At 72.8% G+C, this 230,686-nt stretch carries 190 protein-coding genes, 10 pseudogenes and 1 riboswitch (2 of these 201 cut by a window edge); of the genes and pseudogenes, 112 read left to right on the forward strand and 88 right to left on the reverse strand.

What is annotated here, in order from left to right; genetic code table 11:
• Positions 1–788: the 5' portion of a glucosyl-3-phosphoglycerate synthase gene (locus tag DER29_RS15210; protein ID WP_370040073.1), read on the reverse strand. It extends 211 nt beyond the left edge of the window; 788 of the gene's 999 nt are visible here — the first part of the coding sequence; it begins with the start codon at positions 786–788; the stop codon falls past the left edge of the window.
• Between the two features lie 209 nt (positions 789–997).
• Here DER29_RS15210 and DER29_RS15215 point away from each other — a divergent pair, with 209 nt between their 5' ends.
• The 6 genes from DER29_RS15215 to DER29_RS15240 all read left to right on the forward strand — a co-directional run bounded on the left by DER29_RS15215 (position 998) and on the right by DER29_RS15240 (position 8,978).
• Complete coding sequence (locus tag DER29_RS15215; RefSeq protein ID WP_121399250.1) at positions 998–2,005, forward strand: Gfo/Idh/MocA family protein; 1,008 nt, start codon at positions 998–1,000, stop codon at positions 2,003–2,005.
• Positions 1,998–3,086 carry a zinc-binding alcohol dehydrogenase gene (locus DER29_RS15220; RefSeq protein WP_121397931.1) on the forward strand — a complete coding sequence of 363 codons (1,089 nt, stop codon included), beginning with the start codon at positions 1,998–2,000 and terminating at the stop codon, positions 3,084–3,086. The genes DER29_RS15215 and DER29_RS15220 overlap by 8 nt, the downstream gene beginning before the upstream one ends.
• A 50-nt stretch (positions 3,087–3,136) precedes the next feature.
• Entirely contained in the window at positions 3,137–4,951 is a 1,815-nt protein-coding gene (locus DER29_RS15225) for an ABC transporter ATP-binding protein (RefSeq protein ID WP_121397932.1), read from the forward strand.
• Positions 4,952–5,048: 97 nt separating this feature from the next.
• A complete protein-coding gene (gene secA2, locus DER29_RS15230; protein WP_121397933.1) occupies positions 5,049–7,340 on the forward strand; it encodes an accessory Sec system translocase SecA2 in 2,292 nt (763 codons plus the stop codon).
• 184 nt (positions 7,341–7,524) lie between these two features.
• Positions 7,525–8,265 (forward strand): GAF and ANTAR domain-containing protein, encoded by a 741-nt coding sequence (locus DER29_RS15235; RefSeq protein ID WP_121397934.1) that lies wholly within the window; start codon positions 7,525–7,527, stop codon positions 8,263–8,265.
• Positions 8,266–8,465: 200 nt separating this feature from the next.
• Positions 8,466–8,978 (forward strand): DUF2231 domain-containing protein, encoded by a 513-nt coding sequence (locus tag DER29_RS15240; RefSeq protein ID WP_121397935.1) that lies wholly within the window; start codon positions 8,466–8,468, stop codon positions 8,976–8,978.
• A gap of 103 nt (positions 8,979–9,081) precedes the next feature.
• On the opposite strand, the gene DER29_RS15245 is transcribed toward DER29_RS15240, so the two are convergent.
• Together DER29_RS15245 and DER29_RS15250 are read right to left on the reverse strand one after the other, a co-directional pair.
• A complete protein-coding gene (locus DER29_RS15245; RefSeq protein ID WP_199729309.1) occupies positions 9,082–10,041 on the reverse strand; it encodes a DUF3500 domain-containing protein in 960 nt (319 codons plus the stop codon).
• Between the two features lie 80 nt (positions 10,042–10,121).
• Positions 10,122–10,475, reverse strand: a complete 354-nt coding sequence (locus DER29_RS15250; RefSeq protein ID WP_370040302.1) for an ankyrin repeat domain-containing protein — start codon at positions 10,473–10,475, stop codon at positions 10,122–10,124.
• Positions 10,476–10,584: 109 nt separating this feature from the next.
• On the opposite strand from DER29_RS15250, the pseudogene DER29_RS15255 reads away from it, so the two are divergent.
• The 9 genes and pseudogenes from DER29_RS15255 to DER29_RS15300 all read left to right on the forward strand — a co-directional run bounded on the left by DER29_RS15255 (position 10,585) and on the right by DER29_RS15300 (position 16,777).
• Positions 10,585–10,954 (forward strand): annotated as a pseudogene (locus tag DER29_RS15255) (signal peptidase I).
• An 89-nt stretch (positions 10,955–11,043) separates the two neighbouring features.
• On the forward strand, positions 11,044–11,499 hold the full coding sequence (locus DER29_RS15260; RefSeq protein ID WP_121397938.1) for a cysteine dioxygenase family protein: 456 nt from the start codon (positions 11,044–11,046) through the stop codon (positions 11,497–11,499).
• 110 nt (positions 11,500–11,609) lie between these two features.
• A complete protein-coding gene (locus DER29_RS15265) occupies positions 11,610–12,104 on the forward strand; it encodes a rhodanese-like domain-containing protein (protein ID WP_121397939.1) in 495 nt (164 codons plus the stop codon).
• Between the two features lie 48 nt (positions 12,105–12,152).
• Entirely contained in the window at positions 12,153–12,707 is a 555-nt protein-coding gene (locus DER29_RS36085; RefSeq protein WP_121397940.1) for a winged helix-turn-helix domain-containing protein, read from the forward strand.
• A 385-nt stretch (positions 12,708–13,092) separates the two neighbouring features.
• On the forward strand, positions 13,093–13,695 hold the full coding sequence (locus tag DER29_RS15275) for a winged helix-turn-helix domain-containing protein (RefSeq protein ID WP_121397941.1): 603 nt from the start codon (positions 13,093–13,095) through the stop codon (positions 13,693–13,695).
• Between the two features lie 233 nt (positions 13,696–13,928).
• Positions 13,929–14,567: a uridine kinase gene (locus tag DER29_RS15280; RefSeq protein WP_121397942.1), complete on the forward strand. Its 639-nt coding sequence runs from the start codon at positions 13,929–13,931 to the stop codon at positions 14,565–14,567.
• Between the two features lie 160 nt (positions 14,568–14,727).
• Positions 14,728–15,126 carry a TraR/DksA C4-type zinc finger protein gene (locus DER29_RS15285; protein ID WP_089000644.1) on the forward strand — a complete coding sequence of 133 codons (399 nt, stop codon included), beginning with the start codon at positions 14,728–14,730 and terminating at the stop codon, positions 15,124–15,126.
• A 48-nt stretch (positions 15,127–15,174) separates the two neighbouring features.
• On the forward strand, positions 15,175–16,047 hold the full coding sequence (locus DER29_RS15290) for a DUF72 domain-containing protein (RefSeq protein WP_121397943.1): 873 nt from the start codon (positions 15,175–15,177) through the stop codon (positions 16,045–16,047).
• A 301-nt stretch (positions 16,048–16,348) separates the two neighbouring features.
• Positions 16,349–16,777, forward strand: a complete 429-nt coding sequence (locus DER29_RS15300) for a DUF2267 domain-containing protein (protein ID WP_121397945.1) — start codon at positions 16,349–16,351, stop codon at positions 16,775–16,777.
• Between the two features lie 57 nt (positions 16,778–16,834).
• Here DER29_RS15300 and DER29_RS15305 read toward each other — a convergent pair whose 3' ends face one another.
• Both DER29_RS15305 and DER29_RS15310 read right to left on the reverse strand, forming a co-directional pair.
• The gene (locus DER29_RS15305) at positions 16,835–17,641 is read right to left on the reverse strand and encodes a DUF72 domain-containing protein (protein WP_121397946.1); all 807 of its coding nucleotides are present in this window, start codon (positions 17,639–17,641) and stop codon (positions 16,835–16,837) included.
• A 9-nt stretch (positions 17,642–17,650) separates the two neighbouring features.
• Positions 17,651–18,430, reverse strand: coding sequence for a PIG-L deacetylase family protein (locus DER29_RS15310; protein ID WP_233599817.1), 780 nt, complete (start codon positions 18,428–18,430; stop codon positions 17,651–17,653).
• Between the two features lie 263 nt (positions 18,431–18,693).
• Here DER29_RS15310 and DER29_RS15315 point away from each other — a divergent pair, with 263 nt between their 5' ends.
• Positions 18,694–18,981: a hypothetical protein gene (locus DER29_RS15315; protein ID WP_088993704.1), complete on the forward strand. Its 288-nt coding sequence runs from the start codon at positions 18,694–18,696 to the stop codon at positions 18,979–18,981.
• Between the two features lie 9 nt (positions 18,982–18,990).
• On the forward strand, positions 18,991–20,259 hold the full coding sequence (locus tag DER29_RS15320) for a cupin domain-containing protein (RefSeq protein ID WP_121397947.1): 1,269 nt from the start codon (positions 18,991–18,993) through the stop codon (positions 20,257–20,259).
• A gap of 33 nt (positions 20,260–20,292) precedes the next feature.
• On the opposite strand, the gene DER29_RS15325 is transcribed toward DER29_RS15320, so the two are convergent.
• The 5 genes and pseudogenes from DER29_RS15325 to DER29_RS15345 form a co-directional block, all read right to left on the reverse strand.
• Positions 20,293–20,958: a hypothetical protein gene (locus DER29_RS15325; protein WP_121397948.1), complete on the reverse strand. Its 666-nt coding sequence runs from the start codon at positions 20,956–20,958 to the stop codon at positions 20,293–20,295.
• Positions 20,955–23,627: an FtsK/SpoIIIE domain-containing protein gene (locus DER29_RS15330; RefSeq protein ID WP_121399252.1), complete on the reverse strand. Its 2,673-nt coding sequence runs from the start codon at positions 23,625–23,627 to the stop codon at positions 20,955–20,957. Before DER29_RS15330 ends, DER29_RS15325 begins: the two co-directional genes overlap by 4 nt.
• 346 nt (positions 23,628–23,973) lie before the next feature.
• Positions 23,974–24,990: pseudogene (locus DER29_RS15335) on the reverse strand (hypothetical protein); the annotation flags it as partial.
• Between the two features lie 9 nt (positions 24,991–24,999).
• Positions 25,000–25,260 (reverse strand): hypothetical protein, encoded by a 261-nt coding sequence (locus DER29_RS15340; RefSeq protein WP_089000636.1) that lies wholly within the window; start codon positions 25,258–25,260, stop codon positions 25,000–25,002.
• A 133-nt stretch (positions 25,261–25,393) separates the two neighbouring features.
• Positions 25,394–25,792 (reverse strand): hypothetical protein, encoded by a 399-nt coding sequence (locus DER29_RS15345; protein ID WP_121397949.1) that lies wholly within the window; start codon positions 25,790–25,792, stop codon positions 25,394–25,396.
• A 254-nt stretch (positions 25,793–26,046) separates the two neighbouring features.
• On the opposite strand from DER29_RS15345, the gene DER29_RS15350 reads away from it, so the two are divergent.
• The 3 genes from DER29_RS15350 to DER29_RS15355 are packed head-to-tail and all read left to right on the forward strand — an operon-like array spanning position 26,047 to position 29,133.
• The gene (locus DER29_RS15350) at positions 26,047–28,602 is read left to right on the forward strand and encodes an ATP-dependent Clp protease ATP-binding subunit (RefSeq protein WP_121397950.1); all 2,556 of its coding nucleotides are present in this window, start codon (positions 26,047–26,049) and stop codon (positions 28,600–28,602) included.
• 13 nt (positions 28,603–28,615) lie between these two features.
• Positions 28,616–28,783: a hypothetical protein gene (locus DER29_RS34610; RefSeq protein ID WP_199729311.1), complete on the forward strand. Its 168-nt coding sequence runs from the start codon at positions 28,616–28,618 to the stop codon at positions 28,781–28,783.
• Positions 28,783–29,133, forward strand: a complete 351-nt coding sequence (locus tag DER29_RS15355; protein ID WP_121397951.1) for a DUF3140 domain-containing protein — start codon at positions 28,783–28,785, stop codon at positions 29,131–29,133. The genes DER29_RS34610 and DER29_RS15355 overlap by 1 nt, the downstream gene beginning before the upstream one ends.
• A 50-nt stretch (positions 29,134–29,183) precedes the next feature.
• Here DER29_RS15355 and DER29_RS15360 read toward each other — a convergent pair whose 3' ends face one another.
• The 3 genes from DER29_RS15360 to DER29_RS15370 all read right to left on the reverse strand — a co-directional run bounded on the left by DER29_RS15360 (position 29,184) and on the right by DER29_RS15370 (position 31,150).
• Positions 29,184–29,426 (reverse strand): hypothetical protein, encoded by a 243-nt coding sequence (locus tag DER29_RS15360; protein WP_121397952.1) that lies wholly within the window; start codon positions 29,424–29,426, stop codon positions 29,184–29,186.
• A gap of 19 nt (positions 29,427–29,445) precedes the next feature.
• Complete coding sequence (locus tag DER29_RS15365; RefSeq protein WP_121397953.1) at positions 29,446–30,441, reverse strand: LysR family transcriptional regulator; 996 nt, start codon at positions 30,439–30,441, stop codon at positions 29,446–29,448.
• Between the two features lie 100 nt (positions 30,442–30,541).
• The gene (locus DER29_RS15370; RefSeq protein ID WP_121397954.1) at positions 30,542–31,150 is read right to left on the reverse strand and encodes a hemerythrin domain-containing protein; all 609 of its coding nucleotides are present in this window, start codon (positions 31,148–31,150) and stop codon (positions 30,542–30,544) included.
• A gap of 172 nt (positions 31,151–31,322) precedes the next feature.
• Between DER29_RS15370 and DER29_RS15375 the strand changes: the two genes are divergently transcribed.
• Together DER29_RS15375 and DER29_RS15380 are read left to right on the forward strand one after the other, a co-directional pair.
• Positions 31,323–32,651, forward strand: coding sequence for a M20/M25/M40 family metallo-hydrolase (locus DER29_RS15375; protein WP_121397955.1), 1,329 nt, complete (start codon positions 31,323–31,325; stop codon positions 32,649–32,651).
• 59 nt (positions 32,652–32,710) lie between these two features.
• Positions 32,711–33,364, forward strand: coding sequence for a hypothetical protein (locus DER29_RS15380; protein WP_121399253.1), 654 nt, complete (start codon positions 32,711–32,713; stop codon positions 33,362–33,364).
• A gap of 75 nt (positions 33,365–33,439) precedes the next feature.
• Here DER29_RS15380 and DER29_RS15385 read toward each other — a convergent pair whose 3' ends face one another.
• Positions 33,440–33,631 carry a DUF5703 family protein gene (locus tag DER29_RS15385; RefSeq protein ID WP_121399254.1) on the reverse strand — a complete coding sequence of 64 codons (192 nt, stop codon included), beginning with the start codon at positions 33,629–33,631 and terminating at the stop codon, positions 33,440–33,442.
• Positions 33,632–33,770: 139 nt separating this feature from the next.
• Here DER29_RS15385 and DER29_RS15390 point away from each other — a divergent pair, with 139 nt between their 5' ends.
• From DER29_RS15390 to DER29_RS34615, 3 genes are read left to right on the forward strand one after another with little or no spacing between them, the layout of a single operon-like run.
• Positions 33,771–34,250 carry a DUF2975 domain-containing protein gene (locus DER29_RS15390; RefSeq protein ID WP_121397956.1) on the forward strand — a complete coding sequence of 160 codons (480 nt, stop codon included), beginning with the start codon at positions 33,771–33,773 and terminating at the stop codon, positions 34,248–34,250.
• Complete coding sequence (locus DER29_RS15395) at positions 34,250–34,456, forward strand: helix-turn-helix transcriptional regulator (protein WP_026874506.1); 207 nt, start codon at positions 34,250–34,252, stop codon at positions 34,454–34,456. Before DER29_RS15390 ends, DER29_RS15395 begins: the two co-directional genes overlap by 1 nt.
• Before the next feature lie 29 nt (positions 34,457–34,485).
• Positions 34,486–34,650, forward strand: a complete 165-nt coding sequence (locus tag DER29_RS34615) for a hypothetical protein (RefSeq protein WP_199729313.1) — start codon at positions 34,486–34,488, stop codon at positions 34,648–34,650.
• 21 nt (positions 34,651–34,671) lie between these two features.
• Here the strand turns inward: DER29_RS34615 and DER29_RS15400 are convergent, their stop codons facing one another.
• Positions 34,672–35,688: an SseB family protein gene (locus tag DER29_RS15400; protein ID WP_121397957.1), complete on the reverse strand. Its 1,017-nt coding sequence runs from the start codon at positions 35,686–35,688 to the stop codon at positions 34,672–34,674.
• On the reverse strand, positions 35,685–36,104 hold the full coding sequence (locus DER29_RS15405; protein ID WP_121397958.1) for a YbaB/EbfC family nucleoid-associated protein: 420 nt from the start codon (positions 36,102–36,104) through the stop codon (positions 35,685–35,687). Before DER29_RS15405 ends, DER29_RS15400 begins: the two co-directional genes overlap by 4 nt.
• A gap of 92 nt (positions 36,105–36,196) precedes the next feature.
• Here DER29_RS15405 and DER29_RS15410 point away from each other — a divergent pair, with 92 nt between their 5' ends.
• The 3 genes from DER29_RS15410 to DER29_RS15420 are packed head-to-tail and all read left to right on the forward strand — an operon-like array spanning position 36,197 to position 38,506.
• The gene (locus tag DER29_RS15410; RefSeq protein WP_121397959.1) at positions 36,197–36,526 is read left to right on the forward strand and encodes a hypothetical protein; all 330 of its coding nucleotides are present in this window, start codon (positions 36,197–36,199) and stop codon (positions 36,524–36,526) included.
• The gene (locus tag DER29_RS15415) at positions 36,523–37,584 is read left to right on the forward strand and encodes a WXG100 family type VII secretion target (RefSeq protein ID WP_121397960.1); all 1,062 of its coding nucleotides are present in this window, start codon (positions 36,523–36,525) and stop codon (positions 37,582–37,584) included. The genes DER29_RS15410 and DER29_RS15415 overlap by 4 nt, the downstream gene beginning before the upstream one ends.
• Before the next feature lie 22 nt (positions 37,585–37,606).
• Entirely contained in the window at positions 37,607–38,506 is a 900-nt protein-coding gene (locus DER29_RS15420; protein WP_121397961.1) for a hypothetical protein, read from the forward strand.
• 30 nt (positions 38,507–38,536) lie between these two features.
• On the opposite strand, the gene DER29_RS15425 is transcribed toward DER29_RS15420, so the two are convergent.
• A complete protein-coding gene (locus DER29_RS15425; RefSeq protein ID WP_121397962.1) occupies positions 38,537–39,508 on the reverse strand; it encodes an aldo/keto reductase in 972 nt (323 codons plus the stop codon).
• Between the two features lie 177 nt (positions 39,509–39,685).
• Here DER29_RS15425 and DER29_RS15430 point away from each other — a divergent pair, with 177 nt between their 5' ends.
• Together DER29_RS15430 and DER29_RS15435 are read left to right on the forward strand one after the other, a co-directional pair.
• Positions 39,686–40,738, forward strand: a complete 1,053-nt coding sequence (locus DER29_RS15430) for an LLM class F420-dependent oxidoreductase (protein ID WP_121397963.1) — start codon at positions 39,686–39,688, stop codon at positions 40,736–40,738.
• Positions 40,735–41,571, forward strand: coding sequence for an undecaprenyl-diphosphate phosphatase (locus tag DER29_RS15435; protein WP_121397964.1), 837 nt, complete (start codon positions 40,735–40,737; stop codon positions 41,569–41,571). The genes DER29_RS15430 and DER29_RS15435 overlap by 4 nt, the downstream gene beginning before the upstream one ends.
• A gap of 133 nt (positions 41,572–41,704) precedes the next feature.
• Here the strand turns inward: DER29_RS15435 and DER29_RS15440 are convergent, their stop codons facing one another.
• Positions 41,705–42,301, reverse strand: a complete 597-nt coding sequence (locus DER29_RS15440) for a hypothetical protein (protein ID WP_121397965.1) — start codon at positions 42,299–42,301, stop codon at positions 41,705–41,707.
• Positions 42,302–43,316: 1,015 nt separating this feature from the next.
• Between DER29_RS15440 and DER29_RS15445 the strand changes: the two genes are divergently transcribed.
• The 4 genes from DER29_RS15445 (at position 43,317) to mshC (ending at position 47,039) form a co-directional block, all read left to right on the forward strand.
• On the forward strand, positions 43,317–44,030 hold the full coding sequence (locus DER29_RS15445) for a histidine phosphatase family protein (RefSeq protein WP_121397966.1): 714 nt from the start codon (positions 43,317–43,319) through the stop codon (positions 44,028–44,030).
• Between the two features lie 265 nt (positions 44,031–44,295).
• Positions 44,296–44,877, forward strand: coding sequence for a DUF3090 domain-containing protein (locus DER29_RS15450; protein WP_121397967.1), 582 nt, complete (start codon positions 44,296–44,298; stop codon positions 44,875–44,877).
• Positions 44,874–45,692 carry an SCO1664 family protein gene (locus DER29_RS15455; RefSeq protein WP_121397968.1) on the forward strand — a complete coding sequence of 273 codons (819 nt, stop codon included), beginning with the start codon at positions 44,874–44,876 and terminating at the stop codon, positions 45,690–45,692. The genes DER29_RS15450 and DER29_RS15455 overlap by 4 nt, the downstream gene beginning before the upstream one ends.
• A 108-nt stretch (positions 45,693–45,800) precedes the next feature.
• Positions 45,801–47,039 carry a cysteine--1-D-myo-inosityl 2-amino-2-deoxy-alpha-D-glucopyranoside ligase gene (gene mshC / locus DER29_RS15460; RefSeq protein WP_121397969.1) on the forward strand — a complete coding sequence of 413 codons (1,239 nt, stop codon included), beginning with the start codon at positions 45,801–45,803 and terminating at the stop codon, positions 47,037–47,039.
• Positions 47,040–47,161: 122 nt separating this feature from the next.
• On the opposite strand, the gene DER29_RS15465 is transcribed toward mshC, so the two are convergent.
• Both DER29_RS15465 and DER29_RS15470 read right to left on the reverse strand, forming a co-directional pair.
• Positions 47,162–47,953, reverse strand: a complete 792-nt coding sequence (locus DER29_RS15465) for a GntR family transcriptional regulator (protein WP_121399255.1) — start codon at positions 47,951–47,953, stop codon at positions 47,162–47,164.
• Positions 47,954–48,079: 126 nt separating this feature from the next.
• The gene (locus DER29_RS15470) at positions 48,080–48,949 is read right to left on the reverse strand and encodes a PAC2 family protein (RefSeq protein WP_089000610.1); all 870 of its coding nucleotides are present in this window, start codon (positions 48,947–48,949) and stop codon (positions 48,080–48,082) included.
• Positions 48,950–49,210: 261 nt separating this feature from the next.
• On the opposite strand from DER29_RS15470, the gene metH reads away from it, so the two are divergent.
• Positions 49,211–52,726, forward strand: a complete 3,516-nt coding sequence (metH, locus tag DER29_RS15475; RefSeq protein ID WP_199729314.1) for a methionine synthase — start codon at positions 49,211–49,213, stop codon at positions 52,724–52,726.
• A gap of 123 nt (positions 52,727–52,849) precedes the next feature.
• On the opposite strand, the gene DER29_RS15480 is transcribed toward metH, so the two are convergent.
• On the reverse strand, positions 52,850–53,581 hold the full coding sequence (locus DER29_RS15480; protein ID WP_121397971.1) for a dienelactone hydrolase family protein: 732 nt from the start codon (positions 53,579–53,581) through the stop codon (positions 52,850–52,852).
• A 480-nt stretch (positions 53,582–54,061) separates the two neighbouring features.
• On the opposite strand from DER29_RS15480, the gene DER29_RS15485 reads away from it, so the two are divergent.
• The 4 genes from DER29_RS15485 (at position 54,062) to DER29_RS15500 (ending at position 60,072) form a co-directional block, all read left to right on the forward strand.
• Complete coding sequence (locus DER29_RS15485) at positions 54,062–54,601, forward strand: hypothetical protein (RefSeq protein ID WP_148710057.1); 540 nt, start codon at positions 54,062–54,064, stop codon at positions 54,599–54,601.
• A 216-nt stretch (positions 54,602–54,817) separates the two neighbouring features.
• On the forward strand, positions 54,818–55,915 hold the full coding sequence (locus DER29_RS15490; RefSeq protein WP_233599820.1) for an N-acetylmuramoyl-L-alanine amidase: 1,098 nt from the start codon (positions 54,818–54,820) through the stop codon (positions 55,913–55,915).
• Positions 55,916–56,273: 358 nt separating this feature from the next.
• A riboswitch (cobalamin riboswitch) is annotated at positions 56,274–56,490 on the forward strand.
• Positions 56,491–56,692: 202 nt separating this feature from the next.
• The gene (locus DER29_RS15495) at positions 56,693–59,041 is read left to right on the forward strand and encodes a ribonucleoside-diphosphate reductase subunit alpha (protein ID WP_121399257.1); all 2,349 of its coding nucleotides are present in this window, start codon (positions 56,693–56,695) and stop codon (positions 59,039–59,041) included.
• Positions 59,042–59,076: 35 nt separating this feature from the next.
• Positions 59,077–60,072, forward strand: a complete 996-nt coding sequence (locus DER29_RS15500) for a ribonucleotide-diphosphate reductase subunit beta (RefSeq protein WP_233599822.1) — start codon at positions 59,077–59,079, stop codon at positions 60,070–60,072.
• A 19-nt stretch (positions 60,073–60,091) separates the two neighbouring features.
• On the opposite strand, the gene DER29_RS15505 is transcribed toward DER29_RS15500, so the two are convergent.
• Genes DER29_RS15505 through DER29_RS36090 form a run of 3 tightly spaced genes read right to left on the reverse strand, consistent with a single transcriptional unit; the run spans position 60,092 to position 63,914 of the window.
• Complete coding sequence (locus tag DER29_RS15505; protein ID WP_121397974.1) at positions 60,092–63,460, reverse strand: hypothetical protein; 3,369 nt, start codon at positions 63,458–63,460, stop codon at positions 60,092–60,094.
• On the reverse strand, positions 63,457–63,648 hold the full coding sequence (locus DER29_RS15510) for a hypothetical protein (RefSeq protein WP_121397975.1): 192 nt from the start codon (positions 63,646–63,648) through the stop codon (positions 63,457–63,459). Before DER29_RS15510 ends, DER29_RS15505 begins: the two co-directional genes overlap by 4 nt.
• A 38-nt stretch (positions 63,649–63,686) precedes the next feature.
• Positions 63,687–63,914 (reverse strand): low temperature requirement protein A, encoded by a 228-nt coding sequence (locus DER29_RS36090; protein ID WP_158619028.1) that lies wholly within the window; start codon positions 63,912–63,914, stop codon positions 63,687–63,689.
• 135 nt (positions 63,915–64,049) lie between these two features.
• On the opposite strand from DER29_RS36090, the gene DER29_RS15520 reads away from it, so the two are divergent.
• Positions 64,050–64,706 (forward strand): M23 family metallopeptidase, encoded by a 657-nt coding sequence (locus tag DER29_RS15520; RefSeq protein WP_370040074.1) that lies wholly within the window; start codon positions 64,050–64,052, stop codon positions 64,704–64,706.
• Positions 64,707–64,730: 24 nt separating this feature from the next.
• Here the strand turns inward: DER29_RS15520 and DER29_RS15525 are convergent, their stop codons facing one another.
• Entirely contained in the window at positions 64,731–65,459 is a 729-nt protein-coding gene (locus DER29_RS15525) for a DUF899 domain-containing protein (protein ID WP_121397978.1), read from the reverse strand.
• A 432-nt stretch (positions 65,460–65,891) separates the two neighbouring features.
• On the opposite strand from DER29_RS15525, the gene DER29_RS15530 reads away from it, so the two are divergent.
• Together DER29_RS15530 and DER29_RS15535 are read left to right on the forward strand one after the other, a co-directional pair.
• Complete coding sequence (locus DER29_RS15530; RefSeq protein ID WP_121399258.1) at positions 65,892–66,515, forward strand: alpha/beta fold hydrolase; 624 nt, start codon at positions 65,892–65,894, stop codon at positions 66,513–66,515.
• 129 nt (positions 66,516–66,644) lie between these two features.
• Positions 66,645–67,421 carry an NAD-dependent deacylase gene (locus tag DER29_RS15535; protein ID WP_121397979.1) on the forward strand — a complete coding sequence of 259 codons (777 nt, stop codon included), beginning with the start codon at positions 66,645–66,647 and terminating at the stop codon, positions 67,419–67,421.
• Between the two features lie 52 nt (positions 67,422–67,473).
• Here DER29_RS15535 and DER29_RS15540 read toward each other — a convergent pair whose 3' ends face one another.
• On the reverse strand, positions 67,474–68,424 hold the full coding sequence (locus DER29_RS15540) for a tetratricopeptide repeat protein (protein ID WP_121397980.1): 951 nt from the start codon (positions 68,422–68,424) through the stop codon (positions 67,474–67,476).
• A gap of 200 nt (positions 68,425–68,624) precedes the next feature.
• On the opposite strand from DER29_RS15540, the gene DER29_RS15545 reads away from it, so the two are divergent.
• The 10 genes from DER29_RS15545 (at position 68,625) to DER29_RS15590 (ending at position 81,948) form a co-directional block, all read left to right on the forward strand.
• Positions 68,625–69,206, forward strand: coding sequence for an STAS domain-containing protein (locus DER29_RS15545; protein WP_121397981.1), 582 nt, complete (start codon positions 68,625–68,627; stop codon positions 69,204–69,206).
• 482 nt (positions 69,207–69,688) lie between these two features.
• Positions 69,689–71,374 carry a ribulokinase gene (gene araB / locus DER29_RS15550; protein WP_121397982.1) on the forward strand — a complete coding sequence of 562 codons (1,686 nt, stop codon included), beginning with the start codon at positions 69,689–69,691 and terminating at the stop codon, positions 71,372–71,374.
• A complete protein-coding gene (locus tag DER29_RS15555; protein WP_121397983.1) occupies positions 71,371–72,054 on the forward strand; it encodes an L-ribulose-5-phosphate 4-epimerase in 684 nt (227 codons plus the stop codon). The genes araB and DER29_RS15555 overlap by 4 nt, the downstream gene beginning before the upstream one ends.
• 105 nt (positions 72,055–72,159) lie before the next feature.
• Entirely contained in the window at positions 72,160–73,158 is a 999-nt protein-coding gene (locus tag DER29_RS15560) for an ABC transporter substrate-binding protein (RefSeq protein WP_121397984.1), read from the forward strand.
• 90 nt (positions 73,159–73,248) lie between these two features.
• The gene (locus DER29_RS15565) at positions 73,249–74,790 is read left to right on the forward strand and encodes a sugar ABC transporter ATP-binding protein (RefSeq protein WP_121397985.1); all 1,542 of its coding nucleotides are present in this window, start codon (positions 73,249–73,251) and stop codon (positions 74,788–74,790) included.
• Entirely contained in the window at positions 74,787–75,857 is a 1,071-nt protein-coding gene (locus DER29_RS15570; RefSeq protein WP_121397986.1) for an ABC transporter permease, read from the forward strand. Before DER29_RS15565 ends, DER29_RS15570 begins: the two co-directional genes overlap by 4 nt.
• On the forward strand, positions 75,854–76,846 hold the full coding sequence (yjfF, locus tag DER29_RS15575) for a galactofuranose ABC transporter, permease protein YjfF (RefSeq protein WP_121397987.1): 993 nt from the start codon (positions 75,854–75,856) through the stop codon (positions 76,844–76,846). The genes DER29_RS15570 and yjfF overlap by 4 nt, the downstream gene beginning before the upstream one ends.
• Before the next feature lie 26 nt (positions 76,847–76,872).
• Positions 76,873–78,375 carry an L-arabinose isomerase gene (gene araA, locus DER29_RS15580; protein ID WP_121397988.1) on the forward strand — a complete coding sequence of 501 codons (1,503 nt, stop codon included), beginning with the start codon at positions 76,873–76,875 and terminating at the stop codon, positions 78,373–78,375.
• Between the two features lie 389 nt (positions 78,376–78,764).
• Positions 78,765–79,754 (forward strand): LacI family DNA-binding transcriptional regulator, encoded by a 990-nt coding sequence (locus DER29_RS15585; protein WP_199729315.1) that lies wholly within the window; start codon positions 78,765–78,767, stop codon positions 79,752–79,754.
• Between the two features lie 673 nt (positions 79,755–80,427).
• Positions 80,428–81,948, forward strand: a complete 1,521-nt coding sequence (locus DER29_RS15590; protein ID WP_233599824.1) for a family 43 glycosylhydrolase — start codon at positions 80,428–80,430, stop codon at positions 81,946–81,948.
• 203 nt (positions 81,949–82,151) lie between these two features.
• On the opposite strand, the pseudogene DER29_RS36280 reads toward DER29_RS15590, so the two are convergent.
• A pseudogene (locus DER29_RS36280) lies at positions 82,152–83,695 on the reverse strand (glycoside hydrolase family 43 protein).
• A 226-nt stretch (positions 83,696–83,921) separates the two neighbouring features.
• Between DER29_RS36280 and DER29_RS15600 the strand changes: the two are divergent.
• The 8 genes from DER29_RS15600 to DER29_RS15635 all read left to right on the forward strand — a co-directional run bounded on the left by DER29_RS15600 (position 83,922) and on the right by DER29_RS15635 (position 95,350).
• A complete protein-coding gene (locus tag DER29_RS15600) occupies positions 83,922–85,520 on the forward strand; it encodes a beta-1,3-glucanase family protein (protein WP_121397990.1) in 1,599 nt (532 codons plus the stop codon).
• 185 nt (positions 85,521–85,705) lie between these two features.
• Positions 85,706–86,842, forward strand: a complete 1,137-nt coding sequence (locus DER29_RS15605; protein WP_121397991.1) for a CaiB/BaiF CoA-transferase family protein — start codon at positions 85,706–85,708, stop codon at positions 86,840–86,842.
• Between the two features lie 350 nt (positions 86,843–87,192).
• Positions 87,193–87,282 (forward strand): K(+)-transporting ATPase subunit F, encoded by a 90-nt coding sequence (kdpF, locus tag DER29_RS15610; protein ID WP_121397992.1) that lies wholly within the window; start codon positions 87,193–87,195, stop codon positions 87,280–87,282.
• Positions 87,282–88,937: a potassium-transporting ATPase subunit KdpA gene (gene kdpA / locus DER29_RS15615; protein ID WP_121397993.1), complete on the forward strand. Its 1,656-nt coding sequence runs from the start codon at positions 87,282–87,284 to the stop codon at positions 88,935–88,937. The genes kdpF and kdpA overlap by 1 nt, the downstream gene beginning before the upstream one ends.
• Positions 88,938–88,957: 20 nt before the next feature.
• On the forward strand, positions 88,958–91,144 hold the full coding sequence (kdpB, locus tag DER29_RS15620) for a potassium-transporting ATPase subunit KdpB (protein ID WP_121397994.1): 2,187 nt from the start codon (positions 88,958–88,960) through the stop codon (positions 91,142–91,144).
• On the forward strand, positions 91,144–92,025 hold the full coding sequence (locus DER29_RS15625) for a potassium-transporting ATPase subunit C (RefSeq protein WP_121397995.1): 882 nt from the start codon (positions 91,144–91,146) through the stop codon (positions 92,023–92,025). The genes kdpB and DER29_RS15625 overlap by 1 nt, the downstream gene beginning before the upstream one ends.
• Before the next feature lie 92 nt (positions 92,026–92,117).
• Positions 92,118–94,670: a DUF4118 domain-containing protein gene (locus DER29_RS15630; RefSeq protein ID WP_121399260.1), complete on the forward strand. Its 2,553-nt coding sequence runs from the start codon at positions 92,118–92,120 to the stop codon at positions 94,668–94,670.
• On the forward strand, positions 94,667–95,350 hold the full coding sequence (locus DER29_RS15635; RefSeq protein ID WP_121397996.1) for a response regulator: 684 nt from the start codon (positions 94,667–94,669) through the stop codon (positions 95,348–95,350). The genes DER29_RS15630 and DER29_RS15635 overlap by 4 nt, the downstream gene beginning before the upstream one ends.
• A gap of 84 nt (positions 95,351–95,434) precedes the next feature.
• Here the strand turns inward: DER29_RS15635 and DER29_RS15640 are convergent, their stop codons facing one another.
• Positions 95,435–96,775 (reverse strand): glycosyl hydrolase family 18 protein, encoded by a 1,341-nt coding sequence (locus DER29_RS15640; RefSeq protein ID WP_121397997.1) that lies wholly within the window; start codon positions 96,773–96,775, stop codon positions 95,435–95,437.
• A gap of 212 nt (positions 96,776–96,987) precedes the next feature.
• On the opposite strand from DER29_RS15640, the gene DER29_RS15645 reads away from it, so the two are divergent.
• Positions 96,988–97,347, forward strand: coding sequence for a hypothetical protein (locus DER29_RS15645; RefSeq protein ID WP_148710059.1), 360 nt, complete (start codon positions 96,988–96,990; stop codon positions 97,345–97,347).
• A 58-nt stretch (positions 97,348–97,405) separates the two neighbouring features.
• Here the strand turns inward: DER29_RS15645 and DER29_RS15650 are convergent, their stop codons facing one another.
• A complete protein-coding gene (locus tag DER29_RS15650; protein ID WP_121397999.1) occupies positions 97,406–99,274 on the reverse strand; it encodes an adenylyl cyclase in 1,869 nt (622 codons plus the stop codon).
• 436 nt (positions 99,275–99,710) lie between these two features.
• Between DER29_RS15650 and DER29_RS15655 the strand changes: the two genes are divergently transcribed.
• Positions 99,711–101,624, forward strand: coding sequence for a DUF6461 domain-containing protein (locus DER29_RS15655; RefSeq protein WP_199729316.1), 1,914 nt, complete (start codon positions 99,711–99,713; stop codon positions 101,622–101,624).
• A gap of 353 nt (positions 101,625–101,977) precedes the next feature.
• Entirely contained in the window at positions 101,978–102,808 is an 831-nt protein-coding gene (locus DER29_RS15660; RefSeq protein ID WP_233599826.1) for a hypothetical protein, read from the forward strand.
• Between the two features lie 57 nt (positions 102,809–102,865).
• Here DER29_RS15660 and DER29_RS15665 read toward each other — a convergent pair whose 3' ends face one another.
• A complete protein-coding gene (locus tag DER29_RS15665) occupies positions 102,866–103,153 on the reverse strand; it encodes a DUF1905 domain-containing protein (RefSeq protein WP_121398001.1) in 288 nt (95 codons plus the stop codon).
• Positions 103,154–103,272: 119 nt separating this feature from the next.
• On the opposite strand from DER29_RS15665, the gene DER29_RS15670 reads away from it, so the two are divergent.
• Complete coding sequence (locus DER29_RS15670) at positions 103,273–104,121, forward strand: ATP-grasp domain-containing protein (RefSeq protein ID WP_199729317.1); 849 nt, start codon at positions 103,273–103,275, stop codon at positions 104,119–104,121.
• Between the two features lie 290 nt (positions 104,122–104,411).
• A complete protein-coding gene (locus tag DER29_RS15675; RefSeq protein ID WP_121398002.1) occupies positions 104,412–105,809 on the forward strand; it encodes an endo-1,4-beta-xylanase in 1,398 nt (465 codons plus the stop codon).
• Positions 105,810–105,919: 110 nt separating this feature from the next.
• Here the strand turns inward: DER29_RS15675 and rox are convergent, their stop codons facing one another.
• The 4 genes from rox to DER29_RS15695 form a co-directional block, all read right to left on the reverse strand.
• Positions 105,920–107,404: a rifampin monooxygenase gene (gene rox, locus DER29_RS15680; protein ID WP_121398003.1), complete on the reverse strand. Its 1,485-nt coding sequence runs from the start codon at positions 107,402–107,404 to the stop codon at positions 105,920–105,922.
• A 336-nt stretch (positions 107,405–107,740) separates the two neighbouring features.
• Positions 107,741–109,027, reverse strand: a complete 1,287-nt coding sequence (locus DER29_RS15685) for an MFS transporter (RefSeq protein WP_121398004.1) — start codon at positions 109,025–109,027, stop codon at positions 107,741–107,743.
• Positions 109,024–109,596: a transcriptional regulator gene (locus tag DER29_RS15690; protein ID WP_121398005.1), complete on the reverse strand. Its 573-nt coding sequence runs from the start codon at positions 109,594–109,596 to the stop codon at positions 109,024–109,026. Before DER29_RS15690 ends, DER29_RS15685 begins: the two co-directional genes overlap by 4 nt.
• Positions 109,597–109,835: 239 nt before the next feature.
• Positions 109,836–112,466: a CHAT domain-containing protein gene (locus DER29_RS15695; protein ID WP_121398006.1), complete on the reverse strand. Its 2,631-nt coding sequence runs from the start codon at positions 112,464–112,466 to the stop codon at positions 109,836–109,838.
• A gap of 187 nt (positions 112,467–112,653) precedes the next feature.
• On the opposite strand from DER29_RS15695, the gene DER29_RS15700 reads away from it, so the two are divergent.
• The 3 genes from DER29_RS15700 to DER29_RS15710 are packed head-to-tail and all read left to right on the forward strand — an operon-like array spanning position 112,654 to position 115,073.
• Entirely contained in the window at positions 112,654–113,964 is a 1,311-nt protein-coding gene (locus DER29_RS15700) for a S8/S53 family peptidase (protein ID WP_233599828.1), read from the forward strand.
• Between the two features lie 31 nt (positions 113,965–113,995).
• Positions 113,996–114,634 carry an RNA polymerase sigma factor gene (locus tag DER29_RS15705; RefSeq protein ID WP_121398007.1) on the forward strand — a complete coding sequence of 213 codons (639 nt, stop codon included), beginning with the start codon at positions 113,996–113,998 and terminating at the stop codon, positions 114,632–114,634.
• Positions 114,609–115,073 (forward strand): hypothetical protein, encoded by a 465-nt coding sequence (locus tag DER29_RS15710; RefSeq protein WP_121399263.1) that lies wholly within the window; start codon positions 114,609–114,611, stop codon positions 115,071–115,073. Before DER29_RS15705 ends, DER29_RS15710 begins: the two co-directional genes overlap by 26 nt.
• A 90-nt stretch (positions 115,074–115,163) precedes the next feature.
• Here the strand turns inward: DER29_RS15710 and DER29_RS15715 are convergent, their stop codons facing one another.
• The 3 genes from DER29_RS15715 to DER29_RS15725 all read right to left on the reverse strand — a co-directional run bounded on the left by DER29_RS15715 (position 115,164) and on the right by DER29_RS15725 (position 116,997).
• Positions 115,164–116,207 (reverse strand): hypothetical protein, encoded by a 1,044-nt coding sequence (locus DER29_RS15715; protein WP_148710060.1) that lies wholly within the window; start codon positions 116,205–116,207, stop codon positions 115,164–115,166.
• A gap of 174 nt (positions 116,208–116,381) precedes the next feature.
• Entirely contained in the window at positions 116,382–116,810 is a 429-nt protein-coding gene (locus DER29_RS15720) for a hypothetical protein (RefSeq protein WP_121398009.1), read from the reverse strand.
• Positions 116,800–116,997, reverse strand: a complete 198-nt coding sequence (locus tag DER29_RS15725; protein ID WP_370040075.1) for a helix-turn-helix transcriptional regulator — start codon at positions 116,995–116,997, stop codon at positions 116,800–116,802. The genes DER29_RS15720 and DER29_RS15725 overlap by 11 nt, the downstream gene beginning before the upstream one ends.
• A 254-nt stretch (positions 116,998–117,251) precedes the next feature.
• Between DER29_RS15725 and DER29_RS15730 the strand changes: the two genes are divergently transcribed.
• From DER29_RS15730 to DER29_RS15740, 3 genes and pseudogenes are all read left to right on the forward strand, one after another.
• Entirely contained in the window at positions 117,252–118,586 is a 1,335-nt protein-coding gene (locus DER29_RS15730; RefSeq protein WP_121398010.1) for a M35 family metallo-endopeptidase, read from the forward strand.
• A 133-nt stretch (positions 118,587–118,719) separates the two neighbouring features.
• Entirely contained in the window at positions 118,720–119,016 is a 297-nt protein-coding gene (locus DER29_RS15735; protein WP_121398011.1) for a hypothetical protein, read from the forward strand.
• Positions 119,017–119,230: 214 nt separating this feature from the next.
• Positions 119,231–120,564: pseudogene (locus DER29_RS15740) on the forward strand (GNAT family N-acetyltransferase).
• A gap of 92 nt (positions 120,565–120,656) precedes the next feature.
• On the opposite strand, the gene DER29_RS15745 reads toward DER29_RS15740, so the two are convergent.
• Both DER29_RS15745 and DER29_RS15750 read right to left on the reverse strand, forming a co-directional pair.
• The gene (locus DER29_RS15745) at positions 120,657–121,379 is read right to left on the reverse strand and encodes a VOC family protein (RefSeq protein ID WP_121398012.1); all 723 of its coding nucleotides are present in this window, start codon (positions 121,377–121,379) and stop codon (positions 120,657–120,659) included.
• Between the two features lie 160 nt (positions 121,380–121,539).
• Complete coding sequence (locus DER29_RS15750) at positions 121,540–121,950, reverse strand: nuclear transport factor 2 family protein (RefSeq protein WP_158619029.1); 411 nt, start codon at positions 121,948–121,950, stop codon at positions 121,540–121,542.
• Between the two features lie 80 nt (positions 121,951–122,030).
• On the opposite strand from DER29_RS15750, the gene DER29_RS15755 reads away from it, so the two are divergent.
• The 8 genes from DER29_RS15755 (at position 122,031) to DER29_RS15790 (ending at position 138,073) form a co-directional block, all read left to right on the forward strand.
• Positions 122,031–122,480, forward strand: a complete 450-nt coding sequence (locus DER29_RS15755) for a MarR family winged helix-turn-helix transcriptional regulator (protein WP_121398014.1) — start codon at positions 122,031–122,033, stop codon at positions 122,478–122,480.
• A 359-nt stretch (positions 122,481–122,839) separates the two neighbouring features.
• Positions 122,840–123,697: a DUF4132 domain-containing protein gene (locus DER29_RS15760; RefSeq protein ID WP_121398015.1), complete on the forward strand. Its 858-nt coding sequence runs from the start codon at positions 122,840–122,842 to the stop codon at positions 123,695–123,697.
• Between the two features lie 5 nt (positions 123,698–123,702).
• Positions 123,703–128,751: a DNA-binding protein gene (locus tag DER29_RS15765; RefSeq protein ID WP_148710061.1), complete on the forward strand. Its 5,049-nt coding sequence runs from the start codon at positions 123,703–123,705 to the stop codon at positions 128,749–128,751.
• 119 nt (positions 128,752–128,870) lie between these two features.
• Positions 128,871–130,061 (forward strand): AAA family ATPase, encoded by a 1,191-nt coding sequence (locus tag DER29_RS15770; RefSeq protein WP_199729318.1) that lies wholly within the window; start codon positions 128,871–128,873, stop codon positions 130,059–130,061.
• Entirely contained in the window at positions 130,058–133,738 is a 3,681-nt protein-coding gene (locus tag DER29_RS35360) for a DUF5682 family protein (protein WP_233599830.1), read from the forward strand. Before DER29_RS15770 ends, DER29_RS35360 begins: the two co-directional genes overlap by 4 nt.
• Positions 133,735–135,651 carry a hypothetical protein gene (locus tag DER29_RS15780; protein WP_199729319.1) on the forward strand — a complete coding sequence of 639 codons (1,917 nt, stop codon included), beginning with the start codon at positions 133,735–133,737 and terminating at the stop codon, positions 135,649–135,651. Before DER29_RS35360 ends, DER29_RS15780 begins: the two co-directional genes overlap by 4 nt.
• A gap of 390 nt (positions 135,652–136,041) precedes the next feature.
• Entirely contained in the window at positions 136,042–136,821 is a 780-nt protein-coding gene (locus tag DER29_RS15785) for an SDR family NAD(P)-dependent oxidoreductase (protein WP_121398018.1), read from the forward strand.
• A gap of 244 nt (positions 136,822–137,065) precedes the next feature.
• Positions 137,066–138,073 carry a hypothetical protein gene (locus tag DER29_RS15790; RefSeq protein ID WP_121398019.1) on the forward strand — a complete coding sequence of 336 codons (1,008 nt, stop codon included), beginning with the start codon at positions 137,066–137,068 and terminating at the stop codon, positions 138,071–138,073.
• Positions 138,074–138,098: 25 nt separating this feature from the next.
• Here DER29_RS15790 and DER29_RS15795 read toward each other — a convergent pair whose 3' ends face one another.
• The 3 genes from DER29_RS15795 to DER29_RS15805 form a co-directional block, all read right to left on the reverse strand.
• The gene (locus DER29_RS15795; RefSeq protein WP_121398020.1) at positions 138,099–140,090 is read right to left on the reverse strand and encodes an acyl-CoA dehydrogenase; all 1,992 of its coding nucleotides are present in this window, start codon (positions 140,088–140,090) and stop codon (positions 138,099–138,101) included.
• A 184-nt stretch (positions 140,091–140,274) separates the two neighbouring features.
• A complete protein-coding gene (gene rph, locus DER29_RS15800) occupies positions 140,275–142,872 on the reverse strand; it encodes a rifamycin-inactivating phosphotransferase (RefSeq protein ID WP_121398021.1) in 2,598 nt (865 codons plus the stop codon).
• A gap of 379 nt (positions 142,873–143,251) precedes the next feature.
• A complete protein-coding gene (locus DER29_RS15805; RefSeq protein WP_121398022.1) occupies positions 143,252–143,965 on the reverse strand; it encodes a hypothetical protein in 714 nt (237 codons plus the stop codon).
• Between the two features lie 169 nt (positions 143,966–144,134).
• Here DER29_RS15805 and DER29_RS15810 point away from each other — a divergent pair, with 169 nt between their 5' ends.
• Positions 144,135–144,620 carry a hypothetical protein gene (locus tag DER29_RS15810; RefSeq protein ID WP_148710062.1) on the forward strand — a complete coding sequence of 162 codons (486 nt, stop codon included), beginning with the start codon at positions 144,135–144,137 and terminating at the stop codon, positions 144,618–144,620.
• 104 nt (positions 144,621–144,724) lie between these two features.
• On the opposite strand, the gene DER29_RS15815 is transcribed toward DER29_RS15810, so the two are convergent.
• The 3 genes from DER29_RS15815 to DER29_RS15825 form a co-directional block, all read right to left on the reverse strand.
• Positions 144,725–145,672, reverse strand: a complete 948-nt coding sequence (locus DER29_RS15815; RefSeq protein WP_121398024.1) for a carbohydrate ABC transporter permease — start codon at positions 145,670–145,672, stop codon at positions 144,725–144,727.
• The gene (locus DER29_RS15820) at positions 145,669–146,640 is read right to left on the reverse strand and encodes a carbohydrate ABC transporter permease (protein WP_121398025.1); all 972 of its coding nucleotides are present in this window, start codon (positions 146,638–146,640) and stop codon (positions 145,669–145,671) included. Before DER29_RS15820 ends, DER29_RS15815 begins: the two co-directional genes overlap by 4 nt.
• Positions 146,641–146,770: 130 nt before the next feature.
• Complete coding sequence (locus DER29_RS15825; protein ID WP_121398026.1) at positions 146,771–148,135, reverse strand: ABC transporter substrate-binding protein; 1,365 nt, start codon at positions 148,133–148,135, stop codon at positions 146,771–146,773.
• Between the two features lie 226 nt (positions 148,136–148,361).
• Here DER29_RS15825 and DER29_RS15830 point away from each other — a divergent pair, with 226 nt between their 5' ends.
• On the forward strand, positions 148,362–150,860 hold the full coding sequence (locus DER29_RS15830; RefSeq protein ID WP_121398027.1) for a hypothetical protein: 2,499 nt from the start codon (positions 148,362–148,364) through the stop codon (positions 150,858–150,860).
• A gap of 72 nt (positions 150,861–150,932) precedes the next feature.
• Here DER29_RS15830 and DER29_RS15835 read toward each other — a convergent pair whose 3' ends face one another.
• The gene (locus DER29_RS15835) at positions 150,933–153,986 is read right to left on the reverse strand and encodes a glycoside hydrolase family 38 C-terminal domain-containing protein (RefSeq protein WP_121398028.1); all 3,054 of its coding nucleotides are present in this window, start codon (positions 153,984–153,986) and stop codon (positions 150,933–150,935) included.
• 224 nt (positions 153,987–154,210) lie between these two features.
• On the opposite strand from DER29_RS15835, the gene DER29_RS15840 reads away from it, so the two are divergent.
• A complete protein-coding gene (locus DER29_RS15840) occupies positions 154,211–156,160 on the forward strand; it encodes a hypothetical protein (protein ID WP_148710063.1) in 1,950 nt (649 codons plus the stop codon).
• Positions 156,161–156,221: 61 nt separating this feature from the next.
• On the opposite strand, the gene DER29_RS15845 is transcribed toward DER29_RS15840, so the two are convergent.
• From DER29_RS15845 to DER29_RS15865, 5 genes are all read right to left on the reverse strand, one after another.
• On the reverse strand, positions 156,222–159,056 hold the full coding sequence (locus tag DER29_RS15845) for an alpha-mannosidase (protein WP_199729320.1): 2,835 nt from the start codon (positions 159,054–159,056) through the stop codon (positions 156,222–156,224).
• Complete coding sequence (locus tag DER29_RS15850) at positions 159,053–159,634, reverse strand: SIS domain-containing protein (protein ID WP_121398030.1); 582 nt, start codon at positions 159,632–159,634, stop codon at positions 159,053–159,055. Before DER29_RS15850 ends, DER29_RS15845 begins: the two co-directional genes overlap by 4 nt.
• On the reverse strand, positions 159,627–160,667 hold the full coding sequence (locus DER29_RS15855; RefSeq protein ID WP_121398031.1) for an ROK family protein: 1,041 nt from the start codon (positions 160,665–160,667) through the stop codon (positions 159,627–159,629). The genes DER29_RS15850 and DER29_RS15855 overlap by 8 nt, the downstream gene beginning before the upstream one ends.
• A gap of 190 nt (positions 160,668–160,857) precedes the next feature.
• The gene (locus DER29_RS15860) at positions 160,858–161,904 is read right to left on the reverse strand and encodes a LacI family DNA-binding transcriptional regulator (protein WP_121398032.1); all 1,047 of its coding nucleotides are present in this window, start codon (positions 161,902–161,904) and stop codon (positions 160,858–160,860) included.
• Between the two features lie 22 nt (positions 161,905–161,926).
• Positions 161,927–163,825 (reverse strand): MBL fold metallo-hydrolase, encoded by a 1,899-nt coding sequence (locus tag DER29_RS15865; protein WP_121398033.1) that lies wholly within the window; start codon positions 163,823–163,825, stop codon positions 161,927–161,929.
• A 103-nt stretch (positions 163,826–163,928) separates the two neighbouring features.
• On the opposite strand from DER29_RS15865, the gene DER29_RS15870 reads away from it, so the two are divergent.
• The gene (locus DER29_RS15870) at positions 163,929–166,031 is read left to right on the forward strand and encodes a protein O-GlcNAcase (protein WP_121398034.1); all 2,103 of its coding nucleotides are present in this window, start codon (positions 163,929–163,931) and stop codon (positions 166,029–166,031) included.
• Here DER29_RS15870 and DER29_RS15875 read toward each other — a convergent pair.
• The 6 genes from DER29_RS15875 to DER29_RS15900 all read right to left on the reverse strand — a co-directional run bounded on the left by DER29_RS15875 (position 165,987) and on the right by DER29_RS15900 (position 174,006).
• The gene (locus DER29_RS15875; RefSeq protein ID WP_121398035.1) at positions 165,987–167,525 is read right to left on the reverse strand and encodes an FAD-dependent oxidoreductase; all 1,539 of its coding nucleotides are present in this window, start codon (positions 167,523–167,525) and stop codon (positions 165,987–165,989) included. The genes DER29_RS15870 and DER29_RS15875 overlap by 45 nt on opposite strands.
• A complete protein-coding gene (locus DER29_RS15880) occupies positions 167,522–169,363 on the reverse strand; it encodes a hypothetical protein (protein WP_121398036.1) in 1,842 nt (613 codons plus the stop codon). The genes DER29_RS15875 and DER29_RS15880 overlap by 4 nt, the downstream gene beginning before the upstream one ends.
• 69 nt (positions 169,364–169,432) lie before the next feature.
• A complete protein-coding gene (locus DER29_RS15885) occupies positions 169,433–170,827 on the reverse strand; it encodes a GH1 family beta-glucosidase (protein WP_121398037.1) in 1,395 nt (464 codons plus the stop codon).
• Positions 170,828–170,855: 28 nt separating this feature from the next.
• Positions 170,856–171,554 carry an aspartate/glutamate racemase family protein gene (locus DER29_RS15890; protein WP_148710064.1) on the reverse strand — a complete coding sequence of 233 codons (699 nt, stop codon included), beginning with the start codon at positions 171,552–171,554 and terminating at the stop codon, positions 170,856–170,858.
• A complete protein-coding gene (locus DER29_RS15895) occupies positions 171,539–172,444 on the reverse strand; it encodes a hypothetical protein (RefSeq protein WP_121398039.1) in 906 nt (301 codons plus the stop codon). The genes DER29_RS15890 and DER29_RS15895 overlap by 16 nt, the downstream gene beginning before the upstream one ends.
• The gene (locus DER29_RS15900; RefSeq protein WP_199729321.1) at positions 172,441–174,006 is read right to left on the reverse strand and encodes an L-fuculokinase; all 1,566 of its coding nucleotides are present in this window, start codon (positions 174,004–174,006) and stop codon (positions 172,441–172,443) included. Before DER29_RS15900 ends, DER29_RS15895 begins: the two co-directional genes overlap by 4 nt.
• Before the next feature lie 88 nt (positions 174,007–174,094).
• On the opposite strand from DER29_RS15900, the gene DER29_RS15905 reads away from it, so the two are divergent.
• Together DER29_RS15905 and otnK are read left to right on the forward strand one after the other, a co-directional pair.
• A complete protein-coding gene (locus DER29_RS15905) occupies positions 174,095–174,922 on the forward strand; it encodes a DeoR/GlpR family DNA-binding transcription regulator (protein ID WP_158619030.1) in 828 nt (275 codons plus the stop codon).
• Positions 174,919–176,223, forward strand: coding sequence for a 3-oxo-tetronate kinase (gene otnK, locus DER29_RS15910; protein ID WP_121398040.1), 1,305 nt, complete (start codon positions 174,919–174,921; stop codon positions 176,221–176,223). Before DER29_RS15905 ends, otnK begins: the two co-directional genes overlap by 4 nt.
• A 49-nt stretch (positions 176,224–176,272) precedes the next feature.
• On the opposite strand, the gene DER29_RS15915 is transcribed toward otnK, so the two are convergent.
• From DER29_RS15915 to DER29_RS15925, 3 genes are all read right to left on the reverse strand, one after another.
• Complete coding sequence (locus DER29_RS15915) at positions 176,273–177,484, reverse strand: low temperature requirement protein A (RefSeq protein ID WP_199729322.1); 1,212 nt, start codon at positions 177,482–177,484, stop codon at positions 176,273–176,275.
• Positions 177,485–177,757: 273 nt separating this feature from the next.
• On the reverse strand, positions 177,758–179,551 hold the full coding sequence (locus tag DER29_RS15920) for a thiamine pyrophosphate-requiring protein (protein ID WP_121398041.1): 1,794 nt from the start codon (positions 179,549–179,551) through the stop codon (positions 177,758–177,760).
• Between the two features lie 133 nt (positions 179,552–179,684).
• Positions 179,685–180,908: an MFS transporter gene (locus DER29_RS15925; RefSeq protein WP_121399271.1), complete on the reverse strand. Its 1,224-nt coding sequence runs from the start codon at positions 180,906–180,908 to the stop codon at positions 179,685–179,687.
• Positions 180,909–181,181: 273 nt separating this feature from the next.
• Here DER29_RS15925 and DER29_RS15930 point away from each other — a divergent pair, with 273 nt between their 5' ends.
• From DER29_RS15930 to DER29_RS15940, 3 genes are read left to right on the forward strand one after another with little or no spacing between them, the layout of a single operon-like run.
• A complete protein-coding gene (locus DER29_RS15930) occupies positions 181,182–181,898 on the forward strand; it encodes a methyltransferase (protein WP_121398042.1) in 717 nt (238 codons plus the stop codon).
• Complete coding sequence (locus DER29_RS15935; RefSeq protein WP_121398043.1) at positions 181,895–182,695, forward strand: Rossmann-like domain-containing protein; 801 nt, start codon at positions 181,895–181,897, stop codon at positions 182,693–182,695. The genes DER29_RS15930 and DER29_RS15935 overlap by 4 nt, the downstream gene beginning before the upstream one ends.
• 18 nt (positions 182,696–182,713) lie before the next feature.
• Complete coding sequence (locus tag DER29_RS15940; protein ID WP_121398044.1) at positions 182,714–183,748, forward strand: pyridoxal-phosphate dependent enzyme; 1,035 nt, start codon at positions 182,714–182,716, stop codon at positions 183,746–183,748.
• A gap of 471 nt (positions 183,749–184,219) precedes the next feature.
• On the opposite strand, the gene DER29_RS15945 is transcribed toward DER29_RS15940, so the two are convergent.
• From DER29_RS15945 to DER29_RS15965, 5 genes are all read right to left on the reverse strand, one after another.
• On the reverse strand, positions 184,220–185,218 hold the full coding sequence (locus tag DER29_RS15945) for an ABC transporter substrate-binding protein (protein ID WP_121398045.1): 999 nt from the start codon (positions 185,216–185,218) through the stop codon (positions 184,220–184,222).
• The gene (locus DER29_RS15950) at positions 185,215–186,009 is read right to left on the reverse strand and encodes an ABC transporter ATP-binding protein (protein ID WP_121398046.1); all 795 of its coding nucleotides are present in this window, start codon (positions 186,007–186,009) and stop codon (positions 185,215–185,217) included. Before DER29_RS15950 ends, DER29_RS15945 begins: the two co-directional genes overlap by 4 nt.
• The gene (locus DER29_RS15955) at positions 186,009–187,109 is read right to left on the reverse strand and encodes an iron ABC transporter permease (RefSeq protein WP_233599834.1); all 1,101 of its coding nucleotides are present in this window, start codon (positions 187,107–187,109) and stop codon (positions 186,009–186,011) included. Before DER29_RS15955 ends, DER29_RS15950 begins: the two co-directional genes overlap by 1 nt.
• A 319-nt stretch (positions 187,110–187,428) precedes the next feature.
• Positions 187,429–187,689 (reverse strand): type B 50S ribosomal protein L31, encoded by a 261-nt coding sequence (locus tag DER29_RS15960; RefSeq protein WP_121398047.1) that lies wholly within the window; start codon positions 187,687–187,689, stop codon positions 187,429–187,431.
• Positions 187,686–188,987, reverse strand: a complete 1,302-nt coding sequence (locus tag DER29_RS15965) for a GTP-binding protein (protein WP_121399273.1) — start codon at positions 188,985–188,987, stop codon at positions 187,686–187,688. The genes DER29_RS15960 and DER29_RS15965 overlap by 4 nt, the downstream gene beginning before the upstream one ends.
• Positions 188,988–189,228: 241 nt before the next feature.
• Between DER29_RS15965 and rpmB the strand changes: the two genes are divergently transcribed.
• The 5 genes and pseudogenes from rpmB to DER29_RS15985 all read left to right on the forward strand — a co-directional run bounded on the left by rpmB (position 189,229) and on the right by DER29_RS15985 (position 192,837).
• On the forward strand, positions 189,229–189,465 hold the full coding sequence (rpmB, locus tag DER29_RS15970) for a 50S ribosomal protein L28 (protein WP_121398048.1): 237 nt from the start codon (positions 189,229–189,231) through the stop codon (positions 189,463–189,465).
• Complete coding sequence (rpmG, locus tag DER29_RS15975) at positions 189,465–189,632, forward strand: 50S ribosomal protein L33 (protein ID WP_013287204.1); 168 nt, start codon at positions 189,465–189,467, stop codon at positions 189,630–189,632. The genes rpmB and rpmG overlap by 1 nt, the downstream gene beginning before the upstream one ends.
• On the forward strand, positions 189,632–189,937 hold the full coding sequence (rpsN, locus tag DER29_RS15980) for a 30S ribosomal protein S14 (protein WP_121398049.1): 306 nt from the start codon (positions 189,632–189,634) through the stop codon (positions 189,935–189,937). Before rpmG ends, rpsN begins: the two co-directional genes overlap by 1 nt.
• Before the next feature lie 60 nt (positions 189,938–189,997).
• Positions 189,998–190,285: pseudogene (locus DER29_RS35365) on the forward strand (hypothetical protein); the annotation flags it as partial.
• Complete coding sequence (locus tag DER29_RS15985; protein WP_158619031.1) at positions 190,168–192,837, forward strand: BTAD domain-containing putative transcriptional regulator; 2,670 nt, start codon at positions 190,168–190,170, stop codon at positions 192,835–192,837. The pseudogene DER29_RS35365 and the gene DER29_RS15985, both read left to right, overlap by 118 nt.
• Here DER29_RS15985 and DER29_RS34175 read toward each other — a convergent pair.
• A complete protein-coding gene (locus DER29_RS34175; protein WP_158619032.1) occupies positions 192,777–193,178 on the reverse strand; it encodes a hypothetical protein in 402 nt (133 codons plus the stop codon). The genes DER29_RS15985 and DER29_RS34175 overlap by 61 nt on opposite strands.
• 61 nt (positions 193,179–193,239) lie before the next feature.
• On the opposite strand from DER29_RS34175, the gene DER29_RS34180 reads away from it, so the two are divergent.
• The 4 genes from DER29_RS34180 to DER29_RS16000 all read left to right on the forward strand — a co-directional run bounded on the left by DER29_RS34180 (position 193,240) and on the right by DER29_RS16000 (position 197,474).
• Complete coding sequence (locus DER29_RS34180; protein WP_158619033.1) at positions 193,240–193,515, forward strand: hypothetical protein; 276 nt, start codon at positions 193,240–193,242, stop codon at positions 193,513–193,515.
• Between the two features lie 31 nt (positions 193,516–193,546).
• A complete protein-coding gene (locus DER29_RS34185) occupies positions 193,547–194,101 on the forward strand; it encodes a DUF3558 family protein (protein WP_158619034.1) in 555 nt (184 codons plus the stop codon).
• Between the two features lie 799 nt (positions 194,102–194,900).
• Complete coding sequence (locus tag DER29_RS15995) at positions 194,901–196,463, forward strand: WD40 repeat domain-containing protein (RefSeq protein ID WP_121398051.1); 1,563 nt, start codon at positions 194,901–194,903, stop codon at positions 196,461–196,463.
• A gap of 72 nt (positions 196,464–196,535) precedes the next feature.
• Positions 196,536–197,474 (forward strand): hypothetical protein, encoded by a 939-nt coding sequence (locus DER29_RS16000; protein WP_121398052.1) that lies wholly within the window; start codon positions 196,536–196,538, stop codon positions 197,472–197,474.
• Between the two features lie 107 nt (positions 197,475–197,581).
• Here the strand turns inward: DER29_RS16000 and DER29_RS35370 are convergent, their stop codons facing one another.
• Complete coding sequence (locus DER29_RS35370; protein WP_233599836.1) at positions 197,582–197,770, reverse strand: zinc-binding dehydrogenase; 189 nt, start codon at positions 197,768–197,770, stop codon at positions 197,582–197,584.
• A 271-nt stretch (positions 197,771–198,041) separates the two neighbouring features.
• Positions 198,042–198,428, reverse strand: a pseudogene (locus DER29_RS35375) (alcohol dehydrogenase catalytic domain-containing protein); the annotation flags it as partial.
• A gap of 194 nt (positions 198,429–198,622) precedes the next feature.
• Between DER29_RS35375 and DER29_RS16015 the strand changes: the two are divergent.
• A complete protein-coding gene (locus DER29_RS16015; RefSeq protein WP_121398053.1) occupies positions 198,623–199,108 on the forward strand; it encodes a hypothetical protein in 486 nt (161 codons plus the stop codon).
• Positions 199,109–199,182: 74 nt separating this feature from the next.
• On the opposite strand, the gene DER29_RS35380 is transcribed toward DER29_RS16015, so the two are convergent.
• The 3 genes from DER29_RS35380 to DER29_RS16025 all read right to left on the reverse strand — a co-directional run bounded on the left by DER29_RS35380 (position 199,183) and on the right by DER29_RS16025 (position 200,575).
• Positions 199,183–199,446, reverse strand: coding sequence for a hypothetical protein (locus DER29_RS35380; protein ID WP_233599837.1), 264 nt, complete (start codon positions 199,444–199,446; stop codon positions 199,183–199,185).
• Positions 199,419–199,793, reverse strand: a complete 375-nt coding sequence (locus DER29_RS35385; RefSeq protein WP_233599839.1) for a hypothetical protein — start codon at positions 199,791–199,793, stop codon at positions 199,419–199,421. The genes DER29_RS35380 and DER29_RS35385 overlap by 28 nt, the downstream gene beginning before the upstream one ends.
• Before the next feature lie 128 nt (positions 199,794–199,921).
• Positions 199,922–200,575: an AAA family ATPase gene (locus tag DER29_RS16025; RefSeq protein WP_121398054.1), complete on the reverse strand. Its 654-nt coding sequence runs from the start codon at positions 200,573–200,575 to the stop codon at positions 199,922–199,924.
• 112 nt (positions 200,576–200,687) lie between these two features.
• Here DER29_RS16025 and DER29_RS16030 point away from each other — a divergent pair, with 112 nt between their 5' ends.
• A complete protein-coding gene (locus DER29_RS16030) occupies positions 200,688–201,074 on the forward strand; it encodes a putative quinol monooxygenase (RefSeq protein WP_121398055.1) in 387 nt (128 codons plus the stop codon).
• A gap of 30 nt (positions 201,075–201,104) precedes the next feature.
• Here the strand turns inward: DER29_RS16030 and DER29_RS16035 are convergent, their stop codons facing one another.
• Positions 201,105–202,541 (reverse strand): MFS transporter, encoded by a 1,437-nt coding sequence (locus tag DER29_RS16035; protein ID WP_121398056.1) that lies wholly within the window; start codon positions 202,539–202,541, stop codon positions 201,105–201,107.
• Between the two features lie 101 nt (positions 202,542–202,642).
• On the opposite strand from DER29_RS16035, the gene DER29_RS16040 reads away from it, so the two are divergent.
• Positions 202,643–203,149: a helix-turn-helix domain-containing protein gene (locus DER29_RS16040; RefSeq protein WP_121398057.1), complete on the forward strand. Its 507-nt coding sequence runs from the start codon at positions 202,643–202,645 to the stop codon at positions 203,147–203,149.
• 429 nt (positions 203,150–203,578) lie between these two features.
• Positions 203,579–203,932 carry a nuclear transport factor 2 family protein gene (locus DER29_RS16045; RefSeq protein WP_121398058.1) on the forward strand — a complete coding sequence of 118 codons (354 nt, stop codon included), beginning with the start codon at positions 203,579–203,581 and terminating at the stop codon, positions 203,930–203,932.
• A 30-nt stretch (positions 203,933–203,962) separates the two neighbouring features.
• On the opposite strand, the pseudogene DER29_RS16050 reads toward DER29_RS16045, so the two are convergent.
• The 6 genes and pseudogenes from DER29_RS16050 to DER29_RS16075 form a co-directional block, all read right to left on the reverse strand.
• A pseudogene (locus tag DER29_RS16050) lies at positions 203,963–204,148 on the reverse strand (transposase family protein); the annotation flags it as partial.
• Positions 204,149–204,211: 63 nt separating this feature from the next.
• On the reverse strand, positions 204,212–204,415 hold the full coding sequence (locus DER29_RS16055; protein ID WP_121398059.1) for a cold-shock protein: 204 nt from the start codon (positions 204,413–204,415) through the stop codon (positions 204,212–204,214).
• Between the two features lie 218 nt (positions 204,416–204,633).
• On the reverse strand, positions 204,634–204,858 hold the full coding sequence (locus DER29_RS16060) for a hypothetical protein (protein WP_121398060.1): 225 nt from the start codon (positions 204,856–204,858) through the stop codon (positions 204,634–204,636).
• Between the two features lie 1,380 nt (positions 204,859–206,238).
• Positions 206,239–206,898, reverse strand: coding sequence for a response regulator transcription factor (locus DER29_RS16065; RefSeq protein ID WP_121399275.1), 660 nt, complete (start codon positions 206,896–206,898; stop codon positions 206,239–206,241).
• On the reverse strand, positions 206,895–208,052 hold the full coding sequence (locus DER29_RS16070; RefSeq protein WP_121398061.1) for a sensor histidine kinase: 1,158 nt from the start codon (positions 208,050–208,052) through the stop codon (positions 206,895–206,897). The genes DER29_RS16065 and DER29_RS16070 overlap by 4 nt, the downstream gene beginning before the upstream one ends.
• The gene (locus DER29_RS16075) at positions 208,049–208,885 is read right to left on the reverse strand and encodes a CPBP family intramembrane glutamic endopeptidase (RefSeq protein ID WP_121398062.1); all 837 of its coding nucleotides are present in this window, start codon (positions 208,883–208,885) and stop codon (positions 208,049–208,051) included. The genes DER29_RS16070 and DER29_RS16075 overlap by 4 nt, the downstream gene beginning before the upstream one ends.
• A gap of 250 nt (positions 208,886–209,135) precedes the next feature.
• On the opposite strand from DER29_RS16075, the gene DER29_RS16080 reads away from it, so the two are divergent.
• Positions 209,136–209,801, forward strand: coding sequence for a Type 1 glutamine amidotransferase-like domain-containing protein (locus tag DER29_RS16080; RefSeq protein ID WP_121398063.1), 666 nt, complete (start codon positions 209,136–209,138; stop codon positions 209,799–209,801).
• Positions 209,802–210,270: 469 nt separating this feature from the next.
• Positions 210,271–210,639 (forward strand): annotated as a pseudogene (locus tag DER29_RS16085) (ADP-ribosylation/crystallin J1); the annotation flags it as partial.
• 579 nt (positions 210,640–211,218) lie between these two features.
• Here DER29_RS16085 and DER29_RS16090 read toward each other — a convergent pair.
• Complete coding sequence (locus tag DER29_RS16090; protein ID WP_121398064.1) at positions 211,219–211,644, reverse strand: hypothetical protein; 426 nt, start codon at positions 211,642–211,644, stop codon at positions 211,219–211,221.
• 150 nt (positions 211,645–211,794) lie between these two features.
• Between DER29_RS16090 and DER29_RS16095 the strand changes: the two genes are divergently transcribed.
• The 3 genes from DER29_RS16095 (at position 211,795) to DER29_RS16105 (ending at position 214,153) form a co-directional block, all read left to right on the forward strand.
• Positions 211,795–212,436, forward strand: coding sequence for a DUF998 domain-containing protein (locus DER29_RS16095; RefSeq protein WP_121398065.1), 642 nt, complete (start codon positions 211,795–211,797; stop codon positions 212,434–212,436).
• Positions 212,437–212,478: 42 nt separating this feature from the next.
• Entirely contained in the window at positions 212,479–212,850 is a 372-nt protein-coding gene (locus tag DER29_RS16100) for a YciI family protein (RefSeq protein ID WP_121398066.1), read from the forward strand.
• A gap of 64 nt (positions 212,851–212,914) precedes the next feature.
• The gene (locus DER29_RS16105) at positions 212,915–214,153 is read left to right on the forward strand and encodes an RNA polymerase sigma factor (protein WP_121398067.1); all 1,239 of its coding nucleotides are present in this window, start codon (positions 212,915–212,917) and stop codon (positions 214,151–214,153) included.
• Between the two features lie 376 nt (positions 214,154–214,529).
• Here DER29_RS16105 and DER29_RS16115 read toward each other — a convergent pair whose 3' ends face one another.
• The 3 genes from DER29_RS16115 to DER29_RS35390 form a co-directional block, all read right to left on the reverse strand.
• Positions 214,530–215,090, reverse strand: a complete 561-nt coding sequence (locus DER29_RS16115) for a TetR family transcriptional regulator (RefSeq protein ID WP_199729324.1) — start codon at positions 215,088–215,090, stop codon at positions 214,530–214,532.
• On the reverse strand, positions 215,090–215,602 hold the full coding sequence (locus DER29_RS16120) for an FBP domain-containing protein (RefSeq protein ID WP_255421057.1): 513 nt from the start codon (positions 215,600–215,602) through the stop codon (positions 215,090–215,092). Before DER29_RS16120 ends, DER29_RS16115 begins: the two co-directional genes overlap by 1 nt.
• Positions 215,603–216,452: 850 nt before the next feature.
• Entirely contained in the window at positions 216,453–216,605 is a 153-nt protein-coding gene (locus DER29_RS35390; protein ID WP_158619035.1) for a hypothetical protein, read from the reverse strand.
• A 493-nt stretch (positions 216,606–217,098) separates the two neighbouring features.
• Here DER29_RS35390 and DER29_RS16130 point away from each other — a divergent pair.
• The 4 genes and pseudogenes from DER29_RS16130 to DER29_RS16145 all read left to right on the forward strand — a co-directional run.
• Positions 217,099–217,868: pseudogene (locus DER29_RS16130) on the forward strand (IS5 family transposase); the annotation flags it as partial.
• Between the two features lie 61 nt (positions 217,869–217,929).
• Positions 217,930–218,241 carry a hypothetical protein gene (locus DER29_RS16135; protein WP_121398071.1) on the forward strand — a complete coding sequence of 104 codons (312 nt, stop codon included), beginning with the start codon at positions 217,930–217,932 and terminating at the stop codon, positions 218,239–218,241.
• 243 nt (positions 218,242–218,484) lie between these two features.
• Positions 218,485–218,823 carry a hypothetical protein gene (locus DER29_RS16140; protein WP_148710067.1) on the forward strand — a complete coding sequence of 113 codons (339 nt, stop codon included), beginning with the start codon at positions 218,485–218,487 and terminating at the stop codon, positions 218,821–218,823.
• Positions 218,824–218,920: 97 nt separating this feature from the next.
• Positions 218,921–219,181: a helix-turn-helix domain-containing protein gene (locus DER29_RS16145; RefSeq protein ID WP_233599841.1), complete on the forward strand. Its 261-nt coding sequence runs from the start codon at positions 218,921–218,923 to the stop codon at positions 219,179–219,181.
• Positions 219,182–219,335: 154 nt separating this feature from the next.
• Here DER29_RS16145 and DER29_RS16150 read toward each other — a convergent pair whose 3' ends face one another.
• Positions 219,336–219,896, reverse strand: coding sequence for a hypothetical protein (locus DER29_RS16150; RefSeq protein WP_148710068.1), 561 nt, complete (start codon positions 219,894–219,896; stop codon positions 219,336–219,338).
• Positions 219,897–220,314: 418 nt separating this feature from the next.
• Positions 220,315–221,547 carry a WD40 repeat domain-containing protein gene (locus DER29_RS16155; protein ID WP_199729326.1) on the reverse strand — a complete coding sequence of 411 codons (1,233 nt, stop codon included), beginning with the start codon at positions 221,545–221,547 and terminating at the stop codon, positions 220,315–220,317.
• A 181-nt stretch (positions 221,548–221,728) separates the two neighbouring features.
• Here DER29_RS16155 and DER29_RS16160 point away from each other — a divergent pair, with 181 nt between their 5' ends.
• The gene (locus DER29_RS16160) at positions 221,729–222,124 is read left to right on the forward strand and encodes a nucleotidyltransferase family protein (protein ID WP_233600066.1); all 396 of its coding nucleotides are present in this window, start codon (positions 221,729–221,731) and stop codon (positions 222,122–222,124) included.
• 435 nt (positions 222,125–222,559) lie between these two features.
• Here the strand turns inward: DER29_RS16160 and DER29_RS33920 are convergent, their stop codons facing one another.
• The 3 genes from DER29_RS33920 to DER29_RS16180 all read right to left on the reverse strand — a co-directional run bounded on the left by DER29_RS33920 (position 222,560) and on the right by DER29_RS16180 (position 226,724).
• Positions 222,560–222,997 carry a hypothetical protein gene (locus tag DER29_RS33920; protein WP_148710069.1) on the reverse strand — a complete coding sequence of 146 codons (438 nt, stop codon included), beginning with the start codon at positions 222,995–222,997 and terminating at the stop codon, positions 222,560–222,562.
• Between the two features lie 407 nt (positions 222,998–223,404).
• Positions 223,405–224,256: a hypothetical protein gene (locus DER29_RS16175; protein ID WP_121398079.1), complete on the reverse strand. Its 852-nt coding sequence runs from the start codon at positions 224,254–224,256 to the stop codon at positions 223,405–223,407.
• A gap of 863 nt (positions 224,257–225,119) precedes the next feature.
• Positions 225,120–226,724, reverse strand: coding sequence for a hypothetical protein (locus DER29_RS16180; protein WP_121398080.1), 1,605 nt, complete (start codon positions 226,722–226,724; stop codon positions 225,120–225,122).
• 1,760 nt (positions 226,725–228,484) lie between these two features.
• Here DER29_RS16180 and DER29_RS16185 point away from each other — a divergent pair.
• A complete protein-coding gene (locus tag DER29_RS16185; protein WP_121398081.1) occupies positions 228,485–229,588 on the forward strand; it encodes an FAD-binding oxidoreductase in 1,104 nt (367 codons plus the stop codon).
• Positions 229,589–230,082: 494 nt separating this feature from the next.
• On the opposite strand, the pseudogene DER29_RS16195 reads toward DER29_RS16185, so the two are convergent.
• A pseudogene (locus tag DER29_RS16195) lies at positions 230,083–230,686 on the reverse strand (IS701 family transposase) (it continues 546 nt past the right edge of the window).

Genomic DNA, 230,686 nt, shown 5'->3' on the forward strand with positions numbered 1-230,686 from the left:
ATGATCTGGGCCGACATCCGGCCCAGCGCGGCGGTGTCCTGGTGGCGGTGCTTGCGCTCGCCCAGGTCCACCTGGGCCAGCGCGTCCAGCCCGACCAGCTCGAGCAGGTCGATGAGCATCGCCGTCTCGACCCCGTATCCGGAGACGAACGGCACCCGCTCCAGCACCTCCCGGCGGCCGGCGTACTCGCCGGCGAGGGGCTGCACGAAGCCCGCCAGCTCGGGCCAGAACAGGTTCAGCATCGGCCGGGCCATCAGCTCCGTCACCCGCCCGCCGCCGTCGGCCTCCACGCTCGACGCCCCGACCAGCGGGCGGTGGTAGAAGCCCTTCACGAAGTCCACCGAGGGATCGGTCAGCAGGGGACCGATCAGCCCCGTCACGAAGTGCGGGCGGAACTCGCGCAGGTCGGCGTCGATGAACGCCACGACGTCACCCTCGGCCGCGGCCAGTCCCGCCCAGAGCGCGTCGCCCTTGCCCGTCAGCCGGGGCAGGCCCCGGGTCATCGCGTCCTGGCTGACCACCTCGGCGCCGGCGGCGCGGGCCACCTTGGCGGTGCGGTCGGTGGACCGCGAGTCCACCACGATCAGCTCGTCGACCAGCGCCACCCGTTCCATCAGGTGCTCGCGGATCGTCGACACGATCGCGCCGACCGTCGCCTCCTCGTTGCGGGCCGGCAGGACCACGCTGACCCTGCTGTCGCCCTTGGCGCGGATCAGGCGCCGCGCCGGCCAGTCCCCCGCCGACGTGGTGCGGTAGGTGGCCCACGCCTCCACCACCGGTGACACCATCGTTTCCATGTTCCGCACAGGCACCCCCAGATCGTGGCGGAAAGAAACCTTCCCTGTTTTTCCCACTACCGCGCTCGCGCTAACCGCAGCATGCCTAACAGCTTGATCACGACAGTGACGTGACCGGGTTCCGCCCTGGTGAACGTTTGGTTGCGTCGACGCGGGGGGAGTGCAGTGCCGAACGCGAAACTGTGGCGAAGGGGCTCTTCATGCGCACGTGCCGGGTGGGACTGGTTGGGGCCGGCGGGGTGGCGCAACGCCACGCCCGGGTGTTGGACGGCTTCGCGGACGTGGAGCTGCTCGGGGTGACCGACGTGGTGCCGGAGGCGGCGGCGGAACTGGCGCAGGCGCACGGGGCCCGCACCTTCGACGACGTCGACGAGCTGCTGGCCGCCGGGCCGGACGCGGTCTACGTCTGCGTGCCGCCGTTCGCCCACGGGCCGGCCGAGGAGGCGGTCGTCGCCGCCGGGGTGCCGATGTTCGTGGAGAAGCCGGTCGCCGTGGACCTGGTGACCGCCGAGCGGATCGCCGACCTGGTGGGCCGGCGGGGGCTGCTCACCGGCGTCGGGCACCACTGGCGGTACCTGCCGGTGGTGCAGCAGGCCCGCGAGCTGGTCGGCGACCGGCCGGTGCGGATGGTCAGCGGCGCGTGGTGGGACAAGGTGCCCCCGGTGGCCTGGTGGTCGCGGCGCGACCGCTCCGGCGGCCCGGTGGTCGAGCAGGCCGCCCACGTGCTGGACCTGGTCCGGTGCCTGGTCGGCGAGGCCACCGAGGTCACCGCGTACGGCAACGGCACCCCACCGCCCGTCGACGGCGCCGACATCGACTCGGTGACCACCGCGACGCTGCGCTTCGCCGGCGGCGCGGTCGGCACGCTCACCGCCGCCTGCGTCCTCGGTTGGAAGCACCGCGCCGGACTGGAGATCCTCGCCGACGGGCTGGCCCTCTCGCTCAGCGAGGACGGGTTGGTCGTGCGCGACGCCGACGGCGAACGCCGCTTCGACGCCGACCCCGAGGCCGCCCGGGTGGCCGTGGACCGGGCCTTCGTCGACGCGGTCCGGGGCGTCGGCGACGACGTCCGCGTCCCGTACGCCGAGGCCCTCGGCACCCAGCGGCTCGCCCTCGCGGTCGCCGACTCCGCCCGCACCGGCCGGCCCGTACGGCTGGACGCGCCCGTCGCCGCGCCGGTCGCCACGGGGGTGACCGTCGATGCGTGACCGCGTGGTGGTGGTCAGCGGCCCGGGGCGGGTGGAGCTGGTCGAGCAGGACGCCGTTGAGCTGACCGACGGCACGTTCCGGGTCGAGACGCTGTTCAGCGGCGTCTCCGCGGGCACCGAACTCAGCTACGTCAAGGGCACCAACCCCTACCTCAACGTCACCTGGAACGCCGACCTCGGGCTCTTCCAGCCGGGCGCGGCCAGTACCCCGTACCCGGTCACCCGGCTGGGCTACATGCAGGTCGGCCGGGTGGTGGAGAGCCGTACGCCGGCCGTCGCCGTGGGCACCGTCGGCGCGATGACGTACGGCCACCGCACCGGCTGGGTCGCCGACCCGGTCGCCGAGCGGTTCGTGCCGCTGCCCGAGGACCTCGACCCGCTGCTCGGCGTCTACGTCGCGCACATGGGGCCGATCTGCGCCAACGGGGTGCTGCACGCCGCCGCCGACCTGCACGGCACCGACGTGCGGTCGCTGGGCGACGGGGTGCGGGGCCGCCGGGTCGCGGTCGTCGGCAGCGGGGTGGTGGCCCTGCTCACCGCCCTGTTCGCCAAGCGGCACGGTGCCGCCTCGGTGGTGGTGCTCGACCCGACCCCGCAGCGGCGGGCCGTCGCCGAGGCACTGGGCCTGGAGACCCTCGACCCGGAGGCCGACGACCCGGCGGTGGTGCTCAAGACCCGCTGGGCGCACGGCCCCGGCGACCGGGGCGCCGACGTGGTGTTCCAGTGCCGGGGGCAGGCGTGGGCGTTGCAGCTCGCGCTGCGCCTGCTGCGCCCCCAGGGCGCGGTGGTCGACCTGGCCTTCTACCAGGCCGGCGCGGACGCGGTCCGGTTCGGTGAGGAGTTCCACCACAACGGACTGTCGCTGCGGTGCGCGCAGATCGGCCGGGTGCCGCGCGGGCTCGCCCCCACCTGGGACCGCGAGCGCCTCTCCGCCGAGACGATCGACCTGCTGCGCGCGTACGGGGACGTCATCCGCAAGCACCTCGTCTCGGCGGTGGTGCCGTTCGAGGAGGCGCCGACCCTGCTGACCGATCTCGCCGAGCGGCGCCGCCAGGAGCTCCAGGTGGTGCTGACCGTCTGAGGTCGGGCGCCGCCCCCGGGCGGGTGGCGCGGCCCGATACCGTTCCAGCCATGACCGCCGCCGCTCCCGTCACGACCGCCGACGACTCCGTGCCGACCGCCGCCGGCGGTCCGGACGGAGGCGTGGACGACCGGCGGGTCGGCCTCGCCGCCCTGCTGCCGTACCTGCGCGCCCACCGCGGCACCCTGGCCGTGGTGGGCGCGCTGTCGCTGGCCGGGGCGGCGGCGTCCCTGGCACAGCCGCTGCTCACCCGCTCGGTGCTGGACGGGCTCTCCGGCAGCCGGGGCGTGACCGGGCTGGTCGCGGCGCTGGTCGCCCTGGTGCTGGTGGCCGCGGCGATCGGCGGGGTGCGGGACTACCTGCTGCAACGCACCGCGGAGGGGGTCGTGCTGGGCACCCGGCGGCGGCTGGCCGGCCATTTGCTGCGGCTGCCGATCGCCGAGTACGACCGCCGCCGCACCGGCGACCTGCTCTCCCGCGTCGGCTCGGACACCACCCTGCTGCGCGCCGTGGTCACCTCCGGCCTGTTCGAGGTGGTCACCGGCGCCGTGATGGTGCTCGGCGCGGCGGGCGCGATGGTCCTGCTCGACCCGGTGCTGTTCGGGGTGACCCTGCTCGGGGTGGCCGCCGGCATCGCCATCGCGGTCGCCTTCGCCCACCGGGTGCGGGGCCTGGCCCGCGCCGCCCAGGAACGCGTCGGCGAGATGACCTCGGCGGTGGAGCGCGCCATCTCCGCCGCCCGGACGATCCGCGCGGCCCGGGCGGAGCGGCGCGAGGCTGACGCGATCGGCGTCAGCGCCGCGCGGGCGTACGCGGCGGGCCTGCGGGTGGCCCGGGTGCAGGCGTTCGTCGGCCCGGCCAGCAGCGTCACCATCCAGGGGGCGTTCCTGCTGGTCCTCGGGGTGGGCGGGGCGCGGGTGGCGGCGGGCGCGATCACGGTCGGCGACCTGGTCGCCTTCATCATGTTCCTGTTCTTCCTGGTCCTTCCGCTCGGGCAGGCCGTGCACGCGTACACCCAGTTGCAGACCGGGCTGGGGGCGCTCCAGCGGATCGAGGAGATGCTCGCCGTGCCGGTGGAGGGGGCGGCCGACCGGCCCGCGACAGCCCCGGCCCGGGCGCTGCCCGGCGGGGCCCCGGCGTCCGTCGAGTTCGACCGGGTGGGCTTCGGCTACCCCGGCGGGCCGCCGGTGCTGCGCGAGGTGAGCTTCACCGTGCCGGCCGGCACCCGCACCGCCCTGGTCGGCCCGTCGGGCGCCGGGAAGTCGACGCTGCTGGCGCTGGTCGAGCGCTTCTACGAGGTCACCGAGGGCGCGCTGCGCATCGACGGGGTCGACGTGCGGGACCTGCCCCGCGACGCGCTGCGCGCCCGCATCGGCTACGTCGAGCAGTCCGCGCCCGTGCTGGCCGGCACGCTGCGGGAGAACCTCCTGATCAGCGCGCCGGAGGCCACCGAGGCCCGGCTGCGCGGGGTGCTCGACGAGGTCAACCTCGGCCACCTGGCCGAGCGTGCCCCCGAGGGGATGGACGTGCAGGTGGGCGAGGGCGGGGTGCTGCTCTCGGGTGGCGAGCGGCAGCGGCTGGCGATCGCCCGCGCCCTGCTGGCCGGACCGCCGGTGCTGCTGCTCGACGAGCCGACCAGCAACCTCGACGCCCGCAACGAGGCCGCGCTGCGCCGGGCCATCGACGCGGTGGCCGCCCGGCGCACCCTGCTGATCGTGGCGCACCGCCTCTCCACCGTCGTCGACGCCGACCAGATCGTGGTGCTCGACGGCGGTCGGGTGGCGGCCACCGGCACCCACGACGAGCTGACCGGGACCAGCCCGCTCTACCGTGAGCTGGCCACCCACCAGCTCCTGGTGAGCTGAGCGGTCCACGCCCGCGACCCGCCCGGCGACGACACCCGCGCGGCGGCGCGCCGGGCGGGCCGCCAACGCGGGCTCCGGTCGCGTACCGTTGCCGCTCATGGGTGTGTCGCAACGCTTGAAGACCAGGTTCCGCCGGTTCCTCCAGCGCCCGGGGACGACGGTCGACCTGGGGCCGTTGGAGAAGCTGCTGCCGGCCGTCGAGGCGCGCGAGGACGAGCTGTCGGCGCTCGACGACGCCGAGCTGACCGAAGCCGCCGGCAAGGCCACGGGCTACGAGGAGATCTGCGCGATCGGCCGCGAGGCCGCCCGCCGCGGCCTCGACCAGCGGCCGTACGACGTGCAGCTGCTGGGCGCGATGGCGCTGCTCTCGGGCAAGGTCGCCGAGATGGCCACCGGTGAGGGCAAGACGCTCACCGCGACCATCGCCGCCTACGGGCACGTCCGGCTGGGCAACGGCCCGGTGCACGTGCTCACCGTCAACGACTACCTGGCCCGGCGCGACGCCCTCTGGATGGAGCCGGTCTACACCCTGCTCGGCCTGACCGTCGGCTGGGTCAACGAGGCGTCCACCCCGCAGGAACGGCGCGACGCGTACGCCTGCGACGTCACGTACGTCTCGGTCAGCGAGGCCGGCTTCGACTACCTGCGCGACCAGCTCGTCACCGACGTGGAGGACCGGGTGCAGCCGCCGCTGCGCACCGCGATCGTCGACGAGGCCGACTCGATCCTCATCGACGAGGCCCGGGTGCCGATGGTCCTCGCCGGCTCGGTCGCCGGCGAGCAGGACCCGGTGCACGCCGCCGCCGCGCAGGTGCGGGGCCTGCGCAAGGGCAAGCACTACACGGTGGCCGACGACGGCCGCAGCGTCGCCTTCACCGCCGCCGGCCTGGCCGCCGTCGAGGCCAAGCTCGGCATCGACCTGTACGACGAGGAGCACGTCGCGCAGCTGTCCGCGGTGAACGTGGCGCTGCACGCGCACGCCCTGCTGCACCGCGACGTCGACTACATCGTCCGCGACGGGACCGTCGAGCTGATCGACGAGATGCGGGGCCGGGTGGCCCAGCGCCGCCGCTGGCCGGACGGGCTCCAGGCCGCCGTGGAGGCCAAGGAGGGGCTGGACGCCACCGCCGAGGGCGAGGTGCTCGGCACCATCGCCGTGCAGGCGTACATCGCGCTCTACCCCAAGGTGTGCGGCATGACGGCGACCGCGGTGCTGGTCGGCGACCAGCTGCGGGAGTTCTTCGGCCTCGAGGTGGCGGTGATCCCGCCGAACACCCCGTGCGTGCGCGAGGACGAGCCGGACCGCATCTACGCCACCCGCGCGGAGAAGGAGGAGGCGCTGGTCGACGAGATCAAGCGCCACCACGAGCGCGGGCGGCCGGTGCTGGTCGGCACCCTGGACGTGAAGGAGTCCGAGGGGCTGGCGGCCGGCCTGAACGCCGCCGGGGTGCCCTGCGTGGTGCTCAACGCGAAGAACGACGACGAGGAGGCGACGATCATCGCCGAGGCCGGCGCGTACGGCGCGGTGACCGTCTCCACCCAGATGGCCGGCCGGGGCGTGGACATCCGGCTCGGCGGCAGCGACCAGGCCGACCGCGACCGGGTCGCCGAGCTGGGCGGCCTCTACGTGATCGGCAGCGGCCGGCACGACAGCCGGCGCGTCGACGACCAGTTGCGCGGCCGGGCCGGGCGGCAGGGCGACCCGGGCGGCTCGGTCTTCTTCGTCAGCCTGGAGGACGACCTGGTCGTCCGGCACGCCGGCGACGCCGTCCCCGCCTCGCCCCGGATGAACGCCGACGGCCTGGTCACCGACGATCAGGTCGAGTACGCCGTCGAGCACGCCCAGCGGGTCGCCGAGGGCGTCAACCACGAGATCCACCGCAACACCTGGCGCTACAGCGTCGTGATCGAGCAGCAGCGCAAAGCCCTCGCGGAGCGTCGGGAACGGCTGCTCACCAGCGACGTGGCGGCGCTGATGCTGCTCGACCGGGTGCCCGACAAGGCCGGCGAGATGGACGAGGACCTGCTCGCCCGGGTCGCCCGCTCGATCGCCCTCTACCACCTCGACCGGCTCTGGACGGAACACCTCGCGGAGCTCTCCGAGGTACGCGAGGGCGTGCACCTGCGCGCCCTGGGCCGGCTCGACCCGCTGGACGAGTTCCACCGGTCGGCGGTGCCGGCGTTCAACAACCTGATCCCGGAGATCGAGCGGCGGACGATCGAGACCTTCGAGGAGACCGAGTTCACCGACGACTGGGAGCCGGACGAGGCGAAGCTGGTGCGGCCGAGCGCGACCTGGACCTACCTGGTGCACGACAACCCGTTCGGCTCGGAGCTGGACCGGTTGATCGCCTCGGTGGGGCGGCGGCTCAGCTCCGCGTCGCGCTGACGCTCCGGGCCCCTTTCGGCGCCTTCGGCTGCCGAAAGGGGCCCCCTTTTGCGCCGTTTCGACCCCGGTTTGCGAGGGTAGTAGGCCGGGTCCGAGGAGTCGGGAGAGACCAGACGATGGAACAGGTGACGGCGCCGGTCGGCCGCGCGGGAGCGCGCGCCGGGACGGTGGGGGCAGTGGAGCGGTGAACCTGGAGATGTGGGACCCGGCGGTGGAGCGGCTCGGCGTCCTGGAGACCGCCGCCCTGCTGCGCGAGCTGACGGCCGCGCTGATCGCGGTCGACGACTTCGACGAGGCGCTGGACGCGCTGGTGCGTACCGCCCGCGAGGCGGTGGTCGGCGTGAGCTGGTGCGGCTTCACCGCGCTGCGCGCCGGCGAACCGGCCGGGGTGGCGGCCTCCGACGCGCGCCTGGCGGGTCTGGACGACCTGCGGCACGGCCCCGACTCGCCGGCGATGGACGCGATCCGGCGGCGGGAGATGACCATCTCCGACCGGCTGGACCGCGAGGAGCGCTGGCCGGCCTGGACGCCGCGCGCACGGGAGCTGGGCGTGCACGGGGTGATCTCCGCGCCGGTCGACGTCGACGACCAGGTGATCGGGGCGATCAACCTCTACGCCGGCGCCGCCGACCTGCTCACCCCGGGACACCAGCTCACCGCGATGCTGCTCGCCGAGCACGCCGGGCTGCTCCTCGCGGCGGTCCGCGACCGGGCACGCAAGGCGGCCGAGGCCGGGGAACTGGACCCCTCGGTGCTGGGCGACGGGGTGATCGGGCAGGCGATCGGCGTGATCATGACCCAGCGCGGCTGCCCGGCGGGGGAGGCGCTCGACGTGCTGCGCAGCGCGGCCTCGTCGCTGGACATCCCGCTGCGGGAGGTGGCCGACCGGCTGGTCGCCACCGTGTCGCGCCCCCGGGACAACTGAGCCTCCTCCCCGACGGTCCGCCGCCCGTCCGGGCTCCGGTGGCGGTGCGAACCCTCCTGTGGCCGGCGCGGACGATGGTGGCTCGCGTGACCTCCGTGGCCCGCGTGACCTGTGGGGCCGACGGGCCGCGTGTCGTTTCGGTGTGCCGGCGCCCGGGTAGCACCCTGGACTGGTGACGCGTGCCTACCTGGGGAGGAACCATGCAGAGCCGGCTGCGGGTGCAGGGGCACCCGATCCAACCGATGCTGGTGACGTTCCCGTTCGGGCTCTTCGTGAGCGCGACCGTGTTCGACCTGGCCGACGTGCTCGGCGGACCGGCCTTTCTCGGTGAGGTGGGCTACTGGACCTCCGTGGCCGCCCTGGTCGCCGCCGCGCTGGCCGGCGTGGCCGGCATGATCGACCTGTGGGACGTGCCGGTCGACCGGACCCGCCGTACGGCGATCACCTTCAACCTGGTGAACGTGGCGATGGCCGCGCTGTTCCTGGTCGCCTGCCTCGTCCGCGCGGACGCGCCGCAGCGGGGCGCCTCCGTGGTGCTGCTGCTCACCGAGCTGGTGGCCCTGGGCGTCGGCGCGGTCGGCGTCTCGCTGGGCGCCCGGCTGGTCCGCCGCTTCGACGCCGGCCGCCGCGCCGAGCCCACCACCTTCGACGCCTTCGCCGACGCCTCCGACGCGACCGTAGACCTGGCCCGCCCCCGCCCCGCCCGCCCCTAGCGGCGTCGATCATGCAGTTGTGGTGGGCGATAGAGGCATGTTCGCGCCTTTCGCGGGGCGCCACAACTGCATGATCGAGGCGGCCAGGGCGGCGGGGGCCGCGTCAGAGGGTGGGGTGGTGGGACTCGGCGTGGTGGGCGGCCAGGACGTCCGCGCCGAAGTCGCTGGCCGGGCGGCGCAGGACGGTGTGCGCATGGTTGCCGTCGTCGGTGGTGTTGTCGTACTCGATGAGCAGGTCGTCGCCCTGCACGCGGTAGTAGTGGCGCCGGCCGGGCACCGTCGGTCCGGCCCAGGCGAAGTGCAGCTGCCCGGAGTCGAGCCGGCGCGCCTCCCGGACCGCCAGCTCGGGTGGGAGCCGGTCCAGGTAGAGCGCCACGAGCTGGTCCAGCAGGGCCCGCCCGGTGGGCCCGAGTCGGTCGGCGGGCACCCCGAGCGGCTCCAACGGGCCGTCCACCCGGGGACGGGTGGCGCTGATGATGTCCCCGGGCGCCTCGTCGGCGACGATCGCCGCCGCCCGGCCCGCCGGGCCCATGGCGTCCAGCAGGGCGCGGGCCAGATCCTCCTCCACGCCCAGCGGCCGGGAGACCGGGCGGCCGGCGTACCGGACGGTGGCCGGGTTGGCGCCGAGGAAGATCGGCGCGGGGGAGACCTGGTCGGCCACCACGGTCATGCTCACCGAGAGGTGGTGGCCCTCCAGGCGCCACGCCCAGGCGTCGTCGCGGGCCGGGTCGCCGAACACGGCCACCCAGTAGTCGCCGCTGTGCCGGCCCCGACGCCATCCCTCCGCCCGGTCCAGCACCTCCTCCAGCGCGACGATGGCCATCGCCTGGGCGTACGCCGGAGGGCTCAGCGCGGTGGCCAGCAGCCGGTGCGCGGCCTTGCGCCCGGCGCGGTCGAGGTCGGCCAGGCAGACCCCGGGCCGGGGTCGCGGCCGGTACTCGAGCCAGCGGCGGGCTTCCTCGTCGTCGAACCGGTGGGTGGCCTGGGCGCGGGCGGGTTCGCCCAGCGCGGCCAGCAGCGCCGTGGCGGCGGTGCGCATCTGTTCGGGCAGCGGATCCTCCACCGACCCTGTATACCGGGCGCGGACCGGCCCCGCCGGGCGTCGGCGTCAGCCGGGCGTCGCCGTCAGTCAGGGCACCGGCGTCAGGCGGTCGGCGCGGTCAGCAGCGCGAGCATCTCGGGCAGGTCGAAGAAGGTGGCGGTCTCCACCGCCGACGGGTTGCCGTGGTGCGGGTCGGCCCCGGCGGCGAGCAGCGCCCGGACGGCCTCGGTGCTGCTGCGGAAGGTGGCCGCGGCCAGCGCCGTCTGGCCCCGGTCGTTGGTCCGGGCGTGGTCGGCGCCGCGGGCGAGCAGCGCGCCGACGGTCTCGGCATGGGCGTGGTACGCCGCCAGGATCAGCAGGGTGTCGCCCTTGTCGTTGGTCAGGTTGACCGGCAGCCCCGCGTCGACGTAGTCGGCCAGTTCGGCGGTGGCCCCGTCGCGGGCCAAGTCGAACATCCGGTGCGCGAACGCCAGCGTCTCCGCGTCGAGTTCCTCACTCACCGGTCCAGGTTAGTCGGACGCCCGCCTGGTACGTTGCTCGGCCGGCGTGCTGGGGGAGGGGTCGATGGACGACAGGGTGTACGTGGGCAACGCGGGTGTGGACGAACGCCGGCTGGCTGCTCGGCCACTTCATGCCCCCGGGCGACGCCCGGCACAGTGCCGACGTCGAGGTGAAGTGGGGCGTCCATCCGGCGGGGGAGGCGCGCTCCCGATGGGCCACGCAGGAGCGGCGGACGGCCCTGCTGGTGCTGGTCAGCGGCCGGTTCCGGGTCGAGTTGCCGGACCGGACGGTGGTGCTCGGCGAGCCCGGCGACTACGTGGTGTGGGGGCGGGGCGTGGACCACTCCTGGTACGCCGAGCGCGAGTCGGTCGTGTTGACGGTGCGCTGGCCGTCGGTCCCCGGCTACCGGGTGGATCCGCCGGTCCGCCGCTGACCGCGTCCCAGCTCCTGGGATTGCCTACTAAACCAATAGGGTTTGCAGCCTATGCTGGGTCGACGTACCGCCGAACCGCGAGGACCGCCATGCCCGACCGACGCCCACCCGACCTGCTCGCCACCGCCCGACGGTGGGCCGCCGACCCCGCCCGCTGGCCGGTGCCGCTGCGCTTCGATCCGGTCTCCCGGTGGTACGCCCGCCTCGCCCACGAACCCGACCACGAGGTGTGGGCGTTGAGCTGGCTGCCCGGCCAGGGCACCGACCTGCACGACCACGGCGGCTGCGGCGGCGCGTTTCTGGTCGTCTCCGGAGTCCTGACCGAGGAGACGGTCGACGGGGGCGTGCTCCACCCGCACCGGCTGCCGGCCGGCTCCGGCCGTCGTTTCGGCCCGCGGCACGTGCACCTGGTGTCCAACCGGGCCGACGAGCCGGCGGTGAGCGTCCACGTCTACCGGCCCGCGCTGCGCCGGATGACCAGCTACCGGCTCGCCGACGGCCGGCTGCGCGTCGCCGAGGTGGCCGAGGCCGGAGTCGCCTGGTGAGCGCGACGCGGGGCCGCCCGGGCCGCCCGCCATCCCCTGCGCGCCGCCCGCCCCGCGCCGGCGGCCCGCCGTCGTACGTGAACCGTCAGCAACCAGTGGAGGGAACGACCATGCCGCACACCGACGACCCGTACGCGTGTCCGGCCCCGGTGGCGCCGCCGGGCTCCCGGGGCATCGACGAGATCCTGGCCGCCGCCCGGGCGCGGCTGGGCCGGCTGGACCCGGAGCGCGCGCACCTGGCGCACCGGGGCGGGGCCCTGCTGGTCGACATCCGCCCGGCAGCCCAGCGGGCCGCCCACGGCACCGTGCCCGGCTCGCTGGTGATCGAACGCAACGTGCTGGAGTGGCGGTTCGACCCCCGCTGCCCGGCCCGGCTGCCCCAGGCGGTCGGCTACGACCTGCGGGTGATGGTCATCTGCCAGGAGGGCTACACCTCGTCGCTGGCCGCCGCCGCACTCCAGGATCTCGGGCTGCGCCACGCCACGGACGTCGTCGGCGGCTTCGTCGCCTGGCGGCTCGCCGGCCTGCCCGTGCTCGGCCCCACCCCGCCGCAGCCCACGTCCACCCCCGCGCCCCCGGTGACCGCCGGCCGGGCGCCGTCCTGACCGCCACGCTCCACCGGGCGTGGCGGCACCGCCGCCGCAGGAGGCTCCATGTCCGTCGTCGCCATCCCCACCCGACACCACTCGACCGCGCGCCCCGAGCGGATCGGAGCGGTCCGACCGCGTTCCGCCCCGTCCGTCACCATCACCCTCGACCTCGTCCCGGGGCCGGTGAGCCCCCGCCTGGCCCGGCTGCTGGAGCTGATCGGCGAACTCGCCGAGTCGGGGGAGGGGCGGCTGGGGCCCGGCGTCGCCGAGGACCGGCCGGCGGCGCCCCGGCCGGTGCCGGCCATCGTGGACCCGCACGCGATCCGGATCGCCACCGACTCGCGGGTGGTCCACCAGAGCTCCCGCGTGATCCCGCTGACCCGCATCGAGTACGACCTGCTGCTGTTCCTGGCGGAGCGGCCCCGCCGGGTGTTCACCCGGCTCCAGCTGCTGAGCCGGGTGTGGGGCTACGAGCACGCGGTGGCGCGCACCGTCGACGTGCACGTCCGCCGGCTGCGGGCGAAGCTGGACACGGACATGCCGGTGGTGACCACCGTCTACGGCGTGGGCCTCCGCCTCGCCGACGAGGCCCGCATCGAGATTGAGCGCAGTCGCTGACGGCGCCACCCGCGCGGCGTGCCCGGCCCGGGCGCGCCGCGCCGCCGCGTCCGGGCCCGGCGTCCCGTCCCCGGTACGCCGCGCGCCACCCCGGTCGCGTGCCCGCGACCCTCCGGCGGGCCGACCCGATCCACGTTCATCCATTCGCGGCGCGCCCGCGCCCACCGCCGTGAACCGGGCGGGCACCCCCCTATCGGGTCAACCCGGGGACTCTGCTGTAATCATCAGGCTTCGTACGCAGAGCGAGCATCCGGCTCCGATGCGTTCGTCAATTGTCACATTCATGCAACGCAGCCGCCCCTTGACCCTCGCCCGGGCGCCGGGAAGCATCGATGGAGCGGCGTCCCGGGCCGTGGGGAGATACCCGGACCAGCCAAGGAGGACCATGTCGGTCAGCCCCGCCTCGTCGCGCGCCGGATGGCATACGTCCCAGCCCGCTGTTCCCGGTCGACCCCCGGGTGGCCAGCGTCGCCCCGCCAACACCGCCGCACCGATGCTCACGGTGACCCTGAACATCCCGTTGGCATCCGAGGAGTCGCTGACCCCGCCCGCCCGACGGCTGCTGGAGGCCGCCCGGGAGATGCTGGAATGCGGCGAGGGCACCGTCATCACCGCCACCGTCGAACGCCGCCCCGACCCGGTGCCCGCCGGCCGCGCGCCGTCGCGTCCGGTCGCCGCCACCATCCCGACCCTGCACATCCTCGCGTCGTCCCGGTCGGTGCTGCGCGACGGCGAGCCGCTGCCCCTGACCCGGCTGGAGTTCGACCTGCTGCTGCACCTCGTCGCCCACCCCCGCCGGGTCTTCACGCGGTTGCAGCTGCTCAACGCGGTCTGGGGCTACGAGCACGCCGGCGTGCGCACCGTCGACGTGCACGTCCGCCGGCTGCGCGGCAAGGTCGGCGTCGACGTCCCGCTGGTCACCACCGTCTACGGGGTCGGCTACCGGCTCGCCGACGACGCCCGCGTCACCATCGACCGCAACGGCTGACGCGGCCCACCGCCCACCGCCCACCGCCCACCGCGCGCCCGGCGCGGCCGCATGCCGGCCCACCACGGCCGCATGCCGGCCCACCACGGCCGCATGCCGGCCCACCACGGCCGCACGGCGGCCCACCGCGTCACCGCCGCCTGCCGCGTCCACCGCCGACGTGGCCGACGCCGCCCGCCGCGCCCTCGTGCGGGCGGGCCCGTGCGAGACGGCCGGCGGGGCACCATGGTCGGATGCGGATTCGACCCATCTCCCCGGAGCTGCTCGTCGCCGAGCTGACCGAACGCCTCGCCGGCACCGACGCCCCCGGCCGGCTGCGGGTGGCCGTCGACGGCGCGCCGGCGGCCGGCCCGGACGAGCTCGCCGCCGCGCTGGTCGACCCGCTGCGCGCGCTCGGCCGGCCCGCCCTGCACGTACGCGCCGCCGACTTCCTCCGCCCCGCGTCGGTGCGCCTGGAGTTCGGCCGGACCAACCCCGACGCGTTCTACGAGGGCTGGGTCGACGAGCCGGGGCTGCGCCGGGAGGTGCTTGACCCGGCCGGGCCCGGCGGCTCGGGGCGGGTGCTGCCCTCGCTGTGGGACGCCACCGCCGACCGGGCCAGCCGCGCCGCGTACGTCGACCTGCCGCCCGGGGGCGTCCTGCTGGTCAGCGGGGCGCTGCTGCTCGGCGGGGGCCTGCCCTTCGACCTCACCGTCCACCTGGTGCTCTCCCCGGCAGCCCTGGCCCGGCGCACCGACCCCGCGCAGCGGTGGACGCTGCCCGCCTTCGCCCGGTACGCCGACGAGGTCGCCCCGGCCTCGTTCGCCGACGTCGTGGTCCGCGCCGACGATCCCCGGCACCCGGCCCTGGTGGAGTCCACGGTGTCGCCCTGACGCCGTGAGGCGGCGAAAAGTCGTCGGTTTGAGCGTCGGCCCGCCGGGGTATTCGCCCGGCTCACAGAGCGCGGGTGATCCGCCCGCGCACAGACCACCACGGGGCTGGGCGCACGTACCGGTGCCCCGGCGGATTTTCAGGCCAGAAAGGCAGGCAGCGATGCTCGTCCACGACACGATCGGTACGGGCCGATCCCAGGCGGAGATCGACCAGATCCGGCGCTCCCTGCAGGCCCGCTACGACGAGCTGTCCGCGGAGTACGAGCAGGCGGTGCTCCAGAGCCAGGTGCTGCGGCTGGTGGAGGTGGGTGACACCGCCGGCGACGACCAGGCCGACAGCGGCACCAAGACGGCGGAGCGGGACACCGCGCAGTCCCTGCTGCGGACCATCCTCGACCGCCGCGCCCAGTACGAGCACGCCCTCACCCGGCTGGAGGAGGGCACCTACGGTTTCTGCGAGGGCTGCACCTCGGCGATCCCCGTCGAGCGGCTGGAGATCTTCCCCTCCGCCACCACCTGCGTGCAGTGCAAGCAGAACCGGGAGCGTCGGGCGGCCTGATCCCCGCCAGCGGTTGCCGGTCGGTCCGGAACGCGGCGAGGTCGACTGATGGGTGAGATCAAGGTCGGCACCGCCTCCTGGACCGACCGGACGTTGCTGGACTCCGGCTGGTATCCGCAGACCGCCGACACCCCGGAGAAGCGGCTGGCGTACTACGCCCGCCAGTTCCCGCTGGTCGAGGTCGACGCCACCTACTACTCGCCGCCCGCCGAGCGGACGGCGAGGCTGTGGGCCGAGCGCACCCCGGCCGGCTTCACCTTCAACGTCAAGGCGTTCAGCCTGCTCACCGGGCACCCGACCCGGGTCGGCGCGCTCTACAAGGACCTCCGGCCGGACACGGGGAAGAAGAACCTGTACCCGGACGACCTGCCGCCGCAGGCGTACGAGGAGGTGTGGACGCGCTTCCTCGCCGCGCTGGACCCCTTGGTGGAGGCGGGCAAGCTCGGCGCGCTGCTGTTCCAGTTCCCGCCCTGGTTCACCATCAAGCGGGACAACAAGCAGTACCTGCTGGAGGTGGCGAAGCGGTGCGCCCCGCTGCGCCCGGTCTACGAGTTCCGGCACGCCTCCTGGTTCGACGGCGACAACGCCGGGGAGACCCTCGCCTTCCTGCGCGAGCACCGGCTGGCGTACGTCTGCGTGGACATGCCGCAGGGGCACCGCTCGTCGGTGCCCCCGGTGCTGGCCGCCACCGCGGACCTCGCGGTGGTCCGCTTCCACGGACACAGCGACAAGTGGACCAGCAAGGACATCCACGAGAAGTTCGGCTACCGCTACGCCGACCGGGAGCTGCGCGACTGGGCGCCGAAGCTGCGCGAGCTGGCCGACTCCGCCCGGGAGACGCACGTCCTGATGAACAACTGCTACCGGGACTACGCGCAGACCAACGCCGCCACCCTCGCCGGGCTGCTCGACGCCGACTGACCCGGGCGTTTCACCCCGTCGGGGTGAGGGCCGCTCACCCCGACGGCGCGCAGCATGGACGGTGTGTGCGGTCGACCGTGGCCGCGGAAGGCGACACCACGGAGGTGGGTGGAGATGACGGTTCGGGTGGTACCGGGTCGACGACGCGGCGCCGTGCTGCACGTCGTCGGGTCGTCCGCCGACGCCCGGTGGGCGCCGCGCCCCGCCCGGGTCGGCCCGACCCGGCAGCCGCGCGGCCCGGTGGGGCCGCCGCGACGTGACGACGACCGACGGTGGGAGACCGACGTACGGGGGTGGACAGATGGCTGAGCAGCTGCATTCCGCGTTCGAGTCCTCGATGGACAAGACCAACCTGATCCTCAAGGACATCGAGCAGGCCTATGGCTGGCCCAAGGAGCAACGCAACCAGTCCTACTGCGCGCTGCGCACGGTGCTGCACCTGCTGCGCGACCGGATGCCGGTGCAGGAGAGCGTGGAGTTCGCCGCGCAGCTGCCGGTGCTCGTGCGCGGGATCTACTTCGACGGCTGGAAGCCGTCGGACGTGCCGATCAAGCTCAACCGGGACGACTTCCTGCTGGAGGTCCGGCAGGGCTTCCCGTACGACGTGGAGGGCGGCCCGGAGCGCGTGGTGCAGGTGGTGCTCGACACCCTGCGCCGGCACGTGACCCAGGGCGAGTGGGAGGACGTGAAGGCCACCATGCCCAAGGACATGGCCAACATCATTCCCTGACGCGCCGCTCGTCCGCGACGGTCCGCTCCGCCACCGGTGGAGCGGACCGCGTGCCGTTCACGCCGGCGCGCTCGACACCACCGCCTCGCCCCGGTCGTCGGGAACCGGCGGCGTCCCGGGCACACGGCTGACCGACCGGCCGGCCCGGCGGGCGAGCGCGGCGAAGGCGGTCGCGTCGACGATGGCGGCGCCGCCGGGGTCGTTGTTGAAGTAGACGTACGCGGGCTCGTCGTCGCCGAACGCGTCGGCGAGCCGGCGTATCCAGGAGGCGAGCGAGGTGCGGCCGTACCGGGGCCAGGGGTTGGCCCGCCCCTCGTGCAGGCGCAGGTAGCCGAAGTCGGCGGTGCGCCAGCGGGGCGCGACGGGCCGGCCGAGCCGGTCCGCCCAGACCAGCGCCGCCCGCCGCCGCTCCAGCACCGCACGGGTGGCGTCGGTCCACCACGACGGGTGCCGCGGCTCGACGGCGACCCGCACGTCGGTGGGGAAGAGCCGCAGCGTGGCGTCCAGCGCCGCCGGGTCGGCGGGCAGGTTCGGCGGCAGCTGCACCAGCACGGGCCCGAGCCGGTCGCCGAGCGCGGTGGCCCGGCCCAGGAAGCGGGCCACCGGCTCGGCGGGGTCGCGCAGGCGCTTGACGTGGGTGAGGTAGCGGCTCATCTTCACCGCCACGCAGAAGTCGTCGGGGGTGCGGGCCCGCCAGGCGGCGAAGGTGTCGCGCTCGGGCAGCCGGTAGAAGGCGTTGTTCACCTCCACCGTGGCGAACCGGGCGGCGAAGTGCTCCAGCCAGAGCCGCTGCGGCAGGCCGGTCGGATAGAAGGGGCCCCGCCAGTCGCGGTACTGCCAACCCGAGGTGCCGAGCAGGATCATCCGTCGTCCCTACTGAAGGTCGAAGGGGAAGACCTCGAAGGCGGCGCCGTGGCGGACGCCCAGCCGGTCGCCGACGGGGCGGCTGAGCCCTTCGAGGAACTCCTCGGGGTCGAAGCCGCCGTCGCCCAGCCCGGTCAGGTACGCCTCGTGCGCCCTCAGCGAGGCAACGCCCCGCGCGAAGGTGTCGGTGACGTCCACCCCGTGCGTGGCGAGGGGCGAGGAGTCGGCCCAGACCTGGCGCACCCCGTTCCACGGCTCGACCCCGTCGACGAGCTGCTCGGGGAACACCCACCGGTTGCCGGCGTCGCGGACGGCGTCCAGCACCGCCCGGCCGGTGGCGATGTGGTCGGCCTGGTTGAGGGCGTACGCGCCGTCCCAGGTGTCCCGGAAGTTGTTGGTGATCACGATCTCGGGCCGGTGCCGGCGGACCGCCCCGGCGAGGGCACGACGCAGCGGCACGCCGTACTCCAGGACGCCGTCGGGAAGGCCGAGGAACTCCACGGTCTCCACCCCGACCAGGGCGGCGGACTCGCGCTGCTCCCGCTCCCGGACCTCCCTCGCCCGCGGCGGGGGCATCGCGTCGATGCCGGCCTCGCCGCTGGTGACGAGGCAGTAGCCGACCTGTTTGCCCTGCGCCGTCCAGCGGGCGACCGCGGCGGCGGCGCCGAACTCCAGGTCGTCGGGGTGCGCCACGATCGCCAGCGCGCGCTGCCACTGCTCGGTCACCGGCTCCAGCGGGCGCGGCCCGGTCGGCTCGGTCATCGCCACCTCCTGGTCGGGCAGGACCATCCTGTCACCGTCGGCGCCGCCACGCGCGGCGGCGCGGCCCCGGTTCCGCCGCCGGGCGGCGCGATCGCGGACACCTTGGCGTTCGCCCCGTACCACGCGCCGCGCCGTGCGTCCGGTCGGCCGGGCCCGGGCACGGCGAAACCGCCGGTGTGAACCGGAACGGGCGTCTACGGTGTGGTTAGAGAAGATCGCGTGTGGGGTACCACCCGCTGCACGACGGACCCCGGCGTAACGGCGGGGCGGCACATCCCTAGGGAGCACCGATGGCACTCAACGACGACGACATGCAGACCACCAGCGGCGGCGGCCTCGAGGGCCCGGCCGACGGCGGCGCGACCCCGGGCCAGCAGGACGGTGGCGCCGACGGTGGTGCCGACCGCGGCGCCGAGCGCGGTGCCGACCAGGGCGCCGACCAGGGCGCGGAGGGTCCGGCCGACGGCGGCGCGACCCCGGGTCAGCACGACGGTGGCGCCGACGGCAGCGCGGAGGGTCCGGCCGACGGCGGTGCCACTCCGGGTCAGCACGACGGTGGCGCCGACGGCAGCGCCTGACGGACCGCCATGACTGACATCGACCCGCCGGGCGGCGACCGCCGCCCGGCGGTTCCGTCCGAGGCCTCCGCCGCGCTCGCCCGCTGTGTGTCGGTCGAGCCGGCGAAGTTCGCCGCCGCCCACTGGGGACGCACGCCGCTGCTCTCCCGCGCCGACGAGCTGCCCAACCGGGACGGCTTCACCGACCTGCTCAGCCCCGCCGACGCCGACGAGCTGCTCAGCCGCCGCGGCCTGCGTACCCCGTTCCTGCGGATCGCCAAGGACGGCCAGCTCGTGCCGGCGGCCCGTTTCACCGGCGGCGGCGGCGCCGGCGCCGAGATCGCCGACCAGGTCCTCGACGAGCGCGTGCTGGAGCTGTACGCCGGCGGCGCCACCCTCGTCCTGCAGGGCCTGCACCGCACCTGGCCGGCCCTGACCGACTTCACCCGCGAGCTCGGCACCGCCGTCGGGCAGCCGTTGCAGGTCAACGCCTACCTGACCCCGGCCGGCAGCCAGGGTTTCGCCACCCACTACGACACCCACGACGTCTTCGTCCTCCAGGTCGACGGCCGCAAGCACTGGCGGATCCACCCGCCGGTGCTGCCGGACCCGCTGGAGAAGCAGCCGTGGGGCGGCCGGGCCGACGAGGTCGCCGCCACCGCCGACGGGCCCGCCGCGCTGGACGTGGTGCTCGCCCCCGGTGACGCGCTCTACCTGCCCCGCGGCTGGCTGCACAGTGCGCAGGCCCAGGAGTCCAGCTCGCTGCACCTGACCGTCGGCGTCCGGGCGCTGACCCGCTACGCCATGGTCGAGGAGCTGCTCGCCCTCGCCGCCGAGGACCAGCGGCTGCGCGCCACGCTGCCGTTCGGCACCGACGTCGCCGACCCGGACGCGATCGAGCCGGAGCTGACCGAGACGGTGGAGGCGCTGCGGGACTGGCTGCTGCGGGCCGACCCGGCGGCCGTCGCCGCGCGGCTGCGGCAGCGCGCCTGGCCGGCCGCCCGGCCCGCACCCATCCGACCCCTGGCCCAGGCCGCCGCGCTGGCGGCGCTGGACGCCGACACCCGGCTCGCACCGCGACCCGGCCTGCGCTGGCGGCTCACCCCACGCGGTGACCAGGTCGCGCTGGTGCTGTTCGACCGCACGATCACCCTGCCCGCGTCGTGCGCGCCGGCCGTGCGGGCCCTGCTCGGCGCCGGGTCCGTCCGGGTCGGCGATCTGCCGGGCCTGGACGACGACGCCGACCGGCTGACCCTGGCCCGCCGCCTCCTGCGCGAGGCGGTGCTGGTCCCCGCCTGAGCGGGGCCACGGTTCAGCGGCGGGGCCGCCGGCTCAGCGGCCGGCGACCAGCAGCGCGACGGTGGTCACCAGCCCGGCGACGAGCACGACGGTCATCGGCCGGGGGCCGAGCACGGCGTGCCGGCGGTCGGCGAGGACCTTCGCCGGCACCAGACCGACCAGCGGGCCCAGCAGCGTCACCACCAGGGCCAGCACCGGCAGCCCGACGGCCAGCTCGCCGCCGTACCGGTCGCCGGCCGCCCGGGCCGCGCCGCCGAGGGCGTACGCGAGCACCGCGCCCGCGACCCCGCACAACGCCAGCAGCGGGTTGACCGAGCCAGGCAGGTCACCCGGCTGGCGGGTGCGGTTGAGCAGGTCCCGCACGCCGGCCAGCAGCGGAGCCGGGTCGCCCGTCGCGCCGGGCACCGGCGCCGGTGGCCCGCCCGCCCGACGGCCCGAGCCGCCGAGCCGGCCGCGCAGCAGCTGCCACAGGTCGGCGACCTCGGCGTCCACCCGTTCCTGTTCCTCGCGGGCGTCCACCAGCTCCCGCTCCGCGCGCCGCAGCTCGGCCTCCGCCTCGGCGACGGCCCGCTCGGCCGCGGCGCACTGCTGGGCGTGCCAGGTGTGCGCCTCGGCCCGCTGGACGCGCACCCGCGCGCTCAGCTCGGCCAGCCGACGGATCTGGGCCGCGTACGACTCACTGGTCACCGGTTCGTTCATCGCGCCGGTCCGTAGGGGATGATCACCTGGCCGGTGCGGTGCACCGCCCGGTCGAAGAACAGCCCCCGCCAGGGGCGGGGATACCAGTCCGGGCCGCCGGTGCCCGGATACAGCGACGAACCCAGCTCGCCGCCGTGGGCGTCCAGCGCCACCCAGGCGCCGATCTGGTCCGTGCGGGCCGCCGGCCCGCCCAGGTCCGCCCGCATCCGGGCGACGCCGCGCCACCAGGCCAGCACGTGGGTGCGCCGCTCCGGCCCGTCGTGCAGGATCCGGCGCAGCTCCTCCAGCCCGGTGCGCCGGCCGATCCGCGCGGCCAATGCCCCGGCCGCCGCGTCGACGGCGAACAGCAGCAGGTAGTGCGGGGTGCCCGGCGCGCCGAGCCCCTCGGCGGTCTCGGCCATCAGCTCGCCGACCGTCTCCTCGTCGTACCAGGCGGCGTCGTCGGCGAGATCCTCGTAGAGGGACCGGGCCGCCGGGTCGGCGTCCGGGTCGAGGCAGGCGATCGAGAAGCGGGCCGTGCCGGGGCGGTGCTGGCGGGCCAGGGAGCGGGCCGCCGCGTCGAGCACCGCGCACGCCTCGTCCACCCGGGTGCCGAGCACCGCCAGGTTGCGGCCGGGAGCGCGGGGCAGCCGCAACGCCGCCGAGCGGGACTGCACGTCGATGATCTCGCCGAGCAGTGCCACCGGCGTACGCGGGTGCCCCGTCTCCGGCGCGGTCAGCGCCCGGAAGTCCGGCGCGTCGGCGAGGCGGGGGATCGCGTCGCCGTCGAAGAGCCGGGCCGGCGCGGCGTCCTGCGGGCGCATCCGCCACAGCCGGTGCTGCAACTCGCTCCACGTCTCCCAGTCGCTGGCCGACGGGATCCGGGCCACCTGGTTGCCCTCCGCCATGCCCGACTCGGCGTTGACCACCGCGTGGTGGCGCGGCAGGGACTGGGCGGCGTCGTTGCGCTCGGCGAGGATCCGCAGCGCCTTCGGCAGCGCGATGCGCAACGTGAACTGCGCGACCAGGGCCGGACGGCCCCACAGCGCCTCGATGCCGCGTACGTCCTGCGAGGCGAGCACCAGGTGGATGCCCTGCGACCGACCGCGCCGGGCCAGGTCCTCCAGCAGGTCGGCGGCCTCCCGGGCGACCACGTCCCGCCCGGCCAGCAGCATCTGGAACTCGTCGACCACCGCGACGATCCGCGGCCAGTGCCCCGTGGGGTCGACCGCGCGCAGCTCGGCGAGCTTGGTGACTTCGTGCTTCTTCGCGGCGTCGGCCCGCCGGCGCAGCTCCTCCGCGAGGAAGCGCAGCAACGCCAGGCCGAACTCCCGGTCGGTGTTGACGTTGATCCCGACGAGCCGCATGTGCGGCAGCCAGCTCGGGTCCCGCCGGCCCTTGGCGAACCGGGCGAAGGACACCCCCTCCTTGAAGTCCAGGAGGTAGAACTCCAGCTCGGCGGGGGAGTAGCGGGCGGCCAGCGCCCCGATCCAGGCGAAGATCAGGTTCGTCTTGCCGGTGCCGGACGGGCCGCCGATCAGTGCGTGCGGCGGGTAGTCGCCCAGGGTGAGCAGCACCGGCCGGCCGTGCGGGCCCTCGCCGATCGGGGCGGTCAGCCCGGTGGCGGAATCCTCCCGCCACATCTGCTCCACCGGCGGCAGCAGGTCGGTGAACGGGGTCGGTGCGGGGCCGGCGTTGACCCGCGCCGCCACCTCCCGGCAGGTCTCGGTGACCAGGACCGGTGGGGGCGGCGGGTCGAGGCGTACGGGCAGGCCGGCCGGCCCGCCGATCCGGGCGCCGTCGGCGTGCGCGCCCACCCGGGTCACGGTGGGATCCTCGGGCAGCGACACGCCCCGCACCACCAGGTGCACGCCGCAGGCCGCCCCGGTGCGGACCACCCGGTCGAGCTGGCCGCGTTCGTGCCGCGACAGCTCGTCCCCGCCCAGCAGCACCGCCACCCGCCACGGCTCGGGCCGGCGGCCGGTGGCGGCGGCCAGCTCGCGCAGCGAGACGTACTCCCCGGCCAGCACCGTCTCGTTGATCCGGCGGATCTGCTCGACCAGGTCGTCGAGCAGCCGGGCCAGCCCGCCCGGGCCGACGAAGGTGAGCAGCCCGGCGGTGCCGAGGGGGGCGAAACCGGCCAGGCCGCCGCCCAGGTGCTCGGGGTCGTAACCGACCAGCCGGACGGCGCCCGGATCGGCGCGCCCGACGCCGCGCAGCAGCAACGCCGACACCACCGCGTCGCAGCCCTCCCGGTCGTCCCCGGTCAGCTCGACGTGGCCGGCGTCGAGCAGCGGCACCAGCGCCGGCACCGGTTCGGCGCCGGGGATGCGTACCGTGCCGATGCGCAGCGCGCCCGGCGGCTCGGCCCGCCGGGTCGGGGTCGGTCGCCACCGCGTCCAGTCCGCCGAGGCCGCTCCGGGGGCCTCCCGCTGCGCCGCGTCCGCCGCGCGCCGGGCCAGCTCCGCGATCCGGGCGGCGTGCCGATCGTCGATCTCCGCCAGCCGCCGGTCACGCTGCGCGCCCACCCGCTCCGGCACCACCGCCGCGGCCCGCCGGACCTTCGCCAGCCGCTCCCGGGCGGTGGTCAGCTCGGCCTGCGCGGTGGACAGCCGGGTCCGGGTGGCGCCGAGGGCCTCGCCAAGCATGCCCCGGACCCGGGTGACCAGCTGGCTGCGCCGGTCAGCCATCGACGCCCCGCCCGCGCGGGTCCGCGGTGCCGCCCGACGCCCGCCGGCCCGAGGGCGGGCTCGACCAGACGCGACCGGCCGATCCGGGCCGTCCCGCGGCGCTTGCGTCGGCGGCCGGTCCACCGCGTCGCGCCGTCGCGCCGCCGGAGCCCGTCGGCCCACCGGGCCCGCCGTGCGTCGGCCGGTCCGGCGTCGGGTCGGGTCGGTCGTGCGTCGCCGCCCGGTCGGCCGTCGGGCCGGGCTGGCCGGGTGTCGCCGCCCGGTCCGGCTTCGCAGCGGCCTGGCCGGCTGTCGACGCCCGCTCCCGGGCCGCCGACGACTGGTCGTGTGCCGCCTCCGCCCGGTCCCGTGCCGCCGCGACCCGCTCGCGGGCGGCGGCGACCCGGCCCTTCGCGGCGGCGGCGCGTCGCTGCCACTCGGCGTCGTCGGCCCGGTCGCGGGCGGTCTCCGCCTGCCGGTCCCGCTCGGCGGCGGCGCGTCGCTCCCGGGCCGTCTCGGCCTGCCGGGCCCGCTCGTCGTCGGTGGGCAGGTCCCGGCCGAGCCGGGCCAGCAACACCCCGGTGAGCACCCCCGCGGTGACGGCCGGGTCGGCGGCGTGCGGCTGCTCCGCCTCGTCGCGCCGGGGCGGGGGCATCCGGCAGATCCGGGTCAGCAGCGTGTCCAGCACCGCGGGGGGCAGGCCGGGCAGCAGGTCCCGCACCCGGCCGTCCAGCTCGCGGTGCAACCGTCTGAGGTCCTCGGCGCGCGGCGGGTGCCCGAGCAGCTCCCCGGCCAGCTCGCGCAGCAGCGGCGGGGCCACCGCCGCCAGGCCGAGGCCGACGTCGGCGTGCGCGCGACGCAGCTCGGTGTGCAGCCGGTCGCGGTCGCCGGCACGGACCCCGCCGACCACCCGACGCAGCAACTCCCGGGCGTCGTCGACCTTCTCGTCGGGCTGCTCGGGCGGGCCCTCCCGGCCGCCCGTCAGCTCGGCCACCCGCACGGCCCACCAGCGGCGGGGCGTCACCTCGGCGGCCGGCTCCGGCGCCGGAGCCCCCGGGGCCGCCTCGCGCGGCGCGTCGTGGGCGGGCCGGCGCCGCTGCTCCTGCGGCGCCGGGGCCGGGGAGCCGTCGCCGGCCAGCCCGATCGCGGCCAGGTACGCCGAAAGCTGCTCCTGCGCGACGCGCAGCGCGTAGCCGGCGGTCTCGGCGTGCTCGGTGGCGGCGGAGAGCTCCGGCACCCCCATCGGATCGGCCGACTCCTGGCGGACCCAGCGCAGCCGCTCGGCGGCCAGCCCGAACTTCTCCAGCGCCAGAGCCAGCTGCGCGAGCGGCAGGTCATCGGCGGCGGCACGGACCTGTGCGCCGACGTCCTCGACGATGGACACAGCCGAACCTCAGAGCGTCGCGACGTAGAGTTGCGCCTGCTCGACGGCGACGAGTGTCGCGGCGAGGCACTCCTCCAGCTCCTGGCTGGCCTGGGTCAGCGAGGACTGGGCCGCCTCGACCGTCTCGTGCCCGCTGCCCTCCAGCGCGCCGGCCAGGGTCTGCTGCGCCTCGGCCAGCTTCTCGCCGGCCGCCTGCACGGCGCTCTGGCCGTCGCCGATCTGTTGGAGCGCGACATCGATGGCTGCCTTGAGCTCGGCGACGCTCGCCACGGCGAAACCTCCTGGGGGCGGGGAGGCCTCCATTAGAGCCTATCCCTCACGGTGAGAGAACATCCGCCCTGTCAGTGTTCCTGCCTCGCTGACCGGTTGTCGACCGCAAGCGCCGGTAGTCCGGTTGACGGGACTATCCGGGTGGGGCCGGCCGGTCCCGCAGCCAGCGCGGTCCGTACACCTCGGCGCCCTGCGCGGTCACGCGTTCCCGCAGCTCACGGTCGGCGGTGACGACCAGCCGCCGGCGCTGGGGCGCGGCGGCGACCAGGTCGACGACGGCGTCGTCCCCGGATCCGGGCGCGGCGACCACCCGGACCCCGGCCGTGCCCGGCACGTCCCGCGCCCGGCCCTCCACCACCAGCACCACCTCCACCGGGGGCGGCAGCTGCGGGGGCAGCCCGGCGGCGGCCACCGGGGCCAGCGAGTCGCGCAGCCGGGCGGTCGCGCCCGCGCGGTCCCGCCACCAACCGTCCGGGCGGGACCCCACCACGTTGGCGGCGTCCACGATCAGCAGCGGCGTCGTCGGGTCCATGCCGCCAGCCTGCCACCCATCCGCCCCGCGGGTGCGCAGGGCACCCTCACCGCCCCGGGCGGCGGCGAGGTGCCCTGTCCGCCCCCGCGGTGGCGGCGAGGTGCCCTGCCCGCCCCCGCGGTGGCGGCGAGGTGCCCTGTCCGCCCCCGCGGTGGCGGCGAGGTGCCCTGCCCGCCCCCCGTGGTGGCGGCGTTTGTCGCGACGGTCGCGGGGTAGCCCCTGGCGACCGTCGCGCCCGACTGCGGAGGACAGACATGATGGGACCCGGTGACTTCGGCTCCGACCCCTGGGACGAGTTCCTGGCCCGGTACTTCGGCCGGGGCGAGGGTGGACGCCGACCCGCGCACCGGGTCGACATCACCCGGCTGATGACCGCCGACGCCAGGGAGATGCTGGCCGACGCGGCCCGCCGGGCCGCCCAGCGGCAGAGCAGCGACCTCGACACGGACCACCTGCTCTGGGCCGCGCTGCAACGCGAACCGCTGCGCGATCTCGTCCGCCGCGCCGGCGCCGACCCGGACACGCTGCTCAACGCGCTCGGCGGGCGCGGCGACGGCGCGCCCAAGGGCGAGGTGCCGCCCAACCTGTCGCTCACCCCCGCGGCCAAGCGGGCGCTGCTCGACGCCCACCAGCTGTCCCGGGCGATGGGCGCCAACTACATCGGGCCCGAGCACATCCTGATGGCGCTGCCGCTGAACCCGGAGTCCCCGGCCGGACGGATGCTCGCCGCCGGCCGGATCCAGCCCGAGTCGTTGCAGGCGGCCAGCGCCGAGCGCGGGCCGATGACCGGGCCCCGGCCCGACCGTGGCACGCCCACCCTCGACCAGTACGGCCAGGACCTCACCGACCTGGCCCGCAACGACCAGATCGACCCGGTGATCGGCCGGGCCGAGGAGATCGAGCAGGCCGTCGAGATCCTGTCCCGGCGGACGAAGAACAACCCGGTGCTGATCGGCGAGGCCGGCGTCGGCAAGACCGCGATCGTGGAGGGCCTGGCGGAGCGGATCTGCGACGGCGACGTGCCGCAGACGCTGCTGGGCAAGCGGGTGATCCAGCTCGACCTGGCCGGCCTGGTGGCGGGAACCCGGTACCGGGGCGACTTCGAGGAGCGGCTGAAGAAGGTCATCGACGAGATCCGGGCGCACCGCGACGAGCTGATCGTCTTCCTGGACGAGATCCACACCCTGGTCGGCGCGGGCGGGGCGGGCAGCGAGGGCGGCATGGACGCCTCGAACATGCTCAAGCCGGCGCTGGCCCGGGGCGAACTGCGGGTGATCGGCGCGACCACGCTGGACGAGTACCGCAAGAGCATCGAGAAGGACGCGGCGCTGGCCCGCCGGTTCCAGCCGGTGTTCGTGCCGGAGCCCACCGTGGACGACACCGTGGCGATCCTGCGCGGGCTGCGCGACCGCTACGAGGCCCACCACCAGGTGCGGTTCACCGACGAGGCGTTGGTCGCCGCGGCCGAGCTGTCCGACCGGTACGTGACCGACCGGTTCCTGCCGGACAAGGCGATCGACCTGATCGACCAGGCCGGCGCCCGGGTCCGGCTGCGCACCCGCACCCCGGCCTCCGACGTGCGGGAGCTGGAGACGCAGCTCGACGAGGTACGCCGGGACAAGGAGCAGGCCGTCGCCGACGAGCAGTACGAGAAGGCGTCCGCGCTGCGCGACCAGCTCGCCGAGCTGGAGGAGCAGATCCGCCGGGCCCGGGGCGACGAGGGCGGCTCGTCGCAGGTGCCGGCCGTCGGGCCGCAGGAGATCGCGGAGGTGGTCTCCCGCGCCACCGGCATCCCGATCAGCCAGCTCACCGAGGAGGAACGCGACCGGCTGCTGCGGCTGGAGGGCCACCTGCACGAGAAGGTGGTCGGCCAGGAGGACGCGGTCACCGCGGTCGCCGAGGCGGTCCGCCGCTCGCGTGCCGGGTTGGCCGACCCGGACCGCCCGATGGGCAGCTTCCTCTTCCTCGGGCCCACCGGCGTCGGCAAGACCGAGCTGGCCCGGGCTCTCGCGGAGGCGCTGTTCGGCGAGGCCGACCGGATGGTCCGGGTGGACATGAGCGAGTTCCAGGAGCGGCACACGGTCAGCCGGCTCGTCGGCGCCCCGCCCGGGTACGTCGGCTACGAGGAGGCCGGCCAGCTCACCGAGGCGGTCCGCCGCCGCCCGTACGCGGTGGTGCTGCTCGACGAGATCGAGAAGGCTCACCCCGACGTGTTCAACATCCTGCTCCAGGTGCTCGACGACGGGCGGCTCACCGACAGCCAGGGCCGTACGGTCAACTTCAAGAACACCGTACTGATCATGACGAGCAACCTCGGCTCGGAACTGATCACCGGCGCCCAGCGCGCCGTCGGGTTCGGCACCGGCGCGGACGGCGGCGAGCAGGAGCGCGACGAGCTGCGCGAGCGGCTGATGCGCCGGCTCCAGGAGAACTTCCGACCGGAGTTCCTCAACCGCATCGACGAGGTGATCATCTTCCGCCGGCTGGAGGCCGAGCAGCTGCGCCAGATCACCGGCCTGCTGCTGGAGGAGACCCGCCGTCGCCTGCACGCGCAGGACATCCAGGTGCACTTCACCACCGCCGCCGTCGACTGGATCGCCGAGCACGGCTACCAGCCGGAGTTCGGCGCCCGGCCGTTGCGCCGGGTCATCCAGCGGGAGGTGGACAACCAGCTCTCCCGGATGCTGCTGGAGTCGGCGGTCTCGCCCGGCCAGAAGATCACCGTGGACGCCCGCGACGGGCGACTCGCCTTCGACGTCACGGCCGGCGAGCGCGGCTACACCCCGGCCACGACGTCCCATCCCCGATGACCGGAGGGCGGACATGAGCGAACCCCAGGAGACCCGGGACGAGAGCGAGCGCACCGATCCGATCGTGGCCCCGCCGACCGCCAACCCCGCCCGGGTGCGGATGCCGCCGGAGGACGTGGGCCAGCAGGGCGACGACCCGGAGCCGGCGGAGTCCGACCGCCGCCGTCGAGAGGAGGGCTGATGGTACGCGAGCAGCGGCTCGAACCCGATGTGGAGGTGCTCTGGGACGACTTCCACGCCCAGGTGAACGTCCCGTCGGAGCAGTTGCGGCAGTGGTTGCTCACCCGCGGCTCCGGGGAGGAGTCGTTCGGGCCCGACCCGGATCTCGACCTGCCCGGGTTGGGCCGGCGGATCCTGCGGGTGCTGACCAAACGCAAGGTCGACCTCACGCCGGAGGACATCCGGGTGATGCGGGACGCGATCGACGAGATCCAGTCCCTGCTGGACGAGAAGCCGCCGCGCGGCAACGCCGACGACGAGTGGCGGCACTCCCTGCTCGACCTGGGCCACGACGTGCTCGTCGAACGCTGAGCCCGCGGAAGAGGCGGCGCCCGGGTCCTCCCGGGCGCCGCCTGCCGTGGTCAACCGTGGTCGCTCTCCAGGCTGCCGATCGTCAGGCCCGCGGCGTCGGCCGCCGCCTCGCGGTCGGCGCGCGCCCGCTCCTCGCGGGTCAGCAGGTTGGCGTACTCGGTGACGTCCGCCGGGTCGGGCACCTCGGGCAGGCGACGCAGGAACGCCTCCAGGTCGCGGGCGGCGGCGGTGTGCGTGGCGGCGGCCTGGCGGAGGATCTCCCGGTCGTCGGCGGCGGGGTTGGCATCGGTCATGTCCGCCTGATACCCGGCGCTACGCGGTTCGCACCCCGTCGGTCCCGGCGGCCGTCAGCCTCCGCGCCCCGTAGCCCGGGTTGCGCAACAGCCAGGCCAGGTACTCCGGGTGGGCCGCGAGCGAGTCGGTGTACGCGGCCAGCGCGGTCTCCAGCACCAGTTCGGCGTCGCGGGCGGCGGGGGAGTCGGGATGCCAGCCCAGCATCAGCCGCCAGCGCAGCGGCGTGCCGGCCAGCATCCGGGTGACCAACCCGGCGACCGGGCGGAAGGTGGCCTGGCAGAGCGCGATCGCCTCGCCGGAGTCCACCATGTCGATGCAGCAGCGCACGTCGGTCTCGTACACCTTGCGGGGGGTGAAGCCGGCGCGGGCGCAGGCGGCGGCGAAGCAGTCGCCGAAGCAGCCGTCGCCGGGCGCGGCGACCCACTGCTCGCGGCTCAGGTCCACCAGGCTCACCTCGGCGTGCCCGGCCAGCGGGTGCTGCTCCGGCAGCAGCACCAGCACCGGGTCGACCGCCACCTCCCGCCAGCTCAACCCGAGCTCGGCGGGCGGGGCCGCGTCGCCGCACACCCCGATCAGCGCAAAGTCCAGCCGGCCTCCGGCGACCAGCTGGGCCAGCTCGTCGGCCGACCAGGAGGCGTGGGTGGTGATCTGTGCGGGTGGGGGCTCGGCGGCGAGCCGGTGCACGAGCCGGCCGAGGATGGGGCTGTTCACCCCGCCGAACCGGTAGCGGCGCGGCGTGTCCCCGGCGCCGGCCAGCCGGGCCGCCTCGTCCTGCAGGCCCTTCATCGCCGGCAGCAGCACCCGCGCCCGGGCGAGCACCAGCTCGCCGAGGGCGGTGGGGCGCGCGCCGCGGCGGTCCCGTTCGAACAGGGGCCCGCCCAGGGTCCGCTCGATGCGCTGGAGCTGGGCGGTGAGTGCCGGCTGGGCCAGGCCGAGCGTCGATGCCGCCTTGGTCACGCTCCCCGTCTCCGCGATCGCGCAGACCACCCTCAGGTGTCGCAGCTCCAGATTCATACCGTGACGGTATGACCCCGTAGCGGCCGACGGAAGGCCCCGAACGGATCAACGCTTTCCGATGTGTGCCCGATCTGCTCCGACCGCGCCCGCCGCCGGCTCAGCCCGGCGGCCGTTCGGTGAGGTCGGCCAGGTACGTGGGGCGGCCGGTGACGGCGTCGCGGACCTTGTCGACGACGCCCACGGCGGGCTCGACGACCCGGTTCCACGGCGGGGTCGCCGGGGTGCCGGGGTGCGGGCGCGTCGGGGCCGCCTCCTCGGCGATCTCCAGCCGGTTGCCCAGGCGGATCAGCTCCTCGGCGCTGGCCACCTCGCGCAGCGCCGCGACGAGCGCGCCCGCCTCCTCGACGTGGCGGTGGACCCGCGCGGCGACGTCGGCGAGTCCCTCGTCGGCGAGCCCCTTCAGGGCGGTCAGCAGGGCCCGGTCGTCCGCGATGGCCCGGTCGATCCGGTCCGCCGCGTCGGGCAACGCGCTCCGGACGGCGGGCAGCAGGTACTGCTCCTCGGCGGAGAGGTGCCGGGACAGCGCCGCCGTGAGCACCTCCAGGCCGCGCTCGGGGGCGGGCTCCGGGCCCGGGTCGGTGAGCCGCCGCAGCAGCTCCCGCAGTTGCCGGTGCTCGGCGTCGAGGATGTCGGCGATGCTGCGCCCGCCCGGTCGGAAGCCCTCGTCCTCTCCGGTCGGCGGCAGCGGTGGCAGGGGAACGGTCATGGTGCCCTCCTCTTTGGCGGGCGGCGCACGTGGTGGGCAGCGGTCGCGAGCGGCGGTACCCGGCCGCGTCGGCGGCGAAACCGGGCCCGGTCGCGGGCCGTGCCCGGCCGTCGGCGCCGACCCGGCGGGGCGGGGCGACCGCAGCGGGCCCGTGGGCTGGTATGAAGAACCGATGACGACCGACGCCGCCTCCGCCCGACCCGACCCCACCGACGAGGTCGTCGACCTCTGCCGTGACCTCCTGCGGATCGACACCACCAACACCGGGGACAACGACACCAGCGCCGGGGAACGCCTCGCCGCCGAGTACGTGGCGGAGAAGCTGGCCGAGGTGGGCGTCGAGTCCGTCATCCACGAGTCGGCGCCCGGCCGGGCCAACCTGGTCGCCCGCATTCCCGGCACCGACCCGGGCCGCGGGGCGCTGCTGGTGCACGGCCACCTCGACGTCGTCCCCGCCGACGCCGACGAGTGGTCGGTGCACCCCTTCTCCGGTGAGTTGCGCGACGGCTACCTGTGGGGCCGGGGCGCCATCGACATGAAGGACTTCGACGCGATGGTGCTGGCCGTGGTGCGGCACTGGCAGCGCACCGGGGTCCGCCCGCCCCGGGACATCGTCCTCGCGTACACGGCCGACGAGGAGGCGGGCAGCGACTACGGCGCGCACTTCCTGGTCGAGCGGCACCGCGGTCTGTTCGACGGCTGCACCGAGGCCATCGGCGAGGTCGGCGGCTTCTCGTACTCGGTCAACGACAGCCAGCGGCTCTACCTCATCGAGACCGCCGAGAAGGGCATCGACTGGCTGCGCCTGCACGCCAAGGGCCGCCCCGGGCACGGCTCGATGATCCACGACGACAACGCGGTCACCGCGCTCGCCGAGGCGGTGGCCCGGATCGGCCGGCACCGCTTCCCCGTGGTGGTCACCGACACCGTACGGGCGTTCCTGGAGGAGGTCTCCGACCTGCTCGGCGTCGAGCTGGACCCGGAGGACCCGGAGACCGCCATCGCCAAGCTCGGGCCGATCGCCAACATCATCGGCGCGACCATCCGCAACACCGCCAACCCGACCCGGCTCGCCGCCGGCTACAAGGACAACGTCATCCCCGGCCGGGCCACCGCCACCATCGACTGCCGCAGCCTGCCGGGGCAGTCGGAGCTGCTGGAGCGGCAGCTGCGCGAGCTGGTCGGTCCGGACATCGTCATCGAGTACGTCCAGCGCCAGCCGGCGCTGGAGACGACGTTCGACGGCGAACTGGTCGACGCGATGTCCGCCGCGCTGCGCGCGGAGGACCCGGGGGCGCGCCCGGTGCCGTACATGCTCTCCGGCGGCACCGACGCGAAGGCGTTCTCGCAGCTCGGCATCCGCTGCTTCGGCTTCGCGCCGCTGCGGCTGCCCGCCGACCTGAACTTCTCCGCGCTGTTCCACGGCATCGACGAGCGGGTTCCGGTGGACGGACTACAGTTCGGCGTGCGGGTTCTCGACCGGTTCCTCCGCACCTGCTAGCCCCCGCCAGGAACCCGGTGTTCCGGCGGGAACCTCTGATCGTGAAGGGACTGACCCACATGACCGACCAGCACGGTGAGCTGGACGCCGCCCTCGAGCGCGTGATCGATGCGGCCCGCCACCACCTGGCCGCCGTCCGCGCCGCGCAGGGCCGCATCGACGACGACGACGTCTGGCAGGCGTACGTCGCGCTCAACAACGCGTCCTTCGCGTACGACGAGCAACTCCTGGACGCCTTCGGCGAGGTCACCCCGTGGGACGTCGAGTCGATCGACCCCGAGGAGGCCGACCAGCGCTTCGGGGGCGCGGAGGGCGTGGAGCCCACCGACCCGCACCCGCGGGTCATCTCGGTGCGCCAGCGGCGCGACTACCGGGTGCCGAGCGTGTCGGCGCTGATCCGGGTCGCCGAGGCCGCCCGGCGGGAGGGCACCCCGGAGGAGGACGAGCCGGAGCCCGTCGAAGGGGTCGGCGAGGCGGTGCTGGAGCTGCTCCAGAGCGGCGACGGCTCGCTCGGCGCGCTGGACGTGCCGGAGCTGGAGCCGCTCGACGGCGTGGTGATGGTCAGCGAGGTCGGCACCCCGGTGGACCTGGAGTCCTTCGACGACGACGACCCGGTGGGCCCGTTCCAGCCGGCCGCCGACGACCGGCTGGTCGGCCGGCTCGACGAGCACCCGTTCATGGAGCTCGACGAGGAGCACGACCACGCCCACTAGGCAGTGACGGCCCGCCGGTCAGGCGGTGCAGGCCCGGGGCCCGACCGGACGGTCGGCCCCGGGCCTTCGTCGTGGTCAGTACGACAGTCCCGGCTGCGGCTGGTTGACCCGGCGGCGGCGCAGCACCACCTGCCGCGTGCCGTCGCGGTACAGCCGTACCCGCGCCAACTCCCACCCGGAGAACTCCGCCTGGATCGCCAACTGCGCCGCGGCGGTCAACCGGTCGACGTCCGGTGGCAGCCGCAGCGGCGCGTACTCGTAGTCCATGACCTCCATGCTGCCCAGCCCGGGAGGCCTTCGCCACCCCCTCGCCGGTGACCCGCGCCGCTGCGCAACGTGGCCGCCCGGTGCCTCGGAGACCGCCAAACCTATTGACTTTCGATAGGTTGAGAGCGATAGTCGATGCATGTTCAACGAGCATCGAGCGGTAGCCCCGCTCAGAGTCTTCCTCGTGGTGCTGTTCGGGATCCTGGTCATGCTCCAGACCTTCTCGCTGCCCGGGCAGTTCGCGCACATGGCCGAGGAGTCCCCGGAGCAGGCCTACCTCAGGTGGCCGATGACCGCTGTCGCGGTGTTCTGGGTGCTGTGTGTCCAGGTGGTGGTCGTGTCCACCTGGAAGCTGCTCACCCTGGTCAAGAACGACCGCATCTTCAGCGACGCCTCGTTGAGGTGGGTGGACGCGATCGTCTGGGCGATCGTCGCCGCCTGGGTGGTGCTGCTGGGCGTCTTCCTCTACGTCGGCTTCAACGCGTCGGACCCCGGGCTGCCGCTCCTGCTGTTCCTGATGCTGGTGGGCGTCGCCGTGCTGGGCCTGCTGATGGTGGTGATGCGCGCGCTGCTGCGGCAGGCCACGACGCTGCGGACCGACATGGAGGCGGTGATCTGATGCCCATCGTCGTCCGCATCGACGTCGAGTTGGCCAAACGCAAGATGAGCGTCGGCGAGTTCGCCGAGCGCGTCGGACTCACGCCGGCGAACGTGGCAGTGCTGAAGAACGGCCGGGCCAAGGCCGTCCGGTTCAGCACCCTGGAGGCCATGTGCCGGGTGCTCGACTGTCAGCCCGGTGACCTGCTCGAGTGGGTCGACGAATGAGATTCCGGTCCGCTTTTCAAGGAGATGCCATGACGTACCTGATCGCCCTCCTCGTCGTCGCGCTCGGCGTCGCCGGCATCGTGCTCGGCGGGGCCGACGACTCGCCGGGCCTCCAGCTCCTGGGCGTCCTGCTCGTCGTCGGCGCGGTCGTCTACGGCGTGCGGCTCGTCCGGCGCGGCCGGCGCGCCCGGTAGCGGTACGGCCGCCACCGGGAGTCAGTCGGTGGGCGGGTTCGCCGCCAGCAGGGCGGCCAGCGACGACGCCCCCAGGGCCAGGGCGCGCGGGGTGCCCGCGTCCACCACCAGCCCCCACGCCGGGTCGGGCCAGTTAGCGAGCAGGTCCGCGCAGGGCACGGCGACGAACGGCACGCCCTCCCCGGCGAACACGGTCAGCGCCTCCGGGGAGGTGAAGACGGGCAGCAGCGGCGCCCCGGTCGGGTCGGTGACGATCGTCCACGGCACGTCGCGGTCCGGCCCCGGCTCCGCCGCCAGCGGTACGCAGACCGCCGCGGCGGCGAGGATGCCGAGGTAGCCGGGCAGGTCCCGCCGCGCGCCGGCCTCGCTGAGCAGGTCGAGCACGGACGGGCCGCCCGCGTCCGCCCCGTCCCGCGCCCCGTCCGCCGCCGGGTACATGGGCAGCCCCGAGGGCGGCTCCGCAGGCAGGTCCGCGGGCGGCTCCTCGGGCAGGTCCGCAGGCGGCGGGGCGGGCACGCGCGCGGTGCCGGCCCCGGCGGCCGGCTCGGCTTCGGCGGCGGGCTGCGCGGCCCCGGCGGCGGGCTGCGCGGCTTCGGCGCCGGGCTGCGCGGCTTCGGCGCCGGGCTGCCCGGCCCCGGCGACGGGTTCGGCGGCCCGGACGCGGGGCACCGGCGGGACGGTCGGCTCCGGCCGCACCCGGGGACCGGTGGGCGGGAGGATCTGGCAGGACAACGCGCCGGGCTCCGTGGTGAGCACCGTGGCGGCGGTCCGCGCCGCGAACCCGCTCCACCAGCGCAGACCCTCGGCGGTGCGCGGCGTCTCGTACCACCAACCGCCGGCCCCGCGCGGCGCCTGCCAGCCGAGTTCGGCCAGGCGTGGCTCGTCGTAGGGCGGGCAGACCCCGCGGACGGTGTCGCGGCGCACCATCAGGTGCAGCCGGCGGGGGCCGGCGGCGAGTTCCAGGTCGGTGTCGCGGTCGCAGCCCGACAGCGTGTCGTGGAGCCGGGCGACTATCTCTGGCCAGCCCGGCGACGTCATGCCGGCGGCCCCGGCAGGCGGCCGTCGAGCCGGCCGAGCCGTCCCATGGCCTCCTCCAGGCGGCCCAGCGAGGCGAAGTCGCCGGGGGTGCCGAAGATCCCGTTCAGGCCCGCGCCGAGCGTCGCGTCGAGACCCCCGGTGCGCTCGTCGAGCTGCGAGGTCGCTGCCGCGCGGGCCTGCCGGTACGCCTGCAGCACCATGGCCGCGAGGTCCTCGGTGCCCACCCGCAGCGCGGTCGGGGCCAGGCTCAGGTCGGTCAGCTCGCCGGTGGCGTCGACGGTCGCGGACACCAGGCCGCTGTCGTCGGTGGCGGTGGCGCTCAGCTCGTCCAGGTCGTCCTTGAGCCCGGCGAAGCGGCGTTCGATGTCGGCGAGCCGTCCGGCGAGGGCGTCGAACGCGGACAGCGGGTCAGACATGAGAACCTCCCGTGCGCGGTGCCGTCCGGGGTGGCGCCCGGCGGCGGCATGATCGTATCGTCGTCCCGCCGGGCGAGTGGGGGAGGAACGGCGTGCCTGACATCGACGTCGACGTGCAGGCGGTGCGTCGGCTGGAGGCGGCGGCGAAGCGGGTGGCCACCTCGCTGACCGCGCTGGAGAGCCGGATCACGTCCGCGGGCGACATACCGGACGGCGCCTTCGGGCACCTGCCGTTCGTCAGCGACATGCTCCGCGAGAAGTACGCCGAGCAGGTCACCGGGGGGATGGAGCTGTTCCGGTCCGGCCACGACGCGTTCGAGCGGGTCGGTGGCGCGCTGGGCGGGACGGCCGAGGCCTACGAGCGCAACGAGCAGGACATCGACGCCTCCTTCCGCGCCATCGGCGCCGGGATGCCCCGGTGAGCGGGCCCGCGGGCACCGCCGTCGAGCTCTGGAACGGCATCGACAACGCCCTGTCCGGCGTGGACAAGGTGGTCGACAGCGTCTGCCGCACCCTCGCGTGGCCGCTGATCCAGCTCGTCGACCTCGTCGACGGCGAGCCGGCCGCGCTGCGCGCCAAGGCCACGGAGTGGGACGCGCTGGCCGTGCAGGTGCGCGAGCTGGCGATGAACCACCGCGGCGTGCGCGAGGCCGAACAGGCCGGCTGGCGCTCCCCGTCCGGCGAGGCGTACGGGCGGCGGATGGCCGAGGTCGAGCAGCAGCTGTTGGGCGTCGCCGAGCAGTTCGCCGCCACGGCCGAGTACCTGCGCGGCGTCGCCGACGCGTTGCAGACCGTGCACGACGTGCTGGTCGACATCTGCGTCGAGTTCGTCAACTTCCTGCTGGTGACGCTGGTCACCGCGCTGCTGATGGCCCCGTTCACCGCCGGGGCGTCCTGGGCGGCCGGGGTGGCGCTGGGGGTCACCCGGGGCATGATCGCGCTGACCCGGATGTTGAAGATCATCCGGCCGCTGGCGACGCACCTGCAGAAGGTCATCCGGCTGCTGCAACGGGTCCTGCTCTACCTGCGCAAGCTGCGCAACCACCTGGACAAGCTGGTCGACAAGCAGAAGGCGCTGCGCGCCGGCCAGAAGTACGCCGACAAGCGCCGCGCCGCCGGCGACGCCGACAAGTGGTTCCACAAGTTCATGGACCCGGCGAAGGGCAGCTGGAAGCTCGGCAAGTCCGGCACGCCGTTCGACATGAGCACGTTCGAGCGCCTCGGGGCGCTGCGGGCGCACGGCATGGCCGACGGGGCGCGGATGATCGGCCGGGACTGGGCCACCAACCTGCCGTGGAACATCCCGAACTCCGTCGTGCACGGCGCCACCTGGGGCACCGTTGCGATGGTCTCCGGCCTGTCGGTGCCCGGCATGGACCAGGTCGGCGACAAGGTCGACGCGGCGGTGCAGGGCGGCGCCGAGTGGATCGACCAGAATGTCTTCGGGCAGCCGCCGGCGGAGCAACCGGCCGGCAGGTGACGGTCGATCGAGGGGGTGGGGCGTGTCCGAGGGGCGCAGCCGGCTGGGTCGGCTGACCGACGCGGTGCTGGGCGGTGCGCGGGTCGCCCGGGACAAGGCCCGTGAGCTGCGCGACGAGTTCCGCACCACCGACGAGCCCGAGCGTGCCCTGGTCGCGCCCCTGCTGCCCGGCGAGGAGATCCGCTACGTCGGCCTCGCGCCGGTCCGGGCCCCGGAGAACCACCGGGCCGGCAGCCAGCTCGCCGACCGGGTGAACGCCGAGCTGGCCGAGGCGCTCGACCCGCGCGCGCTGTTCGGGCTGCTCAACATCGTCAACCCGGTCGCCTGGGTCGACGCCGTGCTGACGCCCGTCCGGATCGCCGCCGGCGTCCTGCTGCTGCCCGGCAAGGCCGCCGTCCTCGCCGCGGGCACGCCCGAGGCGGCCGAGCCGGAGCCGGCGCCGGGCGCCGCGCCCCGGGAGCCGCTGCCGCTCACCGACGAGCAGGAGGCCTTCCGGGCGCTGTTCCGGCTCAGCCGCTACCGACCGCTGGCCGACCAGCTCGCCGAGATCGCCTACCGGCGGCGGTACGTCTTCAGCGGCGACCTGGCCACCCTCGCCGGCAGCCTGCTGCTCTTCCTCGAGCGCTACACCGGCACCCCGCTGGCGGTCACCGACACCCACCTGCACCTGCTGCGGATGGGCCGGCGCCCCGACCCCGACCGCGAGGACCGGCGGCGTCCCCAGGTGCTGTGGAGCGTGCCGCGGCGGCGCATCGCCCGGATCGACTCCGACCACGGCGCGGCCCGCCTCATGCAGTTCCCGTCCACCGTCGTGTTCGACGACGGGTCCTGGATCCGGATCGTCAACCCGGCCACCCGCGACGACCAGTCCCGCTTCCTCGCCGCCGTACGCGACCTGCCCGGCCAGCGCCCCACGGCCTGACCGCGCCCCCCGTCCCCGCGCGGTGCGGCGTCAGCCGTCGCGCTCGGGGTAGCCCACCGGCACGGCCGACACGTCGTCCAGCGCGGTGACGATCTCCTCCGGCAGGGTCATCCGCTCGACCTGGAGCGCGCCGAGCAGCTGCCCGACCGTCCGCGCGCCGAGGATCGGGGCCACCACCCCGGGCCGGTCGCGGATCCAGGCCAGCGCCACCTCCGTCGGGGAGACGCCCAGCCCGCCCGCGGCGATGGCGACCGCCTCCACGATGCTGGAGCAGCGCGGCTCCAGGTAGGTGGCGACGAACCGCTCGAAGTGCGGCGAGGCCGCCCGCGAGTCGGCGGGGCGGCCGTGCCGGTACTTGCCGGTGAGCACCCCGCGGCCCAGCGGCGACCAGGGCAGCACCCCCAGCCCGAGGGCCTCGCAGGCGGGCAGCACCTCCCGCTCCACGCCCCGCTCCAGCAGCGAGTACTCCACCTGCGCCGCCACCACCGGGGCCCGCCCCGGCCAGGCGGCCTGCCAGGCGGCCGCCCGCGCGGTCTGCCAGCCGGCGAAGTTCGACACCCCGACGTAGCGGACCCGGCCGCTGGCCACCGCGTGGTCGAGCGCCGCCAGCGTCTCCTCCAGCGGCGTGTCGGGGTCGTACCCGTACAGCTGGAACAGGTCGACGTGGTCCGTGCCCAGCCGGCGCAGCGAGGCGTCGAGCGTGCGCAACAGGTGCCCCCGGGAGCCGTCCCGACGCCGGCCGCTGCCCGGCCGCAGCCCCGCCTTGGTGGCGATCAGCAGCTCCTCGCGCGGCACCAGGGAGCCCAGCAGCGACCCGATCACCGACTCGGCGTCGCCGTCGCCGTAGACGTCGGCGGTGTCGATCAGGTTGCCGCCCGCGTCGAGGAAACTCTTCAGCTGGGCGGCCGCATCGTCGGCGTCGGTGTCCCGGCCCCACGTCATGGTGCCGAGCGCGAGCCGCGAAACCGCCAGCCCGCTTCGGCCGAGCGGTCGCTGTTGCATGGGTGAACCTTATTTCGAACGAGGGCCCGCCGATATCCTCGCTCCCGTCAAGTGTGCCGGGCGCGTCGCGTTTCCGACCGTCCGGGCGTCGCCCCCGGTTGTGGCGACCGGTGAACGGGCCGCCTCCCGGCATTGCGTAACCTGATGCGACCTGTGGTGCGGATGGGGGAGGACCTAGTGCGACTCGGGCTCAGCCTCGGATACCAGACGGCGTGGAGCACGCCGGCCGATCACCTGGCTTTCGCCCAGGAGGCGGACCGGCTCGGCTACTCGGTGGTGTGGGCGGCGGAGGCCTACGGCTCCGACTCGCCGAGCATGCTCGCCTGGATGGCCGGGCAGACGGAGCGGATCGACCTGGGCAGCGCGGTGATGCAGATCCCCGCCCGTACCCCGGCGATGACCGCGATGACCGCGGCGACCATCGACGCGCTGTCCGGCGGCCGGTTCCGGCTGGGCCTCGGCGTGTCCGGCCCGCAGGTCTCCGAGGGCTGGCACGGCGTGCGGTTCGCCAAGCCGCTGGCGCGGACCCGCGAGTTCGTGGACATCGTGAAGCTGGCCGTCGCCCGCAAGGCTGTCGCGTACGACGGCGAGTTCTACACGCTGCCGCTGCCCGACGGCCCGGGCAAGGCGCTGAAGCTGGGCTTCCACCCGCCGCGCGAGCACATACCGATCTACCTCGCGGCCGTGGGCCCGAAGAACCTGGAACTGGCCGGCGAGATCGCCGACGGCTGGCTGGCCGTCTTCTACGCCCCCGAGTTCGCCGAGGAGCAGCTCGCGTCGGTGCGCGCCGGTCGGGCGAAGGCCGGCAAGGAGCTGGCCGGCTTCGACGTGGTTCCGTCGGTGCCCGTGGTGGTCGGCGACGACATCGCCACCTGCGCCGAGTTGGTCCGCTGGTACGCGGCCCTCTACGTCGGCGGCATGGGCAGCCGCCAGCAGAACTTCTACAACCAGCTGGCCACCCGCATGGGCTACGGCGACGCCGCCCGCGAGGTGCAGGAGCTCTACCTGGCCAAGCGGCAGCGCGACGCGGCCGCCGCGGTGCCGATGGAGTTCATCGACCGCACCTCGCTGCTGGGCCCGAAGGAGCGCATCGCCGAGCGGATGCGGGAGTACGCCGCTGCCGGCGTCACCACCCTGTCCGTGAGCCTGTTCGCCGCAGACCGGGACAGCGGCGTGCACACCCTGCGTACCGTCGCCGAGGCGCTGGACCTCTCGGGAGTCGGGGAGTGACCTGGATCGAGGCCATCGTCCTGGGCGTCGTCCAGGGACTGACGGAGTTCCTTCCGGTCAGCTCGTCCGGTCACCTGCGGATCACCTCGGCGATCTTTTTCGACCAGGACGCCGGAGCGTCGTTCACCGCGGTCACCCAGCTGGGCACCGAGGCGGCGGTGCTGATCTACTTCGCCAAGGACATCTGGCGCATCACCCGTACGTGGCTGGTCGGCATCAGGGACAAGTCGGTGCGCTCCAGCCTCGACTACCGGATGGGCTGGTACGTCATCGTCGGCTCGATCCCGATCGGGTTGTTCGGTTTCCTGTTCAAGGACCAGATCCGCACCGCCGGTCGGAACCTGTGGCTGGTGGCCACCACCCTGATCGTGTTCGCGTTCGTGCTCGCGTTCGCCGAGTACTGGGGCCGGCAGAGCCGGACCCTGGAGAACTTCCGGATGCGGGACGGCGTGGTGATGGGTTTCGCCCAGGCGATGGCGCTGATCCCCGGGGTGTCCCGCTCCGGCGGCACGCTCACCGCCGGGCTGCTGCTCAACCTCACCCGGGAGGCGGCGGCGCGCTACTCGTTCCTGCTCGCCATCCCGGCGGTGGTGATGTCCGGGATCTTCAGCGTCGGTGACGTGTTCGAACCGGCGGCCCCCGGCACGTCGGTGCCGAGCGTGGCCCAGATGATCGTCGCCACCATCATCGCCTTCGGCGTGGGGTACGCGGCCATCGCCTGGCTGCTGCGCTACGTCGCCCACCACACCCTGTACGTCTTCGTGCTGTACCGGGTCGCGCTGGGCACCCTGGTGCTCGCCCTGCTGATGACGGGCACCATCAGCGCCACCTGACCCGCCCGCCCGCGCCCGGGGCTCCCGGGCCCGCGCGACACCGGCGGTGGATGTGCCGCCGGCCGGCACCGAGTCAACGGTGCCGGCCGGCGATCCCCCTTGTGGTGGAAAGTCTGTGTCAGTCGTGTTCGGGTCAGCTGTTCCAGTGCTCGGCGACGAGGTCGGCGGCCTGCTGCTCCCACTGGGCGTAGTGGTCGGGGTACGCCGACACCTGCACCGTCTGGGCGGCCTTGGTCAGGGGCATGTCCTGCCACCCGTCGACCTGCTTGAGGCCCTTGAGGAACGCCGTCGTCGAGTACTCGGGGTCGGTGATCTGCTCGACGGTGCCCCACCCGCTGGAGGGGCGCTGCTGGAACAGGCCCTGCGAGTCGTGGTCGTTGCGGTCACCCAGATGACCCAGGTTCTCCAGCTTCGACTCCTGCAACGCGGTCGCGATCGAGACCACGGCGGCGCGCTCGTTCATGCCGGCCTTCTTCGTCGCGGCGATGATGGCCTTGACGTTGGCGACCTGCTCGTCGGACAGGTCGATACGCGACTGCGCGCCCTGCACACCATGCGGCACCAGCGTGCCCATGTCCGGCTTGTCGGCGCGCACGGCGACGGCGACGGCGGTGGTGTCCACGCTCGGGGCGCTGGTGTGGGTGGTGTCGGTCATCGGGCCGGCGGCCACACCACCGGCGAACGCCAGACCGGCGATACCGAGCATGCTGTTACGAATGATCGTGTTCATCGAAGATGCTCCATTCGGGGGTTGGCACCCGCACCGAGGGGGATCGGCTACGCGGATGCAAGCACCGTCCGGCGCCCATGAACTCAAGGGGATCTCCGGCGTCTCGCCGAAGTGGAAGACCAGATCGGCCGTATCGACCGGGGGATCAGATTGGCCGTGTCGGCCGGGAGGATCGGGCTGTTCGCGGGGCGGGGGATGCCCTCACGTCGGCCGGACCATGTGTAACGACCGCCGGCCCGCCATCATTCCGGGGCCGCACCATCGGTGTAGCGGCGCGTCCTTGCTCGGTCGTACGCAGGGTGTAACGACCCCGCCGCAGCCACGATTCCGCCCCCACGATGCCCCCGGTCACACCCCGAAACCGGACACGCACCCCGAATCGTGAACCCGATGACGCCCGCCCATGCCGCACCGGACACCCAAGACGTGGCCGGACACCATCCGCGCCCGGGGGCCGAGGCGCGACCTTTGTGGGACCTTGGTACGAGACGGCCCGTGGCGGGGCGGTTTCGTACCAGGAGCCACCGGTGCCGCCGACCGGCACGCATGATCGGTTGACGCTCCCCCCGAGCTCCCCGCTGCCCTCCGCCCGGGCCCACGTCAACGGATCATGGGACGCGCTCGTGAACCAACCGGCCGAGATCAGGACGTCATGTACCCACAACGCCCGGGAAACGTCCACACGCCCTGACCACCAGACGCTACGAGGCAGGCGGAGCGCAGCGCCACGGGCGCAGGCGCGCGGGCGGACGCTAGGGATGCAGGGCGGGCACGGCCCGGAATGGAGAGTGAGCCGACGACGGTGAGCGGGCACCGACGGGGTGTGGCCCGCCGTGCCCGGCGCAGGGATCAAGCCTGACCGCCCGGAGCCGGGCACGGCAGGCCACACCCCCCACGACGACACCGCAACCAGTGGCGGCCGATGACCGGGGCGGCGACACGAGGACCGCATCCGTGGCCATCCCACGCACACCAGTGGACGACCGCCGCCGGGCGCAGGTCATAGGGTGGTCCCGTGGCGACCCTTCTGCTTCTGCGACACGGCCGGACGACCGCGAACGCGGACGGCGGGCTGGCCGGCCGCCAGCCCGTGGAGCTGGACGAGACGGGCCGGGCCCAGGCGAGCGCGGTCGGCGAGCGGCTGCGGGCGGTGCCGCTCGCGGCGGTGGTGACCAGCCCGCTGATCCGGTGCCGGCAGACCCTGGAACTGGCGTTGCCCCAGGCCAGCCCGGTGGTGGAGGAGGGGCTGATCGAGTGCGGCTACGGGGCCTGGGAGGGGCAGCCGCTGAAGAAGCTCGCCAAGGAGCCGCTCTGGCCGGTGGTCCAGCAGCACCCGAGCGCCGCGGTCTTCCCCGAGGGGGAGTCGATGGCGGCGATGGCGGCGCGGGCGGTCGCCGCGGTGCGTACGTGGGACGCCCGGATCACCGCGGAGCACGGCCCCGAGGCGGTCTGGCTGGCGTGCAGCCACGGCGACGTGATCAAGGCGATCGTGGCCGACGCGCTCGGCGTACACCTGGATCTGTTCCAGCGGATCGTGGCCGACCCGGCCTCGGTGACGGCGATCCGTTACACGCCGCTGCGGCCGTTCCTGGTGCGGCTCAACGACACCGGCGGCGACCTGGCCGGGCTGGTGCCGCCGCCGCGCAAGCGGCACCGACGGGCGGCGAAGGCGGCCGGCGCGGCCGACTCCGACGCCCCGGTCGGCGGCGGCGCGGGAGCGGGCCGGTGACGGGCCGGCGGCTCCCCGGCCCACGGCCCCACGGCACGGCGCGGCCTCCGGCGGGACGCTACCGGGGCGTGGCGGTCGCCCCGTCCGCGACCATGCCCCGGCGCGGGCCGGGAGCCCGGTTGACGACCACGCGCCGGCGCGCGCCCGGGCTCCCGCCGGCCGCCACGCCCGGGTGTGGCGCGCCGTGCACCGGGCGCGGCGGGCGCACGGCGATTCGGGTCGGTGGGGTGCGCGGCGCTGTGGTGCGCCGGATAGGGTCGTGGGTATGACCCACCAGGTGCACGCCTTCGAGCCGCCGGAGCGGTTCGTCGCCGGGACGGTCGGCCCGCCGGGGGAGCGCACGTTCTTCCTCCAGGCGCGCGGCGGTGGCCGGCTGGTCAGCGTCGCGCTGGAGAAGGTCCAGGTGTCGTTGCTGGCCGAGAAGCTCGAGGAGCTGCTCTCCGAGGCGCAGCGCCGCTTCGGCGTGGAGCTGCCCGAGCCGGTGGCCGTCGTTGGGGACAACGACCCGCTGGACACGCCGGTCGACGAGGAGTTCCGGGTCGGCACGCTCGGGCTGGCGTTCGACGTGGACACCGCGACCGTGGTGATCGAGGCCATCGCCGTGGGCGAGGCGGAGGTCGAGGTCGAGCTCGGCGAGCCCGACGACGAGGACGCCGAGGACGAGGACGAGGAGCCCGACGAGGACCTCGACAGGCTCCGGGTGCGGCTGACCCCCGAGGCGACCCGCCAGTTCATCGAGCGGGCCCGGCGGGTGGTCAACGCCGGTCGTCCGCCCTGCCCGCTCTGCGGCCAGCCGCTGGATCCCGCCGGTCATCTCTGTCCGCGCCACAACGGTTACCACCGGTGACGTCGTCGGATCTCCAGCCCCGACAGGACGGTGAGGCCGCGCTCCGGTTGCTCCGGGACGGCCACCTGGACCTGGAGGGGCGGCTCGTCGACGCCTCCAACACCACCCTGCGGGGCATCCTGACCCTCAACGGGGTCACGGCCCGCTGCGTCTACAAGCCGGTACGCGGCGAGCGCCCGCTGTGGGACTTCCCGGACGGCACGCTGGCCGGCCGGGAGGTCTCGGCGTACGTGGTCTCCCGGGCCACCGGGTGGGACCTGGTGCCGCCGACGGTGCTGCGCGACGGCCCGTTCGGGCCGGGATCGTGCCAGCTCTGGATCGACGAGCCGGAGGAGGCCGAGCCCCTGGTCGGGTTCGTGCCGGCCGACGCGCTGCCGCCCCGCTGGTTCGCGATCGCCGCGGCCCGCGACGACGACGGCACACCGTACGCGTTGGCCCACGCCGACGATCCGAGACTGGCCCGGCTCGCGGTGCTCGACGCGGTCATCAACAACGCGGACCGCAAGGGCGGGCACGTGCTGGTCGGTCCGGACGACCGGATCTACGGCGTCGACCACGGGGTGAGCTTCCACGTCGAGGAGAAGCTGCGCACGGTGCTCTGGGGCTGGGCTGGCCGGCGGCTGCCCGCGGACGCCGTGGAGATGCTCGACGGGCTTGCCGGCCAGCTGCCCGGGGCGCTCGGCGCCGAACTGGCCGACCACCTGACCCTCCGGGAGGTCGCCGAACTGGCGGCCCGGGTCGACCGGCTGCGGCACACCGGCCTGTTCCCGCAGCCGTCGCAGGACTGGCCGGCGGTGCCCTGGCCCCCCATGTGAACGCGCGACGCGCGGCGATCCGGCCCCGCCGACGCGCCCCCGAGGCTGTCATGATGATCACTGTGGGCCGGGCCTGCCGCACTGCGCCGGCTCGTTAGGCTGACGGTCATGGACTCTTGGGCGGGACATGAGGTGCCGCGGCTGCCGGGCAGGGGCCAGCCGCTGTCGTTGTTCGACTCGGCGCGGCAGGGCACCCACACGAGCGATCCGGCCGGCACCGCGACCATGTACGTCTGCGGCATCACCCCGTACGACGCCACGCACCTGGGCCACGCCGCCACCATGATCGCGTTCGACCTGGTGCAGCGGGTGTGGCGGGACGCCGGCCGGGACGTGCGCTACGTGCAGAACGTCACCGACATCGACGATCCGCTGCTGGAGCGGGCCGAGCGGGACGGCGAGGACTGGAAGGTCCTGGCGATGCGGGAGACCGCATTGTTCCGGGAGGACATGGAGGCGCTGCGGATCATTCCGCCGGCGCGCTACGTCGGTGCGGTGGAGTCGATCCCCGACATCGCCGACAAGGTCCTCCTGCTGCTCAAGGACGGGGCCGCGTACCGCCTGGACGACGGGACCGGCGACGTCTACTTCGACCTCGCCGCCTCCCCCCGCTTCGGCTACGAGTCCAACCTGACCCGCGAGCAGATGCTGGAGATCTTCCCCGAGCGCGGGGGCGACCCGGACCGGGCCGGCAAGCGCGACCCGCTCGACCCGCTGCTGTGGCGCGGCGCCCGCGACGGCGAGCCGTCCTGGCCGGGTGGCGAGCTGGGCGCCGGCCGCCCCGGCTGGCACATCGAGTGCACGGTCATCGCGCTCAACCTGCTCGGCGACCGGATCGACGTGCAGGGCGGCGGCAACGACCTGATCTTCCCCCACCACGAGTGCTCGGCCGCGCACGCCGAGCGGCTCACCGGCGCGGCACCGTTCGCCGCGCACTACGTGCACGCCGGCATGATCGGCCTCGACGGCGAGAAGATGTCGAAGTCCCGGGGCAACCTGGTCTTCGTCTCCCGGCTGCGCGCCGACCAGGTCGACTCGATGGCGGTCCGGCTGGCCCTGCTGTCCGGGCACTACCGCGCCGACCGCGCCTGGACCGACGAGCTGCTCGCGACGTCGGTCGAGCGGCTGGCCCGTTGGCGGCAGGCCGCCGCCGCGCCAGCCGGTCCGTCGGGCGACGAGTTCCTGGCCGGCGTACGCGCCCGCCTCGCCGACGACCTGGACTCGCCGGGCGCCCTGGCGCTGGCCGACGGGTGGGCCGAGGCGACCCTCGCCGGCACCGCCGACGACCCGGCCGCCCCCGCCCTCTTCGCCGCCACCCTGGACGCCCTCCTCGGCATCCGCCTCTGACTCCACCCCACCCGCCCCCACCCGCCCTCCCTGGCGGCGTCGATCATGCAGTCGTGGTGCCCCGCGAAGGGTGCGGAACGGCGGTGACCGCCCACCAGAAGTGCATGATCGGCGGGGGGGGGTCAGCCCAGGACCAGGCCGGGGTCCGGAGTGGGGTCGGGGGCCGGGGCGGGGATCTTGTACTCCTCGGTCAGCGTGGTGACCGGGCCGGGCCAGGTGGCCTGGGCGACCTCGATCGGCTTGCGGTGGCCGTCGTAGGCGACGTGCAGCAGGTGCAGCACCGGGGTGTCGGGGCGGATCTGGAGGATCTCGGCCTCCTCCCGGCTGGGCTGGCGGGCGCTGATGGTGTCGGTGGCCGAGACGTACCGCCGGCCGGTGGCCTCCTCGGCTTCCTGGTAGAGCGGCCGGCCGAACGCCTCGGCGCGCTCCAGCGAGGTGCCGGCGGCGTCGGCGGGCAGGAACCACGAGGCGCCCACCTCGACGGGGGAGTCCTCGGTGCGCACGAGGTGGCGCCGGCAGAGCAGGTCGGTGCCGTCGGCCACCCCGAACGCGTCGGCCACCTCCGGCGGGGCGGGGGCCCGGCCGACGGAGACGAGCTGCTGGCGGTACCGCGCAGCCAGGTCGGTGTGGTAGCCGCGGAAGCCGCCGTAGCGGCCCCGGGAGAGCCGGTTGAGCCGCCGCCGGGTGCCTCGGACGTACGTCCCGGAGCCGGGCTTGGTGATCAGGATGCCCTCGACCCGCAGCTGGTCGACGGCGCGCTGCACGGTCTGCTTCGCCACACCGAACATCTCGGCGATGGCCGGGATTGACGGCAGCCGCTCGCCCGGAGCCCAGTCGCCGCGGCGGATCTGGGCCTTGAGCTGCGCGGCGATCTGCCGATGCGGGAACTCGGCCGCCCCCGGATTGATCTGCATGCCCGCCTCCTCGATCACAGCTAGGTTCCTAGGATGCCCTAGAGGTGGTGACCGCGCCACCCCGGACACGCCAAAACACCGGCCCCGAACGACACGTGTCCGGGGCCGGTGGGGCAGGCAGGAGTGTTACCAGGAACCGGCAGTGGGGCCGGCGGAGCCGCCGCGGCGGCGCAGGTACTTCTCGAACTCCTGGGCGATCTCGTCACCCGTCAGCGGCGTGATGCCCGCGTCGCCGACGCGTTCCTCCAGCTCGCGCACGTACTCGCCGAGCTCGGCGTCCTGCTCGGCGGCGCTGCGCACCCGCTGCTCCCACTCGGCGGCCTCCTCGGCCAGGTCGGTCATGGGAACCGGCAGGTCGAGCACCTCCTCGACGCGGTGCAGCAGGGCGAGGGTGGCCTTCGGGCAGGGCGGGTTGTTGGCGTAGTGCGGCACGTGCACCCAGAAGGAGACGGCGTCGACCTCGGCCTTGTTGCAGGCGTCGTGCAGCACGCCGACGATCCCGGTCGGCCCGTCGTAGCGGGTGGGGGTGAGCTGGTAGCGCTGGGCGGCCTCCGCGTCGGAGGCGCTGCCGCTGATGGGCAGCGGCCGGGTGTACGGCACGTCGGCCAGCAGCGCGCCGAGCACGACCACCCGCTCGACCTCCAGGCTGTGGCAGATCTCCAGCACCTGCTCGCAGAAGGTGCGCCAACGCATGCTCGGCTCGATGCCCCGGATCAGCACGACGTCCCGTTCGGTGCCCTCGGGGCTGGCCACCATGAAGCGCGTCGTCGGCCACTCCACCCGGCGGGTCTCGCCCTCGGCCATGGTGATGGTGGGGCGGCTGACCTGGAAGTCGTAGAAGTCCTCCGGGTCCAGCTCGGTGACCTGCCGGGCCTGCCACACCTGCTCCAGGTGCTCGACGGCGGCGGTCGAGGCGTCGGCGGCGTCGTTCCAGCCCTCGAACGCGGCGATCGCCACGGGGGACCGCAGCACCGGCAGTCCGTCGAACTCGGTCACGCCGTCACCTCACCCTGCTCGTCGGGGGCGGCGCCGGGACCGGACCCGGTCGTCCGCCCGCCGGGCGTGGTGCTGTCGCTGTAGTCCTTCACGTCCGTCAGCCTACGTGTCGGGGCGGGATGCGGCCCGTCGGCCGCGCCGGTCGGGCCCGGCGGCGGCCGGTCATACCACGATGAACCGGACAGCGTGATCCCGCTGACACAATGTGGGAAGGCACGTGCGGGGGAATCGATCGGGCGGCGACGGCACTAACCTGATTCCGTGCGGACCTCATTGCTCGACGTACTGGCAGACCGGATTCTCATCGCCGACGGCGCCATGGGCACGATGTTGCAGGCGGCCGACCTCACCCTGGACGACTTCGAGGGCTACGAGGGCTGCAACGAGGTCCTCAACGCCACCCGGCCGGACGTCGTACGCGGGGTGCACGAGGCGTACCTGGCCGCCGGGGCGGACTGCGTCGAGACGAACACCTTCGGGGCCAACCTGGCCAACCTGGGTGAGTACGACATCCAGCACCGCATCCGCGAACTCTCCGAGGCCGGGGCCCGCCTCGCCCGGGAGGCCGCCGACGCGTACGCCACCCCCGAGCGACCCCGCTTCGTGCTGGGCTCGATCGGCCCGGGCACCAAGCTGCCGACCCTCGGGCACGCCGACTACGCGACCCTGCGCGACGCGTACCAGGAGAACGCCGAGGGCCTGATCGAGGGCGGGTCGGACGCGCTGATCGTGGAGACCTGCCAGGACCTGCTGCAGGTCAAGGCCGCCGTGGTCGGCTCGAAGCGGGCCATGGCCCGGCTCGGCCGGACGGTGCCGATCATCTGCCACGTCGCCGTGGAGACCACCGGCACCATGCTGGTGGGCAGCGAGATCGGGGCGGCGCTGGCGGCCATCGAGCCGTTGGGGGTCGACCTGATCGGGCTGAACTGCTCGACCGGGCCGGCCGAGATGGGCGAGCACCTGCGCTACCTCTCCCGGCACTCCCGGATCCCGCTGTCGGTGATGCCGAACGCCGGCCTGCCGGTGCTGACCGCCGACGGGGCGTACTTCCCGCTGACCCCGGTGGAGCTGGCCGACGCGCTGGAGCGCTTCGTCACCGAGTACGGCGTCTCGCTGGTGGGCGGCTGCTGCGGCACCACCCCCGAGCACATCCGGGTCCTCTCCGAGCGCCTGCACGGCGCGCGCCCGGCGCCCCGCGAGCCGCGGCACGAGGCCGGCGTCTCGTCGGTCTACCACCCGGTGCCGTTCGCCCAGGACGCCTCCCTGCTGATGGTGGGGGAGCGGACCAACGCCAACGGTTCCAAGGCGTTCCGCGAGGCCATGCTCGCCGGCGACTGGCGCGCCTGCGTGGAGATCGCCCGTAGCCAGGCCCGCGACGGCTCGCACCTGCTGGACCTCTGCGTCGACTACGTCGGGCGCGACGGCACGCAGGACATGCGTGAGCTCGCGGGCCGCTTCGCCACCGCCTCCACCCTGCCGATCATGCTGGACTCGACCGAGCCGCCGGTGATCGAGGCGGGGCTGGAGATGCTCGGCGGCCGGTGCGTGGTCAACTCGGTCAACTTCGAGGACGGGGACGGACCGGAATCCCGCTACGCCCGGGTGATGCCCATCGTCCGCGAGCACGGCGCCGCCGTGGTGGCGCTGCTCATCGACGAGGAGGGGCAGGCGCGGACCGCCGACTGGAAGGTACGGGTCGCGGGGCGGCTGATCGACGACCTCACCGGGCGGTGGGGGATGGACCGCTCGGACATCCTGATCGACGCGCTGACGTTCCCGATCGCCACCGGCCAGGAGGAGACCCGGCGCGACGGCATCGAGACCATCGAGGCGATCCGGGAGATCGCCCGCCGCTATCCGGGGGTCAACTTCACCCTCGGCATCTCCAACGTCTCGTTCGGGCTCAACCCGGCGGCCCGGCAGGTGCTCAACTCGGTCTTCCTGCACGAGTGCCGCGAGGCCGGCCTGACCAGCGCCATCGTGCACGCCAGCAAGATCCTGCCGTTCAACAAGATCCCCGACGAGCAGCGGGAGGTGGCGCTGGACCTCGTCTACGACCGGCGCCGCGAGGGTTACGACCCGGTGCAGAAGTTCATCGAGATCTTCGAGGGCGTGGACGCCGCGTCGGCGCGGGCCGGGCGGGCGGAGGAGTTGGCCGCGCTGCCGCTGGAGGAGCGGCTGAAGCGGCGGATCATCGACGGCGAGCGCAACGGCCTGGAGGCCGACCTGGACGCGGCGATGGCGCAGGGGCGCAGCCCGCTGTCCATCATCAACGACATCCTGCTCGACGGCATGAAGGTCGTCGGCGAGCTGTTCGGCTCCGGCCAGATGCAGCTGCCGTTCGTGCTCCAGTCCGCCGAGGTGATGAAGACCGCCGTGGCGTACCTGGAGCCGCACATGGAGACCGCCGAGGACGGCGGCAAGGGCCGCATCGTGCTGGCCACGGTGCGCGGGGACGTGCACGACATCGGCAAGAACCTGGTGGACATCATCCTGTCCAACAACGGCTACGAGGTCGTCAACATCGGCATCAAGCAGCCGATCAACGCGATCCTGGAGGCCGCCGAGCAGCACCGGGCCGACGCGATCGGCATGTCCGGGCTGCTGGTCAAGAGCACCGTGATCATGAAGGAGAACCTCGCCGAGATGGCGTCGCGCGGGGTCGCGGAGCGCTGGCCGGTGCTGCTGGGCGGGGCGGCGCTGACGCGGGCGTACGTCGAGGACGACCTGCGGGCGATGTTCCCCGGCCAGGTGCACTACGCCCGGGACGCCTTCGAGGGACTGTCGCTGATGGACCGGGTGATGACGGCGAAGCGCGGTGGGGCGCCCGTGATCGACCCGGAGCGGGAGGCGGCGTTGGCGGCCCGGCGGGCGCGCCGCGAGCGGCAGCGGGCGATCGTCAGTGAGTCGCTGCCGGAGCTGGACGACGCCTCGGTCCGCTCCGACGTGGCCACCGACGTGGAGGTGCCCGCCCCGCCGTTCCTGGGCACCCGGGTGGTCAAGGGCGTGCCGCTGGCCGACTACGCGGCCCTGCTCGACGAGCGGGCCACCTTCCTCGGGCAGTGGGGCCTGCGGGGGGCCCGCAGCGGGCAGGGCCCGTCCTACGAGGAGTTGGTGGAGACCGAGGGCCGGCCCCGGCTGCGCTACTGGCTGGACCGGCTGATCGCCGACCAGGTGCTGGAGGCGGCCGTGGTGTACGGCTACTTCCCGGCGTACGCCGAGGGCAACGACCTGGTGGTGCTGGACGAGAACGGGCACTCCGAGCGGGCGCGGTTCTCCTTCCCCCGGCAGCGGCAGGAGCGGCGGCTCTGCCTGGCCGACTTCTTCCGTCCGCGCGGCGACGAGCTGGACGTGGTGGCGTTGCAGTTGGTCACGGTGGGGCAGCCGATCAGCGAGTACACGGCGAAGATGTTCGCCCGCAACGAGTACCGCGACTACCTGGAGGTGCACGGGCTGTCCGTGCAGCTCACCGAGGCCCTCGCGGAGTACTGGCACCGGCGGATCCGCTCCGAGCTGATCCTGCCGGGCGGTCGTACGGTGGCCGACGACGATCCGGCGGACCTGGCGGGTCTGCTGCGCACCGACTACCGGGGCTGCCGGTACGCGTTCGGCTACCCGGCCTGCCCCGACCTGGAGGACCGGGCGAAGATCGTGGAGTTGCTGGGCGCGGAGCGCATCGGCGTGCAGCTGTCGGAGGAGTTCCAGCTGATGCCGGAGCAGGCGACGGACGCGATCGTGGTGCACCACCCGGAGGCGAGCTACTTCAACGCCAAGTGACGGGCGCAGGTGCTGAACTCGTCGTCGATCTCTCGGACCGGAGTTTTGTCGTCACGCCAAGCAGTGTTCGCTGAACGCGCCGATCGGGAGCTGATCCCGATCGGCGCGTCGCGGGCCGCGGTATCAGCCGAGGTGCCGGGCGAAGAACCGTAGCGTGCTTTCCAGCTCGAATGCCGGGATCTCCCCGTGCTTGCCGGGGTTAGCGTGCAGCGTCTTCTCGGCTGAGGCCAAGGCGTCGAACAGCGCCAAGCCCTGGGCCCGTGGCACCCGCTCATCGTCCCACTGGAGCAGGAACTCCACCGGGACGGTGATCCGCGCGGCGGCCTCGGCTGATGCCAGCGCCCCGCCCAGGCCCAGCACCGCCGCACGGACCCGGGATTCGGCGGCAACGAACGGAACGCCGAGTCCGCAGCCCAACGACACGCCCCAGTAGCCCACGGGTCCAGCGCCGACGTGTTCGAGTCGCTGGACCGCGTCCAGGACCGCCTGCCATTCCGGAACGGTCCGGCGGGCTACGAGCGCCTGGAAACCAGCGATCAGCGGAGCCAACTCCTGCCCGGCGTCCGCGCGCGCCTGGTTCTCGGTCGCGATCCGGTGGTACTCCTCGACCTTCGGCCGGTCGCCATGGCCGGGCACGTCGACCGCCGCCACCGCGAAACCACACTCGGCCACGAAGCGGCGCGCACGGGCCACGACGCCGGGCGCCTTCTTGTGTTGACCGCCGCCGTGTCCCATGAAAATGAGAGGACGAGCGCCGGCGGCACCCTCTGGCGTCCACAGCACGCCGGGAATCTCACCGAGGGTGAACAGCTGTTCGGAGACACCGTCGGACGACGTCTCGGAGATGAAGCGCATAGCGTTCAAGCCTTTCGGAATGCCTTTGCGGACACTCCCTAGGCCGTGCGGGGGAGGGAGTCCCGACCTGTCATAGCGTTGATCGGTCTCACCTCCTCAGCTCGCAGCACAGCGACGCCGAACGTACCACAAGGCTTCATCCATGTCTGGGGCGGCCGCACCGCCCGCCGCGTCGGTTTCGTCGCCCTGGCCACGTGAGCCCCACAGGAGTGTCGAGATGCCGAGTCGGGTTGCGGCTGTCAGGACAATGTTGGTATGAGTCAATCTACGAGACGCCTGACCGGAGTCGTCGGGCGGTTTGGTCGCCCCCGTTGTCACCGCGCTCTTGACGAACGTTTGCGCTGCACCTGGACGCCAGTGGACGGCGGCGAGCCCGGTCGGCGACGGCCGGGGTCGCTCCGGGCGTGATTCCAGCGTGGTGGCTCGTGTCTTCTTCCCCGTCGAGGTCTTATTCCTAGAATGGAAATACCGGGATCCTGCATGGAATCATCAGACATCTTGGCAGTCGTGGCGATAGTGACCGCGGTGCTGTCTGCGATCTACAGCCACCGTTTGTCCCGGCGGGCCCATCACGTCTCCACTTACTACGGCGTCATCGGTCTCTTCAGGGAGTTGGACAAGACGTTCCTGGAATATCCCGAGATCCGGCCCTACTTTTATGACGGAAAGCCTGTCGGTGACGATGAGCCGGATCGGCACAGGATCCGAGCTGCCGCGGAACTGATCCTGGACACCTTCGAGTGGATTTGGTATCGACGGAAGGACTTGAACGCCAAGGGCGAGGAGGGGTGGAGGGCGTACATCGTCGACACGTTCTCTTCCAGTCCGGCACTTCAGCACCATTACGCGAGTTCCGCGTCCTGGTATCCGGGGATCACCCGTCTGATCGCTGAACACGGGATCGCTCTGGCAGATGGAATGGTCAGCTCAGGTGATGTGAGCGTCGGTGGACGTCGTGGCCGGGGTCGCTTCGACGGTGCCCGCGAGGGGGTGTCCATCGAGGGGGCGGCGAATGACTGACGGGTGTCGTACGGCTTCGGCGACCGGTCCCGTCCGGGGCGGTCGGCGTCGGGCCGGCGCGGCTCGTCGACGATGGCCAGCGTGCCCCGCCCGGCCCGGGCGCGCCGGCGGGGCACGGGCCGGCGCGGTGGCCCGGAGGAGGAAACCTTCATATCTCAGATCCAGGGACGTAGACATCTTTCATGTTCTATCGATGTCCCGCTATATTGCCGAGCAGTGTCGATCTCTCCCGATGACGAGGTGCACATGTTCGACAACCCGACGCTTCGGCGGCGTACCCTCTTGGCGGCCGTCGCCGGCGCCGCGGCCGTCCCCATCGTCGCCGGCCCCGCGTGGGCGGCGTTGCCGAAGGTCTACATCGACCCGGGCCACGGCGGCACCGACCCCGGCGCGGTCGGCAACGGGCTGCAGGAGAAGGCCCTGACGCTCGACATCTCCCTGCAACTGCGCAACATCCTGCTGGCCAACTGGGGCGTCGACGTCCGGATGTCCCGGACGACCGACATCACCCGCAGCCTGGCGTACCGCACGGACGACGCCAACGCGTGGGGCGCGAACCTGCTCGTGAGCGTGCACATCAACTCCGGCGGCGGCACCGGCTTCGAGAGCTACCGGTACCCGACGGCGGGGGCGGCCACCGTCAACCTGCACAACGCGCTGCACCCGAGGGTGATCGGCGCCATGCGGACGATCGGCGGGGTCACCGACCGAGGGCTGAAGACCGCGAACTTCCACATGCTGCGCGAGGCGGCCATGCCCGCGGTGCTGACCGAGAACCTCTTCATCGACAGCGTCGCCGACTCGAACCTGCTCAAGCGGGCGGACTTCATCACCGCCGTCGCCCGGGGGCACGCCGAGGGTATCGCCGCCTACCTCGGCCTCGGCACCACCAACCCGCCGCCCACGGGCGGCACCATCGTGGACAACGCCACGGCGGGGCGGTTCACGGCGAGCACCAACTGGGGCACCTCCTCGTACTCGGCCCAGCGCTACGGGGCCGACTACCGCTTCGCCAACCCCACGCCCGCCAGCGACGCCGCCTGGTTCAAGGTGAACATCCCGACGGCCGGCGACTACCGGATCGAGGTGCGGCACCCGGCCGACCCCGGTTACAACAGCTCGGCCCCGCACGTCGTCGTCACCGCCTCGGGCAACCGCACGGTCAACGTGGACCAGCGCTCCAGCGGCGGCGTGTGGCGCTCGCTGGGCACCTTCGGACTGGCCGCCGGTGACCGCAACCTGGTCGCGGTGAGCCGCTGGACCAGCACCCCCGGCTACGTGGTGGCTGACGCCGTCCGGGTCACCAAGGTCTGACCGCACCGCCCTGGGGGCGGACCGGGATCGTGTGACCACAGGATCCCGGTCCGCTCCCACGTCCGTGCCAGTTGTGGAATTCGCGCACCCGGCAGACCAGGACCGCGCCGCCGGCCGATCCTCCTCCGGCCACAGTCGCCGCTGCTGCCCGCCGTGGTGGAGCGCGATCCGGGCCCAGCACACTCAGGCGCCTGTGGTGTCCACGGCCGCGACTGTACCGAGGGGACGACAGCCCTGCGAGCCGCCGCGGGCGGGCATCGACGCGGACGCCGGGCCGGCGATCGACGGGCGTCACCCGGGCCGCCGACGACACGCCCGAGACCGACATGTGGGGTGTGACAACGACGCCAACCCTATATATGGTGTCGGCGCAGCTGGTTCGGCCGCTCATCCGGAGCGGTCGAGGCAAGAGGGAACCCGGTGGGAATCCGGGACTGCCCCGCAGCGGTGAGTGGGAACGACCGCCGTCATCAGCACTGGGCCGCCAGCGGCCTGGGAAGCGACGGCCAGTAGGAGACCGGCGAGTCCGGTCGCGCCCGCGAGTCCGAAGACCTGCCAGTGCGCCGTACGCCCGCATCCGGGTGTGCGGCGGTCCGAGGCCGCGTGGGACGGCCGACGCCATCCCGACGCGTGCCCGGCGCGCGTCGTCGTCGGTGTCCGCTCCCCGCGTGCCCAGGAATTCCGTCTGGGATCAAGGCTCGCGAGGAGTGAGTGGTGACAGTCACCGAGGTTGTTCCGGCCGACGATGCGGCCGTGGCGGGCCAGCGGCGGCCGCAGATGCGGGTCCGCAAGCGCGACGGCGGCACCGAGGCGGTCGACGTCAACAGGATCGTCCGTGCGGTCGAGCGGTGGGCCGACGACCTCGCCGACGTCGACCCGCTGCGGGTGGCGACCCGGACGATCAGCGGCCTGTACGACGGGGCGACGACGGCCGAACTGGACCGGCTGTCCATCCAGACCGCCGCGGAGATGCTCGGTGAGGAGCCGCAGTACTCGCGGCTGGCCGCCCGCCTGCTGGCCGGGTACGTCGACAAGGAGGTCCGCCGGCAGGGCATCGGCTCCTTCAGCGAGGCGATCCGGCGCGGCCACGCCGAGGGCCTGATCGGCGACGACACCGCGGCGTTCGTCGCCGCCCACGCGAGCGCCCTCGACGCGGCCGTCGATCCGCGCGGTGACCTGCGCTTCGAGTACTTCGGGCTGCGGACGGTCTACGACCGGTACCTGCTGCGCCACCCGACGAGCCGGCTGGTGCTGGAGACCCCGCAGTACTGGCTGCTTCGCGTGGCCTGCGGCCTGTCGCAGGCACCGGACGAGGCGATCGAGTTCTACCGGCTGATGTCGAGCCTGGCGTACCTGCCGAGTTCGCCGACGTTGTTCAACTCCGGCACCCGGCACACCCAGATGTCCTCCTGCTACCTGGTCGACTCCCCGCGCGACGAGCTCGACTCGATCTACCAGCGGTACGCGCAGGTGGCGAACCTGTCGAAGTTCGCCGGAGGGATCGGCATCGCGTTCTCGCGGGTCCGCTCGCGGGGCGCGCTGATCAGGGGCACCAACGGGCAGTCCAACGGGATCGTGCCGTGGCTGCGGACGTTGGACGCCTCGGTGGCGGCGGTCAACCAGGGCGGCCGGCGCAAGGGGGCGGCCTGCGTCTACCTGGAACCGTGGCACCCGGACGTCGAGGAGTTCCTCCAACTGCGGGACAACACCGGTGAGGACGCCCGGCGCACCCACAACCTGAACCTGGCCAACTGGATCCCGGACGAGTTCATGCGGCGGGTGGAGTCCGACGGGGTGTGGTCGCTGTTCGACCCGGACGTGGTGCCGGAGCTGCCGGACCTGTGGGGGGAGGAGTTCGACGCGGCGTACCGGGCCGCCGAGGAGCAGGGCCGCTACGTGCGGCAGGTCCCGGCGCGGGAGCTGTACGGACGGATGATGCGCACCCTCGCCCAGACCGGCAACGGGTGGATGACGTTCAAGGACGCCGCGAACCGGCTGTGCAACCAGACCGCCGAGGCGGGCAACGTGGTGCACCTGTCCAACCTGTGCACCGAGATCGTCGAGGTCTCCAGCGACGCCGAGACCGCCGTGTGCAACCTCGGTTCGGTGAACCTCGCCGCCCACCTGGGCGCGGACGGCATCGACTGGGAGCGGCTGCGCGCCACCGTCCGCACCGCCGTGACGTACCTCGACCGGGTCATCGACATCAACTACTACCCGACGCCGCAGGCGGCGGCGAGCAATCCCCGCTGGCGTCCCGTCGGGCTCGGCCTGATGGGCCTGCAGGACGTGTTCTTCGCGCTGCGGCTGCCGTTCGACTCCCCGGCCGCCCGGGAGTTGTCCACCCGGATCAGCGAGGAGCTGTACCTGACCGCCCTGGAGACCTCCGCCGACCTGGCGCGACGCTCGGGCGCCCACCCGGCGTACGGGCAGACCCGGGCGGCGCGCGGGCAGCTGCAACCCGACCTGTGGGGTGTCACGGGGACCCAGACGGCGCGGTGGAGCGCGCTGCGGGAGCGGGTCGCCGCGTACGGGCTGCGCAACTCGCTGCTGGTGGCGATCGCGCCGACCGCCACCATCGCCTCGATCGCCGGTTGTTACGAGTGCATCGAGCCGCAGGTGTCCAACCTGTTCAAGCGCGAGACCCTGTCGGGGGAGTTCCTCCAGGTCAACACCGCCCTCGTGCGGGAGTTGAAGGCGCGTGGCCTGTGGACGGAGCGGATCCGCTCGGCGATCAAGCGCGCCGAGGGCTCCGTGCAGGACGTCGCGGAACTGCCGGCCGAGGTGCGGGAGCTGTTCCGTACCGCATGGGAGCTGCCGCAGCGGGCGCTGATCGACCTGGCCGCGGCCCGCGCCCCGTACATCGACCAGTCGCAGTCGTTGAACCTGTTCCTGGCCGCGCCGACGATCGGCAAGCTCTCCTCGATGTACCTGTACGCCTGGAAGGCCGGGCTGAAGACGACGTACTACCTGCGTTCGCGGCCGGCCACCCGGATCCAGCAGGCCACCGTCGCGCCCGTCGGGCCGGCCCGCGCCGCCGCCGGCGTGGTCGCGGCGGTGGCGACCGTCGACGAGGCGCTGGCCTGCTCCCTGGAGAACCCCGAGTCGTGCGAGGCCTGCCAGTGACCGCCACGACCACCAGCGAACCGAGGACCACACACATGCTGCTCGACCCGGGGATGGATCTCACCCTGCGCCCGATGCGCTACCCGCACTTCTTCGACCGCTTCCGCGACGCCATCCGCAACACCTGGACGGTGGAGGAGGTCGACCTGCACGCTGACCTCGCCGACCTCGACCGGCTCTCCCCGGCCGAGCGGCACCTGGTCAGCCGCCTCGTCGCGTTCTTCGCCACCGGCGACACCATCGTCGCCAACAACCTCGTGCTCAACCTGTACCAGCACGTCAACTCGCCGGAGGGCCGGCTCTACCTGTCGCGGCAACTGTTCGAGGAGGCCGTGCACGTCCAGTTCTACCTCAACCTGCTCGACACCTACGTGCCCGACGAGACCGAACGCTTCGCCGCGTTCGCCGCCATCGAGAACATCCCGTCGATCCGGCGCAAGGCGGAGTTCTGCTTCCGCTGGATCGACTCGCTGGGCGAGCTGCGGCAGCTGCGTACCCGACAGGACCGGCGGGCCTTCCTGCTCAACCTGATCTGCTTCGCCGCCTGCATCGAGGGGTTGTTCTTCTACGGCGCCTTCGCCTACGTCTACTTCCTGCGCTCCCGGGGGCTGCTGCACGGCCTGGCGTCGGGCACCAACTGGGTGTTCCGCGACGAGTCCATGCACATGGCCTTCGCCTTCGACGTGGTGGAGACGGTCCGGGGGGAGGAGCCGGACCTGTTCGACGACGAGCTGGCCGCTCAGGTGCGGCAGATGCTCGCCGAGGCCGTCGAGTGCGAGGTCCAGTTCGCCGAGGACCTGCTCGGCCAGGGGGTACCCGGGCTGTCCCTGGCCGACATGCGCGAGTACCTGCAACACGTCGCCGACCGGCGGCTCGCGCAGCTCGGCATCCCCGCCCACTACGGCTCGACCAACCCGTTCGCGTTCATGGAGTTGCAGGACGTCCAGGAGCTGTCGAACTTCTTCGAGCGGCGCGTGTCGGCGTACCAGGTCGGGGTGAGCGGCACGGTGGCCTTCGACGACGACTTCTAGTACGGCGGGCCGCCGCGGATCACGTCGCCTCCATCGAGACGTCGAAGGCGACGTCGCGGACGTCGGCGACCGGGTGCCCGCGCAGCAGGTGCAGCAGGTCCCGCCAGGGTGCGGACCAGCCGTACGCCCTGCCGGCGCCGGCCAGGGCCACCGCGAACAGGCCCGTGGTGGCCTCGCCCCGGGCGGCGAGGGAGCGGGCCGTGGCGAGCACCGCCTCGGCGTCGAGGACCGTCGGGGAGGCGGTGCGCCCGCCGAGGAGGTGAGCGAGCCGGGCGGCGAGTGCCGGCCGGTCCGCCACCAGTTCCGCGATCGTGAGGATCTCGGCGGTGAGCTGCCCGGGTGTCGCGTCGCCGAGCGGCAGCACGCTGGTCAGCAGGGTGCCCGCCTGGGCCACGTACGCGCGGTGCCGGCCCAACTCGTCCGCCGCCCGCCGGACCGGCGCCGGGTCGCGCTGTGGCCCGAGGGTGCGGGACACCGCGGCCACCACGGCGTCGATCCGGCGCCGGGCCGGGCGGTCCCCGGTGGGGCCACCGGGGTTCGCGTCGGCGTCGTCGATGCGCACGAGGTCGCGCAGGGCGGCGGCGAGCACGTCCCGCTCGGGGCGGTCCGGGTGGCGCAGCACCGCGTCCACCATCGGGCGCACCCGCTGCCAGTCGTACTGCCCGCCCAGGTCGGTGAGCGCCGCCAGGATCAGGTCGGTGAGGTCGGGCGCCCAGGGCAGCCAGTGCACGAGCTGGGGCCAGGCGAGCCGCCCGACCTCACGGTCGGGGCTCGCGCAGGCCTGGGCGACGAGGGCGGCGTAGCGGGGGCGCTGCGGTGCCGCGACCCCGTCGGGCGGGGTCGCCAGCACGGTCAGCGACTCCTCCCGGCTCCCGACGACCGCCTCTTCGAGGATCGGCCAGCTCTCCGGCGCGTGCAGTCGCTGCCGGGCGGCGGCGACGATCGCCGCCCGTACGTCGCGGTGCTGGCCGGGCTGGCGCCACGCCGACACCAGCACCGCCATCGCCTCCGGCGGACCGAAGCGGCCGAGCAGCCGGACGGCCTGCTTGCGGCTGGTCACCTTGCCCCGCCCCAGGGCGACGCCGGCCAGCGGGGCCACCAGGTCGGCCGGGCGGGTGAAGCGGACGGCGCGGGTGGCGGCGTACAGGGCGACCCTGGCCCGCTCGTCGTCGGCGTGGGACAGCAGCAACGGCAGTGCCTGGTCGGGCCGGTCGGTCCACGGCAGGGCCGTCAGGGCCGCCTCGGCCAGGGTGACGTTCGGTGAGTCGACGTGGCGCAGCACCAGCTCGCGCCCGGCGTCGGGCACCGGCGCGGCGGCCCGTACGGCGGCGGCCCGTACGGCGGCGGCCCGATGGTGCAGCGGGGTGCCGGCGTCGGCGGCGAGCCGCGCCTGCAGCCGTACGAACGCCTCCTGCTGGTGGGGCGTCCACCGCTCGGCGTGCACGGGCTGGCCAGGGATCCAGCGGGTGCCGGCGGTGAGGAACGCGCCCTTCGGCGGGTGCCGCAGCACCCGGTCGAGCAGGTCGGTGCGTCGGGCGCTGACGGTCCGCCACACCGTGGGCAGGGTGATGGTCGAGCTGTCGGAGTGCAGCACGTACGCCACCCGCTGCGCCCGGGTCCCCGGGTCGGCCAGCCACAGCTCGACGGCCTCCCGCACGACGGCGGCGACGGTGCCGGGGGCCGTCGCCCGGCGCAGCAGTTCCTGGAGTTCGGGCACGTGCCAGGCCCGCCGCCCCAGGGCCCAGGTCACCGCGAACAACGCGGTGAACTGGCCCCGGGCCATACCGGCCTCGACCCATCCGCGCAGCCGGGCGAAGACGAGCGTCTCCTGGCCGCGGCGCAGCGTCTTGTCGAACCGCCCGAGCGGCGGCAGCCGGTGCCCGCCGAAGAGCCGGTCGAGGGTGTCCAGCGCCCAGCGCAGCAGGGCCGGTTCGTCGACGTGCCGACCCAGCACCCGGGCGGCGAGGGTGCCGAGCGCGGCGAGGGTGCGCGTCGACGCGTCGCGAGTGGTCGTGGCGTCGACGGTGATCCGGGTCAGCACCTCGACGGCGTCCGCGCGCAGCAACGGGGCCAGGTTCGCCAGCTCCGCCAGCGCCACGGCCCGGACCGGGTCCTGCTCGTTGCGCAGCCGGTCCAGCCTGGTCAGGGCCTCGGCCGCCGCGGCGGGGTCGCGGCTGCGCCGGGCGGCGGCCAGGAGCAGTTCGTACGCGACGGCCCGGTCGCGCGCGTCGGCGGCGCGCAGGGCGGGGGTGAGCGCCGCCGACGCCGCCGGCCAGGGCAGCAGGGCGCTCCACGAGCGCACCTGCGCCTCGTCGTGGCGGACGTCGTCGAGGGCGAGCACCCGGCGTGCCTCCCGCTCCCGCCAGGCGTGCGGCAGCACCTCCATCAGCGGCGCGTCGGGGATCCGGGCGGCCGTGTCGACGTCGGCGAACACCGCGTCGTACAGGCCGCCCCGCCGGGACGGGGGTAGCGCCGCCAACAGCCGGTCCAGTGAGTTGTTGCGGCCGCGTACCCGCCGACCCAGTGCGACCAGGTCCGCCTGCGGCAGCCGGACGAGCCGACGCAGCAGCGTCGGGGGCAGCCACTGGTAGCCCACCCAGTCGGCGCGCGACGGCGCGGTCAGCAGGGCCAGCACCCGGCGCGGCGCGGACGCGGCGAGCGGCCCGTAGTCCGCCAGGTCGCCGGGGAGGCGTCCGGTGGGCGCATACCGTTCGAGCAGCGTCAGCGCGCGTTCCGGTCGACGCCGGCCGGCGAGCAGGACCCGCGCGCCGTGCGTGGACCACCAGTGGTCCCGCTCGCCGGGGTGGATGTCGGGCAGCGTCGACTCCGCGTGGTCGAGCACCACGTCGCCGTGGCGACGGGCCAGGCAGACGGAGTTCGACAACGCGTGTTCGACGGCCGGCAGCAGCCGGCGGACGGTGTCCGCCCCGCAGGCGGGCAGCAGGGCGACCGCCTCGACGGCGCCGAAGCGCCCCAGCACGCCGTCGACCAGGCCGTCGGCGACCGCCGGCCGGCGCAGGTGCCGCAGCGACCGGTAGACCAGGTGACGCAGGTCGGCCGGCGCGTCCTGCACGAAGGCGCGCAGGTCGTCGCCGGCGAGCCAGCCGGCGCGCAGGCCCGCCTTCACGGCGACCGCCCGGATCGTGCCGTGCGGGTCGCCGAGCGCCGCCCGCACCGCCGCGTGGTCGCCGACGATCCCGGCGGCGGTGACGGCCAGGAACCGGTGGTACGACGACGCCTCGCCGCGCAGCTCCGCGAGGATCTCCGGCAGCTCGCCCCTGCCGGCCGTCTCGCGGGCCCGGCGGGCGAGCGTCGCCATCCGCTCCCGGTGGGCGAGCGCGTCCAGGTCGCCGAGCAGCCGTCGTGTTGATCTCCGCACGTCGCTCATTGTGTCGGTCGGGGGGCCGTTCCGCCGACCCGTTTCCCCCCGGGGCCTGCCGGCGGCGGCGCGACGGCGCGCAGCGAGGTGGTCGTGGCGACCACGACGCCGACCGTCGCGAGCAGCACCAGCGACGCGAGGCTGGGCAGTGCGGCGGTCGCCGGAGCGGCGAGCACCACCACCAGCAGTCCGAGCATCCGACGCCGGCAGAACCGGCCTGTCGCGCGTCTCCAGATCAGTTGGTCGCCGGCGAGGAAGACGACAGCAGCGCGACCACCAGGAACCCCTCGAACAGCCCGGTGGGGTGGAAGTTCGCCGACATCAGCTCGGTGACGTTGAAGAACGCGTAGACGAAGACCAGGTCGAGGAACAGTTCCAGGCGGGTCACCCCGCCCGGACCGGGCTGGATCCGCCCGGACACCGCGGCGCGGATCCGCCCCGTTCCCGACGCTCTCATCGGCACCCGACCACTCTCCCAACCGGCGGGCAGGCGCCACGCGGGATCGCCGAAGCCGAGCCTGGGGCGTCGGGAGTCGTCGGGCGTACCGCCGACCGCCCGGGGGCGGGCGCCTTGCCGGCGTCTGCCATGCTCGGGCCGGTGACGACCGGCCGCCCCAGCACTCCTCGCACCCACCGCCGCGTCCGCAGCCGCCGCACCCGGATCGTGCTCGTCTCCGGTGCGGTCGCGGTGGTCCTGGCCGTCGCCGTGTTCGTCGTCGCGGTGGTCGTGCCGCTGGTGCGGCCGGCGGGTCCGCGCCCGCTGTTCCAGCTTCCCGTCGCGTGCGGGGAGACGTGGCAGCTGGGCACCTATCCCGGTCACGACGACTACGACGTGGACCTGTTCCCGACCGAGGGCAAGGCGTGGGGGCGGCCGGTGCTCGCGTCCTACGCGGGGGAGGTCACCGTGGCGGGGATCAACGGGTCGCTGGGTGGCCGTACGCCCGAGGACCCGGACGGGCCGCGTGGCCGCGGCGGCGGCTACTGGGTGAAGATCGACCACGGCGGCAAGTGGGAGACGCAGTACCTGCACCTGCTCGAACCGCCGCTGGTCCGGGTCGGTCAGCGGGTCGCCCAGGGTGAGCAGATCGGGCGGGTCGGCAGCACCGGCAACTCCGGGGCGCCGCACCTGCACTACGAGCAGCGCCGGGGCTGGGAGAAGGTCGAGGCGTACTTCGACGGGGTGCCGTCGGGCATCACCCACGACGACACCGAGTACACGGTCAAGCGCAAGAGCAACAACTGCGTGCCCGGATGACCGCCGCCGGTCGCCGGCGGGAGGTCAGTGGCTGGGGCTGCCGGCGGCGTCCGTGGCGTAGGTGTCGTGGTGGGGGAACTCGTTGACGTAGCGCTGCCTGCCCAGCGGCGTCAGGTCCAGGAAGTTGTACGTGTTCAGCAGCGGGTCGAGGCCGCGGCCGTACACGGAGTAGGTGTGCAGGATCCGGTCGCCGTCGCGGACGAAGACGCTCAGGCCGTGGCTCTCGCCCCGCAGGTGGTGGGTGAGGCCCTGCGCCGCCAGGGTCTCGGCGTCCTTGTAGTTGTATTCCACCGGGGCGACGGCCGGGTCCATGGTGACGTGGAAGTCGTAGTTGAAGTCGCTGCCGTGCGAGGAGTACCAGGGAAAGCGCCAGCCCATCCGGCTCTTGAACGCCGCGATGGTCGAGAACGGCGCGCGGGAGACCACGGCGAGCGTCGTGTCACTGGCGTGCAGATGCGTGAGGTGCCCGAAGTTGTCGACCAGCAGGGAGCAACTCGTGCACCCCTCGGCCCATTCCGGGTCGAACATGAAATGGTAGACGATCAACTGTCGTCGTCCCTCGAACATGTCGGCCAGCCGGACGGGGCCGGCGGGTCCGGCGAAGGAGTAGTCCTTCTCGATGGCGACTGCCGGCAGTTGGCGCCGGAGCGCGTTGGCCCGGTCCCGCAGGCGGGTGATTTCCTTCTCGTGGTCGAGCAGCTCCTTGCGGGCGTCGATCCACTCGTCCCGGGACACGACCTTCGGTTCAATCATCGAGGACACGCCTTTCCGCTGGAGCGCCTGGCCCATTCTTGTCGGGCGGCACGTGACCACACCAGCCTCCGCCCGGTGCCTTGGGATTCCCATTCCGTACTCCGTTCCGGCGATTCCGCCGGCCGGTCGGAGACGATGTGCAGGTCGGCTGGTCCGCCCTCGACGCCCGGCCGGCCCGCGTGCCGGGAAACGGCACCGGCGTGAGCCGGTGAAGTGCGCACTCTCGAATAAGGCCCGTGTCGCTCCTGGCGCCCGGGTTCGACGACGGGAGCCGCTCGCACCCGGCCCTCCAGCGGTCGGGGGCGACGCCTCGCCGGCCCCGGCGATACGGTGTGGCGCGTGGGCGAGTCGAACATCGGGGCGTTGCGGGCCGTCACGGTCGACGGAGTGGCCCTGGCCTATCGCGTCGCCGGCGACCCGACCGACCCACCCATGGTGCTGCTGCACGGCCTCGGCGAGGACGAACGCGACTGGCACGGCGTCCTGGCCGCGCTCGCCGCCCGGCACCGGGTGTACGCGCTGGACCTGCGCGGCCACGGCCGCAGCGACCACCCCGGCCGGTACTCGCTCGAGTCGATGCGCGACGACCTCGTCGGGTTCCTCGACGCGGTCGAGGTCGAGCGGTGCGTGGTGATCGGCCACTCCATGGGTGGGGCCGTGGCGATCCTGCTCGCCGAGGCCGCCCCGCACCGACTGACCCATCTGATCCTGGAGGACGTGGCGGCACCCCGACCCGGCGCCCTCGAACGGCCGCCCCTGCCCCCGCCGGACACGCCCACGCCGTTCGACTTCGCCGCCGTCAACGCCATCCGCGCCCAGCTCAACGACCCCGACCCGGCCTGGTGGGACCGTACCGACGCCGTCGACGTGCCGACCCTGGTGGTCGGCGGCGGCCCGGGCAGCCCCATCCCGCAGCACCTGCTCGCCGAGATGGTCGACCGGATGCCCGACGCCACCCTCGTCACGATCCCGGCCGGGCACGACGTGCACGCCGGCCGGCCGGCGGAGTTCCTGGCCGCGGTCGACGGCTTCCTCGTCGCCCGCGCCCGGCACTGAACCGCCCGACCCGGGGCGCCCGACCGCCCGGGCCGCAGCCGGCGAGCCGTCCGGCGCTGCCGCGCCGGACCGTCACGGGAGACCGCACTAGTCTTGCCCGGCGGGTCCGGGTCGAAGGGGGCAGGTCAGATGGGGGAGCGGTCGGTACGGGAGGCCGCGGCGCTGTTGGCGCAGGCTCGGCGCGTCGTGGTCTTCACCGGCGCGGGCGTCTCCGCGGAGAGCGGTGTGCCGACCTTCCGTGACGCCCTCACCGGCCTGTGGCGCAGCTTCGACGCGCAGCGGCTCGCCACGCCGGAGGCCTTCGACGACGATCCCGCGCTGGTCTGGGGCTGGTACGAGTGGCGACGCGCCACCGTGCGGCGGGCCCACCCGAACGCGGGTCACGTGGCCGTGGCCGCGATCGAGGCACGCGTCCCCGGCACGGTCGTCGTCACGCAGAACGTCGACGACCTGCACGAGCGCGCCGGCTCGGTCGCGCCGATCCACCTGCACGGCAGCCTCTTCGCGCCACGCTGCTCGGCCTGCGCCCGTCCGACGCCGGTGCCGGACGAGGCCGCGGAGGAGCCGGGTGAGGGCCGGCGCATGCCCCCGCCCCGGTGCGCGCGCTGCGCGGGCCCCGTCCGACCCGGGGTGGTGTGGTTCGGTGAGGCGTTGCCGACCGCCGCGTTGGAGGCCGCCGTGGAGGCGGCGTCCACGTGCGACCTGTTCGTGACCGTGGGCACCTCGGGCCTGGTGTATCCCGCCGCCGAGATCCCGCAGGTGGCCGCCCGCTTCGGCGCCACCGTGCTTCAGGTCAACCCGCAGGAGACGCCCCTGGACGCCGTGGCGGACGTGAACCTGCGCGGCCCGGCCGCCCAGGTGCTTCCCGCCCTCGTGCACGCCGCCTGGGGCGCCGAGCCGGCGTGACGACGCGCGGGAGCGTCCGGTGCGGCAGACCGACCGGCCGGCGCCCGCCGGGTCAGGAGGGCCGGCGCATCCCGAGCTGGTCCAGCCAGCCGTCCACGTCGAATCCCTGGGCCTCGGCCCGGTCGAGCCACTCGGCGGCGCGGGCCGGATCGGTGGGCACGCCGGAGCCGAGCAGATACATCACCCCGAGGGTGGCCGTGGCCCGCGGGTTCCCGGCGTTCGCCGCCCGCTCGTACCAACTGGCGGCGACGGCCTCGTCCCGGGGGAACCCCCGCCCGCTGGCGTACATGGCCGCGACGTTGTACAGGGCGCGGGGGTGCTCGCGCTCGGCGGCGCGCAGCAGCCACTGCCGGGCCGCCGCCTCGTCGCGCGCCACCATGTCCCCGGTGTCGTGCAGCACGTGCAGCTCGAACATCGCGTCGGCGTTGCCGGCCTCGGCGGCCTGCCGGTGGTACGCGACCGCCGCCTCGCCCTCGCCCAGCAGGTAGTGCACGATGCCGGACCAGTAGCGCGCCTCCCCGGTCGGGTCGTCGGCGCGCAGCGGCTCCAGCAACGTCAGCGCGTACCGCCCGACCCGGTCCACGGCCTCCCGGCCGACGGCGGCGAACAGGTACGCGCCCTGGCGGTTGCCGTGCCCGGCGGCCTCGGCGAAGCAGCGCAGGGCCGCGTCCAGGACATCGTTCCCGCTGGTGGGGAACGGGTGCGGCGACGGCCACGCCGGCGGCTGCGCGACCGGCAGGTCGAGCAGCCGGCGTCCCAGAGACACCCACACGTCGGTCCGACCGGCCCGCGCGGCGGCCAGGTAGCCCCGGAGCAGCACCTCGTACGCCTGGACCGGCAGGATCCCGATCATCACGTCCCCGCGGACGATCCGGCCGTCGATCTCCCGGCACAGCCCTTCGAGGTACGCGGCGTCGAGCGGGTCGGCGGCCGTCACCCGCGCGGCCTCGGCGAGCAACTCGTCACCGGGGGCGGACGGGGCGGTGGCAGGGGTCAAGGTCACGCCGACACCCTACTGTCGGCGTCCACGCGTCCGCCGCACCCGTCCCGGGTGCCGGCCCGGGCGGGATCTGTCACACAACCGTCATCGGCCCGAAGCATGACCGCGCATCCCGGCCGGCAGGTTGTGGCTGAACGCGAGCGCACGCCCGCGCGGGCGGCGGCGACGCCGCACGGACGCGGTGGAAGGAGGGGACCGCCACGATGAGCGTCGTCCGGGGTGACGAGCACACGACACTGGTCTGCGACGTCTGCGGTGAGACGGTCGTCGAGGCGGCGGGCGATCCGACCGGCGTGGTCTGGGAGCTGGTGTCCGACCACGACTGGACCGGCTCGCCCCTCGCCGACGGTCCGCACCGCTGCGCCCACTGCACCCTGCTGGCGGGTCCCGGTGACGCGACCACGGCCGGCCCGGGCGGGATCCTCGGCATCGACCATCGCGGGGACGCGACCGTCATCACCTGCGCGGGGGACATCGACGTCGAGGGCGCGGGCACCCTGCGGGCGGCCCTGCAGCACGCCGCCGACATGGGCGGACACGTCGTCGTCGACCTGACCAACGTCCGCCTGATCGACTCCACCGGGCTGGGGCTGCTCGTCGGCGCCCACCGGGACTGCGCCGCACGGGGCGCCACGCTGAGCCTCGCCGCGCCGTCGCCGTTCCTGCGGACCGTCCTGCGGACCCTGCGCCTGGACGAGGTGCTCCCGGCGTACGACAGCCGCGCCGAAGCGGTCGCCCGGGTGACGGGCGCCGGGACGGACGCGCCGCCCGGACGCCTGCGCTGAATCCGGCTGACGGACGTGGCCCACCTGTTGATGCCCGTCCCGTGGCAGGCATGTTATCGCTGACATCGCCGCCCACGAACTACCTTCCCCGGGCTGTGGCACCGTGTCGCGGCTCGGCGCGTTCGGCTCTCATGGATCCGTGAGGGTCCCAGGTCACCGCGCTACCGATTGGGGTCCGCCTCCTTGCGGGCGGCCGCCCTCGGCTTGTTGCTGCGGCCGAAGGCCCTCATGTTGTCGTTAACAGTATCGGGCCCCGACGTCAGGCGGTGGTGGCCGGGCGGCGGCCCGGCGACGCGTGCGGTCGGCCGCCCGTTGGGCGGTCGGGCCGCGCGGTCGCCGTTCCCGTGGTGACCGGCGCGGTGTCCCCTGCGCGGGACCGGACGCCCTGTTGATCCCTCCGTTACGGAGCTGTTGCCGATGGACACCTTGACGGCGCTATATGTGAGCGTTAACACTAGCCCCGTCGTCGATCGGAGGTGGGCATGAGCAGTGTGGACGGTAGCGGGGAGCGGTACGTGGTCGGAGTGGACTACGGCACCCTCTCCGGGCGGGCCCTGGTGGTCAGGGTCCGTGACGGCGCGGAACTCGGGACCGCGGTGCACGAGTACCGCCACGGCGTCATCGAGTCCGCGCTCCCCGACGGCGGTCCCGCCTTGCCCCCGGACTGGGCCCTGCAGGACCCGCAGGACTACCGCGACGTCCTGCGGCACGCCGTCCCCGCCGCCGTGGCCGACGCCGGGGTGGATCCGTCGCTGGTCATCGGGATCGGCACCGACTTCACCGCCTGCACCGTCCTGCCGACGCTCGCCGACGGCACCCCGCTGTGCGAGATCCCGGAGCTGCGCCACCGGCCGCACGCGTGGGTGAAGCTGTGGAAGCACCACGCCGCCCAGTCGCACGCCGACCGGATCAACGCGCTGGCCCATGAGCGGGGCGAGCCGTGGATCGGCCGCTACGGAGGCAAGATCTCCGCCGAGTGGCAGTTCGCCAAGGGGCTGCAGATCCTGGAGGAGGACCCGGAGATCTACCGGCGCGCCGAGCGTTTCATCGAGGCGGCCGACTGGATCGTCTGGCAGCTCAGCGGCGAGGAGACCCGCAACGTCTGCACCGCGGGCTACAAGGGCATCCGGCAGGACGGTCGCTACCCGTCGGCGGAATACCTCGGCGCGCTCAACCCGGGCCTGGTCGACTTCGTGACCAAGCTGGACGGTCCGCTGCTGCCCCTGGGCGGCCCGGCCGGCACCCTCAGCGCCCGCGCCGCCGCCTGGACCGGGCTGCCGGCGGGCATCGCCGTCGCGGTCGGCAACGTCGACGCGCACGTCACCGCTGCCGCCGCCCAGGCGCTGGAGCCCGGCCGGCTGGTGGCCATCATGGGCACGTCCACCTGCCACGTCCTCAACGGCACTCACCCGGCCGAGGTGCCGGGCATGTGTGGCGTCGTCGACGGCGGCATCAGCGCCGGCGCCTGGGGCTACGAGGCCGGCCAGAGCGGGGTGGGTGACATCTTCGGCTGGTTCGTCAGGCACGCCGCCCCGGCCGGATCCGACTCGCACGAGCGGCTTACCGAGTTGGCCGCCGCCCAGCCGGTCGGCGCCCACGGCCTGGTGGCGCTGGACTGGTGGAACGGCAACCGATCGCTTCTGGTCAACCACGACCTCAGCGGTCTGATCGTGGGGCTGACGCTGGCCACCCGACCGCAGGACGTCTACCGGGCGCTGTTGGAGTCCACGGCGTACGGGACCCGGATGATCGTCGAGGCCTTCGTCTCGGCCGGGGTGCCGGTGACCGACCTCGTCGCCGCCGGTGGTCTCACCTCGAACCGGCTGCTGATGCAGATCTACGCCGACGTCATGAACCGCCCGCTGAGCGTCATCGGCTCCGCCCAGGGCCCGGCACTGGGCTCGGCGATCCACGCGGCCGTCGCCGCCGGGGCGTATCCCACGGTCCGCGAGGCGTCGGCGGCGATGGGCCGGGTCGACGAGGGCGTCTACCGGCCGGACCCGCGGAACGTGCGGGTGTACGACGCCCTCTACGCCGAGTACCGCGCGCTGCACGACCACTTCGGCCGCGGCGCCGACGACGTGATGCTCCGCCTGCGGGCGATCCGGAACGCGGCCGTCGACGCGGCCGCGGCACAGACCGACTCGGTTCTGGAGGTGGTCGGATGAACAGCGAGGTGGCCCGGCAGGTGCGCGCGCTGCGGGAGACCGTTGCCCGCCTGCACGGTGAGCTGACCCGCTACCAGTTGGTGGCGTGGACCTCCGGCAACGTCTCGGCGCGGGTTCCCGGTCAGGACCTTCTGGTGATCAAACCCAGCGGCGTCGACTACGACGACCTGACGGCGGACACCATGGTCGTCTGCGACCTGAACGGGACCGTCGTCGACGGAGGCGGTGCCCCGTCCAGCGACACTGCGGCGCACGCCTACGTCTACCGCGCCATGCCCGAGGTCGGCGGCGTCGTGCACACGCACAGCAGCTACGCCACCGCCTGGGCGGCCCGGGGCGAGGCGATCCCGTGCTGGCTGACCGCCCAGGCCGACGAGTTCGGCGGGGAGATCCCGGTGGGGCCGTTCGCGCTGATCGGCGGCGACGACATCGGCAAGGGGATCGTCAGCACCCTGTCCGGGCACCGCTCACCCGCGGTGCTCATGCGCAACCACGGGGTCTTCACGATCGGCAGGGACGCCCGGGCGGCGGTGAAGGCGGCGGTGATGTGCGAGGACGTCGCCCGCACCGCCCACCTGGCGCGCGCGGTCGGGCACCCGCTGCGGATCGCCCAGCCCGACATCGACTCGCTGCACGACCGGTACCAGAACGCCTACGGCCAACGGCCGGTCACCGGCTGACGAACCTCCTGACCGGCACGACTCCTTCTCGCACCGACACACGCCGTCACCCCCGGGCGCGCGCCCGCAGGCAAGCGCCCGGCTCACCCACCCCGAGGAGAACCGATGAGAACCAGGAGAACGGCACGCACCATCATCGCGGTCGTCGCCACCGTGCTGCTCGCGGGCAGCGCGTCGGCCTGCGGCAACAGCGACACCGGCGCCGGCGGCGACAGCGGGGGCGGTGACAAGCTCGTCCTGGGCTTCTCGCAGGTCGGCGCGGAGAGCGGCTGGCGGACGGCGAACACCACCTCGATCAAGGAGGCCGCCGCGGCGGCGGGAGTCGAGCTGAAGTTCGACGACGCGCAGCAGAAGCAGGAGAACCAGATCAAGGCGATCCGGAACTTCATCCAGCAGAAGGTCGATGTCATCGCCTTCTCGCCGGTGGTGGAATCCGGGTGGGACACCGTGCTCAAGGAGGCCAAGGACGCCGGCATCCCGGTGATCCTGACCGATCGCTCCGTCGACTCGGCCGACAAGTCCCTCTACAAGACGTTCCTTGGCTCGGACTTCGTCAAGGAGGGCCGGCTGGCCGGCGAGTGGCTGGTGGAGCAGACCAAGGGCGCCAGCGGGCCGGTGAACGTCGTCGAGCTCCAGGGCACCACCGGCTCGGCGCCGGCCAACGACCGCAAGGAGGGCTTCGCCCAGGCGATCGCGGCCAACCCGAACCTGAAGATCGTCGCCTCGCAGTCGGGTGACTTCAAGCGGGCCGACGGCAAGCAGGTCATGGAGCAGTTCCTCAAGGCCAACCCGAAGATCGATGTGCTGTTCGCGCACAACGACGACATGGGCCTGGGCGCGCTGGAGGCGATCACCGCCGCCGGCAAGGTGCCCGGCAAGGACATCCTCATCATCACCATCGACGCGGTGAAGGACGGCATGCAGGCCCTCGCCGACGGCAAGTTCAACTTCATCGCGGAGTGCAGCCCGCTGCTCGGCCCGCAGCTGATGGACCTGGCGAAGAAGGTCCACGCCGGTGAGGAGGTGCCGGTCCGGATCGAGACCGAGGAGACCACCTTCACGCAGGAGCAGGCCAAGGCGGCACTGCCCGACCGCAAGTACTGATCGACGCCGGGGTCGCCGTCCGGCGGACGGCGACCCCGATCCGTCGCTCGCTCCTGTCCTACCGACACCATCCAGAAGAGGTCCGATGGGATGACGGATAGCCGTCCGGTCCTGACCATGACCGGGATCAGCAAGAGCTTCCCCGGGGTACGCGCGCTCCACGACGTCGACTTCCGGCTCTTCTCCGGCGAGGTCCACGCCCTAATGGGCGAGAACGGTGCCGGCAAGTCGACCCTGATCAAGGTGTTGACCGGCGTCCACGGCATCGATGACGGCATCGTCACCCTCGACGGCGAGCAGGTCGCGTTCCGCGGCCCGATGCAGGCGGCGGCCTCCGGCGTGAGCACCGTCTACCAGGAGGTCAACCTCTGCGCCAACCTGTCCGTGGCGGAGAACATCTTCATCGGGCGGGAGCCGCGCCGCCTCGGCGCCATCCGGTGGGGCGAGACGCGACGGCGGGCGCGGACCCTCCTGGCGCGGCTGGACCTCGACATCGACGTCACCGCGCAACTGGGGACGTACTCGCTGGCGGTGCAGCAGATGGTCGCGATAGCGCGGGCCATCGACGTACGGGCCCGGGTGCTGATCCTCGACGAGCCGACGTCCAGCCTGGACGCCGGCGAGGTCGCGCAGTTGTTCCGGATCATGCGGCAGTTGCGCGACGAGGGCATGGCGATCCTCTTCGTCACCCACTTCCTCGACCAGGTGTACGGCATCGCCGACCGCATCACCGTGCTGCGCAACGGCACGCTCGTGGGGGAGTACCGGACCGGGGAGCTGCCCCAGTTCAGCCTCGTCGAGAAGATGATCGGCAAGGAGCTCGACGTGCTGGAGCGCCTCGACGAGCAGCAGCGACGGACCGCCGTCGTCCGGTCCGACGAAGCCCCGTTGGTGGAGGCGACGGGCCTCGGCCGCCGGGGCGCGGTCGCTCCGTTCGACCTGCGGATCCATGCCGGCGAGGTGGTCGGGCTCGCCGGCCTGCTCGGCTCCGGCCGTACCGAGGTGGCGCGGTTGCTGTTCGGCGCCGACCGCGCCGACCAGGGCAGGGTCGTCGTCGACGGCGGCGCGACGCCGGTGCGCGGTCCCGTCCAGGCCATCGACCGCGGCGTCGGGTTCTGCTCGGAGAACCGCCGCGCGGAGGGCATCGTGCCCGAGCTCTCGGTGCGGGAGAACATGATCCTCGCGATGCAGGCCGCGCGCGGCTGGCTGCGACCCGTTCCCCGCCGACGCCAGGACGAGCTGGTCGAGAGGTACGTCAAGGCGCTCAGCATCCGGCCGGCCAACCCGGACCTGCCCGTTCGTAACCTCTCCGGAGGCAACCAGCAGAAGGTCCTCCTGGCCCGCTGGCTCATCACCGAGCCTCGTCTGCTGATCCTCGACGAGCCCACGCGCGGCATCGACATCGGCGCGAAGGCTGAGATCCAGAAGCTGGTGGTGCAGCTCTCCGACGGCGGTATGGCGGTGCTGTTCATCTCCGCCGAGTTGGAGGAGGTGCTGCGGCTGAGCCACCGCGTCGCCGTGATGCGTGACCGGACGATGGTGGCCCACCTCGACAACGACGGCACCCTCGACGCCGACCGCGTCATGCAGACCATCGCGAGTGGAACCGGCAGCGCGGAGGTCCACCGATGAACACCGTCGCCGACCGCCTCCGGCCGCTGACCGGCCACCGGCTGTTCTGGCCCGCGCTCGTACTGGCGATCATGATCGCCGCCAACACGATCTACCGACCCGGCTTCCTCGCCATCGAGGTCAAGAACGGGCACCTCTACGGCACCCCGGTCGACATCCTCCGTCTGAGCGCCCCGCTGATCCTGGTCGCGCTGGGCATGACCCTGGTGATCGCCACGGGCGGAATCGACCTGTCCGTCGGCTCGGTCTGCGCGACGAGCGGCGCCATCGCCTGTCTCCACATCAGCCAGGCGCCCGACCAGGACAGCCCGTCCACCGTGTTCACCGCGCTGGCACTGGCCTTCGGCGCCGCGCTCGTGCTCGGCGCCTGGAACGGGGTGCTGGTCGCCGTCATCGGCATCCAGCCCATCATCGCCACGCTGATCCTGATGGTGGCCGGCCGGGGGCTCGCGCAGCTGGTCACCGAGGGGCAGATCATCACGATCAACTCCGGTCCGTACCGCGCGATCGGGCTCGGGCACTTCCTGACCCTCCCGCTGGCCGTCTTCATCGCCCTGGGGGCGGCCCTGCTCATCGCCGCGTTCACCCGTCGCACCGCGCTCGGCCTGATCGTCGAGTCGGTCGGTGGCAACGCCGAGGCGAGCCGGCTGGCCGGCATCCGCTCCAGCCGCGTCATCTTCCTGGTGTACGTGGTCAGCGCCGCCTGCGCCGCGGTCGCCGGGTTCATGATGACCGCCAACGTCTCCAGCGCCGACGGTAACGCCGCCGGCCTCTGGGTGGAGCTCGACGCGATCCTCGCGGTGGTCATCGGCGGCACGTCCCTCGCCGGCGGCCGGTTCTCCCTCGGCGGCACCATCCTCGGCGCGCTGATCATCCAGACTCTCACCACCACGGTCTACGCGATGAACATCTCGCCACAGACGTCGCTGCTGTTCAAGGCGGTCGTGGTCATCGCCGTCTGCCTCATCCAGTCGCCGGCGTTCCGGGCCCGGTTCAGCCGCCGTCGCGGCGGGGTCACGCCCAGGCCCACCGCGCGGCGGCGGGAGAAGGAGCAGGTGCCGTCATGAGCAGCACGTCACTGACCACCGCCCGTGGCTGGCGTCCCCGCGTACCCCGACGGCACGTTCCGGTCCTGGCCACCCTCGCCCTCCTGCTGGTCATGTACGGCGTCGGCGTGTCCCAGTACCGGGCGTTCTCCAACGTGCAGGTCGTCTTCAACGTCTTCATCGACAACGGCTTCCTGCTGGTCGTCGCGGTCGGCATGACCTTCGTGATCCTCACCGGCGGCATCGACCTGTCGGTCGGCTCCGTCGTCGCGATGACCGCGATGGTGTCGGCGTCACTGCTGCAGAACGGGTTGCCCGCGGCCCTGGTGCTGCTCGTCGCGCTGCTGATCGGCCCGACCCTCGGGTTCCTGATGGGCTGCGCGATCCACTTCTTCGAGATCCAGCCGTTCATCGTCACCCTCGCCGGGATGTTCTTCGCCCGGGGCATGTGTACGTTCATCAGCGACGCGTCCATCCCCATCACCGACGGCTTCTGGACGGCGGTCTCCCAGGAGCGCATCGGCGACCCGCGCGGCAACTTCGTGTCGGTCATCGTGCTGATCGCGTTCGCGGTGGTGCTGGTCGCCGCGTACGTGCTGGCGTACACCCGCTTCGGCCGCAACGTGTACGCAATCGGCGGCAACCCCCAGTCGGCGCTGCTGATGGGCCTTCCGGTCGGTCGTACCCGGATCGCCGTCTACACCGTCAGCGGGCTCTGCTCGGCCATCGGCGGCATCCTGCTGTCGTTCTACACGCTCTCCGGCGCACCGCTGATCGCCGTCGGCATGGAGTTGGACGTGATCGCGGCGGTCGTCATCGGCGGCACCGTGCTCACCGGCGGGTCCGGCTACGTGTTCGGCACCGTGCTGGGTGTGCTGGTGCTGGGCGTGATCCAGACCCTGATCACCTTCGACGGGAGCCTGAACTCCTGGTGGACGAGGATCGTGATCGGTGGCCTGCTCTTCGCCTTCATCCTCCTCCAGCGCCTCATCGGCATCCGCTTCAAGTGACCGCCCATCTCGCGGAAGGCAACTGCATGGCAACGCACCCTCAACCCGAGGTCTGGTTCCTCACCGGAAGCCAGGGCCTGTACGGCGAGGACACCCTCCGGCAGGTCGCCGAGCAGTCCCGGCAGATCGCCGCGCAGCTCGACGACTCGCCGGGGATGCCAGTCAGGGTGGTCTGGAAGCCGGTCCTGACCTCCAGTGCCGACATTCTCAGGGCCTGCCGGGACGCGGCAGCGCAGGGAGCCGTCGGGGTGATCGCCTGGATGCACACCTTCTCGCCGGCCAAGATGTGGATCGCCGGCCTGGACGCCCTGCGGACGCCGCTGCTGCACCTGCACACCCAGGCCAACGTCCTCCTGCCGTGGGACGAGATCGACATGGACTTCATGAACCTGAACCAGGCCGCGCACGGCGACCGCGAGTTCGGCTTCATCCAGACCCGGCTCGGCGTGGCCCGTAAGACCGTCGCGGGGCACGTGAGCGACCCGCGGGTGATCGCCCGGGTCGGCGCGTGGGCGCGCGCGGCGCTCGGGTACTCGGCGATGCGGTCGTTGCGGCTGGCCCGCTTCGGCGACAACATGCGCGACGTCGCCGTGACCGAGGGCGACAAGGTCGAGGCGGAGCTGCGGTTCGGCGTCTCGGTCAACACCTACGGCGTCAACGACCTCGTGGCGGTCGTCGACCAGGTGGCCGAGGCGCGGGTCGACGAGCTGGTCACGGAGTACGACGACACGTTCCGCGTCGACCCGCAGCTGCGGCCAAGCGGGGCGCGACACGACGCCCTGCGTTACGCCGCGCGCCTGGAACTGGGCCTGCGTTCCTTCCTCGACGAGGGCGGCTTCCGGGCCTTCACCACGAACTTCGAGGACCTCGGCGGTCTGCGCCAACTGCCCGGCATCGCGGTGCAGCGGCTGATGGCCGACGGTTACGGCTTCGGCGGCGAGGGCGACTGGAAGACCTCCGTCCTGGTCCGCACGCTCAAGGCGATGGCGGTCGGCGTCCCGGGCGGGACCTCGTTCATGGAGGACTACACCTACGACCTCACCCCGGGCGACGAGTTGGTGCTCGGCGCACACATGCTCGAGGTCTGCCCGACGATCGCCGGCGACACGCCGAACGTGGAGATCCACCCGTTGAGCATCGGTGGTCGGGAGGACCCGGTGCGCCTGGTGTTCAGTGCCGCGCCGGGCCCGGCGGTGGTGCTCGGCATGGCGGACCTGGGGGACCGTTTCCGCCTGGTGGCCAACGAGGTGGACGTGGTGGCGCCGCCGTGCCCGCTGCGGAGGCTGCCGGTGGCCCGGGCCGTCTGGCGGCCCCGTCCGCACCTGGCCGGATCGGCGGAGGCGTGGATCACCGCCGGCGGGCCCCACCACACCGTGCTGTCTCAGGCCGTGGGGGTCGAGGAGCTGCACGACCTGGCGCAGATGACCCGTACCGAGCTGGTGGTCATCGATGCCGACACCGAGCCTCGCCGCTTCGCCGACGAGATCCGATGGAACCAGGCGTACTACCGTCTCGCCCGGGGGTTCTGAGCCGAACCGTAGCGATGGAACCGTGCCGCAAGGAACGCGCTTCGGCGCGTTCCCACGGAACGCGACACGGCGGCACCGCTCGCACTGTCGGGCAGTCGTATTCCGGCCGCCCCGACAAACCGCCAAGCAGGAACCTCCTACTTCCATCCGCCAACTGGCTCTGATCGCCGATCCGGCAGCCCGACTGCCGGATCGGCCGCACCAGGGCCGGCGGTACTGCTGGCGTAGACTGTCGGCGTTCCAGCCTCGGTCAACCGGCACGCGCCTCGGCGTGCCGGCGGCGAGGGTGATGTCGTACCACGAAGGCCGCTCCCGTCGACGTCCGACGTGGCGCAGTCGCCGGAGGGGGCGGGCGGGGGGAAGGCGAGGTGGCCGTGCGCGGTCCTGCGATGACGGACGTGGCTCGCCTCGCAGGCGTCTCCCACCAGACGGTGTCCCGGGTCCTCAACGGGCATCCCAACGTGCGCGAGCAGACCCGGCTGCGGGTCCAGGCGGCCATCGCGGAGCTCGGCTACCGGCCCAACCGCGCGGCCCGGACGCTGGTCACCGGCCGGTCCCAGGTGATCGGCGTGGTCGCACAGAACACCACCCTCTACGGTCCGGCCTCGCTGCTGGCCGCCCTGGAGCAGGCGGCCGCCGAGGCGGGGTTCGCGGTCAGCGTCGGCAGCGTGAGCGACCTCGACCACCAGTCCATCTCTGCGGCGGTGGAGCGGCACCTCGCGCACCGGGTCGCCGGCATCGTGGTGATCGCGCCGGTCGAGTCGGCGGGGGAGGCCCTCGAACGGCTCCCCAAGGACGTTCCGTTGGTCACCGTCGACGGCGACCCGCGCCGTCCGGTGCCCCTGGTGACGGTCGACCAGGTCGCCGGGGCCCGAGCTGCCACGCAGCACCTCCTCGACGCCGGGCACCGGACGGTCTGGCACGTCTCCGGGCCGGCGGACTGGTTCGACAGCGCCGGCCGGATCGACGGATGGCGCGAGACGTTGCAGGAGGCGGGCGCCGAGGTGCCGCCGCTGCTGCCGGCGGACTGGTCGGCGGCCGCGGGGTACCGGTGCGGACAGATGTTGGCGCGGATGCCAGAGGTCACCGCGGTCTTCACCGCCAACGACCATCTGGCGCTCGGTGTGCTGCGGGCGTTGCACGAGCACGGCCGGCGGGTGCCGGACGACATCAGCGTGGTGGGCTTCGACGACGTGCCCGAGGCGGCGTACTTCATCCCGCCGCTGACCACCGTGCGCCCCGACTTCGCCGCGGTCGCCCGAGCGAGTCTGGAACTGCTGCTGGCGCAGATGGAATCCGACATCGTCGGCCCGCTGCGGCAGACGGTCGCGCCCACCCTGGTCGCCCGTCGCAGCGTCGCCGCCCCGCCACGGCGCTGACCCGGCCCGTCCCACCAACGGCAGGACGGCACCGGTGGTTCCGCCGCGCCGCCGCTTGGCTGGACCACGGCGGAGCTCCCGCCGTGACCGAGCGGACTGCCCGAGGCGTCGCGGCGGCCCGTCCGTAGGGCGCGAGGCGGGAACCCGCCTCCCCGCCCGACGGTCGGTGCCGCACGAATCCGTAGGTCCGCGATTTGCGCAGTCCGGCCGATCGAGGTGACCCCGGCAGGCCTTGACAAGTATAAATGTTAACGCAAACATTACTGCTGATGTTCCGCGAAGGAGACGCCACCGTCATGTGGCCCGGTTCGCCCGCGCTCTTCCCGGCTGGGCGAGGCCGTACGGCCGGCGAGCGGCGGCGTCGTCACGCTGGTGTCGCGGCCCCTCGCCCGGCGTCGGCGGCCTTCGGGGATCTCGACGGGGCCAACCAGCAGTGGCACCTGAGCCGTTTCGGCGACGACCCGCCCGCCGCGGCGCCACCGCCCACGGCGACCCCGCCGGCGTCCTGCCCTCAGCCCGGCAGGGGTGTCCGGCGACATCGGCGTGCACGATCCGACCGTGGTCAGGCGCCCCGACGGCGGCTACCTCGTCGCCCACACGGGGACCGGATACGACGCGGCCGGTTGGCCCTACCTCTACTGACCGACGGCCGCCCGCGACCTCAGGAGCGAAGATGCAGCCACCCCGTCCACCCCGCCCCTCGGGCCGGGTCACCCGCCGAACCGCCGGTACGCGGCGCGCCGGCCGCCGTACCGCGCCCCGCCTGCGGTCGGCCCTGACCACGATGATGCTGGTCCTCGCCATGGGGGTCGGCCTGCCGATGGCCGGGCCGGCGCATGCCGCGCCGGCGGTGAACTACACCAACCCGCTGGCGGAGCAGCGGGCCGACCCGCACATCTTCAAGCACACCGACGGCTACTACTACATGACCGCGACGGTGCCGCAGTACGACCGGATCGTGCTGCGCCGGGCCAGCACGTTGCAGGGACTGGCGACGGCGACGGAGACGACGATCTGGTACCGGCACACCAGCGGGGAGATGGGCGCCCACATCTGGGCACCGGAGATCCATTTCATCAACAACAGGTGGTACGTCTACTTCGCCGCGGGCCGGACCGACGACGTGTGGCGGATCCGGATGTACGTGCTGGAGAACGCGAACCCGGACCCGCGTACCGGGTCGTGGACCGAACGCGGCCGGATCACGACGCCGTGGGACACCTTCAGCCTGGACGCCTCGACCTTCGTGGCCAACGGGGTGCGCTATCTGACCTGGGCGCAGCAGGAGCCGGGCATCTCCACCAACTCCAACGTCTACATCGCCCGGATGGGCGGCAACCCGTGGCAGATCACCGGCACGGTGACCCGGCTCGTCGTGCCGACGTACGACTGGGAGACCCGCGGTTTCCGGGTGGCCGAGGGACCGGCCGTCATCCAGCGTGACGGACGCCTCTTCCTGACCTACTCGGCCAGCGCGACGGACGCCAACTACTGCCTCGGGATGCTGAGCGCCTCCGCCACCGCGAACCTGCTCGACGCCGCCTCCTGGCGCAAGAGCCCGACCCCGGTGTTCGCCAGCAACCCGGCCACCGGTCAGTACGGCCCCGGCCACAACTCGTTCACCGTCTCGGAGGACGGGCAGAGCGACATCCTGGTCTACCACGACCGCAACTACCGGGACATCGTCGGCGACCCGCTCGACGATCCGAACCGGCGGACCAGGATCCAGAAGGTGTACTGGAACGCCGACGGTACCCCGAACTTCGGCATCCCGGTGCCCGACGGGCCCACGCCCGTTCGGCTGCGCTCGCACGACCTGACCACCAGCTACGTCCGGCACTACGACCACCGGGCCCGCGTCGAGCCGGACGTGGCCAGCCTGGCCGACTCGCAGTTCCGTGTCGTCACCGGCCTCGCCGGCGCCGGATCGGTGTCGCTGGAGTCGACCAACTTCCCGGGCCACTACCTGCGCCACCGCGACTTCGCCCTGTACGTCGAGCGCGACGACGGCTCGGCCCTGTTCCGCGGCGACGCGAGCTTTCACCGTCGGCCCGGCCTGGCCAACGCGGCCGGGCTCTCCCTGGAGTCGCAGAACTTCCCGGGCCGGTACGTGCGCCACCGGGCCGGACTGCTCCAGTTGGAGGCGGTGGGTTCGAGCGCCGAGCGTGCCTCCGCCACCTTCCACCTGGAGTAGGCGGTCCACGGGCCGGCGTGGCGCCGCGGTCGGCGCACGCCCTCTCCCGCCTTCGTCACCACCACCGATCCGGGCCGGGTGCTGGGGCCTTCCCGGCAGTGGGACGCCCGGGCGGAGGTCCCACCCCGTCCGGGCCCGGCGAACGGCCCCTGGTGCCGGCGCCCCGGGCTGCTCTCCGGGGCGCCGGCGGCGGGACCGGACCGCTAGGAGGTGATCCGGAAGGTGGCATCCTGCCGGTCGGTGACGCTGGACGAAGCGCTGAGCGGGTCGATGCGTAGCAGGTAACCGGCGTGGCGCAGGTAGCGATCCGGGAAGTTGTGCGAGCGGAACGACGTCCACGACGAGTCGGCGAGCCCGGCGGTGCGGTGGAAGGTGGCGTCGGCGCGGAACGTCACGGTGTTGTCGTTGAGAGGCGGACGGCGTAGCCGCTGTGCCGCAGGAAGTTGCCGGGCCGGTTCACGGACTCGAAGGAGACCCCGGCGGAGTCGGCGAGGCCGGGCGTCATCCGCCACATCTGGTCCTGGTACGGGTCGAACGGGTACGCGTCGACGCGGCCCACACCGTTGAGGTGCCGCACGAAGTGGTCCGGGAAGTTCGACGACTTCAGCCGGACCCAGTTCGGCGTACCCCACCGGCTGATCACTCCGTTGTACTCCGCCTCGGTGATGCCGACGATCGAGCCGTGTTTGGCGTTCAGCGGTGGGGTGTAGTCGCGCTGGTTCAGCATCGACCAGGAGTTGCTGCCGAGGTTGCCGGTCGACCACAGGTAGAAGTCGTTGTTGACCGGGCTGAACGAGTCACCCCAGAGCCACCAGCCGGCGCTGTCGTTGCGCCTGACGAGGTGCGCTGCCTCGATGGCGTTGCCCTGTCGCAGACCGCTGGTGTAGGTGGTGAAGCTGTGCGGAGCGCCCGTGCTCGACCGGGCGCCGTACAGATACCCGTCGGCCAGGTTCTTGTAGTACAGGTACGTGACGCCGCCGTCGACGTGGATGTCCGCGTCGAGCACCGGGAATCCGGGGCTGAAGTAGGTCTGTGGGGAGCTCACGGTGCGGAAGTCGGTCGTGTAGTTCACCAGGAAGAGGTCCGCGGTCGTGTTGGCGGAGTAGACGATGGCGTACTGGCCGCGGCCGGCATCCCAGAAGACCGATGGTGCCCAGGTGTGGACGTTGGCGTAGGTGTGCATCCGGATGCGCCGGTACCCGGTGAAACCGGTGAGGTTGGTCGAGTCGTACACGTGCAGGTACTGGCTGCTGCGGCTGAAGTCAACGCCGCGCAGGTCGGTGGCGACCACCACGAAGGTGCCGTCCTGCTTGCGGTGGATGAACGGGTCCCGGAGACCGAGTTCGCCGGCGGTCGGGGTGACGACCGGGGCGTTCTGGTTCAGCGGCGTCCAGTTCAGACCGTCCCGGCTGACGGCGAGGTGCAGGCCGTAGTCGGCCCCCGACTGGTTCGGCGACTCGGTGAAGTAGGTTTTGAGGTACGCGGTGTGGGTCGCGGCCGAGGCCGCCCGGGGGGTGATCGTCAGGCCGGCGGCGGTGGCCGCGCCGGTCGCGACCGCGCCCAGGGCGAAGGCTCGTCGGGTCAGGGCCATGGGTGACCTTCCTCGTGGTGGTGGTGCGACGGGGCGGGGCGGGGCGGGACTCTGCCGAGCCGGATGGACGACGGCCGTGGCTCGACGCCCGTCGGATGCGTGTCGCGCCGCCCCGCCGGCCGCCGGGAGACGCCCGGCAGAGGCAGTCACAGCCATGCATACGGCTCTATGTTATCGCTAACATAACCGGCGGGCTGGTGCATGGCAAGGCATGACCGCCGGGGAGCGGCCGGTGTGGCAGTCGATCGACGGGCATGCGGTGCCCGGCCCGATCGAGCCGGGAGGAAGCACATCGGCATGTGTCTATTGACAGGAGAGCCGCCTCGGCCCGACGCTGAGAGAGCGCTCTCTCAGTCGCCACCACCCCTGAGGAGGACCTTTCGTGAAGCTACGAAGAAGGCTGCTCGCCGCCGTGTCCGCGCTGGTCGCCGCCGTCCCGGTGACCCTCGCCGCATCCCCCGCCCACGCCGTCGGCCCCGCGCTGCTGCCCGTCACGGTCACCAACAGCACCGGCCGCGGCGAGGCCGTCCACCTGTACGTGATCGGCGTGCAGCTGTCCAGCGGCCGCCTCGGCTACGTCAACCAGGGCGGCACCTTCGTCCCGTGGTCGGGCGGACAGCTCCCGCCGTCGCCCGCGCCGGACGCGTCGATCCCGGGCCCCGGCAACGGCGGCAGCACGACCATCCGGTTCCCGCGCGGGTTCTCTGGCCGCGTCTACTTCTCCTTCGGCGAGAAGCTGAAGTTCTTCCTCACCCCGGACGGCCTGGTCCAACCCGCGCCGTGGGCGGCCGGCGACGCCAACCGCGACATCCTGTTCGACTGGAGCGAGTTCACCTACAACGACGCCGGACTGTGGCTCAACAGCTCGCAGGTCGACATGTTCGCGGTGCCGCACGCGGTCACGGTGACCGGTGCCACCGGCGTCACCAAGCGCACCGGTGACGTCGTCGCGGGAGGCCGCAACGCGATCATCGAGGGCGTCCGGTCCCAGCCGGGCTGGGCCAACACGGTCCACACCCGCTCCGACGGGACGGTGTTGCGGGTGCTCGCGCCCGGCAAGGCGGCCGGCGCCGGCCTGTTCAGCGCCACCTACCTGGACTCCTACATCGCGTCGGCCTGGAACGCGTACACGACCAAAACGCTGACCGTGGTGCCGTTCGCCGACCAGCCGAACACCCGCTACTTCGGGCGGACCTCGGGCAACGTCATGACCTTCACCAACAGCGCCGGCCAGCGGGTCGCCTCCTTCAACCGGCCCTCCTCGGCGAGCGTCTGGGGCTGCGACGGCGACCTGCCCGCACCCAACGACCCGGTCGTCGGCCCGATCTCCCGGACGCTCTGCGCCGCGCTGAACCGGGGCACGCTCGGCACCATCGACACCCAGCCCAGCACCAACGCCGCCGAGTTCTACCGCAACAACCCGACGAACCACTACGCCCGCGTCATCCACGCCAACATGACCGACGGCAAGGCGTACGCCTTCGCCTTCGACGACGTCGGCGCGTTCGAGTCCCTGGTCCACGACGGCGACCCCCGCGCGGCCGGGATCGTCCTGAGCCCGTTCGGCGCCACCGGTGGCGGACCGGGGAACCCCGGCGGCGCGGTACCCGTGCTGAGCAACTGGAACAACAAGTGCATCGACGTGCCGAACGCGAACTTCGTCGACCGCGCGCAGTTGCAGATGTGGAGCTGCAACGGCACCGACGCGCAGAAGTGGACGTTCACCGGCGACACCGTGCGCAGCCAGAACAACAAGTGCATGGACGTCGACGGCGGCGCGACCGGCAACGGCGCGGTCGTCCAGCTCTACACGTGCAACGGTACGGGCGCGCAGCGGTTCACCCTGACCGCGGCCGGTGACCTGGTCAACGTCCAGGCCGGCAGGTGCGTCGACATCCGGGAGTGGAACAGCGCCGACGGCGCGAAGCTCCAGCTCTGGGACTGCGCGGGCACCGCCAACCAGAAGTGGCGCAAGGGCTGACCCGCTCGGCGGATGGCGGCGACCCCGTCGCCATCCGCCCCGGCCCGGACCGTCGGGGCGACCGGCGTCCGTCGCGTCCGCTGTGCCATCGTGGTGCTGCCATCGGACGTGCCGGACACCGGCATCCGGCAGGTGCCGCGACGCCGCCGCGCCGGCCGTGGCGTCGACGGGAAGGGGAGCGGGCGATGGGGGAGCAACGGTCCGGGCCGCTCAGCGGCATCCTGGTCGCCGACTTCTCGCGGATCCTCGCCGGACCGTACGCGACGATGCTCCTCGCCGACCTCGGCGCCGAGGTGATCAAGGTCGAAGGGCCCGGCGGGGACGACACCCGGACCTGGATGCCGCCCGTGCGCGAGGGCACCTCCACCTACTACCTCGGCGTCAACCGCAACAAGCGGTCCATCGCCCTCGACCTCGCCGACCCCGCCGACCTGGACGTCGCCCGGGAACTCGTGCGCCGCGCCGACGTGATGATCCAGAACTTCCGGCCCGGTGGCCTGCGGCGCTTCGGCCTCGACTACGACAGCGTCGCCGCCGTCAACGAGCGGATCGTCTACGCCTCGATCAGCGGGTTCGGCGCCGGTGCCGGTGCCAGCCTGCCCGGCTACGACCTCGTGGTCCAGGCCGCGTCCGGCCTGATGAGCCTCACCGGCGAGCCGGACGGCCCGCCCTACAAGGCCGGGGTCGCCGTGTTCGACGTGATCGCGGGCCTGCACGCGGCCGTCGGCATCCTCGCCGCCCTGCACCACCGCGACCGCTGCGGCACCGGCCAGCACGTCGAGGTGGACCTGCTCTCCTCCGCGCTGTCCGGCCTGGTCAACCAGACCAGCGGCCACGTCGCCGGTGGCGCGACGCCGTTCCGGATGGGCAACGGGCACCCGAGCCTGTTCCCGTACGAACCGCTGCCCACCGCCGACGGCGACCTCGTCGTCATCGCCGGCAACGACGGCCAGTTCCGTAAGCTGTGCCAGGTCCTCGGCCTGCCGGAACTGCCCGACGACCCCCGGTTCGGGCGCAACCAGGACCGCACGGTCAACCGGGAGGCCCTGCGGCCCCTCCTGGTCGCGCGACTGGTGCGGCGGACCCGCGACGAGTGGTTCCGGGACCTGCGCGCGGCGGGCGTGCCGTGCGCCCCGATCAACACGGTCGCCGGGGGCGTCGACCTGGCCCGGGAACTCGGGCTCGACCCGGTGGTCTCCGCCGGCGGCGTGCCCGGCATCCGCCACCCGATCGGCCTCACCGCCACCCCGGCGCGCTACGACCTGCCGCCGCCCGGGCTCGACGAGCACGGCGACGAGATCCGCAACTGGCTGGCCGGCTGACGCCGTACCCGCTACGCCTGCCGTCTCGCTACGCCTGCCGTCTCGCTCTCGCCACGCCGGCCGCCGCGCCTGCCGGGCGGTGATCCGGTAGGAGGTCGCCGGTGAGCGGCGTCACGCCGGAGCCCGGCCGCGTGAAGAAGGCGTCAAGAAACGCGTCGCCGCCGTCATGATCGCGTGATGACCCCTGTCCCTCGCGGAGCCACGGAGTTTCGATTGCCCGGCACGGCCGGAAGGCGGTCGTGACGAGCGGTTCCGGCAAGAGGAGTCAGCGTGTCCGACGTGGTGTTCGTCCTGGTGACGGTGGGGCTGTTCGCCGCACTCGTCCTCGTGGTGAGGGGTGTGGAGAAGCTGTGAACGCCGTCGATGCCGTCGGCCTGGTGCTGGCGCTGGGCCTGGGTGTGTTCATGGTCGTCGCGTTGCTGTTCCCGGAGCGCTTCTGATGTCCACGACGGCAGCCGGCGCCCTCTTCGTCATGTCCCTGGTGGTGGCCCTGGTCGCCGTCCACCGGCCGTTCGGCGACCACCTGTATCGGGCGGTCGCCGGGACCCGGCACTCGCGCCTCGAGCGCGGTATCTTCCGCCTGGTGGGGGTCGACCCGGCCGCCGGGCAGACCTGGGGCGTGTACGCCCGGGGCGTACTGGCCTTCTCCGCCGTGTCGATCCTGTTCCTGTACGCCTTCCAGCGGTGGCAGGACCACCTGTGGCTGTCGCTCGGCCGCGACCCGGTCGTCGCCCACGGCGCCTGGAACACGGCGGTGTCGTTCGTGACCAACACGAACTGGCAGTGGTACCCGGGCGAGTCGACGATGGGCCACCTGGTGCAGATGGCCGGCCTGGCGGTGCAGAACTTCGTCTCCGCCGCCGTCGGGATCGCCGTGGCGGTGGCCCTGGTCCGTGGCTTCGTCCGTGCCCGCACCGGTGAGCTGGGCAACTTCTGGGTCGACCTGACCCGGATCACGCTGCGGGTCCTGCTGCCCGTCGCGGTCGTCGGGGCGCTGGTGCTGATGGCCGGCGGGGTGGTGCAGAACCTCTCCGGCGGCACCGACGTCGCCACCCTGGCCGGTGGCGCCCAGACCGTCACCGGCGGGCCGGTGGCCAGCCAGGAAGTGATCAAGCAGCTCGGCACCAACGGCGGTGGCTTCTACAACGCCAACAGCGCGCACCCCTTCGAGAACCCGACCCCCTGGACGAACTGGATCGAGATCTTCCTGATCCTGCTGATCCCGTTCAGCCTGCCGCGCGTCTTCGGCCGGATGGTCGGCCAGACCCGGCAGGGCCACGCGATCGTCGCGGTCATGGCCGTCCTCGCGATCGCGAGCGTCACGTTGACCAACGCCTTCGAGCTCGCCGCCGGCGGCACCGTCCCGCAGTCCGTCGGTGCCGCGCTGGAGGGCAAGGAGGTCCGCTTCGACGTGTCGAACTCGGCCACCTTCGCCGCCGCGACGACGCTCACCTCGACCGGGGCGGTGAACTCGTTCCACGACTCGTACACCGCGCTGGGGGGCATGATGACGCTGGGCAACATGATGCTAGGCGAGGTCGCGCCGGGCGGCGTCGGCGCCGGCCTCTACGGAATGCTGGTCCTCGCCCTGATCACGGTGTTCGTGGCCGGGCTCATGGTCGGCCGCAGCCCCGAGTACGTGGGCAAGAGGATCGGCTCGCGCGAGATCCGCCTGGCCTCGCTGTATTTCCTGGTCACCCCGGCCCTCGTGCTGGTCGGCACCGCCGCCGCCTTCGCCACCGGCAACCACGTGACCGCGCTGAACGTCGGCCCGCACGGCCTCACCGAGGTGCTCTACGCGTTCACCTCGGCCAGCAACAACAACGGCTCGGCCTTCGCCGGCATCACGGTGAGCACGCCGTGGTGGAACACCGCACTGGGCCTGTGCATGCTGCTCGGCCGGTTCCTGCCGATCATCTTCGTGCTCGCCCTGGCCGGCTCGCTGGCCCGCCAGCGCCCCGTGCCCGCCTCCGCGGGCACCCTGCCGACCCACCGCCCCCTGTTCGTCGCGATGGTCGCCGGCGTCACGGTGATCCTCGTGGCGCTGACCTTCCTGCCCGCGCTCGCGCTCGGCCCGCTGGCCGAAGGGCTGTGACCCCCATGAGGAAAGAGACCATGACCATCGTCACGCGGGCATCCCAGGCCCGGGCCGAACCGGACATCCCCGCGGTGCGCGGCGGCCGGGGCGGCGGCCTGCTGGACGCGCGGCGGCTGCTGCGGTCGCTGCCCGACGCGCTGCGCAAGCTCGACCCCCGCACCCTGTGGCGCAACCCCGTGATGCTGATCGTCGAGATCGGTGCGGCCTGCACCACCGTCCTCGCGCTGGCCGACCCGTCGGCGTTCGCGCTGGCCGTGACGGCCTGGCTCTGGCTGACCGTGCTCTTCGCCAACCTGGCCGAGGCCGTGGCCGAGGGCCGCGGCAAGGCCCAGGCGGCCAGCCTGCGCCACGCCCGGGAGGACACCGTCGCCACCCGGCTGCGCGGCTGGACGCCGGGCGCCGCGGCCGGCACCTGCCGGGACGAGGCGGTGCCCGCCCCGGACCTCGCGCAGGGCGACATCGTCCTGGTGGCGGCCGGGCAGCTGATCCCGGGCGACGGCGACGTGGTGGAGGGCGTCGCCAGCGTCGACGAGTCGGCCATCACCGGCGAGTCCGCCCCGGTGATCAGGGAATCCGGCGGCGACCGCAGCGCGGTCACCGGCGGCACCCGGGTGCTCTCCGACCGGATCGTCGTGCGGATCACCCAGCGGCCGGGGGAGAGCTTCGTCGACAGGATGATCGCGCTGGTCGAGGGCGCCAACCGGCAGAAGACGCCGAACGAGATCGCGCTGAACGTCCTGCTCGCCGCGCTCACCATCGTCTTCCTGCTGGTGGTGGCCACCCTCCAGCCGATGGCCGTCTTCGCCAAGGGCCACCAGGCGGCGGCCCCCGACAACGGCGCGATCACCGACGCCGGCGTGACCGGCGTGGTTCTGCTGTCGCTGCTGGTCTGCCTCATCCCCACCACCATCGGCGCGCTCCTGTCGGCCATCGGCATCGCCGGCATGGACCGCCTGGTCCAGCGCAACGTCCTGGCCATGAGCGGCCGCGCCGTGGAGGCCGCCGGTGACGTCGACATCCTGCTGCTGGACAAGACCGGCACCATCACCCTCGGCAACCGGCAGGCCGCCGGCTTCCTGCCCGTTGACGGCGTCGACGTCAGCCGGGTCGCCGACGCGGCGCAGCTGGCCAGCCTCGCCGACGAGACCCCCGAGGGTCGCTCGGTCGTCGTACTGGCCAAGGACGGGTTGGGGCTGCGGGAGCGCGAGCCGGGCCTGATCCCGCACGCCACGTTCGTGCCGTTCACCGCGCAGACCCGGATGAGCGGCGTCGACCTCGACGCCGACGACAGCGTGCCCTGGCCGGCCCGGCGGATCCGCAAGGGCGCCGCCTCCGCCGTCACGGCGTGGGTGCGCGAGCACGGCGGGGACCCCACCGCGCAGCTCGGGCGGATCGTCGACGAGATCAGCGGCGTGGGCGGTACGCCGCTCGTGGTCGCCGAGCACGTCGACGGCGAGCCGGCCCGCGCCCTGGGGGTGATCCACCTCAAGGACGTGGTCAAGGCCGGCATGCGGGAGCGGTTCGACGAGATGCGCCGGATGGGCATCCGCACCGTGATGGTCACCGGCGACAACCCGCGTACGGCCGCGGCGATCGCCGCCGAGGCGGGCGTCGACGACTTCCTCGCCGAGGCGACCCCCGAGGACAAGCTCGCCCTGATCAGGCGCGAGCAGCAGGGCGGGCGGCTGGTGGCGATGACCGGGGACGGCACCAACGACGCCCCCGCCCTCGCCCAGGCCGACGTCGGCGTCGCGATGAACACCGGCACGTCGGCCGCGAAGGAGGCCGGCAACATGGTCGATCTCGACTCCGACCCGACCAAGCTGATCGAGATCGTGGCGATCGGCAAGCAGTTGCTGATCACCCGGGGTGCGCTGACGACGTTCTCCATCGCCAACGACGTGGCGAAGTACTTCGCGATCATCCCCGCGATGTTCGCCGGCATCCACCCGGGCCTCGACACGCTGAACGTCATGCGGCTGGCCAGCCCCGAATCGGCCATCCTCGCCGCGGTCGTCTTCAACGCCGTGGTCATCGTCGCCCTGATCCCGCTGGCCCTGCGCGGCGTGCGCTACCGGCCGGCGTCGGCGTCGCGGCTGCTGCGCCGCAACCTGCTGGTCTACGGCCTCGGCGGCATCGTCGTGCCGTTCCTCGGTATCAAGCTCGTCGACATGCTCCTGCAACTCGTCCCGGGGGTCTCCTGATGCGCCTGCCCACCTGGCTCTCCGCACACGTGGCCGCGCTGCGCGCGCTGCTGGTCCTCACGGTGCTGCTCGGCCTGGCCTACCCGCTCGCACTCGTCGGCGCCGGTCGGCTGCCCGGGCTGCGTGACAGGGCGGACGGGTCCCTGCTCAGCTCCGACGGCCGGCCGGTCGGCAGCGCGCTGATCGGTCAGGTGTTCACGGACGCCGACGGCGAGCCCCTGCGCCGCTACTTCCAGTCCCGGCCGTCGGCCGCCGGCGACGGCTACGACCCGACCTCCACCGCGGCGTCCAACCTCGGCCCGGAGAGCGTGGTCGACACGCTCGCGGCGGACCCGCGCGAGTCGAGCCGGAGCCTGCTCAGCCAGGTCTGCGCCCGCAGCCGCGCCGTCGGCGAACTCGAGGGCGTCGACGGCCGGCGTCCCTACTGCACCGCCGACGGCGTGGGAGCGGTGCTGGCGGTGTTCCGCGCGGACGGGCTGACCGGCCCCGTCACCCGGGTCGTCAGCGTCAACCAGAGCGTGCCGGCCATCCCGTTCCTCACCGCGTACCAGGGGGTGGCCGTGGAGCTGGCCCGGCCCGGCGAGGACCTCGTGGTCGCCGGAGGGCTGATCGTGCCGGTCCGCGGCGACGCCCCGCAGGCCCCCGCCGTGCCCGCCGACGCGGTCACCGCCAGCGGCAGCGGCCTCGACCCGCACATCAGTCCGGCGTACGCCGACATCCAGGTGGCCCGGGTGGCCCGCGAGCGTGGCGCGGATCCGATGGTGGTCCGGCGTCTCGTCGCCGAGCACACCCGTGGGCGGGCGCTCGGCTTCATGGGCGCCCCCGCCGTCGACGTGCTCGCCCTCAACCTCGCCCTCGACGAGGCGCTGCCCGTCGCGTGAGCGTCGGCGTGGGGCGGGGCCAGCTCACCCCGCCCCACCCGTGGTCCGTGGTCCGACGGCCGGCCGTGCCGGTGATCAGGGAGGATGTCTGCGTGCCCAGGGGAGAACTGCGCATCTACCTCGGGGCCGCGCCCGGCGTCGGCAAGACGTACGCGATGCTGGAGGAGGCCCGGCGACGCGCCGGGCGCGGCACCGACGTGGTGGTCGGCCTGGTCGAGACCCACGGCCGCGCCCAGACCGCCGCGATGCTCGGCGACCTGGAGGTGTTGCCGCGTCGGGTGGTGACCTACCGAGGCGCCGCGTTCACCGAGATGGACCTCGACGCGGTGCTGGCCCGTCGGCCCGAGGTCGCCGTGGTCGACGAGCTGGCCCACACCAACGTGCCCGGCTCCCGTCACGAGAAGCGCTGGCAGGATGTCCAGGAACTCCTCGACGCCGGCATCAGCGTCCTGTCGACCGTCAACGTCCAGCACCTCGAATCGGTCAACGACGTCGTCGCGCGCATCACCGGCACCACCCAGCGGGAGACGGTGCCCGACGCGGTGGTCCGCGCCGCCGGGCAGGTCGAGCTGGTCGACATGACCCCGGAGGCGCTGCGCCGCCGGATGGTTCACGGCAACATCTACCCACCCGACCGGATCGACGCGGCCCTCGGCAACTACTTCCGGATCGGCAACCTCACGGCCCTGCGCGAGCTGGCCCTGCTGTGGCTGGCCGACAAGGTCGACGAGCAGCTCGGCGCATACCGCGCCCAGCAGGGCATCTCCGAGACCTGGGAGGCCCGCGAGCGGGTGGTGGTGGCGCTCACCGGCGGGCCGGAGGGCGCGACGCTGGTCCGTCGTGCCGCGCGGGTCGCGGCCCGCAGCAAGGGCGCGGACCTGCTCGCCGTGCACGTCGCCCGCAGCGACGGGCTGGCCGGCGCCGACCCGGCGCAGCTCGCCCGGCAGCGTGTCCTGGTGGAGAGCCTCGGGGGCACGTACCACCAGGTGCTCGGCACCGACATCCCGGCGGCGCTGCTCGACTTCGCCCGGGGCGTCAACGCCACGCAGCTGGTGCTCGGCGCGAGCCGGCGCGGGCGGTTCGCGCAGCTCTTCTCCCGCGGCGTCGGGGTGACCACCACGGCGCTGTCCGGGCCGATCGACGTGCATCTGGTCACCCATCCGCAGGTCGGACGGGGGCGGCGCGGCGCGGGCGTGCCGGCCGCGCTGTCGCGGCGGCGCCGGCTGCTCGGCTTCGGCCTCGCCGGGCTCGGCATGCCGCTGCTGACCGTGCTGCTGCGCGCGCTGCCGGACCTCAGCCTCACCAACGACATCCTGCTCTTCCTCACCGGCGTCGTCGGGGTCGCGCTGGTCGGCGGGCTGTGGCCGGCGCTGGTCGCCGCGCTCGGCAGCTCCCTGCTGCTCAACTGGTTCTTCACGCCCCCGTTCCGGACGTTGACCATCGCCGAGGCCGACAACCTGCTCGCCCTGGGCGTTTTCGTCGCCGTCGCCGTCGCCGTCAGCGGGGTCGTCGACGTCGCGGCGCGGCGCACCAGGGAGGCCGCGCGTGCCTCCGCCGACGCGCAGACCCTGGCCACGGTGGCCGGTGGCGTCCTACGCGGCGAGCGGCCGCTGCCCGCGCTGCTGGACCGGCTGCGCGAGACGTTCGGGCTGCGCGCGGTCAGCGTCCTCGAACTGGTGGCCGACGCCGGGGGTCGGCCGGGGCGGGCCAGCGAGGACGAGGCGTGGCGCATCGTGGCCAGCGTCGGCGAGGACCCGGCGGGCAACCCGGGCGCGGGCGAGACGGCCGTGCCGGTGGACGACCGGCTCACCGTGGTGCTCTCGGGCCGGCGGCTGGAGGCGGCGGACCGGCGCGTCGTGGAGGCGTTCGCCGCCCAGGCCGCCGTCGCGCTGCGGCAGGAACGCCTCGCCGAGGAGGCGGCCAGCGCCCGGCCGCTCGCCGAGGCCGACCGGATGCGTACGGCGCTGCTCGCCGCGGTCAGCCACGACCTGCGCACGCCGCTGGCCTCGGCGAAGGCCGCGGTGAGCAGCCTGCGCAGCCCCGACGTCGAGTTCGACGCGGCCGACCGCGAGGAGCTGCTGGCCACCGCCGACGAGTCCCTGGACCGGCTCGGCCGGCTCGTGGCGAACCTGCTGGACATGAGCCGCCTACAGGCCGGTGTCCTCGGCGTGACCCGCGTGCCGCTCGGGTTGGAGGACGTGGTGCCCCGGGCCCTGGACGAACTGGGTCCGGCGGCCGCCGACGTCAGCACCGACATCCCCGCCGACCTGCCCGCCGCCACCGCCGACCCGGGGCTGCTGGAACGGGTGCTGGTCAACATCGTCGCCAACGCGCTGCGGCACAGCCCGCCCGGGCGGCCCCCGGCCATCACCGCCAGCGCCCACGCCGGGCAGGTGGAGTTGCGGGTCGTCGACACCGGCCCCGGCATCCCCGAGGACCAGTGGGAGCACGTCTTCCTGCCGTTCCAGCGCCTCGGCGACCGGGACAACGCCACCGGCGTCGGTCTCGGCCTGGCCCTGTCCCGTGGTCTCGCCGAGGCCATGGGTGGCAGCATCACCCCCGAGACCACGCCCGGGGGCGGTCTCACCATGGTGCTGCGGTTGCCCGCCGCCACCCCGAGCGTCGCGGAGGGGCAGCAGGAATGACCCGCATCCTGGTCGTCGACGACGAGCCGCAGATCGTCCGCGCCCTGCGAATCAACCTGCGGGTCCGGGGCTACGACGTGCAGGCGGTCGCGACCGGCACGGCGGCGCTCAAGGCCGCCGCCAGCGACCCGCCCGACCTGGTGGTGCTCGACCTCGGCCTGCCCGACATCGACGGGGTCGAGGTCATCCGGGGCCTGCGGGGCTGGACGCACGTGCCGATCATCGTGCTCTCCGGCCGGGCCGGCAGCCAGGACAAGGTCGCGGCCCTGGACGCCGGCGCCGACGACTACGTCACCAAGCCCTTCGGCATCGACGAGCTGCTCGCCCGCATCCGTGCCGTGACCCGGCGCCTGCACGTCAGCGCCGACGCGGCCACCGCCACGCTGCGGGTCGGCCGGCACACCGTCGACCTCGCCGCCCGTACGGTCACCCGCGACGACGGCGCCGACGTCAGGCTCACCCCCACCCAGTGGGGGGTGCTCGAACTGCTGCTGCGGCACCCGGGCAAGCTCGTCAGCCAGCGCCAGCTCCTGCACGACGTCTGGGGACCGGAGTACCAGGACGAGACCAACTACCTGCGCCAGTACCTGGCCCAACTGCGCCGCAAGCTGGAGGACGATCCGGCCCGCCCGCGCCACCTGATCACCGAGCCCGGGATGGGCTACCGGTTCCGGCCCTGAGCGCGGTCGGGGCACCCGACCGCCGACCGCGCGGCCGCCCTCCTACCCCGGAGGGGTGCGACCGCGCGGCCGGTGTCCGGCGGCTCAGCGGCCCTGGAGAGCCCTGACGTTGTCGCCGAAGGTCCAGCCCTTCGACCCGTCCCAGTTCAACGACCAGGTCATCAGGCCCTTCAGGCCGCCGCGGTAGGTGTTCCACGCCTGGGCGACCGTCGCCGGGGCCATGTGGCCGCCCCCGGCGCCGGGCTGCGCCGGCAGTCCGGGGACCTGCTTGTCGTACGGGACCCGGATGGTGGTGCCCTGGACGACCAGCCCGGCGTTGAGGCAGTCGGTCTGGGCGGTGAAGCCCTGCACGGTACCGGCCGGGTAGGAGTCGCCGGAGCAGCCGTACATGCTGCCGTTGTAGTACTGCATGTTCAGCCACCAGAGCCGGCCGTTGTCGGCGTACCGCTTGATGATCGGCAGGTACGCGCCCCAGATGGAGCCGTAGGTGACGCTGCCGCCGGTGACGTACGCGGTCTCCGGTGCCATGGTGAGGCCGAAGCCCGCCGGCATCCGCGCGAGCACCCCGTCGATGATGCGGATGAGGTTCGCCTGCGACGGGGAGAGCTGGGAGATGTTCCCGCTGCCGGTGAGCCCGGTCTCGATGTCGATGTCGATGCCGTCGAAGTTGTACCGCTGGAGGATCGGCACCACGGTCGCGACGAACCGGTCGGCGACGGCGGCCGAGCTGAGGTCGATCCCGGCGGTCGCGCCCCCGATCGACAGGAGGATGGTCAGGCCGGCCGCCTTGGCGCGGCACATCTCGGCGGGGGTGGGCACCCTGACGGTGGCGTCCATGCCGTCCTCCCAGAGCACGGTGCCGTCGGCGCGGATGACGGGGAACGCCGCATTGATCACGTTGTACCCGTGCGCGGGGATCCGGGGGTCGGTGATCGGGATCCATCCCAGCGGCGGGTGGACGCCGTTCGCCGCGCCGTCCCAGTTCTCCCAGTAGCCCTGGAGCACCTTGCCGGTCGGCTTCGGCTTGCCGGCGCAGGTGTCCGGGCCGGGCGTGGGCGTCGCGGTGGGTGTCGGCGTCGGGGTGGGGGAGGGCCCCGACGTGGCGGTCGGGGTGGGTGACGGCGTGCCGCCGCCGTCGCAGGCGCCGAGGTCTCTCCAGAGGGAGGGCGTCGCGGCGGGGTTCCAGCCGGCGCCCGGCGGGGGCGTGTGCGTCACCAGCGCCTGGTAGGAGCGTCCCGCGTAGCTGACCCGGCTGCCGGCGGCGTACGTGGTGCCCTCGGCCCAGGCCGGCGCGGCGCAGGCCGCGAGGGCGACGTCGGGGGCGGTCCTCGCGGCGGCGCGACCGTCCACGGCGGGCACGGCCGCCAGGGCGGCGGTGAGCGCCGCGCCGGCCAGCAGCGCGGGCATCGTACGTCGAAGTCGCATGGCATTCCTCCTCGTCGATGGCGGGAGGCTATCAGTTAACTTTATTAAATGAAACGGTGAGCCGAAGGCGGGGCGTGGGGCGAGCCGTCGCGGGCGGCCGGAGGGAATTCGGTAAAACTTTTCGCCGACATCGATAATGGCCGTGGAGCTAATCTCCGCAACGGGATACCCTCCTGGGGACCACCCGACGTCCATCGTGGAGGAGATCGAGCATGCGCAGGTTGATGTCGGCGATCGGAGCCGGAGCGATGCTGACCGTGGGGCTGCTCGCCGGCGCCGGCCCGGCGCAGGCGGCGAGCTGCACGCTCGTGCAGTCCGAGATCTACAACGGGGCCAACATCATCGCCTGGTCGCAGGGCCTGCAGGGCTGCTCCGGCGACGTCTACTGGGAGATCCAGTCGGGCGACGCCGGCGGCTGGCAGGTCGTGCAGAGCGGCACCACGCACTACGCCAACGAGGTGCAGAGTTACTACGGCGACGTCGAGCTGCCGTGTTACCTGCGGGTCTACGCGAAGTTCGGTACCCAGGAGAAGCTGACCCAGCCCGCGCGCAACAACAACTGCGCCGGCTGAAGACCGGGTCGGACGGGGCGGGGGTGCGCGCCCCGTCCGACCCGGTCTCCCGCAACGGCTACGGAGCGGGGTACCGCGTGACGTAGACGGGTTCGCCGACCCGCGTCATGTCGGCCGCCGCGCCCACGCCGTTGACCACGTGGTCGATCGTGCCGGCGCTCAGGTTCACGGTCATGACGTGGTGCAGCCTGACGCCCGGGGCGACGGGGACCTCGAAGCCGTTCTCCGTGTGGATCGACGGGTTGTTCTGGTTGAACACGTACACCCCGCCGCCGTGCAGCGTGTGGTGCCGCACCCGGTCGCCGACCTTGTACCCGGCCCAGCCCTCGACGGCGCCGTTCATCCAGTCGGCCTGCGTCGGCGGGTCGTACGGCAGCTCGTTCTGGTAGAGGACCGTCGTGCCGTGCTCGCCGTTCCAGACCGTGTTGTACCGCTGGAAGTGCTCGACGAACAGGCCGGTGGCCGTCACGTGGTCGCCGTTGATGACGGCGCCGTAGCGGCCGGTGTTGGTACGCCAGCGGTCGGTGTCGCCGTTGACGCCCTCGGTGAAGCCCTCGACCCCGTGGTCCCCGCGCCACACCCAGGTGTGGTCGATCAGGACGTGGTCGGCGTTGACCTCCAGCGCGGTGTGCGTCCTGCCGATGTGCGGCCCGCCGACGCGGAAGTACACGTCGGACAGCGTGATGGGGTTGCGCGGGGTGCTGGCGTTGCGGCCGTGCATGCGCCCCACGCGCAGCAGCACCGGCGACTCGGTGAGGCCGGCGTCGACGGTGACCCCGGCGACGACCACGCCGGGCACGCCGGCGACGTCGAGCGGAACGGCGCCGTCGACGGCGGTCAGCGTGGCGTGGCCGATGCCGAGGACCACGGTGTCGGGCCGCTTGATCTCGATGCTGCGGGCGATGTCGTACACGCCGGGGGTGAGCAGCAGGTGCTTGCCGCGGGCGAGCTGACTGTTGATCACGTGCACCGGATCGGACGGCTTGGCGATGAAGAAGTCCCGGATGCCGATGGTGCGGCCCGGCGTCACGCCGTCGCCCCAGGAGATGCCCCGACTGTCGCGCCGGACGGCGGGGACGCGGACCTGGTACCGGCCCCGGTCGTCGACGAACAGGTACGGCTTCTCCCTGCTCACCGGCGTGGTGTCCAGCGTGGTGTACGGCGGGTCGGGGAAGTCGGCGTCGTCGGGGGCGCCCACGGTGCCCGCGAAGACCTGGTTCCACACCGCGTTCGACCAGCTCTCGACCTCGCTGTTGCGGGTGAGCCACTGCTGCTGGGAGCCGTTGGTGGTGGCGGGCAGCCGGGAGTCGGCGATGAAGCCGCCGCTGGCGAACTGCGGGCCGGCGGTGCAGTAGTCCATCAGCGACAGGCCGCCGCCGCTGATGTCGAGGCGGCGCATGGACACCGCCTGGGACACCGCCCAGAAGTTCGCCGAGAAACGGCAGCCGTCCTGGCCGGAGGCGTTGATGGACAGCGACAGGTTGGACAGGGTGCGCCAGAAGTTGACCAGGGCGATGCAGTTGCCGGTCCCGCCGCCTTCGAGGCAGCGGTTGTAGGTCTCGATCTTGCCGTTGACGGTGACGTCGGTGGGGGAGGCGCCCAGGCCGGAGACCTCGGTGTAGTAGCCGACCTTCACGTGGAGGGGCTGCGCGGCGGTGCCGTAGCTGCCGGGCCTGAAGAGGTACGCGTGCCGCGCGGTGCCCATCTCGGCGTCGACCTGCCGGGCGTGCGCCGCGTCGAGGGTCGCCTGGATCTCGGCGACCGGTGTGTCGGGGTCGAAGATCGTCACGTTGGGCCCGAAGTCCGGGGCGCCGTGGCGGGCCGGTCCGGCGGTGGCGGCCGTGCCCGTGGTGCCGGCGACCGCCGTCAGCACCAGGCCGAGGGCGAGCGTCCGGCGGAGCCGCCGTCGCGCGTCGGGGGACTGCATCCTCATCGTTCGTCCTCTCCGCCGGCCGGGACGGGTGCCGGGCTCGGCGACGTGGTGGGGAGGTGTTCCGGCGCGGGCGCGGGTGGGCGCGCCGATGGCCGGCTCGCGGTCGTCGTCGACCTGCCTCGTGGGGCGGCGGCGGGGACAGCGCACTCGTGAGAGCGCTCTCTCGCCGCCGCGACTTCTATCACGCCGTGAAAGAAGGGTTGGCATGTTTCTACCCTGTCGATCCGTCCGGCGCTACCGCTGCGCCGCCGCGATCAGGGCAGGTTCCCGTGGGGCCTGTTCCCGCCGGGCCACCGCACGTGCGCGGCCGGTGTCCCTGCGTGACGGCGTGGGCACGGTGCCGCTCCACGACCTCTGGGGCTCGACCGAGGTCGTGAGGGCCGTCGATGGTAGGAATGTGCGTCCGGTGCGGGTGGTCAGCGGGGGTGCGATGTCGGAGATTCCTGACGCGGTGGTGGCGGAGTTGGCGGGGCGCGTGGCCGCCGCGTTGCCGCTCATCGCCGCCCGTGTTCCGACGGCACCGGCGGCCGAGCTCGGTCGGCTGCGGGCGGTCGCCGAGGGCGACACCTGGCCGACCCGCGAATCGACCCTCGGACACCGGGCGGTAGCGGGGTTCCGCTCCGGCTCCGGGACCGGGCCGGACGACTCGCCGGTGCGGGACGCTCTCGGCTCGCTGCCACCGTTGCTCACCGAACGCCTGCTCGGCGCGCTGGAACTGACCGTGGCGGAGCTGGACCTGGCGGGCACCACCCCGGACCTGACCGGCCTCCTGGGCGCACCGTTCACCGGCACGTTCGGCATCGCGATCCTCAGCGGGCAGAGCGAGGCGATCACCGGCGCAGCCGTGCTGGAACAGGTCCGGCCCGGCGTGTCGGCGCTGGTCGCCGCGCTGGCCCGCCGGCTGGCCAGCCACCCGCAGACGGCCGCTCTCCTGACGGTTGGACCCGGCATCACCGCCGAGCAGGACATCGCCGCGGCGCATGGTGCGAACCAGCTCGCGCTGGCCGTGGCCACCGCCACCGCCGTCCTGCACCGGGTCGGCATCCACCCCAGGGCCACCGAACCACCGGCCGTGCTCGGCGTGGCGATCGGCACCGCCGTCCTGCTGCTCCGCCGGGCCCCGATGCCCACCGGCTACGCCGCGGCGTTGCTCGCCCGGGCCCGGGCGGAGTACCTGCTGCCCCGCCACTGCAGCGGGTCGGCGATGGTGTCGGGGCACCGGTTCGCGCTGCTGGAGGGCACTGGCGTCCCGGACGTCGACTTCGGCGGCAACGGACTGGTCGCGGTCGTCCCGGGCGGCGTGGTGATCCGCACCGGTGTCGAGAGCGGACACGTGCGGACCATGTTGAGCGTCCTGGACGGGCCGCCACCGGAGGTCGCGACCGGATGGGAGGAGATCGTCGAGGTCAGCTGGCAGGCGGCCGTCGGCGGCGCCTCGGTGCTCGTGCCCCGCGCCGGTGAGTCACGCCTGAGTCAGGCCACCCCGCCCTGGCCGGGCGACTACCGGCTGCGGGTGCACGCCCGGGGGCGGGACGAGACCGACGAACGCGACGCCGAACACTACGAGCTGGTGGTGTGGCAGGCACCCGCCGCACCCGAGGTCGTGCATGCCCGTACGGACCGGCTCGGCCACCGGCTGCGCGGCGAGCCGGAGCCGGCGCGGCCCGAACGGCCCGAAGCCGCCTACCGATGGGTGCGTCAGAGCAGCCTGGGCCAGGCCGCGACGGTCACGGTGGTGACCGGGGCAGGCGTGGCGGACGTGCTGCGCGCCTTCGGGGCGGACCCGGCCCGACGGGAGTCGATGCGGGCCATCGGCGAGGAACTGATGCGGCGGCGGTCGATCGACTCGTGGGTGGCGGTGGCGGACATCGGTGGCGCCGTGCTCGCCGTCGAGTACAGCGGCTGGCAGGGCTCGACCGCGCCCGTGCTGACGCGCGCGTCCGCCCACGGCCGGGCCGCCAGCATGTACTGGAACGTCAACGCGGTCACCCGGCTGTCGTTCGCCGAGCACGGCGAAGTGCTGCTGTCGGTGGAGCCGTTCGGCGACCTCGACGCGCCACCACCGGTCGCCGCGACCCTCGCGGGCCTCGACTTCGCCGATCACCACCGGGGCAAACCGCTGATGGGCCTGGTCGCGGTGCAGCGGTTCACCGGCCACGGCGTCACCGGCGAGGACCTGGCCCGGATCGAGGCCGCCGACGTCGGTTTCCGGATCCTGCCGGACCTACCCACCCTGTACCCGCGCCGGCCGCAGCCCGACGGCGCGCTCGGCCGGGCCCTGCCCACGCCGGTTCCGCTCCCGCCGCAACCCGGCGGCCCGCTCGGCCCGCCCCCGACGCGCTGACCGGGCCGTCCGAACCGGAACTGAGGGACCTGGCCTGCTGGATCGCCGCGGAGGCGGCCCGCGGCGCGGGGCTCGGCGACGACCCGGACGTCGTCGCCAGCGTCGCCGCTCGCGCCCTGACCCCGGACGCGCACCTGCGTGCCCGCCGGTCCCAGCTCGACGACGGCGAACACCGCTGGGTCTGGCCCGCCCTGCACCGGGCGCCCCACGGGGACCCGGCAGCCTCGGTCACGGCCACCCTGCTCGCGACCGACACGCCCATCCCCGGAGCGCCTACGGTTCCGCTTTCGGGGGGACAGCGTTCGGCGGTGGCCCGTGACAGGATGCGGCCCGTGCCTTTTGCTCCGCTTCTCATGACCGCGGCGGCATGCGCCGCAGTGCACGCCGCCGGCGTCCTGGTGGCTCGCCCGGTGTGGCGCTACGCCGAGGTGCTGAGTATCGGTCTGCTGCTTGTCCACGCCGTGCGCAGCGGACGACCTGTCCCACGCTGGGCGGTGCCGGCGGCGCTAGCGGTGCTGCTCGTGGACGCGGTCCGGACGATGCCGGCCGAGCCCGACGGCGAAGGCCACGAGTGGAAGGTGCTGCGGCCGGGCAGCGGCATCGACGTACCGTCCGGCTTCGAGTTTGGTGTGTCCGTGTCATGGGCGTCGTCGGCCGCGGCCGCGCTGCTGCTCGTGGTGTGGCGAGCCGGCGGCTGGCGGCGGCGCCCGGTGGCCGCCGCATCGGCGGCCGCTGCGCTGGTCGTGGGATATGCGGTGGTCCGGGTCGTCGACATCTGGCTCGCCGTACGCTCGGAACGCTGGTGGTACGTGAGCGACGTCGGCGACGTGTCGACGGGGGTGACCCTGTCCGTGCTGCCGCCGCTGGCGCTCGCGCTGACCGCGCTGGCGCTCGCCGCGGTGCTGGCCGGTCACGGGCGGCGGCTCGCCGCGATCGGCGCGGCGCTGCTGGCCGTGGTGGCGCTGCCGCATCTGGACGCCAGCATCGGCGCGCTGTCGCTGCCGCTCTCCGCAGGTGACCGAACGGCCCTGTTCACCTGGCACGTCATCACGCCCACGCTGTCGATGCCGCAACCCGTCGCAGCGCTCACGGCAGCGGTGGAGCTGGTCGCGCTCCTGGTGCTCGTTGCGGGCCTGACCGGATCTCCCCGAGCGGTACGAGCCGTACCGGCAGGAAGGTCCTGAACACGCTCCTCGCGTCGGCCACGCCGTAGCGGGCACCGGGGGAGCGGAGCCGCCCGGTCACCCGTCGACGGCCAGGCGGACCGTGACCGTGTCTCCCACCGCCAGCCCCTCGGCCCGACGCACGGCTGCCTTCACCGGCACGAGGTAGCGCCCGTCCTTGGGGAAGAGCGACGTGCTCCAGCCGGTCTTCCCGATCCGGGCCGCGACCGGGATCATGCCCCAGCCGTAGCTCACCCCCGCGGACCGCGCGGCCAGCTCCTGGCACCCGTCCTCGGGGACGGTGACGAAGTGCCACGGCGCGGGGCCCCTCCAGAACCACAGCTCACCACTGAACTCCAGGTCCATCCGATCAGCATAGGAGCGGGGACCGACTTCTTCGGACGGGCGGGTGCCGCCGGCCCGGGTAAGCGGTGCGCCGGCCGGCGGCACTCGCGTCGCCGGCGCTGATGGGGCAGCATTCCCCCGTGCTCCTGATCGTTCCCTCGGACCCGCTGCGACCGCGCCACCCGGACGCCCACTTCGCTCCTGAGGCACGCGCCGCCCAGGAGGCCGGCGTCGAGGTCGCCGTCGTCGACCACGACGCGTTGGCCCGTGGCGACGACGTGTCGCGGGCGGTGTCGCGGGTGACTGTCGAGGGCGTCGCGGTCTACCGCGGCTGGATGCTGCGCAGCGAGCGGTACGCCGCCTTCGCGGACGCGTTGGCCCGCCGGGGCGTCAGCCTGCGTACGAGCGGCGAGCAGTACCGGCGCGCCCACGAGCTGCCGGGCTGGTACCCGGACCTGGTCGAGCTGACGCCAGCCTCGGCGTGGACGGTCGGCACGGAGCGCGCCGACTTCGACCGGGCGAGGCGCGCGCTCGGCGGCGGGGCGGCGGTGCTGCGCGACTTCACCAAGTCGTTGAAGCACCACTGGCACGAGGCGGCGTTCGTTCCGGATCTCGACGACGGCGATGCCGCGTGGCGGGTCGCGAGCCGCTTCGTCGACCTGCGCGGCGACGACCTCGTCGGGGGTCTGGTCCTGCGGCGGTTCGAGCGGTTCACCACCGCCGAGGTCCGCACGTGGTGGGTCGACGGCGGCTGTGTCCTGGTCGGCGCCCATCCCGACAGTCCGCACGACATGCCGCCGGAGGCGTTCGACGCGGGTCCGGTGAGCGGGCCGGTGGCGGCGCTGGGGCTGCCGTTCGTGACCGTGGACCTGGCGCGGCGCGCCGACGGCGTCTGGCGCATCGTCGAACTCGGTGACGGGCAGGTCAGCGACCGACCGTCCACCATCGACCCGGCCGTCCTGGTCGGTGTCCTGCGTCGTGGGGCCTGACCTCCGAAACTTCCGGTCCCTCGGTCGGTGCCGGGCCGGCTGGCAGGCAGGGTGGGAGCCCGACTGAGGTGACGGCGTCGAACACACCCATCGAAAGAATCCGATAATCGGGCGTTGAGGTTCCGGACATGTTCCGATACGGTCCGATGGAAGGGCTTCGATCAACTCACGGCGTCGAGGATGCTGACGGCGGTGTGGTCTCCGGGCGACCACTCCACCGACCCCACGCCGTGGCGGGCGGTTGCCGAGGCGGCCTTCCTCACCCATTCGGCTCATCGAAAGGCTCTGCCATGGACAACTCGCTCGCCCGTGCCAGCGGGCGCCCGGTGACCCGCCGGCGGCCCCGCGTCGCGCTGGCGTCGGTCGTGGTCGGTCTCTCCGTCGTCGCAACGACGGTGGCGGTGGCGTCCGGCGCCAGCGCCGGGACGACCCTGGGGGCGTCCGCCGCCGAGAAGGGGCGCTACTTCGGCGCCGCGGTGGCGGCCAACAAGCTCTCCGACGCCACGTACGTTGGGATCCTCAACCGGGAGTTCACCTCGGTCACCCCGGAGAACGAGATGAAGTGGGACGCGACCGAGCCGTCCCAGGGCCAGTTCACGTTCGCCAACGCCGACCGGATCGTCAACCACGCCCGCGCCAATGGGATGCAGGTGCGCGGCCACGCCCTGGCCTGGCACTCCCAGCAGCCGGGGTGGGCGCAGAACCTCAACGGCAGCGCGCTGCGCCAGGCGATGGTCAACCACGTCACCCAGGTGGCGACCTACTACCGTGGCAAGATCCACTCCTGGGACGTGGTGAACGAGGCGTTCGCCGACGGCGGCAGCGGGGCCCGCCGCGACTCGAACCTGCAACGCACCGGCAACGACTGGATCGAGGTGGCGTTCCGCGCCGCGCGCGCCGCCGACCCGAACGCGAAGCTGTGCTACAACGACTACAACACCGACGGGCAGAACGCCAAGAGCAACGCGGTGTACGCCATGGTGCAGGACTTCAAGGCCCGGGGCGTGCCGATCGACTGCGTCGGCTTCCAGTCGCACTTCAACAGCGCCTCCCCGGTGCCCGCCGACTACCAGGCCAACCTGCAACGCTTCGCCAACCTCGGCGTGGACGTGCAGATCACCGAGCTGGACATCGAGGGCTCGGGCCAGACGCAGGCCGACAACTACGGCCGGGTGGTGCGCGCCTGCCTCGCCGTGACCCGCTGCACCGGCATCACCGTGTGGGGCATCCGGGACACGGACTCCTGGCGAGCCAGCGGCACCCCGCTGCTCTTCGACGGCAACGGCAACAAGAAGCCGGCGTACACCGCCACCCTCGACGCCCTCAACGGCGGCACCACCCCGCCGCCCACCACCGCACCCCCGACGACCCCGCCGCCCACCACCCCGCCGCCCTCCGGCGACTGCGCCGCGACGGTGTCACTGAACTCGTGGAACGGCGGCTTTGTCGCCACGGTGCGCGTCACCGCGGGCGCCGCGGCGATCAACGGCTGGGCGGTCGCGCTCACCCTGCCGGGCGGCGCGACGGTCACCAACACGTGGAGTGCGCGCGCCACCGGGGCCAGCGGCGCCGTGACGTTCCACAACGTGGACTACAACGGCCGGCTCGCCGCCGGAGCCGTCACCGAGTTCGGCTTCCAGGGCACCGGAACGGGCCCCACCGGCACGCCCACCTGCACCGCGAGCTGACCCGTCGACGGCCCGGCGCGGACGCTCTCCCGCGCCGGGCCGTCGGCGCCGCACACGCCTCACACCGTGCGCACCGGCACCCGCGGCGTCCGCGGTCCCCGACGCGTCCCTCACCCGGCCGTAGGAGCTCCTGCGGCCGCGGCTCGGCTGATCCGGCCGGCGCGGTCGGGCGCGCCGAACCACCTGGCCAGCGCGACCTCGAGCGTCTGCTGGTCCTCACCGACCCACGCGACGTGCCCGTCCGGCCGGAGCAGTACCGCCGGCACGTCCAACTCCTCGCTGCTGTCGGCGACGCGGTCGACCCGGTCGGCCCAGCCGTCCACCGAGAGCCGCCCCGTCTGGTCGAGCAGCAGCCCGCCGCCGGCGCGCATCAGCTCGAACAGGCGCCCGTGCGTCAGCTGGACGTCGCGCAGCCGTCGCCCGAGCAGGGCATGGCCCGCACCGAAGTCGTACCGGATGCTGATCGCCGTGATCTTCTCGATCAGGAACCGGTTGACGTCGTCGAGGTCCATCAGTTGCGCCAACAACCGCCGGACGGCCTGCGGCCCGGGCTCGTTGGTCGTCAGCTGCATCTGTGCACGGGTGTTGGTCAGCACGTCGGCGGCCACCGGGTGCCGCTCGGACTCGTAGCTGTCCAGCAGGTCGTCCGGCGCCCAGCCCTTGACGGCCGCCGCCAGCTTCCAACCCAGGTTGAACGAGTCCTGTATCCCGAGGTTGAGCCCCTGCCCACCCATGGGCGGGTGGACGTGCGCGGCGTCCCCGGCCAGAAACACCCGTCCGACGCGGTAGCGCTCGGCCTGGCGGGTCGCGTCGCCGAAGCGCGACAGCCAGCGGGGCGAGTGAGCGCCGAAGTCGGTGCCGGCGTACCTGCGCAGCTGTCGCGTGAACTCCTCGAGCGTCGGCGGCACCGAACGGTCCTCGGCCACGCCCTCGGCCGGCACGACCGCCCGGAACACCCCCGGCTTGCCCGACGGCCCGATCCCGAAGCGTTTCTCGGTCTTGCGCACCTCGGTCATCACTGCGGTGATGTCGTCCGGGGACGCCGTCACCTCCATCTCGCCCAGCAGCGTGTCGGTTGTCGACGGCTCGCCGGGGAATCCGACCCCGAGCAGTTTCCGGACCGTGCTGCGCCCACCGTCGCAGCCGACGACGAACCGCGCCCGCAGCGGCGTGGCAGTTCCATCTTCGACGTGGACGGTCACGCCGTCGTTGTCCTGCTCCAGCCCGGCCACCGCACAGCCGCGCCGGATTTCGGCTCCGACGCCGGCCGCGTGCTCGGCGAGCAGCCGGTCGGTGAGCGTCTGCGGAATGCCGAGCACGTATCCGTGGGCGGTGTCGAGCCCGGCGGGAGCGGGCTTTTCGATACCCGCGAAGAATCCCCGGATCGGGTACTGCGTGCCGTTCTCGAGGAACCGCTCCAACAGCCCCCGCTGATCCATCACCTCGATACTGCGTACGTGCAGCCCGAGCGACCGCACGAACGGCGGAGGCTCGGCCTCCTTCTCCAGTACGAGCACGTCGACGCCCCGCAGCCGCAATTCGATTGCCAGCATCATGCCGGTCGGCCCGCCGCCGGCAATGATCACGTCGAACAAGGATTCCCCCATGGTGTGTGCCGATTCCTGCGCTCGGCCGACGATTGTGCGCCACGACCGGGGTCTTGCCGCAAGCCCCGGGGTGCGGTATACGTTAATGGTGGCAAGGAGTTCTCCTCCTTGCCTTTGTTGTTCTCAGGCCAGCACACGTGTGCTCAGGCCAGCACGCGCAGCCGAGCCCACAGTTCGCCGGCGGGCGTCGATACCCGGCAGCACCGCCCTGTCGGCGGTCAGGTCCCTGCGGAATGGCCACCGCCCGAACCGCCCCGGTACGCCCGTCGTGCAGCCCCTCTCAGCACCGCGGGCAGATCAGGATCGGGGACCGTCTCCGGGGCGTCAGCGGGGCCGGGCCTCGGCGGTGGTGGCCGTTCCCTCCGACTGCCGCTGCTCGGGTACCGGGGGTCGTCGCATCGTCCGCCAGGGGCCGCCGAGCAGCGGAGTGAGCACGACCAGCAGGTAGCAGGTACCGACGGCGAGCAGGGTGGCGGTGGTGCCGAACCGGTCGGCGGCCAGGCCGGCCCCGAGGGCGCCGAGCGGCATGGCGGCCCAGGCGCTTGCGCCGATCACGCCGTACACGCGCGCCCGCATGTGTGCGGGCACCCGTTCGAGTTTCACCGCGCCGATCAGCGGGTTGATCGCGCCGGCGGCGAGGCCGGCGACCGCGAAGACCGCGGCCACCACGGGCAGCGGCGGGGCGGCGGCGAGGGCCCAGAAGGGCGGGGCGCCGGCGACGGCGAAGGCGGTGACGAAGGTGGCCCGGCGGGGCAGCCGGTGCCCGACGGCGCTGAAGAGCAGCGAGCCGACCAGCGCGCCTCCGCCCATCGCGCCGACCAGCAGGCCGAACGCGGTGGCCCCGCCGAGGTCCCGCGCGGCGACGACCGGCAGCAGCACGTTGCTCTTGGTGGCGTCGAAGAGGTTGGTGACCAGCACCAGCAGCACCATGGCGCGCAGCAGTGGTTCGCGGATCAGGAAGTGCAGCCCGGCCATGAAGTCCCGCCAGTAGCCGCCGGAGGCTGCCGTCGGGCTGTCGGCCGGCCGCAGGCTCGCCGGCACCAGCACCGCGACCGCTGCCGCCGAGACGGCGAACGTGACCGCGTCCACTGCCAGGGCGGTCAACGCGCCGAGCGTGCCGACCAGCAGGCCGGCCAGCGGCGCGCCGAGCAGGCGGGCACCGCGTTCGGTGGCCTCGAACCAGCCGATCGCCCGTTCGATCGGCACCCCGGCGGCGGTCGCCGCCTCGGGCAGCAGCGCGGTTCGGGCCGTCTGACCGGGGGTGTCGAGCAGGCCGCTGACGAACACCAGGGCGAGGAGCGCCGGGAAGGGCAGCCCGACGGTGGCGTGCAGCAGCGGTACGGCGGCGATCGTCACGCCGGAGACCAGGTCGGCCAGCACGCTGGCCCGGCGGTAGCCGATCCGGTCGACGAGCACGCCGCCGAAGGCGCCACCGAGCACGACCGGGGCGGTGGCGAACGCGCCGGCGAGCCCGGTGGCGGCGAGGGAGTCCGTCTCGGCCAGCACGTGGAGCGGCAGCGCGATCAGGGTCAGCATGTTGCCGGTCAGCGAAACCGTGTGGCCGATCAGCAGCCCGAGCAGCGGGGCCCGGCGTGACGTGGCCGGTGTCATCGCGGGTCGCGGAAGGCGTGGTAGATGAGGGCGATCGTGCGGGCGTCGGCTCGGCCGGCGTCGCTGCGGGCGCGCCAGCGTTCGGCCAGGGCCGCCAGGTCCGCGCGCAGCTCCACCAGCTCGTCGCTGGTCAGGTGCAGCGTGGAGTCACTGCTGGTGGTGCCGCGTACCCACTCCGGATCGAGGGTGGCCTCAGCGTCGAGATAGGTCCGGATGCGGTCGACGTACCGGTCGAGGATGGCGCGGCGCAGCAGATCGGAGGCGGCCTTGCGTTCCGGGTCGGCCAGCGCCTCGACCGGCTCCCACGAGGTGCGGGTGTGCGCCGCCCGCCACCAACGTTCGCGCCGGTTGCGGGCCAGCTCGGGGACCTCGCGGACGAAGCCGTGCTCCGCCAGCTTGCTCAGGTGGTAGCTGACCGAGCCGACCGCCTCGCCGGTGACCTCGCTCAGCGCCCCGACCGTCTGCGGGCCGCGGACCCGCAGCTCGCCGAGCAGGCGCAGCCGCGTCGGATGCGCGAGCGCCCGCATGGCGCGGGGATCGGTGAGGTGCAGGGTGGAACCATCCGTCATCGCACAAGACTAGATATACAAGGAATGAAGGACAAGAACTCTTGTATATAGCGGCGTGTGGCGTGTGGCGGGTGCCGAGACGGCGATTCTCGTGGCATCGACGTGCACGGCCACTGCCCGACAACCGGCTTCGCGGCCCTCTGGCACGTTCTCGGTGGGTCCGAGCAGGTCCGTGCCCGCCGGACGCGGGTGCCGCGGTCTTGCCCGCCGGACGCGGGTGCCGCGGTCTTGCCCGCCGGTCAGCCGGCGCCGAAGCAGACGAAGGCGGCGGCGGTGGCATGGGCGGCACCGCCGCCGTCGGTGTCGAACGCGCGCTGGGCCTCGGCGAGCGCCGCCGCCGGCGCAGCACCGGCACGCATTCGCCGGTGCAGGTCCAGCATCAGCGCGGTGGTCAGGTCGGCCGGGACCGGCAACACGGTGGCGATCAGGCTGCGGGTGCCGAGGGCCAGCAGCACGGCGGTGAAGCCCATCACCTCGTCGCCCGGCCGGACGCCGGAGAGGCCGGAGTCGCAGGCGGAGAGCACCACACAGCCCGGTGGGCGGGTCAGCCGCTCCAACTCGTACGCGGTCAACGGCCCGTCGGCCAGTTCCAGTGTGGAGAAAAGAGGGTTGTCGGCGCGGAAGGTGCCGTGCGCGGCGACGTGCGCCAGCCCGGTCCCGTTCAGCGCGTCGGTGACCGCGTCGGCGGTGGCAGCGCAGCCGGTGAGGGAGCGGGAGCCGGGCAGGGCCGCGCCGAGCTGGCGTACCTCGGTCTCGGCGGCCGGTAGCCGGGGCCCGGCCACCAGCACCGGCGGGCCGGCCGGGACGATCCGCCCGACGGCGCGCAACCAGACCGTCGCCGAGGGCGCCACCGTCACCGGCCGGCCGGCACAGGTCGGCAGGCCCGACCAGGGCACGGCGTGCAGCGCGCCGATCGGGACGATCACCAGTGGCCGGTCGCCCAGCAGCCGGCGTACCGGGTCGAAGAGCTGCCGGTCCAGCGCGGTGGTGGCGAACTCGACCCCGGCCCGGGCGCTGGCCGAGTCGCCGGTGGTGACCAGCCGGCGCAGGCCGAACCGGTGCAGGCGGGCCCGGCCCAGCGCCTCGTCGAGCGGGCCGAGGTCGTGCAAGCTGGTCCGGCCGTCGCGGACGAGTACCGCCCGCAGCCGTGGCCCGTGCGCCACCAGCTCCAGCAGCACGGCGTCACCGAGCGCGGCGGCGAGGGCGCCAACCGTGGGCGGTGCCACCAGGCCGCCGCCGTCCGGCTCCCGCGCCCCGCCGTCCGCGCCCCGGGCCAGTTCCCGGATGCGCTGTTCGAGTCGGCCCTGGCTGCGCCGCAGCGCGTGCACGGGATGCCCGGCGAGCAGCGCGTCCTCCAGGGCGGTGCTGACCATCCGCAGCTCGGCCAGGGCGGCGGCCAGCCCGGGGTCCTGCGGCGGTTGCACCGCGCGCATCCGCAGGGCGTTGGCCCGCCAGCGTTCCGCCCAGGCCAGCACCTGGGCGGGCGTGCCGGTGCGGACGGCGATGTCCAGCCCTTCGGTGGCCAGTTCGTGCCCGTACGCCCCGCTGTGCGCGCGAAGCTCGGTGGCGCCCAGGGAGGCCCGGTGCCCGTCGAGCACCGCCAGTCCCCGGCGCAGGGCCCGGGCCGCGCCCCGCAGGTCACCGTCGAGCCGGCGACGCAGGGCGAGCGCGTACCAGCCCTGGGCCCGGTGCGGCGCGGTGCCCCGGCGGTGCGCGCGGGCCGCCACCGCCAGCAGCTCGGCCGCCTGGGCGGGCCGGCCCATCGCCTCGGCCAGCCGGGCGGCCTCGATCCGGGTGGTCAGCGCCGGCGAGGGCCAGCCGGTGGCGTCGAGCTGCCCGGCGGTTCGCACCATGGCGGTCAGCAGGGCCGTCGACCGGGTGCCCCTTGCGAACTCGGCGCGCAGCTCGACGTGCCGGGCGAAGGCGGCCCAGATGCGGCGTCCCTGGCGACGGAAGCGGGCCCGGGACGAGGCGGCGGCGGTCGCGGCGGTGTCCAGGTCGCCGGCGAGCAGCGCCGCCCGGGCCCGGGCCAGCAGCGCCTCGGCGAGATCCGAGGCCATGCCCCGCCGCCGCAGCTCCGTCACGGCGGAGGCGGCGACCTCGACCGCCTCGTCGACCAGCGGCACCGAGAGCAGCAGTTCGAACCGGTCCAGCAGCAGTGCCGGACGGGGCACCGACAACCGGCGGTACTCGTCGCCGACGGCGGCGAAGGTGCGCAGGGCGCCCGCGACGTCGCCGCGCTGGCCGGCGGCGATGCCGATGTTCCAGCGGGCGTCGGCGGCGGCCAGGTCGAGCCCGAGCCGGCTGAAGATGGCCGCGGAGCGGAACAGGTCGTCGTCGGCGTCCCGGCTGGTGCCCCGGTGGGCGTTGAGCAGTCCACGGTTGTTGCGCGCCCGCGCCTCCAGCAGCAGGTCGCCCTCACGCTGGGCGATCTCCACCGCGAGGCCGTAGTCCCGGACCGCCTCGTCGAACCGCCCCCGGTAGTGCAGCACGACGCCCCGCTGCATCCGGGCCCGGCCGGCGTCGGCGCCGGTCAACCGGGGGAGGGCCAGGGTCACCGCGCGTAGCGCCGCGCCGGTGCGTCCGGCGTTGGCCAGGACGTACCCGAGGCTCATCCGGGCCAGTGCCCGCACCCGGGGCGAGTCGGTGACCCGCACCGCCCGGCGCAGGTGCCGTAGGGCGCCCGGCAGGTCGTTGAGCTCCCGCAGGGCCAGCCCGATGGCGCGTTCGGCGGTGGACCGCTCGTCGGCGTCGGGGTGGCCGACGGCGAGGACCTGCCGGGCGATCGCGATCGCCTCGCGGGGGTAGCGCTGGACTGCGTCGAGCGCGGCCTGGGCCGGGACGGCACCGGGAACGGCGCTGTCGGCCATGCCAAGAAGAATCCCGCAGTCGCGCTGCCCGGTCAATCGCGTCCGGGTGTACGGGCATCAGTCGCCTGAGCGACGATCAATTGACACCCGACTATCCTTTGAAATAATCGTCCCGGTGCCTCGGAGAGCGCTTCCGTAGCCGCCCGGCCCGTCGCCGACCACGCATCTTCGACCGCCTGGAGGACCGGTGCCGTCTGACGACTCCTTCGCGTCGCGCCCGCCCGCCGGGTTGTCCCGTCGGCAGGTCGTGGCCTGGTCCACCCTGGCCGCCGCGGCGGTGCCGCTCGGTCTCGTCGGGCGGGGCGGCCCGGCCGCCGCCGGCGAGTCGCCCGACGCGACCTACCAGCGCGTCTTCCTGGAGGCCCTGGCCGCCGACCCCGACCTGCGCCGGTACGCCGTCGAGGGCCGGGAGTTCCTCTACCGGCCCCGGCAGTTGCTGGTGGCTCACCCGGACGTGCAGCGGGTCGTGAGCCGGCTGCGCAGCTACGGCTACCCGGTCACCGAGGGTGTCGGCTTCGGCGGGGTCGCCCGGCTCCGCTTCGCCGCCGAGACCGACATCCCGTCGGTGGTGACCAGGCTCCGCGACCCGCAGCAGTGGCCCGGGCAGCCGGCGCCCCTGGTCCAGCCGCACCACGCCCTGCTCGGCTTCGGCAACATCATGGGTAACCCGGGCGGTCCGCCCCGGGTCGCCGCCGCGTTGCCGGCGCCGGATCCGGCGCGCGCGGGTGAGGGCGCGGGAGTGACGGTGGGGATCTGCGACACCGGCATCTGGCGGCAGGCCGGTTCCCGTCATCCGCAGTGGCTGGCCGGCAGCTATCTTCCCGAGGTCGACGACGAGGACGCGGTCTACGTCGGCGCGGACGTGCTGGCGCTGCAGGGTGGTCACGGCACCTTCGTCGCCGGAGTGGTCCGGCAGGCCGCGCCGGGCGTACGTTTCGATCCCGAGGCCGCGCTGAACGCCACCGGCGTCGGCGACGAGGAGATGCTGGTCGCCGCCCTCGGCCGGCTCGGTCCGCAGGTGTCGGTCGTCAACCTCTCGTTGGGCTACTTCACCCAGGACGACCAGCCCCCGTTGCCGCTGGTCAACGCGTTGGCAGGGCTGCCCGGCAGGGCGGTGGTGGCGTCGGCGGGCAATGCCGGCACCAGCCGGCGGGCGTGGCCGGCCGCCCTGGACCGGGTCCTGGCGGTGGGCGCGGTGAGTGCCGGCTCCACCGGCCCGGTGCCGGCGCCGTACAGCAGCTACGGACCGTGGGTGGACGCCTGCGCCCTGGGGGATCGGACCAGCACCTACGTCAGGGGTCGGCTCCAGTTGCCGGGACAACCGATCCGGTACTTCGACGGCTTCGCCGCCTGGGCCGGCACCTCGTTCGCCACCGGCCACGTCGCCGGCCGGCTGGCCGCCCTGATGACCAGCGCCGGGCTCGGCGCGGAGGCGGCCCGAGCCGCGCTGGTCGCCGGCCCGCGCTGGCACCCCGACTACGGCGTACTCGTCGCGTGAGGCCGGCATCGGCGCCCCGGGCGTCGTACCGGTGAGCGAGCGCGGCACCGTCGGGCTTGTCGCCGCCGCCTCCTGCGGTGACGAGCGGGCGTGGGGTGAGTTGGTGCGCCGCTACACCCCACTGGTGCTCTCGGTGATCCGGTCGTACGGACTCGACCAGGTCGACGCGGCGGACGTCAACCAGACCGTCTGGCTGCGTGCGGTGGAGCACCTGGGACGGCTGCGGGAGTCGAACGCCCTGCCCGCCTGGCTGATCACCACCACCCGACGCGAGTGTTACCGGCTGCTTCGCCTCGGCCGGCGGACCCAGCCGTTCGACCCGTACGACGACTCGGTCGACGGGCACGTCGGTGCCCGTCTGCTGGTGGATCCGGTCACCCCGGACGAGGACCTGTTGCGCGCCGAGCGGCAGCAGGCGCTGCGGGAGGCGTTCGCGCAGTTGCCGCCGCGCTGCCGGGACCTGCTGGCGCTGCTGATGGCCGATCCGCCGGTCAGCTACCGCGAGATCGGCGCCCGGTTGGGCATGCCGGTGGGTAGCGTCGGTCCGAGCCAGGCCCGGTGCCTGCACAAGCTGCGGAACTGTCCGGCACTCGCCCCGTTCCTCAGGGCGCGTCCGGGCGACGAGGGGAGCGGAGGTGACCGGGATGGAGCCGTGGCCGCCAGCCGCTGACGACGCCCTGCTGGCCGAGTTGAGGGCCGCCCTGCGGGACTCCGGCCCGGTGCCGGAGGAGTTCCTGGCCGCGGCCCTCGCCGCGTTCAGCTGGCGGACCGTCGACGCCGAACTGGCCCTCGCCGAGCTGACCTTCGACTCGGCCTGCGACCCGGAACCGGCCGGTCTCACCCGGTCCGCCGGCTCGGCGCGCACGCTGACGTTCCGCACCGGTGCGGTGGTGGTCGAGATCGAGGTGACCCCGACCGGCATCGTCGGGCAGCTCTCCCCGGCCCGGGGCGGGCGGGTCACCGCCCGGACCTCCCTCGGCCCGTACGAGGAGGTGCCGGTGGACGCGGTCGGCTACTTCTCGATGGGGATGCCGCCCGCCGGTCCGGTCCAGCTCTGCGCCCGCACCGCCGGGTACGCGGTGGCGACCACCTGGGTCACCCTGCGCTGACCCGGACACCGAGCGAACCCGGAGGCCGGCCGGGCGGAACGGAGGTCGCGGGCCCCGTCCGCGACCTCCGTCCCTGCCCTCTGCGGGCGCCTACTTGGCCCGCGGGGCCACCGTGATGTCGTACCGCACTCCGCCGAGGTCGGCCCGCTCGGCGCCGGTGGTGTCCGGGCCGACCTGGGTCACGTTGACGGCGATCCTCTCCTGGGTCGGCACGGTCGCCGTGAAGTGCAGCGAGAAGGCGAGCCGCTCACCGGGGTTGAGCTCCAGGTTGTCCAGGCTGGCCTGGCCGATGTCGACGATCTCGACCTGGTTGCGGCCTACCTCGCGGACACCCTTGCCGGCCTTGCCGCCCTTGGCCCAGCGCTCGAACAGGGTCGGGCCGAGGTCCGCGACGAGCCGGCCACCGGCGGCCTGGAACGGTGCCCCGGTCTGGCTGAAGACCACGCTGCTGCGGGCCGGCCGGGTCAGCGTGTTGCCGATGGCGAACGGCCGCGTCTGCGCCTGGCCACCGGCGGTCACCGCCACCGAGTCCACGTTGCGCCAGGCGATGTTGTTGTTGTGACGGGTGTTGACGCCGATGTCCGGTCCCTCGAAGGTCATCGGGTCGTTGGGGGAGATCCAGCGGGCCAGCAGGCAGAAGTGACCCGGGCCCGGCACGTTGTCCCACGGGATGGTGACCGAGGTGACGCCCGGGTAGACCGGCACCGCCATCGCGCCGATCTGCGTCCACGCGCCCGGCCAGGCCGCCCCGCCGCCGGGCGTGGTCCGGTAGACCCAGATCGTGCCCTCCTCCATCACGCTGTCGCCGTACGGGCCGGGGTTGCGCAGCTTGATGAAGATGTAGTTCCGCTGGCCGACGATCGGATTCTGGCTGGTCGCGCACTCGACGGCGGTGTGACAGACCTTGATGTCCGGGCTCTGCCAGAGCGGGTTGAGCGCGTGCGGTTCGAGCCCCACGTCGGCGGCCGTGTCCTTCATGTACACGTCGACCGCGGCGGCGGTGGCGGGGCCGTCCGCCGGGCCGGCCAGTGGCGCGGCACCGGCTGCGGTGACGGACAACAGCGTCGCCAGTGCCGCGCCGGTGAGCAGGGCGAGCGTCGAACGACGCGCTCTTCCCGCGAGTCTGGTAGACACATTTCCTCCCGATGATGGGGGATCGCCGTTCGCCCCGAGGTGGTGGCGTGGGCGGGTGGACATCCTTACGGAGCCCGATCGATGCGAGTAGATACATCTGCCGCCGGCGGGTGATGTCAGATGGTGGGAGTTGCCGTCAAGCCGGCGAAAGCCGCGCAGCGCTCGGACGTGCGCTCAACTGCGTCGGTTGATGACCGCGAAGGCGGCCGCCCCGACCAGGACCTCCGCCAGGATCAGCAGCGCCAGCATCATCTCGACCGCGGCGCCGAGCCCGATCGCGATCCCCGCCACGCCGGTGAGCGGCAGCGCGAGCAGCCCGAGCACGGCCAGGGCACGGGTGAGGACGGCGTCGTCCCGCTCGTCACCCGACTGGGACCACGCCCGCTCGAAGGCCGTGGTGCGTTCCGGTCGCCTGCTGAGCCGCCACGCCATCACCGCGACACCGATCAGCCCGACCGCCGCGCCCTGGAGGAAGCCCACTCCCATGTTCCCGGGCGCGTGCTCACGCAGCAGCAGGCCCACGGCGATCAGCAGCGCCACGGTCGCCAGGCCGACGCCGAGAGCCAGGGCCCTGCGCTTGTCCGTGTGCCGATCAGTCGACATGGAAGATCTCCTCGACGGTGCGGTGGAAGTGGCGCGCGATGGCGATGGCCAACGGCAGGGAGGGGTCGTAGCGGCCGTTCTCGATCGAGTTGATCGTCTGTCGCGAGACGCCCAGCGCCTGGGCCAGCTCGCGCTGGGACAGCCCGGTGGCCAGCCGGAGCGCGCAGAGGTCGTTCTTCACGAACACCCCCTGATGTCAAGTGAACTTGTCGCGACAAGCGTGCTTGACACTCTCCGGGATTGTCAAGCTCGCTTGTCTCCGGCGAGGGCTCGCCGGCCCCACCGACGCCCCGTGGCGACGTTCCGGCCGGGAACGCGGGCGACGGCCCACTCACTGTCCGATGACCGACGCGCTACTGACTGCCACGGCCCTTCGGGTGCTACCTCTTCGCGGGCGTCCGGCCGACCGGGTCGGGCCGGCAGAGCGAAGGAGCCCTCCACATGTTCCCGTTTCCCGACGAAGCGACCAGGAAGGCACTCGATCTCGGCCGGCGCGAGGTGTTCCAGACCTACCGGGTGCTGATGGCCTGCGAACTGCAGCGGCTGCGCCCCGTCGTACGGGCGCTGCCGGCGGGGCTGCGCCGGGACCGGTTGACCGCCCGGCTCGACAAGGTCGCCGCCCTGGCCGTCGGGACCTGGCTGCAGCAGATCTCGGAACGCGGCGCGACGATGCACCAGGCGGCCACCCTGTTCAAGGAGGTGCAGGACTCTCTCGACGGGGTCGTGCCCTCCGTCGTCGGCAATCCCCACCTCACCGCCGCTCTGGACGAACTGAAGACCAGGATCGTCGACGTCATGAACGACGACAGGAGTCCCACGCACGTCGCCGTCAACACCGCGTTCGCGCGTCTGTTCGGGTCCACCTCATCGGTGGCCAAGGCGCGTTTCGCGCAGACGGTCACGGCCCTGCGGGCGCTGCTCACGCGCACCGACGGCCGACGGTCGGGATTCGTGTGCAACCTGTCGCTGCCCGACGGGATGGGCGCGCTGGCCAGCGGTCAGGGCGACACCGCCATCATCAACGTGGGTCGCTCCGCGCTCGACGGGACGATGCACCTGTGGGAGCTCGCCGCCACGCTCGTGCACGAGGGTACGCACATCCTGGCGGACAACCCGACGGTCGACATCGTCTACCGCCACCGCAACGCCGCCTACTACCTGCAGGGCCAGATCGCCCTGCAGAACGCCGCCAACTTCGAGCAGACCGTCTACGAGGCGTTGGGCCAGGGTGGCCCGTTCCCCACCGACGCCGAGGTGGCCGCCATGCGGGGCCGCAGTGCGCCCCGGACGGACTCGCTGCACACCGTGCTCGCGTCCCGCATCACCCGTGCGTGGGTGCGCACCTACGACTTCACCTGCCTCGACTTCACCAGGACCGACCTGCCCAAGCCGGTCGCTCTCGTGCTCACCGACCTGCCGCAGGACCGGGCGTACGCGCCGTTGACCAAGGCGTACATGGAGGCACTGCACGCGGCGATGCTGGCGCTGATGCGGGCGGAGGAGCGGCTGGTGGTGCGGGCCGAGCCGAAGATGCTGAACCACTCGACGGTGATCAACTCGGACGGCACCATCCGGTTCACCATCAACTCCGACCTTGCCGCTCAGACTCCCGTGGCCCAGCTCCTGCACTGGATGCTCGACGAGCTCGTCGCCGAGGCGAAGTGCCAGATCCCCAAGGACACGGCGCAACTGCTGGCCCTGATCCTGGGCATCGAGAAGTTCGACCGGGACAACGTGCACGACGTGCTGAACGACTTCTACGGCTCCTTCCACTGAGCGGCGGCCGCCGAGCGCCGCCGCCCAGGCGATGCCTGGCGGTGCTCGACTCGATGCCGCCCCCCGTGACGCCGGGGACGTACCCATCGACCACAATCGGAGGCCGTCAGCGTCCACAGTCGAAAGGACCCGAGTGAAGCGCCGCCTTCTGCACGCCCTGACGGTCGCGACCGTCGTCTTCTCCGGTACGGCCGTGGTGGCCGCGCCGGCCTCGGCGAGCGACGCGTGGGGCATCGTCTGCAACCTCCGGCAGAACACCTGGCTGCGCGCCGAGCCGCACGGCCACGTGCTGCTCACCCTGACTGCCGGGCGCGGGTTCCGCTGGCACGGTCAGGTCTCGGCCGTCGACGACGACGTCTGGATCTACGGCCACGGCGCCGAGCACCCGTCCGTGGACGGTTGGGTCCCGGCCGGCAACACCACCTGCTGAGCCGGCACGTGAGCAGGGGCGGCCGCCGCGCGCTGCCGTCCCGTCGCAGGGCGACGGCCGGGATCCGCTGACCACGCCCATCCCGGCCGTCCCGCCGAGCCTGGACACCGAACGCCACCGCGGCGCCGACCCGATCGGGGGCGGCGCCGCGGGTGGTTCCGGCGCAGCCCGCTTCGGCACGCCACCGGCGGAGGTTCCGGTGCGAAAGTAAGGCATGACAAGGCAGAGCGACGGTTACGTGATCCGGGCCGGCCGACCCTCCGACGCACCCGAACTCGCCGCCCTGCACGCGTCGGTCCAGCTGCAGTGGGTGACCGGCGGGAAGCCGCACCCCGGCATCGCCGCCTGGGTCGAGAGCCTGCTGACCGACCATCCCTCGGTCGTGCCCGACGACTTCCTGGTGGCCGTGGACCTGGTGACCGGCCGCCCGGCGGCGAGCCTCGTGGGCCTCCGACAGGACTGGAGCGTGGCCGGGGTGCGCCTGCCGGTGGCCCAGGTCGAGCTGGTCAGTACGGCGCCGGAGCACCGCGGTAACCGGCTCACCGAGCGGCTGTTCGCCGCGCTGCACGAGCGGTACGCGTCCCGCGGCGTGCCCGTCGAGGTCATCGAGGGGATCCCCTACTTCTACCGGCGGCTCGGCTATGACTACGCCCTCGCCAGCGGCGGCGCGCCGGCGGTGCCCGCCGCCGCACTGCCGGCCACTGGTCGGGCCGGGCCGGACGACCTCTCCGACGGCCTGACGCTGCGCTCGGCGACCGCCGCGGACGCGAGTGCCCTCGCCGACATCGACCGGCGGCTCGGTGACGGCGACGCCTGGTCTGCCCGAGGGACGCGGGGGTGTGGCGGTACGAGATCGCCGGACGCCGTCAGGCGGACCTCGCCCGGCGCGTCGTCGCCGTCCTGGTGCGGGGCGCCGAAGTCCGTGGATACCTGGTGCACGGTGCCCGGCTCAACGCCGCCGGCGAGCTGGCCGTGTTCGCGGCGGCCTGTACGCGTACCGCCGACTGGACGCAGGCCGCCGTGGCCATGCACGCGTACCTGGCCCGGATCGGTCGAGGGTACGAGGCGGCGGCGGGTCGACCGTTCGTCGCGGTCAGCCCCGCGCTCGACCACGGGCACCCGCTGGCGCGCCTCGGCCCGCCGGGCGTACCGAGGCGGCCCAGAGGCTGGTACGTCCGCACCGGCGATCCGGTCGACCTGCTCGCCCGGTTGGTACCGCTGCTGCGGGCCCGTTGGCGCGCGGCCGACCTGCGGTGGCGTGAGGCGACACTGACCATCGACATGTACGGCCGCGCCGCCCGGCTGATGTTCACCGACGGCGAGCTGACGGCGGTGACGGCAGTGCGCGGCACGGTCGGCCCGGCCACCGACCCGGCGACCCACGCCGCCGTCCCGCCGGGCGCTCTGCTCCAGCTCGCCCTCGGCAACCGCACCCTGCCCGAGGTGCTGGACGCCTGGCCGGACTGCCTGCTGCGGGACCGCCTCACCGAGCACTTCCTGACGGTGGCGTTCCCTCGGGTGCCGGTCCGCGTCTGGCCCCGCAACTGAGCAGGGCGCGGTTGCCGCCGTACCGGAGGTCGCGGCTGTGCTGACACCTGCCGCCGACCTTCCGGACGCCCGGGCCGTCGGGGCCGGGGTGGCTACCGGGGCGGTAACACGCAGAACTCGTTGCCGTCCGGGTCGGCCATGACCACCCAGCCGACCTCGCCCTGGCCGATGTCGATCCGGGTGGCCCCCAGGGAGAGCAGCCGGTCGACCTCCGTCTGCTGATCGCCGTCAGCAGGCGGGGCGAGGTCGAAGTGCAGGCGTTGCTTGCCGGTCTTCGGATTCAGCGGTGGGCCACCCCACGTGATCTTCGGGCCGCCCAGCGGTGAGCGGATCGCGGTCTCCTGGTCCTGGTCCCAGACCAGCGGCCAGCCCAGCGCTTCGCTCCAGAAGTACCCGACCTCCTGCGAGCCGTCGCAGGCCAGCGCCCCGACGAATCCGCAGTCGGCAAGGAAGTTGTTGCCCGGCTCGATGACGCAGAACTCGTTGCCTTCGGGGTCGGCGAGCACCACGTGACCCTCTTCGGGGCGCTGACCGACGTCGATGTGCCGTGCGCCGAGTTCCACCGCCCTGGCCACCGTCTGCTGCTGGTCCTCGAGGGATGCGCTCGTCAGGTCGAAGTGCATCGGGTTCGGGCCGACCTTCGGCCGCTCGGTCGGAAGGAAACGGAGCCGGAACCCGGTGTCGTCACTGGGCAGCAGCGCGACACCGTCGGGTGGTTCGTCGGCCATGTCCCAGCCCAGGACCCCGGACCAGAACCGGGCGAGGCGCGGAGGGTGGTTCGCATCGAAGCTGAGCGCGAACAGTTGACACGTCATATTCTGCGCATCTCCGATCGGCGGTGTGACCGCTGTCGACAGGACGCCTTGCCGGCGCGTAGGTCGGGAGCCTAAGGGCGGGCCGGCGGCGTCCGCAGCCGAGTATTCGACGCCGCCGGGCCCGCCGGTCACCTCGCCGCCGTCGGCGAATGGCGCCGATTCACGAGGATGACGGGACCTGCTGCCAGAGCGGGGAGATCCGGGCCCGCGCGAATCGCCAGCCGGTCGGCGTACGTGCGGCGGTGTAGTGGGCCTGGACGCCGGCGGTCCGGTGCGGCGCCGCGCCCCGGTGGAAGAAGTACACGAGCTGATGGGTGCCGACCTCGGCGTGGTCGCCGTCGAGATCCACCACCACGTCGGTGTTGAAGTGCTGGGTCAACTCCTCCTCCGGGCTGGTCCGCCGCACGACGTCGACGATTTCGTCGATGCCGCGCAGGGCCCCGCGCGGGCTGCTGGTCTCGGCGTCCGGGGCGTAGACGGCCCGCAGGTCCTCGAAGCGCCGCTCGTCCAGCGCCCGCGCGAGTCTGGCGACCAGTTCGGCGATCTCGACGCGGTCGGTCACGTGTGACATCTCGATCCTCCATATCGTTGGCGCGACCAACGGTAAGGCAGATCGTTGGCGCCACCAACGTCCTGTTAGCATGGTCACCCGTGGAACCGACACCGGACCGTCTCGCCACGAAGGCGAGCTGGCTCATCACCCAGACGGCCGTGCACGCGAGGCGGTTCGTCTCCCAGGGGTTCGCCGCCGCCGGCGCGCGGGGCTACCACTACCGGGTGCTCGCCGCGTTGCGGGAGTTCGGCCCCGCGAGCCAGGCGGAGCTGGGGCGGCGCTGCCGCATGGACCGCAGCGACGTCGTCGCGGCCGCGACCGAGCTGGAGGGGGAGGGCTTCGTCGGGCGCAGCGCCGACCCGACGGACCGCCGACGCAACATCGTCACCCTCACCGAGGCGGGCGTCCGGCAGCTCCGGCGGCTGGACCGCGCGCTCGACGACGTGCAGGAGGAGCTGCTCGCCCCGCTGTCGGCCAGCGAGCGGCAGGCCCTGGTCGCGTTGCTCGGCAAGGTGCTCGACCATCACGGCGGCGCACCGACATCGTGATCAGCCGCCCGTAGGGCCGCGACGTCGCCCGTTCGACGTCGTCGGTCCGCCACTGCTGAGCCCGTACCGCCATGCCCACCGCCGGGCCGGGGCCGACTGCGGCCGCCGACGGTCCCGGTGTGACCTAGATCATCAACTGCTCTCCCGCCGGGACCGCGACCGACCGTCCGCAGCGCGCTCGGACCGGCCGGACCTGCGACTTCCGCGGATCGCGTCCTCTCGTCCCGCCGACGCCGGTTCGGCTGACCGGCCGATGGGTCGCTGTCGTGTCGGTCACTACTGTTAGCGTGCCCTCGTTGTCGATCACGGCCGATTCCTCACGAAATCTGGCTGTTCTGCCACTGCGGAGGGTATTCCTGATGGGCTGGCTACCGGTGGGGGACTCGTACGAGGTCTCTCTCGTGGACGGAAAGGTGGCGGCCCGGTCCATCGGCCCGCGGGCCGGCGGCCGTCCGCTGAAGACTCTGCCGAAGGCGCTGCGGGACGACCCGGAGGTCGACCGGCTGCGCCAGCTCGCCCAGTGGCTCGACCGGCACGCCGCGGAGTGCCTGGCCCGGGTCGACGCCTGGGTGGTGTCCTCGCTGCCGGTGCCGACGGGGCTGCTGGCCCGGGTCTGGCCGGACCCGGCCTGGCAGGACGCGTTGCGCGACCTCGTGGTGCTCGGGGACGACCCGGCCGCGCCGGGCTTCCTGCGCGACGTCACCGACACCGGCGACCTGCGCGTGGTCAACCTCGACGGGGAGACCGTCCGGCTCTCGCCGGTCAGCGCCACGCTGCCCCATCCGGTGCGCCTGCCCGAGCTGGCCGACCTGCGCGAGTTCGCCGACGAACTGGACGTCTCCCAGCGGATCGAGCAACTGCACCGGGGCACCTGGGGCAGACCCGACGACCTGAAACAGCGCGACACGACCATCACCGACTTCCGCGGCACCGCCGTGCCGAACCGGCTCGCCGCCCGGGCCGCCACGCGCGGCTTCCGGGTCTCCGGCTCGCAGGTCAAGTGCCGGGTCTGGGAGGCCGGCCGCACGGTCGAGGCCGCCCTGTGGTTCGACGAGGACTACTGGGACTCGGAGGCGACCCTGGGCAACCTCTCCTGGTCGGTGGTGGACGGGCCGACGTTGCGGTTGACCGAGGTCGGGCCGGTGGCCTGGTCGGAAGGAATGCGGATGGCGACGGCCCTGTCCGGCGCCGTGACCGGAACGGGGAAGAAGGCGTGACCGGGATGACGACGACGGCTGACGATGGCGCGGTCGAGAACCTGCTGACCGCCGGCGCGGTGCTGCCGGCCGACACCGCCGGGGCCGGTGACCGGGCGGTGCCCCTCACCGCCCGCACCTACCGGCACCCGGCCCTCGACGACCGGCCGGTGGTCCGCCTGGTCGACGCCGCCCTGGGCGAGGGCGAGGACATCGCCGTCGGGTTCCTCGGCCTGTCTCCCGGCGCCGAGCCGGTCGTCGTCGGGCTGGGTCCCCGCCGACCGCTGGCCTTCCCGGAGTGGGTGCTGGTGCACCACCCGGCGGACGGCCGGCACGCGTTGGCGGTGGTGCCGGAGTTGCAGAAGCTGGCCAAGCAGGTGCGGTCGCGGCCGAAGGCCGCCCTGGACGGACACCAGAGCATCGCCGACCGGCTCGCCCGTACGCTGCCGCACCTCCTGCCGACGTTCTTCGAGCAGGCGGCGCGGGTGTTCCTGGCCGCCGGGCAGGACGCGTACGCGACGCAGCTGTTCAACAAGGCGCGCAAGGCGGAGGCGCAGCACGGCCTGCCGGTCGACCTGGACCGGCTGGACGAGGTCTACGTGGAGTTCGCCTCGGCCAAGGTGGTGTCCGCGACCGCGTTGGCCGGCTACGCCAAGGAGTTGTCCGCCCAGTTGCCGGCCGACGAGGCGCTGGAGCGGTTCTGCCGGCTGGCACTGCGGGCCGCGACCGCCGGCGTGGTTCCGTCCACCCAGTCGGCCGCCGTGGTGAACCGGCTGGTCCGGGCCGCCACCAAGGCCGCCGGCAAGGCCGGGGCCGCCGCCGTCGCCGAGCGTGAGGCGGCCTATCTGACCGAGCTGCTCCGGCTGCCGGTGGCCGCCGAGGCGCCGGCCGGCTGGTGGAAGGCGCACCTGCCGGCGCTGACGGCGCTGGCCGGTCGCGACCCGGCGATCCGCGGCAGCCTGCTCGACCTGATGCCCGCCGGCCGGGACGACCTGGTCACCTGGCTGGCCCTGCTGACCGACACCGGTGCGCTCGCGGGGCTGTCCGACCCGGACGTGCCGGACCCGGCCCGCCCGCAGGACGGCTCCGTCGGCTGGCTGCGCCGCTTCGTGAGCCGGGTCAACTCCGGCCACCAACGCCGTCGGCTGCCGCAGCTGTACCCGCTCGTCGAGCGGATGGCCGACCGGCTGCGCGTCGAGCTGGCCGACAGCGGCGAGACCCTCGGGGCCGACGGGGACCTGGAACTGCTCGACCTGCTGCTCGCCCTCGACCTGCCGGTGGCCGCGCCGAAGGAGCACGAGGCCCTGGACCTGGCGAGCTGGGTCACGCGTGGGGGAGAGCGCGACCTGCTCGCCGTCGCCGGCGACGACCGGTTCACCGGTGCCCTGCGCCGGGGCCTCGACCAGCTCGACGACCAGCAGGCCGCCCTGCGCCGGATGGTCGAGACGCCGGGCATCCGGCCGATGCTGATCGACTGGCTGCGGGCCCGCATCCGCGACCGGTTCGCCGCCGGCCTGCCGTACCTGCCGGCGTCGGTGGACTGGCTGGGCAGGCTCCCGGTCGAGGCGCTGCGCCTGGTGTCCGACGAGCTTGACGGAACCGGTGAGCCCGGTCGGGGCGGCGACGTCGGGCAGGCCCTCGGCGTCGACCTCGCCGAGCGCGTCGCCCGCAGCCTGCGCGGCGGGATCCTCGACGAGTTGGGCTGGCCGGACTGGGAACTGGCCTGGCAGGAGGTGACCGGCGGCGACCGTCGGATCGAGGTGGTCCGGCAGGAAGCCTGGCCGTACGTGATCCTGGGCGGGCCGACCACGGTGCGCGTGATCGGCGCCGAGGGCATCGTGCTCCGCCACGACCTGCGCATCCCGGCCGGCGACATGTGGGGTCAACCCGGCTACCACTACGTCGACGGTCAACTGCTTGTCTACTGGCGTTCCAAGGCGCTCGACTACGACCTGCGGGGCTACTGGCACTCGTCGCCGGGCGAACCGCAGCTCATCCAGGGCCGTCACCACGGCAAGCAGCCGCGCGGGAAGCAGATCACCCTGCCGCTGGCCGGCGGCGGGCGGACCACCGGCGACGGCGTGCTGCACGCCGGTGACACGGCCGTCCCGTCCGAGCTGCCGGTCATCACCGACGGCACCTCGCACTGGGTGTACCGGCACAGCGAGGAGGACGACGCCTACGGCTGGCGCGAGTACGACCCGGTCGCCAACACCCACGGCCGGCGCGGCCTGCCCCGGTTCCTGGCCGACCTCCCGGTCGACGGAAGCCACCTCCGGGAGTCGGCCAGCTGGCTGCGGCCGGCCCTGTCCGACCGGGCCACCCCGGCCGCCGTCCCGGTGGACGGGCTGCTCGGCTGGCGGGTGGTCACGCTGCCGGACGGCTCGGTACGCGGTGAGGACCTGGCCGGTCGTACCGTCACCGTGGCCGCCGGCCAGGAACCGATTGCGGCGCTGGTGCTGCCCGGCGACGACCGGCCGCGTGCCGTGCTCCATGGTCCCGTCCTGGTCGACCCGGACGGGATGGTGTCGGCCGCCGCCGGACCGCCGTCCAGCCGGGACTACAGCCCCGGCGCGGTTCCGCTGCCGGCACGGCAGTTCCTCGGCAACATGCTGCCCCGCGACCCGGCCGGCTCCACCGCCCTGCGCCGGATGGACCGGGAGACCGCCGCCGCGCTGCTGAAGGCCGCCCTCGACGAGCGCCGCGCCGCCCTGGCCGAAGAGGCCGCGCGGGCCGCAGCCCGCGCGGCGCGATCCGGGTTGACCGCGGCCACGCAGGCCGTCACCGGCCTTCCCGTCGCGGTTCCGGCGACCATGGTTGGCGGCGCCGGCTCCGGGCCCGCCACCACCGGCGCGACCGCTGACGAGGACGACACGGACGCGCTGGTCGAGCTGGTCCGCTCGACGCTGCCGGCCGTCAGCCACGACGCCGTGCTGACGGGGGTGGCCGGGGTGCTGCGGCTGGCCGCCCGGGTGCGCACGGACCTGGACGCGGTGACCGAGCGGCTCACCAGGTCGTTGTCCGCCCCGGCGGCGGTGGCGCCGGCGGTCACCGTGACCGGACCCACCGACCGGCAGCTCAACGCGGCGCTGGACGGCCTGCGTGGCGCGGCCCACGGGGCGGGCACCGCGACCCACGCCTTCACCCAGTTCCAGGCGTTCACCACCCAGTGGTCCACCGCCGGCGGGGGCGCCTCCGCCGTACGCCTGCACCTCGACGGGCCGCCGCTGCCGTCCGCGCTGGACTGGTGGTCCCTGCTCGGCGGGCTGGCCGCCGTCGCCTACCGGGCCGTCGCGGCGGTCACCCCGGACGAGCACCGGGAGACGCTGCGCGCCCTGCTCGCGGCGCTGGACCGGCTTGACCTGACCGCGGCGGCCGCGCCGGGGCGCTGGCGCCGGTGCAGGCTGCACCTGCGCGACGACGACCTGAAGAACCCCGACGGCTCGCGCCGCTACCCGAGGCCGGGCATCCTGCCGTTGCCCGACGGGGCGTTCCTCGCCGTCCTCAACTCCAGGGGCACGGCCACCGGCTACTTCTTCGACGCGCTGCACCACGACCCGGCGGGCGTGTTCGCCGTGCCCGAGCCCTACACGGCGCAGTCCTCGGAGCCGGTCGGTGACGAACGGCCGGCCGGCTGGCTGGCCGGTTTCCTCACCGAGGCGGCCGCGCGCGGCCCGCTGCCCTGGCGGCCGGAGGCGGCCGAGCAGTTCGCCGAGCTGACCGGCGTCACCCCCACCGCCGCGAAGCTGCTGCTGGCCGGCCTTCCGTACGTGGACTCGGCGAACACCGTGCCGACCGAGCTGCGCAAGGCGCTCGGGATCAGGCAGGTCGGGGAGGTCAAGCTGGCCTTCGGGGTGCTGAGGGAGGCCAGGCCGGGACTGCGGCGGGCCGTGGTCTCGGCGCTGCTGCCGGAGGACCCGGCCCGGCTGTGGACCGACGGCCCCGACGTGGCCGCCGCCGCGGCGGTGTGGAACGCCGCCCTGGGACGCCGGGTGGTGGTGCCCGAACAGCTGCTCGCCGAGGCGACGCGCACGGTCCGCACCGGCTGGGAGCCGGCCAAGGCGTTGCCGGCGCTGCTCGACCCGGCCCGTTCGACCGAGCTGAGCACCGACCTGGCCTTCGAGATCAGGGGCGACCGGGTCCGGCCGGTCGACGGCCGCGCGGCGGGCTTCACCGGTCACGTGCTGCGCTCCACGGTCGCCCTGGCGGCCTGGGTGGCCCACCACACGCCGGCCGGCGACGCGTGCCGGGCTGCGCTGCCCGCCGCGCTGGCCGCGATCCGGGACCGGCTGGCCAACCCCGGCCTGTTGCTCGACCTCGACCAGTACGTCTCCCTGCCCGCGTTCCGGCAGGTGGCGGGCACCCCGTCGGAGACCGGCCCCGGCTGGGAACGGTACGGCGCCATCGTGCTGTCCACCCACGACAGCCAGCCGTCGCCCGCGCTGCGGCCGGACCTGCTCGACGCCGACGGGTCCGACCCGTACCTGCCGGCGCTGCGCGGTGACGCCGCCAAGCCGTACCCGGTCGAGGTGGCGCTGCGCCTGGTCCGCGACCCACGCTTCGCGGCGCTGCTCGGCGATCCGGGGGAGCCGGGCGGCGGCGCGCGGGCGGCGGACGGCACCTGGTGGCCGCAGGATCCGACCCGGTCGGTGCCGGACCTGGTCGCCGAGGTGGCCGGGGCACACGGCCTGGGCGCCGACGCGGCGGCGGTGTACCTGATGCTGCTGGCCATGCCGGATCCGACCGACCGCAACACGGCGAAGTGGACCGGCTGGAAGCCGGCCCGGCTGAAGGCGGCCCGCGCCGAACTGGCCGGCACCGACCTGGTCGTCGAGGCCAGCCGGTCCCGGGCCGGCCGCTCGCTGTTCCTGCCCGGCCCCTGGCTGGAACGCGGCAGCGGGCAGGCGCCGATCGAGGGCTGGAAGGTGACCCTGTTCGACCTCGCACCCGACGGCACGGCCGCGCTCGGCGTGACCGTACCGTTCGAACCGGCCGCCGAGCTGCACCGGCGGGCCTGGCAACGCCTGCGCGACGGCGACCGGCCCCGCTTCGACAACCTGCCCACCCGCCGCTGACCCACCCCTGACGCGGTGGTGGTGTCCGCGACGACCTGCCCGGCCGTCGCGGCACCACCGGGCCGCCAACCCCTGTCCCGACCCACCCCCATCCGAACCAGAGAGATCGAGGAACGCCCGTGACCGTGACGGAACACGTCCGCCCCACCGTGGCGCCGGAGACCGCCGCCCAGGTCCTCTCCGCCGAGCAGCGGTACGCCGACGAGCTGGCCTTCCTGGCCGCGTACGACGACGGCGCCCGGCCGCCGGGCTGGGCACTGACCCCGCGCGCCGTGGTCACCTTCATCCAGGGCAGCGACGGCGAGGCGTTGAAGCTGCCCGCCGACCGGCGCACCGGCCCGGACGGCGCCGAACTGCCGGCCAGCATGACCATCCCGGCGAAGTTCGTCGGCGAGCGGAGCCTCGTCGAGCGGTGCGTGGTCACCCTGGCCGGCGAGCGGGGCCTGCTGCTGGTCGGTGAGCCCGGTACCGCCAAGTCCATGCTCTCCGAGCTGCTGGCCGCCGCCGTCTGCGGCACCAGCGCGCTGACCGTGCAGGGCACCGCCGGCACCACCGAGGACGCCTTCCGCTACGGCTGGAACTACGCCCTGCTGCTCGCCCAGGGCCCGACCCCGCAGGCGCTGGTCGACTCGCCGGTGCTGACCGCCATGCGCACCGGCCGGGTGGTGCGCATCGAGGAGGTCACCCGCTGCCTGCCCGAGGTGCAGGACGCGCTGGTGTCCATCCTGTCCGACCGGCGGATGAACGTGCCGGAGCTGTCCGGCACCGAGGACGGGCTGATCCGCGCCGTGCCCGGGTTCACCGTGATCGCCACCGCCAACCTGCGGGACCGGGGCGTGTCGGAGATGTCCTCGGCCCTCAAGCGCCGGTTCAACTTCGAGACCATCCACCCGATCTCGGACGCGGACGTCGAGACCGACCTGGTCCGCCAGCAGGCCACCGCCGCCGTGCAGCGCGCCGGCGCGGCGTACACGGTGGACGACGCGGTGCTGGACGCCCTGGTCACCGTGTTCCGCGACCTGCGTTCCGGCCGGTCGGGCGAGGGCTGGGACGTGGAGCGGCCCGGCACGGTCATGTCCACCGCCGAGGCGGTGCAGGTGGCGGTGTCGCTCGGCCTGGCGGCCGCGTACCTGCCCGACGGGGACGCGCTCGACCTGGTGCCCGGGCACCTGCTCGGCGTGGTCCGCAAGGACGACCAGAACGACCACGCCCGCCTGCTCGGCTACTGGGACGGTCCGGTCCGTCGCCGCGCCGAGGACGGCTCGGCGATGTGGCGCCGGCTCTGGGACCTGCGGGAGAACCTGCGGTGACGACCCTCTCCAGCCCACCGACCGGTGCGGCCCCGGCGACCGCCGACCCGGTGGGAGCCGACGCGACGTCGGCCGATCCGCGTGCCGTGGTCGACGCGCTCGCCGGTTCGGTGCGGCCGTACCTGATCGGGGTGCGGCACCACAGCCCGGCGCTGGCGGCGGCGGTCCCGGCGCTGCTGGACGCCGCCGGGGCCGAGGTGGTCTGCATCGAGTTGCCGGCCGACTTCCAGCGCTGGCTGCCGTACCTCTCCGATCCGGCCGCGCGGGCCCCGCTGGCCCTGGTCGGCAGCCACGGCGCGGACGGGCCGATGGGCTTCTACCCGTTCGCCGACTTCTCCCCGGAGCTGGCCGCGATCCGCTGGGCCCGGCAGCGCGGCGTGGAGGTGGTCTGCTGCGACCTGCCGCTGGCCGACCCCGGCTGGACCGCCGGCCCCACCGACCCCGGCCCGACAGCCGGCGCCGACCCGACTGCCGGTGGCGAGCCCGCACCGGACGCGGGGGAGCCGGTGCCCGGCCTGCGCCGGTCCTACGCCGCCGCGCTCAGTGCCAGCGGCACCGGCCGGGACGGCGACGACCTGTGGGACCGGGTGGTCGAGGTGCGCGCCCCGGGCTGCCCGCCCGAGGCGGTCCGCCGGGCCGCGCTCGGCGTCGGCTGGGCGATGCGTACCGACAGCGCCAACCGCGACGGCGTGCCGGCCCGGGACCTGGCCCGCGAGCGGCACATGCGCCGGGTGCTGGCCGAAGCCGGCGTCGACGGCCGGCGGGTCGCCGCCGTCATCGGCGCCTTCCACGCCCCGGCCCTGGTCACCACCCCGTCGACCGCCGAGGTCACCGTCGCGTCCGCCCGGCCCGGCACCGCCGCGGCCGATCCCGTCCGCTCCGTGACGACTGCGCCCCGACCGGCCGCCACCGACGGCGGCGGCACGGCGGTCACCTCGCTGGTGCCGTACGCGTTCGACCTGCTCGACTCCCGGTCCGGCTACCCGGCCGGGATCCGCGACCCCCGCTGGCAGCAGTCCGTCTTCACCGCCGCCGGCGACCCGGAACGGATCCGGGCCGCCGCGGCCCGCGCGGTCACCGACCTGTGCCGGGAACTCCGCGCCGCCGGCCACACCGCCGGCACCGGTGAGGCCACCGAGACGGTACGGCTCGCCGACGACCTGGCCCGGCTGCGGGACCTGCCCGCCCCCGGCCGGGGCGAGGTGCTGGAGGCGGTGACCACCGTGCTCGGCCAGGGCGAACTGCTCGGCCGCGGCCGGGCGCTGGCCAAGGCCCTGGAGAGCGTGCTGGTCGGCGCCGAACGGGGCCGCATCGCCCCCGGCACGCCGCGCTCCGGGCTCGGCCCGGCGGTCGAGGCGGAACTCACCACGCTGCGGCTGCCCCACCCGGACAGCCCGAAGGCTCGCGAGGTGCGCCTCGACCCGCTGCGCACCGAGCTGGACGGGCGGCGGGAGATCCTGCTGCAACGCCTCCAGGTCTGCGGCGTCGGCTACGGCGAGCCGATCGCGGTGTCCGGCACCGGCGACGGCGCCGCCCTGACCACCCGCTGGCAGCTGGTCTGGACCCCGTCCGTGGCGGCCCGGCTGGACCTGGTCGGCGTACGGGGGGTGACCGCGGCGCTGGCCGCGGCCGGCACCCTGCGGGAGCGGTTCCGCCGGGAGGCCGCCGACGGCGGACCCACCGCCGCGCAGCTGCTCACCGGCCTCCGCGACGCCGCCCGGTGCGACCTGCCGGAGCTGGTCACCGACCGGCTCGAGCTGGCCGCCACGGTGCTGCCGGGCACCGGCACGCTGCCCGAGCTGCTGGCCGCACTGGACCTGCTGGAGGCGCTGCGCCGCGAACACCTGCCCGGCACGACCCCCGACGGCCGGGCCCGGGCGGCCGAGCTGGCCGTCGTGCTGCTGGACGCGGCGGTGCGCGGGCTGCCCGGCCTGGCCGGCAGCGACACCCCGGCGGACGCCGCCGCGCTGGTCGACCTCGCGGTCCGCGCCGGCGAGGACCGCATCGGGCTACGCCTGGACGAGGCCCTCGACCACCTGGCCCGCACCGGTTCGCCGCTGATCCAGGGCGCCGCCCTGGCCGCCCGGGTGCTGCTCGACCTGACCGACCTGGAGACCCTGGGCACCCGGGTGGCCGGCTGGGTCGACGCGGCGACCGGACCGGACACCCGACGGCACCTGCACCGGCTGCTCGGCGGCCTGCTCACCGGGGCGCACCCGCTGTTGCAGTCCGCCCCGGCCGCGCTGGACCCGCTGCTGGAGCGGATCGAGCGGCTTCCCGACGCCGACTTCCTGGACCGGCTGCCCGCGCTTCGCGGCGGGTTCGACGTGCTCACCCCGGCGGCCCGGGGCCGGCTGCTGGACACCGTCACCGAGCGGCTGGGCGACCGGCTCGACCTGAGCCTGTCCGCCCCGCCGGAGCTGCTGGCCCGCTGGGCCGCCGCCGACGCGGCCGGCCGGGCCGCCCTGCTCGCCCGCCGCATCCCTGTCCCGGGCACGCCGGCCGGCCCCGCCGACGCCGACGCCGATGCCGGCGCCGCGCCCGGGCCGGGCACGCCGGACGCCCGGCTCACCGCCACCGACCGGTGGCGGCTGCTGCTGGGCCGCCAACCCGACCGGTTGCCGGCCGACGCCCGCCGCTACGCCCGCGCCCTGGACGAGCTGTACGGGGCGGGTCAGGGCGAGGGCGCCACCGACCTCGGGCAGGCGGCCGGCGGCGGTCAGGAAGCCTCCTTCCCGACCGCCCGCGAGTGGGCCGACGAACTCGAGGCGCTGTTCGGCACCGCCGTACGCGAGGAGGTCATCGCCCGGGCGGCCGAGAACGGCCGTACCGACGTGCTCACCGAACTCGACCCGGCCGCGGTACGCCCCTCGATGGAGCTGCTGACCTCGGTGCTGTCGCTGGCCGGCGGCCTGCCCGAGGGGCAGCTCGCCAAGCTGCGGCCCCTGGTGCGGAGACTGGTCGAGGAGCTGACCAGGCAGCTGGCCACCCAGGTGCGCCCGGCGCTGACCGGGCTGACCAACCCGCGTCCGACCAGCCGTCCCGGTGGCCGGATCAACCTCGCCCGTACGCTGCGGGCCAACCTCGCGCACACCCAACGGCTCGGCGACGGCCGGACGGTGGTGGTGCCGCAACGCCCGGTCTTCAACAGCCGCACCCGCAAGGAGGCCGACTGGCGGCTGGTGCTGGTGGTCGACGTGTCCGGCTCGATGGAGGCGTCGGTGGTGTGGTCGGCGTTGACCGCCGCCGTACTGGCCGGGGTGCCCACCCTGTCCACCCACTTCCTCGCCTTCTCCACCGAGGTGGTCGACCTGACCGACCGGGTCGACGACCCGCTGTCGCTGCTGCTGGAGGTGCGCGTCGGCGGCGGTACGCACATCGCCGCCGGGCTGGCCGCCGCCCGCTCGCTGGTGACCGTGCCGAGCCGCACCATCGTCGCGGTGGTCAGCGACTTCGAGGAGGGTTATCCGCTGGCCGGGCTGCTCGGTGAGGTCCGCACGCTGGTCGGTTCGGGCGTGCACCTGCTCGGCTGCGCCGCGCTGAACGACAGGGGAGCGCCCTGCTACTCGGTGCCGGTAGCCGAGCAGCTCGTCGCGGCCGGGATGCCGGTCGCCGCTCTCAGCCCGCTCGAACTCGCCCGCTGGGTGGGCGACCGCATCCGCGGAGGATCACGTTGACGGACCGCACAGCCACTGCCGTGGACACCGACCGGTTGCCGCCGGTGCTGCCGGCGGTCGCCGCCGCGGCGGTGGCGGCCCTGCCACCCCGGCTGCACAAGCGGCTGGACGCCGCCGTCGAACGGCTGGCCGGCATACCGGTCGGCCCGGTCGACGGGGGCGTGTCGGTCGACTGCGGCCCGGAGTCGCTGGTCACCCTGACGCCCGGAGCGACCGGCGTGGTCACCGACCCGCACCAGGCGCGGTGCAACTGCCTGCTGGCGCCCCGCTGCCTGCACCGCGCCGCAGTCCTTCTCGCCTGCCCGGTCGCCGACCCGGCCACCCACCCCGATCCGGCGTCCGCCGCCGCCGCGGCGTCGTCGACGTCGGGCCGCGCCGACGCGGCGTCCGGCCGCACCGGGCGTACCAGGAAATCGGCTGGCGCGGCCGGCGGCGCGGCACCGACGAAGGCGCAACGGGCCGCCGCCGGCGCGCTGTGGCGGGCGGCCGCCGCGGTGCTCGCGGCCGGCGTGCCGGCCGCCGGGGCGGTGCCCCAGGCCGAACTGCTGCGGGCCGCCCACGGCGCCCGGCTGGCCGGCCTGCCGCGGGCCGAGAGCGCCGCGCTGCGCACGGTGCGTGGACTGCGCGCGCAGCGGGGACGGCAGAACGGCCACCGGTTGGCCGAGCTGGTCGAGGTGCTGCACGACCTGCTGTACGTCGCCGGCCGGCTGGCCGCCGGCGATGCCGACCCGGCGCTGGTCGGCGTCCTGCGGCGGGCCTACCAGCCGGACGGCACCCTGGAGGTGCACGGCGTCTGCCGGGAGCCTGTGATCAGCGCGACCGGGTACGCCGGGGTGGTCACGCACCTGGTCGCCGCCGACGGGCGCCAACTGTCCTTCGGCGACGTGAAACCGGGCGGTCCGGACCGGGCGCGGGACTGCGCCCGGGCGGTCACCGAGATGGGCGCGGTCGCGGTCAACCACGCGGTGCTGGCCCGTGGCGGCCTGCGGATCACCGGCACCACCGTCTCCCCGGACGGCCGGCTCGGTGCCGGTAAGGGGGTACGGGCCACCCCGCTCGCCGGGACCGACTGGTCCACCGGGCCGCTGGCGCACCTGTTCGCCCGCCCGCTCGCCGAGGTGGTGACCGCGCAACTCGCCACCGACGACCCGGAGGACCCGGCCCGGGCGGGGACCGCGTTGTTCGGCGGCGACCTGATGGTGGTGGGTGCCGTCGGTGACCAGGTGCTGGCCCGCGAGCTGGTCCCCGCCACCGACGCGGGACGCGAGCGTGCGCCGGTGCCGGACGGGCCGGTGATCCGGCTGGTGCCGGTCGACTCCCATCCGATGCTGGCCCACGTGGCCAACCTGCGGCGGCTCGCCTCCCGGCCCGGCCTGCGGGTCCGGGTGGTCGGTCGGCTGGACCCGGACCGGGCCAGCACGCTGCGACCGCTCGCGGTCGGCCCGGTGCCCGGTGCCGCCGCCACGTTGCGGCTGCCGGCGGACTGGCACGGCCGGGCGGACCTCGGCTACGACGAGATCCAGGGCGGCCACCTGCCGCCGCGCGACCCGGCCGAGGTGACCGAACCGGTTCTCGCCGTCGGCGCCGACGCGGTTGCGGAGTCCCCGCTGTGGCGGGTCCGCCGCCTGGTGGAGTTGGCCGTCTCCGGTGGTCGCCGCGCCGTCGCCGAGGCGGCCCGCGGCGACGGCACCGGCCTGGCCGGCCCGCTGCGCCGCGCCGGCTTCACCACCGCCGCCGCGCTCACCACCGGGTTGGCCGACGAGTCCGACCGGCGCGGCCGGGACGTGTTTGGCCGGCGTACCGATCCCGACCCGGACCGGTACGCGTGGGCCTGGCTCGCCGCCACCGCCCACCTCGCCGCCGCCGAGCGGGAGCTGATCCGGTCCTCCTGGACGACGCCACCCGTCGGCTGACCTGCCGGAAACCGCGATCGACCTCGAGGCCGGTGGCTGGCGGGCCGGACGGCTAGGGTCCTCAGCCGGTGGCGCGGCAGGCGGCGTCGACGCGGTCGCAGACCACGCCCGGCCGTTCAGCGCCCGGCACCCGTCCGAACCCGGGCGGGTGCCGGCCCCTCGACTGCGCCCGAGCCGACGCTGAAATCTCCCGCGGCATTCGCCGCTACTCCCGATCCGAAAGCGGGAAATGAGTGCCCTCACGCGACTGCGGGACGGACGATTCCGGCTATCCCGGACAACCTCAGCAGTTAGCCTGAGCCGGCGGCTTTGGCGTCGTCGTCCGATCAGTCCGGCGCTCTGTCGATCCGATGAACCAGGGCAGTTTCCCTCACCGACGGGAGATGTGGCGTGCGTGGACTAACGGACAAGGTCGTGCTCGTGACGGGGGGCGGATACAGCCCCGAGCAGGTCGGCTCCGGACTCGGTCAGTCCATGTGCGTGGAGCTTGCCAAAGAAGGGGCGAAGGTCGTCGTTTCCGACCTCTCCCTGGAGCGAGCCGACGCGACGGTCAGGCGGATCCGTGACACCGGAGGAGACGCGACCGGGGTGGCGGCGGACGTCACCGACGAGGATTCGGTCGACGCCATGGTGAGCGCCGCCCTCGACGCGTACGGCCACGTCGACGTGCTGGTGAACAACGCCGGCGTGTTCGGCGCCTACCTCCCGCTGCTCGAAATCGAGACCAGCCAGTGGGAGCGCGTCATGGAGGTCGACCTGAAGGGCGTCTTCCTCGCCACGAAGGCCACGCTTCCGCACATGCTCGAGCGCGGGAGCGGCGTCGTGATCAACGTTTCCTCGGCATCTGGTCTGGTCGCCAGCGAAGTCGGGGCTGAGTACACCACCGCCAAGCACGGCGTCATCGGGCTGACGAAGCAGATCGCCTACGACTACGGCCACCGAGGCATCCGTGCAGTGGGCATCGGACCCGGCGTCATCAAGACCGCGGCCTTCGAGGGCGCGGAGATCACCAGTGACTTCCCGTTCTACGACCTCACGATGCAAGCCCCGGCGGGCCGGTACGGTGAACCCCACGAGGTGGCCCGGGCGGTCTGTTTCCTCGCGAGCGACGACGCCTCCTTCATTCACGGCCACACCATCCCGGTCGACGGTGGATCTCCCGTCAGGTGATGGAGCCGTCGGCGTGATCCCAGGCCTGGGCAGCAGCGGCCGAACTGCCGGACCGCCTTGCTAATTCGTATTAGCATCTTGACGCCGCCGAGACGCCACGCGCAGACTCATCGACCAACGGCACCGCCCGCGACGAGCGTCTGCACCGATCGGCCGCTCTGCGAGGCGGAGTGACACCTGCCCCGTCACGGCCGGCCCGCTTCCCCTGCCCCCGTCGGCCCGCCCCACGAACGGAGGGAACGCGATGACGCGTACCCCGGAAGGCTCCTTCTCCCGACGCACGCTGCTGCGTGGTGCGGCAGCCGCCGGTGTCGCGACCGCGACCACCGGCGCCGGCCTCGCCGCGACGCCCACGCCGGCGCTCGCCGGACCGGCCGGCTTCCCCAACTACCGGTACGTGCGCGACGCGTTCGACAGGCCGTTGCGTTACAACCCGACCGGCGAGTTCATCTTCCCGTGCGTCCGCGGCGTCTACGACAAGATCGGCGGCTACCTCGGCCGCTACTACCTCTACTACGCGCCGCACGACGCGCCCGGCGGGATCTGCCTCGCCTACGCCGACCGGCTCGAGGGCCCCTACACCGAGTACGCCGACAATCCCGTCATCGACCGGGTGCTGCCGTCCACGACGGTGAGCCACGTGTCGTCGCCGCACGTCGTGTGGGACGCGCCGACCCGGCAGTTCTACCTGTACTTCCACGGCGAGAACCACACGACCCGGGTCGCCCGCTCGACCGACGGCGTCCGCTTCACCGACGAGACGCCGATCCTGTCGACGAACCTGGTGCCCAACACGACCGAGACCTCGTACGCGCGGGTCTTCGAGCACCCGGTGGCCGGCAAGGGAAACCGCTACGTGATGGTGTTCATGGGCGCCCACACCATCCGGCCGGGCACCCGGAAGATCTTCTGGGGCTGGTCGCCGAACGGCTGGAGCGGCTGGCAGTTCTCCCCGAACCCGCTGGTGTCGCCGTCGGGTGACGGGCTCACCGACATCTCCGCGCCGCACCTGCTGAAGCGCAACGGCACCGCGTACATCGCGTACCACGGCGGCAGCGGCAACATGTATCTGACCGAGGTCGGCAACAACTTCGACCGCGAGGTCCACCTCGGAGTGTTCCACCGGCCGATCGCGTCGGACAACGGCCGGGTGGCGTCGCCGACGTTCGGCACCGACGGCGGCGTGGAATACATGCTCTACGAGGCCGGGCCACGCCTGGACGCCAGGATCTGCGTGGCCCGCGCGGTCTAGCCCCGGCGCACACGAACCCTCCTGGCTACGCGGTAACTGCCTGCGGATCACCGGCGGCGTCATGGGCGGCCATGCTCTCCTGCCGGCGGGGTTCCTCGCGCAGGATGGCGGCGTGCAGCCACGTGTCGGGGATGGCGAAGCCGTCCACGAGTGTCCGCATGTGCGGGCGCAGCTCCTTGAGTAGACCGTTCACCACACCGGTGATCGCCTTGGACCGGGCCGGCGTGAGACGGCCGTGCTCCAGGAACCATCCCTTGTCGGCCTCGATGACGCTGAGCGCGTACAGGTCGCAGACCCGGGAGAGCAGCGCCCGGACCGCCGGGTCCGCGGTGTCCTCGATGCCGGCGACGAACGCCTCCAGGGCGACCCGGTCGACGTGCGCGGCGGCGACGGCGAGGACGTGGTCCTGGACGTCGTTGAAGATGTCGAAGGGACGGTCCTTCTTCGTGGCCGCGCCGTTGCGCAGGCGGCGGACCGCGCCGTCGAGGAGGTGCCGCTCGCGGTCCTCGAAAGCCTTGAGCTGCCAGCCGCGGTCGGTGACGGCGACCTCCTCGTCGCGGCCGGGCACGGCGCTGACCAGCCGCTCGATGAGCGACCGCGCGGCGGTGCGCTCGAGCACCATCTCGCGGACCTGCTCGGCGACGAAGGAGGCGCGTCCCCAGCCGTCCAGCGAGCCGAACTCGTCCCGGTGGCCGGTGAGCAGTCCCTTGGCGACCAGCTGCAGCAGCACCGTGTTGTCGCCCTCGAACGTGGTGAAGACGTCGGTGTCGGCCTTGAGGCTGGGCAGCCGGTTCTCGGACAGGTAGCCGGCGCCGCCGCACGCCTCGCGGCACATCTGGATGGTGCGGGTCGCGTGCCAGGTCTGCGCGGCCTTGAGGCCGGCGGCCCGGGACTCCAGCTCCCGTTGCCGGTGCTCGTCGACCGGCCCGTCGCCGCCCTGCACCTCGTCCAGCGCGGCGACCAGCTCGGCCTGGGCGAAGTGCAGCGCGTACGTGGTGGCCAGCGCGGGCAGCAGCTTGCGCTGGTGGGCCAGGTAGTCGTTGAGCAGCACCTCCCGCTCCGCGTCGGGCGTGCCGAACTGGCGGCGGATGTCGCCGTAGCGCACGGCGATCGTCAGCGCCGACCTGGTGGCCGCCGACGCGGCGCCGCCCACGCTCACTCGACCGCGGACCAGGGTGCCGAGCATGGTGAAGAAGCGCCGGGAGTCGTTCTCGATCGGGCTGGAGTACGTCCCGTCCTCCGCGACCTGACCGTAGCGGTCCAGCAGCATGTCCCGCGGCACCTGCACGTGGTCGAAGCTGAGCCGCCCGTTGTCGACGCCGAGCAGGCCCGCCTTGGCCCCGGCGTCCCCGATGGTCACGCCGGGCAGCGGCTTGCCCTGCGCGTCGCGGATCGGGACCAGCCACGCGTGTACGCCGTGCCGCCGCCCGTTGGCGATCAGCTGCGCGAAGACCACCGCCATCCGCCCGTCCCGGGCCGCGTTGCCGATGTAGTCCTTGCGGGCCGCCTCGTGCGGGGTGTGCAGGTCGAAGGTCTGCGTCTCCGGGTCGTACGTGCAGGTGGTGCGCAGCTGCTGGACGTCGGAGCCGTGGCCGGTCTCGGTCATCGCGAAGCAGCCGAAGATCCTGCCCGAGATGATGTCCCGCAGGTAGGCGTCGTGGTGCCGACGGGTGCCCAGGGCCGCGACGGCGCCGCCGAACAGGCCCCACTGCACGCCCGCCTTGACCATCAGCGACAGGTCGACCTGGGCCAGCATCTCGGTGGCGACGATCGAGCCGCCGACGTCGGACCTGCCGCCGTACTCGGTGGGGAAGGCCGAGGCGATACCCAGCTCGACGGGGAGTTCGCAGAGCAGCCGGGTGATCCGCTCACGCGCCTGGTCACCGGTCTCGCCGTACACCGGGAGGAAGCGCGCGTCGAGGTGCTTCCGGTGGGCGTTGCGGACCTCGGCCCACGGTCCGTCGAGCACTTCCTGAAGGCGGGCGAGGTCGATGCGGCCGGACGCGTGATCGGGCATGGTCACCCCTCGGAATGGCGGACATATGGGTACAGTCTGTACCCGATCAAGAGTACCGGCCCGCTACGGTGACCCGCCGAGCAAGACCGCGGTGAGACGGGACACCATCGTTGCCGGCCGCCGGCAGCGCACTCCGACCGCGTAAGACGTCCGCCCGCAGGCTCACCCACCGGCTCACCGTTGGTCAGGGCAGGATCTCGACGTACCCGTCGGTCGCGTGCACGCGAATCCGCTGCCCGTCCCGGATCAGCGTGGTCGCCTGCTCCACGCCGACGAGGGCGGGCAGGCCGTACTCCCGGGCGACCACCGCCCCGTGGGTCATGAGGCCGCCCACCTCCGTCACCAGTCCCTCGATCGCGACGAACAGGGGTGACCAGCTCGGATCGGTGTAGGCGGTGACCAGGATGTCGCCCGGTTCGAGATCGGCCTTGGCCAGGTCCAGGATGACGCGGGCCCGCCCCTCGACGACCCCGCCGGAAACCGGGAGGCCGACCAGCGCGCCGGTCGGCACATCCTCGCGTCGGTACGCGCCGGCGATGCCCTCACCCTCCGACGTGAGCACTCGGGGCGGGATGAGCCTCTGGTACGCCCTGAACGCTTCCTTCCGCCGCTGGATGAGCTGATCGTCCACCTTGCTCGTGCGCACGACGTCGGAGAGTTCCTGGAACGTGAGGTAGAAGATGTCCTCCCTCTCCGGAAGCACGTCGGCCCGCACGAGACGTTCGGCCTCCTCGAGCAGGGCCTGCTTGTAGATGAAGTAGCGGCTGACGATGGCGTACTTCGGATACTCCCGGTACCCGACGAAGGTTCGGACCCGGTCGATCACCCGCTTCGTCTCTTCCGCCTTCCGCTCCCCGTCCGGCAGGGCCCGCAAGCGCGCCAGAACCTCCTGTTCCTTCTGTTCCGCCTGCTGGCGCCCCTGCGCGAAGCGCCGCTTGCGAGCGCCCGGCGCGAGGTTCCTGATGTTGTCGAGGATGACGGGCACGAGCGTGCTGGGGCGTTCGCTCCAGCGCGGCCTCGTGATGTCGATCTCGCCGGCGCAGCGCATGCCGTACGCGTCGAGAAAGGTCCGGATGGCGTCTCGCGCTTCCTGTCCGCCCGGGAGCCCGGCCAGCTCATCCACGAAGCCCTCGTCCTCGACCTGCCGCAGGAAGGCCACGACCTCCGGGTACGGGCGGATGACGTCCGCGACGTCCAGCAGCGCCAGTCCCATCTCCGACGTGACGTTGTGGGGCGCGGACAACGTGAGCGCGTCGGCCGCGTTCTTCTCGCCCAGCCACTCGTGCAGCTTGTCGTTGAGCCACCACGTGGCCTCCATCCCCGCCATGATCGCCTGCATGTTGAGCGGATCACTGAGGGCGCGCTTGTGCTCCTCGAAGGCCTCCCGCAGGAAGTCGAACAGCGCCGGTCCGGATTTCGTCCGGATGTCGCGCTGCAGGGTGGCGACAGACGCCCGGCTGCGTTCGATCAGTTCGCTGACGATGGCCGGATCGGTCTCGATCGGGGCGGGCGCACCGCCGGCGGGCGGCCCTGCGGGACCCTGGTCGGGGAGCGACGGAACGAAGTCGCCGCGGTCGAGGACGGTCTCCAGCGCGTCCCTGACCAGTGGATCGGACCTGCCCACCATCTCCAGCAGACCGGCGCGGCTCGCGGGTGCGGCCAGGCGCCGGGTGACGTCGACGAACAGCCTCCCGCCGGCCTCGTGCATCGGCGCCATGGCCGTCAGCTGCCACATGGACACCCCGAGGGGCCTCATGGCGTCGGTCATCATCTGCTGGTGACCGACGGAGACGTAGACGTGGTTCTCTCCATCGCCCGTCTCGGGGATCGGGAACAGGGTGGTGATCGGCCGGCTCTGGACGATGTGGAAGTCGTCGTCGACCAGGCACCACTCGATGTCCTGGGGATGGCCGAAATGGGCTTCGATCCGCCGGCCCAACCGCACCAGCCGCAAGACCTGCGCATCAGTCAGCGCCGGCTGCTCCTGCCGCTGTGGGTCGATCGCCTGTTCCGCCGTCCCGCCCGCCGGCAGGGCGTGGATGGCAAGTCGTTTGGCCGCGATCGCCTTTTCGATGATCTCATCGCCGCGCACCCGATAGGTGTCCGTGTTCACCAACCCGGAGACCAGAGCCTCGCCGAGGCCGAAGCTGGCCTCCACGGAGGCGACCCTCCGGTTGGACGTGACGGGGTCGGCGGTGAACAGGACGCCGGCCGCCTGTGGAAAGACCATCCTCTGCACGACGACGGCCATGTGGACCGTGCGGTGGTCGATGCCGTTGCGTCGACGGTAGGTCACGGCCCGCTCGGTGAAGAGCGAGGCCCAGCACCGGCTGACGTGCTGGAGGATGGCCGCCGGCCCCATGACGTTCAGGTACGTGTCCTGCTGGCCCGCGAAGGAGGCCGTCGGCAGGTCCTCCGCCGTCGCGCTGGACCGGACGGCACAGGCGGCTCGCTCGCCGAGCTGGGAGACAGCCCGGATGATCGCCGCCGCCACCTCGTCGGGGAGGAGTGTCGCTTCGATGCTCCGGCGGATCTGCGCACTGACTGTGCGGATCGACTCCCGGTCGTCCGGGTCCAGGCGCGACAGCTGGTCGAGCCGCTCGTCGATCGACGGCGTCTCGGCCATGATCCGCCGGAAGGCGTCCGTCGTCACGCAGAAGCCCGCCGGCACCCGGATGCCGCCGATCCGCGACAACGCCCCCAGGTGCGCGCCCTTGCCGCCGACGATCGCGACCTGCACGTCGTCCACGTCCTGGAGACCCAACACGTACTGCCCGGTCATCGCGGGACCGCCAAGGCAACCGTCCTGCGCCGCGACAAGAACATCCGCACCTCGTGCCCCGTTTCTTCGTCAGTTCTGGGTCCGGCCGACGATTTTGCGGCAAGACCCGGGTCTTGCCGCAAGCAGCGGGGTGCGATATACGTTTAAGTGGGAACGGTTTCCTTATCGTTTTCCGCTGCGGACCGGAATCTCTTTCACTGAAATCCTCACGGCGGTGCGCCGCGCCGACGACGCCGGGGGAGCAGCGGACCTGGCCCGGCTGGTGCACGGCATCGCCGGAGCCACCCGTCGCCGGTGGCTGCGGGCGAACGGCCACCCGCCGCCGTGTCGCGGCGCCGGGTGGCACGATCACCGGTAGGTGATCGACACGATCGGTGTCTCAGGCCAGCAGTTGCTCGCGCATCCTCGCGCCCGGGTTGAACCCACCGACGACCCGGGGGCCGGCCGGGTCGTGCACGTCGAGGGTGTTGTTGCGGCGCATGAGCTCACGGACCGCGGGCGGCAGCCGGGGCGGGTCGTCCATGGCGGCGAGGACCTGTCCGGCGCTGGAGATCAGCCGATCGGCCAGGGCGGCGGCGTCGGTGTCCACCCGCACCCGGCCGTACTCCCAGCCGGCGGTGGTGAGGTCGAGCACCTCGAAGAGGTGGGTCACCAGGGGGTTCGGGTCGGTCACCCGGTCGAGCCGGGCGGCCTGGCTGCCGAGCACCGCGACCGCGGCGGCCACCTGCGTGTACGGGTGGAAGCCGCTCGGCAACGTGAACAGCGGCCAGCGCAGGGCCGGGCCGGCCTCCTTCCACAGCGGCCGGTAGTTGCGGCGGTGCACCAGGAGCCGTCGGCCCGTTCGCCGGTGTACCTCGTGGGCCTGGGCCTGGAGGTCCGCGTGGGCCTCGTCGGCGACCTGGCTCACGATCCGGGCCGCCACCACCAGGCCGTCGTCGCCGTCCAACATTCCGGTGACCGCCTCGACCTGCTCGGGAAACCGGAGCTGCGCGTGGGCGCCGTACCGGTGCTGGACGTCCCGTAGCAGAGCCTGCTGCCGTCCCGGATCGAGCTGGACCCGCCCGCCGCCCAGCAGTCGCTGGAGCCAACCCATTTCGCCTCGTTTCAGCAGAGCCGTCCCGGACTGCGGCAATGCTAGTGCGTCGAACCTACCCGGGTGCGTAAGGGGTGGCTGAGCGTTGCTCCCCGGCCGGTAGGCACCCTCCTGTCAGGTGTCCGGCTTATCCGACCCCCTGTGGACAGGTGCCCTCTAGCCTGCCGTCATGCAGCCAACCGCAGAGTCGCGTGGGTCTTTTCTCATCCGTCTTTCCGGGCCGATCGCATGGACGATCTGGGCAGTCTCCGCCGTGATCGTGGTCGTGATCGCCGTTGAACGCGCCCCGCTGCACACGTTCGGGGACTGGGGGTGGTTGGCCCTGGTGATCGCCATGGCGACGGTGATCCCGCTGTTGCTGGTGCTGTCCATGCACCAGCTGGCACTCACCGGGGTCGGACGGTTCCTGGCCTACCTGGTGTTGACCACGATCGTTCTGATCCTGCTGTGGTTCTTCGGCTGGCAGGTGCTGGACTGGTACGAGGCGGCGGACTCGGGCTTTCACGGCTTCAGCGGGCGTGTCGTCGGGTACCTGATCTTCGTCTCTGCCCCTGGGCTCGGGCTGGGCATCCTGGCTGGACACCTGGAGCTCGCGCGGGCGGTGGCCCGGAAGGCGCTGAGGTCGCAACAGGGTGGGGACGTGGTGGACCGCTGAGACCCCATCGGTGACTCTGCTGTGGCCGGTTCTCCTCCGTGCGGCTCATGCAGACGCGGCGTCGGGCCCGGCGGGCAGCCGGGCACGACGCCGCGTCCGGGAGATCAGCCCTTGCGGCCCTGGGTGGCGACGCCCTCGATGAAGTACCGCTGGCCGAAGCTGAACAGCAGCAGCATGGGCAGCGTGACGAGCAGCGAGGCGACCATCACGTACTGGTAGTCGCCCTCCCCGCCCGCCGTGGGGCTGTACTTCGTCATGGCGTACGCGATGCCGAGGGGAGCGGTGAAGTCCTCCATCGACTCACCGTTGAGATAGATCAGCGCGCCCTGGAAGTTGTTCCACGCCGCCTGGAACTCGAACAGGAAGACGATGACGAACGACGGGATGGACAACGGCATGGCGATCTTCCAGAACAGCTGCCAGTAGTTGGTCCCGTCGATCCGGGCCGCCTCGAACAGTTCCCGAGGCAGGCTCAGGTAGAACTGCCGTTGCAGAAAGATGTAGAACGCCGAGCCGAACAGGTTGGCGCCGAACAGCGGCACCCAGGTGCCGAGGAAGCCCGCCTCCTTCCAGATCAGGTACATCGGGATCATCGTGACCGCGCCGGGCAGCATCATCGTGCCCAGGACCAGCCCGAACAGGATGTTGCGGCCGGGGAAGCGGAAGTAGGCGAACCCGAAGGCCACCATCGAGCTGGAGATGGCGACCGTCGTCGCGGCGAGCAGTGAGATCGACACGCTGTTGAACACCCAGTGCAGCAGCGGCAGCTCGCTCCAGACCTGGACGTAGTTGTCCCACCGCCAGGTCTCGGGGATCAACGAGTTGTCGAAGACCTGGCTGGCCGGCTTGAGGCTGGCCGCGACCAGCCAGACCAGGGGATACAGGAACAACGCGGCGAACCCGACGAGCAGGAGGGTGAGCAGTACCCGCCCGATCGTCCACCTCGTGGGTGGGCGCCCGGGATCCCGTTGCCCTCCGGGGGGCGCGGCGTCCACGGCCTGGGCCAGGACGGGGGCCGCGGTGGGTGCGGTGCTGGGGCCGATTGTCGTCACGACCGCTCTCCCTCGTAGTACACGAAGCGGTTGCCGACCTTGACCTGGATGAAGGTCAGGATCATCAGGATGACGAAGAGCAGCCAGGCCATCGCCGCGGCGAAGCCGAAGTTGAACTGCCGGAACGCCTCCTGGAACAGGTAGACCGCGTAGAACAGCGACGCCTCCGGCGCCACGTTGTTCTGGTCCCGCCAGAACAGCAGGTACGCCTGGTCGAAGACCTGGAACGCCGCGATGGTCAGGATGATGACGTTGAAGAACATCGCCCCGGAGATCATCGGCAGGGTGATGGAGAAGAACTGGCGGACGGGTCCCGCCCCGTCGAGCGAGGCTACCTCGTACAGGTCACGCGGCACGTTCTTCAGCGCGGCCAGGAAGATGACCATCGTGCCGCTGACCGTCCAGAGGGTCATGAGCACGATCGACGGCTTGACCCACGTCGGGTCGACCAGCCACTGCGGGCCCTCGATGCCGATGAAGCGCAGGCCCTGGTTGATGGCGCCGGTGTTGCCGTTCAGCAGCAGGAAGAAGATCGATGCCGTGGCCACCGCCGGGGTCATCTTCGGCAGGTAGTAGACCGTGCGGAAGAAGCCGGCGCCGCGGCCCACCCGGTTGAGCAGCACCGCCAGCAGCAGCGCGAAGCAGATCTCCAGGGGTACGGCCAGCACGGCGTAGAACAGGGTGTTCGCCAGCGACTTGGCGACCTTCGGGTTCTCCAGCAACGCCTCGTAGTTGCTGGTCCCGGTGGGCCGGATGACGTTCGTCGCCAGGTTGTACTTGCTGAACGAGATGACCAGGCTGTAGATCATCGATCCGGCGGTGAAGACGAGGAAGCCGATGATCCACGGCGAGATGAAGAGGTAGCCGGCCAGCGCCTCCCGGCGGTTGTACTTCCTTCCCCGGCCCGGCCGTTTCCTGCTGCTGTCGCGAGTGCCGTCGCCGGAGGGTGCGACGGTGGTACTTGTCATCCAACGCCTCCATGGTGTGCCGGGTGCCGGAGATTCCCGGGGGGTGGATCGCAAGATCTCCACAATGCGGCGTGGCGGGCTCCCGCGCCATGCGAGGGCCCGCCACGCCCACGAGGAACGTTGCTGGCGGTCAGCCGCCGGTAACGGTCTTGTACGCGTTCATCGATGCCGTCTGGGCGTCGGCGAGCGCCTGCTGGGCGGGCTTGCTGCCGAGCAGCGCCGCGGTGACGGCGTTCAGCAGCTCCTGCTTGATCTGCTGGCCGGCCGGCGAGGCTCCCACGCTCTTGCCGGCGTCCGCGACCTCGTAGTAAGTGCTGATCACCTGGTCGAAGCCGGCGTCACCGCTGGGCTTGACGTACTTCTCCCGGATGGCCTTGTCGGACACGGGCGACCCGGTGAACAGGCCGGTGTTGATGGACTTCTTCTCCTGCACCGTCTTGGCCCGAGCCTCGGCGGCGGCGTTCCAGGAGCCCTCCTCGGTCAGCGCGAGCGCCCACTTGCAGGCGGCCGAGGGGTTCTTGGCCTGGGCGGGGATCACGAACGAGGTGCCGCCGGCCTGGGTGACCGGGTTGCCGTCCTTGCCCTTGAACGGCACGGCGCCCAGCTTGATCTTGTCCTTGTACGGCGAGAGGACGTTGGGGTACCACTGGGCGTCCACCTCCGCCCCGACCTGGTTCTGGACGAACTGGTTCTTCTCACCGAACATGTCGAACGAGTCGGTGAAGCTCTTGTACTTGGCGAACCCGCCCTGCGCGTCCACGATCTTCTTGAGCAGTTCGAGCGCGGCGACGTTGTTCGGGTCGTCCAGGGTGGGCTTGCCGTCCGCGTCGGCGAGCTTGCCGCCCATGCCGACGAGCCAGAGGTTGATCTGGCCGGTCGCCTGCGGGTTGAACCCGAGCGTCGTCGGCACGCCACCGTTGGCCTTGTACATCTTCGCGACGGCGGCGAGCAGCTTGTCGGGGTTCGACGTGTCGATGTCGGCGTCCTGCACGCCCGCCGCGTCCATGGCCTTCTTGTTCAGGATGATCGCCGCCGGCTGGTAGAACTGCGGCACCGCCCACATCTGGCCCTTGTACGTGACGTCGTTGGCCACCGCCGGGTACCAGCGGTCCTTGGTGACCTTGTTGACCTCCAGGCACTTGTCGAGCGGCTGGATGAGGCCCTGGGCGGCGTAGGTGAGGACCAGCTCACGGTCCATCTGCACCACGTCGGGGACGTTGCCGCTGGCCTGGCGGGTGGTGAACTTCTGCGCGTCGAAGCCCGTCTGGTCCATCTCGATCTTGACGCCGTCGAGCTGCTTGGCCGCGTACTCGATCCGGGCCTTGCCGACGTCGTCGGCGTTGTTGAAGCCCCAGGCGCTCAAGGTCCCGGTGGGCTTGGCGTCGAAGTTCGCGGCCTCGCCGCCGCTGTCGCCTTCGGACGATCCGCAGGCGGCAGTCGCGACAAGTGCGGCGGCGACGCCTGCGGCTATGAAGGCAGCTCGCCTTTTCCTCATCTGGGTCCCTTCGACGGCGTGCGGGGCCGGCGGGGCCGGCCCTCAAGAGGCTGAAGTCAGCATGGAATCCGTACCAGGCGGGACCGTATCCGAACGTGACACCTGACACAAGTGGAGAATGTTTCCATTTGGTATCGGCCCAGGTCAGAGGCAAAACTGGGGTTGCCAGAAGGGCCAAAGTGGAGTTGGATCCGGTGTGACAACGATGCCACAATTGGGGGCCTGAGTGCCGGCCATCAGCCAGATCCTGCTCATCGGACATACCCACCACGACGTGGGCTACACCAACAGCCCGCGGCTGCTGGACGACCAGCACCGGCGCGTCGTCGCCGAGGTGCTGCGGCTCTGCGAGGCGGACCCGGAACCGGGCCCGGCCCAGTTCCGCTGGACGTTCGAGGTGGCCCGGCCGGTGCTGCGCCACCTCGCCGAGACCGGCGAGGCCGGGGCGGCTCGGCTGCGGCAGCTCGTGCACGAGGGCCGGATCGCCGTGACGGGTGGCTACCTCAACATGACCCAGTTGCCGTCCGATGCGGAGTTCGGGGCGGCGTACGACGCGGTCCAGGTGCTCCGGGCCGCCGGGCTGCCGGTGCGCACCGAGCAGCACGGCGACGTCAACGGCATCGCCTGGGGCACCGTCGAGGCGATGCGCCGGGCGGGGATGTCCCGGCTCGTGATGGCGCTCAACCCCGACCACGGCCGGGCACCGTACGAGCAGCCGACCGGGTTCTGGTGGGAGGGGCCCAGCGGCCAGCGGGTGTTCGTGTGGCTGTCCACGCACTACGGCATCGGCGAGGAGTGGGGGATCGTCGACGGCGACGTGGTCGCCGCGCAACGCCACATCGCGGCCTTCGTCGAGCGGCTGGCGGCGCGCCCGGACTACCCGTACGACGTCGCGGTGGTCCACGCGGCGAACGACAACCGTTGGCCGACGCCGTTGTTCCTCGACGTGGTGCGGCACTGGAACGCCGTGCCGGGCAACCCGCCGATGCGCACCGCGACCATCGACGAGGCCCTCGACCTGCTGGAGCCGCAGGCCAGCCGGGCGGACGTGCCGGTCGTCCGCGGCGAGTGGTCGGACTGGTGGTCGCACGGCCACGGCTCCACGGCCAGGGAGGTGGCCGTCTACCGGGAGGCCCGGTCGTTCGCCCGGGCGGCCCAGACGAGTCTGGGGCTGACCCTGCTCCGGGGGGACGGCGAACCGGCGCTCGCCCACGTGCTCGGCTACCGGCGCGGGCCGACCCGGCTGCGCGAGGAACACGAGGTGGTCGCCGACCTGGCCAGGGTGGACGAGGACCTGCTGCTGTTCGGCGAGCACACCTGGGGTTCCTGGGAGACGTACTCCAAGCCGCATTCCACCTTCAGCCACTCGCACTGGAACGCCAAGGCCGGATTCGCGTACCAGGCGTACGACCTCGCGCGTGACCTGGCCGTCGAGGGGATGTTCCGGCTCGCGGCGAGCGGCACGGACCCGGCCGGCGCGGCGCCCGCGCCGGCCGCGGGCGACGGGATCCTCGTGGTCAACCCGACCGAGCGGGACCGGACCGAGCCCGTCGAGGTCGAGCTGGACACCACCCGCCGGGCTCGGCTGGTCGCCCGGGCGCCGGCCTTCGGTGTGGCACTGCTGCCGACGCCCGGAGCGTCGACGGCGCGGACCGGCCGGGAGATCGCCAAGGGGCCGTACCGGGTGGTGGTCGATCCGGCGCGCGGTGGCGTGGTGTCCCTGGTCGACCGGCGCGACGGCCGGGAGCTGGTGGACCCCGCCGTGCCGCACGGGCTGGGCGCCGTGGTGATCGAGAGGATCCCCGTCGGCTGCGACCATCCGATGGTGGTGCGCTCGCCCAAGGACTTCCATCCGGACTTCCCGGGGCCGGACTTCGAGCGGTTGGTCGCCCGGGGCGAGGACGAACCGGCGATCGCCGAGTCGGCCGAGCTGGCCACCATCACGTGGCGGGTCACCCCGGCGGATCTCCCGGCGGCCACCGTGGCGCTCACGCTCTACCGCGACGCCGACGTCGTGGACCTCGACGTGCACCTGGTCAAGCCCGCGCGGCTGGAACCGGAGAGCATCTTCGTGGCGTTCCCGTTCGCGGTGCCCGACCCGGAGTTCCTGCTGGAGACCGCCGGCGCGGTGTACGCGGCCGGGACGGAACAGCTCCCGGACACCAGCAGGGACTGGCACTCGGTCCAGCACGCGGTCGGTGTGACCAACCGTGACCACGGCATCCTGTGGGGCAGCTTCGACGCGCCGCTCGTGCAGGTGGGCGGCTTCCACACCGGGCGGTGGGCGCGGACCCTCGCGGTGGCCGGTGGGCAGGTGAACAGCTGGCTGATGAACAACCTGCACTTCACCAACTTCCAGGCGAGCCAGGACGGCACCCGGCGGTACCGGTACCGGTTCGCCGCGCGCTCCGGCCCGGTGACCCGTGAGCAGGTCCGGGTGTACGGCCGGAACCTGCTGGAACCGTTGCAGGCGCGGCGGTACGCGGGGCCGGTCGGCGCGGCGGGCGGCAGCGGGCTCCGGGTGGAACCGGCGGACCGCCTGCTCGCCGAGGTCCGGCCGGCCGGCGATCAGGCGGTGCGGGTACGGCTGCGCAACATCGGCGCCGAACCGGTGGCGGCCACCGTCGAGTGGGCCGGCCCGGGGGTGACCGGCGGCGGTCCGGTGACCGTCGCCGGCCACGGGATCGCCGACGTGACGCTGCGCCGCGCCGACCCGCCGTCCTGACCCCCAACGACCCGGGCGTGGTCTTCGCTGACGGAGTCAGCGAAGACCACGCCCGGGTGTCACCACGCTCTCTCAGTCCCGCGCCGGCGTCAGCCGGAGCGTCACCACCTGGAACGGCGTCAGGGCGAAATCGACGGCGTCGCCCTCGACCGTGACCGGGGCCAGCGCGGCGACCGATTCGTCCGCCCGCTCCAGCAGGTCGACCACCCGGGCCCCGGCGAGGGCGAACGAGGCGCGCAGGCGGGCACGGGCGCGTCCGCCGAGCGACTCGTACAGCCGGACGATCACGTCGCCGGAGCGGTCGTCGGCCAGCTTCACCGCCTCCACCACGACGGCCGGGTCGCTGACCTCGATCAGCGGGTCCACCGGGTGCCCACCGGTGCGGCGGCGGACCGGCAGGTTGGCCCGGTAGCCCTCGCGTACCGCGTCCTCGATCTCCGCCCCGCAGACCAGCGCGTAGCCGAAGCGGTGCGCGCCCCGGTCGGTGTCCGGGTCGGGGTAGCGGGGGCCGCGGAGCAGGGACAGCCGTACGGTGGTCGGCTGCGCGCCCTGCGCGTCACCGGGCGGCCGGCGCGTCACGTCGTGGCCGTACGTGCCGTCGTTGACCAGCGCCACGCCGTATCCCGGTTCGCCGACGTGCAGCCACCGGTGCGCGCAGATCTCGAAGCGCGCCGCGTCCCACGAGGTGTTGGTGTGGGTGGGCCGCTGGAGGTGGCCGAACTGGATCTCCGAGCTGGAGTGCGTGGCCTGGACGTCGACGGGGAAGGCCACCTTGAGGAAGGTCTCCCGCTCGTGCCAGTCCACCTCGGTCTCGAACCGCAGCACGCGCTCCCCGGCGGCGAGGGACACCGTCTGCACGTACGCGGAGTTGCGGTCGGTGCGGCTGATCCGGACGCGGACGCACCGGGGATCGTCGGCCTGGACCGTCAGCTCGGTGACCTCGGTGAGGTCGTGGCGCCGGTTGCGGTAGAACTCGTCGACGTCCCAGGCGTCGAACTTGTTCGGCAGGTCCGGGTGCAGTTGCAGGACGTTGGCCGAGGTGCCGGCCGGCAGCACCTCCCGGTCGGCCACCAGGTCGCGGATGGCCGCGACGGTCCCGTCGGTGGCGATGCGCACCCGGAGCAGGCCGTTGTCCAGCACGGTGCCGTCCGGGCCCGTCCGCACCGACACCGCCGGGGCGTCGGCGTCGGACCCGGTGCCGTCCGCGGGGGTCGTCGCGATCCCGAGCGCCGGCACGCCGGGCCGCGTGTGCGGCGCGGCGTTGGCGACCAGCGGCACCGACCCCGGGCCGGTGAGCGCCGCGAGCGCCGCGTCGATCAGCGTCTCCAGCCGGTCGGCCAGTCTCGCGTACGTCTGCCGGGCCTCGCGGTGCACCCAGGCGATCGAGCTGCCCGGCAGGATGTCGTGGAACTGGAGCAGCAGGGTCTCCTGCCAGATGGCGTCCAGCTCGTCGTACGGGTACTCGTGGCCGGTCCGCGACGCCGCGGTGGCGCACCACAGCTCGGCCTCGCGCAGCAGGTGCTCGGTGTGCCGGTTGCCGCGCTTCATCGCCGACTGGCTGGTGTACGTGCCCCGGTGGTATTCGAGGTACATCTCGCCGTTCCACACGGGCGCGTCCGGATACTCGTGTTCCGCCTCGGCGAAGAACTCGGCCGGGGTGCGGATGGCCAGCCGGGGCGAGCCTTCGAGGTCGGCGACCCGCCGGGCGATCTCCAGCATCTCCCGGGTCGGCCCGCCGCCGCCGTTGCCGTAGCCGAACGGCAGCAGCGACACGGTGGAGCGCCCGTGCTCGGTGAAGTTGGCGACCCCGAACGCCAGCTCGCGACCGCTCAGCTCCGAGCTGTACGTCTCGGCCGGCGGGAAGTGGGTGAAGACCCGGCTCCCGTCGATGCCCTCCCACCAGAAGGTGTGGTGCGGGAAGCGGTTGGTCTGGTTCCAGGACATCTTCTGGCTGAGGAACCAGCGGAAGCCGGCGAGGCGGGCGAGCTGCGGCAGGGACCCTGAGTAGCCGAACGAGTCCGGCAGCCAGACCTCGCGTGGTTCGATGCCGAACTCGGCGGCGAAGAACCGCTTGCCCTGGGTGAACTGGCGCACCAGGGCCTCGCCGCCCGGCATGTTGGTGTCGGACTCCACCCACATGCCGCCGACCGGCAGGAACTGCCCGCTGGCCACCTTCTCCGCCACGCGGCGGTACACCTGCGGGTGGTGCTCGCGCAGCCAGGCGTACTGCTGGGCGGAGGAGCAGGCGAAGACGAGTTCGGGGTACTCGTCGGCGAGCGCCACGACGTTCGAGAAGGTGCGCGAGCACTTGCGGATGGTCTCGCGTACCGGCCAGAGCCAGGCCGAGTCGATGTGTGCGTGGCCGACGGCGGTGACCCGGTGGGCGCTCGGCGCCGCCGGGGAGGCGAGGACGCCGGCCAGCCGCTTGCGGGCGGCGGGCGCGCTGCCGGTGAGGTCGCCGAGGTCCAGTTCGTCGAGCATCAGCTCCAGGGCGCGACGGATCTCGTGGTGCCGCGGGTCGGTCACGGCCAGCTCCAGGGCGAGCTGGTGCAGCACCTGCACGTCCAGGACGAGCGCGTACACCTCCTCGTCCCGCATCGCCAGCTCCGCCCGGTCGAGCCGGTAGAGCGGCGTGTCGGGGGCGGTCTCCCGGTCACCGAGCTGCGTGACGGTGCCGTCGAAGCGGGGGTTCGCCGCGGCCTCGACGTACACCTCGACGCGCTCGCCGCCGGCCGCCTCCCGCGCCACCGGCACGTACGCAGTGCGTGGCTCGATGCCCTTGATCGGCGTGCCGTCCGCCGTGTACGCGAGGCCCTCCGAGCGGAAGCCGGGCCCGGCCCGTTCGAAGCCGAGGTCGACGATCAGTTCGACCCGCCCGCCGCGCATCCGCTCGGGCACCTCGCCGGTGAACCGGAACCAGGTGGTGCTCCAGGCGGGGCCCCAGAACTGGCCCACGGTGAACGGCGCGTAGGGCAGCGCCAGCCCGACGTCGGCGGGCACCGGCTCGCCGGGCAGGTGGGCCGCCTCGACGGTCACGGGTTCGACGTCGCGGTGGATCGCGGGGATCAACCGTTCGAGCAGCACCCGGTCGATCCGTTGGGTCAGGTTGGACAGAGAGCGATGCATCGGGAAGCTCCCGGGGGAGTGAGCGGCCGGACCGCTTGTGGGAACGAATCCACAGACGCAACCACACGCTTTTTGCTTGTGTCAATGCGTTCTGTCCGTCCGATCCCTGGCCCCGTAGGGGTACTTACGCTATCTTGGCGGCTCAATAGTGGTATCGATCCCAGAGCGCGAAGGATGTGCACGTCACGGTGACCGGCCCCCTGCCCGCTGCGGTCGCAGCCCTCATGCCACTGCGAAACACGGCCGGTCAGACGGTCGGCTCGGCGCCCGGGACGGTCGACGTCGTCTGGGCCGACGGCCGGACCGAACCGGCCGCCGACGGGCCGTTCACGGCCACCCTCGACTGGGCGCCGCCGTCGGCCACCGGGCGGCGCAACGTCCGGCTGACCGTCGAGTACCGGGGCGACGCGGTGGTGGACGCGGGAATCCGGTACCGGGTCGACCTCGCCGCCGACCCAGACCCGCCGTGGTGGCTGCTGCCCGGCGCGTTCTACGGCGAGAACCGGCCGGCGGACTGCCTGCGGGTGTATCCCCGGTTCGCCGTCGACGGCACCGACCACGCCGGCATGGTGAGCGACCACTGGGAGTTCCGGGCCGACCGGGCGGCCACCCCGGCGGTGTTCGGCTGGACCGGCGAGGGCGGCGTCGCCCTGGTCGCCGACGAGACCACCGCCCTCGGCATGACCGGGCTGGGGTTCGGGCACGACGCCGGTCGCGGCCGCGGCCACCTGCACCTGACGTTTCCGTTCCGGGAGGCGCCGGTCAGCTACGACGGATCCGCGGCACCGGGGCCCACCGAGGTCAGCACGTACACCTGGCGCCCGGGCGAGCGGGTGGAACTGGACCTCGCCGTCTACGCGCTGGACCGGGACCGGCACGGCTACGCGGCCGTGCTGCGCGAGGAGCACGCCCGCCAAGCCGCCGACGCCCCGCTGCGGCCCTGGGTCGACGTCACGCAGGCCGCCGAGCTGGCCGCCGAGGGGTTGCGCCGGTGGCACTACGCCGAGCCCGGCGTCCTGCTGGAGACCGTCGCGTTCGACCGGGGCATCAGCGGCCAGGACGGGCTGCCCGTGGACCGGCAGGCCATGCACGTGGGCTGGGTCAGCGGCATCCCGTGGGCGTACGCCCTGCTGGCCCACGGCCGGCGGGTCGGCGCGACGGCCGACGTCGCGGCCGCGGAGCGGGTCATCGACTTCTGCTGCGCCGAGCTGTCCCCGTCCGGCACCTTCTGGGGCGTCTGGTACCGCCACCGGGGCTGGTCGCAGAGCTGGTCACCGGTGCCGCACACGCTGCACTCGCGCACCCTCGCCGAGGCGACGCAGTTCCTCGTCCGGGCCCTGGAGCTCGACGGTGACCCGGGCGGCTCGCGGCCGGCGTGGATCCACGCGGTCCGGTCCAACCTCGACGCGGTCGTCGCCCGGCAGCGCCCGGACGGCAACCTCGGCTCGACCCACCACGCGCTGACCGGCGAGGTGCTCTCCTGGGCCGGCTGCGCGGGACTGGCCTGGGTGGGCGCGCTGGCCGAGGCCGCCCGCTGGGACGGGCCGGACGGCGCCGGGGGCGAGTACCTGGCCGCCGCCGTCCGGGCCGGGGAGTACTACGCGCCGTTCGTGGAGAGCGAGTTCCTGCACGGCGCGCCGGAGGACGTGGACCTGGCCCCCACCTCGGAGGACGGCTACGTCGCCGTGATGGCGTACCTGGCGCTGCACCGCCGCACCGGCGAGCGGCGCTGGCTGGACCTCGCCCGCCGCGCCGCCGACTGGACGCTGACCTTCCGGTACACGTACAACACCACGTTCCCGGCCGGCACCCTGCTGCACACCTACCGCTTCGCCACCCGGGGGGCCGACAACGCCTCGCCCTCCAACCAGCACCTGCACGCGTACGGGCTGATCTGCACGGCCGAGTTCGCGCAACTCTCCGCCGCCTGCGGCGACCCGCACTACGTCGAGCGTGCGCGCGAGGCGCTGGCCTGCTTCCGCCAGTTCGTCGCGCGCTTCGACGGCGACTTCAACGCGTACCGGGGGATGGTGAGCGAGCGGTACTACCAGACCGCCTGCTTCCAGCCCAAGGGCATGCTGCTGACGCTGTCGCACGCGTGGAGCGTGGGGGTGCTGCTGCTCGGCTGCGAGCAGGCGCTGGCCGACCCCACCCTCCTGGTCCCGCCCCGCTGACCCGCCCCGGACGCGCAGCGCGGAAGCGGGCCAGCGGGGGAGCGGTCCCGCGCGCCGGGACTCAGCCGCCCTCGCGACGGCGTTGGTTCGGGGCCAGCCGCTCGGCCGGCATCGTCGCGTCGGAGGACTCGCGGTCGGGCTCGGTGCTGCGCCGCCCGCCCGGCGCCGCCGGAATCGCCGACTCCGTGACCGACCCGGGCGACGCCTCGGCGAGGTCCCACTCGATGAGGTCGACCTCCCGGACGGCGCCCCCGTCGACCGGCACCCGGAAGGTGCGCAGCTGGCTGGGACCGAAGTCGGCCTCGATGACCCGCCCGAGCACCGGCAGGTCGATGCGGACCCGGGCGGGCCGGCCGGTGGTCTCCACCGCCCGGACGATCAGGTCCGGGGCTCCGCCGCCGTCCTCGTGGCCCTTCACGGCGGTCACCATCACCTGGTCACCGCCGTCGGACAGGTAGCTCTGCTGGGCGGGCAACGGACCCCGGTGGAAGCTCTCCAACATGGCCCGGACCGGCGCGCCCAGCTCGGCCGCCCGCCGGAACAGGCCGGCCTGCCGCCAGTCGCCCCCGTGCGGCACGAGCAGGTAGCGGAAGGACTGGATCCCCTGGTCCTGGTACGAGTAGAAGCCGTCCGGATCGAGCTGGCGCGGATCGTGCCAGGAGTAGACGGGGCTGCGCACGGCCGTGATGCCGATGCTCGGGGTGTCCCCGTCGGGATCGCCGGGCGAGACGTCGTACCCGTGCTTGGCGTTGTTGACCACCGCGAGCCCGGCGGACCGGCCGTCCAGCGTGCCGCTGACGTCCACCCACGACTGTGCGGGGTTCTCCCCGCCGTCGACCGGCTGCCCGATGGACCCGAACGGGATCTCGTAGGTGGCGACCGGGTCGCTCACGGCCGTCGGGAAGCAGAGCTTGAGCAGGTGGGCCTGCTCCCGCCAGTCGAGGGTCACCCGGACCTCGACGTGGTCGTCGCGGTGCCCGAGGATGAACTCCTCCACCATCGTGGAACGGTTCCACGCCCGCTCCACCCGCAGCCGGGCGCGCAGCGGCCCCGCCTCGCGCAGGGTGACGCGGCTGGTCCGCATGGGAGCACCGGGCCACCGGTACGAGACGACCCGGTGGCCCCAGGTGTCCGTCGGGTCCTGGCAGATCTGGGTGTGCTCGCCCCGGGCGCCGGCCACCAGGTCCACCCCGGTCCGCTTGTCGAGCAGCCCGCGCAGCCATCCGGTCTCCGGGTCGATCTCCACCCGGAGCAGGTCGTTCTCCAGGACCGTGTCGGTGGCCCGCAGGTTGCCCGCGGGCCGCTCACCGGCCCGCGTGTACGCCGGCGCGGCGCCGGACCGCAGCCGGTAGAGCCGGTAGCCCAGCGGCGGCAGCACCGCCTCGAACACTGTCGCCCCGCGTCCCTTGTCGTCGGTGGTGGCCACCGACTGGGTCCGCTGGGCGAGCGTCACGCGGTCGTCGGCGTCGACCACGTGCACCCCGGTGGGCTGCGTGCCGTACTGGAGTTCCACCTGCGCCGTCACCGGCCACGGATGGGGGTTGAAGACCAGGACGGGCTGGGTGCCCTCGACCAGCGGGATGTCGACGTGCCGGGCGATCACGTTGTGCGTACGCGTGATGATCCGCTTGGCGACCGCCACCGCCTCGCCGAGCTGGTCGCGGGCGTCGTCGTACGCGCTCTCGATCGCGGAGCCGGGCAGGACGTCGTGGAACTGGTTGAACAGGATCTGCCGCCACGCCCGGCCGAGGTCGTCGGTGGGGTAGTCCAGCCCGAACAGCGTCGAGCCGAGCACCGCCCACCGCTCCGCGGACAGGATCGCGGCCTGCGCGCGGCGCTGCCAGAGCTTGATCCCGGAATGCGCCGAGTAGCAGCCCGGGGCGTGCATCTGCAGGTCGTCCCGCCAGACCGGCAGCTTCGCCAGCCCTTCCTCGCCCTGGTTCTTGGCGAACTCGTCGAAGTAGCGGGCCGGCGAGGAGATGACCATCCGGCCGAACGAGCCCATCCGGTCGTAGCGGTGGATGGACTCGATGTTGGCCCGGGTGGGCCCGCCGCCGTGGTTCCCGACGCCGAAGTAGATCATCATGTCGCCCAGGCCGTGGTCGAGCACGCCGAGCGACTTGTCGGTCTGCCCCGCCACGTCACCCGGCGGGCTGCAGTACTCGAACGGGATCCGGTAGGCGAGCACGCGGGAACCGTCGGGCGACTCCCACCAGAAGGCGGTGCCGGTGAGGTTGGACTCGTGCGGGCCGGGCCGCAGGAAGCAGTACGCGTGCATGCCCTGGCCGCGCAGGATCTGCGGCAGCATGCCGTTGTGCCCGAACGGGTCGACGTTCATGCCGACCGTGGCGGTGACCCCGAACTTCTCCTTGAGATAGCGCTGGCCGTACAGCCCCTGCCGGACGAACGACTCGCCCGAGGGCATGTTGCAGTCCGGTTCCACCCACCAGCCGCCGACCATCTGCCAGCGGCCCTCGGCGACCCGTTCCCGGATCCGGGCGAACAGTTCGGGGTCGGACTCCTCCACCCAGCTCAGCAGCACCACCTGGTTGCAGGTGAACACGAAGTCCGGATACTCCTCCATCCGGTGGATCGCCGACCAGAAGGTGGCCCGGGTCTCCTGGTAGCCCTCCTGCCACGGCCACAGCCAGACCGGATCGAGGTGGGCGTTGCCGATCATGTGCAGGGTGCGTTGCGGCGTCGCCGCCGGGCGGCGCGCGGGGTGCAGGCCGGGCGGCTGGTCGCCGGAGGGGGCGTTGGCGACCGGCGCCGTCGGGCGTCCGGTGGTGGCGTCCGCCGCCGGCCGCTGCCGGGGCGGCTGCGCCGTCGGGCCCGACGGCGGTGCCGATGGCGTGGTGCCGGTGCGGGTGCCGTCGCGGTGGTCGGGCTCGGTCACGCCGTGGGCTCCTCGCCGGCGGCCCACGCGTCGACCATCTCGCTGATCACGTGCAACATCAGGGTGTGCATCTCCTGGATCCGCTGGGTGCTCTTGCTGGGCACGAGCAGGGCGTGGTCGGCGTGGATCCGGGCCGGACCGCCGTCGCCGCCGGCGAACAGCACCGTCGTGGCGCCGCCGGCCTGCCCGGCGGCGAGGGCCGCCACGACGTTGGGGGACCGCCCCGAGGTGGTGAAGGCGATGACCACGTCGTCCGGGCGGGCGAGCGCGCGCACCTGGCGGGAGAAGACGTCCTCGTACGAGTAGTCGTTGGCGATGCAGGTCATCACGCTGGCGTCGGTGCTCAGGGTCACCGCGGGCAGTGGCCTGCGGTCGCGTTTGTAGTGGCCGATGAGCTCGCCGGCGAGGTGCTGCGCGTCCGCGGCGCTGCCTCCGTTGCCGAGGGTGTAGACGACGCCGCCGCGGGCGAGCCGGTCGCAGACGAGCTCGCCCACCGTCCGGATGTCGTCGGCCAGCGTGGTGGTCGCCTCGGCGACGGCCACGTGGTCGTCCAGTTGGGTCTTCAACCAGTCAGACATGGGCTCGCTCCACTCGCAGGTTCCGGGTCAGCCCGCCGGCCAGATCGGCCTCGGCGAGCAGGTCGTGGCCGATGGCTCCGGCGCCCACCACGCAGACCAGGTCGCCGAGTTCGGCCGGGACGACGCGGGCGGCGCGGGCCGCCGGCGCCATGGCCTCCCGCGCCACGAGGGCGCGGACCGGGTCGATCAGCATGGCTCCGGCCCGGGTGACGCCGCCGCCCAGCACCACCATGTCGGGTTCGAACACGTTCACGAGGTCGGTGACCGCCGCGCCGAGCAGGTCGACGGTCTCGGCCCACACCCGCACGGCCAGCGGGTCGCCGGCGGCGGCCGCCGCCGAGACGTCCGCGGCGGTCACCGTGGGCAGCGCCGACATCGACGAGGCCGCGCCACCGGCCAGGGCCTCGCGGGCGCGCTGGGCGATCGACGTGCCGGAGGCGTACGCCTCGACGCAGCCCCGTCGTCCGCAGCCGCATCGCCGGCCGCCACGGTGCACGGTCAGGTGCCCGAACTCCCCGCCGTTGCCCGCGGCGCCGCGGTGCGGGCTGCCGTTGATGACGGCGCCGCCGCCGACTCCGGTCGAGACGGTCAGGTAGAGCATGGTGGTGGTGCCCCGGCCGGCGCCGAACCGGTACTCGGCGATGGCGCCGACGGTCGCGTCGTTCTGCAGCGCGAACGGCACCCCGAACGCGTCCGCCGCGAGCGGCCCGATGGGCACGTCCGTCCAGCCGGGCAGGTGCGGTGGGGACAGCAGCCTGCCGGACGGCGCGTCCAACGGTCCGCCGCAGGCGATGCCCACCGCCCGGACGGGGCCGACGCCGGCGAGTTCGACGGCGCGGCGGCCCATCTCGAAGAGCCGCCGTGTCACGACGCGCCAGCCGTCCTCCCGGCGGGTGGGCTCCACCACCAGGCCGTGGCTGGAGCCGTCGGCCGTCACCACGCCCACGGCCAGCTTCGTGCCGCCGATGTCGAGGGCCAGAACCGGGCCCGGGCTGCCGGCGGGCGGCAGGGCGAACGGGTCAGGGTCGGTCATGGGAGTCCTCTCGGTCGGCCCCGGAGAGTGGTGCAGCGGGATGCCCGCAGGTCCCCGGGGCGGGCCGTCCGAAGGGCGGGCGGTCTATGGGATCGATCCCAGACAGAGCCTATGAGTGTGCCCGGACGCCGTCAAGACAGGGCGCCCGGGCACGTGCCGGGTGATCGGGTTGGCCCCGTCGGGCCGCGGGTCAGCGTGCGGGGGGCGGGGCCGTCGAGCCGCGGGAGGTGACCGTGGCCGAGAGCAGCACGGTGCGCACCGGCGCGTGCGGCGACTGGATGCGCTCGAAGAGCTGGGAGATGGCCGCCTCGCCGAGGGCCACCGGATCCTGCGCCACGGCGGTCACCCCGGGCTGGACCAGGCTCATCCACGAGACGTCGTCGAACGACACCAGGCTGAGCTGATCGGGGATGGTGAGGTTGAGTTCGGTCGCGGCCCGCCACACGGCCTCGGCCAGGACGTTGTTGGCGGCGAACACTGCGGTCGGTGGCTCCGGCCGGCTGAGCAGCTTGTGTGCCTCGATCCGGGCGGCGTCGACGTCCCAGCCGGCGCTGACCACCAGCGAGTCGTCGAACGGCACGCCGGCCGCCGCGAACGCCGCCCGGTAGCCGGCGAGCCGGTCCCGGCCGGTGGTCCAGTGCATCTCGTCGATCACCATCGCGATGCGCCGGTGGCCGAGGTCCAGCAGGTGCGAGGTGACCTGCCGGGCGGCACTGCTGTTGTCGACCATGACGGCGTCGCAGGCGCCCAGCGAGAACTGGCGGTCCACCTCCACCACCGGGATCCGCTGCCGCGCCAGGTAGGTGCTGATCTCCGCCGACACGGGGGTGACGATGACACCGGCCACCCGCAGGGCCACGAACGCCTCGGCCGCCTCCGCCTCGACCTCCGGGGAACCGCCGTCGTCGGCCAGCATCATCGTGTACTGCCGCTTGCGGGCCTGCTGGCTGATGCCGGCCGCGAGCCCGGCGTAGAACGGGTTGTTCAGGTCCGACACCAGCACGCCGATCGACTGGCTGGCCTGCTGCCGCAGGTGCCGGGCGGTCGCGTCGGGCACGTAGCCGAGGCTGCGGGCGACCTCCCGGACCCGGTCGCGCACCGCCGGTGCGACGTACCCGCGACCGGTCAACGCCCGGGAGGCGGTCGACCGGGACACCCCTGCCGTCTCGGCGACCTCCCTGATGGTAGGCCGACGTGCCGGAGGAAACCCGTCGGGCACTGTCAGCCCACTCTTCATTCGGCCACCCGTCCCGCTTCCGTCACGTCGACCCAGCTTCTGTCACGTCCACCAGTGCCTCCGCGTGCTGACCCAGGCGGAGATCGCCGATGCTCACATCGGCGGCCATCCGGGCCCGTCGTCGCGCCGGCCCTGTCATCGTCACCTCGACCTCTATCTCCCCCTGCCCGAGCGGGGGCAACGAGATCGCCGCGACGTCCGGCACAGCGACCCAGCCTACCGGCAGCACAAGACATACCACGGCTTTCTCGACGGAGGGTCGTGGGTTGCTCACGCTGACGACGAAGCGGGCGACCGTGCCAGTCTGCGCCCGCGAGTAGTACGGCGCAATTCGGGCGAGTACGCCGTCCGCGACGACCTCGCCCTCGTCCAGCGGCAGCAGGTCCTGGTGGATGCGGACGAGGTCGTCGCCCGCCTCGGTCAACAGCTCAAGGTAGTCGTCGGTGACCCAGCGCGGCGCCCAGTGCCCGGAGACCATCAGCCCCGGGCCGACCCGGCGGTACAGCTCGGCGCTCGCCCGGTAGTCGCCGATGCGGAAGCGGTTGCGGTACTGGTAGTTCAGGACCTCGCGGGGGCCGCCCCGCACTCCCGAGCCGACCTGTTGGTCGCTGGTGACCAGCACGGTCACTCCGTCCACCACGAACTCGTACGCCGCCGCGTAGAGGGTGTGGCCGGGCAGTTCGTGGACCATGATCTCGTACTCGTGCCAGGTGAAGCTCTCGCCCAGCGGGAGCCGCCGGTCCACCGGGATCGGGTCGTACCAGGTGCACGGCAGGTCCTGGACCATGGGTTCCTCGAGGATCCCGGCCACGTTCTCCGGCGCCCAGATCTCGGTGCCCGCCACGTCCCGCAGCAGGTTCATCCCGGCCACGTGGTCGTCGTGGTAGTGGGTCGGCAGGGCCACCTCGATCGACGTGACGCCGTGGTTGCGCCGCAGTGCCGGCAGGGAGGCCAGCCAGGGGCGGCGCGACGCCCGGTCGGTGCCCGAGGGCAGGCCGGTGGTCAGGTCGTAGCCGTAGTCGATCACGAGCGCCGCGCCCGTCTGCGACAGCAGGACGTAGCTGCACGAGTTGCTGGTCCGGTTCAGCAACAGGTGCTCGGTGAGCGCGGTGAACGGGTTGTCCAGCCGGTCGCGCAGGTCCCAGGGGTACGGGCGGCGTGAGTCGACGTACTGGCCCATCCGGGTGGCGAGCAGGCCCAGGGCCGCCCGCGGCTCGTCCATCGGCTCGCCGTGCGAGGGCAGCAACAGGTCGAGGTCGCGCTCCATGAGCTGGTAGCAGCTCAGCACCGTCATCGCCGGGCCCTCGTTGTCGGTGTACGACCACTGCGTGGCGGCCAGCGACCAGACCTTTCCGGGGGCGTAGACCAGGTCGCCGGTGAACGCGAGGCGACGGCCGTCGCGCTCGACGAGGTAGGTCACCGACCCGGTGGTGTGGCCGGGCGTGGGCACCACCTCGACGGTGGTTCCGGCGTACGTGCGGCGCCGGTACTCGGGCACCACGTCGTGCACCGGTACCGACTCCAGTAGCGAGAACCTGTCCTGCCGCAGGTTGTAGTCGTTGTGGAGGGTGCGCGCCTGCCACATCCCCTCCACGTCGGCGAACAGGTCCCGCTCGACCGGCGGCACGTGGATCCGGATTCCCGCGGCCACCGCCAGCGGCAGGCCCTGCCCCTGGTCGCGGTGATGGTGGGTCATCAGGACGTCGGTGATCCGGTCGATCCCCATCTCGGCCAGGTGATCGAGCGCGAGACCGGAGCCGAAGTCGATGGCGAAGGCGGTGCGCGGGGCCGGGGCGCCGCCCTGGCCGGTCACGCCGTCCGGTCCCTCGGACCCTTCCGGCGAACGCACCACGTAGACGTTGCAGGTGTCCCTTACCCGGAAGATGCCGGGCGCAATCTCCGATACGCGCGACGCGGTCATGTGCGGGATGGTATCGATCCCATAGCCCTTGGGGAAGATTGAGTTTTCGCACCAAGATAAGCGTTGGTCCATAAGGGAAGGACCTGCTGATAACGTTCCCAGAATGTCGGCTCTCATCCCCTCCCCGGCTGGTCAACCACCCCCCGTCCTGTCCACCCGCGGCACCGTCGAGGGCTTCTACGGCCCGCCCTGGTCGCACGCCGAGCGCCTGGCGCACCTGGAGTTCTCCGCCCGCGTCGGCCTGAACGCGTACGTCTACGCCCCGAAGAACGACCCCTACCACCGGGCCCGCTGGCGGCACCGGTACCCGGCACCCGACCTCGCCCGGCTCGCCGAGCTGGCGGAGACCGCCCGTGCGCTGGGCATCCGCTTCACGTACGCGATCAGCCCCGGCCTGTCGATGCGGTTCGCCGAGGAGGTGGACTACCAGGCGCTCACCGCGAAGGCCGCCCAGTTGCACGACGCCGGGGTGGACTCGTTCGCCCTGTTCTTCGACGACGTACCGGCCGAACTGACCCGGCCCGAGGAGGTGGACCGGTGGCCCGGCGCCGGGGCAGCCGGCGCGGCGCACGGCGAGACGTGCACCCGGTTCGTGGCGGAGTTCCTCGCGCCCCGTGGCATCCGGGAGCCGCTGCTGGTCTGCCCCACGGACTACGCCGGGGTCGAGGAGACCGCCTACCGCCGGCGGTTCGCCGCGACCGCCCCGCCGGACGTCGTGGTGGCCTGGACCGGGCACGACATCGTGGTGGGCGAGGTGAGCCGGTCGGACATCGACAAGGCCTCGGCCAGCTACCGGCGCCGCCTGATGCTGTGGGACAACTTCCCGGTCAACGACTTCGAGCCGAGCCGGCTCTTCCTCGGCCCGCTCACCGGGCGCACCACCGAGCTGGCCGGCTCGCCGCTGGTCGGGGTGCTCGCCAACCCGATGATCCAGGCCGTGCCGTCGCGGATCCCGTTGATGTCGGTGGCCGACTGGGCCCGCGACCCGGATCGTTACGACCCGGCGGCGTCGGCCCGGCGGGCGCTGGACGCGGCGGCCGGGGCCGGAGCGGAGCACCTGGCGCCGCTGGTCGGGGTGTGCGGCTCCTGGCCGCCGAGCGCCGAACCGGACGCCGAACTGGTCCGCGCGGTGGCCGACACCCTCGCCGGGCGGCCGGGCGCCGCCGGGGTGCTGACCGGACGCCTCACCGGACTGGCCCGGGCGTGCCGCGCGGCGGCCGAGCCGGAGCCGCTGGTGGCGGCCCTGCGTCCGTGGCTCGTCGCGGGCGCCGACATGGCGGCGGCCGGACTGGCGGCCGTGCGCCTGCTGGACACCGCGACCGCCGACGCGGTCGAGGAGACCCGGCGGGCCCTCGCGCGGGCCGAAAGCCACTACGCCGACGTCCTGCGCGCGGTCGTCCCGCCGTTCGTGCGGGAGGTTTTGGACCGCACCGGCCAGCCGGATCCGGGACCGGCCGGACAGGCGGAGCGGCACGCGGCCGGCCGCCCCGCTCGCGCCAAGGGCCGGCCGGTGGCACTGCTGGTCACCGGCGAGCGCCGTACCGCCGGGGACGAGGCCGTCGCCGCGCTGCTCGGCGAGCGGGGGTACGCGGTGTGCCGGCGGCACGCGCCGGGCCCCGACGAGGTCGCGGCGGCGTCGCTCGTCGTCGTCACCCGGGGCGCCGACGGACCGGCGATCGAGGCGGTCGCCCACGCCGGCGCACCGCTGCTGGCCTGGCACGGCCTCGTCCCGCTCGGGCTCGCCCGGCACAGCGAGGTGCTGCTCGCCCGCGACCGGGTGCGGATCGTGGACCCGGCCGACCCCGCCGCCGCCGGGCTCGCCGACGTGGTGTCGGTCTACCGGGGACCGGCCAAGCTGACGGTCGCCGAGGTCGGGCCGGACGCGCAGATCGTGGCGCTGGTCGTGGACGAGAACCGCCCGGCGCTGTTCCGCTACCCGCGGGGCGCCCGACTGCCGGACGGGACCGTCGCACCCGCGCCGCGGGTCGGCGTGTTCCTGGGCGCGGACGGCCTGGCGCCGTGGCTGATGACCGCCGACGGGAGGGCGCTGGTCGTGGCCGCGCTGGACGCCTGCGCGGCCCGGGGCCGGCCCGCGCCCGACGCGGGGGAGCGGCCCGACGCGGTCGCGACGGGCCCCGCCGCCAATCGGCAGCGGGGGGCGTCACAGCCCGAGGACCTGCCCCGCGTCCCGGAGGTGTCGCTGTAGCAGGCGGGTGTCCACCGACTGCACGGGTCGGCCGTCGCGCAGCGCCAGCGTGGCGGCCAACCCGGCGACGTGCCCCAGCATCTGGTACTGCACCTCCATCCGGATCGACGAGAACGCCACGTGCGAGGCGGAGACGCAGACCGGGACGACGAGGTTCAGGCAGTCGGCGTAGCGGGGCACCAGCGCGCGGTACGGGATCGGGTACGGCGGCGTGGGCACCGACAGGTAGCCCTCGGTGAACACCATGGCCACCGGCCGGGGGTGCTCCGGCACCCACCGCCAGGTCCGCTGCACCTCCCGGACGTCCAGGTGGTACGAGCCGAGGGCGACGACGTCGTGCTGCGGCCGGGCGCCGAGCAGGTCGTGCTCGGTGAGGACGTACTCGCCGAGCATCCGGCGCGCCTCCCGGACGTAGAGCTGGTGCGGCAGGTGCCCGGTGTCGGGGAACTCGTCGGCCGGCAGGCCCCAGCGCCGCAGCTCCCGCCGTACGCTCGCCGGGACGGCCGGGTCGTTGGCCAGGAACCAGAGCAGGTCCTGGGTGTGGTGCAGATGGTGCAGCCGCAGCTCCTCCCGGCGCGCGGGGTCGGCGTCGGGATACTCCCAGGCCGAGCCGTCGAGGACGTTGAGCGAGAACGGGCCGAGCGAGTTGCCGTCGCACTTGCCGTTCGGCAGGTTGGCCTCCAGCCCGAGCAGTGCCCCGGCCGCCGGCTCGAAGCCCTGTCGGCGCCAGTGGTGGAACAGGCGGCGGCCGAGTTCCCAGTGGGCCTCGTCGTAGCCGTCCCGGCGGGAGAACGGGACCCGGTCGGCGTCGGTGGTGAGGCAGACCCGGTAGCCGTACGCCATGACGCCGCCGTCGCCCGTGCCGACCGGGGCCAGCGGGCCGGTACGCAGCTGCGGCAGCACAGGGCCCTCGCGGTGGCCCGCCGGATCGTCCCGGAACGGGGAGATGAACGGCGGCATGGTGTGCCGGCCGGGCAGCAGTTCCTGGCGTCCCGCCCAGCGCTCTCCGTACGACGCGCGGTCCTCCCGGCCCACGGCGTACGGGACCCCGGCGAGCGCGAGGAGGTCTCCCTCGTAGCTCGCGTCGACGAAGACGCCGCCGGCGAACGTCCGGCCGTCGCCGGTGGCCACCTCGACGATCCGGCCGTCCCGCAGCCGCGCCGAGCGCACCGCGCTGTCGGTGACCAGCCGGATCCTCGGGTTGTCGAGCCAGCGCTGGAAGATCGCCTCGGCGACCCGGGGCTCGGGGCCCGCGTAGTGGCCCACCGGCACGCCGTAGTGCTCCGCGACCTCCCGCCGGAACCGGGCGGCCGGGCCGCCCAGCACCCGCACGTCACCGACGTCGGTGTAGCCGAGTCCGCCGGAGGTCATCCCGCCGACGTGCCGGCCCGGTTCGAGGAGCAGGACGTCGGCGCCCGCGTCCGCGGCCGCGACGGCCGCGCACACGCCGGCCGAGGTGGCGGCGTACACGACCACCTCGGCCGGCGTGCTCATCCGACCTCCAGCGGTCGGCGCGCGGTCGTCGTCGGAGCGTCGCCGGCCGTCTCCCGCCCGGCCCGGTAGTCCCGCCAGGTGCGGGCCACCAGGGCGAGGTCGTCCCCGGTCAGCTCCTCGGCGGAGCGGTCGATGCGTTCGGCGTAGTAGAGCGCCGGCACGCCGAGTCGGCGCTGCGCCTCGACGTACGCGCGCCACTCCGCCCGGTCCGCGATCGGCCACTGGTCGGTGTCGACGGGGTGGTCGGGCATCGCCGCCGCGACCACGGCGTGCCGGAAGGCGAGCTGGTCGACGGCCGGGACGACCCCGCCGGCCGGGTCGCGTTCGAGGATGTCGTTGAGCCGGATCATGTCGCAGACGTCGCCGAAGCCGGGATGCGGCGTGTGGGTGACGACGAGAGCGTCCGGCTTGACCGCCTTCGCCGCCCGGTACAGCGTCTCCAGCATCCGGTGCAGCGCGGCGATCCCCCACGGGGCGTCGGCCGGGACGCCCGGTCGCCGCAGCCCCCGCCCGGTCGGCGCGCGCTGGGTGAAGTCGATCTTGAAGCCGTCCGCGTCCAGGCCGTCCGGGCCGAGCAGCCCGGTCACGATCCGGGCCAGCCGGTCGAGGTACGCGGGGCTGCCGGGGTCGACGGCGACCGGCCGCCCGCCCGGGTCGGTCACGCATTCCGCCGCCGGCAGGCCGGTCGGGTCCCACGCCTTCCACCAGAGCAGCACCCGCTGGCCGGCGGCGTGCCGCTGGTCGATCCAGGACCGCAGGTCGGGCCAGCGGGCCGGGTCCGGCTCGGCGGTGCCGTACGCCAGCTGCCAGCGGTCGTCGATCACCACCGTGCCCGGGACGACGTCGTGTTCCGCGAGCCGGCCGAGCCAGCCGTCGTAGCGGTCCTGGCGGGCCAGGTCGAAGGCGATCGGCAGGCCGTCGGGCACCAGCGCCGGCCCGAGCTCCGACAGGTGGTACGGGTACGACATCGGCTGGCCCGGGATGGGCGCGGCGGCGCACTGCGCGCCCCAGCCGCAGAAGATCGGCTCGGTCCACCAGCCGGCCCGGGGCATGGCCGCGGCGGCGGGCGCGAAGCCGCGCTCCACCAGGTCCGCCCGGTACGTCGCCAGGCCCTGCCACGGGTCGGCCGCCGGCCGGAGCACGACGGTGGGGCTCTCGAACGACCCGTCGACGCGCGTGTGCCCGTCGTAGTCGAGCTCCAGGAGGAAACCGCCGTCCAGCGGGACGTACCTCAACTCGGTGAAGCGCAGGTCGGCGACGTGGCCCAGCACTCCCGCGGTGAGCCAGCCACCGTCGGGGACGTCGGTGGCGTGCCGGGCGGGTTCCCGCCCGAACGCCAGCAGCAGCGGCGGTGGGGAGAAGACGGCGTGCAGTCGTCCGGCCGAGGCGTCGCCGACGATCCCGAGGGCGGCGCCGGCGGAGGCCGGCCGCACCACCTGGACCGGCTCGGTGGGGGTGGGGTTGAACACCGAGGCGAAGTCGGTCGAGGAACGGAAGGTGCCGCACGCCCCGCTGGGCAGGACCGCCCGGCCGCCCAGCAGCCGGACGTCGCCGAGCGTGCCGGAGCCGGTGACGCTGACCGACGTCTCGATCCGGTCGGCGAAGCAGCGCAGCCGGACCGACTTGGCCGTCCACGCGGTGCTCCGGCAGGCCAGTTCCACCTCGACGACGTCCTCGCCGTCGCACTGCCCGGCGGACACCACGGGCTCGTCGAAGTCGTACGACTCGTCCGCCAGGTCGACCCGGTCCACCGAGGCCAGCAGGCTCAGCCGGGACCAGATCCGGCCGTCCGCGTCGGCCAGGACGGCGAGCCGCTGCGGACCGCGTACCTGCAACACGTAGCCGGCAGCCGTGACGGTGTGGGTGCCGGGCCCAGAGGTGAGCTTGATGGGAGTTCTCCTTCGATGTCAGCCGAACGGCGGCACGGTGGGGCGGGTGTCGGGAAGCTGGCCGGTGGCGGCGATGCGGGCGTACACCCTGCCGGAGTCCTTCACGGTCAGCCGGCCGGAGGGATAGTCCACGTGCACCAGGCCGAAGCGGGGGCGGTAGCCGAGCGCCCACTCGAAGTTGTCCAGCAGCGACCAGTGCAGGTATCCCACCACCTCCGCGCCCGCGTCGATGGCCGCACGCACCGCCCGCAGGTGGCCGAGCAGGAAGTCGACGCGCCGCTGGTCGTGCACCAGCCCGTCGTGGGTGGGGGTGTCGCCGTACACCGCCCCGTTCTCCGTGATCATCAGAGGGACCCCGGGGTGCTCGCGGTGCAACCGGATCAGCAGGTCGCGCAGGCTGTCCGGGGCCACCTCCCAGCCCTCGTCGGTGCGGGTCACGTCACCGGAGGGGCCCACCACCCGCCACGGGAAGGGGCGCCCGGGGCCCGGCTGCGCCGCGGCCATGACCCGGCGGGTGTAGTAGTTGACGCCCAGGAAGTCACTGCGCCCGCCGATCAGCTCGGCGTCGCCGGGCCGGATGATGTCGTCGAGGCCGCCACCGAGGGCCCGTTCGTAGTGCGCCCACATGTCCGCCGGGTAGCCGTCGCCGAGCAGCGGGTCGAGGTACCACCGGTTCACGTAGCCGTCCGAGCCCCGGGCGGCGGCCAGGTCGGCCGGGTCGTCGCTGGCGGGGTCGCACGGGAACAGACTCAGCGCGCAGCCGACCCGTGCCTGCGGCGTGCGGGCGTGGATCACGTCGGCGCCCGCGCCGTGCCCGAGCAGGACGTGGTGACCGGCCGCGACCGACGCGCGCAGGTCCCGGACGCCGGGGGCGTGCAGGCCGAGCTGGTAGCCCAGCAGCGCGATGATCCACGGCTCGTTCTGGGTGATCCACCAGTGCACCCGGTCGCCGAGCCGGTCGGCCACGGCCGCCGCGAACTCGGCGAACGCGTCAACGCTGGACCGGCCCACCCAGCCGCCGTCGGCCATCAGCGCCTCCGGCATGTCCCAGTGGTTGAGCGTGAGGACCGGCGTCACGTCGCGGGCGAGCAGCGCGTCGACGAACCGCTCGTAGTGGTCCAGGCCGCGCGGCTCGACCCGGCCGCGACCCTGCGGCAGGATCCGGGACCAGGAGACCGAGAACCGGTACGCGCCCAGGCCGAGCCCGGCGACCAGCTCCACGTCGCGGTCCCACCGCCGGTACGAGTCGCAGGCCCGCGAGCCGTCGCCGCCGCCCTCGACGGTGCCCGGACGCGCGGCGAAGGTGTCCCACACCGAGGGCCCCCGCCCGTCGGCGTCGAGGCTGCCCTCGATCTGGTACGCGGAGGTCGCCGCGCCCCAGAGGAAGCCGGGCGGGAAGCGGTGTGTCGTCATCGGTCACTTCCTGGAAGGTGCTGCCGGATCAGTCCGGCCGGTCGGACAGGACACGCAACAGCGCGGCCACGCCGCCGTGCGGCGAGCTGAGAACCGGTACCGCGACGTCGGCCAGCGCCGCGGCGCGGGCCATGGAGGCCTGGGCCAGCACGACCACGTCCGCGCCGGCCGCGGCGTGGGCGACGGCCGCCGCGACGAGGCTGTCCACGCGTTCCCGGTCGCCGCGGTCCTGCGCCTCGGCGGCGTCCGCCACCAGTTCCGCGGTCACCTCCACGGGCCGGCCGGCGCTGCGGGCCGCCCGCTCGACGAGCCGTCCGGTCGGCCCGAGCGTGGACGGGAGGGTGGCGAGCACGCGGATGCGTCCCCGCGCCCCGGGGCCGGCGGCGACGGCGACCGCCTCGTCGGCCATCGCCGCGTCCACCCGTACGACCGGAACGCGCACCCGCCCGGCCGCCGCCTCCGCCGCCTCGCCGATGGAGGAACAGGTGACCAGGACGGCGTCGACCCCGACCGACTCCAGGTTGCGCAGGTGCGCGAGCACGGTGTCCCGGACGGCCGGCGTGACGCCCTCGCGGCGTGCGGTGTCCAGCAGCCAGGCGTCGGCGACGTGGATCCGGCGGGGCGTCGCGGTCGAGGCGCGCAGGAGGTCGTCGAACGTCGCGGCCAGCGCGGGAACGGTGTGCAGCAGGCCGACCGTGCCCGGGTCGGCGCTCACGCCTTCCGCCACGGCGTCGCCTCCCGGTCGACCACCTCGACGAGCCGTTCGAGGCGGGGCACGGAGATCTCGGCCAGTGCCCGGTCCACGTCGGGGCGGCCCACCACGTCGCTCCACAGCGCCCGGCCGGCGAGGAAGCCGCTGGCACCGCCCTGGCAGGCGGCCCGGACCGCGCCGAGGAAGTCGTCGCGGTGGACGCCCTGGGACAGCACCACCCAGGGGCCGGTGACGGCGGAGCCGAGGTCCTCGCACGCCCGCCGGAGTTCGTCGGTCGTGCCCCGGCCCTGCCGCGGCACCTGCGCCTTGTAAAGGCTGGGACGCAGCGGGGAGAGTTCCCGGGCCGCCTCGAGGATCGCCGCGTCCTGGTCCCACCGGCCGGCGGACAGTTCCTCGGGGGTGGCCCGGACCACCGGCTCCAGCACCGAGAGCACGTCGCGCTCCGCGGCCAGGCCGATGAACCGCCGGGCCAGTTCGACGCGTTGCTCGCGGTGCGCGTCGCGGCGCCAGAGCAGCAACAGCTTGATCGCCCGTACGCCGGTGAGGTCGAACTCCGGCGCGGCGACCACCTCGTCGAGCCGGGTGTCCTCGACCGGTTGGCCGGGCTCCTGGTCGAGGGCGTCGGCGGCGAGGATCAGCCCGCACCCGGCGGGCAGCAGCCCGTCGCGGCGGACCTGATCGAGGCCGGTCGTCCGGTCGATGAGGAACCCGGAGGCCAGCGGGCCGAGCGCGCGGGCCACCGCGGTCTTGAAGGCGACCATCCCGTCGTGGTCCGGCCGGCCGGCGCCCGCCTCGGCGAACATCGTGCGCAGGCTCTCCCGCTGGTCCATCGCCACCATCGCGAACCCGCCCGCCGGCCGCGCGATGGCGTCCAGGGTGGGCGCCGCTCTTCCCGATCCCGTCATCTGACCTCTTCTCCTCGCGAATCGTCGTCGGCCGCCTCGGCACCGGTCGCGGCCGTCACGAACCTGGCGAACGGCTCGTCGTAGTCCCGGCCGGCGTCCGCGACCGCCGGTCCTGGCCGCCAGGCCAGTGCGGGGGCCGCCGGCCCGGCCCGGTGCGCCCGGACGGCGGCGACGATCGCCGCGCCCGCGGCCACCGGCTGCGCCGCCGGCACCACCCGCAGCTCGGCGGGGAGGACGTGGGCCCTGACCCGGAGCCAGGCGGGGTTGGCCGCGCCGGCCCCACCCAACAGGGTCACCGCCGCATCGGCGGGCCCGCCGGCGAGCCGGGCCTGCTCGTGCAGCATCCACCGGGTCTGCAGGCACAGCCCTTCGAACATCGCGCGGGCCAGCTCGGCGGGTGTGTGCGTGGGGCGCCGCCCGAGGACCCGCAGCCGGGCCCGCGGGTCGGGCGCCGGGGCCTGCCGCCCGGACAGGTACGGCAGGACGATCACGTCGGTGGGCCGGTCACCGCGGCCGAGCACCTGGGCGGACAACTCGGCAGCCGGGACGCCGCCCGACTCGTGGGCCAGCCACCAGGCGACGGTGGCTCCGGCGCTCGACGAGCCGGCGAGGATCGCCCGGTGCCGGCCGGCCACCGGGACGACCGTGCTCATGCCGGCCCGGGCCACCGCCACCGGGTCGGGGCAGCCGGCGACGACGGAGAGCACCGCCTCGGCCGTACCGAGCGAGTTCGCGACGTCGCCCGGCTCCCGCACCCCACAGGCGTACGCGCCGACGGCGTGGTCGTGGCCCGCCACCACCACCGGTGTCCCGGACCGCAGCCCGGCGTCCATGAAGGCCGGGTCCCGGACGGTGGCGGCGAACGTGTCCGGCGGCACGACGGTCGGCAGCTGCTCCGGCCGCAGGCCCACCTCGGCCAGCAGGTCGGTGTCGAAGGCCTCCGGCACCGGCTGACCGGGCCGGGGCAGCCGGTACGCCATGGTGCGCCCGGCCAGCGTGTGGTCGGTCGTCAGGTGGCCGGTGAGCAGCAGGCAGACGAGGTCCGCCGCGCCCGCCCAGGACGCCATGGCCCGCCACTCGTCCGGCCGGTTGGCCCGCAGCCACGCCCAGGTGGCCAGCGGGACCTTGGCGCTGGGTCGTACCCCCGTCGCCGCGACGAGGTGCGCCCAGCCGAGCCGGCGGGACAGCTCGTCGGCCTCGGTCCCGGCCCGGTGGCCGTCCCAGCGCAGCCAGGCACCGAGTGGCGTTCCGGTCGCGTCGAGCGGCACGCCGGTCTCGGCCATCGAGGCGACGCCCACGGCGTCCGGCGCCGGCGACCCGTCCAGCACCTGGCGGAGCAGGCCGACCAGCACGCGCCGCACGGAATCGGGCGGGGGAGTGGGGGCGGTGGCGACGGCGCGTACCCGGGCGGCGGAGCCGTCGATCGCCACGAGGGCCACCTTGGTGTTGGTGGTCCCCACGTCGATGCCCACGCTCAGGCAGGCCCCGCCCGAGGGGCCGCCACGCGGAGTCTCCGGCGGGTCGGCCTCGGCCGCGTCGGCGGGACGCGTGGCGCCATTCACGGGGCCATTCTGTTCGGTTTCGAACGAACGGGTCAAGGTCGATGTTCGGCGATTGACAAAGTGGGTGGGGTCGCACTTGGATGGACCGGTGCGCTACACGCAGGCCCCCGAGCGGCGTCGCGAACTCCTGCGCCGGGCGGCCGAGGCCGGCTACGTCTCCTCGACCGACGCCGCGGCCGAGCTGGGCGTGTCGGAGATGACCATCCGCCGTGACCTGCGGCAGTTGGCCGCCCAGGGACTGGTGAACCGGGTCGCCGGTGGCGCGAGCGCCCCCGTGCCCGCGTACGGCGTCCCGTTCGAGCAGCGCAGGGATGCCGCGACGGCGGAGAAGGAAGCGGTCGGCCGGGCCGCCGTGCCGCTCGTACCGGCGGGCGCCGTGGTGGCCCTCGACGCCGGCACCACGGTCGCGGCCCTCGCGGCCCGGCTGCCCGGTGGCCTCACCGTCGTCACCCACTCGGTACCGGTGATCCTGGCGTGCACCGGACGGGAGGACCTCGAACTGATCTCCCTCGGCGGCGCCTACCACCGCGCGACCCGCTCCTTCACCGGGCCGATCACCCGTGGCAGCCTGGAGGACCTGGCGGTGGACGTGGCCGTGCTTTCCGCGACGGCGGCCGGGCCGACGGGGGTCTACTCCGCCAACGCCGCGGACGCCGAGATCAAGCGGGCGATGGCCCGCATCGCCCGCCGGGTGGTCCTGCTGCTCGACCACGGCAAGCTGGCGGCGCACGCTCCGATGCGGTTCCTGGACCTGGCGGCGGTCGACACGGTCGTCGTCGACGCGGGAACGGACACCGACCAGCTCGCGCTGCTGCGGGCGACCTGCCGGGAGGTGGTGGTCGCGCCGCTGGACGCCGGGACGGCCGTCCCGGCGTCCAGGCCGGCGGCGCCCGCGACCCGGGAGGTCGGGACGTGACCGGGCCCTGGCTCGGTGCCGTGGCCGACGACCTCACGGGGGCCTGCGACCTCGCGGACGCGGTGAGCGAGGCGGGTGGGTCGGCGGTCGTGGCGGTGGGCCGCCCCACGGCGCCGCCGCCCGCCAGCCACTGCGTGGTCGTGGCGCTGAAGTCCCGGACCGCACCGCGCGACCAGGCCGTCGCGGAGTCACTCGCCGCGGCGCGGTGGCTGCTCGACGCCGGCTGCACCACCCTCTACCAGAAGTACTGCTCGACGTTCGACTCCACCGACGCGGGCAACATCGGCCCGGTGGCGGACGCCCTGGTCGACCTCATCGGGGACGCCGTCGCCGTGGGCACGCCGGCCACGCCACGGGTCGGCCGCACGGTCTACCAGGGACACCTCTTCGTCGGCCGGCAACTGCTCTCCGAGTCGCCGCTGCGGGACCACCCGCTCACCCCGATGCGCGACCCCGACCTCGTGCGGGTGCTCTCCCGCCAGGCCGAGGGTGGGGTCACGCTCGTCGACCTGGCCACGGTCACCGCCGGCCCCGCCGCCGTCGCCGCCGCGATCGGGGCCGCCCGCCGGGACGGCGCCCGGCACGTGATCGTCGACGCCCTCGCCGACGGCGACCTGGACACGCTGGCCACGGCGCTGCTGGCGACGCCGGACGGGCTGCTGGTGGGCGGTGCCGCCGGGCTGGCCGCCGCGCTGGCGCGGGTCTCCGGCGCGGGGGCGCGGTCCTCGACGGCCGGCGCCGGCCCGGGTGGCGCGGTCACCGCGCGGGCCGTACCGACGGTGCCGGAGGGCCGGCGGTTGATCCTCTCCGGCAGCTGCTCCGCACGCACCCGCGAACAGGTCGACGCGTTCCCCGGGCCCCGGGTCACCCTGTCCCCGGTCGACCTCGACACCGGTCTTCCGGAGACGGTCGACGCCGTCGCCGACGCCGTGGCCCGGGCGTACCGGGACACGACCGGACCCGTCCTGGTCACCTCCTCGGCCGACCCGGAACAGGTCGCGCGGTACGAGTCCCGGCTCGGCCCCGGGCGAGCCGCCGCGCTGCTGGAGGCGGCGACCGCGGAGATCGCCCGCCGCGCGGTGGACACCCTCGGGGTCCGCCGCCTGCTGGTGGCCGGCGGTGAGACGTCGGGGGCGGTGGTCCGGGCACTAGATGTCGGCACGCTGCGGGTCGGACCGGCGGCCGGCCCCGGCCTGCCGTGGATGGTTCCCGAGGGCGGCCCCGCGCTGGCCCTGTTGCTCAAGTCGGGGAACTTCGGCGACCCGGACCTGTTCACCACCGCCTGGCGGCACTGCCCCTGAGGGCCGCCGTGGTCGCCGTGCGAGTCGAGCCCGAGCGGATCCGGGTCCTTCAGTGCGCCGGGGAGGGCTGCTCGGGTGGGCGGCGGGCGGCGTGGCCGGCGTCGGCCAGGGCGACACCGAGCAGCACGAGCGCGGCCACGACGGCGGCGACCAGCGGCGGGGCGAGATACAGCGGTACGGCAGCCGCCGCGAGGGTGGCGATGGCGACGACCCGGCGGATCGACAGCCGGTCGAACACGACCCGTTCCAGGCGGATGCGGCCGTAGAGGAACAGCGCCGGCCCGCCGAGAATCACCGCGAGCCACACCGGCTCCGGCCGGCCGCCGGGGTGTTCGAGCACGATCTCGTAGCCGACGGCGGTGGTGACGATCCCGACCACCATGACGATGTGGGCGATACCGGTGGCGCGGCCGGCGGCCAGCCGGTCCCTGGCAGCGACGACCGCGTCGGTGAGGACCTGCCCGGAGCGGTAGAAGTAGATCCGCCAGAGCAGCACCGTCGACAGGTACGCCACCACCAGCGCCGCCGACGTGGCCGCGGTGGCCGGCTGGTCGGTGAAGGTGATGCCCGCGGCCAGGACGGTCTCCCCGAGGGCGATCATCAGCAACTGCTGGTAGCGCTCGGGCAGGTGGCGGCCGCTGTCCATCGCCCACGCGCTGATCGGTGGCCGGGCCCGGCCGGGTATTGGCCAGCGCAGTTGAGCGGCGACGATGTCCACCGTCACCGCGACTCCCCAGAGGGCGGCCCGGGCGACGCCGCTGACCAGCCCGCCGGCGATCCAGATCGCCGCCGCGGCCGTGCACCACAACACCGATCGGACGTAGAGGTCGCGCAGGGCGTGGCCGTGCAGGCTGGGCAGGAGGATCAGTGGGCGGGCGCAGTGCAGCACCAGGTACGGCAGCACGAACGCCCAGCCCCGGGTGTCGAACGCGTACGGCAGGGACGAGGCCATGACCAGCAGGCCGAACGCGCTGGCCAGCACGATCAACTGGATCTTGCGGCGGCGGGGGTCGAACCAGCTGGTGATGTGCGCGGTGGTGATCCACAACCAGATCAGCGGCATGGCCAGGACCAGCAGGTACGCCAGCGACCGCCACCGCACCAGCGGATCGCCCGCGGTGACGTCCTGCATCACCCGTTCGACCACCCCCGCGAGGGCGAACACCAGCACCAGGTCGACGAAGAGTTCCAGGAAGTTCGCCTGCCGCACGTCCTCGCGGCGTTCCAACAGGTCCCGTCCGTCACCTCCCCGCAGCCCCATGCCGCCCATGCTCGCCCCCGCGAGATCGGCCAGGAGGCCGGTTCGATGCGGTCCACCCGCAGGAAGTCGGTCCCGGCAGTTGGAGTGCAGCACCGAAGCCGGCTGTACCCACCGGTCCACGTCCGCCTCGGTCAGGTCACCGTCGAGGAACCGGTCACCCGCACCGGCCACTCCTGCCCCGGCCCGTACGGGGTCCGCTCACCCCACGGGTCGGCGATCCGGTCCACCACGACGCACTCCCTCCGATTCCCGGTCGGCACACCTGTCCCGTCGTCACCGCGGGTCGTCGAAGCCCTCGGTGGCCCGTTCGCGGCGCAGGTGCGCCAGCGCCCGCCGGCCCAGGTCGGTGTCCTCCCGGCCGAGCGCCTCGTACATGGTCGCGACCTTCTCGTACGGCTGGGCGGGCGGCAGCAGCGGGATCGCCGGATCCACCATCGCCTCGATGAGCGTCGGCCGGTCCGCCGACAGGGCCCGGTCCCAGGCGGCGTCGACCTCGGCCGGCGTGCTGACCCGGACGCCGTGCAGGCCCAGCAGCTCGGCCCAGCGGGCGTACGGGGCGTCCGGCAGGCGCTGGGAGTCGACGAAGCGGGGATCGCCCTCCATCTCCCGCTGCTCCCAGCTCACCTCGGCGAGATCGCGGTTGTGCAGCACCAGCACCACGAACCGGGGGTCCGCCCAGTCCCGCCACCGGTGGGCGACGGTGAGCAGCTCGGCGAGCCCGTTCATCTGCATGGCCCCGTCCCCGGCGAGGGCCACCACCGGCCGGTGCGGCTCGGCGAGCTTCGCGGCCAGCCCGTACGGCAGCGCCGAACCCATCGAGGCCAGCGTGCTCGACAGGTGCGCGTCGACACCGACGGGCAGCCGCAGGTGCCGCGCGTACCAGTAGGTCACGGAGCCGACGTCCACCGACACCTGCGCGTCCCCGGGCAGCCGGTCGGTGAGGGCGTGCACGACGTACTGCGGATTGAGCGGCTCGGCCTCGGCGGTGGCCCGCCGGCGGGCGATGTCGCGCCACCGGGCCACCTCGCCCTCGACGCGCTGCCGCCAGCTCCGGTCGGACCGGGGCGTGAGCAGTGGCAGCAGGGCCCGGATGGTCTCGGCGGCGTCGCCGAGCAGCGGCACCTCCACCGGGTAGCGCATGCCGAGGCGCCGGCCGTCGATGTCGATCTGCACCGCCCGGGCCTGCCCGGGCGCCGGGTAGAACTCCGACCAGGGATCGTTGCTGCCGACGATGAGCAGCGTGTCGCACTCGCTCATCAGGGCGCTGCTGGCGGTGCTGCCGAGGTGTCCCATCACGCCGGTGTGGAACGGCAGCGACTCGTCCAGCACCGGCTTGCCCAGCAGCGACGCCGTCACTCCCGCGCCGAGCGCCTCGGCCAGCTCGACCACCTCGCCGGCGGCGGCGCGGGCGCCCTGCCCCACCAGGATCGCCACCCGCTCGCCGGCGTCGAGCAGGTCGGCGGCGGCCCGCAGGTCCTCCGCGCGGGGGCGCAGCTCGGGCACCGGCAGACCGGGGTTGGTCACCATGATCCCGTGCTCGTGGGCCCGCAGGTCGGGGGCGGGGGCGGTCTGCACGTCGTGCGGCAGGATGACGCAGGTCGGGCTGCGGGTGGCCAGTGCGGTGCGGATCGCGCGGTCGAGGAGCATCGGCAGTTGCTCGGGCGTGTACGCGGTCTGCACGAACTGGGCGCACACGTCGCCGTACAGGCGGACCAGGTCGATCTCCTGCTGGTAGCCGCTGCCCAGCACCGACGTCACCTGCTGTCCGACGATCGCGAGCACCGGCTGGGAGTCCAGCCGGGCGTCGTAGAGGCCGTTGAGCAGGTGCACCGCGCCCGGCCCCTGGGTGGACAGGCACACCCCCAGCCCGCCGGTGTACTTCGCGTGGCCGCAGGCCATGAGCGCTGCGGTCTCCTCGTGCCGGGCCTGCACGAACTCCGGCCGCCCGGCGCGGCGCAGCGCGCCCATGAGCCCGTCGATGCCGTCACCGGAGTAGCCGAAGACCCGGCCCACGCCCCAGTCCGCCAACCGGGCCACCACCAGGTCCGACACCGTCGCGTCCGTCATCGCCGCCTCCTCGCCCCGACTCGGCCCTCCCAGCATGTGGCGATACCCCGGACCGCCACGCCGAACCGGACCGACAGCACCGGTTCGGGTGTCCGTACCGGCCGCCTCGACCGACGATCCCCGCAGTCGGCGATCATGGCCGCACGCTGAACCGGCGCGAGGAAGGCACCAGCGCCGCGGCGGCGGGCGCGGCGAAGCACACCACGGCACACCCGGCCAGGACGCCGACCGCGCCGAAACGGTCGATCGCGGGAGCGATGAGCGCCAGACCGACAGGCGCGAGTCCGTAGGACAGGAGGAAGTCCAGCGAGGACACCCGGGCGAGCTTCGTCGGCTCGACCTCGCGCTGCGTGGCGGTGAACCAGGGGACGTTGAACAGCTCGATGCCGAGCCCGGCGAGCACGTACGCGGAGACGACCAGCGCAGGATGCACCGGCAGGAGCAGGCTGAGCGGTACGAGCCCGTACAGGGCGAGCCCGGCCAGGGCGGTCCAGCCCGGTGCCGGCGGGCGCCACCGCCCGATCACCACGGCGCCGGCGAGCGCGCCGAGGGTGTACGCGGTCATGGCGGCGGCGAGCACGGCCTCGGTGCCGTAGCGGTCACGGCTGACCAGTGGAAGGACCACGCCGGTGGCCGAGTATCCGGTGGCGATGACCGCGGTCAGCGCGGCCAGGCCCGCGAGGAACCAGGGGTGACGGCGTGCCTCGCGCACGCCGTCGGCGAACTCGGCCAGGATTCCGGGCCTGGTGACGGGCAGGTCGGGTCGGCCGGTCCCGGCGGGTGGGACCAGGGCGGCCGCCAGCCACAGGCCGCCGACGCCGAGCAGGAGCATCGGAACGGAGACGACCAGGGCCAGCAGCGCGGTCAGGCTGGGGGCGACGAGGGTCGTGACCCGCACGGCGAGGGTGATCGCGGCGTTGGCCTGCTGCCGTTGCGGCTCGGCGACCACCTCGGCGGTCAGCGCCTGGAAGGCGGGCCGGCACGCGCCCTGTCCCGCACCCATCACGGCCGCCGCCACGGCCGTCAGGGCGAGCGACCGGCCCATGCCGAACACCATCACCGGGGCGGCGAGGGCGCCCATCAGGCCCGACCACAGCACCACCCGCCGACGCGAGTGCCGGTCGGCGAGCACGCCGCCGATCGGGACGGCGACGAGAAAACCCACGGTCCGTACGGCCAGCAGCACACCCAGTTCGATGGCGGTCAGTGATCGGTCGAGCACCGCCAACCCGAGGATGAACGGCAGGGCCCACGTGGCCATGCCCGAGGCCGTCGTACCTGCCCACAGCCGGACGAAGGACGTGCTCCGCAGCGCCGATCCCGGCTCCGGGCGGGTCTGGACGGTGTCGTCAAGCATGCGCATCGATTCCTTGGCCCCTTGACCTGACAATGATTGTCATTATAGTAACGGGCGCGGTTCGTCTCGTCCCGGAGGTGTCCATGTCACGTCCCACCCGGCCCGGCTGGGCGTTCGACGCCGCGGCCCTGGCCACTGGCCGCGCCGTCCCGGACGACGGTGCGACACCGACGGCCCCGGCTCGCGGCGCGGCGGTCGACAGCTGCGGCCGACGACCGACGTTCTCCAGTACGCCGCACCGACCGCAGCCCGCCCGCTGACCCGAGGAGGACCATGAACATCAGCCTGGCCGACCTGCCACCGGTACTGCCCGCCGACCACGTCATCGCCATCAACCAGCCCAGAGCCGACCTGCACACCCACCGCGACTACGCCTGGAACGGCATGACGTTCGACCTGCCGCCCGGCGTGTTCCACCCCGGCGAGACCAGCCGGATGCTGCACCAGCGGCTCCTCGACGGCGACATCGCGACCCGCGACCGCGTCTACGCCGCGATGGGCGTCGGCGTCGGCGTCGAGGCCGTCGCGGCCGGGCTGCGGGGCGCGCACACCGCCTACGCGCTCGACGTGCACCCCGCCAGCGTGCAGGCCGCCGCACGGCACTACCGCACCCACGTCGGCGAACGACCCGACACCCGCTTCGTCCCGCTGGTGTCCGACCTGTTCGACGCGCTGCCCGACGGCACCCGGCTCGACGTCGTGACCTTCAACCCGCCCGCCGTCAGCCAGCCGGTCAGCGACAACCCCGACATCGTGCGCAACGTCTGCGTCGGCGCGCCCCTGGTCACCAGATTCCTCGACCAGCTCGTCGACCGCGATCTGCTGGCCGAACACGGCGAGGTGTTCCTGATCCTGTCCAACACCGCCGACCTGCACACCATCATCGGCCATGCCATCCGGCGCGGCTTCGCCACGACGATCCACCACCGCCACGACTGGCACGACGGTGTCGTCACGTTCCTGTTCCGACTCACCCGCAACCAGCGATGACGGCCCTGACCGACCTGGTGACGGCGGTCCTCGGCAGCCAGCACGGCCCCGACCCCGCATCCCTCGTCGCCACCAGCGTCTTCTGGGTGCACCACGGCACCCGCCTCGCCGGCGGGAACACCACCTACCGCAACCAGTACGTGCTCGCCCGCGTCGGCACCGCCATCGGCGCGTGCGCCTTCGCCGCCGGCGACGTGGACCCGGCCGTGTGTCTGGAGTACTCCGGCGCGCCCGTCGCCCACCTGCTCACCGACGCACCGCCTGCGGTGCGGGTGGCGACCCTCGACGCGTACCTGGCCCACGTCCGTCCCCACCGGGACCCCGACGCCGAGCCCGTCGTGCTGCCCGCCGGCACCCCGGAGACGCGGGCGCAGGCGCGCGACGCCGCGGTCGCCGGACTCCTCGACGTCACACCCGGCGCGAAGGTCGCGCTGATCGGCGTGGTCAACCCGCTCGTGGCCGCCATCCGTCAACGCGGCGCCGAGTGCCTGCCCTGCGACCTCACCCTGCGCACCACCCAGTGGGGTGACCCCGTCACCCCCGACATGCGCGACGTCCTCCACGTCGCCGACGCCGTCGTCGCCACCGGTATGACCATCGGCAACGGCACCTTCGACGAGATCCTGCACACCTGTCACAGCCGGGGCGTCCCGCTGATCGTCTACGCGCAGACCGCCAGCGCGGTGGCCCGACACTTCCTCGGCGCAGGCGTCACCGCCCTGTCGGCGGAGCCGTTCCCGTTCTCACAGTTCAGCGCCGAGCGGACCGTGCTGTACCGGTACCGCGCCCAGTCCTGACCACCCCGAGGGGAAGACGTGGACGAGCACATCAGTGAGACACTCAGCAGGCCAGCCCTGATCCGCCTGGACGACCGCACCACCTGCGTGCGCTTCGAGACCATGAAGGTCGCCTCCGCGCTCGCCGCGGTACGCCATCTGCTGCACCGGGGAGTGATCGCACCCGGCGACACCCTTGTCGACAGCTCCAGCGGCATCTACGCCCACGCGCTGGCGCTGGCCTGCCACCGCCACGGCCTGCGATGCCACATCGTCGCATCCACCACTGTCGACATCACGCTGCGCACCCAGCTGGAGATCCTCGGCGCCACCGTGGAACCCATGCCACCGACCGCCAACCTGAAGCTGGACCAGGACCGCCGGGTCGCGCGGGTCCAGGAGATCCTGCGTGCGAAGCCGCGCCACCACTGGATGCGCCAGTACCACGACGACATCCACTACCTGGGCTACCGCCCGATCGCCACACTGATCCGCCGGGAACTCGACGGGCAGCCCCTGACGATCGTCGGTGGCGTCGGCACCGGTGCCTCGACCGGTGCCCTGGCCACCTACCTGCGCGACGCCACCCTCGACGTGTCCCTCGTCGGCGTCCAGCCGTTCGACAGCGTCACCTTTGGCAGCGACCACGTCCGCGACCCCGAGATCATCATCGCGGGCATCGGCAGTGCCATCCCCTTCGCCAACGTCCGCCACACCCTCTACGACACCCTGCACTGGATCGGCTTCGACGCCGCACTGGCCGGCAGTATCGCCCTGCTACGCGACCACGCCGTCTTCGCCGGCCTGTCGACGGGCGCCGCCTACCTGGCCGCACGCTTCGAGCGACGTGCGGACTCCCGGCGGCACGTCGTACTACTGGCCCCCGACACCGGCCACCGCTACGTCGACGCCGCCTACACCCGACACGCCCAGGCCCTCACCGCACACGACCTCCAGCCCCACCAGATCACCGAACTGGCCGAGATGAAGCTGCCGTGGTCGCGCATGGACTGGAACGCCGCCCCGGCCCCCACGGCCGCAGCAAGCGACCCGGCCCTTCAATCCGCATCCTGAGGGGCGCACGGCACTGCACGGTGCGGCACTGGGTCCGGATGGCTCGCGGGCGCCGGCCCGCCCGGCCGGCGAGCAACGCTCGATCGGCCGGACGGCCGAGAAACTCACGTGCGCGCCGGCCGGGGCGGGGCAGACAGGTACGGCCCGACCTCATCCTGCCGGCGCGCCCGAGCACAAGAGCCTGACCTGCGGAAGACAGGCCAAGCTCTCGCTCCGGTCACCCATCGTGGATTCGGCTGCTCGTCCGACGAGCAGCCCCCACGTTCCACCCTGTCCGGGCGTTCGACCGTCCCCGGTCGAAGAAGGTGCGTCGCACGCCCGCGTCCTCCGGAGCCCAGCGGGGCCTTGTGGGGAGAATCCTCACCGCAGGCGGCGCAGGGCGTCGAGCGGCCGGTCGGCGAGGGTCACCACCGCCTTCCGCCGGATCCCGAGCCGGTCCGCGTCACGTGCGCTGATCTGCGGGATCCACGGTCAGGACTGCAGGTCCCGCAGGTACGCGGCGAACTTCTCCAGCCCGTCGACGTTGCGAGGGCTGCTGATGCCCTCGTTGTAGTCGAGGATGAAGAAGCGGTCGTTGACCACTGCCGGCAGGTTCTTGGTCTTGGGCGAGGTCTTGAGGAACCTGATCTTCTGCTCGGCCGGCTGATCCTGGTAGTCGAGAATGATGATCACCTCTGGTCGGGCCTGGACGACCGCTTCCCAGCCGACCTGCGTCCAACGGCCGTCGAGGTCGGCGAAGATGTTCCGGCCACCCGCGAAGGAGATGATGTCGTTCGGCGGCACCTGCCTGCCGGCCGTGAACGGCTGGTCGGTGCCCGAGTCGTAGAGGAACACCGGGGTCCGGGTGCTCGGTGCCTGAGCCCTGACCGCGTCGACCCGTCGCTTCATGTCGGCCACCACGGTCGCGGCCCGCTGCTGCACACCGAAGATCTGGCCGAGTCGCTCCAGGTCGGTGTAGAGGCCGTCGAACGGGGCGTGCCGCTCGGGGTGGTTCGGATAGTTGAAGCAGGACTCGGCGTGCATGAAGCTCTGGATGCCCAGCCCGTCGAGGATCTCCGGGGAGGTGCCGCGCTTGTCGCTGAGCCCGGAGTTCCAGCCGGCGACCACGAAGTCGGCCTTGGCCTCCACCAGGAGTTCCCGGTTGAGCAGGTCGTCGCTGAGGAACTTCACCTTGGCGTACTCGGCGGCCCAGGGGGACTCGGTCACCGGCGGATTGGCCGGTGGCATCACGTATCCGTGGACGTGCTCGGTGAGGCCGAGGGCGAACATCTTGTCGGCGCTACCGCCCTCGTAGACGACGGCGCGTCGCGGAGTGGTGTATTCCACCGGTTCGCCGCACCGGTTGACGGTGACCTTCTGCACCTCGCTCCCGCTCGGTTCGACCTCGGCACCACAACCGGCGAGCAGCGCCGTGGTGGTCAACGACGCCAACGCGGTACGGACTGCGGTTCGCCGCCGGGAGACGTTCATCTGGGGATTCCTTCCGAAGATCTTGCTGGGCCCAGGGAATAGAGCAGTTGTGGATCACCGGTCAGCGGGTGCGTCACGACGCTGACCACGACGCCGAACACCTCGCGGATCAGATCGGTGGTCAGGACCTCGGCTGGAGTTCCGGTGGCGACGAGCCGGCCTCCGGACAGCACGCCGAGCCGGTCGCAGGCCGCCGCGGCGAGGTTCAGGTCGTGCAGCACGACGAGGACGGTGAGCCCTGAGCCGCGCAACAGGGACAGCAGCTCGATCTGGTGCCGGACGTCCAGGTGGTTGGTCGGCTCGTCGAGCACCAGGATCTGCGGTTCCTGCACGAGGGCGCGGGCGACGAAGACGCGTTGCCGCTCACCGCCCGACAGTGCGAGCATCCCGCGGTCGGCCAGGTGCAGCACGTCGAGCTGTGCCATGGCCCATCGACACAGGCCCCGCTCCCGCTCGCTGAGCGGCTGGTTGCCGCGCAGGTGCGGGGCACGACCGAGAGCCACCGTCTCGGCAACGGTGAAGTCGAGGTCCGTGCCGCCGTCCTGGGTGAGCGCGGCGACCGACCGCGCGCTGTGGCGCAGCTTCAGGGTGGACAGGTCGTCGGAGCCGAGCCACACCACGCCGCGGCTCGGCCGCAGCGCCCGGTAGACGCAGCGCAACGCAGTCGACTTGCCGGATCCGTTCGGTCCGATCAGTCCGACGATCCGCCCGTCCGGCACGTCGAGCGACAGGTCCTGGACGATGACGTTCCCGTCGATCTCCACCGCGACGCCGTCGAGTTGAAGATCCATCACCGGCCGCCGAACAGGTAGCCACGGCGGCGCATCAGCGCGAGGAACACCGGTACGCCGACCAGAGCGGTGATCACGCCCAGCGGCAGCTCCCGGGGAGCCACCAGGGTGCGGGAGGCCAGGTCGACCCAGACCATGAACACGGCACCGGCCAGCGGCGCGACGACCAGCACCCGGTGGTGCGAGGCGCCGACCACGATCCGGACCAGGTGCGGCAACACCAGGCCGACGAACGCGACCGCTCCGCTGACCGCCACCATCGCACCGGTGACCAGTGAGGTGATGACGAACAGTCGCCGACGTACCCGGGTCGTGTCGACGCCCAGGCTGAGGGACGCCTCGTCGCCGAAGGTCAGCACGTCGAGGGTGCGGCTGTGCCGGTGCAGGACGACCACTCCGACGAGGACGGTGGCGGCGGCCACCGGCAGGCCGCCCCAGGTCGCTGCGCCGAAGCTGCCCATGGACCAGAACAGCATGGTGGCGGTCGCCTCGCTGTCCGGTGTGAAGTAGATGATCACTGCCATCAGTGCCTGGAAGCCGAACGACATGACCACGCCGGTCAGCACGAGGCGCAGGGGTGTGATGCCGGTGCGGCTGTACGCGGCCAGGTAGACCAGCGCCGCGGCGGCCATCGCGCCGAGGAAGGCGCCGGCGGAGACCGCGTAGATGCCGAGCGCGCCGAGTCCGCCGGCGACCGTGACCGAGACGGCGCCGACCGAGGCGCCGGAGGAGACCCCGAGCACATACGGGTCGGCCAGGGCGTTGCGCACCAGGGACTGGATCGCCACACCGACCGCGGACAGGCCCGCCCCGACGATCGCCGCGAGCAACACCCGTGGCGTGCGGATCTGCCAGATGATCTGGTACGTGGTCACCTCGTCGGCGTGGATGCGGCCGCCGGTGAGCGCGGCCCAGAGGTACCGGGCCGTCTCGCCGGGCGGGATGGCGACCGGTCCGAGGCCGATCACCACCACGAGCGAGACGGCCAGCAGGACCAGCAGGGCGGCCACGGTGCCACCCGTTCGCAGTGACGGGCGAGGGGCGCCGGCGGCGGGGGCGTACGGGTCGACCACGAGGTCGACGGCCGTGGAGGGCGTCACGCCGAATCACTCTCCCGGTAACGAAATCCATTGTCAAATGCATATCGTGGCACGTGACCTGAGCGATGAACCCGTACCGCCCAGGGTCATGCCTCGACGGCTCGGCGAGCCGAAGCGGTCGTTGCGATCGGTCCGTGAAGACTGCTTGCTCCGGTCCGCGTACTGCCCCCGCATGACTCGGAGCGTGGCGGACGGGTCCCACCCAGGCAGTTCCGCGACGTGGGGCACCGCGGCGGTGCCGATGCGGCTCGCCGATGGAGCGCTGGGCGGGCCCTGGGCGGTGTCTTCAGTCCGCTCCAGTCGACGCTCGCCCTGGTGCTCAGCTGCCCTGAGTCGCGCGGCGGGCGTACTTGTTGCGGAACTTCTCGACCCGCCCGGCGGTGTCGAGCAGGCGCTGCCTCCCGGTCCAGAAGGGATGGCTGGCTGACGAGATCTGCACGTCGATGACGGGGTAGGTGCTCCCGTCGGTCCACTCGATCGTCTGGTCGCTGGTCGCGGTGGAGCGGGTGAGGAAGGCGAAGTCGGCGTCCTTGTCGCGGTAGACGACGGGGCGGTACCGGGGGTGGATTCCGGGCTTCATGCGAGTCGTGCTCCTTCGGTGTCGGGGTTGGTGTCGGTCAGCTCTGCCACGTCGAGAGGGAAGCAGCCAGCGAACGGGTCGTGGTAGGTCCGCCAGACCTCCTCGCCGTCGGCGAGTTCGGCGTCGGTCAGCAGGCAGTCGGCGAGGGCGCGGTGCAACTCGACGGGATCGACGTCGAGGCCGATGAAGACCAGGTGCTGGTGCCGGTCGCCGTAGTAGGGGTCCCACTCGAGGGCGGCGGCGAGCCGGCGCTGGTCGCACACGTGCTCCCAGCCGCTTTCGGGCAGGCTCACCAGCCAATGCCCGAGGGATCCCATCGCCAGGCCGCCGCCGGCGAACTCCCAGGCCACGACCGTGTCGGGTTGGCTGGCCAGCCAGAGGTGGCCCCGGGAGCGGATCACGTCGGCGTTGACGTCCTCCAGAACGTCGTGCAGCCGCCGCGGGTGGAACGGGCGGCGGGCGCGGAAGACGGCGGAGACGACCCCGCAGTCGGCCTCCGGCTCGTGCGTGCCCAGCGCGAAGCCCTGTAGGCCCCGGGCGAGGACGCCGGGGGTCTCCGGCCGGTGCCGGTGGGTGTGGCGCAGTTTGCGGGTGAGCGCATCGGCGTCGACGAGATCGCCGTCGAGCCGGAAGTGCGCCGCCCACGGCGCCATCCGCTGGAGCAGGATCGCGATCCTGCCGGTGTCGAACTCCCCCTCCCGGGACCGTCCCCAGAGCACCAGGGTGTCGGCGTACTCGATCTGCCGGACCACGACGTCGGCGAGACCGCGGTGGTCGTCCTCGGCGGCCTGGATGCCGAGCGAGGCGAGGTCGTCGGTGCTGGCCAGGCCGTCGAGCAGGTGCTCGGCGTCGAGGACGGTGACGTAGGAGTCGACGCGGATGAGGTCGGTGACCGGTGTGCCGTCGACGAGGTGGTGGGCGCAGGCGGCGGCGACCGCCTCGGGTTCCACCACCTCGGGCAGCATCAGCACCAGGTCGCGGCCGGGGTTGTCCCGGGTGAGCCGGACGAGGGTGGGCAGCACGTCCTCCCGCAGCGTGCAGGAGGCGCAGCCGTGCGCCAGGGCGATCCGCTCGTCCTCGACGATGCCGGTGCCGGTGCGGACCACCCGGCGGACGACGCCGTCGCGGATGCCGGCGAGGTCGTGTCGCACCAGCAGCAGCGACGGGTCGGCGGCGAGCAGCGTACGGGCGACGGCGAAGGTCGCCGCCGGCCAGAACCCGGACAGCACGGTCAGCGACGGGCGGGTACCGGCGTCGGCTGTCTCGACGCGGATCGGGGCCTGCGGGGACGACGTCATCATGTTCCTCTCGGCTTACTGAAAACGATTGTCATTCTAGGCAGATGGCGGCTGCCGGCGCGAGTCGCGCCCCCCGGGCCGGGCCCGATCGCGTGGGCTGCCGGGTGTCGGCGGCCCCTGCGCGGTGCCGGCCGCCGTCGGGGCGCGCCCCCGTGGCCCGGCGCGGATCCGCCCGGACGGATGATGTAGAAATGAAAACCGTTGTCGTTACCGTGTACCACCTGAGCGAGGAGCAATCACTGTGTCCAGACGTTGTGACGTCACCGGCGCGCGGCCGAGTTTCGGCAACGCCGTGTCCCACTCCCACCGGCGCACCCGCCGCCGCTGGAACCCGAACCTGCAGAACCACCGCTACTGGCTGCCGTCCGAGCGACGGTGGGTCGCCCTGACCCTGACGGCGAAGGCCCTCAAGACCGTCGACCGCAAGGGCATCGAGCGCGTGGTCGCCGAACTGCGCGGCAGGGGAGTGCGGCTCTGATGGCCCGGCAGACCGACGTACGCCCGATCGTCCGGCTGCGCAGCACCGCCGGCACCGGCTACACGTACGTGACCCGCAAGAACCGCCGCAACGACCCGGACCGGCTGGTGTTGCGCAAGTACGACCCGGTCGTACGCCGGCACGTCGAGTTCCGCGAGGCACGCTGATGGCCCGCAAGAGCCTCGGCCGTCGGCAGGCGCGCCGCGAGACCCTCGTCGCCCGGCACGCCGAGGCGCGGGGCGAGCTGAAGCGGGCGGTCAGCCACCCGGACACCGACCCGGACGTACGAGCCGAGGCGGCGCGCCGACTCAGCCGCCTGCCCCGGGACTCCAGCCCCGTACGGCTGCGCTCCCGCGACCAGATCGACGGCCGCCCGCGCGGCGTGCTGTCCCGGTTCGGACTGTCCCGGGTGCGGTTCCGCGAGCTGGCCCTGCGCGGTGAGCTGCCCGGGGTGCGCAAGGCGTCGTGGTGACGTCGCCGCGCCCCGCCGCGAGGCGGGAGGCCGCCGCGCGGATCACCGCCACCTGCACCACCGCGCGCTGGGCGCATCGTCCTGGTCGCCACCGCCGTCTTCCTCACGGCCTGGCTGATCGCCCCACGACACGGCCTGCTGACCAGGCGCCGGTCTTCACTCCTGGCCGATCCTGCGGGAAGCTTGACCGGCGCCGCCAGGATTGCGCCAGACACGAGGCGGAGGTGCGCGTGCGGTTCGAGGTACTGGGCCCGGTGCGGGTGTGCACGCCCGACGGCGAGGCGGCCCTGGCGCCGAAACCACGGGCACTGCTCGCCGTGCTGCTCGCCGCGCGTGGCCGGCCGGTGACGAGCGAGCGACTGCTGGCCGAGCTGTGGCCGGCGGGCGTCCCGTCGACGGCCATGGCGACGTTGCAGATGCACACCTCGGCGCTCCGCAAGGTGGTGGGCGACCGGTTGCGCACCACCTCCGGCGGTTACCGGCTCGACCTGACCGACGCCACCCTCGACGCCGCCGAGTTCGAGCAGACGAGGGCGCTCGGGCTGTGGCGTGGCGACGCGTACGACGGGGTGCGGGCCGGGCCCTCCGTGGCGGCGGCGGCCGCCCGGCTCGCCGAGCTGCGGCTCTCGGCCCGGCTCGACTGGGCGCGGCGGGCACTGGCGGAAGGCCGGCACGTCGCGGCGGCCACCGAGCTGGCCGGTTGGGTCGCCGAACAGCCCACCGCCGAGGGGCTCGTCCGGCAGCTGATGCTCGCGCTGTACCGGTCCGGCCGGGCCGGCGACGCGCTGACCGCGTACGACGACGTCACCGCCGCCCTCGGCGAGCTGGGCGCCCGCCCCGGCCCGGAACTCGACGCGCTGGCCGCCGCCGTACGCCGGCGGGACCCCACCCTCGACCGCTCGGCGCCCGGGGTGCCCGCACGGCGCAACCGGTTCGTCGGCCGCCGCTTCGAGCTGGACAGGGCGATCGACCTGCTCGGCGCCGCCCGGCTGCTCACCGTCGTCGGACCGGGCGGCGCCGGCAAGACCCGGCTCAGCCTGGAGCTGGCCCGCGAGGTGACCGAGGACCACGACGCGGTGCACGTCGTCGAGTTGGCCGAGCACCGCGACGGCCCGCTCGACGCCCGGCTCGCCGCGGCGGCCGGCATCCGCGAGGAGCCCGGCGTGGCGGTGCGCGACACGGTCGTCCGACAGCTGACCGGCCGGATCCTGGTGGTGCTGGACAACTGCGAGCACGTCCGGGCGGACGCGGCGGCACTCGCCCACGCGCTGCTCGCCGCCTGCCCCGGCCTGCGAATCGTGGCGACCAGCCGGGAGCAGCTCGGCCTCAGCGGGGAGGTGATCCTCACGCTGGGCGGGCTCGCCACGCCGCCCCCCGGCGCGACCGATCCACAGGCGGACGCGATGCGGCTGTTCGCCGACCGGGTGGCCGCGGCGCGCGGTGGCGCCGGACTGGCGCCGGCCGAGCAGGCCGTGGCCGCCGAGCTGTGCCGCCGGCTCGACGGACTGCCGCTCGCCATCGAGCTGGCCGCCGCCCGGCTGCGTGCGGTGCCGCTCTCGGAGATCATGTCGCGCCTCGACCGGCGCCTGGACCTGTTGACCGGCACGTCGCCGGTGCCGCGGCACCGGACCATGCGAGCGGCCATCGACTGGGGCTACGACCTGCTCGACGAGCCACAGCAGAAGCTGCTGCGGCGGCTCGGCGTGTTCGCCGGCGGCTTCGACCTGGCGAGCGCGGCCGAGGTGGCCGGGGCGGATCCGCTCGACCCGCTGACCCAGCTGGTCGACCGGTCCATGGTGGAGTTCGGGCAGGGCCGCTACCGCCTGATCGAGACAATCCGCGAGTACGCCCGCGAGCGCCTCGACCCGGCCGAGCGCGCCGAGGCGTACGGCAGGTTGGTCGCCGTCTGGGAGCGCCGGCTCGCGTCGCCGCCGCCGCTGGACGGCCCGGCGCACACCGAGTGGCTGGCCGGCATCGGCGCCGACCACGACACGATCGTGGCCGCGCTCGACTGGACGCTGCGCGACGGCGACCCCGCGAAGGGACTGGGGATCGCCGCGGCGATGTGGTGGTACTGGTGGGTCGCCGGACGGATGGCCGAGGGCCGGGCCTGGCTCGACCGCACGCTGGCCGCCGCCCCGCCGGTACCGTCCGCCCTGCGCGCCCGGGCGTTGCGGGCCGCCGCGGCGTTGGCCCGCAACTCCGGTGACCTGCCGGCGGCCCGCCGGCTGGGCGAGCAGGGCCTGAGCACGTTCCGCGAGCTCGGCGACCGGACCGGCATGGTCGCGGCGCTGAACAATCTGCTGATCACCGCTCAGGCGCAGGAGGACTACCCGGCCTCGCTCGCGTTCGGCTACGAGGCGCTGCGGATCGCCGAGGACGATTCCGACGCCCGGATGGTCGCGGCGGCGTCCAACAACACCGCGGGCACGTTGCGCTGCGTCGGCCGCCTCGACGAGGCGGAGGAGCTGTTCCACCGCGCGCTGGCGGGGTTCCGCGCCCTCAACGACCGGCGCGGCGAGGCGGCCGCGCTGACGAACCTGTCCACCATCGACCGGCGCCGCGGCCGGCCCACTCCCGCACGAGCGGCGATGCGGGAGGCCCTGGCGGTCTACACCGAGCTGGGCATCGCCGAGGGGCAGCTGGACGCCGTCGAGGGGCTGGCGCAGCTCGACGTCCTCGACGGTGACGCGGCGGGCGGGTTGTGGCTGCTCGCGCTCGCCGAGCGGGAACGCTCCGCGCTGGGCGCCCCGAGCTTCACCCCGGACGAGATCGCCGACCGCGACCGGGCGGAGGCCGAGGCCCGGGCCCGGCTCGGGCCGGCGGAGGTGGCGCGCGCCTACCGGGAGGCGAGCGCGACGACGCTGGCGGAGGCGGTGGCGGCGCTGCTCGCCGGCTGAACCGGCACGGCCTTTGGGCTTTCTTTGGCGCCGCCGGCCATCCTTCCCGACGTGATCCGATCTACCAGGCCAGCGGCCATCTCCCTGCTCATTGCCGCGACGATGTCGGGGTGCGCGGCAACCGGGCCGACCACTCGGGACAGCGACGCCGACGCGGCGGCCTCCGAGGGCCCATCCGCCGCGACGCCCGCCACGGCGCAGTCGCCCGCCACGGCAAATTCGCCAGGACCGACGCCGCCGGCCAGCGCGGGACCGGCGACGACGGGCCCGGCCACCACGAAGCCCGCCGACGAGAAGCCGACCAAGGCGAAGCCGTCGCACCCGTCCACCAGGGAGGTCACCGGCCCGCGAATCGTTTACCTGCGCGTCGCCCGGCAGCCCAAGTGCGCCGAGGGCACCGCCGTGTTCCGCGCCGACCCCGTGCCGCTGGTCATCGAGTGGAAGATCACCGGCGCCACCGGCGGGGCCCTGTCCGTGGACGATCCGACGAACACGCCCGGCACGTACGGCCCGGTGGATCTCGAAGGCTCGCAGGAGTTCCTCTTCTCCTGCACCGGCGACGTCGGCAGCACCGAGACGCACACCTACGCGCTCTACACGGTCGGCGGCGGGCCCGTGCGGTCCGCGACCGTCACCGCCTCGGCCAAGGTGCTCGACAAGGGCCTCGGCACCAACTGACCCACATCCCGTACCTCTGCGAGGAGACCTCGTGAAGCACCGCTACGCCACCCTGGCCGCCCTCGTCGCCGTCTGCCTCACCGCGGGCTGCGACCTCACCGGACCCACCACCGCCGGCGACCCACCGACCGCGGACGCCACGCTCGCGCCGCCCGCCGAGGCCGCCTCCCCGACGCCGGGCGGGACGGCGGACGGCGGCCCGGGTGCGGTGCGGGGCGCCGGCGGCATCCCCGACCCCTGCACCCTGCTCACCGAGTCCGAGGTGGTCGACCTGACCGGCCGCGAGGTCACCCGGAACGACGAGGACGGCGGCGATGCCGGCGACGTCACCCGCTTCTGCCAATGGCAGCAGGACCACGGCCAGCTCACGATCTTCCTGAGCCGCACCACCGCCGCGGACTTCGACGTCACCGTCGCCGCCGCCAGACCGGTGGACGGGGTCGGCGAAAAGGCGTACTGGCACTCCGGGCACCTCTACGTCCTGCACGGCGCCCTGCAGATCGACGTCTACTCCCGCGGCGGCTCCGACGCGCAGAACCTGGCCGACGCCGAGCAGGTCGCCAAGGTCGTCATCCCGCGCGTCTGACGACGGATCGCGGCCAGCCCGTCAGCCGCGTCCACGAACGCCACCTCAGCCTCCGGCCGACCTGATCGCCGGGCCCGGCGACGCCGTGGGCCGTCCGGGAACGGCGGAAGCGCGGCGGGCCGCCCCGCCGCCATTCGCCCTCCCGACGGAGGCCGCGGGGCGGGCGGGGTCGATGCGGTGAGCCCCACCCTGGACCTGCCGGTCTTCAGCGGTCAGCACGCGCTGCAGGCGGGCGACGCAGCCGGCGCGCCGCCCTGGAGCCTGCGGCATGCGTGCCTGACTGTCGCTGCACGACTCCAACGAGGAGTACGCGGGCAGCCGCGAGCACCGCCATCCCGATTCCGGCTCGTGCTGGATCAGCGCGGAAGCTCGACGGTGTGGGCTCCTGTACGCACCCCCCTGTCGGATGACGTCGAGCCGGAGTACGACGGGGAGTGGTTGGCGCTCGACGCCGCCGACGGTCGGGTCCTCGGACGGGCCTCGACCGACACCGGGGCCGGGGGGCGTCTACGTCGGCTGTCGGTGAGCCCTTTCATCCTGCGTGGTGGCAGGTCTCGACCCCCGTGCGGGACGGGGATGGCCTGCACGATCGCGGTCGCCCGGCGTCCGGGCAGACTCGTCCCGCAGCAGTGGTGGTCCGACCAGACGAGCGGTGGGCGCGTGCCGGCCGCGTCGCTGGCGGGCCCGGGGCCGGACCATGGCCGGCAGGTGGCGACCCGCTGTCACAATCGGACACGCGTTTCGCTCGACCATCGTCGATGCCCGGCTCGGTCGGGCACCTGGGCTGTGAGGTCATCGCATGGGGAGACTCGTACTGCCGGTCGTCGTGACACTGCTGGCGCTGTCTGCGGTGCGATGGGCCGATCCGGACGCCCTGCGGGTTGACGGGTTCTGGCCGCTGGCGGCGGTCGCGCTGGTCACCTCCGGCGGAGCGGCGGCGACCCTGCGGCTGCTCCGCCTCGTCCTGACGCGCGTGCCGCCGTGGATCAGTGGCCTCCTCGCCACTGTGGTCGCCTTCGCCCTGCTGACGTCGTTGACCGATGGCCCCGGCCTGGCGGCGGTCATCGGCGGGATCGTCATGGCGCTGGTGCTGCTCGTCTCCCTGCTGCGCCGCGGTGGACGCGCCCTGCGGGCGGAGCCGTTCCCGCCGGACGTCCTCGGCGTGGCGCGGCTCGCGGCCCGGTTCGCGGTGCCGCTGCTCTGGTACCTCGCCGCCGTCGAGCTGGTGCCGGGCGTGCAGTCGGCGCAGCGGTGGCCGGGCGCGCTGCTGGGCGGCCTGGTCGCGGGCGGCACGCTGGTCATGGGCACGGCTCTGGCGTGGACCAGGCCGTGGCACGCCAGCGTGACGCCGGTGCCCGTGGACGGCCACCTCCAGGTCGCGTACGGCGGGATCGGCCACCTCGTCGGGGTCGGCGACCCGCGCGCCGGCAGGGAGCTGCGGGTGATGGGCTCCGCCGGCGTGCTGGTCGAGCTGGCGGGTCTGTTGCCGAGCCCGATCCCGGACCGCATCCTGCCGTACCTTGACCGCCTCACGCCCGGCCTGGTGCGGGCGGTCTGCGTGGTCGAGACCCCGCAGCGTGTGCTGCTCGCCTCCGCCGGCTACGGCGAGGCCGTGCACCTGTGGGACCCCGCGACCGGTGAGGCGGTGCACGCCCTCGCCGGCCACCGGGGGCCGGTGAACGCCCTGTGCGCCGTGCCGACCGGAGACACCGTTCTGCTCGCTTCCGGCGGGGACGACCGGGGGATACGGCTCTGGGAGCCCGCGACCGGCCGTCGGCTCCGGGCCGTCGGCCGTGAGGTGCGCCCGTCCGTCCGGGCGCTGTGCACCCTGTCGGTGGACGGTCAGCTCCTGCTCGCGGCCGGTCACGCGGACGGCGTCGTCCGGCTGTGGGACCCGGTGCGGCTGCGGCTCGTCGGTCAACTGAGCGTCCAGCGGGGCGGCGTCAACGCCCTCTGCGCGGTCACCGTCGACGGCGCGGTCCGGCTCGCCTCGGCCGCCGGCGACGGCACCGTGGTCCTGTGGGACCCGGCCACGGGTGAGGGCCTCGGCTCCTTCGACGACGGGGCCCCCCGGTACGCGCTCTGCGCCGTGGAGATGGATGGTGAGGTGCTCCTGGCCGCCGCTGGGGACGGCGTCGGCGTCACGCTGTGGGACCCGGCGAGGATGGCGCGCCGGGGCTCCCTGGGCACCGGCTCGGTGATCAGCATGTTGCTCGACTCGACGGGTTGGATCCGGTCGATGTGCCAGCTCGGCACCGGGGACGACGCGTTCCTGATGCTCGCGGGGTACGACCGGGCGGTCCAGCAAATCCGGCTCCGGCCGGCGCTGCGGTCCCTCGCCGAGACCGAGAAGAACTCCTGATGGTGTTCGCTGGGCAGCGGCTCCGGTCGGGGGCCCCTGCTGCTTCGGGCGCGACGATCAGGGGAGTCGGGCATGGGTGACGCAGGCCGCACCGCCGACGCCGGAGACGCCGGGTCCGGTTCCCGCGGCGGTCACCCGGGTGGCCGGCCCGTCCGGCCGGTCGCCGCTGTGCTGACCGCGGTCCTCCTCGGCCTGGCCTCGACGGCCACCTGGTACATCGAGCGGCGGTCCGATTCGTTGGAGCAGCAGCAGCGTGAGGAGGAGCGGGCCCTGTTCGAACGGGCGTGCAACGACCCGATCTCCGCCGCGGCCATGGTGATCAACATGCCGTCCTTCGCCAGCCGTTGCCCGGTGGGGCTGCGGCACCTGCTGTCGATACCGGCCGACGAGGTCCGCCCGGGTCCGGCGTTGGTCGACGCCTACCTGGACCGGCTGTTCGTCCTGCTTGGCGCCCAGGTCCCCGGCGGTGACGTCGGGCCGTACCTCAGCGCGCTGCACCGCGACGACGACCACGCCGCCGCTCTCCGCGCGGCGAACCGGGCCGTCCGGTCCTGCCGGGCAGTGCTGCCGACCGACCCGCCCACGCCCACCCCGCGCGCTTCCGGGCCACCGGCGGGCTTCTGGGACGACCCGCAGCGCATCGAGGCGCGCCCGCAGCGCTCGACGGTGCGGGTGAGCGCCGCGCCGGGCGGCGTCACGGTGATCGACGTCCGGGTGGTCGAGACGACCCCGTCATGTCTGACCCGGCCACCGGAGGAGGTGCCGGTGCCGCGGTACATCGGCACCACCGTCCTGAGCCTGACCTTCAGCACCGGCACCGGCCCGAGCGGGCAGCGGGTGTGGCTGCTCGACCGTATCGACGCCTGCCCGGTGCACCCGGACCCGCTGGCCTCGGCCCCGATCATCGACGCCGACTCGACGGCCCGGCACAGATCGATCCGGGCGAGCGCGACCGACTCCCTCTTCGCCTACGCCGGGAGCAGCTGCCCGTCGCCGCCAAGCCCGGGGTGAGCCGCCGACGCGACCGCGTCCGGGCCGGGAGTGGGCACGGGACTCATCTCGAAGGCGTCGTAGTAGTCACTCATGCATCCACCCTCCGGCCTCACGCACAGTGAGGTTCAAGCCGGATCTGTTGCGATCGCCTGCATCGTCGCCTCCTGCGTGCCCACCGCCTCGATCACCGAGTGCGCGCCGAGCCCGTCCGTGAGCTCCTTAATCTTTGCCACGCCCTCCTCGCCACGCTCCTCGACGATGTCGGTCGCGCCGTAGAACCGAGCGAGCTTCTGCCGCTCGGGGTGCCGCGACATCGCGATGATCCGCTGCGCGCTGCCTGGCGGCGAGAACCCCCAACAGCCCGACGGCTCCGTCACCGACCACCGCCACGGTCTTGCCCGGGCCGACCCCGGCGGCCACGGCGACGAACCAGCCGGTGCCCAGCACGTCGGACGCGGCCAGCAGCGACGGGATCAGCTCCGGGTCCGGCTGGCCGGGCGTGGCCAGGAGGGTGCCATCGGCCAAGGGGATGCGGGCCTTCTCGGCCTGAGTGCCGATCGTGTGCGCCACGAAGGAGCCGTGGACGCACTTGGACTGGTAGCCGGCCCGGCAGATCTCGCACGTGTTGTCGGAGATCACGAACGATCCGACGACGAAGTCGCCAACCTTGACGGTCTTCACGTCGGAGCCGATCTCCTCGATGACGCCCACGTACTCGTGCCCCATCACCTGGTGGTCGGCAGGCTCGACGCCCCGGTAGGGCCACAGGTCCGACCCGCAGATGCACGTCGCGGTCAGCCGGACGATCGCGTCCGTAGGCTCAATGATCCTGGGACCGTCACGCTCCTCCACCCGGACGACACCGGCGGTGTGCATGATCACTCCACGCATCAGGTGTCTCCTCGCTCGTGCATCGACTCGCGGCACCGGATGCCGCCCGAACAGCACAGCAACCGCGCCGTCGCGATCCATCGAACCCCGGGAACCGTCCCGCCTGGGAGGGGCCAACAACACTTCCCAGCCTGATGCCGCCACGACCGGTCGCGGCGGCGGTCGGGTGAGCAGCTGGCCGTACGCCTCGAGGGAGGGCGGCGGCCGGGTGCCGGCGAGCCGATGGCCTGCGGTTGGCGGGCACGGCTGGCGCCGAGAGGCCGTAGACTCCCGCGATGGCCAACGGGCGATGGATACTGCTGGTCTCGATGGTGCTGATCGGTCCGCTGCTGTGGTGGACCGGCGTGGCCAGCGCCGCCTACGCCGCCAACGGCGCTTTACCGCCCGGCGACGCGACCCTGCCGTACGCCGTCTCCAACTACCGCAGCGGCGGGCTGAGCATGACCGGCCTCTTCGCCTTCCTCAATCTGCTGCTGATCTCGGTGCTGCTGCCGACGGACCGGCAGGTGCGCGAAGGCCGGACCGGCACGCTCGTCCGCGCGATCGTCGGAGCGGTTCTCGTCACGGGCATGGCCTGGTTCGAATACCGGTTCAGTCCGGTGACCTACAACTGGAGCGGCGACCTGGACGCCCGGGACCTGGTCGAGGACCATCTCAGGCCCTGGCACCCGGCGGTCGGGACCCTCTGGATCGTCCTCAACGCGGCGGCCGCCGCCTCGATCGGCGTGCGGCTCGTGGTGATCCGTCGGCTGCGACGCTGACAGATGAAGATCCCGTTCCGCGCCCGGCTCCTCGCTTTGTCGGCCGGGCTCACCGGTCAACGATGCGCAGCCTGCTAGCCGCCCCTGCCGGCACTCGGGCTGGTCTCGGGCACCGCAGTCGTCGCTTCGTCGGCGGGGCCGGTGGGTCTCCGCCGCCCTGCGAGAACGATCAGTCCGGCCAGCAGAAGCACAAGCCACAGCGGCACCAGCAGGGGAGCGAGTGCCCGCCAGATGGGCCACACCGGCTCGGCGAGCCCGTCCGTGAACAGGTCCGCCCAGGTGAGGGCGGCGCCCGGGAGCATGGCGACCGTCACCAGCGTGCGGACCAGCCGTCGCATGGGTCGCCCGGCAACCGACGAAGGTTCTGCCACCCCCGCGTTGCGGCGCTGCGCCGTAGCTGGTCCGAGAGCGCGCAGTCGGCGCGGACGCCGTAGTGGAAGTCAGCCTGAGCGGAACCGAAATCGTCAGTGGCCAGGACAACGCCGTACCGGAAGGCGCGTACGAACGAGTGGCCGCCGGTCGGCTCGGCTCCGGGCAGCAGCTCTGCCGCCACGTCCTGGGCCCGGTCGACGCTGAGCGGTGCGGTGCCGCGACCGCCGTACCAGGAGCCGAGGCTCAGGCCGGCCGTGCCTACGAGCATCGCGCCGAGCAGCAGCATGGCGACGCCCCGCAGCCGATGTCGCACCCGACCCTCGCCTGGTTCTGGTGCGGCACAGCGTAGCCTCGACGGTCGTGCCCCCGTCGCCCGTTCGGGCGGGCGTCGAGGGCGACGTCGGGCACCTCCTGGACGCGGCGGCCGACAAGCGGCGCTGATCACCCCGGATCGCTGCTCGACGACCTCCGCCCGTGTGCACACTTCCTGCCTGTGGCGGGCACGTCGGGCGATGACCGAAGCAGGGCGACGACTGCTGCCTCGACGGGCTCGACGACTGGACCGCCATGATCTGAGGTGTCCACCTCGATGACGGCGTCGACTCCATCTGGCGGCTCGAAGATCGACCGCTTCAGCGCGCCTCGTTGGAACTGAGATTCGAGCTGCCTGTCGACAGCCGCGCCTTCGGCCGCTCTGGCCCGGAGTCGTCTCCGGATGACTGCGTCGTCGGCGACGACGTGAACAGCGAGCACTCGGGCGCCGCACGCGAGGAGCGCATCCAGCAACTCGGGGGACAGCAGCGAGGACTCCACGACGAAGCTCACGCCTGAGGTCGCGAGCAGCCGGGCTGCGTCGGCCATCACGGCCTCAGCGCGCATACTCACGGGACCGCCGGCGATGTGGAAATCGGAATCGAGCTGAACGACGTCGTCCTCGGTGACGGAAGCGGACGACAGCCCGAGACCGGTCTTGATCTCGTCCCGGGACAGGAGCGGCAGTCCGAGGCGGCGCGCCGCCGCAGCGGCAACCGTGGTCTTCCCGGCTCCAGGAGACCCACATACGGCGACCGCCAGCGGCCTTTCCCTCCCGAACATCCGCCGATGATGTCAAAGGGCCCCCCTTCAGGGTGTCGAGAATGTGGCGCTGGCTCCGTCCCAGGGACACCAGCGCCCGGGACGGGCCGCGCGACGAAGAAGGAGCACCACCATGACCGAGGGGACGGACCGCAGGAGCCCGGGGGCCGCGGCAGTGAGAGAGCTTCAGGGGGTCGCTCGGTTCACGTTTCACGAGGGAAAGCTCGAGGAGTTCAAGCGCCTGTCCGCTCAATGCATGGAGATCGTGCGGACCAAGGACACCGGAACGCTGCAATACGACATCCACTTCAACGACGACCAGTCCGAGTGCATCGTCCTCGAGCGGTACCGGGACTCCGAGGCGCTCATCGAGCACACGGCGCATGTCGCTGACCTGATGCAGGCGATCCTTGCGACGGGCTCCGTCTCCGGCGAACTCCTCGGTGAGCCGAGCGCAGAGCTCAGAGCGAAGCTGGACGGCAGCGAGGTCCGTCTCTTCACGCCCTTCCAGTCGATGTAGCTCGCCGGCTCGGGCCGTCGAGGATCTCCCTCAGGCCGCGGTCGGGACGGACGCGGGGGAGGGGGCCGCGGTCGCGGCGGAGCCACGACGCACGCCGAGGGCGGTGACGAGCACGGCGACGACCGCGAACACCACCGGGACGACGAGCCCGTGACGGATCGCCGTCAGATCGAGCCCGTCCCCCGGTGCGCCGTCGGCCGCCGCGGCGCTGACCGCGGTCACCGCCGAGATGCCGAGCGCCGTGCCGAACTGCATCGACGTGTACAGCAGGCCGCCGGCCAGCCCGTGCTCGCGCTCGTCGATGCCGTCGGTGGCTGCCATGGTCAGGGGCCCGTAGGCGAGCGAGAACGCCAGGCCGATCAGGAGCATGCCGGGCAGCATGGCCGCGTACGTCCAGTCGGCCGAGAGCGGCAGGAACAGCGCGTACGCGAGGACGGCCGACAGCACGCCGCCGAGCAGGACCCGCACGTTGCCGAACCGGTTGACCAGCCGGGGCGTCAGCGTGGGAGACAGGATCATGTCCATCGCGACGACGAGCATCGCCAGACCGGTCTGCAGTGGACTCCATCCCCGCAGCTCCTGCAGGTAGATCGTGATCATGAACTGGAAGCCGGCGAAGGCACCCAGGAACAGCAGTGCGCCGACGTTGGTGCGCACGAGTGGCCCGGAGCGGAGGATGCCCAACCGCACCAGCGGGTTGGCCGACCGCCGCTCGATCACGACGAAGGCCGCCACGAGGACCAGACCGGCGGCGAACACCCCGGCCGTGGCGCCCGGACCCTCGCCGGCGTGCTCCAGGCGCACCACGCCGTAGGCGAGCAGCAGCATCGCGCCCGTGATGCTCAGCGCGCCGGCGATGTCGAACCCGCCAGCCGGACCGGCATCCTCCGCCGTGCCCCTGAGCAGGACGATCGCGGCCAGGAGGATGACCGTGGCGAGGAGGACCGGGGCGAAGAACACCCAGCGCCAACCGATGGAGGCCAGCAGGCCGCCGGCGACCAGGCCCAGCGAGAAGCCGCCCGCGCCGATGCCTGCGTACACGCCCAGGGCCCTGGTGCGTTGCGGCCCCTCGGGAAAGGCCCCGGTAGCCAGGGCCAGCCCGGCGGGCGTCATGAACGCGGCGGCGACGCCGGTGACGAAGCGCGCCACCAGCAGCATCCAGCCCTCGGTGGCGAGACCGCCGAGGCCGGAGAAGGCGAGGAAGACAACGAGCCCCAGCAGGAACATCCGGCGGCGGCCGAGCAGGTCCGCCGCCCGCCCGCCCAGCAGCATGAAGCCGCCGTAGCCGAGGACGTACGCGCTCACCACGCCGCTGAGCGTCCCGGTCGACAGCCCGAGGTCCGCCCGGATCGCCGGCAGCGCCACGTTCAGCATCGCGACGTCGATTCCCTCCAGGAAGATCGCCCCGCAGAGCACGAGCAACACACTCCACGCCCGGGTGTCCGTGCGGCCGCTTGACGTAGCCATGATCCATCGACCCTTCTCGCTCACCGGGCTGCTCACGGTTCTTCTCGTGCACGCCGGTTCCTTCTTGTAACCAGGTGCATCGTCGGGCACCATCGGTGGCCATGGAAGACGGAACTTTGCGGTCCCCTGGTAACTGCGGGGATACCGACGCCAACTACGACGTGTTCCAGTGGGACACCAGGGAGGACTGTGAGGTCCGCCAGATCCTGGACCGCGTGGCGGACAAGTGGTCCCTGCTGGTGATCGCGCTCCTCGACCAGCAGAGCCTCCGCTTCACCGAGCTGCGCCGGCAGATCGACGGGATCAGCCAGCGGATGCTCGCGCGTACGCTGCGGCACCTCGAACGTGACGGCCTGGTGAGCCGCACGGTGTTTCCGACGGTGCCGCCCCGGGTCGACTACGCACTCACCCCCCTCGGGGCGACCCTGCACGAGACGATCCGGACCCTGGTGACCTGGACGGAGACGCACCAGAACGAGATCGCCGCCGCCCGCGCCGCCTACGACGTACGGGCGGCCGCGGAGCGGGACGAGGCGCACCGGGAGGCGGGGGAACGGGAGAGGATCGCCCGGCAGGCGACGGCGGGATCACGAGGACGGACGGCCTGACCGGCGGCGTGCGGCGACCCAGCGGCCACCGCACCGGCTCGTCGACGAAGAGCTGAGGAACAAGAACCGGGATCTCGCCGGTAGGGCGTGCGTCGGCGCGTAGATCGCCGCCCGGGCCACCAGGGCGGGCTTCGCGGGCATCGCAGTGGGGCTGGCTCAAGTACGCGATGTGCTCGGCGAGATCCGAGCTCGAACGCGCCATCACCGCCGGCCTGCCGGCGAGGTGGGTCATCGTGGACGAGGCATACGGGCAGGACTCGAAGTTCCAGGGTTGCAGCAGCACAGGATGGGCTACGTCTTCGCCGTGTCCCGCAACGCGGAGTGCCGGCAACCGAGTGCCGGTCGCGGCTGAACCCGCCGGGGACCGTCGCCGTTCTGCCGCGAGCGAACCCGCTTGTCTTGTTGCGGCGCGCTGCGGAGGATCGGTGAATGGATCTCCTCACCGCGGAGCGGCAACTCCAAGCCGCCCAGCGCGCCGCCGACGTCGAGTCCCTCGACGCGCTACTGCACCCGCAGGTCGTGGGCGCCGGACCGGACGGCACGGTCTTTACGAAGGAAGACGACTTGGAGAGCTACCGCTCCGGTGCACTGCGAATCACCAGCCTGGTGGAGGAGTCGCTCGACGTCCAGGAAGACGGTCAGACTGGGGTGACTCGCATGGTCGCTGCGGTGGATGCCGTTCAGGGCGGTGCCGCTATGTCCGCGCGGTTGCGCTACACCCGACTCTGGGTGCGTGAGGACGGCAACTGGCGGGTGTTGGCCGCCACCTTCGTCCCGGTCTAGTGAGCCTTTTCGACTGCCGTGTACCGGGTTCTCGAGGTGATGAAGGACGAGGATGGAGTGCACGATCGCGGTGGCGCGGCGTGGGCAGCAGCGCAGCTTCGTCAGGACTTTCCAGGTTTTGAGGGTGGCGTCGGCGCGTTCACCGATGGCGCGGATGCGGGCGTGAGCGCGGTTGACCTTCTTCTGCCAGTGGGACAGTTTCGGTCGGTAGGGGTGATGATGGATAAACGCCGAACGGCGGCCCGCTGAACCAGTCAGGCCGCCGTGGCAAAGCGTGGATCAGAGGGAGCGGATATCCGACGCCTGCGGGCCCTTCGGGCCCTGGGTGATGTCGAACTCCACCCGCTGGTTCTCCTCGAGGCTGCGGAAGCCGCTCGCCGAGATCGCCGAGAAATGGGCGAAAACGTCGGCACCGCCGCCGTCCTGGCTGATGAAGCCAAAGCCCTTGTCGCCGTTGAACCACTTCACGGTACCAGTAGCCATGTCTGCTCCTTCGCAGGCTGTTGGAGACCGCACTGTGCGGACTCGCGCGCCACCGCGTTGATCGCCCGCGCCGGGAACGACACGAAAACGAAAAAGCGCCTGAATGGGTTTTAGATAACCCATCAGGCGCCGAAACGTCTACGGAAATCAAAACTGCAACTGGGCTAGGTTAGCACAGAATCCGTCGCCCGCCGCCAGCCCCATGCCTGCGGCCTCCGTCACAGCACCGCACCGCGGGGCGCAACTTCGATCGCTGCGACGCCTCGGCCGTAGAGTACGACGAGCCGATCACCGTGTTTGGTGCGCAGCACTCCCGAATCCTGCGCCAGTGTCGAGATCACGTGGTCCACAAGCTCGTCCTCGTCGGAGACGTCCGGTTTGTCGTACGTGATGTCCATGCGGTCGCCGCCGATGAGTCGGACGCGTAACACCGTAGTTGCCATCTCGTAGAGGCTAGTCGAGTGGGATGCCAGGTGCAGTGGCGCTCGCGGGCTCCTCAGTCGACTCGCGCAGCCACAGGTGCCACCATGCAACCGCTGCTGTAGGTCGCAATCGCCGACACAGGCGGAGCTCGGACGATGGACCACACCCGGGCGAGCGTGACAATGGACCCGAGACGAGGTGGTGTCGATCATCGCCGAGAGGGAGCCACATTCATCGCAGTAGTCAGTTCCCTGGGCTGGCAGCGGCACCGCTGCGTGTCGTGCGCGTAGAGTGGGTGGTGGATCAGTTCGTCAACATCGTTGGCGGGCCAGCGCCTACCGGGCGCCCTGCCCAGGTCTTCGGCAGTGTCCAGAGGACAACCTCCAGCTGTGAGGGCCGAGCGTTGGCAGACCATCCGATCGACCTCGACATCCCAGTGTGCTGACGGACAACGCTGCGTCCGTTACAGCGACGACCAGCGACGCCGTGAGGCAAAACGTCATGACCGTCGGCTTGGCTGGCGTCCAGTGGCTGCTCATCCCCAGCAGGCGGCCCGTCAGGAAACGTCTGCTCCAGGCACAACGACTCACATCCCGACAGAGATCTTGCCCGGTTCATGCCGCTTCGCTGGCAGTAACCCGTTAATCGCCCCCAGCGCGGTGGTACGACGGGGCCGTTGCGGCACGGCTGCGGCAGGTAGGCGTCAATCAGACTGGCCCGAGCGAGCAACACCACCGACACCACAGGAGAAGGACATTGACTTTCTTGTTAGCCCCGCCCGCGGTCTCTCCGTCACCGCTGCGCGAGCCCGCCAAGACCCTCCGCGAAAGAGGGGCAAACAGTTTCCACGCCGCGCTCGCCGCAGTCTTGGCCACCGGGTTGGAGGATGCGCTTGAAGCGGGTGACCATCCGAGAGCGATCAGCTTCATCAACCGCGGCTTCGCGGAAGGAAGCCCACAGCTGGGCTGCGACCTCCTCTGCCGGGCAATTGCGGCCGTCGGGACAGCCCGCACTTGGACCGTACAGCTCGCGCCCCTGCGATCACCGTAACTCCTTGGATCCTCGCAGCCGGCCGCGCTGGGAATCGCTGCCGCACGAGTACCACCCGGCATCCCGTGACGCCTCCACCGACCGTCAGACTTCCTCACCAGCGTCGAAACCGGGCTCGTAGCACCTCCCGCGGTGCGTGGTGGCGGGCATCATGGTCGGCACGTCGGTGGGTGGAGTCGCCCGGTCGACCGGCCCGCCGAACCCGGTAATCCACACCGACTCGTGATGCCGGGGAAGTACGGCAGCAGCCGCAGCAGTCGCCCGCTCGAGAACCCCGTTCGTACTCGCCGAGCCCGATCGCGTCGAAGTCACGGCTCCGGTGGTCAGCCCGGCGGACGGCTCGGGCCGCCTCAGGTCACCAGGCCCCGGCGGTACGCGTACACCACGGCCTGCACCCGGTCGCGCAGGTCGAGCTTGGTGAGGATGCGGGACACGTACGTCTTGACCGTCTCCTGGCTGATCACCAGGGCCGCGGCGATCTCGCTGTTGGACAGGCCCTCCGCGATGAGTCGGAGCACCTCCAGCTCGCGCGGGGTCAGCGCGCCGCCGTTCGGGTCGCCCTCGGCCGGGCGGATGCGGGCCGCGTACCTGCCCACCAGCTGCCGGGTCACCTCCGGGGCCAGCAGCGCGGCGCCCGTCGCCACCGTGCGGATGCCGTGGAGCAGCTGCGCCGGTGGGGCGTCCTTGAGCAGGAAGCCGCTGGCGCCCGCGCGCAGTGCCTCGTAGACGTAATCGTCGAGGTTGAACGTCGTCACCACGAGGACCTTCACCGGCTCGGGGACCCCGGCACCGGCCAGCAGGCGGGTCGCCTCGATGCCGTCGAGCACCGGCATCCGGACGTCCATCACCACCACGTCCGGCCGGAGCCGAACGGCCAGGTCGACCGCCGCGCGTCCGTCGCCGCACTCGCCGACGATCTCCATGTCGGGCTGGGCGTCGATGATCGTCGCGAATCCGGCGCGGATCAGCTCCTGGTCGTCGCAGACCAGCACCCGGACCGGCGCGGTCACCACGGGTTTCCAACCGGGATCCGGGCCCGCACGAGGAAGCCGCCGCCGGTCTGCGCGCCCGCGCTGAAGTCGCCACCGAGGGCGGTGACCCGCTCGCGGAGCCCGGCGAGGCCGCGCCCGCTGCCGCCCGGGGACGCGCTGCCGGATCCGGAGCCGTCGGTGCTGATCTCCACGGTCGTCTCTCCTTCCCCGTGGTGAACGCGAACCCTGGTCCGGCTGCCGTGCGCATACTTCAGCGCGTTCGTCAGCGCCTCCTGCACCACCCGGTACGCCGCCTCCTCGGCGCTGCCGGTGGCCGCCACCGACGTGCCCTCCCGGACGAACTCGACCGGCTGCCCGGCCTGCCGGGAATGGGCGACGAGGGCGTCCAGGTCGCCGACGGACGGCGTACGCGGATCGCTTGTGCTGTGATCCGGGTTGAGCAGGTCGAGCAGCTGCCGCAGGTCGCCGATGGCCCGGCGGCCGGTGCCGGTGATCGCGGTCAATGCCTGGTCCAGCTTGTCCGGGGCGCCCGTCAGGTAGCGCGCCGCCTCGGCCTGCACGACCATCGCCGTCACGTGGTGGGTGACGACGTCGTGCAGCTCCCGGGCGATGCGCGTGCGCTCCGCAGTACGGGTGGCCTCCTCGACATGGCGGCGGCGTTCCGCCTCGGCGGCCCGGTTCTGGCGCAGCCACGCCCCGATGCCCCACGCGAGCGCCAGAAACAGGTAGAAGGTGGTGAACCCCGCGACGCCCTCATCCGATCCGAGCCGGTCGAGGGAGATCGCCAGGGGCACGTACGCCGCCGAGGCGAGACCCGCGACGACCCAGCGGCGCCGCTCCAGGTGGGCGCCGGCGCTGATGAGCGCGATGGCCAGTCCCGTACCCGCGATGGTGTGGTAGCCGCGGAGCTGGTCGATCGCGAAGCCGAGCGACACCAGCGCGAGGCAGACGGCCGGCCACCGACGGCGTACGGCCAGCGGCAGGCATTCCAGGGCGACGACACCGACGGTCAGCGCGTCGTACGGGCGGTCCGGGAGGTCGCCGAGCTGCGTACCCTGCCGCTCCAGAGCCGGGACCACCGCCGCGAGGGCGAGGGCCAGGGCGAACGGGAGATCCCGGACCGTGATCGGCCACTGCCGCCACAGATCCGGGAGCCTCCGGAGCTTGATCACTGGGTGACTGTAGCGGTTGCCGGGGCCTGCGCCGTGCGGTGGCGGCGCGGGACGATGTGCCCGCGGCGCTTGGCCAGCCACAGGAACACCACGGTCAGCACCACGCCGGCCAGCACCGCGTACAGGCTGCCCTCCGGCCCGAAAGCGCCGCCGCTGAGCGCGACCGGCCCCGACGTCGAGGCCTCGAGCAGCCCCTTCGACTCGCCGTTGCCCGAGACCACGACGCTGAAGATGCCGCCGGCGGCGAAATTCCAGCCGAAGTGCAGGCCGATCGGGACCCACAGGTTCCGGGTGGCGGCGTAGCAGGCGGCCAGCATGAACCCGGCCTCGATGGCGATGGCGGTCGCCCCCCACAGGGTGGCGTCCGGGTTCACCAGGTGGATCGCGCCGAACACCACGCCGGTCAGGGCGAGAGCGATCCAGGTGCCCGTACGCTCCTCGATGATGCGGAACAGTACCCCCCGGAACAGCAGCTCCTCGGTGACCGCGACGGCCACCATGAATCCGAGCAGACCCAGCGCTCGCGTCGGCGAACCCCAGCCCTCGATGTGGTAACCGCCGAGGAACGCGATGTTGGCGATGACGGCCGCGAACATGGCGAAGCCGATGAGCGTCCCGCGGCCCAGCTTCCCGCCCCAACCGTCCTGGCCGAGCTCGGTCGGCTCACGGCGCTCGGTGCGCCGCACGACCCACCGGTAGACGACCACGCCCAGCACCGCCGTCACAGCGCCGATCACCAAGGTGAGGAAGAAGTTGCCCTCGACGGCGGCCATGCTCTGCCCGCCGACGAGGACGACGGCGGCGACGGCGAGAAGTTGTTTGACGAAGCGCATGCTGACTCCTTCGCAGACCGCGACCGGAGCGTCGCGGACACAAAGAAACCTATGGAGTTCCGTCGCCACAATCGTCCCCGTGCGGTGGACACTTGCGGGTAGCTCGCACGGGGGACATGACCCTCTCCGGAGTCCGGAAACCCGGTCAGACATGGCGAGATCCGCCGCCCGCCGCGCCCCGTCCGGCCGTGGGACCTGGACGAACCGGCATCGACAGTGCGTCCCATCCGCTCACGATCTTGGAGGTACCTTGAAGCTCCTGCTTACGTCCGGCGGTGTGACGAACCCAAGCATCCATTCGGCGCTCGTGCAGCTTCTCGGTAAGCCGGTCTCCGAGTGCCGGGCCCTCTGCGTCCCGACAGCACAGTGGGGTCACCCGATGTGCGGACCGGCATCGGTGCAGGGCTTCGTGGCGGCCGACCCCGCTTCCGGTTGGCGGTACCTGTCTGGCCTGGGCTGGGCTTCGCTCGGTGTCCTCGAGCTCACGGCGCTGCCCAGCATCGGCGCAGAGCGATGGATTCCCTGGGTCCGGGAGACCGATGTGCTGCTGGTCGACGGTGGCGACGCGACGTACCTGTGTCACTGGATGCGAGAGTCCGGGCTGGCCGATCTGCTGCCCTCGCTGCTCGACACCGTCTGGGTGGGGGTGAGCGCGGGAAGCATGGTGATGACACCCCGGATCGGGTCCTACTTCGTCGAGTGGCCGTCGGCGCCGGACGACCGAGCTTTGGGAGTCGTCGACTTCTCGATCTTCCCGCACCTGAACCTCTTCCCCGCGAACACCCTGGCCGACGCCGAGCGGTGGGCGGCCGACATCGGCGTCCCGGCCTACGCCATCGACGAACAGACGGCCATCAAGGTCGTCGACGGCTCCGTCGAGGTGATTTCTGAAGGGCAATGGACGAAATTCGGGTAATTGTCAGCTCGGCGGCCATCCGGGTCTGCCGCGATCCGCGTAGCCGAGTGGCGACATCGCTCCTGTGCAGTGCAGACGCGCAGGCCGCAGCCTCTACTGGTGGTCGTGCCCGAGGGTGAGGCCTGGACCGCCCCTCGGCAGGCAACGGCCGCGCTGGCCGAGGCGAGGTGGCACTGGTGCCGTCGCCGGGTGTGCACGCTGGGCCCATGCCTGCGCCGGTGAAGTCAGGTCGACCGGTCACGGCAGTGGTTGACCGGACTGGTCGGCGCTGACGGACACGCGCTTTCCGGCAGGACCGAGCCAGCCCTCTGGCCGAGCATCGATAACGCCATGGAACGCACGGTCGGCGGCATGAGCGTGCACCTGGGTTCCATGTGTCATCGACCTGACCGAAACTGGCTGCGGTAGCCTCCGGGGCCGGCAGCATCAGAAAGTTGCAGGCGCGGCACGCCGCGAGCACGCGATAACCATGGTTGCAGGGAGCAGACCCATCGACGCCTCCGACACGATCACCCTGTGGCGGCCCACCGGACAGGCTGAACTCGACCTTGTTGCGGCGTCCGGATGGCGGGCTTGGCCACCACGTCTGCCGGACCAGCCGATCTTCTATCCGGTACTCAACCGCTGGTACGCCACAAAGATCGCCCGCGAGTGGAATGTCCCTGCCGGGGGCGTCGGCTACGTAACCCGGTTCGAGGTCCAGCGTGCGTACCTGAACCGTCACGAGGTTCATCAGGTCGGTGGCCGCGACGTGCTGGAGTACTGGATCCCCGCAGAGGAGCTTGCCGACCTCAACGCTCACATCGTCGGCGCGATCATCGAGGAAGCCGACTACCGCGGTCCCGTGGACGACCAGGAGTTCACCGACGTCCATCACGCGCTGGGCAGAGAGCTACCGACCGCGTGGCGGGCCTACCTGCAAGGTGCGTCGTGGTTCCGGCGAGGGTGGATGACAGGCGGAGCCTATGTTCGGCTCAACACGCCGCGCGAGATGCTCGAGCTGCACCAGGCATGGGATGAGAGCACCGACGCGCACCCCGGCATCGCGATCATCGGCGGTGACGGATCCCGCGAACAGCTCGTGCTCGACCTGCGCAGCGACCCCGCACCGGTGCTGCTGGTCGACATCACCAGCAGCGGATGGGACAACGCCATCCGGCAAGCCGATGATGTCGGCGAACTCATCGACCGCATCGAGGCGGGCACCTTCGCGTTCGACTTCGAGGATTAGCGGACATCGGCAAGCGGCCCAACGCGCACCTCGCGGCAGATGCGGATGCCGCTACAGGGGGCTCTGAGCCGCTCGCCTACACGTTGTCGCGCCCGGCTATCTCGTCGCTGGACATCCGGCTGATCGTCCTGCCGACTCCGGTCTCCATCAGCGTCCGCAATGGTGGGACGAGACGGCTTTCCGATCTCAGATCCGGGTCATGGTGGAGGCGTAGCCGCCTCCGCCGGGGTAGGTCCATTCGCCGGTGACCGTGGTGTCGTCGGCGCTGAACGTGCCCTCGTAGTAGGCCGGGCTGCCTTTCGCGCCGGCCCAGATAATCAGCTTGTCGCCGACGAGTTCGTAGACGTAGTCGAAGGTGTTGCCGGCCGCGTCGTAGAACCGCGACACCACGTCCGCGCCGACCGGCTCGCCGAACGGGTGCAGGTTGCCGATGACCTCCAGACCGGTGACGGGTTGGCCGAACTGGCTCAGTTCGATGTGCTGGAGCAGGAAGAACCGGCCGGCCATCCACTCGTACCGCACAGTTCCCTCGGCGCCGCCGGTTACCGACCAGGTGCCGACCAGGCGGTCCAGTGCGGTCAGTTCGGCGCTCGGCTGGGTGTTCTCAGACATCGTGTCCTCCTCGGTGGGTGTTTGCCGGTACCTCGGAGGCGGCGCCCGGGCTTTGACATCGACACGATGTGACTCAGGTCGCACTTCTCGTGCGTCAAAGTTCGCGGTGCGGGCGCGAGGTAGCGGCAAACACCCACCGAGGAGGAAGTCATGACCACCATCGCCGCCACCGTTCCTGCCGTCCGCCGCTCGTCCGACCGCCTGCTCCTTGCCGGCGGCCTCGCCGGACCGGTCTTTTTAACCTCGGCCGTGACGCAGATGCTCATGCGGGAGGGCTACGACATCACACGGCACCCGATCAGCCAGCTGGCCACCGGAAGTCTCGGCTGGATCCAGATCACCACGTTCGTGCTCGCCGGCCTCGGCGGGATCGCCCTCGCCATCGGTGTCCGGCGCACGGTCACCGAGGGCACCGGCCGGCGTGTGCTGCCGATCTTCGTCGGGATCTTCGGTGCCGGGCTCGTCGCGGCCGGGGTGTTCACCATGGATCCGGAGTACGGCTTCCCGGTAGGGACTCCTGACGGGCCGGTCGACGAGATGTCCTGGCACAGCATCGCGCACTCGGCGGCGGCCGCCATTGCCTTCACCGCGCTGGCCGTCGCCGCCATCGTGCTGACCATCCGTCACGTCCGCCGTCGGGCCGCCCTGGCGGCGATACTGAACGGCCTCGCCGCGCTCATCCTGCTGATGCCGATGTCGCCGAGCCACATGAGCATCCAGATCGCCGTGAACGGCCTGGTCGCCTTCACCTGGACGACGGTCGTCGCCCTCTCCCTGCGCCGTTCGAGCTGATCGGCGTAGCGTGATCCGAGCCCCGCGAACACGAGGATGACCATGAAGTATCTGCTGCTCAGCTACACACCGGCCGCCGCCTGGGACGCCGCGACCGCCGACACCCCGTCCGAGGAGGCGCTGGCCGCGTTCGCCGCATACCAGCGGTTCGAGCAGGAGCTGATCGAGACCGGCGAGTTCGTCAGCAGCGAGGGACTCGGTCACCCGGCGGTCAGCACCACGGTCCGCAAGACCCCGACCGGCGTGGTCGCCACCGACGGCCCGTTCGTCGAGCTCAAGGAGGTCCTGGCCAGCTTCGCGGTGATCGACGTGGGCAGCCAGGAGCGCGCCGTCGAGATCGTCTCGCGGATGGTCGAGGTTCTGGGCGAGCCGATGGAGATCCGGCCGATCATGGGCGCGGACTTCGCGGCATGACCCGCCGCATCCAGCATCGCCGGACTGCGGCAGGCCGGGAGGGCACCCGAACGGCGGTACCGGCGTGACGCCGGACGTCGAGCACCTGCTGCGCACCGAGGCGCCGCAGGTCCTCGGTGCGCTGGTGCGGCGCTTCGGCCACTTCGACATCGCCGAGGACGCGGTACAGGAGGCCCTGCTCGTCGCAAGCCGAGCGTGGCCGACGGACGGCGTTCCGGAGAACCCGCGCAGCTGGCTGATCCGGATCGGGTACCGGCGGATGGTCGACCTGCTCCGCACCGACCAGGCCCGACGCCGTCGCGAGCGGCACGCCGGCATGAGCGAGCTGGCGATGCGGGACCCGATCCGCCAGGCAGGCCGTGCGCAGGAAGCCGACGACAGTCTCACGCTCCTGCTGCTGTGCTGCCACCCCGCGCTGAGCCCCACCTCCCAGGTGGCGCTCACCCTCCGCGCGGTCGGCGGCCTGACGACCGCGGAGATCGCACACGCGTACGGGACGAGTGAGAACACCATGGGCGCCCGGATCAGCCGCGCCAAGCAGCGACTGGCCCGCGCCGGCGCCCGGTTCACCCCGCCGACCGACGCCGACCGCGACAGCCGGATGAACGCCGTCATGCAGGTGCTCTACCTGATCTTCAACGAGGGCTACACCGCCTCCACCGGAGACGAGCTCTCTCGCGTGGACCTCACCCGCGAGGCGATCCGGCTGACCCGCATGCTCCGCGACTCCCTGCCGGACGACCCCGAGGTGACCGGGCTGCTCGCTCTGATGCTGCTCACCGAGTCGCGGCGCGCTGCCCGTACCGACGGCGACGAACTGGTGCCGCTGGACGAGCAGGACCGGACACGGTGGGATCCCGAGCTGATCCGCGAGGGCACCGAGCTGATCGACAGCGTCTGGCGGCGGTGCGAGGTCGGCACGTACCAGTTGCAGGCCGCGGTTGCGGCCGTGCACGCCGCGGCCGCGTCGCCGGACCGCACGGACTGGCCCCAGATCGCGGCGCTGTACCTGGGACTGGAACGGCTCAGTCCGACCGCGCCGGTACGGCTGAGCCGGGTGGTCGCAGTCGCGCACGCGTACGGGCCGACCCGGGGGCTGGCACTGCTCGACGACCTCAACCGGGGCTACCACTTGGACGAGGATCCGCTGACCCGGCAACGCGAACGCGCGATCCGCGCACATCTGCTTGAGATGACCGGTGACACGGCCAGCGCGGCGGCGCGGTACCGCGAAGCAGCCGCTCTGACCCATAACCAGTTCGAAGAGCGGTACCTCCAACGCCGAGCCCACCGCCTCGGCTGACCGATCGTCGGCCGGCGTCCGCTCATCGGCAGAGCCCTGAGCGGCTGATCATGTTCCGGAGGCGATGTAGGCAGCGAGGATGTAGTTGGGGTGCCGGTCGAGGTTCTTACGGGCGCGGTCGTAGCGCGTGGTGGTTCGCGGGTCGGCATCGTGTGGTCGCTCATCAGCAGCAGGCGCAGCATGGCGGACGCGTTTGCCACGCCCTGGTGGGCCAGCGCAGCAGCACGGCGGACATCAAGCCGTGGCGATAACCGGCTGGGCGAGAAGCCCAGCGGAAGTCGAGTACTGTGATCGGGATTGACATCCCGGCCACCCCACGCACCGACTCCGACCCGGGCGGATGAGGCTCTCGTCAGCGTCAGCGTCAGCGTCAGCGTCAGCCCGTCTCCGCTCGGATCGCCGACAGCATGACGTCACGGGCCGGTACGGGTGAGTCCTCGGTGATGCGGGTGAGCCCGGCGAGCCCGACCCCGAGCATGAGGATCCGCCAGGCGGCCGTTCGCGCATGCGCGGCGTCGGAGTCCGCGGCCAAGACGGAGGCGAGGACGTCGGTCAGCCGGGTGAGCGTCTCGACGTAGCTCCTCGCGACGAGGGGCCGCTGCTGCGCGTGTGCGTTTGCCTCGGCCCACCGCGCAAGCGCGTGCCCGTCCCCGTCGGTGCTGACGAGGTCGGCGAAGAAGAGCACGAGGGCGTCGTACGCAGAGAGGCCCTGGATCTCGTGCTCGTACTCATCGATCTGCTGCGCGGCGTAGAGCCGCCAGGCCTCCCCGGCGAGCTCGTCGGTCGACGCGAAGTGGTGGTGGATCTGGCCCTGCGACCCGCCAAGCTCGTCCGCCACGATTCTGGCCGTCACCGCACTCAAACCGTCGCGCCCGACCACGGCGGCCGCCGCCTCCACGATCGAGCGGCGCCGCTCGGCACGCGCCAGATACGCCATCATCCCCTCCCTCGTACGCTTCGCGGAGTGCTCGACACCGAGCGTAGGAACGACACGGTACGCATGCGCAGCCCCTCCCTGCGCGCCTGAATGATCTCGTCGAGCGGTGGGTCGAGCGGCCCGAGGACGGGGACGCTGTGCACCTTCGTGACGCAGTCGAGGTCGGTGCACACGAGGATGCCGAGCGTGCTCAGCCGCTGGCGCTTGTCCGCGGAGGGGCGTGGCGCGGCGAAGAGGGCGACCTCGTTGAAACGGCGCATGAAGTGGCACAGCGAGCACATGACCGCTCGCCCGCCGAGCTCAGCCCGGTTCGGATTCTGGCGGAGCAATGCGCCCGACGCCGTGCCGTCGATGTCGGTGACCAGGTAGGCGCGCAGTGGTGCTCGGGGATCTCGCCACCCGAGGTAGTCGAGCTTGTCCCACGCGACCTCGTCGAACCTGGCCGGCAGACGCACCTTGCTCCCGACCGCGTCCAGGTTCATGATCGCACCCCGAACCTCGTCCCGGCTCATGGCCCGCACGACGTCACCTCCTGAAAAATTCTGTACACAGTTACAAATTGTAAGTGGGTACAAGTTCACCGTCTAACGATTTCCGGCGCGAGCCGCCGCCCGAACTTCCTGCCCCGCTCGGTAGGAGCCAGCCTCGTCGCCCCCTGCGCCCGCCCGCACACCCGATCCGGCTGCAGGGCCGGAGACCGCCGGTCGACGCACGCGGGGACTCACCGAACGGGTCGATACCGCCTCGCCCGGACCCCGCCTCATCAATCGTTGGCGGACACCACCGCCCGCCTCGCGGTCACATCGTTCGGCGTCGCGGTCATCGGCCGGCGAACCGAACCACGATCCGCTCCACCGCTACTCGACGGGAGATCACGCTGTGCCCCCGTCCGTCCGCGGCTTCCCGGTTCACCGCCGTGGTGCGCTGGGCATCGCGAGCCCAGCCGGCCAGCCGCGAAGCCCGGCCTGCGAAAGGGGCAGCGCCGCCGCAGCGCGTAGAGCGCCGCACTGGCCAGCGCTACCGAACGGCCCTCAGTGCCGACGCCGACCCAGCGGTGGTCACCGGGTGTATCCGACTACGGATCAGAAGGTTAGGGGTTCGAGTCCCTTCGGGCGCACTTCACGATCAAGGCCGTGACCAGCGGAAACGCTGATCACGGCCTTGATCGTTTCCGCGCCTTGGGACAGATTTTCCCAAGGCTTAGAATCTGGTGCTCCGATGGTGCTCCGTAGTCGCTGTGTCGACAGCGCGCCCGTCGGGCATAGCAAGAGAACCGGCTGCGCGTCTGTCGAGGTAGAAGAGGCTGTCCCGGCCCGGGTGGTACTCGTATCAGGGCTGGCGGTGTGGTGGGGAGGCCGATGCTTACGAGGGCATCTCCCAGCGGCGGGGGCACAGCAGCACCCGCAACGCGACGGATGCCTGTTGGGGGACGACGCCGTTGCCGAGGACCCGCAGCGCGCCGGTGCGCGGTAACGCGAGCGCCGGGTCGGTGACGTGGCCGGTGTCCAGGCCCATGAGCCATTCCACGAACGGCGGTGCGAGGACCGGTTTGCCGTGTCGCCCGGTTGGGTCGGCTCCGGCACTGGACGGCCGAGCAGTAGCTCCCAGCGTGCCACCGCCGCGGTGTAGACGCCCCACCGGTCGACGTCGGGGTGGCCCAGCCCAACCACGGTGGTGCGTAGGTCCGCGCCGCCGTCGCCGTGGCGGCCGGGTCCGCGGGAGTCGGAGGCGCGGGGGGTGGGCAAGGTCCGGGCCGGTACCCGCACGGCCGCCGACGGCAGGGTGAGGTCCCCGTGCGACCCGCGTTGCCCGGGGCAGCCCTTGGTGCCGTCGCTGGCCTTCGGGGTGGGCAATAGCACCTGCGACAGCGGCGGTCGCCACCCGGATCCGGCTCGCCGGCCCGGGGTGCCGGTGTCACTGGCCCTGGGCGTCGGCAGCAGCCGGGCCGCGTCGGTCAGGGTGCGGCCCGCGTGTCCGGTGGGTGTGATCCGCGCGGCGGTGACATTCGATCAACGGGATCAGGTGGCGGGTGCGGACGGGGTGTCCGTGGCGTGATCTGCCGCCGGAGTACGGACCGTGGCAGACGGTGTATGGGCTGTTCAGGCGGTGGCAGCGCTCGGGGGTGTGGTCGCGGATCCTCACCGCGTTGCAGGCCAGGGCGGACGCGGCCGGCTTGGTCTGCTGGGAGGTCAACGTCGACTCGACGATCTGCCGGGCTCATCAGCACGCCGCCGGCGCCCGACGCGACGGCGACGCGCAGCGGGAGCCAGCCGGTGGGGTGGTGTCTGAGCCTGCCGATCACGGACTCGGCCGGTCCCGCGGTGGCCTGACCACGAAGATCCACCTGGTGTGTGAGCAGGGCCAGAAGCCACTGTCGATCCTGGTCACCGCCGGGCAGCGCGGGGCTCGCCGCAGTTCGTGCCGGTGCTGCGGGGTATCCGGGTGCCCCGGCTGGGACCAGGCCGACCACGGCAGCGGCCGGTTCGGGTGCGCGGCGACAAGGCGTACTCGTCGCGGGCCAACCGTGAATATCTGCGCCGCCACGGGATCAAGGCCACCATCGCCGAGCCCGCCGACCAGGCCCGCAACCGTAAGAAGCGCGGCGCAGCCGGTGGCAGGCCACCAATGTTCGACGTCGAGGACTACAAGGCCCGTCACGCCGTGGAGTGCGGCATCAACCGGCTCAAACGCCACCGGGCCGTGGCCACCCGCTACGACAAACTCGCCGTCCGCTTCGAAGCTGCCGTGCACATCGCCGCGATCAACGAGTGGCTCTGACCACCGAGCAACACCTCATGCGAAGCTGAGCCCGCTGACCAGCAGAGCAGGGAGACACCGGATGGCCGCCGACTACTACTACGCCGACACCGAGAACGGCGACCACATCGACGACCCCTCCGAAGACGCCCTGTTCATGCTCATCGACGAACTGAACCACGCTGACAACACCTTCGTCACGATCAACCCTGCCGACGACGACCCAGCCTGGTACGCCTCAATCTCACTGCTCGACGACGACACCTACGAAGTCGAACGCCGTGACACCCACCAGCACATCCACGACCTCACCACCGAGACCGACCCCGGCCACATCGCCAGGGACCTCACCATCTGGCTAGCCGGCCGCCACTACCCCAACCGACCAGCCTGAACCTCAGTCCGTACTTCTGAAACAGGCCCTAGTCCTGGCCCCGCCCACCACCGGCCAGCATGACCAGCTGCTCGTCTCGCCACCCCGGCTTCTCACGTCGTAAGGAGGACCTGGGCACGACAAGCCAGACAGCGAACCTGTGCCATCCGCCATCGATCCGATCGAACGTGAGCCATCCCCGTGCTCTACTCCTTGAGAGACAGAAGCCTCTCGGCTCGTCCACCTCTCGTGAGGAGGAGCTACGTGCGGAACGCTGGCGATCGTGACACCGCCCACCGAGTCCCCGTTTCCGCGTACGTGGTCATGCTGGGTTGGCATGGCCTGGTGATCGTCGCCTACTTCTTCCTCCTCGACCGGCAATCTCACACGAGGGTGAATTATGACTACTCACCGTGGGAAGAAATGTGGATCTTCGGGGTCACCGTCGGCGCACCAGTACTCCTCGGCACCCTGCTGACTGGCGTGATCCTGCTCCGGAGGCTTCTGGCGAGAAGCCGGATCAACGGCATCGTGCTCGGTACCGCCGCCGCCTCGCCGATGCTTCTGTTTGTGGCGGTGGCCGCCGGTCCTTTCCTGCGCTGAGGATCCGAGCTGCTCGGCGGCCCGGCGTGGCCGACGCTGGCGATGCTGGCCGAGGTCGACGGCATCGGCCTGAGCGACATCGGCGAGCACGACAATCGTGGCCAACACCAACGAGGGCCTGGCCGCCGCTCGCGCACGGGGGCAGCGCCGCGGCCGGCCACAGGCGATGACGCCGGAGAAGGTGGCGTACGCGCTGCAACTGCTCGCCGAGCCGAACCGCACGATGACCTCGATCGCCAAGCTGCTTGGCGTATCCCGTAGCACTCTGTACGGCGCGCTGCCTGGCCTCATTCCGGCCCAACACGAACAGGTCGCCCTGGGAGACCGGCGAGCCAGCCGAATCATTCAGGATCTGTAGTGAGGTACGCCTCTACGATGTGGGTGAGGAGTCTTCGTGGCTGGTGTGAGTTCTCTCTGGGCGCACAGCCCTGTTCCTGGCCGTACCCAGCGGCATTCTCTTGCCGAGCATCTTCGAAGCCCCGCGGAGTTGGCGCGACGGTTCACCGTTTCGTTCAGTGGGGGCGACGTGGCGTACTGGCTTGGTGCGCTGCATGACGTGGCTTCTCCGCCGTGAGGGCTGTCTCGCCAGCAGAGGCAGGACGGCTATACGAACGAGAAGACACGTTCCCCGGGTCCACGACCGCAGCCAGAACCGCTCCAGGAGCGAGGGCCGGGTCATCAGCGCGGATTGTCTCGGCCTCGAAGGTGGCGAACCCAGTGCCACTGATCCGCAGGCGGAGCTTCAACCCGGGGTCCTCCTCACCAAGGTAATTGGACACGGTCAGGATCTCCGCCGTTGCGGCGACACCGGTAGCGGCGAGCTGGCGCGCGTCGCGGCGCGAGCGAGTGACCAGCCGCAAGCCCCAAACTCCGAAGCCGCCACCGACGATCGTCGCCAGTAGGCCCCCGACGAGCAGGCCCCAGTAGTCTGCGGCAGCCAGGATCCGGCCCTGCGACACGACGACGAACAGCAGGGCCGGTCCGGGCAGACAGATCGCCAAGAACATCACTCGGCAAAGCAGTGCGCCGATCGGACCAATGCGCGTCTCCGCCTCTCGGGGTGCAGTCGTCACCCCCACAATCTAACGACCTGGTGCACGGTTGCGATCCCTTGAGCGTCGATGACGGTTGTTTGTGCCATGACCGATGCTGCGATCTGATGCCTCCGCGACCTGGACGCGGAAGCGGAGGCGATGTCTACGCGTTTCTGGGAGTCCTTCGCCCGTTACGTTCGTCCGGTCCTGGACAGATTCACGACGCGGCACCCCAGGTCACGGGCGTACGGTCGGATGCGGTCGCAGATAAACGGTGAGCTGATCGTGTGGAAGCGAGCCGGACGAACTCCGCGCTGCTTCAGCGGCGAGTAGCCGCCGGACGCGGTCTACTACGCTTGGTCACCGGCCACCCGGCCCGCTACGTGCTGTTCGATCTGGTGGCAGCCGCCGAAGGTCGGCCCGGCCTGTACGCCTCCGTCGGTCTGAGCACCAGCGGTTACAGGTCGTCGCCGTCGAACCAGTCGTCCTCGTCGTCGAGGCGGCGGGATGTGCTGCGGTGGCGACGGTCCTTAGGGGTGACGATGTCACCGAAGTCGTATTCCGCGTGTGCATCGGCAATACCGAACGTGACGCGCGGGTCTAACGGGTGCTCGCAAACGATCGGTTCGGTGCCGTCGTAGTCGACGAGTTCCCAGGTGCTGCCGTAGGCGTCGACGAGCTCGCAGGTCAGATCGTAGACATCGCCGGTGGTGGGATCGGTCCAGCTCGTGGGGAGTTCGGAGGCGTACCTGTCCGGTGTGACTGAGCCCAGGTCCCGGTGAACGTTCAGGTCCCAGACCCGGACGCGCTCGCTGGCACTCGCCGCGAGCACGATCGTGCCGCCATGCCGGGTGCCGCAGGCGATCGAGGAGATGATGCCGATGTCGCGGCCGTCGAACAGCGGTGGTCCGAGCTGTAGGCGTCGTCGGACGTCCCACACCCGCACGTCCTTGCCGCCGCTGATCGCGACGATCTGCCCGGATACCTTGGCGAGTGCGACGGCATGCACCCTGCTGTCGTGACCGACCAATGTCGCCGCCGGTCGGTCGGGATCGTCGAGATTCCATAGCCGGACGGTGCCATCCCTGCCGCCGGAAACGGCGATCGGCCGGCTGCCGAGGACCCCGTATGCGACCGCCTCGACCTCGGAGTCGTGGCCGCGGAGCGGCTGGCCAATCTGCTGGCACCGGTCGAGGTCCCAGATTCGAACGGTGTGGTCCTCGCTGGCGGTAACGGCGATCGGGCGGCCGTGCATCGCCCCACAGGCCACGGATCTGATGACGGAGGTGTGGCCGCGCATCGGGCCGCTGAGCCGCCTTCCGGTTGCCGCATGCCAGACCTGTACGGTCTGATCGTAACCACCGGTTACCGCGATTAGCTCGCCGTTGAGCTGTGTGCAGGCGACATCACAAAGACCCAGGTTGACGCTGGTGTGGCTGAGCTGCCGTCGCTCCACCAGGTCCCACACTCGTAGACCACCGCCGACAACGACCGCCACCGGGCGCTCCCTCATTACCCCGTATGCGATGCCTCCCCACACCGAACCAACGTCCGGGACGGTGAACGGGTCGCCCATCTGCTGATGGTCGTCCATGCTCCAGACCTGAAAGGAGTGGTCGCCGAGGGTGAGCGCGACGCGGCGGCCGTCGACGAGTCCACACACGACACGACGGATGCCGGCTCCGCTCAAGGGCGGGACGATCTGCGGGCCGAACCGTCGCGGTATCCGTGGATTCACCCCTGGCATTCATCCTCCGCAACGCCGATCAGGAGAAGGAGAATACCGGCTCACCGCCGATGCGGTATTGGCCTGGGTCTGTGCGGGAAAGAGAGCTGCATGACCTGGCCCGGCGCAGCCGTTGGCCGGTGTCGTGCGGGATTCCGGCTTGCCGGAGGCCTGGATCTGCGCGGGCGTTATTCGGGATCTCGTTCGCAGTGAGCGGTATGGCGACGGCGGCGCCCCTTCACGGGTGCGGGACGTCGAAGTCGTCTTCCTCGACCCGACAGACCTGAGCCGCGACAACGACGACCGGGTCACACCGAAGGCTGGCGACGACCTGGCGGGAGCCAGTGGGAGGCGAAGAACCAGCACAGCACCCGTCGCGGCCCGGTTACGTCCGGCGGGCGCCGTGGCGGGGCGGGCCTGCTGTGCTGGCTCGGTGGTCCGGGACAGCAGGTGGAAGGCGCGGTCGGGGGCACTGGTGGAGGGATCAACTCCGGTCTGCTGGCCCGGCGGCTGGACCGGCCGCTACGCGGAGCACGTCTGATGTTTTGCGGCCCTCCCGGGCTGGGTAGTGGCCAGGCTGCAGGGCCAGCCCGGCCACTACGAGGGGACCCGCGCTGCCGTCGTGCCATAACCAGAGGCGTTTGAGATCGGGCATGACTCGCACGCCAAGTTGGTGGGCCATCGAGTCGATGGCCTCGATCGTGGCGGACGGGCGTAGTGACTCGTAGGTCGCTGGGGCCTGTTCCCGCAGCCACCGCTCCAGCCTCGCTCAGACTGACGATCATCGACACGGACCCCGACCCGCTGATCATCGCGTTGACCGTCGCCGAGATTCGCCGACTCCTCAACGCCTTCGTCCTCGACGTGGCGCTACCGCCGGAGCACACCCTGCGCTGGTCAATCTGGCGGCGAACATCCCAAGCCCGAGCCCGCCGATCCCACTATCAGCGCAGACAGGCCAAGTGACGTTGGAATATTAGCCAGGCTCCCTCGCCTGGCAGACCCGGGGTGGCGGCTTATCGCCATAGTTCAGTTCCGGGCAGTAACGGAGCGTGGGCTTGGGGGAGACGGCCCATTCGTATCGAGCAGCCTGGTAGCCCATGAATGTTGTGCGTCCGCAGCAGCGGAAGTATCCGCCTGCCTCGTCACGCAGCTCGTAGCTTTGGGTCACCCCATCGACCTCAAGGTCGACGCGCAGGTAGTAGTTCCACCCCCCGATCGGAAATTTTTCGCCGACCGACTCGGTGCCGGACAGGTCGACCAGCAGCCGGATCGTCTGCCCTGGTACGAGCAGGTGCGGCCCGCCGAGGTCGAGGATGTCGGGCGTGGCCGTGGGGGCGGGAGGTTCTTCACGGCAGGCCACCTCCACCCACGGGCCCTGCTCCCGCTCCCGGGCAATCTGCGCAACCGGCACAGCCACGACTCTGTGAACCGCCACGTCTACGCGGCGCTCGCCGCGAATGGTCAGTAGGTGGAGGGGTTCGAAGCCGACGGGGACGGCACCTCTGCGCTGTGCCCACGAGGCGAACTGCTGGCAGTCCCGTACCTGCGATGGTGGGACCGTCCGAGCCTGCGCCTCCGCGACTTCGAGGGCCAGCTCGCTGCTGTTCCGGGTGCCCGCGAGCGTGGCGGCCAGCGAAACCCCGTCGGCGCTGCTGGCTGTCGGACCGGCGGAGGACGGGCTGCCCGTGGGTGCCGCCTGGGGCGGCAGCGCCGGGCGGTCGTCGTCGCCATCGTCGCGTAGGGCTTGGACCACGGCAAAAGTCAGTGCCCAGGACAGCGCAAACGTGGCGAGTAGCACGGCGCCCCGGCGCCTGGCGTTCATATCAGCGGCTCGAAAGGGCCGGGGCCGTCGTATACGAGGCCCATCTTCGCCATGCTGAAGTAGTAACGGTCCTGGTAGTGGCGGGCCAGGCTGGTGCTGCGGAACGGCTGCCCATCGTGATCGACGGTGACCACCCGCTTCTCGCCGTCGAGGTCGAGGTCGAGGTCGATGACCCACTCGTGGTACGACCGGTCTGTCTGAGCCTGCACATCGATCGTGATCGGTTCACCCGGCGCGAGGGTTAACGAACGGTCGTCGACATATGCCCCGCCGAGTCGCTTGTCGGGTCCGATGACCCGCGCGACGCTGTCGGGCTCGTCCAGGTCAAAGCCGATCTTCAGCGGCTCCCCGTCGCCCTGGCTTTGCTGGAACACGTACGCGTGCGGCAGGGGCGCCGAGCGACGCAGCACCCGGGCCCGGATCTGGGTGACGAAGACCGGGGCGGCCCACTGCCCGACCACCGAGAGCCGTACCCGGGTCAAAAGTCGGTACGGGTGCTTATCGCTGGTACTAACAACCGCGTCGATGCCGCGTTCGGTGGCGATTTCCGCGAAGGCTGGCGTGCCCAGCCGCTGTCGGACCTCAGCTGTCAGGGGCGCGACTGCCAACCAGATCTTCGCCTCGTCGGACCGGTCGTAGTAGTAGGCATTCAGCGACAGCGGGGCTTTCCGGCGGGCTTCCTCACGCTTGGCGGCCTCTACCGCACGATCGTCGCGTATTGCCTGCGCAGGTGAGGTGAGTCGATCGTCCAATTCGGTGACCAGTGCGGTGAAGATGGCGGCTGCGGCCCCGCCACCAGCCGCCCAGAGCAGGTTCCGGCGAGAGAACACCGTGTTCTCCTCCCGCATGGGCGGGTCGCCCGCGCCACCCTGCGTTTCATCGTCCTGCCGGGGTGGACCGGCGCGGTCGGCGCGGCGTTCCTGTCCCGTCGCCGGGGCGCTACTGTCCGGTTGCTCCGTCGACGGGACTGAGGGCGGCTTCTTCCGACGCCGACCTGGCCGTTTACTGGGCTTGGACGACGGCACGTATCCCCCTCAAACAACGACCAGCGCGAAAGCGCGACGCTCTTGACCATCGAGTACCAGGGCGGAAGGCCCTAGTAACAGTGCAGAATACAATAACCCGGCAAATGTTCGGTTCGCCCTCACAGCGGGTCTACGTGTGGCCCACAGCCACCGCGCGATCTTCGGTTGTCCGCAGAGACCACCGATGATCGACCCGGTGGCCGTCCTCATGCCTACGCCACGCCCAATGCCGAAACCAAGTGACGTTGGAGTATTAGGCGGGCTGAGGACAGGAGAGTCGACAACGCTGCTGAGCGAGATGGCCTTTGTGCTCTACTCCGGGAGCGGCGAAGAGCGCATCGCGGCGTACCTCGCCCGCGCTGGCATCGGCTCCCACGCTGGCACTGATTCGGTGACGCGGTTATGTCGATGAGCTGTCGGAGCTTGAGTGCCGCAGCTGTGGTGAGTTGGGGTGGCGTCGGTCGCGGACGTAGACGACGGCGGGTTTGCCGGCAGTTGACGCGCCGCCGATCCACCTCGTTTCTTGTCATCGGCCGCTGCCTCGGGTGGTCAGGGGCCGTCAGGTGGGCGTGCCTAGATTGATTTTCAACTCGTGCGGCGCGGGCGGGGAGGGGTGGAGGTGTTCGGTTTCGCGAGCGAAAGGGGGCACCGACGAGTCCGGCGGTGCCCCCTTTCCGGGGCCGGTGTTACTCGCTGACGACGACTATCCGACGTCGCCGGGCGAGGAAGAACAGTGCTGCGCCGATCGCCACCGCACCGCCGCCGATTCCGCCAATGAGCGCCGCGTTCGCCCCGGTGACCGGCAGGCCACCGCCGCCACCGCCGCCACCGCCGCCACCGCCGCTGACCGTGACGACCAGCTTGACCTCGTTGTTGGCCGGGTTGGACTCGGTGCTTTCCGGGAACGATCGGACCCGCAAGGTGCCGTTGTCACCCGGCGTGGAGATGATCCGGAGCTTCATCTTGCCCTTGACGCCCTGGTAGCCGGAGGCCTTGGCCGGGAACTCACCCTCGGTGCTGCAACTGACCTCGGGCAGTTCCTTGGCTGGGCGGCCGTGCTCGTCAAGGAAGTAGCACCAGGGCCCGTCGTACTGAGCGTCGTTGACCAGCACGGTGCCGGTCGGTGCCTTGAACGTCCAACCGGCCCCGCCGTCGGCCGGGCCGTTGTTGATCACCGTGTACGGAATCTCGACGATGTCGCCGATGCTGCCGCTGACCGACCCGGCGGTGACAGCGAAGTCGTGCGTGTTCGGCTTGGTCCAGATGGCGAAGCCGGCCCAGTTGTTGTCGGTGTTGCCCTCACTTCGGGCAGCGATCCGGGTGGTGGGCTTCAGATCGGCGATCGCGTCCGCGAACTTCTTGCCGGACGATCCCTTGCGGGTCAACTTTGTCGGTGCCCGCTCGGACTCAAGGTCGTCAACGAGGCCGACCTGAACGGATCCGCTAGTCTCCTCGGGGCCGCGTAGGTTCTTGCCGAACGCGGCGTGGAAGAGCGACTCGCCGGTCTCGTCGACGAAGACGAGTCCTTCGCCGACACCGAGCGGGTCCAGATCTGGAGGTGCCGGGCAGGTGACCACATTGGGGCCGTACACGTAACCGGCGGGGTGCTCCCCCGGCCACCAGTCCCGGTACTCGCAGTCCGAGTACTGCTCGACGATGCCGGCGCCCGTGGGCACCGAGATCTGGATGTACCAGTCGCCAGTAGCTGTGTCGCCGTCGTTGTAGATCGCAGCCGCTACCGGACGCACGTCACCGCCGCCGACGCGGTCGTTCGCGCTGTTGATATCCGCAGTGGACGCGACCAGATCAGGGCCGCTCGCCACGATCGTGACCTCGAGGTCACCACCGCCGGTGTATTCGGCGCCGTCCGGGCCGAAGGCGCGTATCGTGCCCTTGACCGATCCGGCGGGGCCCGGCTTGGATTGTTGCTTGCTCTTCAGTTCGAACGCGTGCAACCACTCGGTGTGCTCCGCGGCCAGGCCAGAAAGTTCGCATGTGACGATCTGGCCGCCGAGCTCACAGTAGTCGATCCAGTCCGGCACACTGACATTGACGCCACGCAAGCCACTGACATCGAATGTCATCGTGACGTCACGGGCCGGCTCGTCGCCCCAGTTGTAGGCGTAGGCACCGATCAGTCGACCACTGTTGTCGACTGCACCGTGGGTGTCGTAGGAGATCTCAAGCTGCGGCCCTGCGGCCAGCGCGGGAGAAGATATCGAAGCACCGACGGACGCGGCGACGATCAGCGCGGCCGCGCCCGCCGCTAAGCGGCTCTTAAGGGAGGACATGAGGCTGGAAGCTACCTGACCGACCACGCCACACGCACTGAGCCTGCCACGCGACAGGTTGGTTCCTGTCCGTAGCGCAACTGGTGCCCGGAGTCGCCTGCCGTTGATCGCCTCACGTTCTGTTCGCCCCCGGGCGGACAAACATACCTCCATCGGGACACCTCATCCCGTCGATTCGCCCAAACCCCACCCATCACAAGACCACATCGGACGTTGGTGTTGCGTTGGCGGATTGGTGGGCACGCCGAGCCGTGTCAGCGGGCGCTGGTCAGAGAGCTGGGCGATTCCGGTGAACGCGGCGGCCACCCGGGTCGCGGGCAGGGCTTCGGTGGTGAGTTCGTAGGATCCCGCGTCAGGCGTTCGACGCCCCGTGGCGCTTCGGTGGAACGGCTCGCAGCTGCTTCACGCTCGTCGGTGGCAACGCGCGTATGAACGAGAGCTCCGGTCTGGGCAAGCCACAACAGCTCGTCTCACAAACTGGTGCAGCCGATGACCTCATCGCTATCTGTGGTGAGGATCCACGTCGGGATGTCCGGGTCGACGGCCTGGGCGGCGAGTTCGTCGGCCGCAGCTGCCAGTCCGCCAGGCCGTACTGCTGAAGCTGGTCGGCGCGAGCGTGGATCATCGCGGCGAGGGACCTCTCACCATCGGCGGTGGCCAGCCCCGCTGTAGCACGACGATGGCCCGCTCCCGGTGATTGCCAGGGGTGATGGTGCTCCGTTGGTGCTCGGATATTCGGCGCATGACCAGCACGGCCGGAACTAAACCAGCACAGCACGTCCTGTGCGACCGATTGTCGCCCCGCAGGACGTCGCACTCCACTCGCGGTACCGCCCTGACCAGCAGATACTCAGCCGCTTGTTTCGGCACGCAGCAGCATTCAGCGGTACGCACGAAGTGATGGTTATGCAGCGTAGAGAGCATCTGACGGGTTCGGACTACGGATCAGAAGGTTAGGGGTTCGAGTCCTTTCGGGCGCACTTCACGGTCAAGGCCGTGACCAGCGGGAACGCAGGTCACGGCCTTGACCGCTTCTACCTCTGGGGACGGATCTTCCCGAAGCTTGGAATCTGGTGCTCCGATGGTGCTCCGTTGTCGCTGTGCTGTTTCGGCGGGTCCGTGCCGGCCCGTCCTGACCAGTGGTTCGCGTGTCGACTGGTCTGGATCATGGTTGGATACCGGTGCGTCAGCATGGAACCATTGTCCGATGTGGTTACCGCTATGGATCTTGTCTGCCAAGGTGGGTGCCCGGGCGGCCGGCCGCCGTTGACCTGGGCTGGCGCACGGTGGGCGAGCGGGAGTCTGGACGTCGGCCGGGGCGGGTGTCGGCGGGGGCGGTCGAGAGGTCCATGCATCTGATTCCCGCTTGCGCGACTGCATGGCCGGAGCGAGGTAGCGCCGACCGCTGGGTTGATAGGCGCCAAAGCGACGCGTTGGGCATGGGTCCTGCCGGCGCCGCTGCGCGGGTGGCTTCCGATCGGGGCTCCGCCAAGGTCGGCCTGCCGGCGGTACGTGACGCGGCCGGCCGGTGCGCTGGGCCAGACCGACGTCGGAGGGATTCGGATTGGTCAGGCGCACGCCAATCCAGCCCCTCCTATCGCACGGGACTGCCGCCCGGGGCGCCCCCGGCGATGCTCTCTCATACCGATGAGAGTGCATCGCGCATAAACGGCTGACATCGGAGTGTGTGCGACCATCGTGTCTTGCGTGAGACGACATGCCGATGAGGACGTCACGGTTCAAGAGCTGGCTATGGATCGATGGAAGGACCAAGCCACTTGGTGCAGGTTGTGGTCGTGGGAGCTGGAATCGTCGGTGCCGCGGTGGCGTACGAAGCCGCGCGGGCCGGAGCCGAGGTCGTCCTGCTGGACAAGTCACTTCCCGCTTCGGGAGTGACTGCGGACTCCTTCGCTTGGATCGGCGGCCCACGAGAAGGAGATGTGCCGGATCCCAGCACGGTCCTACGGCGCCGGGTTCTGCAGGACTATCGGCGTCTGGAGGACGAGGTACAAGGCCTGCGGGTGCGCTGGCGAGGCGCCCTGATGTGGGGCGAGCAACAGCTTGACGACGGCCGTCTCGCGCCTGGTGAGCGCCTCGTTGACGCCACAGAGGTCGGGCTGTTGGAGCCTCGCCTGAGGGTCCGGCCGATGCGCGCTCTGCACGTCGAGAGTCACGGCGCCATCGACCCGGTCGCCGTGACACAGGCGCTGGTACGTGCAGCACAGGAACACGGTGCGCGGCTAATGGCGAACTCCGTCGTCACCGCACTGGATCTCCGTGACCGTCAGGTCACGGGAGTGCGGACGTCGACCGGTTCCCTGCCCGCCGACACCGTCGTCGTGACCGCCGGTGTCGACGCGCCCACGCTGTGCGGGCAACTCGGATTCGATCTGCCCGTTGCGCCGTCGCCGGCTCTGCTCATGCGCTTCACCGCCCCACCCGGGCTGGTCCGCACACTGGTCGCCACCCCGCACCTGGAAGTGCGTGAGGCGGCCGACGGCCATTTGCTGGTTGCCGCAGGATACAGCGGGGAGATCGACCACGACGATCTCCGGCGCACGGGCGAGATGATGCTGCGCCGGCTCACCGCCACCTTCGACGCACCGGACGTCAAACTGGTCAGCGTGAGGCTCGGAACGCGGCCCATGCCTGTGGACGAACTGCCGATCATAGGTCCCGTCCCAGGCGTGGGAGGGGTCTACATCGCCGTGATGCACTCCGGCGTCACCCTGGCCCCCACCGCCGGGCGGCTCATCGCCTCGGAGATCGTGGACGGCGTGGAGGCCGGGCAACTCGCGGGCCTGCGACCAGCCCGGTTCCCCTCACGCGCCGAGTGGCGACCGCAGCGGCGGGCCGACGCATGATAAGCCGGGCTGTTCGACCTTCCGTCGATCAGCACAGAATGGTGATCACTTAGACCACGGCAGGGCACGGTCGGTGTCGGATGTTGGGTAACACGTCCGGCTAGACGACTTCTCTGGTTCTGTGTGAGCCACGGTTGGCCGTGCTCGGCTGACATCAGGCGTCCGGGTCTGGTCGCGCACGTCGCCAGGCGTCCTCGAATGCCTCGGCGCTGATTTCCATTGGGGCGTACTGCGGTTCGCGTAGGTCGATGGGTGGGTTCAACGGCCAATCATCGGTTCCGAGGCTGTCACCGTCGGGGCGCTGTTCGACTTGGCGAATGCGGCGGCCGTCTGGTCCCAACTCGGCGGGGTACACGACGCCCTCGTACTCGGCGGAGCCGTCACGGAGGTAGACCGGGCCGCGGTTCGCAAGAACGCCGTAGCCAGGGAAGTCTCGATGAGCCGAACGTTGGTCACGAAGGTCGACCAGTGGACCGTCTATTAGTACTCCAACGTCAGATCGCTTGTCTGCGCTGGTAGTGGGATCGCCGGGCTCGGGCTCGGGATGTTCGTCGCCAGATCGACCAGTGCAGGGTGTGCTCTGGCGGTAGCGCCACTTGAGGACAAAGGCGTTGAGGAGTCGGCGGATCTCGGCGACGGTTCAACGCGATGATCTCCGGGTCAGCGTCGGGCTGCTGCGTGGTGGTGGCGAGGCTGGTCAGGGCGGCCAGGGCGAGCATGGCCAGGGTGAGGAACCGGTGCCAGCCGGTTCAGCCGCGGACCTGGTAGTGGTCCAGGCCGACCTGGCCTTTGCCGGTCTGGAACAACTCCTCGATGCTCCAGCGGGAACCGGCCATCCGGACCAGGGTGTGCAGCGGCATCTGACGCGGTGACCAGCACAAGTAGAAGGTCAGCTCGCCGGTCGTGCGGTTGCGGCGGATGAGCAGCCATCGGTGCTCGACGGGGCTGATGGCGGTGGCGATCCACGCCCACGTAGCCGATCCCGCGGTGTTCCAGGTCAGCGAGCAGGCCCGGCTCCGCGCCGTAGACCTCGTCGCCGGTCACCCACCCGAACGGGACACCAGCCTCGAGCACGGCGGCGATCATCTGCCGGGCCAG

Origin of the sequence: Micromonospora sp. M71_S20 (assembly GCF_003664255.1) — a bacterium.
Classification (GTDB): domain Bacteria; phylum Actinomycetota; class Actinomycetes; order Mycobacteriales; family Micromonosporaceae; genus Micromonospora.

Excerpts from the sequence above, each read along its gene's own strand:
- DER29_RS15215 (WP_121399250.1), top strand. The coding sequence starts at position 998 with ATGCGCACGTGCCGGGTGGGACTGGTTGGGGCCGGCGGGGTGGCGCAA.
- DER29_RS15220 (WP_121397931.1), top strand. The coding sequence starts at position 1,998 with ATGCGTGACCGCGTGGTGGTGGTCAGCGGCCCGGGGCGGGTGGAGCTG.
- DER29_RS15225 (WP_121397932.1), top strand. The coding sequence starts at position 3,137 with ATGACCGCCGCCGCTCCCGTCACGACCGCCGACGACTCCGTGCCGACC.
- secA2 (WP_121397933.1), top strand. The coding sequence starts at position 5,049 with ATGGGTGTGTCGCAACGCTTGAAGACCAGGTTCCGCCGGTTCCTCCAG.
- DER29_RS15240 (WP_121397935.1), top strand. The coding sequence starts at position 8,466 with ATGCAGAGCCGGCTGCGGGTGCAGGGGCACCCGATCCAACCGATGCTG.
- DER29_RS15250 (WP_370040302.1), bottom strand. The coding sequence starts at position 10,475 with ATGTTCGACTTGGCCCGCGACGGGGCCACCGCCGAACTGGCCGACTAC.
- DER29_RS15260 (WP_121397938.1), top strand. The coding sequence starts at position 11,044 with ATGCCCGACCGACGCCCACCCGACCTGCTCGCCACCGCCCGACGGTGG.
- DER29_RS15265 (WP_121397939.1), top strand. The coding sequence starts at position 11,610 with ATGCCGCACACCGACGACCCGTACGCGTGTCCGGCCCCGGTGGCGCCG.
- DER29_RS36085 (WP_121397940.1), top strand. The coding sequence starts at position 12,153 with ATGTCCGTCGTCGCCATCCCCACCCGACACCACTCGACCGCGCGCCCC.
- DER29_RS15275 (WP_121397941.1), top strand. The coding sequence starts at position 13,093 with ATGTCGGTCAGCCCCGCCTCGTCGCGCGCCGGATGGCATACGTCCCAG.
- DER29_RS15280 (WP_121397942.1), top strand. The coding sequence starts at position 13,929 with ATGCGGATTCGACCCATCTCCCCGGAGCTGCTCGTCGCCGAGCTGACC.
- DER29_RS15285 (WP_089000644.1), top strand. The coding sequence starts at position 14,728 with ATGCTCGTCCACGACACGATCGGTACGGGCCGATCCCAGGCGGAGATC.
- DER29_RS15290 (WP_121397943.1), top strand. The coding sequence starts at position 15,175 with ATGGGTGAGATCAAGGTCGGCACCGCCTCCTGGACCGACCGGACGTTG.
- DER29_RS15300 (WP_121397945.1), top strand. The coding sequence starts at position 16,349 with ATGGCTGAGCAGCTGCATTCCGCGTTCGAGTCCTCGATGGACAAGACC.
- DER29_RS15305 (WP_121397946.1), bottom strand. The coding sequence starts at position 17,641 with ATGATCCTGCTCGGCACCTCGGGTTGGCAGTACCGCGACTGGCGGGGC.
- DER29_RS15310 (WP_233599817.1), bottom strand. The coding sequence starts at position 18,430 with ATGGTCCTGCCCGACCAGGAGGTGGCGATGACCGAGCCGACCGGGCCG.
- DER29_RS15315 (WP_088993704.1), top strand. The coding sequence starts at position 18,694 with ATGGCACTCAACGACGACGACATGCAGACCACCAGCGGCGGCGGCCTC.
- DER29_RS15320 (WP_121397947.1), top strand. The coding sequence starts at position 18,991 with ATGACTGACATCGACCCGCCGGGCGGCGACCGCCGCCCGGCGGTTCCG.
- DER29_RS15325 (WP_121397948.1), bottom strand. The coding sequence starts at position 20,958 with ATGAACGAACCGGTGACCAGTGAGTCGTACGCGGCCCAGATCCGTCGG.
- DER29_RS15330 (WP_121399252.1), bottom strand. The coding sequence starts at position 23,627 with ATGGCTGACCGGCGCAGCCAGCTGGTCACCCGGGTCCGGGGCATGCTT.
- DER29_RS15345 (WP_121397949.1), bottom strand. The coding sequence starts at position 25,792 with ATGGACCCGACGACGCCGCTGCTGATCGTGGACGCCGCCAACGTGGTG.
- DER29_RS15350 (WP_121397950.1), top strand. The coding sequence starts at position 26,047 with ATGATGGGACCCGGTGACTTCGGCTCCGACCCCTGGGACGAGTTCCTG.
- DER29_RS34610 (WP_199729311.1), top strand. The coding sequence starts at position 28,616 with ATGAGCGAACCCCAGGAGACCCGGGACGAGAGCGAGCGCACCGATCCG.
- DER29_RS15355 (WP_121397951.1), top strand. The coding sequence starts at position 28,783 with ATGGTACGCGAGCAGCGGCTCGAACCCGATGTGGAGGTGCTCTGGGAC.
- DER29_RS15360 (WP_121397952.1), bottom strand. The coding sequence starts at position 29,426 with ATGACCGATGCCAACCCCGCCGCCGACGACCGGGAGATCCTCCGCCAG.
- DER29_RS15365 (WP_121397953.1), bottom strand. The coding sequence starts at position 30,441 with ATGAATCTGGAGCTGCGACACCTGAGGGTGGTCTGCGCGATCGCGGAG.
- DER29_RS15370 (WP_121397954.1), bottom strand. The coding sequence starts at position 31,150 with ATGACCGTTCCCCTGCCACCGCTGCCGCCGACCGGAGAGGACGAGGGC.
- DER29_RS15375 (WP_121397955.1), top strand. The coding sequence starts at position 31,323 with ATGACGACCGACGCCGCCTCCGCCCGACCCGACCCCACCGACGAGGTC.
- DER29_RS15380 (WP_121399253.1), top strand. The coding sequence starts at position 32,711 with ATGACCGACCAGCACGGTGAGCTGGACGCCGCCCTCGAGCGCGTGATC.
- DER29_RS15385 (WP_121399254.1), bottom strand. The coding sequence starts at position 33,631 with ATGGACTACGAGTACGCGCCGCTGCGGCTGCCACCGGACGTCGACCGG.
- DER29_RS15390 (WP_121397956.1), top strand. The coding sequence starts at position 33,771 with ATGTTCAACGAGCATCGAGCGGTAGCCCCGCTCAGAGTCTTCCTCGTG.
- DER29_RS15395 (WP_026874506.1), top strand. The coding sequence starts at position 34,250 with ATGCCCATCGTCGTCCGCATCGACGTCGAGTTGGCCAAACGCAAGATG.
- DER29_RS34615 (WP_199729313.1), top strand. The coding sequence starts at position 34,486 with ATGACGTACCTGATCGCCCTCCTCGTCGTCGCGCTCGGCGTCGCCGGC.
- DER29_RS15400 (WP_121397957.1), bottom strand. The coding sequence starts at position 35,688 with ATGACGTCGCCGGGCTGGCCAGAGATAGTCGCCCGGCTCCACGACACG.
- DER29_RS15405 (WP_121397958.1), bottom strand. The coding sequence starts at position 36,104 with ATGTCTGACCCGCTGTCCGCGTTCGACGCCCTCGCCGGACGGCTCGCC.
- DER29_RS15425 (WP_121397962.1), bottom strand. The coding sequence starts at position 39,508 with ATGCAACAGCGACCGCTCGGCCGAAGCGGGCTGGCGGTTTCGCGGCTC.
- DER29_RS15440 (WP_121397965.1), bottom strand. The coding sequence starts at position 42,301 with ATGAACACGATCATTCGTAACAGCATGCTCGGTATCGCCGGTCTGGCG.
- DER29_RS15450 (WP_121397967.1), top strand. The coding sequence starts at position 44,296 with ATGACCCACCAGGTGCACGCCTTCGAGCCGCCGGAGCGGTTCGTCGCC.
- mshC (WP_121397969.1), top strand. The coding sequence starts at position 45,801 with ATGGACTCTTGGGCGGGACATGAGGTGCCGCGGCTGCCGGGCAGGGGC.
- DER29_RS15465 (WP_121399255.1), bottom strand. The coding sequence starts at position 47,953 with ATGCAGATCAATCCGGGGGCGGCCGAGTTCCCGCATCGGCAGATCGCC.
- DER29_RS15480 (WP_121397971.1), bottom strand. The coding sequence starts at position 53,581 with ATGCGCTTCATCTCCGAGACGTCGTCCGACGGTGTCTCCGAACAGCTG.
- DER29_RS15485 (WP_148710057.1), top strand. The coding sequence starts at position 54,062 with ATGGAATCATCAGACATCTTGGCAGTCGTGGCGATAGTGACCGCGGTG.
- DER29_RS15495 (WP_121399257.1), top strand. The coding sequence starts at position 56,693 with ATGCGGGTCCGCAAGCGCGACGGCGGCACCGAGGCGGTCGACGTCAAC.
- DER29_RS15500 (WP_233599822.1), top strand. The coding sequence starts at position 59,077 with ATGCTGCTCGACCCGGGGATGGATCTCACCCTGCGCCCGATGCGCTAC.
- DER29_RS15505 (WP_121397974.1), bottom strand. The coding sequence starts at position 63,460 with ATGAGCGACGTGCGGAGATCAACACGACGGCTGCTCGGCGACCTGGAC.
- DER29_RS15510 (WP_121397975.1), bottom strand. The coding sequence starts at position 63,648 with ATGCTCGGACTGCTGGTGGTGGTGCTCGCCGCTCCGGCGACCGCCGCA.
- DER29_RS15525 (WP_121397978.1), bottom strand. The coding sequence starts at position 65,459 with ATGATTGAACCGAAGGTCGTGTCCCGGGACGAGTGGATCGACGCCCGC.
- DER29_RS15530 (WP_121399258.1), top strand. The coding sequence starts at position 65,892 with ATGGTGCTGCTGCACGGCCTCGGCGAGGACGAACGCGACTGGCACGGC.
- DER29_RS15535 (WP_121397979.1), top strand. The coding sequence starts at position 66,645 with ATGGGGGAGCGGTCGGTACGGGAGGCCGCGGCGCTGTTGGCGCAGGCT.
- DER29_RS15545 (WP_121397981.1), top strand. The coding sequence starts at position 68,625 with ATGAGCGTCGTCCGGGGTGACGAGCACACGACACTGGTCTGCGACGTC.
- araB (WP_121397982.1), top strand. The coding sequence starts at position 69,689 with ATGAGCAGTGTGGACGGTAGCGGGGAGCGGTACGTGGTCGGAGTGGAC.
- DER29_RS15555 (WP_121397983.1), top strand. The coding sequence starts at position 71,371 with ATGAACAGCGAGGTGGCCCGGCAGGTGCGCGCGCTGCGGGAGACCGTT.
- DER29_RS15560 (WP_121397984.1), top strand. The coding sequence starts at position 72,160 with ATGAGAACCAGGAGAACGGCACGCACCATCATCGCGGTCGTCGCCACC.
- DER29_RS15565 (WP_121397985.1), top strand. The coding sequence starts at position 73,249 with ATGACGGATAGCCGTCCGGTCCTGACCATGACCGGGATCAGCAAGAGC.
- DER29_RS15570 (WP_121397986.1), top strand. The coding sequence starts at position 74,787 with ATGAACACCGTCGCCGACCGCCTCCGGCCGCTGACCGGCCACCGGCTG.
- yjfF (WP_121397987.1), top strand. The coding sequence starts at position 75,854 with ATGAGCAGCACGTCACTGACCACCGCCCGTGGCTGGCGTCCCCGCGTA.
- araA (WP_121397988.1), top strand. The coding sequence starts at position 76,873 with ATGGCAACGCACCCTCAACCCGAGGTCTGGTTCCTCACCGGAAGCCAG.
- DER29_RS15585 (WP_199729315.1), top strand. The coding sequence starts at position 78,765 with ATGACGGACGTGGCTCGCCTCGCAGGCGTCTCCCACCAGACGGTGTCC.
- DER29_RS15590 (WP_233599824.1), top strand. The coding sequence starts at position 80,428 with ATGCAGCCACCCCGTCCACCCCGCCCCTCGGGCCGGGTCACCCGCCGA.
- DER29_RS15605 (WP_121397991.1), top strand. The coding sequence starts at position 85,706 with ATGGGGGAGCAACGGTCCGGGCCGCTCAGCGGCATCCTGGTCGCCGAC.
- kdpA (WP_121397993.1), top strand. The coding sequence starts at position 87,282 with ATGTCCACGACGGCAGCCGGCGCCCTCTTCGTCATGTCCCTGGTGGTG.
- kdpB (WP_121397994.1), top strand. The coding sequence starts at position 88,958 with ATGACCATCGTCACGCGGGCATCCCAGGCCCGGGCCGAACCGGACATC.
- DER29_RS15625 (WP_121397995.1), top strand. The coding sequence starts at position 91,144 with ATGCGCCTGCCCACCTGGCTCTCCGCACACGTGGCCGCGCTGCGCGCG.
- DER29_RS15635 (WP_121397996.1), top strand. The coding sequence starts at position 94,667 with ATGACCCGCATCCTGGTCGTCGACGACGAGCCGCAGATCGTCCGCGCC.
- DER29_RS15640 (WP_121397997.1), bottom strand. The coding sequence starts at position 96,775 with ATGCGACTTCGACGTACGATGCCCGCGCTGCTGGCCGGCGCGGCGCTC.
- DER29_RS15645 (WP_148710059.1), top strand. The coding sequence starts at position 96,988 with ATGCGCAGGTTGATGTCGGCGATCGGAGCCGGAGCGATGCTGACCGTG.
- DER29_RS15650 (WP_121397999.1), bottom strand. The coding sequence starts at position 99,274 with ATGCAGTCCCCCGACGCGCGACGGCGGCTCCGCCGGACGCTCGCCCTC.
- DER29_RS15655 (WP_199729316.1), top strand. The coding sequence starts at position 99,711 with ATGTCGGAGATTCCTGACGCGGTGGTGGCGGAGTTGGCGGGGCGCGTG.
- DER29_RS15660 (WP_233599826.1), top strand. The coding sequence starts at position 101,978 with ATGACCGCGGCGGCATGCGCCGCAGTGCACGCCGCCGGCGTCCTGGTG.
- DER29_RS15665 (WP_121398001.1), bottom strand. The coding sequence starts at position 103,153 with ATGGACCTGGAGTTCAGTGGTGAGCTGTGGTTCTGGAGGGGCCCCGCG.
- DER29_RS15675 (WP_121398002.1), top strand. The coding sequence starts at position 104,412 with ATGGACAACTCGCTCGCCCGTGCCAGCGGGCGCCCGGTGACCCGCCGG.
- DER29_RS15685 (WP_121398004.1), bottom strand. The coding sequence starts at position 109,027 with ATGACACCGGCCACGTCACGCCGGGCCCCGCTGCTCGGGCTGCTGATC.
- DER29_RS15690 (WP_121398005.1), bottom strand. The coding sequence starts at position 109,596 with ATGACGGATGGTTCCACCCTGCACCTCACCGATCCCCGCGCCATGCGG.
- DER29_RS15695 (WP_121398006.1), bottom strand. The coding sequence starts at position 112,466 with ATGGCCGACAGCGCCGTTCCCGGTGCCGTCCCGGCCCAGGCCGCGCTC.
- DER29_RS15710 (WP_121399263.1), top strand. The coding sequence starts at position 114,609 with ATGGAGCCGTGGCCGCCAGCCGCTGACGACGCCCTGCTGGCCGAGTTG.
- DER29_RS15720 (WP_121398009.1), bottom strand. The coding sequence starts at position 116,810 with ATGTCGACTGATCGGCACACGGACAAGCGCAGGGCCCTGGCTCTCGGC.
- DER29_RS15730 (WP_121398010.1), top strand. The coding sequence starts at position 117,252 with ATGTTCCCGTTTCCCGACGAAGCGACCAGGAAGGCACTCGATCTCGGC.
- DER29_RS15745 (WP_121398012.1), bottom strand. The coding sequence starts at position 121,379 with ATGACGTGTCAACTGTTCGCGCTCAGCTTCGATGCGAACCACCCTCCG.
- DER29_RS15750 (WP_158619029.1), bottom strand. The coding sequence starts at position 121,950 with ATGTCACACGTGACCGACCGCGTCGAGATCGCCGAACTGGTCGCCAGA.
- DER29_RS15760 (WP_121398015.1), top strand. The coding sequence starts at position 122,840 with ATGGGCTGGCTACCGGTGGGGGACTCGTACGAGGTCTCTCTCGTGGAC.
- DER29_RS15765 (WP_148710061.1), top strand. The coding sequence starts at position 123,703 with ATGACGACGACGGCTGACGATGGCGCGGTCGAGAACCTGCTGACCGCC.
- DER29_RS15790 (WP_121398019.1), top strand. The coding sequence starts at position 137,066 with ATGACGCGTACCCCGGAAGGCTCCTTCTCCCGACGCACGCTGCTGCGT.
- DER29_RS15795 (WP_121398020.1), bottom strand. The coding sequence starts at position 140,090 with ATGCCCGATCACGCGTCCGGCCGCATCGACCTCGCCCGCCTTCAGGAA.
- rph (WP_121398021.1), bottom strand. The coding sequence starts at position 142,872 with ATGACCGGGCAGTACGTGTTGGGTCTCCAGGACGTGGACGACGTGCAG.
- DER29_RS15805 (WP_121398022.1), bottom strand. The coding sequence starts at position 143,965 with ATGGGTTGGCTCCAGCGACTGCTGGGCGGCGGGCGGGTCCAGCTCGAT.
- DER29_RS15810 (WP_148710062.1), top strand. The coding sequence starts at position 144,135 with ATGCAGCCAACCGCAGAGTCGCGTGGGTCTTTTCTCATCCGTCTTTCC.
- DER29_RS15820 (WP_121398025.1), bottom strand. The coding sequence starts at position 146,640 with ATGACAAGTACCACCGTCGCACCCTCCGGCGACGGCACTCGCGACAGC.
- DER29_RS15825 (WP_121398026.1), bottom strand. The coding sequence starts at position 148,135 with ATGAGGAAAAGGCGAGCTGCCTTCATAGCCGCAGGCGTCGCCGCCGCA.
- DER29_RS15835 (WP_121398028.1), bottom strand. The coding sequence starts at position 153,986 with ATGCATCGCTCTCTGTCCAACCTGACCCAACGGATCGACCGGGTGCTG.
- DER29_RS15840 (WP_148710063.1), top strand. The coding sequence starts at position 154,211 with ATGCCACTGCGAAACACGGCCGGTCAGACGGTCGGCTCGGCGCCCGGG.
- DER29_RS15850 (WP_121398030.1), bottom strand. The coding sequence starts at position 159,634 with ATGTCTGACTGGTTGAAGACCCAACTGGACGACCACGTGGCCGTCGCC.
- DER29_RS15855 (WP_121398031.1), bottom strand. The coding sequence starts at position 160,667 with ATGACCGACCCTGACCCGTTCGCCCTGCCGCCCGCCGGCAGCCCGGGC.
- DER29_RS15860 (WP_121398032.1), bottom strand. The coding sequence starts at position 161,904 with ATGAAGAGTGGGCTGACAGTGCCCGACGGGTTTCCTCCGGCACGTCGG.
- DER29_RS15865 (WP_121398033.1), bottom strand. The coding sequence starts at position 163,825 with ATGACCGCGTCGCGCGTATCGGAGATTGCGCCCGGCATCTTCCGGGTA.
- DER29_RS15870 (WP_121398034.1), top strand. The coding sequence starts at position 163,929 with ATGTCGGCTCTCATCCCCTCCCCGGCTGGTCAACCACCCCCCGTCCTG.
- DER29_RS15875 (WP_121398035.1), bottom strand. The coding sequence starts at position 167,525 with ATGAGCACGCCGGCCGAGGTGGTCGTGTACGCCGCCACCTCGGCCGGC.
- DER29_RS15885 (WP_121398037.1), bottom strand. The coding sequence starts at position 170,827 with ATGACGACACACCGCTTCCCGCCCGGCTTCCTCTGGGGCGCGGCGACC.
- DER29_RS15895 (WP_121398039.1), bottom strand. The coding sequence starts at position 172,444 with ATGACGGGATCGGGAAGAGCGGCGCCCACCCTGGACGCCATCGCGCGG.
- DER29_RS15915 (WP_199729322.1), bottom strand. The coding sequence starts at position 177,484 with ATGGGGCTGCGGGGAGGTGACGGACGGGACCTGTTGGAACGCCGCGAG.
- DER29_RS15920 (WP_121398041.1), bottom strand. The coding sequence starts at position 179,551 with ATGACGGACGCGACGGTGTCGGACCTGGTGGTGGCCCGGTTGGCGGAC.
- DER29_RS15925 (WP_121399271.1), bottom strand. The coding sequence starts at position 180,908 with ATGCTTGACGACACCGTCCAGACCCGCCCGGAGCCGGGATCGGCGCTG.
- DER29_RS15930 (WP_121398042.1), top strand. The coding sequence starts at position 181,182 with ATGAACATCAGCCTGGCCGACCTGCCACCGGTACTGCCCGCCGACCAC.
- DER29_RS15935 (WP_121398043.1), top strand. The coding sequence starts at position 181,895 with ATGACGGCCCTGACCGACCTGGTGACGGCGGTCCTCGGCAGCCAGCAC.
- DER29_RS15945 (WP_121398045.1), bottom strand. The coding sequence starts at position 185,218 with ATGAACGTCTCCCGGCGGCGAACCGCAGTCCGTACCGCGTTGGCGTCG.
- DER29_RS15950 (WP_121398046.1), bottom strand. The coding sequence starts at position 186,009 with ATGGATCTTCAACTCGACGGCGTCGCGGTGGAGATCGACGGGAACGTC.
- DER29_RS15960 (WP_121398047.1), bottom strand. The coding sequence starts at position 187,689 with ATGAAGCCCGGAATCCACCCCCGGTACCGCCCCGTCGTCTACCGCGAC.
- DER29_RS15965 (WP_121399273.1), bottom strand. The coding sequence starts at position 188,987 with ATGACGTCGTCCCCGCAGGCCCCGATCCGCGTCGAGACAGCCGACGCC.
- rpmG (WP_013287204.1), top strand. The coding sequence starts at position 189,465 with ATGGCCCGGCAGACCGACGTACGCCCGATCGTCCGGCTGCGCAGCACC.
- rpsN (WP_121398049.1), top strand. The coding sequence starts at position 189,632 with ATGGCCCGCAAGAGCCTCGGCCGTCGGCAGGCGCGCCGCGAGACCCTC.
- DER29_RS15995 (WP_121398051.1), top strand. The coding sequence starts at position 194,901 with ATGGGGAGACTCGTACTGCCGGTCGTCGTGACACTGCTGGCGCTGTCT.
- DER29_RS16000 (WP_121398052.1), top strand. The coding sequence starts at position 196,536 with ATGGGTGACGCAGGCCGCACCGCCGACGCCGGAGACGCCGGGTCCGGT.
- DER29_RS35370 (WP_233599836.1), bottom strand. The coding sequence starts at position 197,770 with ATGTCGCGGCACCCCGAGCGGCAGAAGCTCGCTCGGTTCTACGGCGCG.
- DER29_RS16015 (WP_121398053.1), top strand. The coding sequence starts at position 198,623 with ATGGCCAACGGGCGATGGATACTGCTGGTCTCGATGGTGCTGATCGGT.
- DER29_RS35380 (WP_233599837.1), bottom strand. The coding sequence starts at position 199,446 with ATGCGACGGCTGGTCCGCACGCTGGTGACGGTCGCCATGCTCCCGGGC.
- DER29_RS16025 (WP_121398054.1), bottom strand. The coding sequence starts at position 200,575 with ATGTTCGGGAGGGAAAGGCCGCTGGCGGTCGCCGTATGTGGGTCTCCT.
- DER29_RS16030 (WP_121398055.1), top strand. The coding sequence starts at position 200,688 with ATGACCGAGGGGACGGACCGCAGGAGCCCGGGGGCCGCGGCAGTGAGA.
- DER29_RS16035 (WP_121398056.1), bottom strand. The coding sequence starts at position 202,541 with ATGGCTACGTCAAGCGGCCGCACGGACACCCGGGCGTGGAGTGTGTTG.
- DER29_RS16040 (WP_121398057.1), top strand. The coding sequence starts at position 202,643 with ATGGAAGACGGAACTTTGCGGTCCCCTGGTAACTGCGGGGATACCGAC.
- DER29_RS16045 (WP_121398058.1), top strand. The coding sequence starts at position 203,579 with ATGGATCTCCTCACCGCGGAGCGGCAACTCCAAGCCGCCCAGCGCGCC.
- DER29_RS16055 (WP_121398059.1), bottom strand. The coding sequence starts at position 204,415 with ATGGCTACTGGTACCGTGAAGTGGTTCAACGGCGACAAGGGCTTTGGC.
- DER29_RS16060 (WP_121398060.1), bottom strand. The coding sequence starts at position 204,858 with ATGGCAACTACGGTGTTACGCGTCCGACTCATCGGCGGCGACCGCATG.
- DER29_RS16075 (WP_121398062.1), bottom strand. The coding sequence starts at position 208,885 with ATGCGCTTCGTCAAACAACTTCTCGCCGTCGCCGCCGTCGTCCTCGTC.
- DER29_RS16090 (WP_121398064.1), bottom strand. The coding sequence starts at position 211,644 with ATGTCTGAGAACACCCAGCCGAGCGCCGAACTGACCGCACTGGACCGC.
- DER29_RS16095 (WP_121398065.1), top strand. The coding sequence starts at position 211,795 with ATGACCACCATCGCCGCCACCGTTCCTGCCGTCCGCCGCTCGTCCGAC.
- DER29_RS16100 (WP_121398066.1), top strand. The coding sequence starts at position 212,479 with ATGAAGTATCTGCTGCTCAGCTACACACCGGCCGCCGCCTGGGACGCC.
- DER29_RS16115 (WP_199729324.1), bottom strand. The coding sequence starts at position 215,090 with ATGGCGTATCTGGCGCGTGCCGAGCGGCGCCGCTCGATCGTGGAGGCG.
- DER29_RS16120 (WP_255421057.1), bottom strand. The coding sequence starts at position 215,602 with ATGAGCCGGGACGAGGTTCGGGGTGCGATCATGAACCTGGACGCGGTC.
- DER29_RS35390 (WP_158619035.1), bottom strand. The coding sequence starts at position 216,605 with ATGGGCCTGGACACCGGCCACGTCACCGACCCGGCGCTCGCGTTACCG.
- DER29_RS16135 (WP_121398071.1), top strand. The coding sequence starts at position 217,930 with ATGGCCGCCGACTACTACTACGCCGACACCGAGAACGGCGACCACATC.
- DER29_RS16175 (WP_121398079.1), bottom strand. The coding sequence starts at position 224,256 with ATGCGGGAGGAGAACACGGTGTTCTCTCGCCGGAACCTGCTCTGGGCG.
- DER29_RS16180 (WP_121398080.1), bottom strand. The coding sequence starts at position 226,724 with ATGTCCTCCCTTAAGAGCCGCTTAGCGGCGGGCGCGGCCGCGCTGATC.
- DER29_RS16185 (WP_121398081.1), top strand. The coding sequence starts at position 228,485 with ATGGAAGGACCAAGCCACTTGGTGCAGGTTGTGGTCGTGGGAGCTGGA.